The organism is Leifsonia soli (assembly GCF_013408745.1).
Taxonomy (GTDB): domain Bacteria; phylum Actinomycetota; class Actinomycetes; order Actinomycetales; family Microbacteriaceae; genus Leifsonia; species Leifsonia soli.
On the sequence record NZ_JACCBJ010000001.1, the window covers coordinates 2,882,803 to 3,105,416 of the forward strand.

The 222,614-nt window shown below is 68.7% G+C and carries 231 protein-coding genes, 4 tRNA genes and 3 pseudogenes (2 of these 238 only partly in view); 100 read left to right on the forward strand and 138 right to left on the reverse strand.

The window, feature by feature from the left end; genetic code table 11:
* From BJ963_RS13890 to BJ963_RS13905, 4 genes are all read left to right on the forward strand, one after another.
* Positions 1–863: the 3' portion of a transporter gene (locus tag BJ963_RS13890; RefSeq protein WP_179457235.1), read on the forward strand. 709 nt of this gene lie to the left of the window's left edge; the window shows 863 of its 1,572 coding nt (coding positions 710–1,572); its start codon lies beyond the left edge, outside the window; it ends in the stop codon at positions 861–863.
* A 611-nt stretch (positions 864–1,474) separates the two neighbouring features.
* Positions 1,475–1,984, forward strand: a complete 510-nt coding sequence (locus BJ963_RS13895) for a TIR domain-containing protein (RefSeq protein WP_179457236.1) — start codon at positions 1,475–1,477, stop codon at positions 1,982–1,984.
* 248 nt (positions 1,985–2,232) lie between these two features.
* On the forward strand, positions 2,233–2,838 hold the full coding sequence (locus BJ963_RS13900; RefSeq protein ID WP_179457237.1) for a macro domain-containing protein: 606 nt from the start codon (positions 2,233–2,235) through the stop codon (positions 2,836–2,838).
* A complete protein-coding gene (locus BJ963_RS13905) occupies positions 2,835–3,332 on the forward strand; it encodes an HIT family protein (RefSeq protein ID WP_179457238.1) in 498 nt (165 codons plus the stop codon). The genes BJ963_RS13900 and BJ963_RS13905 overlap by 4 nt, the downstream gene beginning before the upstream one ends.
* 190 nt (positions 3,333–3,522) lie before the next feature.
* Here the strand turns inward: BJ963_RS13905 and BJ963_RS13910 are convergent, their stop codons facing one another.
* Complete coding sequence (locus BJ963_RS13910; protein WP_179457239.1) at positions 3,523–4,062, reverse strand: hypothetical protein; 540 nt, start codon at positions 4,060–4,062, stop codon at positions 3,523–3,525.
* A 183-nt stretch (positions 4,063–4,245) separates the two neighbouring features.
* Between BJ963_RS13910 and BJ963_RS13915 the strand changes: the two genes are divergently transcribed.
* Positions 4,246–4,497 (forward strand): hypothetical protein, encoded by a 252-nt coding sequence (locus BJ963_RS13915; RefSeq protein WP_179457240.1) that lies wholly within the window; start codon positions 4,246–4,248, stop codon positions 4,495–4,497.
* 96 nt (positions 4,498–4,593) lie between these two features.
* Here BJ963_RS13915 and BJ963_RS19605 read toward each other — a convergent pair whose 3' ends face one another.
* The 4 genes from BJ963_RS19605 to BJ963_RS13935 all read right to left on the reverse strand — a co-directional run bounded on the left by BJ963_RS19605 (position 4,594) and on the right by BJ963_RS13935 (position 10,602).
* On the reverse strand, positions 4,594–6,336 hold the full coding sequence (locus BJ963_RS19605) for a zinc-ribbon domain-containing protein (RefSeq protein ID WP_425484730.1): 1,743 nt from the start codon (positions 6,334–6,336) through the stop codon (positions 4,594–4,596).
* A gap of 359 nt (positions 6,337–6,695) precedes the next feature.
* Positions 6,696–7,745 carry a TniB family NTP-binding protein gene (locus tag BJ963_RS13925; protein WP_179457242.1) on the reverse strand — a complete coding sequence of 350 codons (1,050 nt, stop codon included), beginning with the start codon at positions 7,743–7,745 and terminating at the stop codon, positions 6,696–6,698.
* The gene (locus BJ963_RS13930) at positions 7,742–9,784 is read right to left on the reverse strand and encodes a Mu transposase C-terminal domain-containing protein (RefSeq protein WP_179457243.1); all 2,043 of its coding nucleotides are present in this window, start codon (positions 9,782–9,784) and stop codon (positions 7,742–7,744) included. The genes BJ963_RS13925 and BJ963_RS13930 overlap by 4 nt, the downstream gene beginning before the upstream one ends.
* A gap of 23 nt (positions 9,785–9,807) precedes the next feature.
* Positions 9,808–10,602 (reverse strand): hypothetical protein, encoded by a 795-nt coding sequence (locus BJ963_RS13935; RefSeq protein WP_179457244.1) that lies wholly within the window; start codon positions 10,600–10,602, stop codon positions 9,808–9,810.
* A gap of 375 nt (positions 10,603–10,977) precedes the next feature.
* Between BJ963_RS13935 and BJ963_RS13940 the strand changes: the two genes are divergently transcribed.
* A complete protein-coding gene (locus BJ963_RS13940) occupies positions 10,978–11,355 on the forward strand; it encodes a hypothetical protein (protein ID WP_179457245.1) in 378 nt (125 codons plus the stop codon).
* Positions 11,356–11,503: 148 nt separating this feature from the next.
* Here BJ963_RS13940 and BJ963_RS13945 read toward each other — a convergent pair whose 3' ends face one another.
* Positions 11,504–12,316 (reverse strand): GIY-YIG nuclease family protein, encoded by an 813-nt coding sequence (locus BJ963_RS13945; protein ID WP_179457246.1) that lies wholly within the window; start codon positions 12,314–12,316, stop codon positions 11,504–11,506.
* 7 nt (positions 12,317–12,323) lie between these two features.
* Complete coding sequence (locus BJ963_RS13950; protein WP_179457247.1) at positions 12,324–13,631, reverse strand: hypothetical protein; 1,308 nt, start codon at positions 13,629–13,631, stop codon at positions 12,324–12,326.
* Between the two features lie 214 nt (positions 13,632–13,845).
* On the opposite strand from BJ963_RS13950, the gene BJ963_RS13955 reads away from it, so the two are divergent.
* The 4 genes from BJ963_RS13955 (at position 13,846) to BJ963_RS13970 (ending at position 21,338) form a co-directional block, all read left to right on the forward strand.
* Positions 13,846–17,115 (forward strand): helicase-related protein, encoded by a 3,270-nt coding sequence (locus BJ963_RS13955; protein WP_343037286.1) that lies wholly within the window; start codon positions 13,846–13,848, stop codon positions 17,113–17,115.
* Positions 17,115–19,889, forward strand: a complete 2,775-nt coding sequence (locus BJ963_RS19560) for a DNA methyltransferase (protein ID WP_179457248.1) — start codon at positions 17,115–17,117, stop codon at positions 19,887–19,889. Before BJ963_RS13955 ends, BJ963_RS19560 begins: the two co-directional genes overlap by 1 nt.
* Positions 19,890–20,055: 166 nt before the next feature.
* Positions 20,056–21,246 (forward strand): tyrosine-type recombinase/integrase, encoded by a 1,191-nt coding sequence (locus BJ963_RS13965; RefSeq protein ID WP_343037287.1) that lies wholly within the window; start codon positions 20,056–20,058, stop codon positions 21,244–21,246.
* 20 nt (positions 21,247–21,266) lie between these two features.
* Positions 21,267–21,338 (forward strand) — tRNA-Arg (locus tag BJ963_RS13970).
* A gap of 70 nt (positions 21,339–21,408) precedes the next feature.
* Here the strand turns inward: BJ963_RS13970 and BJ963_RS13975 are convergent.
* Positions 21,409–24,450 (reverse strand): hypothetical protein, encoded by a 3,042-nt coding sequence (locus tag BJ963_RS13975; protein ID WP_179457249.1) that lies wholly within the window; start codon positions 24,448–24,450, stop codon positions 21,409–21,411.
* Positions 24,451–24,766: 316 nt separating this feature from the next.
* On the opposite strand from BJ963_RS13975, the gene BJ963_RS13980 reads away from it, so the two are divergent.
* From BJ963_RS13980 to BJ963_RS13995, 5 genes and pseudogenes are all read left to right on the forward strand, one after another.
* Entirely contained in the window at positions 24,767–26,245 is a 1,479-nt protein-coding gene (locus BJ963_RS13980) for a DUF3375 family protein (protein WP_179457250.1), read from the forward strand.
* Entirely contained in the window at positions 26,242–26,970 is a 729-nt protein-coding gene (locus BJ963_RS13985; protein WP_179457251.1) for a DUF4194 domain-containing protein, read from the forward strand. Before BJ963_RS13980 ends, BJ963_RS13985 begins: the two co-directional genes overlap by 4 nt.
* Before the next feature lie 62 nt (positions 26,971–27,032).
* Positions 27,033–27,188 (forward strand): annotated as a pseudogene (locus tag BJ963_RS19610) (ATP-binding protein); the annotation flags it as partial.
* A gap of 156 nt (positions 27,189–27,344) precedes the next feature.
* Positions 27,345–30,368 carry an ATP-binding protein gene (locus BJ963_RS13990; RefSeq protein WP_246298068.1) on the forward strand — a complete coding sequence of 1,008 codons (3,024 nt, stop codon included), beginning with the start codon at positions 27,345–27,347 and terminating at the stop codon, positions 30,366–30,368.
* Positions 30,365–31,528: a Wadjet anti-phage system protein JetD domain-containing protein gene (locus tag BJ963_RS13995; protein WP_179457253.1), complete on the forward strand. Its 1,164-nt coding sequence runs from the start codon at positions 30,365–30,367 to the stop codon at positions 31,526–31,528. The genes BJ963_RS13990 and BJ963_RS13995 overlap by 4 nt, the downstream gene beginning before the upstream one ends.
* A 142-nt stretch (positions 31,529–31,670) precedes the next feature.
* On the opposite strand, the gene BJ963_RS14000 is transcribed toward BJ963_RS13995, so the two are convergent.
* Entirely contained in the window at positions 31,671–32,057 is a 387-nt protein-coding gene (locus BJ963_RS14000) for a hypothetical protein (RefSeq protein WP_179457254.1), read from the reverse strand.
* A 489-nt stretch (positions 32,058–32,546) separates the two neighbouring features.
* On the opposite strand from BJ963_RS14000, the gene BJ963_RS14005 reads away from it, so the two are divergent.
* Together BJ963_RS14005 and BJ963_RS14010 are read left to right on the forward strand one after the other, a co-directional pair.
* Complete coding sequence (locus BJ963_RS14005) at positions 32,547–32,924, forward strand: ArsR/SmtB family transcription factor (protein WP_179457255.1); 378 nt, start codon at positions 32,547–32,549, stop codon at positions 32,922–32,924.
* Positions 32,921–33,415: an SRPBCC family protein gene (locus BJ963_RS14010; protein WP_179457256.1), complete on the forward strand. Its 495-nt coding sequence runs from the start codon at positions 32,921–32,923 to the stop codon at positions 33,413–33,415. The genes BJ963_RS14005 and BJ963_RS14010 overlap by 4 nt, the downstream gene beginning before the upstream one ends.
* 130 nt (positions 33,416–33,545) lie before the next feature.
* On the opposite strand, the gene BJ963_RS14015 is transcribed toward BJ963_RS14010, so the two are convergent.
* Both BJ963_RS14015 and BJ963_RS19435 read right to left on the reverse strand, forming a co-directional pair.
* Positions 33,546–34,307: an alpha/beta fold hydrolase gene (locus tag BJ963_RS14015; RefSeq protein ID WP_179457257.1), complete on the reverse strand. Its 762-nt coding sequence runs from the start codon at positions 34,305–34,307 to the stop codon at positions 33,546–33,548.
* Between the two features lie 9 nt (positions 34,308–34,316).
* A complete protein-coding gene (locus tag BJ963_RS19435; RefSeq protein WP_281363855.1) occupies positions 34,317–34,445 on the reverse strand; it encodes a hypothetical protein in 129 nt (42 codons plus the stop codon).
* A gap of 88 nt (positions 34,446–34,533) precedes the next feature.
* Here BJ963_RS19435 and BJ963_RS14020 point away from each other — a divergent pair, with 88 nt between their 5' ends.
* Positions 34,534–36,126: a stealth family protein gene (locus BJ963_RS14020; protein ID WP_089916361.1), complete on the forward strand. Its 1,593-nt coding sequence runs from the start codon at positions 34,534–34,536 to the stop codon at positions 36,124–36,126.
* Positions 36,127–36,220: 94 nt separating this feature from the next.
* On the opposite strand, the gene BJ963_RS14025 is transcribed toward BJ963_RS14020, so the two are convergent.
* On the reverse strand, positions 36,221–37,144 hold the full coding sequence (locus tag BJ963_RS14025) for a metallophosphoesterase (protein WP_179457258.1): 924 nt from the start codon (positions 37,142–37,144) through the stop codon (positions 36,221–36,223).
* 168 nt (positions 37,145–37,312) lie between these two features.
* Between BJ963_RS14025 and BJ963_RS14030 the strand changes: the two genes are divergently transcribed.
* Together BJ963_RS14030 and BJ963_RS14035 are read left to right on the forward strand one after the other, a co-directional pair.
* On the forward strand, positions 37,313–37,561 hold the full coding sequence (locus BJ963_RS14030) for a hypothetical protein (RefSeq protein WP_089916356.1): 249 nt from the start codon (positions 37,313–37,315) through the stop codon (positions 37,559–37,561).
* A gap of 31 nt (positions 37,562–37,592) precedes the next feature.
* Positions 37,593–38,288 (forward strand): hypothetical protein, encoded by a 696-nt coding sequence (locus BJ963_RS14035; RefSeq protein ID WP_089916353.1) that lies wholly within the window; start codon positions 37,593–37,595, stop codon positions 38,286–38,288.
* A gap of 2 nt (positions 38,289–38,290) precedes the next feature.
* Here the strand turns inward: BJ963_RS14035 and BJ963_RS14040 are convergent, their stop codons facing one another.
* Positions 38,291–39,109: an SDR family oxidoreductase gene (locus BJ963_RS14040; RefSeq protein ID WP_179457259.1), complete on the reverse strand. Its 819-nt coding sequence runs from the start codon at positions 39,107–39,109 to the stop codon at positions 38,291–38,293.
* A gap of 55 nt (positions 39,110–39,164) precedes the next feature.
* Between BJ963_RS14040 and BJ963_RS14045 the strand changes: the two genes are divergently transcribed.
* The 4 genes from BJ963_RS14045 to BJ963_RS14060 all read left to right on the forward strand — a co-directional run bounded on the left by BJ963_RS14045 (position 39,165) and on the right by BJ963_RS14060 (position 40,783).
* Complete coding sequence (locus BJ963_RS14045; RefSeq protein ID WP_179457260.1) at positions 39,165–39,833, forward strand: HAD family hydrolase; 669 nt, start codon at positions 39,165–39,167, stop codon at positions 39,831–39,833.
* A gap of 84 nt (positions 39,834–39,917) precedes the next feature.
* A complete protein-coding gene (locus BJ963_RS14050; RefSeq protein ID WP_089916348.1) occupies positions 39,918–40,217 on the forward strand; it encodes a hypothetical protein in 300 nt (99 codons plus the stop codon).
* Positions 40,214–40,561, forward strand: coding sequence for a hypothetical protein (locus BJ963_RS14055; RefSeq protein ID WP_179457261.1), 348 nt, complete (start codon positions 40,214–40,216; stop codon positions 40,559–40,561). The genes BJ963_RS14050 and BJ963_RS14055 overlap by 4 nt, the downstream gene beginning before the upstream one ends.
* 27 nt (positions 40,562–40,588) lie before the next feature.
* The gene (locus tag BJ963_RS14060; protein ID WP_089916342.1) at positions 40,589–40,783 is read left to right on the forward strand and encodes a hypothetical protein; all 195 of its coding nucleotides are present in this window, start codon (positions 40,589–40,591) and stop codon (positions 40,781–40,783) included.
* 80 nt (positions 40,784–40,863) lie between these two features.
* Here BJ963_RS14060 and BJ963_RS14065 read toward each other — a convergent pair whose 3' ends face one another.
* Both BJ963_RS14065 and BJ963_RS14070 read right to left on the reverse strand, forming a co-directional pair.
* Positions 40,864–41,178, reverse strand: a complete 315-nt coding sequence (locus BJ963_RS14065) for a hypothetical protein (protein WP_179457262.1) — start codon at positions 41,176–41,178, stop codon at positions 40,864–40,866.
* Positions 41,179–41,387: 209 nt separating this feature from the next.
* The gene (locus BJ963_RS14070) at positions 41,388–44,270 is read right to left on the reverse strand and encodes a hypothetical protein (protein ID WP_179457263.1); all 2,883 of its coding nucleotides are present in this window, start codon (positions 44,268–44,270) and stop codon (positions 41,388–41,390) included.
* A 122-nt stretch (positions 44,271–44,392) separates the two neighbouring features.
* Here BJ963_RS14070 and BJ963_RS14075 point away from each other — a divergent pair, with 122 nt between their 5' ends.
* On the forward strand, positions 44,393–44,620 hold the full coding sequence (locus BJ963_RS14075; RefSeq protein WP_089916333.1) for a hypothetical protein: 228 nt from the start codon (positions 44,393–44,395) through the stop codon (positions 44,618–44,620).
* A gap of 56 nt (positions 44,621–44,676) precedes the next feature.
* On the opposite strand, the gene BJ963_RS14080 is transcribed toward BJ963_RS14075, so the two are convergent.
* Genes BJ963_RS14080 through BJ963_RS14105 form a run of 6 tightly spaced genes read right to left on the reverse strand, consistent with a single transcriptional unit; the run spans position 44,677 to position 49,745 of the window.
* Positions 44,677–44,865 carry a hypothetical protein gene (locus BJ963_RS14080; protein ID WP_089916332.1) on the reverse strand — a complete coding sequence of 63 codons (189 nt, stop codon included), beginning with the start codon at positions 44,863–44,865 and terminating at the stop codon, positions 44,677–44,679.
* A gap of 17 nt (positions 44,866–44,882) precedes the next feature.
* Positions 44,883–45,512: a TMEM175 family protein gene (locus tag BJ963_RS14085; protein ID WP_089916329.1), complete on the reverse strand. Its 630-nt coding sequence runs from the start codon at positions 45,510–45,512 to the stop codon at positions 44,883–44,885.
* Positions 45,513–45,534: 22 nt separating this feature from the next.
* Positions 45,535–46,158, reverse strand: a complete 624-nt coding sequence (locus BJ963_RS14090; protein WP_179457264.1) for a response regulator — start codon at positions 46,156–46,158, stop codon at positions 45,535–45,537.
* On the reverse strand, positions 46,155–47,399 hold the full coding sequence (locus tag BJ963_RS19440; protein ID WP_179457265.1) for a histidine kinase: 1,245 nt from the start codon (positions 47,397–47,399) through the stop codon (positions 46,155–46,157). The genes BJ963_RS14090 and BJ963_RS19440 overlap by 4 nt, the downstream gene beginning before the upstream one ends.
* Before the next feature lie 2 nt (positions 47,400–47,401).
* Entirely contained in the window at positions 47,402–48,979 is a 1,578-nt protein-coding gene (locus BJ963_RS14100; RefSeq protein ID WP_179457266.1) for an MFS transporter, read from the reverse strand.
* Between the two features lie 49 nt (positions 48,980–49,028).
* Positions 49,029–49,745 (reverse strand): TetR/AcrR family transcriptional regulator C-terminal domain-containing protein, encoded by a 717-nt coding sequence (locus tag BJ963_RS14105; RefSeq protein ID WP_179457267.1) that lies wholly within the window; start codon positions 49,743–49,745, stop codon positions 49,029–49,031.
* Between the two features lie 73 nt (positions 49,746–49,818).
* On the opposite strand from BJ963_RS14105, the gene BJ963_RS14110 reads away from it, so the two are divergent.
* Positions 49,819–50,529 carry a DUF4386 domain-containing protein gene (locus BJ963_RS14110; protein WP_089916319.1) on the forward strand — a complete coding sequence of 237 codons (711 nt, stop codon included), beginning with the start codon at positions 49,819–49,821 and terminating at the stop codon, positions 50,527–50,529.
* Here the strand turns inward: BJ963_RS14110 and csrA are convergent.
* Genes csrA through fliO form a run of 8 tightly spaced genes read right to left on the reverse strand, consistent with a single transcriptional unit; the run spans position 50,507 to position 56,925 of the window.
* Complete coding sequence (csrA, locus tag BJ963_RS14115) at positions 50,507–50,743, reverse strand: carbon storage regulator CsrA (RefSeq protein WP_018188940.1); 237 nt, start codon at positions 50,741–50,743, stop codon at positions 50,507–50,509. The genes BJ963_RS14110 and csrA overlap by 23 nt on opposite strands.
* A gap of 9 nt (positions 50,744–50,752) precedes the next feature.
* Positions 50,753–51,430, reverse strand: coding sequence for a hypothetical protein (locus BJ963_RS14120; protein ID WP_179457268.1), 678 nt, complete (start codon positions 51,428–51,430; stop codon positions 50,753–50,755).
* Entirely contained in the window at positions 51,408–53,399 is a 1,992-nt protein-coding gene (locus BJ963_RS14125; RefSeq protein ID WP_218857619.1) for a flagellar biosynthesis protein FlhA, read from the reverse strand. Before BJ963_RS14125 ends, BJ963_RS14120 begins: the two co-directional genes overlap by 23 nt.
* Before the next feature lie 59 nt (positions 53,400–53,458).
* Positions 53,459–54,553, reverse strand: a complete 1,095-nt coding sequence (locus BJ963_RS14130; protein ID WP_179457270.1) for an EscU/YscU/HrcU family type III secretion system export apparatus switch protein — start codon at positions 54,551–54,553, stop codon at positions 53,459–53,461.
* Positions 54,550–55,311: a flagellar biosynthetic protein FliR gene (locus tag BJ963_RS14135; RefSeq protein ID WP_179457271.1), complete on the reverse strand. Its 762-nt coding sequence runs from the start codon at positions 55,309–55,311 to the stop codon at positions 54,550–54,552. The genes BJ963_RS14130 and BJ963_RS14135 overlap by 4 nt, the downstream gene beginning before the upstream one ends.
* A complete protein-coding gene (fliQ, locus tag BJ963_RS14140) occupies positions 55,311–55,586 on the reverse strand; it encodes a flagellar biosynthesis protein FliQ (protein WP_089916305.1) in 276 nt (91 codons plus the stop codon). The genes BJ963_RS14135 and fliQ overlap by 1 nt, the downstream gene beginning before the upstream one ends.
* The gene (gene fliP / locus BJ963_RS14145) at positions 55,583–56,440 is read right to left on the reverse strand and encodes a flagellar type III secretion system pore protein FliP (protein ID WP_179458159.1); all 858 of its coding nucleotides are present in this window, start codon (positions 56,438–56,440) and stop codon (positions 55,583–55,585) included. Before fliP ends, fliQ begins: the two co-directional genes overlap by 4 nt.
* Positions 56,437–56,925 (reverse strand): flagellar biosynthetic protein FliO, encoded by a 489-nt coding sequence (fliO, locus tag BJ963_RS14150; RefSeq protein ID WP_089917090.1) that lies wholly within the window; start codon positions 56,923–56,925, stop codon positions 56,437–56,439. Before fliO ends, fliP begins: the two co-directional genes overlap by 4 nt.
* A gap of 129 nt (positions 56,926–57,054) precedes the next feature.
* Between fliO and BJ963_RS14155 the strand changes: the two are divergent.
* Positions 57,055–57,426, forward strand: a pseudogene (locus BJ963_RS14155) (formylglycine-generating enzyme family protein); the annotation flags it as partial.
* A gap of 10 nt (positions 57,427–57,436) precedes the next feature.
* On the opposite strand, the gene fliN reads toward BJ963_RS14155, so the two are convergent.
* Together fliN and BJ963_RS14165 are read right to left on the reverse strand one after the other, a co-directional pair.
* Entirely contained in the window at positions 57,437–58,153 is a 717-nt protein-coding gene (fliN, locus tag BJ963_RS14160) for a flagellar motor switch protein FliN (protein WP_089916296.1), read from the reverse strand.
* Positions 58,154–58,158: 5 nt separating this feature from the next.
* Positions 58,159–59,043: a flagellar motor switch protein FliM gene (locus tag BJ963_RS14165; RefSeq protein ID WP_089916293.1), complete on the reverse strand. Its 885-nt coding sequence runs from the start codon at positions 59,041–59,043 to the stop codon at positions 58,159–58,161.
* A 136-nt stretch (positions 59,044–59,179) separates the two neighbouring features.
* Here BJ963_RS14165 and BJ963_RS14170 point away from each other — a divergent pair, with 136 nt between their 5' ends.
* The 4 genes from BJ963_RS14170 to BJ963_RS14185 all read left to right on the forward strand — a co-directional run bounded on the left by BJ963_RS14170 (position 59,180) and on the right by BJ963_RS14185 (position 61,921).
* Entirely contained in the window at positions 59,180–59,506 is a 327-nt protein-coding gene (locus BJ963_RS14170; protein WP_089916291.1) for a flagellar FlbD family protein, read from the forward strand.
* Positions 59,506–60,324 (forward strand): motility protein A, encoded by an 819-nt coding sequence (locus BJ963_RS14175; RefSeq protein WP_089916288.1) that lies wholly within the window; start codon positions 59,506–59,508, stop codon positions 60,322–60,324. Before BJ963_RS14170 ends, BJ963_RS14175 begins: the two co-directional genes overlap by 1 nt.
* A 1-nt stretch (position 60,325) precedes the next feature.
* Positions 60,326–61,159, forward strand: coding sequence for an OmpA/MotB family protein (locus BJ963_RS14180; protein ID WP_179457272.1), 834 nt, complete (start codon positions 60,326–60,328; stop codon positions 61,157–61,159).
* A gap of 84 nt (positions 61,160–61,243) precedes the next feature.
* Positions 61,244–61,921, forward strand: coding sequence for an SDR family NAD(P)-dependent oxidoreductase (locus tag BJ963_RS14185; protein ID WP_179457273.1), 678 nt, complete (start codon positions 61,244–61,246; stop codon positions 61,919–61,921).
* On the opposite strand, the gene arfA is transcribed toward BJ963_RS14185, so the two are convergent.
* The 20 genes from arfA to BJ963_RS14285 all read right to left on the reverse strand — a co-directional run bounded on the left by arfA (position 61,918) and on the right by BJ963_RS14285 (position 79,911).
* Positions 61,918–63,423 (reverse strand): arabinosylfuranosidase ArfA, encoded by a 1,506-nt coding sequence (gene arfA, locus BJ963_RS14190; protein ID WP_089916280.1) that lies wholly within the window; start codon positions 63,421–63,423, stop codon positions 61,918–61,920. The two genes, BJ963_RS14185 and arfA, sit on opposite strands and share 4 nt — an antisense overlap.
* A gap of 167 nt (positions 63,424–63,590) precedes the next feature.
* A complete protein-coding gene (locus BJ963_RS14195; RefSeq protein WP_179457274.1) occupies positions 63,591–64,604 on the reverse strand; it encodes a LacI family DNA-binding transcriptional regulator in 1,014 nt (337 codons plus the stop codon).
* 88 nt (positions 64,605–64,692) lie between these two features.
* Entirely contained in the window at positions 64,693–65,442 is a 750-nt protein-coding gene (locus BJ963_RS14200; protein ID WP_089916275.1) for an ABC transporter permease, read from the reverse strand.
* A 152-nt stretch (positions 65,443–65,594) separates the two neighbouring features.
* A complete protein-coding gene (locus BJ963_RS14205) occupies positions 65,595–66,767 on the reverse strand; it encodes a flagellar hook protein FlgE (protein ID WP_179457275.1) in 1,173 nt (390 codons plus the stop codon).
* Positions 66,768–66,798: 31 nt separating this feature from the next.
* A complete protein-coding gene (locus BJ963_RS14210) occupies positions 66,799–67,260 on the reverse strand; it encodes a flagellar hook capping FlgD N-terminal domain-containing protein (protein WP_179457276.1) in 462 nt (153 codons plus the stop codon).
* 12 nt (positions 67,261–67,272) lie between these two features.
* Complete coding sequence (locus tag BJ963_RS19445) at positions 67,273–68,778, reverse strand: flagellar hook-length control protein FliK (RefSeq protein ID WP_179457277.1); 1,506 nt, start codon at positions 68,776–68,778, stop codon at positions 67,273–67,275.
* Complete coding sequence (locus BJ963_RS14220; protein ID WP_179457278.1) at positions 68,775–69,446, reverse strand: C40 family peptidase; 672 nt, start codon at positions 69,444–69,446, stop codon at positions 68,775–68,777. Before BJ963_RS14220 ends, BJ963_RS19445 begins: the two co-directional genes overlap by 4 nt.
* Positions 69,443–69,880, reverse strand: a complete 438-nt coding sequence (locus BJ963_RS14225) for a hypothetical protein (RefSeq protein WP_231946950.1) — start codon at positions 69,878–69,880, stop codon at positions 69,443–69,445. The genes BJ963_RS14220 and BJ963_RS14225 overlap by 4 nt, the downstream gene beginning before the upstream one ends.
* The gene (locus tag BJ963_RS14230) at positions 69,877–71,208 is read right to left on the reverse strand and encodes a FliI/YscN family ATPase (RefSeq protein WP_343037288.1); all 1,332 of its coding nucleotides are present in this window, start codon (positions 71,206–71,208) and stop codon (positions 69,877–69,879) included. The genes BJ963_RS14225 and BJ963_RS14230 overlap by 4 nt, the downstream gene beginning before the upstream one ends.
* The gene (locus tag BJ963_RS14235; RefSeq protein WP_179457279.1) at positions 71,205–71,816 is read right to left on the reverse strand and encodes a FliH/SctL family protein; all 612 of its coding nucleotides are present in this window, start codon (positions 71,814–71,816) and stop codon (positions 71,205–71,207) included. The genes BJ963_RS14230 and BJ963_RS14235 overlap by 4 nt, the downstream gene beginning before the upstream one ends.
* Positions 71,806–72,816, reverse strand: a complete 1,011-nt coding sequence (gene fliG / locus BJ963_RS14240; RefSeq protein ID WP_179457280.1) for a flagellar motor switch protein FliG — start codon at positions 72,814–72,816, stop codon at positions 71,806–71,808. Before fliG ends, BJ963_RS14235 begins: the two co-directional genes overlap by 11 nt.
* Complete coding sequence (gene fliF, locus BJ963_RS14245; RefSeq protein WP_179457281.1) at positions 72,813–74,417, reverse strand: flagellar basal-body MS-ring/collar protein FliF; 1,605 nt, start codon at positions 74,415–74,417, stop codon at positions 72,813–72,815. Before fliF ends, fliG begins: the two co-directional genes overlap by 4 nt.
* Complete coding sequence (gene fliE / locus BJ963_RS14250) at positions 74,417–74,722, reverse strand: flagellar hook-basal body complex protein FliE (protein WP_179457282.1); 306 nt, start codon at positions 74,720–74,722, stop codon at positions 74,417–74,419. Before fliE ends, fliF begins: the two co-directional genes overlap by 1 nt.
* Positions 74,722–75,114, reverse strand: a complete 393-nt coding sequence (locus BJ963_RS14255) for a flagellar basal body rod protein FlgC (protein WP_089916242.1) — start codon at positions 75,112–75,114, stop codon at positions 74,722–74,724. Before BJ963_RS14255 ends, fliE begins: the two co-directional genes overlap by 1 nt.
* 28 nt (positions 75,115–75,142) lie before the next feature.
* A complete protein-coding gene (flgB, locus tag BJ963_RS14260; protein WP_089916239.1) occupies positions 75,143–75,484 on the reverse strand; it encodes a flagellar basal body rod protein FlgB in 342 nt (113 codons plus the stop codon).
* A 359-nt stretch (positions 75,485–75,843) separates the two neighbouring features.
* The gene (locus BJ963_RS14265; RefSeq protein WP_343037289.1) at positions 75,844–76,203 is read right to left on the reverse strand and encodes a hypothetical protein; all 360 of its coding nucleotides are present in this window, start codon (positions 76,201–76,203) and stop codon (positions 75,844–75,846) included.
* Positions 76,184–76,615: a flagellar export chaperone FliS gene (locus BJ963_RS14270; protein ID WP_179457283.1), complete on the reverse strand. Its 432-nt coding sequence runs from the start codon at positions 76,613–76,615 to the stop codon at positions 76,184–76,186. Before BJ963_RS14270 ends, BJ963_RS14265 begins: the two co-directional genes overlap by 20 nt.
* The gene (gene fliD / locus BJ963_RS14275; protein ID WP_179457284.1) at positions 76,612–78,000 is read right to left on the reverse strand and encodes a flagellar filament capping protein FliD; all 1,389 of its coding nucleotides are present in this window, start codon (positions 77,998–78,000) and stop codon (positions 76,612–76,614) included. The genes BJ963_RS14270 and fliD overlap by 4 nt, the downstream gene beginning before the upstream one ends.
* Before the next feature lie 106 nt (positions 78,001–78,106).
* The gene (locus tag BJ963_RS14280; protein WP_197682036.1) at positions 78,107–78,943 is read right to left on the reverse strand and encodes a flagellin N-terminal helical domain-containing protein; all 837 of its coding nucleotides are present in this window, start codon (positions 78,941–78,943) and stop codon (positions 78,107–78,109) included.
* A 155-nt stretch (positions 78,944–79,098) separates the two neighbouring features.
* Positions 79,099–79,911 carry a sigma-70 family RNA polymerase sigma factor gene (locus tag BJ963_RS14285; RefSeq protein WP_179457285.1) on the reverse strand — a complete coding sequence of 271 codons (813 nt, stop codon included), beginning with the start codon at positions 79,909–79,911 and terminating at the stop codon, positions 79,099–79,101.
* A gap of 389 nt (positions 79,912–80,300) precedes the next feature.
* Here BJ963_RS14285 and flgN point away from each other — a divergent pair, with 389 nt between their 5' ends.
* The 4 genes from flgN to fliW are packed head-to-tail and all read left to right on the forward strand — an operon-like array spanning position 80,301 to position 83,488.
* Complete coding sequence (flgN, locus tag BJ963_RS14290) at positions 80,301–80,792, forward strand: flagellar export chaperone FlgN (protein ID WP_089916221.1); 492 nt, start codon at positions 80,301–80,303, stop codon at positions 80,790–80,792.
* A 4-nt stretch (positions 80,793–80,796) separates the two neighbouring features.
* Positions 80,797–82,221, forward strand: a complete 1,425-nt coding sequence (gene flgK, locus BJ963_RS14295) for a flagellar hook-associated protein FlgK (protein WP_179457286.1) — start codon at positions 80,797–80,799, stop codon at positions 82,219–82,221.
* Between the two features lie 2 nt (positions 82,222–82,223).
* On the forward strand, positions 82,224–83,108 hold the full coding sequence (gene flgL, locus BJ963_RS14300; protein ID WP_089916213.1) for a flagellar hook-associated protein FlgL: 885 nt from the start codon (positions 82,224–82,226) through the stop codon (positions 83,106–83,108).
* Positions 83,105–83,488: a flagellar assembly protein FliW gene (fliW, locus tag BJ963_RS14305; RefSeq protein WP_179457287.1), complete on the forward strand. Its 384-nt coding sequence runs from the start codon at positions 83,105–83,107 to the stop codon at positions 83,486–83,488. Before flgL ends, fliW begins: the two co-directional genes overlap by 4 nt.
* Before the next feature lie 13 nt (positions 83,489–83,501).
* Here fliW and BJ963_RS14310 read toward each other — a convergent pair whose 3' ends face one another.
* Positions 83,502–84,770, reverse strand: coding sequence for a serine hydrolase domain-containing protein (locus BJ963_RS14310; protein WP_179457288.1), 1,269 nt, complete (start codon positions 84,768–84,770; stop codon positions 83,502–83,504).
* A 164-nt stretch (positions 84,771–84,934) separates the two neighbouring features.
* Here BJ963_RS14310 and BJ963_RS14315 point away from each other — a divergent pair, with 164 nt between their 5' ends.
* Both BJ963_RS14315 and BJ963_RS14320 read left to right on the forward strand, forming a co-directional pair.
* Positions 84,935–85,348 carry a DUF4383 domain-containing protein gene (locus tag BJ963_RS14315; RefSeq protein WP_089916205.1) on the forward strand — a complete coding sequence of 138 codons (414 nt, stop codon included), beginning with the start codon at positions 84,935–84,937 and terminating at the stop codon, positions 85,346–85,348.
* A 29-nt stretch (positions 85,349–85,377) separates the two neighbouring features.
* Complete coding sequence (locus tag BJ963_RS14320) at positions 85,378–85,920, forward strand: hypothetical protein (protein ID WP_179457289.1); 543 nt, start codon at positions 85,378–85,380, stop codon at positions 85,918–85,920.
* 28 nt (positions 85,921–85,948) lie between these two features.
* On the opposite strand, the gene BJ963_RS14325 is transcribed toward BJ963_RS14320, so the two are convergent.
* On the reverse strand, positions 85,949–86,302 hold the full coding sequence (locus BJ963_RS14325; RefSeq protein WP_089916200.1) for an FHA domain-containing protein: 354 nt from the start codon (positions 86,300–86,302) through the stop codon (positions 85,949–85,951).
* Positions 86,303–86,339: 37 nt separating this feature from the next.
* Complete coding sequence (locus BJ963_RS14330; RefSeq protein WP_179457290.1) at positions 86,340–87,653, reverse strand: ATP-dependent DNA helicase; 1,314 nt, start codon at positions 87,651–87,653, stop codon at positions 86,340–86,342.
* A gap of 93 nt (positions 87,654–87,746) precedes the next feature.
* Between BJ963_RS14330 and BJ963_RS14335 the strand changes: the two genes are divergently transcribed.
* On the forward strand, positions 87,747–88,793 hold the full coding sequence (locus BJ963_RS14335) for a hypothetical protein (RefSeq protein WP_179457291.1): 1,047 nt from the start codon (positions 87,747–87,749) through the stop codon (positions 88,791–88,793).
* Between the two features lie 48 nt (positions 88,794–88,841).
* On the opposite strand, the gene BJ963_RS14340 is transcribed toward BJ963_RS14335, so the two are convergent.
* From BJ963_RS14340 to BJ963_RS14400, 13 genes are all read right to left on the reverse strand, one after another.
* Positions 88,842–90,752: a bifunctional copper resistance protein CopD/cytochrome c oxidase assembly protein gene (locus BJ963_RS14340; RefSeq protein WP_218857629.1), complete on the reverse strand. Its 1,911-nt coding sequence runs from the start codon at positions 90,750–90,752 to the stop codon at positions 88,842–88,844.
* Positions 90,753–90,926: 174 nt separating this feature from the next.
* A complete protein-coding gene (locus BJ963_RS14345; protein WP_018188985.1) occupies positions 90,927–91,211 on the reverse strand; it encodes an HU family DNA-binding protein in 285 nt (94 codons plus the stop codon).
* Positions 91,212–91,457: 246 nt separating this feature from the next.
* Positions 91,458–91,763, reverse strand: a complete 306-nt coding sequence (gene rpsN, locus BJ963_RS14350) for a 30S ribosomal protein S14 (protein ID WP_089916189.1) — start codon at positions 91,761–91,763, stop codon at positions 91,458–91,460.
* Positions 91,764–91,765: 2 nt separating this feature from the next.
* A complete protein-coding gene (gene rpmG, locus BJ963_RS14355) occupies positions 91,766–91,933 on the reverse strand; it encodes a 50S ribosomal protein L33 (protein WP_089916186.1) in 168 nt (55 codons plus the stop codon).
* 2 nt (positions 91,934–91,935) lie between these two features.
* Positions 91,936–92,172 (reverse strand): 50S ribosomal protein L28, encoded by a 237-nt coding sequence (gene rpmB, locus BJ963_RS14360; RefSeq protein ID WP_018188988.1) that lies wholly within the window; start codon positions 92,170–92,172, stop codon positions 91,936–91,938.
* A gap of 138 nt (positions 92,173–92,310) precedes the next feature.
* The gene (locus BJ963_RS14365) at positions 92,311–92,727 is read right to left on the reverse strand and encodes a Fur family transcriptional regulator (protein WP_179457293.1); all 417 of its coding nucleotides are present in this window, start codon (positions 92,725–92,727) and stop codon (positions 92,311–92,313) included.
* A gap of 6 nt (positions 92,728–92,733) precedes the next feature.
* Positions 92,734–93,624 (reverse strand): metal ABC transporter permease, encoded by an 891-nt coding sequence (locus BJ963_RS14370; RefSeq protein WP_179457294.1) that lies wholly within the window; start codon positions 93,622–93,624, stop codon positions 92,734–92,736.
* Positions 93,621–94,481 (reverse strand): metal ABC transporter ATP-binding protein, encoded by an 861-nt coding sequence (locus BJ963_RS14375; protein ID WP_179457295.1) that lies wholly within the window; start codon positions 94,479–94,481, stop codon positions 93,621–93,623. The genes BJ963_RS14370 and BJ963_RS14375 overlap by 4 nt, the downstream gene beginning before the upstream one ends.
* On the reverse strand, positions 94,478–95,380 hold the full coding sequence (locus BJ963_RS14380) for a metal ABC transporter solute-binding protein, Zn/Mn family (RefSeq protein ID WP_179457296.1): 903 nt from the start codon (positions 95,378–95,380) through the stop codon (positions 94,478–94,480). The genes BJ963_RS14375 and BJ963_RS14380 overlap by 4 nt, the downstream gene beginning before the upstream one ends.
* Positions 95,381–95,478: 98 nt before the next feature.
* A complete protein-coding gene (locus tag BJ963_RS14385; protein WP_179457297.1) occupies positions 95,479–96,930 on the reverse strand; it encodes a dihydrolipoamide acetyltransferase family protein in 1,452 nt (483 codons plus the stop codon).
* Positions 96,931–96,989: 59 nt separating this feature from the next.
* Complete coding sequence (locus tag BJ963_RS14390) at positions 96,990–97,949, reverse strand: alpha-ketoacid dehydrogenase subunit beta (RefSeq protein ID WP_179458161.1); 960 nt, start codon at positions 97,947–97,949, stop codon at positions 96,990–96,992.
* Between the two features lie 374 nt (positions 97,950–98,323).
* Positions 98,324–99,463, reverse strand: a complete 1,140-nt coding sequence (pdhA, locus tag BJ963_RS14395) for a pyruvate dehydrogenase (acetyl-transferring) E1 component subunit alpha (RefSeq protein WP_089916170.1) — start codon at positions 99,461–99,463, stop codon at positions 98,324–98,326.
* Between the two features lie 4 nt (positions 99,464–99,467).
* On the reverse strand, positions 99,468–100,577 hold the full coding sequence (locus tag BJ963_RS14400; RefSeq protein WP_343037290.1) for a pyridoxal phosphate-dependent aminotransferase: 1,110 nt from the start codon (positions 100,575–100,577) through the stop codon (positions 99,468–99,470).
* A 102-nt stretch (positions 100,578–100,679) separates the two neighbouring features.
* Here BJ963_RS14400 and BJ963_RS14405 point away from each other — a divergent pair, with 102 nt between their 5' ends.
* Together BJ963_RS14405 and purB are read left to right on the forward strand one after the other, a co-directional pair.
* Positions 100,680–101,066 carry a phage holin family protein gene (locus tag BJ963_RS14405; RefSeq protein ID WP_089917084.1) on the forward strand — a complete coding sequence of 129 codons (387 nt, stop codon included), beginning with the start codon at positions 100,680–100,682 and terminating at the stop codon, positions 101,064–101,066.
* 69 nt (positions 101,067–101,135) lie between these two features.
* Positions 101,136–102,515, forward strand: coding sequence for an adenylosuccinate lyase (purB, locus tag BJ963_RS14410; RefSeq protein WP_089916164.1), 1,380 nt, complete (start codon positions 101,136–101,138; stop codon positions 102,513–102,515).
* 12 nt (positions 102,516–102,527) lie between these two features.
* On the opposite strand, the gene BJ963_RS14415 is transcribed toward purB, so the two are convergent.
* The gene (locus BJ963_RS14415) at positions 102,528–102,827 is read right to left on the reverse strand and encodes a hypothetical protein (RefSeq protein WP_343037291.1); all 300 of its coding nucleotides are present in this window, start codon (positions 102,825–102,827) and stop codon (positions 102,528–102,530) included.
* A 26-nt stretch (positions 102,828–102,853) separates the two neighbouring features.
* A complete protein-coding gene (locus tag BJ963_RS19565; protein WP_179457299.1) occupies positions 102,854–103,456 on the reverse strand; it encodes a DUF308 domain-containing protein in 603 nt (200 codons plus the stop codon).
* A 96-nt stretch (positions 103,457–103,552) separates the two neighbouring features.
* Between BJ963_RS19565 and BJ963_RS14425 the strand changes: the two genes are divergently transcribed.
* On the forward strand, positions 103,553–104,257 hold the full coding sequence (locus BJ963_RS14425; protein WP_179457300.1) for a Pr6Pr family membrane protein: 705 nt from the start codon (positions 103,553–103,555) through the stop codon (positions 104,255–104,257).
* Positions 104,258–104,278: 21 nt separating this feature from the next.
* On the opposite strand, the gene BJ963_RS14430 is transcribed toward BJ963_RS14425, so the two are convergent.
* Positions 104,279–104,788: a hypothetical protein gene (locus tag BJ963_RS14430; protein WP_089916153.1), complete on the reverse strand. Its 510-nt coding sequence runs from the start codon at positions 104,786–104,788 to the stop codon at positions 104,279–104,281.
* A gap of 144 nt (positions 104,789–104,932) precedes the next feature.
* Here BJ963_RS14430 and BJ963_RS14435 point away from each other — a divergent pair, with 144 nt between their 5' ends.
* The 4 genes from BJ963_RS14435 (at position 104,933) to BJ963_RS14450 (ending at position 108,360) form a co-directional block, all read left to right on the forward strand.
* Complete coding sequence (locus tag BJ963_RS14435) at positions 104,933–105,745, forward strand: aquaporin (RefSeq protein WP_179457301.1); 813 nt, start codon at positions 104,933–104,935, stop codon at positions 105,743–105,745.
* 96 nt (positions 105,746–105,841) lie between these two features.
* Positions 105,842–106,648, forward strand: a complete 807-nt coding sequence (locus BJ963_RS14440) for an MmyB family transcriptional regulator (RefSeq protein WP_179457302.1) — start codon at positions 105,842–105,844, stop codon at positions 106,646–106,648.
* Between the two features lie 114 nt (positions 106,649–106,762).
* Complete coding sequence (locus tag BJ963_RS14445) at positions 106,763–107,743, forward strand: GlxA family transcriptional regulator (RefSeq protein WP_179457303.1); 981 nt, start codon at positions 106,763–106,765, stop codon at positions 107,741–107,743.
* 68 nt (positions 107,744–107,811) lie between these two features.
* Positions 107,812–108,360, forward strand: coding sequence for an MmyB family transcriptional regulator (locus BJ963_RS14450; RefSeq protein WP_089916138.1), 549 nt, complete (start codon positions 107,812–107,814; stop codon positions 108,358–108,360).
* On the opposite strand, the gene BJ963_RS14455 is transcribed toward BJ963_RS14450, so the two are convergent.
* The 3 genes from BJ963_RS14455 to BJ963_RS14465 form a co-directional block, all read right to left on the reverse strand.
* The gene (locus tag BJ963_RS14455; protein WP_179457304.1) at positions 108,255–109,220 is read right to left on the reverse strand and encodes a helix-turn-helix transcriptional regulator; all 966 of its coding nucleotides are present in this window, start codon (positions 109,218–109,220) and stop codon (positions 108,255–108,257) included. The two genes, BJ963_RS14450 and BJ963_RS14455, sit on opposite strands and share 106 nt — an antisense overlap.
* A 122-nt stretch (positions 109,221–109,342) precedes the next feature.
* Complete coding sequence (locus BJ963_RS14460; protein ID WP_179457305.1) at positions 109,343–110,596, reverse strand: MFS transporter; 1,254 nt, start codon at positions 110,594–110,596, stop codon at positions 109,343–109,345.
* Positions 110,593–111,465 carry a helix-turn-helix domain-containing protein gene (locus tag BJ963_RS14465; RefSeq protein WP_179457306.1) on the reverse strand — a complete coding sequence of 291 codons (873 nt, stop codon included), beginning with the start codon at positions 111,463–111,465 and terminating at the stop codon, positions 110,593–110,595. The genes BJ963_RS14460 and BJ963_RS14465 overlap by 4 nt, the downstream gene beginning before the upstream one ends.
* Before the next feature lie 184 nt (positions 111,466–111,649).
* On the opposite strand from BJ963_RS14465, the gene BJ963_RS14470 reads away from it, so the two are divergent.
* Positions 111,650–112,192 carry an MmyB family transcriptional regulator gene (locus BJ963_RS14470; protein ID WP_179457307.1) on the forward strand — a complete coding sequence of 181 codons (543 nt, stop codon included), beginning with the start codon at positions 111,650–111,652 and terminating at the stop codon, positions 112,190–112,192.
* Between the two features lie 37 nt (positions 112,193–112,229).
* Here the strand turns inward: BJ963_RS14470 and BJ963_RS14475 are convergent, their stop codons facing one another.
* On the reverse strand, positions 112,230–112,832 hold the full coding sequence (locus tag BJ963_RS14475; RefSeq protein ID WP_157696998.1) for a TetR/AcrR family transcriptional regulator: 603 nt from the start codon (positions 112,830–112,832) through the stop codon (positions 112,230–112,232).
* Between the two features lie 139 nt (positions 112,833–112,971).
* Here BJ963_RS14475 and BJ963_RS14480 point away from each other — a divergent pair, with 139 nt between their 5' ends.
* Positions 112,972–113,256 carry a hypothetical protein gene (locus BJ963_RS14480; protein ID WP_179457308.1) on the forward strand — a complete coding sequence of 95 codons (285 nt, stop codon included), beginning with the start codon at positions 112,972–112,974 and terminating at the stop codon, positions 113,254–113,256.
* Positions 113,257–113,260: 4 nt separating this feature from the next.
* On the opposite strand, the gene BJ963_RS14485 is transcribed toward BJ963_RS14480, so the two are convergent.
* Positions 113,261–114,397 (reverse strand): FAD binding domain-containing protein, encoded by a 1,137-nt coding sequence (locus BJ963_RS14485; protein ID WP_179457309.1) that lies wholly within the window; start codon positions 114,395–114,397, stop codon positions 113,261–113,263.
* A 134-nt stretch (positions 114,398–114,531) separates the two neighbouring features.
* On the opposite strand from BJ963_RS14485, the gene BJ963_RS14490 reads away from it, so the two are divergent.
* Complete coding sequence (locus BJ963_RS14490; protein ID WP_179457310.1) at positions 114,532–115,587, forward strand: Dyp-type peroxidase; 1,056 nt, start codon at positions 114,532–114,534, stop codon at positions 115,585–115,587.
* Positions 115,588–115,608: 21 nt separating this feature from the next.
* A complete protein-coding gene (locus BJ963_RS14495) occupies positions 115,609–116,409 on the forward strand; it encodes a family 1 encapsulin nanocompartment shell protein (protein WP_179457311.1) in 801 nt (266 codons plus the stop codon).
* A gap of 48 nt (positions 116,410–116,457) precedes the next feature.
* Here the strand turns inward: BJ963_RS14495 and BJ963_RS14500 are convergent, their stop codons facing one another.
* The 3 genes from BJ963_RS14500 to BJ963_RS14510 all read right to left on the reverse strand — a co-directional run bounded on the left by BJ963_RS14500 (position 116,458) and on the right by BJ963_RS14510 (position 119,167).
* The gene (locus BJ963_RS14500) at positions 116,458–117,774 is read right to left on the reverse strand and encodes an MFS transporter (RefSeq protein ID WP_179457312.1); all 1,317 of its coding nucleotides are present in this window, start codon (positions 117,772–117,774) and stop codon (positions 116,458–116,460) included.
* A 31-nt stretch (positions 117,775–117,805) separates the two neighbouring features.
* A complete protein-coding gene (locus BJ963_RS14505; protein ID WP_179457313.1) occupies positions 117,806–118,498 on the reverse strand; it encodes a VOC family protein in 693 nt (230 codons plus the stop codon).
* Between the two features lie 183 nt (positions 118,499–118,681).
* Complete coding sequence (locus tag BJ963_RS14510) at positions 118,682–119,167, reverse strand: MarR family winged helix-turn-helix transcriptional regulator (protein WP_157696997.1); 486 nt, start codon at positions 119,165–119,167, stop codon at positions 118,682–118,684.
* A 183-nt stretch (positions 119,168–119,350) separates the two neighbouring features.
* On the opposite strand from BJ963_RS14510, the gene BJ963_RS14515 reads away from it, so the two are divergent.
* Both BJ963_RS14515 and BJ963_RS14520 read left to right on the forward strand, forming a co-directional pair.
* Positions 119,351–121,054, forward strand: coding sequence for an FAD-dependent oxidoreductase (locus BJ963_RS14515; protein ID WP_179457314.1), 1,704 nt, complete (start codon positions 119,351–119,353; stop codon positions 121,052–121,054).
* A 111-nt stretch (positions 121,055–121,165) separates the two neighbouring features.
* Entirely contained in the window at positions 121,166–122,002 is an 837-nt protein-coding gene (locus BJ963_RS14520; protein ID WP_179457315.1) for an alpha/beta fold hydrolase, read from the forward strand.
* A gap of 65 nt (positions 122,003–122,067) precedes the next feature.
* Here the strand turns inward: BJ963_RS14520 and BJ963_RS19265 are convergent, their stop codons facing one another.
* The 9 genes and pseudogenes from BJ963_RS19265 to BJ963_RS14565 form a co-directional block, all read right to left on the reverse strand.
* Positions 122,068–122,793, reverse strand: coding sequence for a Type 1 glutamine amidotransferase-like domain-containing protein (locus tag BJ963_RS19265; protein WP_179457316.1), 726 nt, complete (start codon positions 122,791–122,793; stop codon positions 122,068–122,070).
* A 118-nt stretch (positions 122,794–122,911) separates the two neighbouring features.
* Positions 122,912–123,220, reverse strand: a pseudogene (locus BJ963_RS14530) (YbhB/YbcL family Raf kinase inhibitor-like protein); the annotation flags it as partial.
* Between the two features lie 54 nt (positions 123,221–123,274).
* Complete coding sequence (locus tag BJ963_RS14535) at positions 123,275–123,670, reverse strand: hypothetical protein (protein ID WP_179457317.1); 396 nt, start codon at positions 123,668–123,670, stop codon at positions 123,275–123,277.
* Positions 123,671–124,120: 450 nt separating this feature from the next.
* Entirely contained in the window at positions 124,121–125,494 is a 1,374-nt protein-coding gene (gene dnaB / locus BJ963_RS14540; RefSeq protein WP_179457318.1) for a replicative DNA helicase, read from the reverse strand.
* 462 nt (positions 125,495–125,956) lie between these two features.
* The gene (rplI, locus tag BJ963_RS14545) at positions 125,957–126,409 is read right to left on the reverse strand and encodes a 50S ribosomal protein L9 (RefSeq protein ID WP_018189011.1); all 453 of its coding nucleotides are present in this window, start codon (positions 126,407–126,409) and stop codon (positions 125,957–125,959) included.
* An 11-nt stretch (positions 126,410–126,420) separates the two neighbouring features.
* Positions 126,421–126,684: a 30S ribosomal protein S18 gene (gene rpsR, locus BJ963_RS14550; RefSeq protein ID WP_018189012.1), complete on the reverse strand. Its 264-nt coding sequence runs from the start codon at positions 126,682–126,684 to the stop codon at positions 126,421–126,423.
* 81 nt (positions 126,685–126,765) lie between these two features.
* Positions 126,766–127,278, reverse strand: a complete 513-nt coding sequence (locus BJ963_RS14555; RefSeq protein ID WP_089916084.1) for a single-stranded DNA-binding protein — start codon at positions 127,276–127,278, stop codon at positions 126,766–126,768.
* A 4-nt stretch (positions 127,279–127,282) separates the two neighbouring features.
* A complete protein-coding gene (gene rpsF / locus BJ963_RS14560; RefSeq protein ID WP_018189014.1) occupies positions 127,283–127,654 on the reverse strand; it encodes a 30S ribosomal protein S6 in 372 nt (123 codons plus the stop codon).
* 277 nt (positions 127,655–127,931) lie between these two features.
* A complete protein-coding gene (locus BJ963_RS14565) occupies positions 127,932–129,356 on the reverse strand; it encodes a CCA tRNA nucleotidyltransferase (protein ID WP_179457319.1) in 1,425 nt (474 codons plus the stop codon).
* Between the two features lie 95 nt (positions 129,357–129,451).
* Between BJ963_RS14565 and BJ963_RS14570 the strand changes: the two genes are divergently transcribed.
* The 6 genes from BJ963_RS14570 (at position 129,452) to BJ963_RS14595 (ending at position 137,188) form a co-directional block, all read left to right on the forward strand.
* Entirely contained in the window at positions 129,452–131,743 is a 2,292-nt protein-coding gene (locus BJ963_RS14570) for a DUF6049 family protein (protein WP_218857095.1), read from the forward strand.
* Positions 131,736–133,343, forward strand: coding sequence for a lipid II flippase MurJ (gene murJ / locus BJ963_RS14575; protein WP_179457320.1), 1,608 nt, complete (start codon positions 131,736–131,738; stop codon positions 133,341–133,343). Before BJ963_RS14570 ends, murJ begins: the two co-directional genes overlap by 8 nt.
* A gap of 84 nt (positions 133,344–133,427) precedes the next feature.
* Positions 133,428–134,414, forward strand: coding sequence for a thioredoxin-disulfide reductase (gene trxB, locus BJ963_RS14580; RefSeq protein ID WP_089916073.1), 987 nt, complete (start codon positions 133,428–133,430; stop codon positions 134,412–134,414).
* A gap of 14 nt (positions 134,415–134,428) precedes the next feature.
* Positions 134,429–134,755: a thioredoxin gene (gene trxA / locus BJ963_RS14585; RefSeq protein ID WP_089916071.1), complete on the forward strand. Its 327-nt coding sequence runs from the start codon at positions 134,429–134,431 to the stop codon at positions 134,753–134,755.
* A gap of 136 nt (positions 134,756–134,891) precedes the next feature.
* On the forward strand, positions 134,892–136,217 hold the full coding sequence (locus tag BJ963_RS14590) for an aminotransferase-like domain-containing protein (RefSeq protein WP_089916068.1): 1,326 nt from the start codon (positions 134,892–134,894) through the stop codon (positions 136,215–136,217).
* A gap of 14 nt (positions 136,218–136,231) precedes the next feature.
* Positions 136,232–137,188, forward strand: a complete 957-nt coding sequence (locus BJ963_RS14595) for a D-alanine--D-alanine ligase family protein (protein WP_179457321.1) — start codon at positions 136,232–136,234, stop codon at positions 137,186–137,188.
* Between the two features lie 9 nt (positions 137,189–137,197).
* On the opposite strand, the gene BJ963_RS14600 is transcribed toward BJ963_RS14595, so the two are convergent.
* The 8 genes from BJ963_RS14600 to rpmH form a co-directional block, all read right to left on the reverse strand.
* Positions 137,198–138,169, reverse strand: coding sequence for a ParB/RepB/Spo0J family partition protein (locus BJ963_RS14600; protein ID WP_179457322.1), 972 nt, complete (start codon positions 138,167–138,169; stop codon positions 137,198–137,200).
* Positions 138,169–139,068 (reverse strand): ParA family protein, encoded by a 900-nt coding sequence (locus BJ963_RS14605; RefSeq protein WP_269457899.1) that lies wholly within the window; start codon positions 139,066–139,068, stop codon positions 138,169–138,171. Before BJ963_RS14605 ends, BJ963_RS14600 begins: the two co-directional genes overlap by 1 nt.
* Before the next feature lie 3,399 nt (positions 139,069–142,467).
* Entirely contained in the window at positions 142,468–143,094 is a 627-nt protein-coding gene (gene rsmG, locus BJ963_RS14610) for a 16S rRNA (guanine(527)-N(7))-methyltransferase RsmG (RefSeq protein WP_089916056.1), read from the reverse strand.
* A gap of 14 nt (positions 143,095–143,108) precedes the next feature.
* Positions 143,109–143,666, reverse strand: a complete 558-nt coding sequence (locus BJ963_RS14615) for a Jag family protein (protein WP_089916054.1) — start codon at positions 143,664–143,666, stop codon at positions 143,109–143,111.
* 16 nt (positions 143,667–143,682) lie between these two features.
* Entirely contained in the window at positions 143,683–144,648 is a 966-nt protein-coding gene (gene yidC, locus BJ963_RS14620; RefSeq protein ID WP_089916051.1) for a membrane protein insertase YidC, read from the reverse strand.
* Between the two features lie 9 nt (positions 144,649–144,657).
* On the reverse strand, positions 144,658–144,987 hold the full coding sequence (gene yidD, locus BJ963_RS14625) for a membrane protein insertion efficiency factor YidD (RefSeq protein ID WP_179457323.1): 330 nt from the start codon (positions 144,985–144,987) through the stop codon (positions 144,658–144,660).
* On the reverse strand, positions 144,984–145,370 hold the full coding sequence (rnpA, locus tag BJ963_RS14630) for a ribonuclease P protein component (protein WP_179457324.1): 387 nt from the start codon (positions 145,368–145,370) through the stop codon (positions 144,984–144,986). The genes yidD and rnpA overlap by 4 nt, the downstream gene beginning before the upstream one ends.
* A 9-nt stretch (positions 145,371–145,379) precedes the next feature.
* Positions 145,380–145,517 carry a 50S ribosomal protein L34 gene (rpmH, locus tag BJ963_RS14635; protein WP_018189031.1) on the reverse strand — a complete coding sequence of 46 codons (138 nt, stop codon included), beginning with the start codon at positions 145,515–145,517 and terminating at the stop codon, positions 145,380–145,382.
* 447 nt (positions 145,518–145,964) lie between these two features.
* Between rpmH and dnaA the strand changes: the two genes are divergently transcribed.
* From dnaA to BJ963_RS14685, 10 genes are all read left to right on the forward strand, one after another.
* Positions 145,965–147,395, forward strand: coding sequence for a chromosomal replication initiator protein DnaA (gene dnaA / locus BJ963_RS14640; protein WP_089916042.1), 1,431 nt, complete (start codon positions 145,965–145,967; stop codon positions 147,393–147,395).
* Positions 147,396–147,808: 413 nt separating this feature from the next.
* Positions 147,809–148,954: a DNA polymerase III subunit beta gene (gene dnaN / locus BJ963_RS14645; protein ID WP_089916038.1), complete on the forward strand. Its 1,146-nt coding sequence runs from the start codon at positions 147,809–147,811 to the stop codon at positions 148,952–148,954.
* Between the two features lie 40 nt (positions 148,955–148,994).
* Positions 148,995–149,882 (forward strand): phosphogluconate dehydrogenase (NAD(+)-dependent, decarboxylating), encoded by an 888-nt coding sequence (gene gnd, locus BJ963_RS14650; protein WP_089916037.1) that lies wholly within the window; start codon positions 148,995–148,997, stop codon positions 149,880–149,882.
* A 34-nt stretch (positions 149,883–149,916) separates the two neighbouring features.
* Positions 149,917–151,083, forward strand: coding sequence for a DNA replication/repair protein RecF (gene recF / locus BJ963_RS14655; RefSeq protein WP_179457325.1), 1,167 nt, complete (start codon positions 149,917–149,919; stop codon positions 151,081–151,083).
* Complete coding sequence (locus tag BJ963_RS14660; RefSeq protein WP_089916016.1) at positions 151,076–151,585, forward strand: DciA family protein; 510 nt, start codon at positions 151,076–151,078, stop codon at positions 151,583–151,585. Before recF ends, BJ963_RS14660 begins: the two co-directional genes overlap by 8 nt.
* A 123-nt stretch (positions 151,586–151,708) precedes the next feature.
* A complete protein-coding gene (gene gyrB / locus BJ963_RS14665) occupies positions 151,709–153,709 on the forward strand; it encodes a DNA topoisomerase (ATP-hydrolyzing) subunit B (RefSeq protein WP_089916013.1) in 2,001 nt (666 codons plus the stop codon).
* 47 nt (positions 153,710–153,756) lie between these two features.
* Positions 153,757–156,309, forward strand: coding sequence for a DNA gyrase subunit A (gene gyrA, locus BJ963_RS14670; RefSeq protein ID WP_089916009.1), 2,553 nt, complete (start codon positions 153,757–153,759; stop codon positions 156,307–156,309).
* Entirely contained in the window at positions 156,299–156,712 is a 414-nt protein-coding gene (locus BJ963_RS14675) for a DUF3566 domain-containing protein (protein WP_089916006.1), read from the forward strand. The genes gyrA and BJ963_RS14675 overlap by 11 nt, the downstream gene beginning before the upstream one ends.
* Before the next feature lie 50 nt (positions 156,713–156,762).
* A tRNA-Ile gene (locus BJ963_RS14680) sits at positions 156,763–156,839 on the forward strand.
* Between the two features lie 11 nt (positions 156,840–156,850).
* Positions 156,851–156,923: transfer RNA gene (locus BJ963_RS14685), tRNA-Ala, on the forward strand.
* A 20-nt stretch (positions 156,924–156,943) separates the two neighbouring features.
* Here the strand turns inward: BJ963_RS14685 and BJ963_RS14690 are convergent.
* Positions 156,944–157,408 (reverse strand): Lrp/AsnC family transcriptional regulator, encoded by a 465-nt coding sequence (locus BJ963_RS14690; RefSeq protein ID WP_179457326.1) that lies wholly within the window; start codon positions 157,406–157,408, stop codon positions 156,944–156,946.
* A gap of 92 nt (positions 157,409–157,500) precedes the next feature.
* On the opposite strand from BJ963_RS14690, the gene BJ963_RS14695 reads away from it, so the two are divergent.
* The gene (locus tag BJ963_RS14695) at positions 157,501–157,932 is read left to right on the forward strand and encodes a rhodanese-like domain-containing protein (RefSeq protein ID WP_179457327.1); all 432 of its coding nucleotides are present in this window, start codon (positions 157,501–157,503) and stop codon (positions 157,930–157,932) included.
* Between the two features lie 9 nt (positions 157,933–157,941).
* Here the strand turns inward: BJ963_RS14695 and BJ963_RS14700 are convergent, their stop codons facing one another.
* Positions 157,942–158,805, reverse strand: a complete 864-nt coding sequence (locus BJ963_RS14700) for an Fpg/Nei family DNA glycosylase (RefSeq protein ID WP_179457328.1) — start codon at positions 158,803–158,805, stop codon at positions 157,942–157,944.
* Between the two features lie 48 nt (positions 158,806–158,853).
* On the opposite strand from BJ963_RS14700, the gene BJ963_RS14705 reads away from it, so the two are divergent.
* Positions 158,854–159,309, forward strand: a complete 456-nt coding sequence (locus BJ963_RS14705) for an NUDIX domain-containing protein (RefSeq protein WP_179457329.1) — start codon at positions 158,854–158,856, stop codon at positions 159,307–159,309.
* On the opposite strand, the gene BJ963_RS14710 is transcribed toward BJ963_RS14705, so the two are convergent.
* Both BJ963_RS14710 and BJ963_RS14715 read right to left on the reverse strand, forming a co-directional pair.
* A complete protein-coding gene (locus tag BJ963_RS14710) occupies positions 159,306–159,509 on the reverse strand; it encodes a PspC domain-containing protein (RefSeq protein WP_089915990.1) in 204 nt (67 codons plus the stop codon). The genes BJ963_RS14705 and BJ963_RS14710 overlap by 4 nt on opposite strands.
* A 75-nt stretch (positions 159,510–159,584) precedes the next feature.
* A complete protein-coding gene (locus BJ963_RS14715; RefSeq protein WP_179457330.1) occupies positions 159,585–160,169 on the reverse strand; it encodes a hypothetical protein in 585 nt (194 codons plus the stop codon).
* Positions 160,170–160,290: 121 nt separating this feature from the next.
* Between BJ963_RS14715 and BJ963_RS14720 the strand changes: the two genes are divergently transcribed.
* Together BJ963_RS14720 and BJ963_RS14725 are read left to right on the forward strand one after the other, a co-directional pair.
* On the forward strand, positions 160,291–160,830 hold the full coding sequence (locus tag BJ963_RS14720; protein ID WP_018189046.1) for a peptidylprolyl isomerase: 540 nt from the start codon (positions 160,291–160,293) through the stop codon (positions 160,828–160,830).
* A gap of 23 nt (positions 160,831–160,853) precedes the next feature.
* Positions 160,854–161,711: a rhomboid family intramembrane serine protease gene (locus tag BJ963_RS14725; RefSeq protein WP_246298071.1), complete on the forward strand. Its 858-nt coding sequence runs from the start codon at positions 160,854–160,856 to the stop codon at positions 161,709–161,711.
* Between the two features lie 211 nt (positions 161,712–161,922).
* On the opposite strand, the gene BJ963_RS14730 is transcribed toward BJ963_RS14725, so the two are convergent.
* Positions 161,923–162,183, reverse strand: coding sequence for a cell division protein CrgA (locus BJ963_RS14730; protein ID WP_018189048.1), 261 nt, complete (start codon positions 162,181–162,183; stop codon positions 161,923–161,925).
* Positions 162,184–162,291: 108 nt separating this feature from the next.
* Here BJ963_RS14730 and BJ963_RS14735 point away from each other — a divergent pair, with 108 nt between their 5' ends.
* Genes BJ963_RS14735 through BJ963_RS14745 form a run of 3 tightly spaced genes read left to right on the forward strand, consistent with a single transcriptional unit; the run spans position 162,292 to position 163,849 of the window.
* Positions 162,292–163,053, forward strand: coding sequence for a class E sortase (locus BJ963_RS14735; RefSeq protein WP_343037293.1), 762 nt, complete (start codon positions 162,292–162,294; stop codon positions 163,051–163,053).
* A 2-nt stretch (positions 163,054–163,055) separates the two neighbouring features.
* Positions 163,056–163,214, forward strand: coding sequence for a hypothetical protein (locus BJ963_RS14740; protein WP_172824257.1), 159 nt, complete (start codon positions 163,056–163,058; stop codon positions 163,212–163,214).
* Entirely contained in the window at positions 163,211–163,849 is a 639-nt protein-coding gene (locus tag BJ963_RS14745) for a glutamine amidotransferase-related protein (protein WP_179457331.1), read from the forward strand. Before BJ963_RS14740 ends, BJ963_RS14745 begins: the two co-directional genes overlap by 4 nt.
* A 25-nt stretch (positions 163,850–163,874) precedes the next feature.
* Here BJ963_RS14745 and pknB read toward each other — a convergent pair whose 3' ends face one another.
* The 7 genes from pknB to BJ963_RS14780 form a co-directional block, all read right to left on the reverse strand.
* Positions 163,875–165,569 (reverse strand): Stk1 family PASTA domain-containing Ser/Thr kinase, encoded by a 1,695-nt coding sequence (gene pknB, locus BJ963_RS14750; RefSeq protein ID WP_179457332.1) that lies wholly within the window; start codon positions 165,567–165,569, stop codon positions 163,875–163,877.
* 78 nt (positions 165,570–165,647) lie between these two features.
* Entirely contained in the window at positions 165,648–167,381 is a 1,734-nt protein-coding gene (locus BJ963_RS14755; protein WP_179457333.1) for a serine/threonine-protein kinase, read from the reverse strand.
* The gene (locus BJ963_RS14760; protein ID WP_179457334.1) at positions 167,378–168,832 is read right to left on the reverse strand and encodes a peptidoglycan D,D-transpeptidase FtsI family protein; all 1,455 of its coding nucleotides are present in this window, start codon (positions 168,830–168,832) and stop codon (positions 167,378–167,380) included. Before BJ963_RS14760 ends, BJ963_RS14755 begins: the two co-directional genes overlap by 4 nt.
* A gap of 1 nt (position 168,833) precedes the next feature.
* Positions 168,834–170,243 carry an FtsW/RodA/SpoVE family cell cycle protein gene (locus BJ963_RS14765; protein ID WP_179457335.1) on the reverse strand — a complete coding sequence of 470 codons (1,410 nt, stop codon included), beginning with the start codon at positions 170,241–170,243 and terminating at the stop codon, positions 168,834–168,836.
* Positions 170,227–171,477, reverse strand: a complete 1,251-nt coding sequence (locus tag BJ963_RS14770; RefSeq protein ID WP_179457336.1) for a Stp1/IreP family PP2C-type Ser/Thr phosphatase — start codon at positions 171,475–171,477, stop codon at positions 170,227–170,229. The genes BJ963_RS14765 and BJ963_RS14770 overlap by 17 nt, the downstream gene beginning before the upstream one ends.
* A 4-nt stretch (positions 171,478–171,481) precedes the next feature.
* Positions 171,482–172,069 carry an FHA domain-containing protein FhaB/FipA gene (locus BJ963_RS14775; protein WP_179457337.1) on the reverse strand — a complete coding sequence of 196 codons (588 nt, stop codon included), beginning with the start codon at positions 172,067–172,069 and terminating at the stop codon, positions 171,482–171,484.
* Positions 172,066–172,803: an FHA domain-containing protein gene (locus BJ963_RS14780; RefSeq protein WP_089915958.1), complete on the reverse strand. Its 738-nt coding sequence runs from the start codon at positions 172,801–172,803 to the stop codon at positions 172,066–172,068. The genes BJ963_RS14775 and BJ963_RS14780 overlap by 4 nt, the downstream gene beginning before the upstream one ends.
* A 153-nt stretch (positions 172,804–172,956) precedes the next feature.
* On the opposite strand from BJ963_RS14780, the gene BJ963_RS14785 reads away from it, so the two are divergent.
* Positions 172,957–173,040 (forward strand) — tRNA-Leu (locus BJ963_RS14785).
* Positions 173,041–173,112: 72 nt separating this feature from the next.
* Here BJ963_RS14785 and BJ963_RS19570 read toward each other — a convergent pair.
* Positions 173,113–174,381 carry a TetR/AcrR family transcriptional regulator gene (locus tag BJ963_RS19570; RefSeq protein WP_179457338.1) on the reverse strand — a complete coding sequence of 423 codons (1,269 nt, stop codon included), beginning with the start codon at positions 174,379–174,381 and terminating at the stop codon, positions 173,113–173,115.
* A gap of 121 nt (positions 174,382–174,502) precedes the next feature.
* Here BJ963_RS19570 and BJ963_RS14795 point away from each other — a divergent pair, with 121 nt between their 5' ends.
* Together BJ963_RS14795 and BJ963_RS14800 are read left to right on the forward strand one after the other, a co-directional pair.
* Positions 174,503–175,807, forward strand: coding sequence for an MFS transporter (locus BJ963_RS14795; RefSeq protein WP_179457339.1), 1,305 nt, complete (start codon positions 174,503–174,505; stop codon positions 175,805–175,807).
* Positions 175,804–177,597 (forward strand): glycoside hydrolase family 3 protein, encoded by a 1,794-nt coding sequence (locus BJ963_RS14800; RefSeq protein WP_179457340.1) that lies wholly within the window; start codon positions 175,804–175,806, stop codon positions 177,595–177,597. Before BJ963_RS14795 ends, BJ963_RS14800 begins: the two co-directional genes overlap by 4 nt.
* Positions 177,598–177,616: 19 nt before the next feature.
* On the opposite strand, the gene BJ963_RS14805 is transcribed toward BJ963_RS14800, so the two are convergent.
* Positions 177,617–178,156, reverse strand: a complete 540-nt coding sequence (locus tag BJ963_RS14805; protein ID WP_246298072.1) for a hypothetical protein — start codon at positions 178,154–178,156, stop codon at positions 177,617–177,619.
* Positions 178,157–178,316: 160 nt separating this feature from the next.
* Here BJ963_RS14805 and BJ963_RS14810 point away from each other — a divergent pair, with 160 nt between their 5' ends.
* The gene (locus tag BJ963_RS14810) at positions 178,317–178,925 is read left to right on the forward strand and encodes an RNA polymerase sigma factor (RefSeq protein ID WP_179457341.1); all 609 of its coding nucleotides are present in this window, start codon (positions 178,317–178,319) and stop codon (positions 178,923–178,925) included.
* Positions 178,922–179,428, forward strand: a complete 507-nt coding sequence (locus BJ963_RS14815) for a hypothetical protein (protein ID WP_179457342.1) — start codon at positions 178,922–178,924, stop codon at positions 179,426–179,428. The genes BJ963_RS14810 and BJ963_RS14815 overlap by 4 nt, the downstream gene beginning before the upstream one ends.
* 132 nt (positions 179,429–179,560) lie before the next feature.
* Here BJ963_RS14815 and BJ963_RS14820 read toward each other — a convergent pair whose 3' ends face one another.
* On the reverse strand, positions 179,561–180,985 hold the full coding sequence (locus BJ963_RS14820; RefSeq protein ID WP_179457343.1) for a PucR family transcriptional regulator: 1,425 nt from the start codon (positions 180,983–180,985) through the stop codon (positions 179,561–179,563).
* Positions 180,986–181,098: 113 nt separating this feature from the next.
* On the opposite strand from BJ963_RS14820, the gene BJ963_RS14825 reads away from it, so the two are divergent.
* Entirely contained in the window at positions 181,099–182,196 is a 1,098-nt protein-coding gene (locus BJ963_RS14825; RefSeq protein ID WP_089915938.1) for an alcohol dehydrogenase catalytic domain-containing protein, read from the forward strand.
* A 31-nt stretch (positions 182,197–182,227) separates the two neighbouring features.
* Entirely contained in the window at positions 182,228–183,661 is a 1,434-nt protein-coding gene (locus tag BJ963_RS14830; RefSeq protein ID WP_089915935.1) for an APC family permease, read from the forward strand.
* Positions 183,662–183,664: 3 nt separating this feature from the next.
* Here the strand turns inward: BJ963_RS14830 and BJ963_RS14835 are convergent, their stop codons facing one another.
* From BJ963_RS14835 to BJ963_RS14860, 6 genes are all read right to left on the reverse strand, one after another.
* A complete protein-coding gene (locus BJ963_RS14835) occupies positions 183,665–184,876 on the reverse strand; it encodes an ATP-binding protein (protein ID WP_179457344.1) in 1,212 nt (403 codons plus the stop codon).
* Complete coding sequence (locus BJ963_RS14840; protein WP_231946938.1) at positions 184,873–185,541, reverse strand: response regulator transcription factor; 669 nt, start codon at positions 185,539–185,541, stop codon at positions 184,873–184,875. Before BJ963_RS14840 ends, BJ963_RS14835 begins: the two co-directional genes overlap by 4 nt.
* A gap of 50 nt (positions 185,542–185,591) precedes the next feature.
* Positions 185,592–186,350 carry an FAD:protein FMN transferase gene (locus tag BJ963_RS14845; RefSeq protein WP_179457345.1) on the reverse strand — a complete coding sequence of 253 codons (759 nt, stop codon included), beginning with the start codon at positions 186,348–186,350 and terminating at the stop codon, positions 185,592–185,594.
* Positions 186,347–186,871, reverse strand: a complete 525-nt coding sequence (locus BJ963_RS14850; RefSeq protein ID WP_179457346.1) for an FMN-binding protein — start codon at positions 186,869–186,871, stop codon at positions 186,347–186,349. Before BJ963_RS14850 ends, BJ963_RS14845 begins: the two co-directional genes overlap by 4 nt.
* Entirely contained in the window at positions 186,868–188,244 is a 1,377-nt protein-coding gene (locus BJ963_RS14855; RefSeq protein WP_179457347.1) for a ferredoxin reductase family protein, read from the reverse strand. Before BJ963_RS14855 ends, BJ963_RS14850 begins: the two co-directional genes overlap by 4 nt.
* Before the next feature lie 94 nt (positions 188,245–188,338).
* Positions 188,339–189,727 carry an amino acid permease gene (locus BJ963_RS14860; RefSeq protein WP_179457348.1) on the reverse strand — a complete coding sequence of 463 codons (1,389 nt, stop codon included), beginning with the start codon at positions 189,725–189,727 and terminating at the stop codon, positions 188,339–188,341.
* A gap of 155 nt (positions 189,728–189,882) precedes the next feature.
* On the opposite strand from BJ963_RS14860, the gene BJ963_RS14865 reads away from it, so the two are divergent.
* The 4 genes from BJ963_RS14865 to BJ963_RS14880 all read left to right on the forward strand — a co-directional run bounded on the left by BJ963_RS14865 (position 189,883) and on the right by BJ963_RS14880 (position 193,860).
* Entirely contained in the window at positions 189,883–190,575 is a 693-nt protein-coding gene (locus BJ963_RS14865; RefSeq protein WP_179457349.1) for a hypothetical protein, read from the forward strand.
* Between the two features lie 152 nt (positions 190,576–190,727).
* Positions 190,728–191,489 carry an EAL domain-containing protein gene (locus BJ963_RS14870; RefSeq protein ID WP_179457350.1) on the forward strand — a complete coding sequence of 254 codons (762 nt, stop codon included), beginning with the start codon at positions 190,728–190,730 and terminating at the stop codon, positions 191,487–191,489.
* A 51-nt stretch (positions 191,490–191,540) separates the two neighbouring features.
* Complete coding sequence (locus BJ963_RS14875; RefSeq protein WP_179457351.1) at positions 191,541–192,860, forward strand: diguanylate cyclase domain-containing protein; 1,320 nt, start codon at positions 191,541–191,543, stop codon at positions 192,858–192,860.
* A gap of 67 nt (positions 192,861–192,927) precedes the next feature.
* A complete protein-coding gene (locus tag BJ963_RS14880) occupies positions 192,928–193,860 on the forward strand; it encodes a hypothetical protein (RefSeq protein ID WP_179457352.1) in 933 nt (310 codons plus the stop codon).
* Between the two features lie 43 nt (positions 193,861–193,903).
* Here the strand turns inward: BJ963_RS14880 and BJ963_RS14885 are convergent, their stop codons facing one another.
* The 4 genes from BJ963_RS14885 to BJ963_RS14900 form a co-directional block, all read right to left on the reverse strand.
* On the reverse strand, positions 193,904–195,838 hold the full coding sequence (locus BJ963_RS14885; RefSeq protein WP_179457353.1) for a PKD domain-containing protein: 1,935 nt from the start codon (positions 195,836–195,838) through the stop codon (positions 193,904–193,906).
* Positions 195,839–195,939: 101 nt separating this feature from the next.
* The gene (locus BJ963_RS14890; RefSeq protein WP_179457354.1) at positions 195,940–196,491 is read right to left on the reverse strand and encodes a dihydrofolate reductase family protein; all 552 of its coding nucleotides are present in this window, start codon (positions 196,489–196,491) and stop codon (positions 195,940–195,942) included.
* A 44-nt stretch (positions 196,492–196,535) separates the two neighbouring features.
* Entirely contained in the window at positions 196,536–196,793 is a 258-nt protein-coding gene (locus tag BJ963_RS14895) for a hypothetical protein (RefSeq protein ID WP_179457355.1), read from the reverse strand.
* 132 nt (positions 196,794–196,925) lie between these two features.
* A complete protein-coding gene (locus tag BJ963_RS14900) occupies positions 196,926–197,324 on the reverse strand; it encodes a MerR family transcriptional regulator (protein WP_179457356.1) in 399 nt (132 codons plus the stop codon).
* Between the two features lie 92 nt (positions 197,325–197,416).
* Between BJ963_RS14900 and BJ963_RS14905 the strand changes: the two genes are divergently transcribed.
* Positions 197,417–197,644, forward strand: coding sequence for a hypothetical protein (locus BJ963_RS14905; protein ID WP_089915890.1), 228 nt, complete (start codon positions 197,417–197,419; stop codon positions 197,642–197,644).
* 7 nt (positions 197,645–197,651) lie between these two features.
* On the opposite strand, the gene BJ963_RS14910 is transcribed toward BJ963_RS14905, so the two are convergent.
* The 3 genes from BJ963_RS14910 to BJ963_RS14920 form a co-directional block, all read right to left on the reverse strand.
* The gene (locus BJ963_RS14910) at positions 197,652–198,089 is read right to left on the reverse strand and encodes a MarR family winged helix-turn-helix transcriptional regulator (RefSeq protein WP_179457357.1); all 438 of its coding nucleotides are present in this window, start codon (positions 198,087–198,089) and stop codon (positions 197,652–197,654) included.
* Positions 198,090–198,117: 28 nt separating this feature from the next.
* A complete protein-coding gene (locus tag BJ963_RS14915; RefSeq protein WP_089915884.1) occupies positions 198,118–198,360 on the reverse strand; it encodes a DUF6458 family protein in 243 nt (80 codons plus the stop codon).
* Positions 198,361–198,446: 86 nt separating this feature from the next.
* A complete protein-coding gene (locus BJ963_RS14920; RefSeq protein WP_179457358.1) occupies positions 198,447–199,262 on the reverse strand; it encodes a shikimate 5-dehydrogenase in 816 nt (271 codons plus the stop codon).
* A gap of 112 nt (positions 199,263–199,374) precedes the next feature.
* On the opposite strand from BJ963_RS14920, the gene BJ963_RS14925 reads away from it, so the two are divergent.
* The 4 genes from BJ963_RS14925 (at position 199,375) to BJ963_RS14940 (ending at position 204,729) form a co-directional block, all read left to right on the forward strand.
* On the forward strand, positions 199,375–200,565 hold the full coding sequence (locus BJ963_RS14925) for an ROK family transcriptional regulator (RefSeq protein ID WP_089915881.1): 1,191 nt from the start codon (positions 199,375–199,377) through the stop codon (positions 200,563–200,565).
* A 117-nt stretch (positions 200,566–200,682) separates the two neighbouring features.
* Positions 200,683–202,230 (forward strand): multiple monosaccharide ABC transporter ATP-binding protein, encoded by a 1,548-nt coding sequence (gene mmsA / locus BJ963_RS14930; protein WP_179457359.1) that lies wholly within the window; start codon positions 200,683–200,685, stop codon positions 202,228–202,230.
* A gap of 2 nt (positions 202,231–202,232) precedes the next feature.
* Positions 202,233–203,576 carry a multiple monosaccharide ABC transporter permease gene (gene mmsB, locus BJ963_RS14935; protein ID WP_179457360.1) on the forward strand — a complete coding sequence of 448 codons (1,344 nt, stop codon included), beginning with the start codon at positions 202,233–202,235 and terminating at the stop codon, positions 203,574–203,576.
* Between the two features lie 55 nt (positions 203,577–203,631).
* Positions 203,632–204,729 carry a substrate-binding domain-containing protein gene (locus BJ963_RS14940; RefSeq protein ID WP_179457361.1) on the forward strand — a complete coding sequence of 366 codons (1,098 nt, stop codon included), beginning with the start codon at positions 203,632–203,634 and terminating at the stop codon, positions 204,727–204,729.
* Between the two features lie 115 nt (positions 204,730–204,844).
* On the opposite strand, the gene BJ963_RS14945 is transcribed toward BJ963_RS14940, so the two are convergent.
* The 5 genes from BJ963_RS14945 to BJ963_RS14965 all read right to left on the reverse strand — a co-directional run bounded on the left by BJ963_RS14945 (position 204,845) and on the right by BJ963_RS14965 (position 208,160).
* Positions 204,845–205,375, reverse strand: a complete 531-nt coding sequence (locus BJ963_RS14945; protein WP_179457362.1) for a hypothetical protein — start codon at positions 205,373–205,375, stop codon at positions 204,845–204,847.
* A 100-nt stretch (positions 205,376–205,475) separates the two neighbouring features.
* Positions 205,476–206,378: a DUF3800 domain-containing protein gene (locus tag BJ963_RS14950; protein WP_179457363.1), complete on the reverse strand. Its 903-nt coding sequence runs from the start codon at positions 206,376–206,378 to the stop codon at positions 205,476–205,478.
* 162 nt (positions 206,379–206,540) lie between these two features.
* The gene (locus BJ963_RS14955) at positions 206,541–206,846 is read right to left on the reverse strand and encodes an AzlD domain-containing protein (RefSeq protein ID WP_089915866.1); all 306 of its coding nucleotides are present in this window, start codon (positions 206,844–206,846) and stop codon (positions 206,541–206,543) included.
* Positions 206,843–207,583, reverse strand: coding sequence for an AzlC family ABC transporter permease (locus BJ963_RS14960; RefSeq protein WP_179457364.1), 741 nt, complete (start codon positions 207,581–207,583; stop codon positions 206,843–206,845). The genes BJ963_RS14955 and BJ963_RS14960 overlap by 4 nt, the downstream gene beginning before the upstream one ends.
* Positions 207,584–207,614: 31 nt before the next feature.
* Positions 207,615–208,160, reverse strand: a complete 546-nt coding sequence (locus BJ963_RS14965; protein ID WP_089915860.1) for a TetR/AcrR family transcriptional regulator — start codon at positions 208,158–208,160, stop codon at positions 207,615–207,617.
* Between the two features lie 89 nt (positions 208,161–208,249).
* On the opposite strand from BJ963_RS14965, the gene BJ963_RS14970 reads away from it, so the two are divergent.
* Entirely contained in the window at positions 208,250–209,497 is a 1,248-nt protein-coding gene (locus tag BJ963_RS14970) for an MFS transporter (protein ID WP_179457365.1), read from the forward strand.
* On the opposite strand, the gene BJ963_RS14975 is transcribed toward BJ963_RS14970, so the two are convergent.
* Both BJ963_RS14975 and BJ963_RS14980 read right to left on the reverse strand, forming a co-directional pair.
* On the reverse strand, positions 209,481–210,500 hold the full coding sequence (locus BJ963_RS14975; protein WP_179457366.1) for an NADPH:quinone reductase: 1,020 nt from the start codon (positions 210,498–210,500) through the stop codon (positions 209,481–209,483). The genes BJ963_RS14970 and BJ963_RS14975 overlap by 17 nt on opposite strands.
* Positions 210,501–210,553: 53 nt before the next feature.
* On the reverse strand, positions 210,554–211,741 hold the full coding sequence (locus tag BJ963_RS14980) for a MarP family serine protease (RefSeq protein ID WP_179457367.1): 1,188 nt from the start codon (positions 211,739–211,741) through the stop codon (positions 210,554–210,556).
* Between the two features lie 152 nt (positions 211,742–211,893).
* On the opposite strand from BJ963_RS14980, the gene BJ963_RS14985 reads away from it, so the two are divergent.
* Positions 211,894–212,049, forward strand: coding sequence for a hypothetical protein (locus BJ963_RS14985; RefSeq protein ID WP_179457368.1), 156 nt, complete (start codon positions 211,894–211,896; stop codon positions 212,047–212,049).
* Positions 212,050–212,071: 22 nt separating this feature from the next.
* On the opposite strand, the gene BJ963_RS14990 is transcribed toward BJ963_RS14985, so the two are convergent.
* Both BJ963_RS14990 and BJ963_RS14995 read right to left on the reverse strand, forming a co-directional pair.
* Positions 212,072–212,215 carry a hypothetical protein gene (locus tag BJ963_RS14990; protein ID WP_179457369.1) on the reverse strand — a complete coding sequence of 48 codons (144 nt, stop codon included), beginning with the start codon at positions 212,213–212,215 and terminating at the stop codon, positions 212,072–212,074.
* Positions 212,216–212,262: 47 nt separating this feature from the next.
* Positions 212,263–212,970: a copper resistance CopC family protein gene (locus BJ963_RS14995; protein WP_179457370.1), complete on the reverse strand. Its 708-nt coding sequence runs from the start codon at positions 212,968–212,970 to the stop codon at positions 212,263–212,265.
* 114 nt (positions 212,971–213,084) lie between these two features.
* Between BJ963_RS14995 and BJ963_RS15000 the strand changes: the two genes are divergently transcribed.
* The 3 genes from BJ963_RS15000 to BJ963_RS15010 all read left to right on the forward strand — a co-directional run bounded on the left by BJ963_RS15000 (position 213,085) and on the right by BJ963_RS15010 (position 216,774).
* Positions 213,085–213,759, forward strand: a complete 675-nt coding sequence (locus tag BJ963_RS15000) for a response regulator transcription factor (protein ID WP_179457371.1) — start codon at positions 213,085–213,087, stop codon at positions 213,757–213,759.
* 3 nt (positions 213,760–213,762) lie between these two features.
* Entirely contained in the window at positions 213,763–215,439 is a 1,677-nt protein-coding gene (locus BJ963_RS15005) for a hypothetical protein (RefSeq protein WP_179457372.1), read from the forward strand.
* 330 nt (positions 215,440–215,769) lie between these two features.
* Entirely contained in the window at positions 215,770–216,774 is a 1,005-nt protein-coding gene (locus tag BJ963_RS15010; RefSeq protein WP_343037295.1) for a hypothetical protein, read from the forward strand.
* Between the two features lie 32 nt (positions 216,775–216,806).
* On the opposite strand, the gene BJ963_RS15015 is transcribed toward BJ963_RS15010, so the two are convergent.
* Genes BJ963_RS15015 through BJ963_RS15030 form a run of 4 tightly spaced genes read right to left on the reverse strand, consistent with a single transcriptional unit; the run spans position 216,807 to position 219,236 of the window.
* Complete coding sequence (locus tag BJ963_RS15015) at positions 216,807–217,463, reverse strand: NUDIX domain-containing protein (protein WP_179457373.1); 657 nt, start codon at positions 217,461–217,463, stop codon at positions 216,807–216,809.
* A 39-nt stretch (positions 217,464–217,502) separates the two neighbouring features.
* Entirely contained in the window at positions 217,503–218,543 is a 1,041-nt protein-coding gene (locus BJ963_RS15020; protein ID WP_179457374.1) for a YhjD/YihY/BrkB family envelope integrity protein, read from the reverse strand.
* Positions 218,533–218,811: a hypothetical protein gene (locus tag BJ963_RS15025; RefSeq protein ID WP_179457375.1), complete on the reverse strand. Its 279-nt coding sequence runs from the start codon at positions 218,809–218,811 to the stop codon at positions 218,533–218,535. The genes BJ963_RS15020 and BJ963_RS15025 overlap by 11 nt, the downstream gene beginning before the upstream one ends.
* A complete protein-coding gene (locus BJ963_RS15030; RefSeq protein WP_179457376.1) occupies positions 218,808–219,236 on the reverse strand; it encodes a phage holin family protein in 429 nt (142 codons plus the stop codon). Before BJ963_RS15030 ends, BJ963_RS15025 begins: the two co-directional genes overlap by 4 nt.
* A gap of 86 nt (positions 219,237–219,322) precedes the next feature.
* Here BJ963_RS15030 and BJ963_RS15035 point away from each other — a divergent pair, with 86 nt between their 5' ends.
* From BJ963_RS15035 to crcB, 3 genes are read left to right on the forward strand one after another with little or no spacing between them, the layout of a single operon-like run.
* On the forward strand, positions 219,323–219,847 hold the full coding sequence (locus BJ963_RS15035; protein ID WP_179457377.1) for a universal stress protein: 525 nt from the start codon (positions 219,323–219,325) through the stop codon (positions 219,845–219,847).
* The gene (locus BJ963_RS15040) at positions 219,847–220,290 is read left to right on the forward strand and encodes a fluoride efflux transporter FluC (protein WP_179458168.1); all 444 of its coding nucleotides are present in this window, start codon (positions 219,847–219,849) and stop codon (positions 220,288–220,290) included. The genes BJ963_RS15035 and BJ963_RS15040 overlap by 1 nt, the downstream gene beginning before the upstream one ends.
* Positions 220,287–220,664, forward strand: coding sequence for a fluoride efflux transporter CrcB (gene crcB / locus BJ963_RS15045; protein WP_179457378.1), 378 nt, complete (start codon positions 220,287–220,289; stop codon positions 220,662–220,664). The genes BJ963_RS15040 and crcB overlap by 4 nt, the downstream gene beginning before the upstream one ends.
* A gap of 28 nt (positions 220,665–220,692) precedes the next feature.
* On the opposite strand, the gene BJ963_RS15050 is transcribed toward crcB, so the two are convergent.
* Positions 220,693–221,055 carry a nuclear transport factor 2 family protein gene (locus tag BJ963_RS15050; protein ID WP_089879578.1) on the reverse strand — a complete coding sequence of 121 codons (363 nt, stop codon included), beginning with the start codon at positions 221,053–221,055 and terminating at the stop codon, positions 220,693–220,695.
* Positions 221,056–221,101: 46 nt separating this feature from the next.
* On the opposite strand from BJ963_RS15050, the gene BJ963_RS15055 reads away from it, so the two are divergent.
* A complete protein-coding gene (locus BJ963_RS15055) occupies positions 221,102–221,605 on the forward strand; it encodes a hypothetical protein (protein WP_179457379.1) in 504 nt (167 codons plus the stop codon).
* Here BJ963_RS15055 and BJ963_RS15060 read toward each other — a convergent pair whose 3' ends face one another.
* Positions 221,606–222,058 carry a MarR family winged helix-turn-helix transcriptional regulator gene (locus BJ963_RS15060; RefSeq protein ID WP_179457380.1) on the reverse strand — a complete coding sequence of 151 codons (453 nt, stop codon included), beginning with the start codon at positions 222,056–222,058 and terminating at the stop codon, positions 221,606–221,608.
* Between the two features lie 122 nt (positions 222,059–222,180).
* Between BJ963_RS15060 and BJ963_RS15065 the strand changes: the two genes are divergently transcribed.
* Positions 222,181–222,614: the 5' portion of an MFS transporter gene (locus tag BJ963_RS15065; RefSeq protein WP_179457381.1), read on the forward strand. Its footprint extends 772 nt past the window's final position; the window shows 434 of its 1,206 coding nt (coding positions 1–434); its start codon is at positions 222,181–222,183; its stop codon lies off the right edge, out of view.

The window sequence follows — 222,614 nt, forward strand, 5'->3', positions numbered from 1 at the left end:
TCATCGCCGTTGCGACCTTCGCCGTGCTCTGGGCGGTGTGGCGCTGGGGCCTCGCGCGCTCGCTGGTGACCCCGGCGCGCGCCTCGTCGCGCGTCCGCGCGCCGGGCACGTCCGGCCTGTTCGGCATCCTGCCCGGAACGCAGGCGGGTGCCATCGCGGCTCGCTGCCTGACCTACTGGTTCCGCGACCCGCGCTACCTGCGGCAGCTGCTCGTCATCCCGCTGCTGCCGGCGATCATGTGGTTCTACTCGAGCATCAACCACTCGACCGGCTACTTCTTCGCCGCCGGTCCGGTGGTCGCGTTCTCCCTCGGCATCGGGATGATCGCCGACGTGTCGTACGACTCGACCGCGTTCGCGCTCCACGTGTCGAAGGCCGTTCCCGGTCGCGCGGACCGCTGGGGACGTGCCTCGGCGATGCTGACGTTCGGCATCCCCGCCGTCGTGATCGTCTCCATCGGCTCCACGGCCTTCGAGGGCGATTGGCTGCCCGCGCCCGGCCTGCTCGGGCTCTCGCTCGGGATGCTGCTCAGCGGCGCCGCCGTCTGCGCGGTGACGTCTGCTCGCTTCGTCTTCCCGGTCCCGGAGCCCGGAGACAACCCGTTCCGGTCGCGCCCAGGCGCCAACATCTCGCTTCTGGGCCCGACATTCGCCGCGTGGGGCGTCATGGCCGTGCTGTGCCTGCCCGAGATCGTGCTGCTGGTCGTCTCCCTGGTCACCCGCGAGGCGATCTGGGGCTGGCTCGGGCTCGCGGCCGGTGTCGTCCTCGGCGCTGTGCTGCTCGCGATCGGCGTGCGCGTCGGCGGCCGGGTGGTGGATGCGCGCGCCCCGGAGCTGCTCCTGCAGCTGCGGAAGGACGCCTGAGGCGCGCATCCACGCCCCGAGGTGCACGTTGTTGCGGTCTGACGCGGCGTGTCGCCCGCACCTGCGTGCACCTCGCGCATCGCGGACCGCTCAGGATGGAGTGGATGCGCGACGCGCGTGCGCCGCATCCAGCACTCCGGTCAGGACGGCCTGCCACCCCTCCCTGAGTTGCGAGATGACGTCCGCACTCGTCGCGAATTCACGCATCCGCTCGCGACTCGATCAGCCGTGTCGGTGATGGTGCCCGATTGCATTGAATGTCACACAAGATCGGCGGCGTCACGCGAAGCGGGCGCGCTTTGTCATTGCACAATCATCGCCACCGCAGCGAAAAAGTCGGCGGGGAGTGGATCATCATCGAGTGTTCGATCTGCGGCAGCCATCGCAGAGTGCCTTCCCTACCTGCAGCCCGGGAGCGAGCGGTTCATGCGGGCGCGTTCCGGATTCAGCCAGGTCTCGGGCGAAAGTGTCGAGCGTCGCAATCCGGGGAGTTCCGCGTCGACCGCGATCGATCTGCCTCCCCAACGGGGGACGGCTTTGAGAAGGGCGGACGTGAGAACCTCATTGAGAAGCTCTCGAGCATGGCAACATAACGAATCTGGGGGAACCATTTGAGCTACCGCAACAAAACCTACGTCGCCTTCGCGAGCGAGAACATCAAGTCGTATCGGCTGATGGAGGCCTGGCGCGAGAACAAGCACATCGACTTTAACTTCTACGACGCGCATGACCTCAATGTCTCTCGCGATACCAGTCAGCCCGAAACTATCAAGCGGAACCTCCGCGAACGGATGAAGAACGCGAAGCAAGTTGTCCTCTTAGGAAGTTCGGACGCGAAGAGAAAGGGATCCGATGGCGCCTCATTCCTCGCACATGAGGTCAAGGTGCTGATGGAGTTCAACCTTCCGGTTGTGGTCGCCAATCTCGACGGCGACCGCACCATCGACCGCAACTTCATTCCCACCCCGCTTCTGAACGCCGACTACTACACGGTCTCGGTTTCTTTCCAGCCTGCAATCATCAGGTTCGCTCTGGACGGGTATGTTCCCGCTTTCGCCGCGGGCAACAAGTCGGGACCCCACTATTACAAGGAAGAGATCTACACCAAGCTGGGCCTGTGATGGATTCCGTCCTGCGCGACCTTCGGACATGGCGGTTCTGGAAGCTTCTCGGAACTCACGCTGCTGCTGCGTTCGGCGCTTTAGCTCTCGTTGGAGGGGTAGTTGTGCTCTTCCAACCGGACTTCTTTACTCATGCCGGCTGGATCGCACCATGTGCGTTAGCCACTTCTGCGGGATATGGACTAGTTCGCGCATGGCCGCGACCCATCGAGGCCCGCTATCAAGCACCGTCCACGACCATTCGGCTCGTGCGTGGAGATCTCTTCGATCAACCCGAATCGCACCTAGTGATCGGCGTCAGCGACACGTTTGATACGGCATCCCCTCATATTGCGACCGCGAGCGTCCAGGGGCAATTTCTACAACGGGTCTACGACAACGACGCCGCCAAGCTGGATGCCGATATTGAGGAACAGCTGGCGCACGTCGATTCGACCGGTACCATTCCGGGCAAACTCGGAAAGACCCTCACATATCCTCTCGGCACGACCATAGCGCTACGGGCAAACGCCCGCCGATACTTCCTTGTGGCTTACACCGCGATGGATAGCCGGAGCACAGCGTCCTCCACGACGGACGGCGTCTGGAATAGCCTGAGCGAACTGTGGAAGGTTGTCCGAAGCGAGAGTAACGGCAATAGGGTCTGCATACCGATGATCGGTGGGGGGCAATCCAAACTCTCCCCTGTGCTTCCGGCGGTGGACTCGGTCCGCTTTATTGCACTTTCCTTCATGCTGGCTTCACGAACCCAGAAGGTCTGCGACGAACTCGTGATCGTCGCACCGCCTAAACAGTACGACGCGCTAGACCATCTCGAGATCCAAGCCTTCCTCAATTCTCTTCGGCCATCATGACGGAGTGGTCACTCGATCTACCAAATGGGGATGGTTGCGCATTTTGTGACTATCTAACCGGAGCTCGCCCCTACACCGTCCTATGGCGGGAAGACCGCGTTGCCGTTTTGGTTACTCGAGAACAACGAGGAATCGCGCATCTGCTGGTCATTCCCATCCGGCACGTACCCACGCTGCTTGACATGGCCGACTCGGAGGCAGGCGACCTCATGATTGCCGTCCGTGACGCCGCCCACGCGATCGACCAGGTATTCGAGCGTCCGGGGGTGGCCGTCTGGCAGAACAACGGAACGGCCGCACATCAGGCAATTCCTCATCTTCATTTCCACGTCGCAGGGACACTCCCCGGCGGTGGAACTGACTTCGGTGAGGTGGCGGAAAGCTCCGTCGAGGAAACCGACGAGATCGGGCGCCAGCTGACGAGCTCCGTCCCCGCTCGGTCCGCTGTCCACCGAGTCGTAGAGCCGCGCCTTGCTCGAAGTGGCGGTGCGTGAGATACACGCACCGCTTTGGCGTCGTCGCACAGCAACCCCGGTGGGGCCCTGCTATGACCGGGTGCTAACGCGCGAGTCGGCGAGGTGGCGGCTGGATGTCACGACGCGCGGAGTTAGCGGCGAGAGATTGCACTTTTGGGATCGCCGTTCAGGTCACACACTCGCCCCGCGGGTGCGGCGCGCCGAGGATCTATGACATCAAGAAACTCTCGAGGATCGCCGTTACCGCGCGCGGGTCACCGCCGCGAAGTAGCCATTGTTCGGGACTCAGTTGTTTGTCGCTGACCTGCAGGCTGGACTTGGGGGTTGTCATGAATGCGAGTACCCCTGCGGGATGCCAATCCTCCGGTATCGCCCGGAGAACGCAACTCAGCCCAGACAAGACGGGATGTCTCGGGTCATCGGTAAATTGCCAGGTCGGGTAGAGAGTGTCACCGGCGAAGACGAACGCGAAAAGTTCTCCATCCTCACGGCGCTTGTCGACTTGGGCGACGCTAATGCCAAGCCGGCGAGCCACCGCCTCGACGATTAGCGACGCGTCGATTCCTGCTTGTCGCGTGGCTCGCTCCGCCTCAGCGAGTTCGCCTCTAGCGATCGCGGCTTGCGCGCTTTCGAGTGACTCGCGGGTGAACTCGCCTGACTCGACTAGATAGTCTGCCTGCTCCGCAGAGAGGGGTTCGCCTCGTGCCCGCTGGTACTCGAGTGCCCAGTCTCGTGAACGCCGCTTCATGCCGCGAACCTTAGTCGCAAACCGTGGTTGCCGCGCCCACCAGCAGTCAGGGAGTTCATCGCGGCGATCGCCGCGGATTGTCCCCCCGTTCGCCTCGGCGTTTTCGTTGCTGGGCGGAGGGTGCCCTTAGCAACGCTCCGCGATTGCGGCGTAGTGTGGTCGCGCACACAGGAGCTCAGCCACATGGCAGCGAAGTTGCATTGGCCCCTGATTTCAGCTTGTTTCACCGAAAGCGAGGGAGTCGCGATGCCAAACCCAGTGATTCCGAAAGCCATCCAAAAGGCGTTCGCGGAGCTGAAGCAGGCGGCTGAAGAGCAGGGCAAAGGCACCGACTTCGTGGTCGCCATCCTTCGAGAGCTAGCGGACGTGGTGATGGCCTCTACTCGCATCGCGCATCCAGCGGCCCCGGAGTCCGATGACCCACGATCGGTGTGAGGCAGCGACACTCAGCCGCGCTAGACGGCCACCGGTCAAGATGATCCTCCTTGACGGCCCGCCCGAGGAAGTGATTGGGCACTCGAGTGTCCCGGATCACTTTGGCGCACAGTGAGGGCATCCGTGGCCCTGCGAGCGGTGCCGGGGTGTCGCTTCCCAGACATGTCCTCTCGCGCATCGCCATGCGACTTTGAATGTTGATGTTGGTTTGGCGTGGTCCGGTGGGCGCGTGTTGCTGATGTCCCACTCTGCGGCAAGGTCTGGCCTCAAAGTACGCAAGTCGGTTTGGCCAGGGATTGCACGATGCCCCGAGCAGTAGGGGCATCCGACGCGACGTCGGCCGGTTCGGTTACTGACAACCGCTTGCCACACGTGCCCCGCCCGGCACTTCCACGTCGCTAGACGGTCCGAGTGAGCGGTCACCTCCTGGGCGGTGAGCGAGTTCGATGAGTCCCACTCGGTCGCGATGTCCGGGCGGATGGTGGCAAGGTCTGTCTTCCCGGGTATCACGAGCTTTCCGGAGCAATACGGGCAACCGCGGCCCTTGGAACGACTAATTACGATGGCGTTCCAGAGGTGCCCTTCGGCGCATTGCCATGTAACTTTCCTTCCCGAGTTGGGGAGTACATCTGTGGGGCTCAACTGGTTGCTGTGGTGCCATTCGGCCGCAAGGTCTGGCCTAACGGTAGCGAGGTCGGTTTCGCCGGGTAGCGCCCTTTTGCGGCCGCAGTATGGACAGCCCATGCCCTTCGAGCGGTTGCTGATCAGCGCCTGCCAATGGTGTCCGCATGGACCTTCCCACCAGACTTTTGCCGCTGACTTCGACCCCAGGGTGTGAGGGTCACGCGGACCGTTTCGCGAATAGTCCCATTCGGCAGCGAGATCGGGTCGACGAGTGACAAGATCGGTCTCGCCAGGGATAATGCGCTTCCCCGCACAGTACGGGCACCCTGAGCCGTTTCTCGTACGGTTATAGATGGCGGTGACCCACCGATGGCCTCGCCCGCAGATCCAGCTGACGCGGCGGTTGGATCGCGAATTGGCATGCGAAGGATCGCCTGAATTTGCTCCGGGCGTGTAGTCCCACTCAGCCGCTAACCCTGGAAACTGGGTGGCAAGGTCCGACTCGCCCAACCACGCCGACTGCCCCGCGCAGTACGGGCAACCGGCCAATGTGCGAACGTAGGGAGTCGTCTTCCACGCATGACCAGCATCACATGTCCACGAGGCCTTCAAAGACGTCCCCCGCGAGCTCCACGGATCGCGCGTCTCTTCATTTCGCCTCCAATCCCACTCGCCGATAGCTCGCGGGTTTCGTTGTATCCACAGAGGGTAGGTGGCGGTGACGTCGATGATTGCGGCAGTATTCACGATGTCTTGCGGAACGTCGAGCGGGTCGATGCGGGTTGGACGAATCTCGCGCCGAAAGCGCCGCAGCCACAGCACGATTCGCTCCACAAGTACATCCGCCGGCCCGGTGGCAGGTGGCAGCATCCGGGCTATATCCTCGCGGAGCTGCGCTGACGTGAGCACTACCCACCGTTCGATATTCCGCGGATTCGACAGCAATGCCAGCACAGCAACAGTCTCGGGAAACAGCAATGCGCGGCCCTGCACCTCATGGTCGTGAAGGCACTCCGATAGCGACGGTTTCCAGCCATCTGGCCGGGTTAGCCACGCGTTGTCCCGGACCATCTCCCACGCGCGAGCATGCAACCCCGCGTCAATCCGACCAGCGCCGGCGAGCCGGCGAAACAAGCGCTCGGCGTTCGCTTGGGTGCGGTCGAAGGGAACGACAATCTGAGTCTCCGGTGCCGTGCCAGGGCCCGCCCACACCATCTGAGTGGGATGCCGGAGGCACCAATTCTCACGGTCGTGTGGGATCTGCTCGACGTGATCACCACCGCCGCATAGGCGACACAAGTACCGCTGCGGGTAGCTCACACCAGCTTTGGGCTGCGCCAGTTGCTTGAGAAGCAGATAGTGGCCTGCTGGGCGACCGGCTGCAGCTTCTACCGTGACTGCTGCTGTCGCCTCATCGGCCCAAACCTTGTAGATGTAAGGCTGCTTTCGGGACGTGAGGCCTCGCTCGACGAAATCAAACGGAATCCCTGCGGCCAGGCTTTGACGGCGAGCGTAGGAACGCGGTGATTCGAACCGATGCCACTTCGGCCGGATGGACCATGTCCGCTCGTCAGTCACGCTGCGTCCACCAGATCGTCCAGCTTGATTCGGTGCCGGACGGGAGTGGTCTGCCGCAAGCCGTCTAGGACGGCGAAGAGCCGTTCACGTGTTACCTCCTCGTCCACTCTGGCGGGCTCTCCGAGTATCGACGAAATCAGGCGTTCGACGATCATCGCGAGTATGGCAAGGCGCCCACTTGCCGCCGCGTGGAGGGCTAAGTGATTTCGGGTCAGTGTTCCGGGACGGTGTTCGCATAGCGGTAGGTTGCGATCAAACGTTGCCACCCAGCGCTTCCAAAGATCTAGTCCACTGTCAGTGCGTATGTCCACTTTGCGTAGCTCGACCAGATCGCACCTCATCGTCACCTGGAGCCCTTCACCCGACCCAAATGCTTTGCCGCCAGCGAGGTCTATCCCCACAAGTGCGACCGTTGCCGAGGACTCGTTCTGGAGGGCTTTGATGACGCTCGACGGCTCGCTCCCGCCGAGGTTGTGAGCTTCATCGATGACTAGCAGCTTCGTGTGATGAGAGTGAAGCAATTCGACGGCTTGACGCCGGAGGTCGTGGGTGTTGATTCGTGTTGGCTCTGCGGCGGTCGGTGCGAGGAATCGAATTATCTGGGCAAGTAGCGCCTTGCCCGTCGCGTGATCCGTCACCTCTATCCAGACGACCGGAACCTCGCCGCGCTCGGTGTAATCCGGATAACGCCTGGCGTGCTCGCGCTCAACTGAGCGCGCGAGGAGCAGCGCCAATTCGGTTTTGCCGTAAAACATCGGCGCCGAGATCATGATTCCTCGGCGCGAGTTCTTGCGGCGCTGGTTCGAAGCGATCAGCTTGGCGAGGATGCGGGCACTGACGTCTTGCTCGGGAGTTGGTACGCGCAGAGTTAGGCGCACGAAGTCTTGGCGAGCCTCGTCGTACACGTCTCGGTCACCGGCCGAGAGCGCAGCGTATTCCGAGAAGGATATCGGCGGCGGGACGGGCGGTAGCGCCGTAAGCGCCTCGCGAAGTCCGGGCACTGTCGTCTTCCGGTCGTGTTGCAAGGTCAGAGACTGGACGATCACGAGCGGAGCTCCTTCACGGTGACGATGTCGTAGGCTGACGAACTCCAATCGATGTCATCCAGCTTTTCGAGACTGTCCGCTTCGATAAGCACCGGCTCGTCAGCCGCGGCTCTAGCGACGTGCTCATCGTTGGACTTGTTGCGGGTGTCACGGAGATGACGGTTGCGGGCTCGTACATCGCGCCGCGCTCGGCGTTCAATCTCGTCCAGAAACTCGACTGTCTTTGGAGCGTCTCCGGCGCTTCCGGCGTCTCCGATTGGGAAACGCTTGGAAAGCTTGATCTCAGTCTCGGCAACCATCCACGCTGCCTTCTGATCGATGGCCTTGTCCCAGCATTCGATCCATTCCAGGGTTTCGGGATGCTGTATCCACACCGCATTGGTGTTGTACGGATCAAAGCGGATGTCGAATTTGCGAGCTTGCCGTGAGCCAGCAGCAGCGCCAGTGACCGAACGGTTGCGCAGGTTCCCCAGCAGCGGTGAATCATATTGGCGGTTTCGGAATGCTATGCCTTCGTCGCTGACCACGCGTCGAGCCGGGGGCAGCAGCGCGAAGAAGTCTTCAGCGCGAAACGGAAGCTGGACTCCCGGCCCGACTTCGAAGAGAGCGGAGTACATCTGATTTGGGGTCCACGCGCGCCCCGGGAACAGCGGGGAGCGGAGCCCGCTGTGTTGTTTGTTCAGGTATACGGTCGTGATCCAGGCGTCCAATGCGAGCCGCAGCGAGTCCATCGTCAGAGTTGGGCAGTCTCGCTCACCCCTGTTGGCTACAGAATTGCCTGTGGCTCCGGCCAACCAGGTCGCGAAGTCCGAGGATATTGTGCCGAAGTTGCGTTCCACGTGAGGTTTAGCGGTGGGCGCTCGCGGGGGGGCTAGTACCAGCGTGATTCCAAATGCGCGGCAAGCTGCCTCAAAGGTGGCCGATCGGTAGTCGGCGCCGCCGTCAATGGTGATCGCATGCGGGAAGATCCACGGCACTGCTAGGGAGTCATCATCCAGGTATGGATTGACCTGCTTCATCAGCGCCACGGGAAGCGTTGCTGATCCCGAGAGGGCTGCAGCCGCGGAGCCTGGGACACGCCGGCGACCCACTATTGCCCGCGCCAGCAGCAGAGCGTGGTCGTAGCCATTGGGCGAGTCAGAGTGAGTAGCCCACGCCAGGGGGACGCGGCTAGCCACGTCGAACAGAACGGTGAGCACGGGACGAAAAATGTTGCCCTTGTCGTCCCACACCTGAACGTCAAGCTTGGTCGAGTCGATCTCGCAAACCGCGCCGAGCTGGTGTGCGCCAATTGAGTAATACTCGCGCGCCGGACTATTCGCCGCGGTGCGCCGCGTGGTCGCCTTGTCGAAGCTATACCGGCCTGCGTCTCGCTCATTGATGTAGCCCTGGAGCGTATTGTCCTTCACACCGCACAGCGGGTCGCCGGGATACATTTGCTCCAGTGCTCGACGGACCAAGGTTGCACAGTGGCGGCGAGTGCTCGTGGGGAGTGTCACGCGGTCGTCCAGCACGCGGTCAATTGCGTCGATGAGGCGTGGATCAGCTGTGGCGATTGCGAGCCTTTTTCTGCCCGTGCGGTGCATACGGGCTTCGAGCCCTGCAACGCCATCCGATTGATAGACCCGCCAGAGGTTGTACAACGTCCTGCGCGACCGGGCGCTTGACGTGCCCGCCAGTTCACGGACTTTTGAAGCGATCCGCTCCTCCTGGGTAGAGGTCGCAAGATCGTACAGGGGGCGTGGGCCTTCGGCCGTCGGGGACATCGGAAGACCCTGGAACACCTCGAGCAGATGCTTCTCCATGTCGAGAACGTCAGCTGCCCAGGTCCCATGCAGCGGACGAAGGGGCACCACCGTGTCCCGTCGCGCAGTGCCCGCAACGGCAAGCAACTCGGGCATGGACAGGACCATCCAATCGGTTGCCGACCCCTCACGCCGCAGTTTGGCTTCCGATCCGCGGCGCACCGCCTCCCACACCCACGTCTCGCCGTCGATTTCGACGGCGTCGCCAAGGCGTAGCTTGTACTCCTGGGGCATCACCACTCCTCCCGAGGTTGCTCTTAGGTAGTCGTGTAGACGGTGTCGCTTGTCAGCGGAGCGTTGAGACTGACAGTGAGTTGGCGGTGCCACGCGAGGTAGTCCACCCAGGCACACGCCAATGGCGGACAGCTTGGGGATGCGGCGAGACACAGCTCGCGGCGGGTGGCACCAAACCGAGCAAGGTCAAGAATGAGCGCCTCTGCCGGGGGTGCTGGTTTGCAGCGGTCGTGGCGGGACACTGACAGGCCGTTGAGGTTCTGGGTCGCCCTGATGTCGTGGCCAGTGAGCACCTTGTACTGCCAGCCGAGTACGTTGCAGACCTTCGCGGTCTCCTCGAACTGGAGCTTGGCTCGATCGTCGATTCGCTCGACGGGGCGCACGTCATACAACCCGAAGCTTCCGTTGCGGAACTGCGCCATGAAGTCGGGGATGTGCCAATACTCGGCTAGGCGCGAGTCGAGCCCAAATGCGATCGCAAGGGGCTGTGCCCAAAGGCGCTCCACCTCGCCAGAGAAATCCAGCCAGAGTACCTCCCAGCGCTCTGCCTGCGACTCACACCAGATATGAGAGCGGGTTCGCTGCCAAAAGTAGAGGGCGCCTGTAAAGCCATGACGGAGTCCCTTGGAAGTGCGCACCAACATCGGGTCGATTGCAACCCAATCCCAGCCTCCAATCTCACTTTGGACCGTCGCGAACTGTTGCTCGGGGGTAGTGCCTCCCGGGGTCTGCATGCTGATCCGAGAGACCCAGTGAAGTTCGGTGCGCGGCGAACGCCGTCGCGTCAGGATTTGTTTGGTTATCTCCGCAGGTCGCATCGCTGCTCCTCCTCACAACGCCCTCCGCTTCGGCCGTCGCGCCGTCCCTTCTCGGACCTTGTCTTGCCGGCCGTCCTGCGGATTCACTTCACTGCCGCAAGTTGACCACCTATCGATCGACGGTTTCAGCGAGCCAACGCCCAAACTTGGCCTGTCGCCGGTGACTTTTGTTCGTAGACGAGAAGAATCTGGCCAGGTCGGCGTTTTCCTCGCAGTTGCGAGCCGGGCGCGTCGGGCGGAACCATCTCGCTGGGCGCTGGCCACATGTGTTCTTTGCCGACAGCGACGCTGACTTCGAAACGCGCGCATGATGGGCGGATTCACCTTCAAAAGGACTAGTTGACTATTTGAATAGTTGACTAGTATGATATTCGCATGAACACCACCACCAGCAAGACCATCCCGGTTGTCCGCATCAAGATCGCCGCTGAGCAGGGTGTGCGACGAACCTCCGATACCCGAGAGCTCATCGGCTATCGGGACGGGCTAGACGCGACAGAGCTCTGGAACCGTGGTCGAGAGGCATGGAAGATGCGTGCCGAGAAGGTTCTCGCGTGCGAGCTGTTGCTCATCAGCCACGCCGGCGTGATCCGGATGGTAGGGACCGTAGAGGGCATACGCAAACACGACGGCGGCCGCCTCGGCGTTGAAGGGACACCCATTCCGAACCATCCCCTCATCGGGCAGCCGGACCCGCTGAACAACACGTCTCAGAATCCGGTCGCATATGGGACGGTCGTCATTAGCGAGTGACCGGCGCAGGTCTCCGCGTGAGGCGCACTTCGTAACTGGTCTTAGTCGACCTTGCCTGACACGTGGCGCGGCACCACGAACATCGGCGCGAGAGGTGCGCCCCTTCGACATGAAGCTCGCGGCCGACCAGCCCATGGCCCTCGCGGCTTCAGTTGCGGTTCAACCCATGGCGCCGAGTGTCTAGCGCGGTCTTGAAGTGGCTCTCCGCCATGTCGATGTCTTTCGTCGGAGTGGCCGGGTCGAACACGCGCAGCAGGGAGAACTGGAAGGTCTCCGGGTTGAGCGAGCGTAGCTCGACATTGCCGCCATGTCCGTTGGTGGCGTAAGCGTTCCAGCGATGCCGGACGCTTTCCGTGCCGTCGGCTTTTCCTACATAGTGGCGCCCGGTTCGAGTGTCGGTGATGAGATAGATGCCGAATACGGAGGAGAGCGCGGTGCGCCACGCCCCGTAGCGGTGCTCGCGCATGACCGCCTGCAGCTGCGGGTAGCTCAGGATGAGGCGATCGAAGCCCGGAAAACGAATCGGCTCCGCATCCGCGATGCTCTTCACGGGGTACTTTGCGGCGGTAACGGCGCTCATGCGCCATGTCCGGGGAGCGTTCCAGCCGATGACCAGACGGTTGCGAAGATCCGCCATGTGTTCCGACTGAACGACATCGAACGTCCGGAGGATGCCTGAGTTGGAGATCTCGCCGCGGTTCTCGATCACGGACCACAACCGCGCGCGGTCTCCGCCTTCGCGGATGAACACGACCCAGAAACGCGGGGGATGCAGCGGAAACCGCCGGGTCTCCGCGGACTGAGTGCGGGTGTATTCGAGGATCTCGACATCCGTTGAGTCCGCGTGAATTCCCCGCAGGCCGCTGTCCTCGTGCTCCCGCACGTAGGTGTGCCGGATCACCTGTGCGGTGGTCAGGTCGATGCCCGCATCGAGAAGCAGCGGGCCGAGCGTCAGTGTCATCGGGCGATCAGTCTTCGGAGCCGGCCGAGGGGGCCTCGTCCCTGAGCCCGTCTTGGCCCCTGAGCGCACCGTCTCGGTCACCGCTGCGGCGCCACGGCAGGCGATCAGCGGCGGACTCTGCCATCTTCCCGGTGCCGGCTTTGGCGCCCTCAAAGGTCTTCACGCCGAACTGGCGTATGGCATCGACACCGCGCCCACCCGTCTCGATCGCATCGGCCTTCGCGTTATTGGCCGCCACGCGCCACGGCGTCGACGCGATGGCCTCACGGGTCGCCTCGATTCCCAGTCGCTCATGGAAGACGAGAACATCACCGGCGACCTCGTTGCCGGAGCGTACAACCCGGCCTGCCTTCAGCGGGTGGAAGAGGACCTGCCCATTCGCGCCGACCGCTGCCGCGTCCATCCTGGACAGCAGCCGTCTGGTGCTGTCGGCGATGAGGTCGCGCCGCTTCGAGCGCGCCGCCTTCACCGCGACGCGGTGGCGCTCCAGATCCGCAGGGCTGGAATCGAAAACGCGGTCGAGTTCAAGGATGGCGAGGGCATCCTGGAGCTGGAAACACCTCGCTAGCACGGCTAGCCACTCCTCGACCGTGGCTTCGCTGGATTCGGTGATCCTGGCCAGGTCGCCGACCTTCGATTTCTTCTCCATCTTCTCGGCGAGCGCGTCGAGCTGGCGGAGGGCGTACGCCTGGGTCGTAGCGATCGTCTGGGCGGCGCCGTGCAGACTCGACCACGTCACTTCAGAGACGCGACCGACGTGCTCGCGCTTGAGCAGCGCATCGTCGATGACCAAGCCGACGCCGATCATCTCGGCCAGTGCGGCGTCCTTCTGTGCGCGGAGGATGTCGTCGACCTTCTCGTCGATGACAGCGAGGTACTCGGTGATCTCCTCCATGGTCTGCTGCATCGCCAACTGCGCCATGATGCCGGCGGCCCCTGCGAGCATCGCCGGATTGGTGAGCATTGAACCGACAGAGCCGGGCTTGGTGAACTCGAGGATCTTGGTGATCTTGCCCTTGCTCGTGGTGAGTATGGCCCTACTGACGCCGTCAGACGACCCCTTCATCGCCGTGCCGAGCTTCAGAGCCCTGGCGGATTCTTCGGTCAGCTTGACCCACCGCGCGGAGTTCCCGGCGAGCTGCGACCCGGCCTGCGCAAGGTTCGCGCCGGCATTGAAGGCGGACCCGAGCGCTTGGTGGAGTTGCAGATCCTTGGATTGCACCCCGGCGGAAGAAAGGAAGCGCTCCACGGCCAACGATTCGCCGACAATCGCAAGGCCATCGCCATCGCTAATGAGTTCGATCTCTTCGCTCATGCTGCTTCCCGTAGTGAGGTACCCCGTGGAAACAACGTAGACGACGCGGTGGCATGCTTGCGAGCCGTCGCACGCGGCGGTGGAATACTGGTCGGCTGCTGGGCCAGCGCTATCCCAGCCCGCCACGCAGGTCCCAATCGGGGTGTCGCCCGTGCATCTGGATAGCCTATGAAGCACATCTTCCTGGAGGGCCGGGAAGTGACGAGAGGGCGACGTGACCCGGATCTTTGACAACATCGAGCTTCGCTTGGGGGGCCACCTACAAGCAACCCTGCGCGACTTCGACCGTATGGACGTGGCGGTCGGATACTTCAACCTTCGCGGCTGGAGTGAGTTCGAGGAGATCGTGGCAGCCAAGCCCGCGGGTGGGGCGCCCGTGACTCGGATCCTCATTGGCATGGTATTTGCCGGCCCTGAGGTGGAGACCCTAGACGAGCTTCAAGCCACAGTCGACGGGCAGCCTCGACCGGATGCCGACGCACAGATGTCCAAGGAGCGGAAGGCTCAGCTCCTCGATCACCTTCGGGTGCAGCTCATGCGCGGTGCTCCAACTGCAGCGGACCGCAGGACCCTCGCTGCCCTTCGTGAGGAGCTCGAAGCAGGCAAGATCGAGGTCAAGGTGTTTACCCGGCGACCTCTGCACGGCAAGACCTTCATCTTCCACCGTCACGACCTCAACTCCCCGATCATGGGGTTCGTCGGAAGTAGCAACCTGACGGCGCCGGGCTTGAACTCGAACCTCGAGCTGAACGTCGACGTCCCCGACTCGTTCGGCGGCGGTAAGGATCTCGCCGCCTGGTTCGACGCGCGATGGGACGATCCGCAAAGCCGAGTTGTAACCGCGGACTTGCTTGAGCTACTAGACGAATCCTGGGCATCCCCCAAGCCGAAACCGCCATATGAAGTTTTTCTAAAGCTCTGCTACGACCTTTCGCGAGACGTCCGTGAAGGCCAGGACGAGTATTCAGTCCCAGTCGAGGTTCAGGCCGAACTGCTCGACTACCAAGCAACCGCCGTACGAACGTTGGCGCGCCGTATCGTGACTCGTGGTGGCACCATGCTCGGCGACGTTGTCGGGCTCGGCAAGACGATTACGGCGGTGGCGGTCGCCCTCATGCTTCGAGAAGAGCATGGCTACCTTCCCCTGGTGGTCTGCCCGAAGAACCTCAAGCAGATGTGGGAGGACTACTTCGACGCGTATGACGTGCCCGGTCGAGTTGTGTCTTATACCGAAGCTCACACCGTGCTTCCGGGCATAAGCCGATATCGATTCGTGATTGTCGACGAATCGCACACACTGCGCAACGACAAGCGCCGCGACTACCAAGCTGTGCTCGAGTACATCGACCGCGTCGGCGCCAGAGCGCTCCTGCTAACAGCGACGCCATATAACCGGCGCTTTGAAGACGTCGCCAATCAGTTGGGTCTTTTCATCCAGCCAGATGAGGACCTAGGAATCTCGCCCGTCAACGCCCTCGCGGCAGACCCGAAGCTCGCTGACAAGGTTGACGGTAAGGTCACAACGCTGCAGGCTTTCAGACGCTCCGAGGACCCTGACGACTGGAAGCGACTCATGAGTGAGCACCTCGTGAGACGCACCCGTTCGTTCATCAAGAACAACTATTCGGAGACAGACGATGACGGATCGAAGTTTCTTCGATTCGCAGACGGCACTAAATTCAGGTTTCCAGATCGTGACCCTCGACCCATCGATCATCCCTTCGATGAGAACGATCCAGCAGCTCTCATGGTCAGCGACGACACCCTAAATGCACTCCAAAACTTGGTGCTGCCCCGCTACTCGCTAATCGCCTACGTGGACGAGAAGCGGAAGAGCGAGTGGTCGGACGACGACAAGCAACTCGTCGAAAACCTGCGCCGGGCGCGCGGTCAGGTCGCCGGTTTTGTTCGCACTACCCTCTACAAGCGACTGTCGTCGGGCGGCTATGCCTTCACGCTTTCGTTGCGACGTCATATTGCCCGAAACGAGTTGTTTCTCTACGCCATCGACAACGGCCTTCCCCTACCGACGGGCACCATTCAAGAGGCCGACCTCCTCGACGATGACGACGTCGTCGAGCACGAGCTTGATGACCCGGAACGCCTCGGCGATGCGGCCGCGCAGCGTTACCAGGCATTAGTCGACACGGACCCTGGATACATCACCTGGGTGCGTCCTGAGCTATTTACGAGGTCGCTGCGAGATGCGCTGCTCGCAGACACCGAGGCGTTGTCTTCCCTGTTGGACGCTTATGGACCATGGGAGATCGCTCGCGATTCGAAGCTCACTGCGCTCGCCAAGCTGATCCAGGAAGAGCATCCCGACGAGAAAGTGTTGGTGTTCACCGAGTACAAGGACACCGCGAACTATTTAGCAGCCGCGCTTCGCTCGCTTGGCGTGGAGTCAGTCGACGCCGCCACCGGGGACAACGAAGATCCAACGCAGCTGGCACGCCGCTTCTCACCACAGTCAAACAAACTGCGCGGCAGAATAGAAGCGCCGAGCCCTGACGATGAATTGCGCGTACTCGTATCAACCGACGTTCTCAGCGAGGGGCAGAACCTGCAGGACGCCCACATCATCGTTAATTACGACTTGCCCTGGGCAATCGTGCGGCTGATCCAGCGGGCGGGGCGCGTTGACCGCATTGGGCAGGAGTCCCCTGAAGTACTGCTGTACTCGATTTTCCACGGCTCCCTCAACAACGTCCTCTCGCTTCGCCAACGCATCGCCGACAGATTGCAGCAAAACGCACAGGCTTTCGGTTCCGATGAGCAGTTCTTCGGCTCTGAGGAGGAGGTGCGTACCATCACTGATCTCTACGACGGGCGCCTCGACGAAGCGGAGGACGTCGAAGAAATCGACGCGGCCAGCCTCGCTTTCCAGTACTGGAGCAACGCACTAAAGCAGACGCCGGAGGCTGCTGAGCGCGCCCGCCGCCTACCAGATCTGGTGGATGCAACCAGGGCCAGGCGCGTCACAGATCTCGAAGACGGGGTTGCTTGCTACGTCCGAACTGAGTCGGGCATCGATGCGTTCGGTTGGACTACTCCAGGGGGCGAGACGAAACTCCTAACCGGCTTTGAAACGCTACGCTTTTTTGAGAGCACTCCGGACGAACCATCGGTCGAACGCCTGGCCAATCACGACGAGTTAGTCGGGGCGCTAGTCCGCGGCCCGCTAGCCAATCCGGCTGTGGCGGCAGGACGACTCCGCGGCGTGCGACGGCAGATCTGGAAGCGCCTCGGCGAGAGCCTTTTCGATTTCGGGCCGGCGGCCTCTGCCGCCCTGGACTTGCTCTACCAGCACCCCCTGACCAACGAGGCGGATCGTCGTCTCCGAAATGCGATTCGCAATGGAGTCTCAGATGAGGAACTGGCGAACCGGGTCACGGCACTGGCGCGGGAGGACAAGCTGGTCATCGAGCGGCGTACCGGAAACGACTCAATTCGGATCGTAAGCACCATGGGAGTGAGCGAGTAGTGGAAAGTGCGGTACTTCTGAGGCTTGTCGACCGGCGCGAATTTCGTGACCTCTTCGTCGATCATCTCGGGTGGAGCAACCCCGACCAAGCAGAACTAACCGTCGAGGTCGAGGATGGCATGCATCGCCTCAGCCAAGTTGCCGGATACAAGGGTCTCCGCGTTTGGTTCCACGATGGGCTGCCTACTCGCTCGATTCAGCGACAGATCGACCAGGCAGTTGGCGAGCAAAATCTCGAGCGTCTCGTCATCTTCGCGGACGAGCACAATCAAGCTTGGCGGTGGCCGAGGCGAGCGGAGATGGGCGGCGCGAACGCCAAGCTCGTGCTTCATGAACGCCGGGTGGGCGATAGCGATTCGCGGCTCGTGCGCCAACTCGATGCCATCGCGATCGGGTTCAACGAAGAGCTCACGCTAGTCGACTTGCTCGGTCGCATGCGAGCAGCTTTCGATCATGAGGCCGAGACGACGGCGGCCCAGGCCGCTCGTCTGATGCGCGCGCTGTACGGGGAGCTCGAAGCCGCGGGCTGGGACCAGCACAACTCGACTTTGCTACTTGCGCGTCTTCTCTTCCTATTCTTCGCGGACGATTCCGGCATGTGGAAGAGCTCCGGGAGGCCGGATAAATTCCAGGCCTTCCTCATCGATCACACGACAGTCGAGACGCTGCCCGCCGATCTAAGTGAACTCTTCGAGGCGCTTAGCCACGAGCGGCGGAGGCCGGACTTGCCCGCGGTCATCCATGATTTTCGCTATGTCAACGGTGGCCTTTTCACCGAGGAACTCGCTATGGGGCCGCTCACAGAAGCGTTTCGCACAGAGCTCATAGACGCCGGCGACTTTGATTGGTCAGTTATTTCGCCGGCTGTGTTCGGATCGATGTTCCAGACTGTCAAGACGCGTTCTGAACGTCGCGGAGGCGGCGAGCATTACACGACCGAGACGAACATCCTTCGCACCATCAACCCGCTCTTCATGGACGACTTGCGGCATCGGTTGGAGCGTGCGTGGAACGACCGTGGACAACTGACGCGGCTTCACAACGATCTTGCAAAGGTCCGTGTCCTTGATCCGGCATGTGGTTGTGGAAACTTCCTGATAGTCGCGTACAGGGAGCTCCGCGCTCTCGAACTCGACCTGCTGCTGAGGCAACGCGAGCTGGACTTTTTGGACAAGGGGAGGGACTACGCGCAGCTCTCCTTCGACGTCACTGGCGATCTCAAGGTGACGCTCGACCACTTCTATGGAATCGAAATCGAAGAGTGGCCAGCCAGGATCGCAGAGACCGCGATGCTTCTGGTCGACCACTTGGCCAACCAGCGCATGGCTGAGGACTTCGGACTCGCCCCAGACCGTCTTCCAATCCGAATCGCCCCGAAGATCCATCTGGGAAGCGCGCTGACGGTGGATTGGAATGCGGTGGTTCCAGCCGAAGAACTCTCTTTCATTGTGGGGAATCCTCCTTTCTATGGATCTCGAAAGATGAATGCGGTCCAAAAGGCGGAATTGCGGGCCGTCGCCCACGGGATCCGTGAAGCAGGATTCCTTGACTTTGTTGCTGCCTGGTATCTATTGGCGGCTCGAATGATGGCGCTAAACCCTAAGATTCGAGCTGCTCTGGTGTCGACGAACTCGATTGCGCAGGGGGAACAGCCGGCGATCTTGTGGCGACCCCTCTACCGCGCGGGTATCCATATCGACTTCGCTCACCAAACTTTTGACTGGCAGAACGAGGCGCCCGACCAAGCCGCCGTCGATTGCATCATCGTAGGGTTTTCGGCACAGGACGTGAGGCCCAAGCGCCTCTTTAGTTACGCGAGCTCGAGTAGTGAGCCAACCGAATCGGAAGCCGACACCATAAGCCCGTACCTGTTGTCGGGTTCCGAATACGTCGTGGGCAATCGTCAGAGCCAGATTTCAGGGCGCAAGGAAATGGTTTTCGGCAACATGGCTGCCGATGACGGCAACTTGATCCTGAGCGTGGAGCAGCGCGACCGCTTAGTGGACGAGTACCCCGAAACCGCCGAGTGGCTTCTGCCGTTCTACGGCTCCCGTGAATACATAAACGGCAAGCTTCGCTACTGTCTTTGGCTCGAGAACGTTGACCCGACTAGATGGCAACAGGTGCCGGAGATTGTCGCGCGAGTTGAGGCTAACTTCGCTACACGCTCAGATTCAGCTCGCCCCCAACTCGCGCGCACACCACACCTTTTCGCGCAAATCACACAACGCCCCTCATCCAGCTTCCTTCTGGTCCCGAGGACCTCTTCCGAGCGTCGTGCATACGTACCGATGGGGTTTTTCGAGGCTGGGGTAATCGCGTCCGACGGCTGCCTCGTGGTACCGGATGCCTCCGTGATCGACTTTGCTCTAATGACGAGCGAAATGCACATGGACTGGATGCGTACTATCGGAGGGAGGCTCGAAAGCCGCTATCGCTATTCGAAGGACGTCGTCTACAACAACTTCGTATTTCCGACCGTCGGAGACGAGCAAGCCGTGGTTTTGGCTGACCTGGGCGGTAGCGTGTTGCAAGCTCGGGCGAGTCACGCGGACCGTACGTTGGCATGGATGTACGACGCCGCCACCATGCCAGGCGCCCTAAGGCAAGCGCATCTCGAACTTGATCGCTACGTGGAAAGCCTCTACCGGCCGCAGGGCTTCAGTGGGCAAAGCGAACGCGTGGCGTATCTCCTCGGACTCAACCAGAGGATGGAGGCGGGACTACTACTCGACGCCATGAGCGGGAGCAGAAAGGTGCGCGAACCGCGTTAGCACCGTGCTGAACGCATGGGCGGAAGGCGCATACCCGCACCGAGTCGGGGTTCCCTAAGGTGCAGATCACGGAGTGAGCGGCGACAATCAACATCGCCACTCTTTCGGAGGGGCCGCCGGGCAATCATGGAAATAGGTTGCTCGGGGTGAGGTCACAGTGGGTAGCGTGAGGGCTTATCAGTCCGCCAGAGGGCGTCGTTATCGGGCCCGCTGGCGAGACATGTCCGGCCGTCAACGGGAGAAGCGCGGCTTCCGCACCAGGCGGGAAGCAAGGCTTTACGTTGCCGCCGCCGAGGTGACAATCGCCCAAACGCGCAAGCAGATCCCGCCAGAAGCGACCGTCACAGTCGGTCACTTGTCCCAAGACTGGCTTGCAAACAGGGAGGTGGTGTTGAAGCCTTCGAGCTTTGCGCCACTGCGAACCGCCTGGAGGGTCTATGTCGAACCGAAGTGGGGTGGCGTCCCGATTGGTGCGATTTTGCCGTCGGAGGTCGAAACGTGGGTTCGGGAGCTTGTTCAGGGAGTCGCCAACACGGCTCGTATTCGCCGAACCACCCCGGAACGTCCGTGTTCCCCGAGCGTAGTGATACGAGCGGTAGGAGTTCTCGCGGGCATTCTCGACATGGCTGTCAGGGATGGTCGTATCTCGAGGAACCCAGCGCGATCGGTCACGAACTTGCCACGCAAACGATGGACACCACGCCACCGATACCTGACCAACCAGGAAGTCTTCCGGTTGGCGCAAGCCGCTCCCGATGAACCGAGGCGAACACTGATCCTGACACTGGCCTACACCGGCATCAGATGGGGCGAGGCGGTGGGATTGAGGGTTGACGATCTTGACTTGGTCAGGCGCCGCCTCGTTATTCGTCGTGCTGTGACCGAGGTAGAAGGAGCCATGTATGTTGATGTGCCCAAGAGCTGGCAAGCACGTTCCGTTCCGTTCCCTGATTTCCTCATGCAGCCGTTGCAGACGCTCGTCAACACCCGAGACGGTGATGAGTTGCTCTTCAAGTCCTCAGCTGGCGGGATACTTGCCCGTCCAGACACGGCGCAAAATCGACATTCATGGTGGTCGACCGCGGTACGCGACGCCGGATTAGACCACCTGACACCTCACTCGCTCAGACACACCGCGGCGAGCCTTGCCGTAAGCGCTGGCGCCAACGTCAAAGTGCTCCAGCGGATGCTCGGGCACAAATCAGCGGCAATGACTCTAGACACATACGCCGACCTTTTCGAGGACGACCTCGACAACGTGGCGGAGCGTTTGAATGAGCGGGCGACGGCAGAGGTTGACGCCCGGTACTTGGCACAGTTGACGAGGACGTCCCGAAAGAAGCTGATCCGCGACTGATCGGTATACTCGTCTAGCCGGCCTCTGTAGCTCAATGGAAGAGCAGTTCCGTCCTAAGGAAACGGTTGGGGGTTCGAGTCCCTTCAGGGGCACTTAGGTGTCCGAGTGCCGGGCGCCCACGTCGCACATATTGGGCACCGGTCCTTTACAGTTGTAGCTCCGCTATTCCACAATCGGCAAGAATCGCCCCTCACCGTCCAGGCAGGCGAGAATGTCTCGATGAGGGACATCGTCGACAGCGAAACGATAGCGGCGGGTCAACAGATTTCGCATGATGCCCTCTCCCCTCTTCTCGGGACGGCTACGAAGTTTCCAGGTACCCGCAATCACTGCTGTCTGGATAGCCAGGTTGACTTCAATTTCCCGTAGAAAGACGTCCACGGGAACAGGGGAATCCGTGTTTCCCTCCGGCCTCATCGCGATCTGTCGCAATTGCGCCGGGGCGAGATTGCGGATGTTGGCACCGCTTTGTCGCAGCCTCCAATTCAGTCCAACATTCACGAACGCAACGATGAACTGCCAATCTAACCAGCCTTCCCCACGCAATTGCAGGAAGCGGTCGAGGCCCCGGGGATCGGCGAAGAAGCTCGCGAGCGAAACCTTCCAAGCTTCCGCAGCACGATACCGCTGCTCAATAAGGGTGAGCGCCTCCGCTCGGTCGTACCCTCGTCCGAGGCGGGTGGAGGCAACTAATGCCACGTGGGCTGTAGGGGCAAAATCAGACGAAGACGCGGGGCGCGTTGCCGCGGCGCACCGCTCGTAATGTTCGGTCGACAAGAAGTCTGCGACTTCATAGTACGGACGGCCGACAACCACCTTGTGCGAGATGCCATCTCGCATAAGGTTCTCGAGTAACTCGGCAAGCTCGTCGTTCGGCCGGGCGTGGACCTCTTGTAGAAGTTGCATGCTGCCGGCAACAAGGAACGGCACGAGCTCGTCGAAGTCGGCCATTGCGCTAACTATGGTGACCCGCATATCGGCGCTATCACCTTCCGGCTCGACGACGGACGTTCCAGATGCAATGACATCGATATGAACACGCACCGTGTCTTCGACTATGACCGGGTCGTACCGTGCGGCGTCGGCGATGAACACTTGAAACGCTGCCACGAACCCTTCCGCGCTCAGGACGGTCGTCCTGTCTGCGTCGAAGGTGAAGACCCACCGGACTCCAAGTGCGGCGAAATCGATGACGCGGTTCGGCCCCAAGTCAGATAGCACCGGCCCTCTGAACTGTCCTCTCGCCAGTTCCTGAAACGCCCCCTCATCAAACGGCATCTCATTCCCGGGCTGGCTGGCGTCCTCCACCATTTGTTCGTAAAGGCCGGTATTCGGGTGCTCTGCCTCAAAGAGAGGTTCAAGATCGGGCCAGAACTTGCGCACGGCTAGATATTGCATAAGTTCATTGAGTTCGTGCGTTCCGAGCTCGGGATACTTGTCGATGTCGAACGGGTCTGTGGCCAGAGATGCCTGAGCGAGTAGAGCAACCTCCGTTAGACCAGCTGCATCGATCCAGCTGCCTGCTAGCTGAGCTGCTCTAGCTGAATCTAATAGCGCCTTCGGCAACTGCGCCTTGGTGTCCGCGTCGGTGCTCAAATTGGCGAACATGGCGGCAGCGGAGGCGTACATCTTGGCTGCATAAGTGAGACCGAGATCGCGGTAGAGATGCCCTATGAACCGAGTCACCAAAACCGCGCCATAGATCAAATCGCCGTGGAACCACCGCACCTTTGCGTCGTGAAGTTCGCCTAGCGCCGCCAACGGTTGTCCAGCTTCGACAAATGCGATCGCCCGGTCGCGGCAGCGTTGAGCTATTGCCGCATCACCGTGCACGGCGGCCACTGCCCCGTCTAATGCGTCCCGCACTTTCGTATAACGAGGATCGGATGCCAAAGCTGGCGTAAAGAGGGTGAATATTCGTGCAATGCTGCTGACTGAATATGCGCGGGCGCGCGGAAGCAGGTCTACTAGCTGATCGAGGTACGCCATAACCGAGTTCAGGTCGAAAAGCCCCGACTCCGCCGCGCTCGACGTATCAACTTTGGCGTCGACCAGGGAAACACCAGCGAGCCTGTCCCTCTCGACTTTTGTCGGACTGTACCCTCCGCCTTCAGCTTGCTCGACCTTGGGCGTGAGCATCAGGTAGGCCATCGTTCCGGTTAATGTTGCTGCACGGACTGGGTATTCGGACGAATTTGTCGTCTCCAACTCAGCGGTTAAATGTGCGATGAGCTTCGCCCGCGCTTCCGCTATCTCTGGCGCAGATGCCGAGGACACGCCGGCGAACCACATGTTGCCCCAGTAGGACACCAGGGTGGCGCAGTCCTCCAAGATGTCCGCTCGAGCGCTGGAACAGGCAATGCCAATCGCTCGACGCACCAAGTCGTCGGTAGCTTCACCCAGACCTCGGAAGCGCGCAACAGATATCTCGTAGCATGCTCGGAAGACCAGGTCTGAGCTGAGCTCATCTCGGAGAAACGCGCTCATGAAGTCGGCCCACTCTGGCAGATCGCTGTTGGCTGCCGCGTCCCAGGTGGCGAACCGAATTCCCTCGGTAATCTCTCCCTGCGTCGCGGGTGTCAGCGCGGCAGGACCGTGGTTACTGCGCAAGCCGTCCAGCACCGTGGCATACCACTCCGGAACAGCGACCCCTTCTGGATCAGGCACCATAACCGCCGGTACTTCTAGGTAGTGCTGCGCTATCCAAACAAGATCCGGTTCAGCGAGCAGAGTCGCGATTTTCGCCCCACTGAAAATGTCCAAGGTTACGCCGTATTGGTCGCGAGCAATCCGCTGGAGGTCGTGCGACGTGGCCTCGGGAATCGAGCTGACGCTGAAGAACGCAACGATATCCACGGGCGCGGCACCAGGACCGCAGATGCCTTCCAGATCTGCCAAGACCTTCGCCCTGAGTCCGGTGCGCTGCACCGTGCACGCTATAACGACAGGCGACGTGGATGCGGACGCTGCGAACCCTGCCGCATTGGGAAACTCGTCAGGAATCCGTGTTGTGTACGACTCGCCGTCGCGCTGCTGATCGCCGCCGGCGCTAACTGGGCCGTTGGATACGAGGATGTTCGAACTGATTCTCTTACGCGCGATCCGTGTAGCGATCTCCTCGAATTTGTGGTGCTCATTCCGTTCGCTCAGCTGTCCGAGTCGAAACGCGATGAAGGACTCTAGTTCAGGTGTCAACTCGCTCACACTGCAAGTATCCAGGTTTGGATGCCCGAATCCGTTTTCAGCTGAAGTGATCCGGTAGGGGCCGGGTGCGTGCATCCCGGTGCGCAATTGTGAGGATGGTCGGGCTCGGCAGATGGCTGGCCGAGAGAGGCCCTCTTCAGCCGTTCGGCCAGCTCCGCTGGCCCTGACGCCGTGGCCTTTCGCAATGCGTGTGGTCCATTAAGCGAACAGTCAAGGCGAGAAGAGACGATCAGGTGGCGTCACGAGCAAGAAATGTCCGTGGTCGCTGACATGCTGAGCGAGACGAGAGCATCCAGCTGCGGGGGGACCGGACGACGTGAGCCGAATCACTGGCGAGCTTGCTCGAGTTGCGGCCGCGTTTGAGCAGCCGACGCTGTCGTTGCTGAACCAGCGGCAAGCACCCGTGGTAGTGGCCATTCTGAACGCCTGCTTCTCGCGTGAGACCCGGTCGGTTCCGACAGCGCGGCTCCACGTCGAAGTTGAAGGTCTGATCGCCGAAATGGCGACCTCGGGGCTCGCTGACGTCCCCTCCGGCTCAGGCCGTGAGGTGTGCCTGCGCTGGACGAGGGCCCAGTGGCTTATCCGGTCGACCGCCGCAGATGGCAGCGAAGTCTATTCGCTCACCTCGCATGCCCAGCAGTCGCTCGACTTCATCGCGAATCTCCGCCAGGAGCGCACGGGCCTGAGCGAGCATCGCATCGCGAACATCGTGGCGACAGCCAGGCGGATCAACCGGGAGAGCAACCCCGACCGGCAGTCCCGGATCGCGATCCTGGACGCGGAGATCATGCAGCTGATGGTCGAGCGCGATCGGCTCGAGGCTGGCGGCGAGATGCAGGCCATGACCGAAGACCGCATGCTCGAAGGCTTCGACGAGCTGCTCTCGCTCGTCTCCCAGCTGCCGTCCGACTTCACCCGGGTCGAAGAAGCCTTCCGCCAGGTCCGCGGGGAGATCCTGGAGGACTTCCGCGCAGAACGTCGTGTTCCGGGCGAGGTGATCGATCGCTATCTCGAGCGCGTCGACCAGCTGATCACTGCCACCGCCGAGGGACGGGCGTTCGAAGGCGCCTTCGCGCTCCTCCGCGACGATGACCTGCTCGACCAACTCCGGAAGGACGTGGGCGACCTGATCGAGCAGGGCGAGTCCTTCCTGATGGACCGAGACCGGCAGGAGCTGCGCGGGATCGTGCCGCTCTTGAGGCAGGGCCTGGACTCCGTCCTGGACCAGCGGAGTCGGATCACCGATGTGCTTCGGACCTACATCACCACTCGGGACGCAGCTAAGGACCGCGAGCTCGACCGTGTTCTGCGGTCGCTGGAAGGCGCCGTCTCCACCTGGCTCGCGACGGCCGGTGTGCGTGAGACCGTGCCGGTGAGCCTGTTGCCCGATGAGCTCGAAGTGACGCATCTGCGCGAACGGTTCCACGATCCCTCCGACGACGTCCCTCTCCCGCAGATTCCGGAAGCGGATGAAGAGCTGCCTGATGCTCTTTCGCTCGACGAGCTGCGCCGCTTCGGCGGCCCCCGCATGGCCGAGCTGCACGCGGTGCTCGAAGAGGCGAAGGGTCGTCCGGGCGGTTGGAGCCTGGGCGAGCTGTTCTCCGAACTGCCTAACGAGCTTCGCCGGCCGGTAGACGTGCTCGGGCTGCTGCATCTGGCGACCAACAGCGACGAGCTGACTCGGGCACCGGATCAGACCGAGACCTACTTCACGATCCGTCCCGACGGATCGACCCGTATCCTCACTGTCCCGCAGTTCGCGCCGGACAACGGCCCCGACGAGGAGGAGCTGTGACGTTCATCGAGCAAGAGCCGCAAAAGATCGAGGAAGAGCCGGAGTGGGACTCTGACGAGATGCCCACTGAGACGGAGGCCGATGCCGAAGCGGCGCCAACCACTCATTCCCTGTTCGACGGCGACGAGGGCGGGCTTGAGCTCGACGAGCGCAAGGCTCTCGTGGTGCTGCTGAAGAACAGGTTCATAACCTCGGACAGCCACCCTCCGGAGTGGCGGGCAATCGTGAAGTCCAGGAAGGCGATCGCGGAGAGGTTGAACGACCTCTTCCTCGAGCTCGTGATCAGCCTGGACCGCGAGGTCGCCTACAAGCGCCCCATCTCTGGCAGCCGTGAGTTTCCCACCCTGCTGCACGACACCCGCTGGCCGCGGGAGGAGACCGCTCTGCTGGTCTACCTCCGAGTCCGGGCGCGGAACGAGCAGGCTCGTGGGGAAGCGCACGCACGGGTTAGTCGTGCCGAGATGCTCGAGTACCTCCAGGAGAACCGGCCGGAGTCAGCTACCGACCGCGTCTCCGACGACGGCAGGGGGGAGCGTGCGATTGGCGCGCTCAAGACCGCGGGGTTGTTGGTCAAGACCGACGAGGACGGCGTGTTCCGGATCTCACCGGCCATCGAGCCGATGCTTCCGGTGACGGCGCTGAACAACCTTCTGGCGTGGCTTAAAGTGCGCACGGCGTCCGAGTCCGACAGCGAGCCCGAATCGACGACAGAGGAGTCCGAATGAGCCTCATTGAGCAGATCTCCGCGCTGATCGAGACGCCCGAGCTGCAGTGGCGCGCAGAGACAATGCAGGTGGTGAACTGGGGCGGCTTCCACGGTCACGCCAGCGCCACATTCGGTCCCGGTGTGACGCTGTTCAGCGGACAGTCCGGTGCGGGCAAGAGCACCTTCATGGATGCTGAAATCGCTCTGATGATGCCGCCGAACGTCGCCTTCAACGGAGCATCCAACGACTCGGGCGGAGGGCGCGCTCGCTCCAGCGACCAGCGGAATCTGCTGAGCTACCTGCGCGGCAAACTCGACGACACCCTCGAGGAAGGCGAGGTCGTCGACGCCACCCTCCGCGGCCGCGGCGAGCCCACCTGGGGCGCGGTGGCGATGACCTTCATCAGCGAGGCCGGCGAACGGTTCACGGCCATGCGGGCGTACTACGTGCCTATTCGTGCATCGCGATCGGCCGAGATCAGCATGCGGATGATCACCATCAACGACGCCTTCGACCTGCGGGATCTGAAGGAGTTCGCCCGGATCGGCGACAACCACTTCCCGCCGCGGGAGCTGAAGGCTGTGTGGCCGGAGATGCGCACCTACGACTCGTACAGCTCGTTCGCACAGGCGCTGTTCGTCAAGCTCGGCATCGGCGCGGGCGGAGATGGCGCGAAAGCCCTGCGGTTGCTGGCGCGCATCCAGGCCAGTGAGGACATCCCGACGGTCGACCGGCTCTACAAGGAGCTCGTGATCGAGAAGCCAGACTCCTACGACAAGGCGGATGCGGCGATCGAACACTTCGACCGGCTGGAAGACGTCTACCAGGAGATGTTGACCGCCCAGGCCCGCGCGGACCTCCTCGGGCCCATCACGAGCGCCCACGAAGCACTCGACCGGGCGCAGAAGGCGATCGAGACGGACGACGAGCTCGGGTCGCTGGACGCGGAGACCACGCCGGCGGGGCTGTGGCGGCTGCATCGCCACAGCGGAATCCTCAGCAGGTCCGTCGATGCCAACCGCACGGCAACACGCGGAGCCCGGACCGAGTGGGCGACGCTCATTGAACGCGAGCAGGCGCTCAAGAGCCGGCTGGAAGCGGCCAAGAAGGCGCACAACGACCAGGGCGGCGGCCTGCTGAGCGAGCTCGGCATTCAGATCGCGGGCGCGGAAGGTCGCATGCACTCCCGCGAGGAACGGCGCGCCCGGCTCGTCACCGCAACGACGATCTTGAACACGCGGCTGGCCACCCAAGCCGAGTTCGAGCAAGTCCAAGAGGACGCCCGCGGCTTCATGGCGGCGTACCCCGATGAACACCAGCGGTTGAGCGCCGAGCGCGACGAGGTTCTCTCGCGCCGCTGGCCCGTCCAGAACAGGCTGAAGGAGATCCGGGCGGAACTAGAGTCCCTCCAAACTCGCGCGGGCCGCATTGACCATTATCTGCACGACATGCGCCAGGCGGCCGCCGAGGCATCGGGGCTTGCCATCTCCGACCTGCCCTTCGTCGCCGAGTTGATCGATGTGATGCCCGACGAGGAGTACTGGCGCACCGCGATCGAGACGGCCCTGTACAGCGGCGCCCGGCGCATGCTGGTCCCGTTGGAGCACCTCGAGCACTTCTCCCGCGCCATCGACCCACTGCACCTCAAGGGGCGACTCCACTTCGAGGGCGTGCCCCGGTCGCAAGGTCAGCGACAGCCGATCTTCGAGCCGGATCACATCGCGGGCAAGCTGCTCTTCAAGGAGTCCCCGTACCAGTCGTGGGTGACCGAGTACGTGTCGCATCCCTCACGCGACGCACTGTGCGTCGCGGGGCCGGACCAGCTGAATGGCGAAGATCTCCGCATCACGGCAGCCGGCCAGACCCGGCGCGGCAGGGGCGGCAGTCACGGTCGGCAGTCCGGGCGAAACGTCATCGGCTTCGACAACGCCGACCTTCGCGAAGAGCTGACGCAGGAGAAGGAGAGCCTGAAGGCGCAGCTGGAGTCGACCGACGACGAAGCCAATCAGATCGCCAAGGCCATCTCCATCCTCGGAGCGAAGAAGGACGCCCACGCCCTCATCGCCAACGAGTCCTGGCCGGATCTGGACGTGGCCTCTGCCGTCGCCGAGAGGGACGACCTGGTCCGCCGCCGAGACGAGATCCGCAACAACAACGACGTGCTCGCCGCGCTCGACCTTGAGATCGAGACGCTCGACGACGAACTCGAAGACGTCCAGCGTGAGCGCCATGATCGCGAGACGGTGATCAAGGGCCTGGAGAGCGAGCACAGCGGTTTGGTCGAGGCGGAGGATCGGATCAACCCCGTGCTCGAAAGGATCGAGAACGAAGGCGTTCTCGTCCTGCGCGACGAGCTCGCCGAGGACCTGAACAATCTGTGGGCGCAGGTTCTCCTCGACGAGGCTGAGACCCCGGAGTCGTTCAGTCGGAACCTCAACCGGCTGCGCGCCGAGCTGCAGAAGCGCGCGACGGAAGCCCGCGAGGAGGTGACCCGCCTCACCCAGCAGATCGAGGCGACCTTCAAGCGGTACCTGACGCAGTGGGATGACTCGAATCTCGGCACGACGATCGACTTCTACGATGACTATGCCGGCATACTCGAGGAGATCCTGAGGTCAGGGCTGCACGAGCGCCGCGACGAGTGGCGCAGGCGCTTGCTGGTTTGGAGCGGACAGCACCTGCAGCAGCTGGCGACCGCATTGACGGCCGCCATCGAGGAGATCGAGGACCGCCTCGACCCGATCAACCAGATCCTGCGCGACTTGCCGTTCGGACCCACCAACGACCGCCTCTTCATCGACCTGCGTCGGCTGCAGCCCGATGCCGTGGTGAAGTTCCGCAAGGAGCTCGCCCAGCACGCGCGCATGGCTACCACGGGCCTCGACAACGATCAGTTGGAGCAGGCTTTCAAGGAGCTGCGCCGGTTCATGGCCCAGCTCCGACGCAAGGACGACATTCGGCTTCCGCGCGAGCTCGTGGAGGTCGTTGACCGCGACCGGTTGCTCGACGTTCGTCGCCACGTCGAGATCACCGCCCAGCGCCGTAACCTGGATGGCGAACCGCTCAGCATCTACCGATCGCTGCAGGGCAAGAGCGGCGGCGAGATGCAGGAGCTGATCGCGTTCATCGTCGGCAGCGCCCTGCGCTTCCAGCTCGGGGACCAACAACGCGAACGGCCCCGGTTCGCTCCTGTCTTCCTCGACGAGGGGTTCATCAAGGCGGACGGCCAGTTCACCTCGCGAGCCGTCCAGGCCTGGCGGGGGCTGGGCTTCCAGCTAATCATCGGCGCTCCGGTCGACAAAGCCCCAGCACTCGAGCCCCACGCGGATGTCATCGTGGAGATCGCGAAGAACCTCAGCACCCACCGGTCCTACGTGCTGGAGATACGCGGTGTGGATCAGAACAGCAACGCATGAAGCGACCCGCAGACATCGTCCGCGAGATCGAGCGCCGGCTTAGGCAGACGTGGGCGCAGACCGTCACCGGTGAGGCGGCGAAGGCCGTGTGGCCGCACCGGTTCTCGCTCTCCTCCGCATCCTCAACCGCCATCGAGGCGGACTTCACCACCGTGGTGAACCTCACTGCGGACTGGCGTGATTGGGCTCGCGGATTCGACGTGGAGCTTGTGAACCGCACCAGACGCATCGGTGCAGTCTCCCACTCGATTCCCTCGCACCTAGTCGTCCCCTCGATCGACGAGGCAGCACGCATCTGCGGCGGGGAGTGGCCCAGGCGCCTGCAGCAGGGTCTGAACCGGCTGAAGGGGCTGCCAGACCGCTTCCCCGCGCTGACCGAGGTGTCTGAATTCTTGAAGGCGACAGACCATTTTAGCGACGTCGATTTCGAGCTGCTTCTGAGAGCCGGCGCGTGGTTCTCCACGAATTCCGCTGCGGGGCTCACCCCACGTCAGGTGCCACTGGAAGGTTTCCACGCCAAGTGGCTGAATACCCGGCAGCACCTCGTGGCAGAGCTCGCCGGAAAACCGGACCTCGGTCTCATGCGGAACCACGCGCCGAGGATCCACTTCAGCTATCTCGACCCCGACCACTTGGCACGGGGAGGACGGAAGCACGACACTGCCAGCGTCGGAGACCGTTTCGCTCTGGCGTACCTGCCCGAAGTGGTGATCATCTCCGAGAACAAGGACACCGCCGTGAACTTTCCTGAAGTCGCAGGCGCCATTAGCGTCGAAGGGGTAGGCAAGGGAGGGCGCACGTTCGCGTCCTTCGAGTGGCTCGTTGACGCGCCAGTCCTAATCTACTGGGGAGACATGGACGCGGACGGGCTGGAGATTCTCGACGGCTTCCGCGCGGCTGGCGTCCCCGCGCGTTCTATTTTGATGGACCCGGATTCGTTCACTCGTTGGGAGGCCTACGGCACGACAGTTGACCAACTCGGTGCACCTCTGGAGGCGCGGGAGCCTCGTTCTGTGCCCAATCTCACCGACGATGAGCGCGCGCTTTATCTCGACCTTGTGCATCCCGGGTGGTCCCGTGTTCGCCGCATCGAGCAGGAGAGAATCCCCCTTAGCGTCGCCCTTGCCGCTCTGGAGCGCGCAGCCCGCGGGCGAAGCTGACGCTTCTCCCCCTTTCGCGTGTTGCTGACCCTAACGGTGCCACGGCTCTGCAGAAGACCGAGCAATCCTCCGCCAAGGTTGCGGCACGAGGCGATCGCGGTGACGCGGAGAACCCACGTTGCACGGCCCGGACATTACCGATTCAGCTATTGAGAGCAATCACCCGATCGAGCGCTTGGCATATCCGGCTGAACGGCGCGCCCGTCTCGCCGACTAGGACCTTGTCGGTTGCTTCAAAGACCCAGCTATCGTTGAAGCTGCCTCTTCCTTCCGAGTAGCCCCACCCTTCGTTGACGGTATAGAGCTTGCCATCGAATCCCATTACAACCGTCCCCATCACGTTCGTCCAGCTCTTGTAGTCGCTATCGTTGGGCTTCGAGTTCACGTAGGAGACTTTCCCTTTAATCAGGACCCAGCCGAGCGTGTAGTCCTTTCCCATTGGTTGGATCGTCTCTTGCGCAGTTGGATTCTCCCGGAGCAGAGCGAAGGCTTGCTCGGCCTTCCGGTGCATCTCAGAGGCGGTGGCCATTTCTAGTCCCTTACCGCCCCGCAGCCCTCACATCGCCATTTGCCGGTGTCGTCCTTCTCGCATTCGCCACCGCAGTCGTGACACTTCATTGACCCTCCTCGTTTGGGTTATTGGAGACTAGCTGAGAATCTCTCATCTTCATAGGTTGCTCTCCGAAATTGTCCGAGAACGGCATCACACGCCATTGGGCTGGACCGTGCGTCGTCCGCATCTGACACCACCCACGATGTCTGGCTGCCCAACTCACAGGTCAAGTCGTTCGAGAATCTCGGCGCCGCAGCCGCTCCGCCAGTCGAAATTGCCCGTAACGATGCGGGAACGGTCGATGCCCGCCGGCGATATTCGAGAAGGCCAGGGAGAGGTGGCCATGGCACTAGCTGCACCGCATCGCGACGCGAGTGCAAGCCAAAGGCTGTTTGTGCAGCTTGATGCCGCCTTTGACAAGCCGGGGGTTGCGCCCCGCAGTGCGCCGCGCTAACGTACAACCAAATGGTTGTAGATGAGTTGACGGATGCTGAGGTCGATCGCATCTTCCAGGCACTGGCGGATGCGACCCGACGGGATATCGTCGCGCGGTCGCTGCAGGGCGAGCACTCGGTCAGCGAGCTCGCCCGACGATACGACATGAGCTTCGCCGCCGTGCAGAAGCACGTCGCCGTGCTCGAGCGGGCGGGACTCGTCCGCAAGCAGGCCCGCGGACGCGAGCGCGTCGTCTCGGGAGACCTGGAGACGATCCGGCGTGCGTCCCGGCTGCTCGACGCCTACGAGGAGATCTGGCGCCGTCGCGATCGCGCCATCGACGGCATCCTCGCCGAGGAGGCCAGAACCACGCCGAGCACCACCGAACCAGAGAGGAACGAGCGATGACCTTCATCGAGTCGAACAAGGACGTGGATGCGCTGACGCTCACGTTCGTCACCGAGTACGACGCCCCGCCGGAGCGCGTGTGGCAGCTGTGGTCCGACCCGCGCCAGCTGGAGCGGTGGTGGGGACCGCCGACCTGGCCTGCCACGTTCGAGGTGTTCGAGTTCGAGCCGGCGGGACGGGCGTCCTACTACATGACCGGGCCCGACGGCACGAAAGCCCATGGCTGGTGGCGGTTCGTCGAGATCGAGCCGCCGGTCCGGCTCTCGCTGGACGACGGCTTCGCCGACGACGACGGCAACCCGGCGCCCGGGGAGCCCGTCCGCATGACGACCACGCTCGAGGAGCGTGACGGACGCACCCGCATGACGCAGCTCACCCGATTCGTCAGCACGAAGCAGCTGGACGAGATGGTGGCCATGGGCATGGAGCAGGGCATGCGCGAGGCCGTCGCCCAGATCGACGACCTCCTCGCCGCCGACGTCACCCGCTGACCGCACCCCTCCCGACCCTCCGCCCCTCCGTCGAGTACGCACAAATTGCACGCCCAGGGCATCGCGGGCGTGCAATTTGTGCGTACTCGACGGGGGGCGGAGAGGAGCCAGAGACGGAATGCCCCGCGAGTCAGGGAGCGTCGAGGAAGGCGAGGAGGTGCGGCAGCGTGCGGCGGAGCGGGCCCGGGTCGCCCGCGGCGGCGAGACGCTCGCCCAGGTAGTCGCCGTGGATGCCGGGGACGATGAGGAGGCGCGCGTCCGGCAGCAGGGACGCCAGCTCGACGAAGTGTTCCGCCCGCACCACGTCACGATCCGCACCAACCACGAGCGTGGGCGCCGACACGGAGGCGAGGAGCGCGTCGGGGAAGTCCTGGAACCCGAGCATGAGCTCGCGGTCGAGGTCGAACATCCGCCGCGCATGCTCGGGGTCGCGGCTGACCGCGAGGTCGGCCTCCCGGTACGGCGCGGGCAGATCGTCGAACGTCCCGGCGGCGAGCCCGTCCCAGAAGCCGTCCACCATCCCGGCTCGATGCACCGGGGCCGAGGCCGCGATCAGCCGCCGCACCGCGGACGGATGCCGCGCCGCCAGCTGCAGAGCGACCTGGCCGCCGTTGCTGAAGCCCAGCACATCCACCGGGCCCAGGCGGAGCTCGTCCAGCACGGCCGCGACGTCATCCGCCGAGCCTTCGAAGCTCGCCGGACGGCCACCCGAGGTCGTCCGGCCGTGCCCCTGCAGCTCGACCGCGAGCACCGATCGCGTCGGCGCGAGCAGCGGCAGCAGCATCCCCCAGTTCGACTCGATCGTGGAACCGCCGCCGTGGATCAGCAGGAGAGGTGGATGCGGCGAGTCGGGGTCGCCATGCCATTCGCGATACAGGGGGATGCGTTCCACGCCCGCAGGCTAGCGGAGCGGCATCGAGGTGTCGAGGACTCCGCCCGGTGCGACCGTGTCCACCACGGCATCCCCCGCCTGGCCGTAGCGGGCGGCGCCGATCGCCACGTCCGCGGCGATCCGCTGACGCTTGCGCACGTCGGCCGTCGTCCTGCACGGAGAACCGCAGCCGCAGATTCGTACCGCGGAACGCACTCCCACGAGAGCGGCCTAGAGTAATGCGTGTATGGCTGAGTATCCTCCCGCATCCCTCTCCGACCAGCCCGAGCCCGTCGTCGTCACCCGCGACCCCGGCCCTGGCGCGCCCCGGTTCGCTCGCGACGACATCGTGCAGCGCAAGGGGCTCTTCACGCTGGTCTCCGGCCCCTTCACGCCGCGGGAGTCCATGATCGAAGACCTCCTCGCCGTGCGCGACGCGCTCGACGAGGCCGGTCTCGAGTACCTGCTCGTCCGCGACGACGACAACCGCCTGATCGTCGCGCTCGACCGCCGGCGCCGCAAGGAGGTGTCGGCGGTGCTCGCGGCCGCGTTCGCCGACGAGCCCTTCTACTCGCGCAGCATCGACCCCGAGAGGGATGAGCACGGAGACGACCTGCTCATCGCCGACGGCCGGCTCTCCCGCCGCAAAGCCGACATCCTGCGCCTGTACCGCCCGCGGCTGGAGCCCATCGGCCGGCTGCGGTACGGCGCCGAGACCGCGTTCCAGCTCGAGTTCTGGCGGTTCGGCGACGACGAGATCACCGCGCCCCGCGAGAACGCCCTGATGCGGCCGCGCCTTCCCCGCAGCGAGGCGGTCGAGGCGGAGGTGGAGCTGTACGGGCGGCGCTGGCGCACCCTCCAGCACATGTTCGACCCGCTGGCGAGCGACATCGCGTTCGACGTCGACATCGTGTTCTCGTGGGTCGACGGCTCCAGCGCCGAGTACCAGCGACAGCGCGCGGCGCGGATGGCGGCGTACGTGGTCGGGGAGGGCGACGACAACGAGGCCCGCTTCCGGCAGATCGACGAGCTCAAGTACGCGCTGCGCAGCGTCCACATGTTCGCGCCGTGGATCCGGAACATCTACATCGCGACCGACTCCCCGGTGCCGCCGTGGCTCGACCCGGAGCACCCGCGCATCCACATCATGCGGAGCGAGGACTTCTTCGCCGACCCGTCGACGCTGCCCACGCACAACTCGCACGCGGTGGAGAGCCAACTGCACCACATCCCGGGGCTGTCGGAGCATTTCCTCTACAGCAACGACGACATGTTCATCGGCCGGCCGCTGTCGCCCGATGTGTTCTTCTCGCCCGGCGGCATCACCAAGTTCGTCGAGGCCGGAACGCGCATCGGGCTCGGCGAGACCGACCCGACGCGCAGCGGCTTCGAGAACGCCGCGCGCGTGAACCGCCGCCTGCTCTGGGAGCGGTTCGGCACCGTGACGACACGGCACCTGGAGCACTGCGCCGCCCCGCTGCGCATCAGCGTGCTGCGGGAGATGGAGCGCGAGTTCGCCGAGGACTTCCGGCGCACCGCGGCGAGCCCCTTCCGTTCGGCGACCGACATCTCCGTCACGAACTCGCTGTACCACTACTACGCGCTCATGACCGGGCGGGCGGTGACGCAGACGCAGGCGAAGGTGCTCTACATCGAGACGACGCTGCGGCAGGCGCCCGACATGATGCGGCGGCTGCTCAAGCGGCGCGACCAGGACATGTTCTGTCTCAACGACGGCTCGAAGCCCGAGATCAGCCCCGAGGAGCGGACGCGGATCGTGACCGACTTCCTCGAGCGCTACTTCCCGTTCCCGGCCCCCTGGGAGCGCCCCGCGCGCTGACCCCCGCCGCCGTGGCGCGCTCATTGCGACGCAAATCTTCGTCATGGCGCGCTCATAGCGACGATTTGCGCCAAATCTTGGCCGGGGGAGGGGGTCAGGCGAGGACGCTGATGGGCTCGGTGGGGGTCTCGCGACGCGGCGCCGGAGGGATGCGGATGCCGTCGGCGGCCAGGCGCCGGGCCGACTCCTCCGCATCCACGTAGTCGAGCGTCGGGTAGTGCCCGAGCGGCACAACCGAGTGCAGGACGGTGTTCGGGTAGACGTGCACCAGGTTGAAGGCGAGCGCCCCATCCCGCCCGCGCGTGCCTCCGACCGGCACGTTGAGGTCCTGGGTGTAGCAGCTCGCCGACGACACCGATACGGGGATGCCCGCGAACGTCGCGGTCGACGAGTAGTGCAGGTGCCCGGCCAGGATGCTGCGCACATCGCTGCCCTCCAGCACCTCGCGCAGCTGCGACTGGTCGCGCAGCTCCACGGAGACGGCGAGGTCGAGCACGCTCGGGATGGGCGGGTGGTGCATCGCGAGGACGGTGCCCTCGGGCGCCGCCATCGCCAGCTCGGCGGCCAGCCAGTCCAGCTGCGACTCGCTGACGTCGCCGTAGTGGTGCCCGGGAACGGTGGAGTCGAGGACGATGACGCGGAGTCCGCCGAGCCAGTACACGTCGTCGATCGGCGACGTGTCGCCGAGCTCGTCGCGCAGACCCCGGCGGAACGATGCACGATCGTCGTGGTTGCCCATCACCCAGATGACGCGGGCGCCCATCCGCTCGGCGGCCGGGTCGACCAGCGCGCGCAGTCGCGCGTACGCGTCGGGCTGGCCGCGGTCGGCGAGGTCGCCGGTGAAGACGATCGCCTCGGGTCGCCCGCCCGACGCCTCCACCTCCGCGAGGAGGGCACGGAGGTGCTGTTCGCTGTCGACGGTGCCATAGAGCTGTTCGCCTCCCGCCAGCAGATGGGTATCGCTGATGTGGAGGAGGAAGTGGTCCGGCCGCGGGTATTCCGCGATTCGCGTCTTCACGGGGCTATCACACCACTTCCAACTGAACGGGTCGTGAACGCTCGCGGTGTGCCGCCTGGATCCGCCGACACGGATCTCAGGCCGGATCCTCCGCGACCGCGCGCAGAAATTCACCCCAGGGTGAATTCAGGTATACCCAGGGGGCCGGGCGCGGAGTTACAGTTCAGCATGAGCATGCAGCGGACGGGGGCCCGCAACCGGTCATTGGAGCCCCATCGTCAAGATGATTTCGTCGCTGTCCCCTACCTGCGACAGGGCCAGCTGATCTCCCTGATCCGGTGGTCGCTCGTCGGGGGTGAGTGGAAGTACACCACCATCCTCGCCGAGTACCTCCATCGCGACGAAGGGTCGTGGTATCTCGTGATCAACGGCAGCCGCGCCCGGCTCGACCGCTCCGAGTGGGCGATCTTCAACTAGGCGACCTCCCCGGGAGCGTACTGTTCCCGGTGTGACACAGACCGAGAGGCGGGAGCGGTCGGCCCAGCCGGAGCACCGCTGGCCCGCCGTGATCGCCACGCTCGTCGCCCTGGCGGCGTACGCGTTCCTCCCCAGCGTCGTCCCCCTGCTGGAGCGGTACGCCGTCGTCGGGGTGTGCCTGCTGATGGTGGTCGCCCTCGTTCTCTACAACCCGCATCGGCTCACCCGGGAGTCGCGGTGGTCGCGCCGGGCCGAGATCGCGCTGGCGATCTTCATCCTGGTCGCCAACCAGATCGCGTTCGCGGAGACCGTGGTCCGGCTGCTGAACAAGCACGGCAACGGGTATGAGCTGCTGCTCGCGTCGCTGCAGGTGTGGCTGACCAATGTGATCGCGTTCGCGCTGGTGTTCTGGGTGCTCGACCGCGGCGGCCCGATCGCACGGGCCACCGTCCCCCGGCCGAAGCTGGCACTGGCGGACTTCCGCTTCCCCCAGGACGAGGACCACGACGCCGTCGACGAGGTGGCACGCGGATCCAGCAAGCAGGCCGACTGGGTGCCGAACTACATCGACTACTTCTACTTCTCGCTGTCGAACTCGATGGCGTTCAGCCCGACGGACACCATGCCGCTGACCCACCGCGCGAAGCTGCTGATGTCGCTGGAGTCGTTCGCCGGATTCTCGCTGCTCGCGCTCGTGATCGCGCGGGCCGTCTCGCTGATCGGCTGAGGTCAGAGGCGGCGCCAGTCGTCGGAGGTCAGGTGGGATCCGGCCTGCGGGCCCATCTGCAGCATCCCGCCGTCGACCGCCCACGAGGCTCCGGTGACGTACGACGCGGCAGGCGACGCCAGGAACGCGATCACCGCGGCGATCTCCCGGGCGTCGCCGGGGCGGCCGAGCGGGACGCCGGGGCGGTGGACCTCGCGCGGGTCCTCGTCCTCCGCGTCGTTCATCGGCGTCGAGATCTCCCCCGGCGCGACGGCGTTCGCGGTGATGCCGTACTCGCCGAGCTCCAGCGCCAGCGTCTTGAGCAGGCCGCCGAGGCCGTGCTTCGCCGCGTCGTAGGCGGCCGAGCCGACACGCGGCTGGTGCTCGTGGACGCTCGTGACGCCGATGATGCGGCCGCCGCGTCCCGCATCCACCATCCGTCGGGCCATGCGCTGGATGCAGACGAAGGCGCCGTCGAGGTCGGCACACACCGTCTTCCGCCACGTCTCCCAGTCGGTCTCGAAGAAGGGGGTTCCGCCGTTCAGGCCGGCGTTGTTGACGAAGACGTCGCAGCCGCCGAGTTCGTCGGCCATGCGGTCCACGACGTCGCCGCAGGCCGGGGCGTCGGTGGTGTCGAGCTGCGCGACGACGGCACGAAGACCGGCCTCGCGGACGAGGCGCGCGGTCTCCTCCGCGCCCTCCTCGTCGGAGTGCCAGGTGATGCCGACGTCCATGCCCGCCCGGGCGAGGGCGATCGCGGTCGCCCGCCCGATGCCGGAGTCGGAGCCGGTGACGATGGCGGTGCGCGGGTCGGTGAGTTCCGGATACGAGTGATCAGCCATGCCCGGAACGGTGCACCCCATGCCGGGCGCGCGCAAGGGGTGGTAGTCGTGGAGCATGACGATCTCCGCAGTGCTCTTCGACGTCGACGGGACCCTCGTCGACTCCAACTTCCTCCACGTCGACGCGTGGAGTCGCGCGTTCGCCGACATGGGCACTCCGGTGGATTCGTGGCGCATCCACCGCGCCATCGGGCAGGACTCGGCGAAGCTGCTGGAGGAGCTCGTCGGCGACCGCGACGACGACTGGATCGGCCGGTCGAAGGACCTGCACTCGCGGTACTACCGCGAGCAGGCCGGGCGGCTGCGGGCGTTCGACGGGGCGGCCGATCTGCTGCGCGAGCTCTCGTCCCGCGGCATCCGGGTGGTGCTCGCGACCTCCGCCCCGGAGGACGAGCTGGAACTGCTGATGGACGTGCTGGATGCGGGGGACGCCATCCACGCCACCACCAACGCCGACGACGTGGCGACGGCCAAGCCGGAACCCGGGATCATCGAGGTCGCGCTGGAGCGTGCGGGAAGCGCACCTTCCGATGCGCTCTTCGTCGGCGACTCCGTCTGGGACATGATGGCCGCGGCACGGGCGCACGTCCGGTCCGCCGGCCTGCTGTCGGGCGGCGTCGGGCCCTCCGAGCTGCTGGAGGCGGGGGCGGTGTCGGTGTTCGACGATCCCGCCGACCTGCTCGCCCGGATCGACGGCGTGCTCAGCGGGGGACGCTCCGCCTGAGAGGGCGGCCGCCGAGATCCCTCTTGCCAACCGCGGGCGCTGGGCGTTCCATAGGTGCCGACGAGTCCGACGAGAGGAGTCGCCATGTCGGCGAGCGAGCTCGAGATGTCCAGCGTGCGGTATCCGTACCGGGGACGCATCTTCCACGTGGAGAAGAAGGCCGCGGGGGTGTGGGTCGTCCTCGACGAGTCGCACGCGGAACTGGGGACCCTGGTCCGCGTCGCGGTCGAAGGCGAGGAGCACGAGCCGGTCTTCGGCGCGGTGCCTCCCGGGTACACGGAGACGCTGCACGAAGGGTCCGACTGGAGGATGCTCGTCGCCTCCCTCATCAACGAGTCGCTGGACGCCGAGACCGCCGCGACAGGCAACCAGGGGGAAGCATGACGGTCCGGCTCAACCACGCGGCGCTCGAGCACGCCAGGAAGCTGGTCGAGCAGGGCGCGGTCGTCCACGACGAGCGCGACGACTGGAGCGAGCACGCCCCCAGCGCCGACGACGAGAACCGTTACGTCGAGAAGAACGGCTGGGACGACTACGCCCTCTGGCATCTCGGCGAGGACCCGGACAAGAGCGAAGAGACGAAGGGGCGCTTCAGCTTCCCGTACGGCGACTTCGCGAGGGTGCACCGCTGCGCTGTGATCTCGCTGGAGAGCCGCGCCGCCCAGAACGACCACGACGACCTCGCCCGCGAGGCCAAGCGGCTGCTGGAGCTGATCGACGGAGAGTAGGCGACGCGACGGGCTACGATTGCCCGGATGAACGCGACGCTGCGCACGACACTCGGCTGGGTCGCCGCCGTGGCGCTCAACGTCGGCGCGCTGCTCGTCGTGGTCGGCCTGCTGCTGCCGAGGACCGGCGGCGATGCCCCGGTGCTCGGCGTCGGCGTCGGGATGTGCGTCGTGGGGCTGGTCGCCGGTGCCTGCTGGCTGGCCGGGCGGCCGCGCGTCTGAACGTGAGCAGCCCCGCCCTGGGATGAGGAGGGCGGGGCCGGTCGGGTACCGGCGGGGAGCCGGTGGCTGGATGCGGCGGATCAGTCCGGGGGCTCGACGTTCCCCACGAGGTCCGGGTTGGACGGCCGGTCGGCCGGATCGAAGTCGGCGGGCGGCGGCTCGGCCTGGTCGGTTCCGCCGCCGGCGGGCGTCACATCCTCTGCCCCCTCCGGTGCGACTCCCGTCTCGTGCGGTTCGGAGACGTCTCCGGACGGGCCGGGCTGCGTCCCGGCGGGCTCGGCTGCCTGGGCGTCACGCTCGGCGTCGCCGCCCTGGCCCTGCTCGAAGCGCTCGGGCTTGTCCTCGGCCGGAACGCCCTCGGCGTCCGTGTTCGGCAGTCCGCTGGTGTCGCTCATGCTTCGCTCCTTCCCGGGCGCCTCACGGCTTGCCCTCTTCGCTGTACGAGGCGGCGGAGTCCCCGTCGTCGTCTCCGGCGCGGGTGTCGGTCACGGCCCACCAAACGCCCCACCTCGCGTGGCCGCAAGGGGGGTCCCTCCCGCCGGCGCCCACCCAGCTGACAGTTCCGGAGTTTTTCGCCGATTCACGGCCGAAATGGGCGAAAAACTCAGGAGCGGCGGGATGGGGTGCCGGGTGGGGCGGGGGTCTCGAGGCGGGCGATGAGGTCGAGGAGCGCAACCCGGTACTGCGGCGCGGACTGGTAGTCGGGATGCGTCGCCACCTTCACGAGGTAGCGCGGCGGCCCGAACTCGTCGGCACCCCGGTCGATGTCGTCCGGGCGGCGGTCTTCGAGGCGGTAGCTGTTCACCGGGAAGCCGAGGTAGTCCGTCCGCCGCCACAGGTTGATCCAGGCGACGGATCCGTCGGGCTGGGTCAGGAGCTCCACGAGCGACGGGTCGGATGCACCGGACGCCCCGATCACGACCGGGTCGCCGTCCTGATCCCGCTCCACCTGGGTGAACCAGGGGTCGGCTTTGCCGAGCAGGGGGCGACGGGAGCCGAGCGTTCCGAGGGCGTCCGGGCCGAACAGCTCGGGGAAGAAACGTCCGAAGTAGACGCGCAGCTGCGAGCCGTAGGTGAGCAGTGCCACGTTGCGCAGCCGCTGCGCGTCGTCGGGCCGCAGTGTGAAGAGCGTCGAGACCGCCAGCACCGCGCCCAGGCTGTGGGCCGAGAGGACCACGCGGAACGGGCGCTCCTCGCCGAGTGCGGCCTCCTCCTGCTCGTCGCGCCAGCGGAGACGTTCGGCGAGGGTGAGGCCCTCCGGCGGCTCCAGGTCGTGCGTCAGCCAGTCGGTGACCCGGTCGCGCAGCTCCGGCACCACGCGCTCCGCGTAGCACGGCGGCCCGAACGGATGGCCGGCCCGCGGGAGGAAGCACATGAGGTCCCACATGATGCTGATCGGGCGCTCCTTGGCCGTCAGCGCGTTCTCGACGACGACGGCGAGGATGCCCGCGGCGATCACGGCGAGCGCCGGCCCGACGAGGGCGTCGATCGAGCGGAAGACGACCGAGTAGGAGACGGCGAGCGCGACGACGAAGCCGGCGGCGAGCAGCCCGGCGAGGATGCCGAGGATGGGCTCCCCCCTGTGCACCAGCGCGGCCAGCCGGCGGGCGCGCAGGATCTTCAGCGCCAGCCGGTCGGCCGTGGTGCTCGCGGCGATGCGGCCGTCGCGGTACGCATCCACCTGCTCCAGCAGCGGGCGGCGGCCGTCGCGCGTGCGGGGCGTCGTCAGCAGCGGCACCCAGCGCAGCACCGCGGCGGCGACGCCCACCCCGACAAGACCGAGCGCGATGGCGATGAACGGGAGCACGTCGCCGAAGTTGTGGTAGACGATCGGCGGGCGCAGCACCGCGTGCGGCGGGGTCGCGCAGCCGCACGGCGTCGACCCGCTGACCAGCCAGCCCTGCACGCCGAGCACGAGCAGGGTGGAGAGGATCATCGCGGCGCCCAGCGACAGCAGCATGATCACGCCGGGGCCCATCCCTGCCCAGCCCTCGGCCCGGAACCGCCCGGGAGGCCCGGCGCGGCGACCGCGCGCGGAATGCGGCCAGCGCCACACCACGATCAGCTGCGCGAGCGTCAGCACGGCCGCCACGGCGAACAGCGGCAGACGCAGGGCTCCCGGTGCGGCGTCCTGCGTCGGCGGATTCTGGGCGACACCGGCGAGGAAGGCCAGCCCCGCCCCGGTCATCAGCGCGATCGACAGCCAATGCGGCACTCCCCGCCGCCAGCCCAGCGCCGAGACGCAGATGGCCAGCAGCACCCCGAGGATGATGGAGGGCGCGGTCGCCAGCCCCAGGAACGCTCCGGACGGAGGCGCGTCGTACTCGCCGCCGAACCACAGCGAGGCCCCGACGTACAGGTAGACGAGCACGGAGACGAGCAGCACCCAGGCGGTGACGGTCCCCGTGCTGCGGAGGCGGTCGCGCAGGAACTCGTCGACCGACGCGTCGCCCGCATCGCCCGGGGTGGTCGTCTCGGCGAACACGCCGACCAGCACGATGGTGACGATCAGGCCGGCCGCCGCCAGGATGCCGCCGCTCAGCGCGAGCGCATCGCGCGAGCCGAACGCCGCGCCGAGGCACTCGCCGGAGACGAACGTCTGCAGCTTGACGCAGGCGGCGGCCCCCGCGAACATGCGGTCCCAGGCGAGCAGCAGGGCGACCAGGAGAAACGTCGCGGCCAGGTGCAGGCGCTCGGTCGGGGAGCCGACGCGCGCGGTGCGCCAGAACCCCTCCGACGCGAGCGGACGCAGCCGGCCGGTGCGCCGGACGCCGCGCCCGCCCATCCGGTCGGCCGCGTCGAAGATCGCCGCCTCGTACCGCGCGCGGGCCCGACGCGACACGAGGTAGAGCAGCAGGACACCCGCGATCGGGACGAGCGACAGCAGGGAGAGCTGCGGGCCGCGCCAGCTGAGCGGCGCGTTCGCGAAGAAGCCGGTCACCGCCTCCGGGAGCGCCGTGCAGGCCGTCCCCGTCACGCACTGCACACCGAGGTCGAGGCTCACCGACCCGAGCGCGCAGACGTAGAGAAGGGTCAGGCCGAGCGCGAAGATGCGGAGCGAGGCGCCGCCGACCCCGGCATCCCACTCGCCGCCGGGCCGCTGCGTCGGGATGCGCCTGGTCCAGTAGGCGGAGTTGGCCAGACCGAACGGGGCGAGCAGCAGCCAGGCGAGCTGGACGAACAGCTGGCCGATGAACAGCAGCGGTCCGGAGCCGTACCGGGCCAGCCGTCCCCACGAGTACGCCTCCGTCCGCACGTCCGGCGGAGGAACGGCCGGGTCGATCGTGCCGGGGGCGTCGTCGGGATCGCGCTCGGGCTCATCCTGCGCGGGCGCCCACCAGAAGCCGCCGTTCTCGTCGCCCTGCGTCTGCCGCAGCTCGCTCTGCTCGCGTCCCAGCATCTCCGTCGGCGGAGTGTTCTTGATGCCGTGGATGCGCAGCTCCAGCACATGATGGGGCCATTCGTGGGGCCGCGCCTCGTCGCTCATGCCTCCGCCGATCGTCCGGGTGACGGGCGCAGACTACTCTCGGCCCGGGCCGGGCGTCTACGCCGACGTCGGGTGCGCCGCACCTGTAGCCGAGCGGGACGGCACGGCGTAATGTCCCTCATATGAGCAACGCAGAGCAGCCGACCGGCGACGCACGCGAGAACCTCGAGGGCAGCTACACCGAGGTCGACGGCGAGGCGCCGCACGAGCGCACCATCCACGGTCAGTACACCGAGACCGAGGGCAACCCGGGCCCCGACCCCGCGGTCGAGGGCACGTACACGGACGCGGACGAGCCCGCCGACGCCCCCGAAGGCGAGTACACCGACGGGGACTACGACGAGCCCTGAGCCGTACTGACCCCGTCGGATCCGCTCGGGCTGGATCCGCGCGGGTCACGCCGCGGTCAGGAGAGGCGCTTGCGCGCCTTCTGAGCCTGAGCCTTGGCCTTCTTGCGAGCCTTCTTGACGTCGGGCGCGTTCCAGAACGACGTCACGGCCTCGGTGATCTGCTCGTAGCGTTCGCGCCCGGCGCGGGCTCCGAGGAGGTACGCGACGGCGACGGCGGCCAGGATGAGAAGGGTCTTCAGGCGCATGCCCCGAACGCTAGCCCTCAGGCCGTCGTCTGGGAAGGGCCGTACACCAGCCGGTGCAGGAGCGCGTGCAGCGGCCCCGACAGGAAGAGCAGGAACAACCAGAACAGGTTGACGCTCGGGACCAGCACGGCGAGCACGAGCGCGACGGCCATGATGCTCGCCTCGGCGACTCCGTTGGTCCGGTCGATGGTGGTCCGTGCCTCTTCGACGAGCAGTTCGGGGTTGCGGTACAGCACCTCGGCGATCAGCCGGGTCGCGATGGTCGCGACGAGCATGTCGCCGATGTACAGCGCATAGACCTCCGCGCGCTGACCGTCGGATTCGGCGAGCACGTTCGCGCTGAACGGGATCGCGACGATGGCGAGCAGCCAGAGGAAGTTGAACCAGACGACCCAGCTGTTGTAGTCGCCGACGCTCTCGAACATGCGGTGATGGACCACCCAGAAGCGCGCGATGACGGCGAACGAGATGACGAACGCGAAGATCTCCCAGCCGTTCTCGGCGAGGAAGTCGCCGAACGACTTGCCGCCCAGCCGAGAGGCCGCGTCGACCAGCGGCAGGATGAGCAGCGTGATCGCGATGGCGACCGTGGCGTCGGAGAAGTTCACGAGCCGGTCGAGCCCGCGCTCCGTCCTGATCACCGCCATGCGGACATTCTGCCCCACCGGCTCAGTCGAGCAACCCCAGCTCGAGGGCGCGGCGGACCGCCGAGGTGCGGTCGGAGACGCCGAGCTTCTCGTACGCCCGGCTCAGGTAGGTCTTCACGGTCGCCTCGCCGATGAACAGCTCGGAGCCGATCGCCGCGTTGGTGCGCCCGTCGGCGGCGAGGCGGAGCACCCGGACCTCCTGCACCGAGAGCGCGGGCGCCGCCTGCCTGCCCTGGACCCGGCCGAGCAGCGCCGTCGCCGCGGAGGTGGCGAGTACGGTCTCGCCCGCGGCCGCCGACCGGACGGACCGGGCGAGTTCGGCGGGCGCGATGTCCTTCAGCAGGTAGCCGCTCGCTCCGGCCTCGATGGCGCGCAGGATGTCCTGGTCCGTCTCGTACGTCGTCAGCACGACGACCCGCGTGGCGGGATGCGCGGCGACGATCGTGCGGGTCGCCTCGACGCCGTCGCCCCCGGGCATCCGCAGGTCCATCAGCACCAGATCCGGCGCGAGCGCCGCGACGAGCGCGACGGCCTCCGGCCCGCTGCCCGCCTGCCCCACCACCTCGATGTCGTCGTAGCCCTGCAGCATCCCGCGGATGCCCTCGCGCACGACGGGGTGGTCGTCGGCCAGCACGATGCGGATCACGGTGCCTCCTCGGTGCGGTACGGCTCGGGGGTGGATGCCGCGGGCGGGGCGGCGGACGGGGCAACCGGCTCGGCCGGCAGGCGCACGCTCAGCCGCGTCCCCTCGCCGGGAGCAGTCGCCAGCTCGAAGTCACCTCCGACTTCGCGCACGCGGGCCCGCATGCCGTCGAGGCCGAAGCCGGCGCGCGGTGCGGCCGCATCGAACCCGTGGCCGTCGTCGCGCACCGTCACGGCCACCGTGCCCGGCTCGTAGGCGAGCGTCGCCTCGACGCGCCGGGCCTCGGCGTGCTTGCGCACGTTGGCGAGCGCCTCCTGGAACACCCGCAGCGCCACCACTTCGATGGCCGCAGGCGCCGGACGCGCGTCGCCCGTGACGTGGAAGGCGACGGGCACTCCGGTCTCCTCCTCGAACCGGCCGGCGACGCGCCCGAGCGCCTGCTCCAGCGTCGATTCGGCGAGGCGCCCGGGAGTGAGCGCCGCGATGATCCGCCGAGACTCCTGCAGGTTCTCCTGCGCCGTCTCGGTCATCAGCTCCACATGCCGCCGGGCGGTCGCCGGATCGGAGTCCAGCTCCCCCTGCACGGCGTGGCCGAGGGTGACGATGCTCGTGAAGCCCTGGGCGAGCGTGTCGTGCATCTCGCGGGCGATGCGCTCCCGCTCGGCCGCCGCCCCCTGCTGCTCGGACAGCTCCGCGATCTCACGCTGCTGCTCGCGCAGCCGCCGGATGAGCAGTCCGCGCTCGCGGCTCTCCTTCGTCACGGCCGTGATGCGGTTGCTGAAGTAGATGGAGACGGCGATCACGAGGATGGTCAGGCCGACCGTCCCCGCGACGTCCCCCGGCGCGAGGGCGCCGATCAGCCAGCGGATCAGCACACCGCCGATGTTGATGACGACGATCGCGACGGCCGCAGAGACCGCGGAGAGGACGAGGAAGAACTGCGGCGAGAGGATGAACAGCGCGATGTTCGCCCAGTTGTTGAGCCCGTACGCGACGAAGTACACCGCGGTCGAGATGCCAACGTACGTCCACGCCTGCCAGCTGTTGCCGCGGACGCCGGCGCGGCTCGGCCGGGCCAGGTACCAGTAGACCGGGAAGAGCGCGAGGACGAGGGCGGCGGAGGCGATGGTCCGCGGATACCCGGTGATCGGGTTGGCCAGGATGAGCAGCACCGAGGCCAGGGTCGCCGCCGCCGAGTAGCCGATCCAGTCCCCGAACCAGCGGTCGTCCACGCGCTCCGTCACGATCAGACTGTAGCCGGGTCTTCGGCCGGCCGGGCGCCGGGCAGCGACTCCTCGGGCAGCGAGGTGCGCCCCGCCGGATAGAAGAGTCCGACGACGGCGACGATCACCATGGCCGCCGCCATGCCCCAGAACGCCCACTGGACGGCGGAGGCGTAGTCGGACCGGACCGCGTGCAGGATCTGCTCCTGGACGGCCCGGGGAAGGGCGGAGAGCGCGCCGCCCTCGCCCGATGCGCCGCTGATCCGCTCGACGGCGCTCCGCGCGTCCGCCGCCGTGCCGCCGAATCTCGCGAACGAGTCCGTCAGCAGGTCGGTCAGGCGCGAGGTCACGACCGTCGTGAACACCGCGATGCCCAGCGCACCGCCGAAGTTCTTCATGGTCTGCGTGATCGCGCTCACCTCGCCGTAGCTGGCGCCGATCGCGCGGTTCACCGCGTCGGTCGAGACGGGGCTGAACATGAGGCCGATGCCGGCGCCGGCCACCACGATCGGCCAGGTCTGCGGGTTGAAGAACGCGTCGGCGTGAATGGACAGGTCGGTCGCCGTCGCCGCCAGCCAGCCGAAGCCGGCCGCGCCGATCAGGCCGCCCAGGAGCACGACGCCGCGCGCGCCGCTCTTGTCGAAGCGCACCGACCCGATCCGGCTGGCCACGACGAAGCCGATGAAGAACTTGAGGAACAGCAGGCCCGTCTCTCCCGCCGAGAGCTGCAGGGACACCTGCCCGTAGACGCTGAGGAAGAAGAACGTGCTGATGAAGGCGATGGAGGCGAACAGCGTCGCGACGGTGGAGAGCGCGAACCCGCGGTCGCGGAAGGCGGCGATGCGGATGAGCGGCTGGCGGATCCTGCGCTGCGTCAGCACGAAGACCACCAGCAGCGCGGCGCCGACGACGAGCGAGCCGATCACGGCGGCGTCGCCCCATCCCCACGGGCTCGCCTGCTGCAAGCCGAAGACGACCAGGCCCATCCCGGCCGCGACGATCGCCGCCCCGAGCCAGTCGATGCGCTCGCGGCGGCGGACGGAGGGCCGTGCGGCGATGGCGACGATGACGAAGGCGGCGACCGCGATCGGCACATTCACCCAGAAGATCGCCCGCCACGTCCACGTCGTCAGGTAGCCGCCGGCGATCGGGCCGACCGCCGTCATGGCTCCGGTGATCGCGAAGAAGATCGCCATGGCGCGCCCCCGGCTCTCGCGGGCGAAGCCCTCGACGACGATGCCGATCGCCGCGGGGAACATGATGGCCCCGCTGACGCCCTGGAGGGCACGTGCGGCGACGAGCCACGGCTCGGCGAGGTCGCCGGTCGGCGCCAGGCCGCAGAGCAGCGAGGTGATGCCGAAGCCGGCGATGCCGGCCAGCGCCATGCGCTTGTGTCCGATCACGTCGGCGATGCGGCCGCCCAGGAGGAAGAAGGCCGCGGTGGTCAGCAGGTAGACGTTGACGGCCCACTGCATCCCATCGTGCGTGAGGCCGAGGTTCTGCTGGATGCTGGGCGCCGAGAGCGCGACGATCGTCTGGTCGATCGTCGTCATCGAGACGGCGAAGATGAGCCCGGTCAGGGCGAGGGTTGACGACTTCATACCTCGAGCGTGGCGGCTCGCCGCCGCCCGCGGCACCGGCGGCCGGAGGTCACCCGTGTCCGCCGATCGGTGGACGCGGCGCCCGGTCGGCCGTCGCCCACCCGGGCCGCAGCTGCTCGATCCCGTCGAGGACGAGCTCGAGCCCGGTGAGGAACTCCGCGTCGTAGTCGTATCCGGCGCGGGCGAGCTCGGCGACGACTTCGAGCAGGTGCGGGTACATCGCCGCCAGCTCGGGCGGCGTCGCCTCGAGCTTGCGCGCGGCCGTCTCGCCCGACTCTTCCGGGGTGCCGAAGGGCAGTGTCTTCTGCTGGAGGGCGAAGCCGTAGACGTAGGCGTCGAGCACCGATGTGACGTGCACGGTCGTCCGGAACGAGAACCCCGACCGGCGGAGGCAGCCCATCATCGCGTCGTGCCTGCTCAGGTTCGCCGGGCCGGGACGCATGCGCGACTCCATCATCCCGACGGCCCAGCGATGGCGGAGCAGTGCGCTGCGAAGCGAGATCGAGCGGCGCCGCATCGCCTCCCGCCAGCCGAGATCGGAGGATGGCGCCTCCACCTCCGCCCAGACGGTGTCGACCATCCCGTCGAGCAGGTCGTCCTTGTTGGCGACGTGCTTGTACAGCGCCATGGGGACGACGCCGAGCCGCTGCGCGAGCTCGCGCATGCTCAACCCGTCGAGGCCCTCCCGGTCCGCCAGCGCGACGGCGGCCTCGATGACCCGCGCTGTGCTCAGCGTCGGGCGGGACGTCACGGGCTCGCTTGACATGGTGTACAGCGTACGCCTACCCTGATCCCGATACAGGTGTACGCCGTACACCTCGCCTTTCCGAGAGGACATCATGGATCCGGACCGCCGCCGCTCGCTCCTCGCGGGCGTGCTCTTCCTGCTCACCTTCGCCACCTCCATCCCCGGCGCGCTGCTCTACGGGCCCGTGCTGAACGATCCGCGCTTCGTGCTCGGCGACGGCTCGGCGACGGCCGTGCTCGCCGGTGCCGTGCTCGAGATCGCGCTGGTCATCGCCAATCTCGGCACAGCGCTCGCGCTCTACCCGGTGCTCCGGCGCACCAGCCCGTCGCTCGCGCTCGGCTACGTCGTCGCGCGGGTCATGGAGTCCACGCTGATCGCCGTCGGGATCCTCAGCCTGCTCACCGTCGTGAGCCTGCGGGAGGCCGGGACGGGCGCGGACGGAACCGCCGTGGTCGTCGCGCACGCGCTCGTCGCGCTGCACGGCTGGACGTTCCTCCTGGGCCCCGGCTTCGTCGTCGGCATCGGCAACGGCCTGATGCTCGGGTGGATGCTGCGCCGGGCCGGGCTCGTGCCGCGCGGCTGGGCGTGGTTCGGCATGATCGGCGGTCCGCTGGTGTCGCTGTCGGGCATCGCCGTGCTGTTCGGCGCGTGGGACCAGGTCTCCGCCGTGTCGGTGGTGCTGACGCTGCCCGAGGTCGTCTGGGAGCTGTTCCTCGGCGTCTACCTGACCGTCCACGGGTTCCACCGGCGGGACGCCGGGGCGGTCGCGGACGGAACGGTCAGAGTCCCAGCGACTTCTTGATGAGCGCCTCGGCGTCGTCGGTGCCGGCGGCGCGCTCGGTCGCCTCCTGGTTGGCCTCGGTCACGGCCTTGACCACCTCGTCGCGCTGGATGCGGATGCCGCGCGGGGCATCGATGCCGATCCGCACGCCGTCCCCACGCGCTTCGAGGATCGTGACGACGATGTCGTCGCCGATGAGCACCCGCTCCCCCGCCTTGCGCGTCAATACCAGCATCCGTCCAGCCTATCCGCCGGGCGGTGCGTCCAGCCAGAGCACCGGCAGGCCCAGGCGGTGCACGTCGTCCGGCGTCGAGGTGAAGGCGGCGCCGGTCGCGGCCACCGCGTCCACGGCGAGCACCGCATCCACCGCCCGGACCCAGCCGCTGGTGTCGCCGAACGTGCGCGAGACGTCGACGGCCACCCAGACCTGATCGGGGGCGATGCCGGCCAGGTCAGCGGCGAGCCCGGGCACGGCATCCGGGGCGGCGAGTGGGAAGGCGGCAACCACGGGGATGTCGCGGCGCACGCCGTCGGCGCGGGCGGCGAGCGCGGCGCGGCGGTCGGAGAGCTGCTGCACCTCGGCACCGGCGTCGGCGGAGGCGGCGAGCACGCGCGCCGCGGCCTCCGCGTCGGGGCCCAGCCCGACCACGAGCGTCAGGTCGCCCCGCCCGCGCAGGCGGGCCGGCGGCGGCCCGAGGTGCGACATGATGTCGCCACTCGTCGCCGATTCCGGCAACGACTCACCACTCGACGGCGTCGGGTCGAAGCCCGCCGGAAGGGACGCGGGCGGAGGGGACGCGGGCGCGTCGACGGCTCGGACGAGGTCGTCGAGCACGGCCTGGAACGCGAGGGAGGATGTGGAGACGGCCGGGAGGACCTCCTCGTCGCCGGCGACCCACTCAGGCCGCGATCGACTCCGCACCCCGCACCACCCCCACCGTCTCGATCGCCGCCTGCACAGCGGTCACCTCCTGGTAGGAGAGCACCGCGAGTCCCGCGATCTGGCCGGCGACGAGCCGCCGTATGGCCGGACGCAGGGCCGGCGCGCAGACCAGGACCGCCGAGACTCCGGCATCGTCCAACCGCGCCGCCGTGTCGCGGACCGAGGCCAGCACGGCCTCCAGCCGCACCGGGTCGAGCACGATCTGCGTGCCGCCCTCCGACGGGCGCAGGCCTTCGAGCATCGACTGCTCGAGGCCCGGGTCGATCATGATGACCCGCAGCGTCCCCTCGTCGACGTGCGGCGCGACGACGGCCGGCCCGAGGGCGGCGCGCGCGGCCTCGACCAGCCCCTCGGGGTCGTTCGACACCTTCGCGCGCAGCGTCAGTGCCTCCAGGATGCGCGGGAGGTCGTTGATCGGCACCTGCTCGGCCAGCAGCCCCTGCAGCACCCTCTGCACCTCGGCCAGCGAGAGCAGCGCGGGGATGAGCTCCTCCACCGCCGGCGGGTTCACGCGCTTGACGCCCTCGGTGAGAAGGCGCACGTCCTCCCGGGTGAGCAGGCGCGCCGCGTTCGCCGTGATGATCGACGACAGGTGCGTGATGAGCACGGAGACGCGGTCGATGACCGTCGCCCCGCCCAGCTCCGCGCTGTGCCGCATCTCGGACGGGATCCACTTCGCCGGGAGCCCGAACACCGGCTCGACGGTCGGCGTTCCCGGCAGGTTGTCCAGGGCGTCGCCGAGGGCGAGCACCCGGCCGGACGGCGCCTGCCCCCGGCCGGCCTCCACTCCCGCGATCTTGATCACGTAGGTCGACGGCGGCAGCTCCGCGCTGTCGCGCGTGCGCACCGGCGGCACGATCACCCCGAGCTCGAGCGCGATCTTGCGCCGCAGCGCCCGAACCCGGGCGAGCAGGTCGTCGGAGGCGCCGCTGACGATGTCGACGAGGTCGGGCGCGAGCGTGATCTCGAGCGCGTGCACGCGCATCTGCTCGATCAGGTCCTCCGTCGTCTCCGACGTGGTCGCCGCGACGGCGTTCTGCGCCGCCTGCGCCTTCTTCGCCGCCGCCTGCGACGTCTTGATGCGCTGCGACGCGAAGATGAGGAACGCGCCGACGAGCACGAACGGGATGGGCGGCATCCCGGGGATGAGCGCCATCACGATCGCTGCGCATCCCGCGATCATCAGGGCGTTGCGCGATTGGCTGAGCTGGTTGCTCGCCGTCGTTCCCATCTCGGACTCGGCGTTCGAGCGCGTCACGATCATGCCCGTGGACACCGCCATGAGCAGGGCGGGGATCTGCGAGACGAGGCCGTCGCCGATGGTCAGCAGGGTATAGGAGTTGACGGCGTCGCCGAGCTGCATGCCGCGCTGCACCATCCCGATCGCGATGCCGCCGACGACGTTGATCACGATGATGAGGATGCCCGCGATGGCGTCGCCCTTGACGAACTTGGATGCGCCGTCCATCGCGCCGTAGAAGTCCGCCTCGGCCGAGACCTCGGCGCGACGGGCCCGCGCCTGCTCCTCGGTGATGAGCCCGGCGTTGAGGTCGGCGTCGATCGCCATCTGCTTGCCCGGCATCGCGTCGAGGGTGAAGCGCGCGCCGACCTCCGCCACGCGCTCCGCACCCTTGGTGACGACGATGAACTGGATGACCACCAGGATGAGGAAGACGACGGCGCCGATGATGATCGAGCCGCCGACGGCGACGTGGCCGAACGCCTGGATGACCTGCCCGGCGAAGCCGTCGCCCAGCACCAGGCGGGTGGATGCGACGTTGAGCCCGAGCCGGAACAGCGTCGCCACGAGAAGCAGCGACGGGAACACGGAGAAGTCGAGCGGCTTCTTGACGAACATCGTCGTGAGCAGCACGACCAGCGCCAGCATGATGTTGACGATGATGAGCACGTCGAGGAGCCACGACGGCACCGGGACGACGAGCAGCATGATGATGCCGACCACCCCGATCGGCACGGCCACCTTGGCGGCGAGACCCTTGTTCGGCTTCACGACATCCCTCCCTGGAGCTGCGGCCGCATGGTGTGGAGCCCGGCAGCCGAGCCGCGCTGCTTGAGCGACATGACGAACGCGAGGACCCGCGCGACCGCGTTGTAGAGCTCGACGGGGATCTCGTCCCCGACCTCGCATCCGGCGTGCAGCGCCCGCGCGAGCGGGATGTCCTTGACGATCGGCACGCGCTCCTCCTCCGCCTTCTCACGGATGCGCAGCGCGATGGCGCCCGCGCCCTTCGCGACGACCCGCGGGGCCGACTTGCCCGGTTCGTACTTCACCGCGACGGCGATGTGCGTCGGGTTGACGAGCACGACATCCGACCCGCCGATGGCCGCGATCATGCGGTTGCGGCTCATCGCGAGCTGACGGGAGCGCCGGTGCGAGCGCACCAGCGGGTCGCCCTCGCTGTTCTTGTTCTCGTCGCGCACCTCCTGCTTGCTCATGCGCGTGTGCTTGCGGTTGCGGCGCATGACCACGAGCACGTCGAGGCCGGCGAGCACGAGGCCGGCGCCGATCGCCGCCTGCAGCAGCCCTGCCGTCCCCCCGGACGCGGCCGAGAGCAGGGAGGCGAGCGGCATCGAGCCGGACGTGAGCAGCACCGGCATCAGCCCCTGGACCACGAGGAACAGCCCGATCGCGACCACGGCCGACTTGAGCAGGGTCTTCGCGCCCTCCCAGAGCGCCCGCATCCCGAACACGCGTCCGATGCCCTGCACGATGTTGAACTGCTCGTACTTGCCCTCGAGCTTCTTGAAGTGGATGCCGCCCTGCACGGCGGCGGCGCCCACCACGGCGAGCGCGCCCACGGCCAGCAGCGGTCCGATCGTCGCCATGATGCTGCCGAGCCCGTCGCCGAGCGCGGCGACCGCCTTCGCCGGGTCGGGGCTCTCGATCACCGAGCGGACGGAGAACAGCTGCTCGATGGCGGCGGTGCTGCCGGTCTGCAGGGTGAAGGGCAGCATCACGGCAGCAGCTCCGACTCCGACCCAGGCGGTCAGGTCGGACGACTTGGAGAGGCGGCCCTTGGAGCGCGCCTCCTTCATCCGCTTTTCCGTCGCCTGCTCGGTGCGTTCCTGCGCGTCGCTCATCGGCCCACCCCCAGCATGGTCTTGACGGCGGTGTCGGTGAGCCCCGAGACGACCCCCGGCAGCGCGACGAACACGATCGCGGCCAGCACGACGGTCAGCATGATCTTCAGCGGGAAGCCGAGCGAGAAGGCGTTGAGCGCCGGAGCGACGCGGGTGAGGAGTCCGAGGCCGACGTCGGCGAGGAACAGCACGACGATCAGCGGCCCGGCGATCTGCAGCGCCGCCAGGAACATCTGGGTGAGACCGTCGACCATCTGCTTCGCCGGATCGGCCAGATCGATCCCCGCGGCGAGCGGGACGGCGTCGAACGTGCGCACGAGACCGCCGATGATGAGCTGGTAGCCGCCCGACGCGAACAGCAGCGCGAGCGCCGTCAGCTGGAACATCCGCGTGAACTGGGCGCCGTTGATCATCGACTGCGGGTCGAACGCCTGGGCCAGCTGGAAGCCGCCGAACAGGTCGACCAGGCTGCCCGCCGACTGGATCGCCGAGAACACCAGGAAGACGAGGAAGCCGAGCGTCGCCCCCACCGCCAGCTCCCGCACCATGTCGAGCAGGAATGCGCCGGTGTCGGCCGACCGGTACCCGGCGCCGACGCGGGGCGCGACGGCGACCGCCAGACCGATGGCGAGCATCCCCTTCACCTGCGCGGGGAACCCGTTGTACGAGAACGGCGGCGCGATCACCAGGAACGCGACCATGCGCAGCGAGGCCAGCGCGATCGCCTCGATCGCGGCCAGGTCGATGGGGATGAACATCAGCCACCGCCCAGCAGCTGCGGGATCTTGTCGAACAGCACGTGGGTGAAGGAGACGAGCTCGGCGATCATCCACTGGCCGCAGATGATGAGGGCGACGGCCACCGCCGCGGCCTTCGGCACGAACGAGAGGGTGACCTCCTGGATCTGCGTGATCGACTGCACCAGCGAGATCGCGAACCCCACGACAAGCGCGGTGACGACGATCGGAGCGGCCAGCTTCGCGGTCACCATCAGTCCCTGCATCGCGATGTCGAGGACGGCGTTCGGGTTCATCCGCCACCACCCCCGTAGCTGGTGATCAGGCTCGTGATGATGAGCCCCCATCCATCGACCAGCACGAACAGCAGGATCTTGAACGGCAGCGAGATCATCACCGGCGGGAGCATCATCATGCCCATCGACATGAGAGCCGCCGAGACGACCATGTCGATCACCAGGAACGGCACGAAGATGACGAAGCCGATGATGAACGCGGCGCGCAGCTCGGAGATCATGAACGCCGGGATGAGCGTGAGCAGCGGCACGGCGCTGACGCTCTCCGGGTTCGGGCGCCCCGCCGCGCGGGTCATCAGGGCGATGTCCTCCTCGCGGGTGTGCGCGGCCATGAAGCCGCGCAGCGGCGCCTCCGCCGCGTGCGCGGCCGCCGTGAAGTCGATGTGCCCGGCGAGGTAGGGCTGCACGGCCGAGTTGTTGATGTCGACCAGCACCGGGCTCATGATGAACAGGCTGAGGAACAGCGAGAGGCCGGCGAGCACCTGGTTCGGCGGGATGGACGGGAGCGCCAGCGCGTTCCGCGTGATGGCGAGCACGACGAAGATCTTCGTGAACGACGACATCATCAACAGCAGGGCCGGCGCCACCGACAGCACCGTGATGCCGAGGAGGGTGAGGACGGCGGCGCTGGGCGTGCCGTTCGGGCCGTTGATGTCGAGCGTGATGCCGCCGGTACCGGCCGCGGGTCCGGACGGGCCGGTCGGGGTCGGAACGGGTGTCGGAACGGCGTGCGCGGCGGTGGACCCCAGCAGCACGATGGCCGCGACGATGAGCGCGACCAGGATGCCGGCCAGCGCCAGGCGGGGCAGGCGCCCGGTGCGCGCCGTGCGCGCCGTGGCCTCCGGCGCCGTCACTTCTTGGGGCGCACCGCCGAACTCGCCTGACGCCACGTTGCCGGGGACAGGATCGAGCCTTTGAGTGCCTCGTCGAAGAGCGAGGCGCGTCCGTGCGCCGTGAGGAAGTCGGCATCCTGCCTGGTGGTCGTGGTGGTGCTGGTGCTGCGTGTGCTCGCGGGCGCGTCGGTGGTGCCGGTCCTGGCCTCCACCTCGCGCACGGGCTTGATCGGGGTGACGTCCGCGTCCTGCGGGCGGTCACCGGAGTGGAGGACGCTGACCTGGCGCTCGGTGACGCCGAGCACGAACCGGCTGCCGTCCACATCCACGACGACGACCGAGGCCTTCTGGCCGATGCCCTGACGGCCGACGACGGTCACTGCGTTGCCGCGACGGCCCCGCGCCGAGCTGCGCCCCTTCGTCACCCGTCGCTGCACGAACCACAGCAGCGCGACGATGACGCCGAGCACCACAGCGACGCGCAGCGCAACGAACAGGGTCTCCACGCTGCGCACTATCGGCCGCGGCCTCCCTCCCGTTAGCCGCATCCACGAGGTGCTCGCCGTTGCGGCCGACACGCCGTCGCGACGCGCACTTGCGAGCACCTCGACGGCCGGGGAGGGGCGACCGGGATCGCGTGCCGGGCCGGCTCGACCGCGCCGCACTACGGCCCGCTGCCGGAGATCGCCTGGACCAGCGCCGACGGCCTGACCGCTCCCGCCGACGTCGGCCTGCGCCTGCCCAACCTGAACGGGCTGTTCGACACCCTCGGCAACGTGTCGGAGTGGTGCTGGGACCTCCTCGACCCGGGCCGCTCCAGCGACGCTCGGGTGTTCCGCGGCGGCGGCTTCGCCGACGACGCCTGGAACGTGCGGGCGTCCGTCCGCCGCGGCGGCCCGGCGCGCACGCCGTACCCCGACGTGGGCTTCCGCGTCGCCCGCGGCGGGTTCGACGCCGAGGGCGCTGCGCAGGGCTGGTCGGCCGCAGCAGACGAGGAGCGCGGCTGAGCCGGCGGCGTCAGTCCAGGTCTTCCGCCGTGTCCAGGATCTTGGTGATGCGGACGGCGTAGTCCTGGTCGACGACCACGATCTCGCCGTGCGCGATCAGGCGGCCGTTGAGCAGCACATCGGCGGGCGACCCGGCGGAGCGGTCCAGCTCGATGACCGCGCCCGGCTCCATCGCGAGCACATCGCGCACCGCCATCCGGGTTCGGCCGATCTCGACGGTCAGCGCCATCTCCACGTTGCTGATGCGGGCCAGCTTGCCACCCAGCGCACCGGTGCCCGCGCGCTCGGCGACCGAGGCGCGGCCGCGGACCGCGAACCAGCCGGCGACACCGGACGGCCCGGAGAGGGCGAAGACCGACGTGGCCGGGTCGGCGAACAGCTCAGCGGCGTCATCCGGGCGGGCGTCGTCCAGGACACCGGCGCCGAGCGTGTCGCTGGCGGCCTCGAGGGCCGGCTGCAGCACATCCTGGAGCGCCACCACGGGAGCGCCGTCCGCGCCGTCGTCGACCAGCTGCGGCGCCTCGAGCAGCACGACCGCGAGGTCGGCGGAGACGGCGCCGACGAATGTGGCGACCACGGCGTGCGCGGCGTCCTGAACGTCGGACCCCTGCGCGAGCAGCGGCGTCAGCGGTGCGCCCGTCGGGAGCACGCGGGCGAGCGCCTCTGCGGCGGCCTGCGCCTGCCCGAGGGAGAGTCCTGCGGCGTGTGCGGTGCTGGTCATGCTCATCGGAATCAGTCCTCTGTGTTGACGATCACGCAGGCGAGACGCGAGCCGCTCGAGCCGAGAGCGGCCGAAGCGACGGTCTGCCCGCCGACCGTGAGATCGAAGGGTCGGTGCTGCGGATGCGGGAGGGGCAGCAGGTCGCCGACCGCGAGCCCCAGCACCACGCTGGGACGGACGGCCGCCGGGGCCAGCCGCAGGGCCACATCCACGGGGACGCGCGCGAGCTGGGCGTCGACCAGCTCGCGCGCGTTCTCGGTGCTGTGGGTGGGATTCGTCTCGCCCAGCTGCGGGAGCAGGGCGACGGCGGGCAGCGCGACGGTCGCCCGCGCGACGTTCTCGCCGACGCGCAGCTCGAAGCCCGCCACGATCATCAGCTCGGAGGTCGCGGCGGCCTGCGCGAACTGGGAGTTGTACTGGATGGCGTCCACGGTGATCGGCGCGAGCAGGATGGAGCCGAGCGAGTAGCGCAGGTCCTCCAGCGCGTCGTCCATCAGCCGCCGGACCAGCGCGTGCTCGATCTGCGTGAAGGTCCGCTCGTGGTCGACGGGGGTGCCTTGGCCGCCGAGCATCGCATTCACCCACGACAGCGCGGCGATGGTCGGGAACTGGATGACCGCCTTCGGGGCGGTGTGTTCCAGCTCGCACAGCACCATGGCCGTTGTCGCGGGAAGCGACGCCGCGTACTCGTCGTAGGTCTGCAACTGCACGAAGTCGCACTCGACCTGGCTGAGCACGCGCACCTTCGCGGTCAGCTGGGTGCCCCACTGCCGGGCGAACGTCTCGAAGGCCAGCTCCAGCACGCGGGAATGCTCGCGCGCGAGCGTCGTCGGCCGGCGGAAGTCGTAGACCGGCGCCTCGGGGGCGTCCGGCGACGGGGCCTGCAGAGTCGTCACGTGAGGGACTATCGGCGCGGACGGCTCGTTCGTTAGGTACGCCGCATCCACCCGGCGTCCCCCTAACGACAGACCGGCGCGGGCCGATAGTGCACACGTGACGGCTCACCCGGAGCCGAGACCAGGATTCGCGCCCATGATCGTCGTCACCCGATTGAACGACAGCCAGTTTGCGGTCAACCCCGACCTCATCGAGCGCATCCACGCCAGTCCGGACACCACTCTCGTCATGGTCGACGGTGCGAAGTTCATCGTCACCGAGTCCATGCCGGAAGTGATCGAGAAGATCGCCGCGTACCGGGCGCGTGTGATCGCGCTCGCCCACGATCTGCCCGCCGCCGGCCCGCGACCCGTTCCGGCACCGCCGCTCGGGCTCGTGACGCTGACCGGGCTGGAAGACGACGAGACGACCAGGGCTCACCCCGAGGCCCGCGCCGTCCCCCTGCGAGCAAGGAAGAAGTAATGGACCCGGCAACGATCATCGGCATCGTCCTCGCGTTCGGCGCCGTCGTCGCGATGGTGACGATGGAGGGCGCGCACCTCAGCGCGCTCCTGCTGCCCGCCCCCATGGTGCTGGTCTTCGGGGCCACCATCGCGGTCGGCATCGCCAGCGGCACGATCAAGGACTTCCTCACCGCGGTGAAGGCGCTCCCCCGCGCCCTCCGCGGCAAGGTCGAGCCGCCGCAGCAGGTCATCGACCAGGTCGTCGGGCTGGCGGAGAAGGCCCGCGCCAACGGCCTGCTCGCCATGGAGCAGGAGGCCGACAGCGTCGACGACCCGTTCCTCAAGCGCGCGCTGCAGAACATCGCGGACGGCACGGACGGCGACGAGCTGCGCGTGCTGCTGGAGGACGAGATCGCGACGCGCTCCAAGAAGGACAGGGTCGCGGCCAAGTTCTTCAGCGCGATGGGCGGATACGCACCGACGATCGGCATCATCGGAACCGTCGTCTCGCTCACGCACGTGCTCGAGAACCTGGCAGAGCCGGGCGAGCTCGGCCCGATGATCGCGAGCGCGTTCGTCGCGACCCTCTGGGGTCTGCTCTCGGCCAACTTCCTGTGGCTGCCGCTCGGCGCCCGCCTGCGCCGCCTGTCCGAGCTGGATGTGGAGCGCATGACCCTGCTCATGGAGGGCGTGCTCGCCGTGCAGTCCGGCTCGCAGCCGCGCCTCCTCGGCGAGCGCCTGCGTGCGATGGTCCCCGACGGCGACGCCGACAAGAGCGCGGCGAAGAGCGCCAAGCCGGCGCGCGGGGCGAAGGATCCCGTCGAGGAAGCGGCCTGACATGTCTGCCCGCCGTCGCAAGAAGCACGAGGAGCCGGAGGAGCACGAGAACGAGGAGCGCTGGATGGCCTCCTACATGGACATGGTCACCGTGCTCATGTGCATGTTCATCGTGCTCTTCGCCATGTCGACGGTGGATGCGAAGAAGTTCGAGCAGCTGAAGGACTCGCTGGCGACCGGCTTCGGGCAGGTGAAGACGCAGAAGATCGACACCGCATCCGGTGTCGTCGTGCCGCCGAAGCACGTCGACGAGTCGGGGAAGTCGACCGATTTCGCCCTCGCCCAGCAGGAGGCGCAGAACCTGCAGCACCTGAAGGACCTCATCCAGGCCGCTCTCACCCGCGACGGCCTGCAGGATGCGGTGGAGCTGAAGATCGACGAGCGCGGCCTCACGATCGGGCTGGTCGGCAACTCGACCTTCTTCGACTCCAACCGCGCGGAGCTCAGCCCGCGCGCGGTCGCCGTGCTGAACGACATCGGCCCGGTGCTCGCCCCGGAGGCGTACGACGTCTCGGTGGAGGGGCACGCCGACCTCCGGCAGCCGGGCGCGCCCTATCCGACCAACTGGGAGCTCTCCGCCGGGCGCGCGACCAGCGTGCTGCGGCACCTGGTCGAGGTGAACGGCTTCCCGCAGGGCCGCATCGCGGCGGTCAGCTTCGGCTCGGCGCGTCCGGTCGCGGGCTACACCGGCACGACGGACTCCGACCTGGCGCAGAACCGGCGGGTGGATGTGGTGGTGCTGTCGGCCCAGCCCGACGTCATCCGCAAGCTCATCCCGCAGGCGCTGCAGTCGCCCGCGCCCACCCCGACCACGGCCCCCGCCGCCTCCCGCTGACCCCGCCGTCGAGTACGCACAGATTGCACGCTGACGGCGCGCTCAGCGTGCAATTTTTGTGGACTCGACGGGGTTGGGACGGGTATGGATCTTCAGCTCGCGAATCGTGTCGTCCTCGTCGTCGGCGGCACCGGCTTCATCGGCTCCGCGGTCGCCGACCGCCTCCGGACCGAGGGCGCGACCGTGGTCGTCGCCTCCCGCAGCGCGTCGGAGGGGGTGACGCTGGACGCGTCGGACGACGAGTCCGTCCGCCGCGCCGTCGACACGGTGCTGGAGCGTCACGGACGCATCGACGGCCTGGTCGTGACGGCCGCGCCGCCGGCGCAGACCCTCGACCCCGCCCGCAGCTCCGACCCCGACCAGATCCTGAGTGCGATCGACGGCAAAGCGCTGGCCTTCCTCCGCGTCGCGCGCGCCGTGATCCCCGCCATGCGGGAGGCCGGCTTCGGACGGATCGTGGTGATCAGCGGCCAGAACGCCTACATCACCGGCAACATCACCGCGGTGGTGCGCAACGCGTCCACCAACCTGATCGCGAAGAACCTCGCGGACGAGCTGGCCGGAACGGGCGTCGCCGTCAACGTCGTCAACCCGGGCCTCGTCACCGAGAACCCGAACCCTGCGGTCGCGCCGGGCCGCGGCGGCGAGTCGTCTCCCGACCAGATCGCCGACCTGGTCGCCTTCCTCACCTCGCCCCTGTCGGCGGTCGACGGCGAGTCCATCGCCATCGGCCACCGGATGCTGGGGACGACCCTGCTCTAGCCGAGCGAGACACCCGTCCACGAGACAGGCGGAAGCTCGAGCGTGAGCACGCCGTCGTCGAGGGATGCCGTGGGCGTCGGACGCAGGCCCACGCGGTTCTGGTCGTGCATCGTGTTCTTCGCGTAGACGTCGTCGTCCCACAGGGACACGGCCTCGCGCACCGACGAGACGCCGAGGTCGCGGACATCCACGCGGACCGTCTGCGTCTCGGTGAGACTGCGGTTGACGAGGAACAGCGCGGCCGACCCGTCGGCCTCGTCGAACGTGGCCACCGCATCCACCAGGTCCGCCTCGCCGTAGACGGCCGTCTCGTACGAGCCGGTCTCGATGCGCGGGCGCAGCACCTCGCCGCGGGCCAGACGGCTCGTCACCGAGAACGGGAAGAACGTGGTCTGGCGCCAGGCCGCGCCGCCCGGCTCCGTCATGATCGGCGCGATCACGTTGACCAGCTGGGCGAGGGACGCGCTGGTCACCCGGTCGTGGTTCTTCAGCAGCGTGATCATCAGGTTGCCGAGCACGACGGCGTCGGCCGCCGAGTAGACGTCCTCCAGCTGACGCGGGGCGTAGCGCCACTCGTCGTTGATCTCCTCCGACGCCTTGTGCTCGTCGAGGTACCAGATGTTCCACTCGTCGAACGAGATCTGGATCTTCTTCTTGCTCTTCAGCCGGTTGCCGACGTGATCGGCGGTCGAGACGACCGTGTCGATGAAGTACTGCATGTCCACGGAGGACGCGAGGAACGAGCCGAGGTCGCCGCCGCGCTCCTGGTAGTAGGCATGCGCCGACACGTAGTCGACGTGCTCGTAGGAGTGCTCGAGCACGACGCGCTCCCACTCGCCGAAGGTCGGCATCCCGGAGCCGGACGAGCCGCACACCACGAGCTCGAGGTCCTTGTCGGCCATCTTCATCGCGGCGGCCGTGCGGGCCGCGAGCTTGCCGTAGTCGTCGGCGGTCATGTAGCCGGTCTGCCACGGGCCGTCCATCTCGTTGCCCAGGCACCACATCCGGATGTCGTGCGGTTCCGGCGTCCCGTTGGCGATGCGCCAGTCGCTCAGGGCGGTGCCCGAGGGGTGGTTCGCGTACTCGAGCAGGTCGAGGGCGGCCTGGATGCCGCGGGTGCCGAGGTTCACGGCGAGCATCAGCTCGGAGTCCGTCAGCGCCAGCCAGCGCGCGAACTCGTCGAGGCCGACCTGGTTGGATTCCAGCGAGTGCCAGGCCAGGTCGCGCCTCACCGGGCGCTGGTCGCGGGGGCCGACCGAGTCCTCCCAGCGGAACCCGGAGACGAAGTTGCCTCCCGGGTAGCGGATCGTCGTCGAGCCGAGCTCGCGGACGAGCTCGACGACATCGAGGCGGAAGCCGTCCTCGTTCGCGGTCGGGTGCCCCGGCTCGTAGATGCCGTCGTACACGCAGCGCCCGAGGTGCTCGACGAACGAGCCGAAGATGCGGCGGTTGACGGGGGCGACGCGTGCGGTGCGGTCGAGGGCGATGCGGGTCTCAGACAAGGAATCTCCAGTGCTCGAATTCGCCGAGGAGCCGTGAGCCCCTTCGGCGCTGCCGTCGGTCACGGGCTCCCATTCGCGGCGCGTCGACACCCGTGTCTACAACGTTAGAGGACAACGTTGTAGAAACTATGATGCAGAACGGATGTGACCGTGTCAAACGGACGTGGTCAGGCCCGCGTCGACTCGCGTTCCACCAGACGGAACGGCATCGGGAGCCGCTCGGGGACGAACGCCTCGTCCGGGTGCTCGATCCTCCGCACCAGCAGGTCGACGGCCGTGCGCGCGATCTGCTCGCGGCCCGGGTCGATCGTCGACAGGCTCGGGATGGAGTACTCCGTCTCCTCAATATCGTCGAAGCCGATCACGGCCACGTCCTCCGGCACCCGGCGTCCGACCTCCTGCAGCGCACGGAGCGCTCCGAGCGCGATGGCGTCGTTGAAGGCGACCACACCGTCGAAGGGCGTCCCCTGCGCCAGCAGTTCGCGCATCGCGTCGGCCCCGTTGCGCCGGTGCCAGGGGTCGACCGGCACGACGAGCGAAGGGTCGAACGGCAGCCCTTCCGCCTCCAGCGCCTGACGGTAGCCGTCGAGACGGAGGGCGGCCGAGCCGACGACATCGGCGGGATGGGCGCCGAAGGCCACGATCCGCCGGCGGCCGGCGTGCAGCAGGTGCTCGGTCGCCGCCCGGACCCCCGCGGTGTTCGCGATGATGACGTGATCGCGCGGCACGTCGACGTTGCGGTCGCCGAGCAGCACCACCGGCGTGGTCAGCTCGGCGAGCAGCTCGACGTCGCTCTGGTCCAGTGCCAGCACGCTGTGCAGCACCCCGTCGACCGTCTGGGCGCGGGGATGCCGCAGGGCGCCGATCTCCTGCCGGCGGTCGAGCCCGTACTGCTCGATCAGCACGGCCAGACCGCGTTCGGTGGCCGCCATCATCACCGCATCCGCCAGCTCGGCGAAGTAGGCGTTGCGCAGGTTCGGGATCATCAGCGAGATCACGTTGGTCCGCCCGGACCGCAGCCCGCGCGCCAGGAAGTTGGGCCGGTAGCCGAGCACGTCGATCGCATCCAGCACCTTGCGCCGCGTCTGCTCGCGCACGTGCGGGTGGTCGTTGATGACGTTCGACACCGTCTTCACCGACACCCCGGCGAGCACGCTCACGTCCTGCATCGTCGCGGCCATGGACGCTCCCCTCTCGCCTCTTCTGCGACTTTATAACGTTGCAAGGGCAATCGTCGCAGCCGTCGCCATCGCGTTCCGGGACCGATGGTCAGCGCAGAGCGGCGGGGCGGACGCGCACGGGCGCGAGCCAGGCCGAGACGATCACGGCGGTGAGGGCTCCCGCCGCCATGATCGCGGCCAGGACGACCACCTGGAACCGGCCGGCCTCGAGGGGCGACACCCCGCCGAAGATCGCGCCGACGAAGGCGCCGGGCAGGGTCACGAGGCCGGTCGTCTTGGTCTGGTCGACGGACGGGATGAGCGCCGAGTAGACCGCGTTCCGCGCCAGCTCCAACGTCGACTGCCGGGGCGTCGCACCCAGCGCGAGCCACCCCTCCACCTCGTCCCAATGGTCGCCGACCGCCTCGGTGAAGCGGCGGCCGGCCAGGGTGGCGATGCTCATCGAGTTGCCGATGACGATGCCACCGATGGCGAGCGCGTAGCGCGCGCTGAACTCGATGGCGCCGGTGAGGAAGACCACCGAGAACGAGACGACGACGCCGACCGCCATGGCCGTCGCCATCATGACGGCGTGCTCCGCCGACCACCCGATGCGGCGCGTGGCCGTCGCCGCCGCGACCGAGAACATCACGAGGAGGGCGAGCGCCACCCAGAGCGGATCGGTGATGACCCCGGCGAGGACCACGCTGATGACCGCGAGCTGCGCGGCGCCGCGGAGGATGGCGAGGGCCGGCGCCCAGCGGTGCGGGACGCCGTAGGCGGCGAGCACCCCCACGGCGACGAGCGCGAGCACGGCGACGCCCAGCAGAGTGGGCGCCAGCTCGTGGACGATGGGCACCCGTCGAGCCTACGGCGCACCCCCTTCGCGGCGGAAACGGAGGCGATGCCGTCAGGGGATGCGGCCGGATGCGCGAAACGGAGGAGGTCCGGCCGGGTGATGGCCGGAACTCCTCCGTTCCGGGAGGTAGCGCGCGTCGCGAGAGCGCGGGGTCAGCGCTTCAGGTTGGTGAGCTCCTGCAGCACCTCGTCGGACGTGGTGATGATGCGGGCGTTCGCCTGGAAGCCGCGCTGCGCGACGATCAGGTTGGTGAACTCCTGCGAGAGGTCGACGTTCGACATCTCGAGGGAGCCGCCCTGGAGCTGACCGAGGCCGTCCTCGCCGGGGCCGCCGAGCTGGGCCGCGCCCGAGTTGACCGTCGCGCGGTAGGTCGACCCTCCGCCCTTCTCCAGGCCGCCCGGGTTCACGAACGTGGCGAGCGCGATGCGGCCGACGGCCTGCTTGTCGCCGTTCGAGAACAGGCCGGTGATCGTCCCGTCCTTGTCGAGGGTGAACGACTCGAGCGTCCCGGCCGCCCGGCCGTTCTGGTCCGTGAAGGCGACCGTCGTGATGCCCGAGTAGCCGGTGACCGCGCCGAGATTCACCGCGACGCCGCCGACCGTGAGCGCGCCACCGCCGGTGAGGACGCCGTTGGTGAAGGTGAGCGCGCTCGTTCCGGTCGCGCCCGTCGGGTCGGAGCCCGCAACATCCCACCCGGTGCCCGTCTTGGTGAAGGTCAGGGTGAGCTTCCGGGCGGTGCCGTTGGCGTCGTAGACGGAGATGTCGCGCACCAGCTGGTCGCCGACGGCCGCGTCCGAGGGGAGGTTGCCGGTCACGGCCGAGGTCGTGGTCGCCGCGGCCGGCGTGACCGCCTTCAGCGGGATGGTGATGTCGCTGAGGGCGCCGCCCTGCTGGATGACGCCGTTGACCGCGTTCCAGCCCTGCAGGATGGCGCCGCCCGGGCCGACCAGGCGGCCGAGCGCGTCGGGGTCGAGCGAGCCGGCGCGCGTGTAGACGGTCTCGCCGCCCACCTTCATGACGAAGAAGCCGTCGCCGTTGATCATGATGTCGGTGGAGCGTCCCGTCGCCTGGGCTGCGCCCTGCGTGAAGTTGGTCGAGATTCCCGCGACGAGCACGCCGAGGCCGATCTGGGCGGGATTCGTGCCGCCGGTCTGGCCCTGCGGGGCGCCCGCGCCCTGCACCAGCTGCGACAGCGTGTCCTGGAACTGCACGGCGGACGACTTGAACGCGGTGGTGTTGACGTTGGCGATGTTGTTGCCCGTCACATCCAGCATGGTCTGGTGCGAGCGGAGGCCGGAGATCCCGGAGTAGAGCGAGCGGAGCATGGCGTTTCCTTTCTGAGGAAGGTGCGTGAGGTCAGGCGGTGGGCGTGGTGGAGCCCGCGCCTGCGGCAGCCGGGGTGACCACGCCGAGGATAGCGTCGAGGGCGAGTTTCTGATCGCCGACGGTGACGATCGGGACGGCGCCCGCGTAGGAGACGGACGAGGCGAGCCCGGTCTGGGTGTCGCCGTTCTTGTCGAGGTAGCTGACGGTGTGACCGATGAGCGCGGCGGCGGCTTGGCGCATCTGGAGCGCGAAGCCCTCCTGCGCCGTGGTGTCCATGTTGGTGAGCTTCTCCATCATGGCCAGTTGCGTCGTCTGCGAGATCATCTGGTTGGTGTCCATCGGCGAGCTGGGGTCCTGGTTGCGGAGCTGGGTGACCAGCAGCTGCATGAAGGCCTCGCTGTCGAGCGACTGCTTGGGCGTCCGCGTGGGCGGGGTGGAGTAGATGCCGCCCGTGGAGGCGGAATCGGCTCCGGTGATGGGGTCGACGGCCACGGTGGCTCCCTTCTAGACGATCAGGTCGATGGTGTGGGCGGACCCGTCCACGGGCGCGGACGGGGTGGATCGGGGGGATGCGGCCGCCTCGGCTCTCGGTGCGGACGGACGGGCATCCGGGCCGTCGTGGCGGCCGCCGGTCGGCGCGTCGTGCTGCGGCGCCGGCTGGTTCTGGGACGACAGGTCGAGGGTTCCGGTGAGACCGGCTCCGCCGAGGTCGCGGCGGAGGTCGGGGAGGATGGCGCGCAGCGCGTCCCGCCCGGCGTCCGTCGGCGCGAACAGCTCGACGCGCACGCCGTCGCCGCCGACGTGCGCCCGGACCGTGACCGGGCCGAGGGTGTCCGGCGTGACGTGGACAGTCATGACGTGCTCGCCGGCGCCCGCGGCCGCGAGGGTGAACACCGGGCGGGCGAGCTGCGCGCCCAGCGTGTTCTGCGGGGAGTGGGCGGTGGGAGCAGGGGCGGCGACCGGTTGGGCGGTCGGTGTGCGGTCGAGACCGGTCAGAGGCTGCAGGGTTGCCGTCGGTACGGCGACCGGGTCGGCCTTCGGGGGCTCGGGGCGGATGGATGCGGTGGGCGCGCCTGCCGTCGGCGTCACGGTCTCAGCCGGGGCTCCGGCAGCCGGGCTCTGCGGAGGAAGCGCAGGCGCCGTCGGAACGGCGGCGGCCCGGGCGAGTGCCACCGGAGCCGCGGGCGCGCTCGCCGCTCCGCCGGTCCCCGCTGTCGGCGCGGTGGCAGCGTCGGCCTCGCCCGCATCCACGTGCGCTGCGGCACCGGGGCCGCTCGCGCCGCGGGCCGGTCGGGACGAGCCGGCCGCCTCTCCGCGCTCCCCCACGCTCGCGACCGCGACGGCCGCGACGGTCGCGACGAGTGGTGAATCGTTGCTCGAATTCGGCGCGAGTGGTGACGTGATGTCGCTACTCGACACGGGGGCGGCGGGGACGGGGGGCGTCGGCGCAGTGGGCTGGGGCGCGTCGGTCGGCGCGGCGACCGTCTGGGCGACACCGGAAGGCGCACCGACGGTCGGAGTCCCGGCGATCGGGGACGCGGCGGTCGGCGCGGATGCGGCGGTCGGCGCGGATGCGGCTGGGGCGGTCACGACGGGCGACGATGCGGCGTCCGTCGTCGAGGCCGGGAGGCCGGGAACCGTTGTGGCGGCCTGCGTCGGGGCGATCGACGACGAAGACGGAGTCTCCGTGCCGGTCATCGCGGCACCCGCTGACGCGCCGTCCGTGCCGGCGGCAGCGTCCACCGGAGCGTCGGCGCCTCCGGTCTGCGCCGGTCGGTCAGTGTCTCGCGCGGCGGCGACGCCGGCCGCATCCGGTTTGTCCGCACTCCGGTCGTGCTCGCGCGCCGGCTTCGGCCGCGATGAGCTGTGCGCGTCGCGCGGGGTGGCATCCACCGCACCCTGCAGGAAGGCGTCGAACGCGTCGCCGGAGCCCTTCGTCGCGCCGGAGCCGGGCCGGGCGGCCGTGGACGGCGCGGCGGGCGGAGCGGAGGTGACCGCCGCCGGGCTCACAGGGAGCCTCCCTGCACGAGCGACGCGAACAGCGAACGCATCATGTCCGCCTGGGCGGAGGACGCGGACGACGCAGAGCCACCCAGCCCCGACAGCCCCGACGCCGACGCCGTACCCGCCGGGGCCGCCTGGGGAAGCACCCGCCGGATGGTCACGATGTCCGAGTCGCTCATCCAGTTGTTCACGAGGCTGACGGTGCGCCCTTCGCTCGGTGCATGGATGACCTTGCCGTCTCCCGCGTAGATGACGATGTGCTCGCCGCCGTTGGTGACGATGAGGTCGCCCGGCTGCGCCTGCGCGAGCGAGGGCACCTCGGTGCCGACGGTCGACTGTCCGGAGACCAGGCGCGGCACGTCGATACCGAGGTCCTTGAACACCCGCTGCACCAGCCCGGAGCAGTCGAGGCCGGAGGCGCTGGTGCCGCCGAAGACGTACGGGACGCCGAGGTACTTCTTCGCGTCCGCGACGACGTCCGCTCCGGTGGGCGACCCGGTTCCGCCGGTCGCGCCGAGCGCCCCCGACAGCGCCGCGGCGAAGTCGGTCGCCGAGGTCCCCGAGGTCCCCGACGTCCCCGCCGAGGACGACGTCGTGCTCTTCGCCGGGCTCTCCAGCTGCACCAGCGTCGCCTGGATCTGCGCGATGCGGCCGATGGCGTCCGTCACGGTCATGCGTCTCCCCCTTCTCGCGCGCGCTGCCACGCGCCGGTGGCCATCTCGTCGATGGCCGACTGCTCGGCGCTCAGCTCGCCGGCGACGACCTCCGCGCGATGACGGTTCTCGAGCTTCTCGAGTCCGACGGCGCGCTTCTTCGCCTCGGTGAACGCCTCCTGCGCGGCGGCGGCCTCGGCCTCGCGCTCGGCGGCGAGCGCGGCGAGGTCGGCGAGCATGCTCCTGCTGGATGCGCGCGCGGCCGCCATCGCGAACAGCGTCCCCGCGTCGGTGGCCTCGACGGGCACGGCGTGCAGGGCGGCGATGGCGCGCGCCTGCCGCTCGCCCGCATCGCGACGGAGGGCGTTCGCCGCCGCGAGGTCGCTCGCCGCGTGCTCCTTCTCGATCTGCCGCAGCCTCAGCAGCCCGGCCAGTGCGAATGCTCGTGCCATCATGCGCCTCCCAGCATCCCGATGAGTGCCTGCAACCGGGCCCACGACTCCGCCGCGGGGGCCGGTTCGCCGATCCCCTGGCGCAGGAACGCGTCGATCGCGTCGGCGTTGGCGACCGCGGCATCCACCTTCGGGTTGGTCCCCGGCTTGTAGGCGCCGACATCGAGCAGGTCCTGTGCGCCGACCTTCGCGGCCAGTACGCCGCGCAGGGCGATCGCCGCCGCGCGCTGCTCGGGGGTGGTCACCCGCGACGCGAGCCGCGAGACCGAGCCGAGCACATCCACCGAGGGGAAGTGCCCGACGACCGACAGCCTGCGGTCGAGCACGACGTGCCCGTCGAGGATGGAGCGCGCCGCGTCGGCGATCGGCTCGTTGTGGTCGTCTCCGTCGACCAGGACGGTGTACAGGCCGGTGATCGACCCGGTCTCGCCCGTGCCGGCCCGCTCCAGCAGCTGCGCCAGCAGGGAGAACGTCGACGGCGGGTAGCCGCGCGTCGCCGGCGGCTCCCCCGCCGACAGCCCGATCTCGCGCTGCGCCATGGCCACGCGTGTCAGGGAGTCCATCATCAGCACGACATCGGCGCCCTCGTCCCGGAACGCCTCGGCGATGCGGGTCGCTGCGAACGCCGCACGCAGGCGCATGACGGCCGGTTCGTCGGAGGTCGCCACCACCACGACCGAGCGGGCGAGGCCTTCCGGACCGAGGTCGTCCTCGAGGAACTCGCGCACCTCGCGCCCGCGCTCCCCCACCAGCGCGATGACCGACACCTGCGCGTCGGTCCCCCGCGCGATCATCGAGAGCAGCGACGACTTGCCGACGCCCGATCCCGCGAACAGGCCGAGGCGCTGGCCGCGGCCCGTCGTCACCATGGTGTCGAGCACGCGCACGCCCAGGCCGATCGGCTGCAGGATGCGCGCGCGGCGCATCGCGTCGGGCGCGCGGTTGCCGAGCGCGACGAAGCCGTCCGCCTCGACCGGCCCACGGCCGTCCACCGGGCGGCCGAGCGCGTCGACGACCCGGCCGAGCATGTCCCGCCCGGTCGGCACGAGCAGGGGGGCGCGCACGGCCCGTGCGGGGGCGCCGGCCGCGACACCGGTCAGCGGTCCGTACGGCATCACGCGGACGTGATCGGCCGTCGTCGCGACGACCTCGGCGTGGATGCCGGGGTCTTCCCCGATGACGACCACGTCGCCGATCGCGGCGGGCACGCCCTCCAGCTCGGCGCCCAGGCCGACGACGGCCGTGACCCGCCCGACCGTCTCGACCCGCGCTGCCTCGACCGCGCCGGCCCAGCGGTCGCCGAGGGTGGGGCTCAGCACCGCGGCGCTCACGACAGCGCCTCCTTCGCCCGGTCGAGGGCCGCATGGATGCGCGCATCCAGCCAGCCGTTCGGGAGCTCGCCGACGGCGTCGCCCGGCGTGAGCGCCGAGTCGGCGACCAGCTGCAGCTCCTCCGTCGCCGCTCCGGCCGCACGGAGGGCCGCAATGTCGTCGGGATGGAGCCGCACCACCGGAACGACCCCCGCCGGTGCCGCGGACTGCACGCGCACGACGGCCGCGCGTGCAGCGGCCACGCGGTCCTGCAGGGCGACACCGACGACCGCCGTCGCCAGCTCGAACGCGGCATCCACCAGCGCGGACTCGGCGTCGGCCAGCACCGGCACGGTCGCCTCGCGCAGCTCGACGGCCGCCGCGCGCAGGGCGCGCGCGAGCACCGCGACGGTCTCGGCAGCCTCCGCGGACTCGGCCGCGCGGGCCGCGACGGCCCGGTCGGCCCACTGCTCCTGTTCGCGCGCCGCCGCGCGCCGCCCCTCGGCGAACCCCGCCGCGTATCCGCGCGAGCGGGCGGCGGTCATCGCGGTGCGCTCATGCTCGGTCTCGGTCAGCACCGGGACGATCAGGGGCGCGAAGTCGTGCGCCGGGGCGGCGTCATTCGACATACGCGTCCTCGTCCCCGCGCTGCACCGTGATCGCACCCGTGGCCTCCAGGTCGCGGATGGACCGGACGATCTCGGCGCGGGCGTCCTCCACCTGCGAGACGCGCACCGGCCCCAGGATGCGGACCTCGTCCTCGAGGATCTCGCGGTTGCGCTCCGAGAGGTTCGACGTGATGACATCGCTGACCGCCTCGGATGCGCCCTTCATCGCGACCGCGAGCACGGCGGCGTCCACACCGCGCAGCACCTGCTGCACGTCGCGCGCCTCCAGCCGGACGATGTCGTCGAAGGTGAGCATCCGCGACCGGACCTCCTCGGCGAGCTGCGGGTCGCGCTGCTCGAGCGCCTCCAGCAGCGCCTTCTCGGTGGCGGCGTCGGAGCGGTTGATGATGTCGACGAGCGGCTGCACTCCCCCGACGGCGTCGGACGCCGCCCGGGACGACACGACGGCGCTGGCCCGCTGCTTGAGCGTCTCGGCGACCACGCGCACCGCGTCGGGACTCGGCGATCCCATGGTGGCGATCGCGTGGGCGACCTCGGTGCGCGCCGAGTCGTCCAGCCCCGCGAGCACGCGGGAGGCGTGGTCGGCACGCAGGTGCGCCAGCACGAGCGCACTGGTCTGCGGCAGCTCGCCGGCGAGCAGCATCTGCACCTGGGCCGGCTCCACCGCGTCGAGGAACTCGAACTGCTTGCCGGCCAGATTGGATGCGACCCTGTTGAGCACTCCGGTCGCCCGTTCGGCGCCGAACGACGCCTCGAGCAGTCCGACCGCGATGTCCCGCCCGCCGCGCGTGGTGACCGCACCGCGGGTCGCGAGGTCGTGGAACTCGCTGAGCGCCTTCTCGGCGATGCCCGGGTCGACGCGGCGCAGCCGCAGGATCTCGGCGGTGATCTCGTCGGCCTCCTCGTCGGAGAACTGCTTCATCACCTGGGCCGCGCGCTGCTGATCCATGTTCATCAGCACGACCGCGACCTTCTGCGCGCCGGTCAGTGCGGTGCTCATACGCCCGCCCTGTCATCCATGAGGCTGCGAAGGAACTCGGCGGTGCGCTGCGGGTCGCGCTCGGCGAGCGCCTCGATCTCGGCGCGACGACGGTCGGCCTCCACCTCTGCGGGATCGGGCGTGGGGTCGGGAAGCGGGTCGAGCTGCATCGGCACCGTCGGAGCCGCCTGCTCCAGCGCGATCGGGAAGGCCGCCGCGTCGAGGGCCAGCGTGTCCGCGTCCTCGGCGAGCGCCGCCGTCTCGGCCGCGCGCCGCCGTCCCCGGCGGAACAGCAGGACGGCGATGATCGCCGCGGCGAGGATGGCGGCCGCGATGACGGAGGTCCGGATGATGCCGCTGAGCTGGTCCGCTGCCGCGGCGTCCTTCGCCTCCTGCAGCGCCTTCGCCGCCTCGGTCGCGCCGGTCTTGCTGAACGGCACCATCTCGACGCTGACGGAGTCGCCCCGCTTCACGTCGATGCCGGCCGCGGCGTTCACCAGGTTGCGGATCTCGTTGGCGCTCACGTTGCCGACCGCGTCCGAGTTGAGCGCGACGGACACGGTCTGCCGGTTGATGGCGCCCGCCGGGATGGTCCGCTGCTCCGTGACCTTGTCGACCGCGTTGTCCTTGGTGCTCGACTCCGAGTTGAAGGTGCCGTTGCCGTTGGTGCCGTTGGGGACGGCGATGTTGTCCGGCCCGAGAACGCCCGCGTTTCCGCCGCCCCCGGAGCCGGTGTACGTCTCCTTCTGGGTCGTCTCGCTGAGCGTGGGCGCGTCGGTCGGGGCCGTGTACGACTCCTCCGTGCGCTGCGCGCTCTCGGTGCTGACGTCCGCGGCGACCGCGACCGTCGCGTTCCCGGCGCCGACCACCTTGTCGAGCATCTCCTGCACGGCGGACTTCACCCGGGTCTCGTAGTCGCTCGCCTGCTTGTCCGCTCCCCCGGTCGCTCCGCCGCCGACGGTGCTGAGCACGGTGCCGTCCGCGTCCACGACCGCCACATCCGTCGGCTTCATGCCGGGCACGGCCGCACTGGTCAGGTGCACGATCGCCTGCACCTGGTCGGCGCTGAGGGTCACCCCGCTCTGCGTCTCGACGAACACCGACGCGGTCGGGTCCTTCTTCTCCGAGGCGAAGACGGTCTCCTGGGGGATGGCGAGGCGGACGGATGCCGCCTTGACGCCCTTCATCGCGGCGATGGTGTTGCCGAGCTCCCCCTCCATCGCGCGCTTGTATGTGACGTTCTGCTGGAACTCGGAGGACGTGACGCCCATCTTGTCGAGCAGCGAGTACCCGCCGGTCGTCGACGCCGGAAGGCCGGCCGATGCCGCCTTGAGCCGCTCGTCGTAGACCTTCTCCTGCGGGACGAGGATGGTCGAGCCGCCGTCGGTGAGCTGGTACGGCACCCCGTCGGTGCGCAGCTGGTCGACGATCGCCGAGGCGTCCGACGCCGCGACGCCCGAGAACAGCGGCGTGTACGACGGCTGCGACGCCCACAGGGCGAGCCCCGTCGCGCCGAGGGCGACCACGGCGACGCCGATGATCGCGATCACCCGCTGGGCCACGGAGAAGCCGCGGATCGAGTCGCCGATCCGCCGGAAGAAGCTGGTCACCTGCTGAGGCATCAGGCCTGCATCCGCATGATCTCGTTGAAGGCGTCGACCGCCTTGTTCCGGACGCCGGCGACGAGCTCGAGCGTGACCTGGGCCCGGGTGGAGGCGAGGGTGGCGTCATGGATGTCGTCGAGATTCCCGGTGACGGCCTGGATCGCCAGGCGGTCGCTCGTGCCCTGCAGCTGCTGCAGGTCGTCGATCGCGCCGGTGAGCGCGTTGCCGAACGCCGCTCCCCCGGTGCCGCCGGTCTGCTGGGTCGCGGAGACCCCGGTGGTGGCGTCGATCCCGGAGAGCGCGCCGATGGCGGGGATGGGCATCAGTTCCTCCCGATCTGGAGCGCGGCCTGGTAGGTCTCCTTGGCGCGGTCGACGACGGCCGCGTTGGCCTGGTAGCCGCGCTGCGCCATGATCAGGGAGCCCATCTGCTCCGACAGGTCGATGTCGGGGTACCGCACGTACCCTTTCTCGTCGGCGACGGGGTTGTCCGGCTCGTAGACCATCCGCCCCTCTGCGCTCCCGTAGGCCGCGCCGGCGACGTAGACGCCGGAGACGCCCTGGCCCTCCTGCGCGACCACGTAGCGGGCCTGGAAGGCGGCTCCGTCGGTCGGCTTGGCGGTGTTGATGTTGGCCAGGTTGTCGGAGATGGCGTCCAGCCAGTGGCGGTGCAAGGTCAGCCCCGTTCCGGCGATCCCGATGGCATCGAAGGTCATGTCGTGCTCCTCTCGTCGGTGTCCTGGCTCAGGTGGTCTTCAGCGCGGCGCGGATGGCCGAGAACTGGTTGCCCGCAGCTTGCGAGGCGAACTGGAAGCGGAGAACCGTGTCGACGTTCGAGAGCGTCTCGGTGTCGAGGTTGACATTGTTGCCGTCGAGTCGCGTCGGCTCGAGCGACCGAGCGGTGGTGGCGGCTGCGTGACCGTCGTGGTCGGCGACGGAGGCGGCGAGGGCGTCCTCGAACGACACGCGCTCGGCCGTGTAGCCCGGCGTGTTCACGTTGGCGATGTTGTTCGCGATGGCGCGTTGGCGCGCCGCGAGGCCGTCGAGGGCGCTCGCGAGGGCGGCGCTGGTCACGGATTCGAGCACAGCTGCACTCCAGGGTCGTGGGGCGGCCCATCCGTGGCCAAGTCGATGAGCGATCCGTGCTCGAAAGGAGCTATCGGCAGCTCCCCCCCACCCGTTAGGGATGACATCCCGGGCGTGTTCGCGTGACGATTTCCCACACCGTCATCCACAGCGTGTACCCCGATGTGAATTACACCCGTGTGGTTTCGAAGGGGTGTTCGACTGTCACAGAATTCCTGCAAAAGCCCCGGTCACGTACCGTTTATCAAACCTGGGAATCTGAGAGTCCACATATCTCGCGCGTGTCCTCCACACGATCCGGGCGCTCATCCACCGATTCTGCACAGAGTTATCCACAGGTGGAGAACTGCTATGGGGACTCAGCCGATCAGGTCGAAGTAGACGGGATGCGCTCCCACCTCGGACCGGGGTACAGCGCGTACCGCCGCGAGGTGCCGTGCGGTCGTCTGACGGACGTCCTCGAGGTAGCGGATGGTGTGCAGCTGCGCCTCCAGCAGGCGCGTCGCGCGCTCCTGGAGCTCGACCGGGATCGGTCCGAGTGCGATCGGCGGACGCCAGGGGACCGGGTCCACCTGCGCCAGCGCGCCGTGCAGCTCGTGCTCCATCCGGTCGAGCGCCTCGGCCCACGCGGCGGACTCGGGCGTCACCCCGGGCACCGGCTCGGGCGCCGCGTCAGGCGCCCCGTCGGGCATCGTGTCGTCAGGCGACGCCGAGATCACGGTCCGCCTCGGTCGCGCTCGATGCCGCCGGCAGCAGCGCCGCCGCCTCGTGCCACGTCCGGCGCAGCGGCTCGGCGAGCTCGATGGCCTCCCGCACCTTCGCCGGGTCGCGTTCGATCATGCCGCCGACGATGAGGTCGGCGAGGTAGCCGTACAGCTGGAGCAGGCTCTCGGCGCCATCCCACAGGTCGACGCGCAGCGTTCCCGCGAGCTCGGCCACGATCTGGTCGGCATGCCGCAGGTTCTCCCAGGCGGTCGGCCACTGCTCGGCCGTGAGGGCGGCCTCGCCGCGTGTGAGGTCGAGCAGGAGCCGGTCGTACAGCATCGTGAGGAGTCGCGCCGGGCTGGCGGAGAGGATGCTGTCGCGGTTGTAGGCCGAGAGCTTCGCGGCCGCGGAGGTGAGGACGTTCATGATGCGCTCGCAGACGGGAGGGAGGAGAGCTGGCCGGTCAGCCACGACGACTGGGACTGCAGCTGCTGCAGCTGGACCTCGAGGTTGGCATACGTCTTCTCGAGGGTCGCTCGCCGGTCGGCGAGGCGGCCGTCCCAGTCGGTGATCTGGTCGTTGAGGCTCTTGACGGTCGACTGCTCGCCCTTGATCTTGAGCGAGATCGAGCCGGTGTACGTGTCGCTCGCGCCGGTGGCCGCGTCCGCGACGCGTTGCGCGATCGTGGCGACGGCGGCCTTCACGGTGTCGGGGTCGGCGGCCATCGCCTTCGCGAAGGCGTCCTGGTCGAAGGTGACCGCGCCGTCCCGCGTGATGCTGATGCCGTACGTGGAGGGGGAGACGCCGCCGATCGGGGCGATCACCGCATCCACGAGCTTCTGGTTGACGTCGCGGACGGACGACTCGCCGGTGAAGACGCCGCCGGTGACGACCGTTCCGCCCGCGGCGTCGGTCGAGGTGGAGACGGCCTGCTTCTGGCCGATGTACGTGAGGATGTCGTTGACCGCGCCTGCGAGGGATCCGGCGGCGGCCGAGATGCTCTTGTCGTCGCGGGCGACCGTGAGGGTCACCGGTGTGGTCGACGCCGCGGTGACCGACACGGTGACGCCGGGGAGGACGTCGGTGAAGCTGTTCGTCGCACTCGAGACCGTCTGCGCGGCTCCTGTTCCGGCCCACAGGGTCAGCTGCGCGTCCTGCGCCTGACGCACCTGCGACGACCCGGCGTCCGACAGGATGTTCGTCGCGGTGCCGGCCGCCACATCCGCCGCCGTCCCGCGGTAGGCCGTGAAGGCCGCCGCCGCACCGGTCTTCGTGGAGCTGAGCTGCAGCCGGTACAGCGGCTGGCCGGTCGCCGGGTCGAGACCCGCGGCCACCCGGGTCGCGCTGACACCGGCTCCGGCCTGGTTGATCGCGGCGGCGACATCGGCGAGCGACGAGCTGGCCGCGGTGATCTGCTTGGTGGTGCCGTCGGCCGCGACGAACGTGAGCGTCGGCGGCTGGTCCGGCCACTGCGTCAGCGGGCCGGTCACGGTGACCTGCGACTGCGCGAGGCGGTCGACCGTGAAGTCGATGGTGCCGTCGACGGCGCCGGTGCCCGCGGTCGCCGTCGCCGCGGTGGAGCTCGTGCTCGCGGTGTGCAGGTCGGTGCCTGCGGGCTTCGCGAGCTTCGCGGCCGAGTCGGCGAGCGCGGCGACCTTCGAGTTGAGCGCCTGCATCGCCGAGATGAAGTTGGTGGAGTCGGTGACCTTGTTCTTGAGCAGGGTCTGCGGAATCGCCTCCGCCTGCATCAGGCTGTCGATCAGGTCCGTCGTCTTCAGACCGCTGATGAGCCCGTCGATGGCCATGCCCATGCGGTGGTCTCCCTCCTACGACGGTGGTTCCGGGTGCTGCGGTGGTGCGGGGTGGTGCGGCGGCCGGGGCACGCTTTGGGGACTACGCCCCGGCCGCCGGGCCTGATCAGCGGAGCAGCTGCAGGACGCCCTGGTTGGACTGGTTCGCCTGGGCGAGCATCGCGGTGCCGGCCTGCGACAGGATGTTGGAGCGGGTGTACTTCACCATCTCCTCCGCCATGTCGGTGTCGGTGATGCGGCTGGACGCGGCCGAGAGGTTCTCCTTCGAGACGTTCAGGCTGCGAACGGCCGACTCGAACCGGTTCTGCGAGGCGCCGAGCTCCGAGCGGGCGGTCGAGATCGCGGTGATCGCGGTGTCGATCGCCGTGATGGTCGTGTTCGCCGTCGCGTTGTCGGTGACGACGAAGCCCGTGGCGCCGGTGGCGCTGCTGAGCGTGCCGACCGAGGTGGCGACGTCGGCCAGGCTGACCTGGATGGTGTCGTTCGCCGTCGAGCCCGCGCCGACCTGGAAGTTCAGCGAGCCGCCCTTGAGCAGGTCGATCCCGTTGAAGTTGGTGCCGTTGGTGATGCGGTTGAGCTCCTTGCCCAGCTCGTCGGCCTCCGTCTTGATCGCCGCGCGCGAGGTCGCGTTGTTCGAGTCGTTGCCGCCCTGCACCGCGAGGTCGCGCATGCGCTGCAGGATGGAGTGGACCTCGGTGAGCGAGCCTTCAGCGGTCTGCACGACGCTGATGCCGTCCTGAGCGTTGCGGGCGGCGACGGTCAGACCGCCGACCTGCGACTTCAGGCCCTCCGAGATGGCGAGGCCCGCCGCGTCGTCCGCCGCACGGTTGATGCGGAGGCCGCTGGACAGCTTCTCAAGCGACTTCGAGAGGTCGCTCTGCGTGTTGTTCAGGTTGCGGTAGGCGTTGTTCGCCGCGATGTTGGTGTTGATCTGCATACCCATGATGTTTCCTCCATGACTGGGTGGTGGTTCGCGGCCCTTCCGTGGTCCGCATCAGCCTCTATCGGCTGTCTGATTCATCCCGTTAGCAGCGATCTGCTCCTGAGTTTTTCGCCTCTGCGATGCGGTTCTGGCGGAGAAAGTCAGGAGCTGATGGCTCAGGACGCCCGGGCAGAGCTCGGGGACGTGGGGGAGAGGCGCGAGACGCCCGCGACCGCGTGCTGCGCGAGACGCGCCAGGTAGGCGCTGCGCCGGGCTTGGGAGGTCTTCGCCTCGATGATGACGGGGTCGCCCTCGTCGGCGTAGTGGGTGGCCATGCCCTCGCGCATGAGGCGGATGGCCTCCGAGCGCTGCTGCGAGACGGCCGAGTGGGTGATGCCCAGTTCCTCCGCGATCTCGGTCACCGTGCGGTCGTCGAAGTAGATCGCCTCGACGATCGACCTCATCCGGTCGGGGAGGGCGGCGACCGCGGCGCGGACGTACGCGGTCTGCTCGCCGGCCAGCAGCGAGTCCTCCGGGCCGACGGTCTCCGAGACGAGCAGCGGTTCGATGGTCTCGTCGAGCGCGGTCACCGTGCGGGAGGCGTCGGCCAGGCCGGCCGCGGCCGTCTCGCGGTCCACACCGAGCGCGTTCGCGATCTCGTCGACGCTCGGCGTGCGCCCGAGGGCCGCCGTCAGGCTCTCCCGGACCGCCAGCGTCTCCTTGATGCGTTTGCGAGCGGAGCGGGTGGCCCAGTCGGATGCGCGCAGTTCGTCGGCGAGCGCACCGACGATGCGGGTCCGTGCGTACGCACCGAACGGGACGCCGGTGGTGGCGTCGTAGGCGTCCGCCGCCATGACCAGGGCGACGGCCCCGGCCGAGGCCAGGTCGTCGCGCGACAGGTGGGTGGCGCGGGAGCACAGGTCGGAGACCAGATAGCCGACGAGCGGCAGGTTCTCCACGACGAGCGTGTTGCGTTCGTTCCGGTTCACGCTGGGCGACCCCTCTTCATCGGACGGGTACCGCGTCCCGTCCTCGTTCGGGGAGGGCGTGACAGGGTACTCGGGCGGTGCGGTGGATGCTCGGGCTGGGTCGGGTGCCGAGCGGGTTGCTAGGAGTCTTCCGCTGTTCACGGTAACAATTCGAGACTGTTCAGATTGCATGCTTTCTGTCCCCATTACGGGGCAGTCCGTACCCCCAGTACGGGGAATACTGACAGCACCCCGATAAGCGGTACGTCGTGCCCTTCACCCGGGCCATCACGCGCCTAACATCGGGCGCAAGCGTGCCGATGGTCTGGGATGGCGGAACACATCCACCCCGCCTTCGGACCCGAGGAGACCAGGTGCGCACATCGACTCACGAGGAAGTTGGTAGCGACATGGCCGCGAGCGAACTCTCTGCGCAGCTCTGGAAGGAACGCGAGCTCCTCGAGCTCCTGCTGTTCAAGCTGGAGGAGGAGCAGCTGCTGCTGATCGCGGGCAAGTCCCGCTGGATCTCGCACGCCACCCGCGAAGTCGAGCAGGTCATCGAGCGGATGCGCGCCGTCGGTCTTGCCCGGACGGTCGAGGTCGCCGCGCTGGCCGAGGAGTGGGGTCTCGACCAGGATGCGACCCTGCGCGAGCTCGCCACCGGCGCCCCCGACGGCATCTGGTCCGACATCTTCGGGTCGCACCTCGCGGCCATGACCGAGCTGACCGCGCAGATCGCGGAGGTGCGCGACACCAACGAGCGTCTGCTCCGCGAGGCCGCGCGCTCCACGCAGGAGACGCTGAGCTCGTTGTCGGGCGCGGGGGAGGACCCCGGCGTGTACGGCGCGGGCGGCGCAGGCCGCGCGGGGGACACCGCGCGCTTCTTCGACACGGAGGCCTGACCGGATGAGCACCTTCAGCGGCCTGAACACCGCCTACACCGGGCTCGTCGCCGCCAAGGCGGGGCTCGACGTGGTCGGCCAGAACCTCGTGAACGCGAACACGCAGGGCTACACGCGGCAGCGGGTCACGACGTCCGGCGTGCCGGCCCTGTCGTCCGCCGGTCTGTTCAGCGGCGGCGTCCGCCCCGGACAGGGCGTCACCGTCGACGGCATCCAGCGCCTCGACGACGCCGCCCTGGATGCGCGGGTGCGCACGACCACCGCGCTCTCCGGCTACACGAACACCCGTGCCGACGCCCTGGCGACCCTTGAACAGTCGCTCAACGAGCCGGGAACGAACGGACTGTCGGCCCAGCTGCAGAAGTTCTGGTCGGCCTGGGGGGATGTGGCGAACCAGGCGGGGGAGCAGGCGCCCGCCGGCGTGCTGCTCGGCCAGGCGGGAAGCCTCGTCACCCAGCTGCAGACCGGCTACCGGGCCGTCGACGACCAGTGGAGCACGCTCCGCACGTCGATGGACGGCATGGCCTCCGACCTGAACACCGCAGCGACCGCCGTCGCCGACCTCAACGGCCGCATCCGCTCCGCCCTGGCGTCGGGGCAGTCGGCGAACGAGCTGCTCGACCGGCGCGACCTGCTCACCGCATCCATCGCCAAACTCGCCGGCGGTGTCGTCCGGCCGAACGACGACGGCACGGTGGATGTGCTGGTCGGCGGAAACGCGCTGGTGTCCGGGACCAGCACCAACCTCGTGAAGGCAGCGGGCGCCACGCGCATGGCGGATGCCGCGACGGACCCGGCCCGCCTCGAGTGGGCCTACCGGCCGGGTGCCGCGATCTCTCTGGAAGGCGGCTCGATCGCCGGGGCGGTCTCCACCCTCGCACCCGCCGACGCCTCCGGGACCGGGGGAGTGCTGGCCGAAGCGGCCGTGAGCTACAACGCGTTCGCCGTCACGCTCGCCCAGCGGGTGAACGCGGTCCACGCGACGGGTGCGACCCCCACGGGCGCAACGGGGCTCGACTTCTTCGCCATCGACCCCGCCCAGCCGGCCGCACTGGGCCTCTCCGTCGTCCCGACCGGCGTCGGGCAGATCGCGACGGGAACGCCCGGGGCCGGCGGGACGGACGGCAGCATCGCCGACGCCATCAGCCAGCTCGGCACCGGCCCGAACGCGGTCGACAAGCAGTGGTCGTCGTTCGTCGTGCGGGTCGGCGTCGCCAGCCGCACCGAGAAGCAGCAGTCGGACCTCGCCGACCTCGCGACCAGTGCGGCGACCAACGCCCAGCTGTCCGGCTCCTCCGTCGACCTCGACGAGGAGAACATGAACATGCTGTCCTTCCAGCACGCCTACCAGGGCGCCGCGCGCGTGATGACCGCCGTGGACGAAGCCCTCGATGTGCTCATCAACCACACCGGACTCGTCGGGAGATAGCCGTGATCAGCCGCGTGACCAACGCCACCCAGACTCTCAACGCCCAGCGGAACCTGCAGCTCAGCCTGCAGCGCCAGGCGCAGCTGTACGACCAGGCGACCAGCCGCCGGCTGCTCAACAAGCCGTCGGACGACCCCACGGCGACGGCCAGCGCCATGGGCGTCCGGTCGGATGCGGCAGCCACGGCGCAGTATCAGCGCAACGTCGGCAACGGCGACGCCTGGCTGACCACGGCCGACTCCGCTCTCACCTCCGTCGAGACGCTCATGCGCCGCGTCCGCGACCTCACCCTGCAGGGAGCGAACGACGGCGCCATGTCGCCCGAGGCGAAGGAGTCGATCGCGACGGAGCTCGACGGCCTGAAGAAGAGCCTCCTGTCGCTCGCCAACACCACCTACCTCGGCCGCACGGTGTTCGCGGGCAACTCGGACGCGGGCGTCGCGTTCCAGCCGGACTACTCGTTCACCGGGACGGCGGGAAGTACAGTGGAGCGCAGGATCGGCCCCGACACCACGGTGCGGGTGGATGCGGACGGCGCCGCGGTCTTCGGAACCGGCTCGTCGTCGGTGTTCGCGCTGATCGACAACACCGTGAACGACCTCCGCACGGGTGTGAACGTCACCCCGCGCCTCGCGGAGATCGACGACAGGATGAAGGCGATCGTGGGAGAGCACGCGGAGGTCGGCGGCCGGCAGACCCGGATCGACAAGGCCAAGGACACCCTCGCCGTCGGGGCCAACGCGCTGGAAGGCCAGCGCTCGTCTCTCGAGGACGTCGACCTGAGCAAGGTGATCCTCGACCTCAAGACCCAGGACGTGAACTACCAGACCGCGATCGCCGTCACGGCCCGCGTTCTGCAGCCGACCCTGATGGACTTCCTCCGGTGAGCGCCGTCCGCTTCCTCACCCCGCCGCCCGGACTGGAGCCCCTGGACGCGTTCGACCTCGACCCGGTCGCCGGCGCGGACGGCCTGTACACGCTCGCCTCCGTCGAGCGGCCCGAGATCCGGCTGTTCACGATCGACGCGGAGCGGCACCTGCCGGGCTACTCCCCGGAGCTGCCGGACGATCGCGCCGCCGAGCTCGGCATCGCCGAGGCGGCGGACGCGCTGCTGCTCGTCGTCGTCACGCCGTCGCGCGAGGGCAGCACCGTCAACCTGATGGCGCCGGTCATCGTCAACCGGGCGAGCGGGGCGGCGCTGCAGCTGGTGCTCGACGACGACGCGTTCCCCGTGCGTGCGGAACTGGCGGAGCTGGCCGGGGCCTAGTCCTCCTGGCCGGCTATCCGGCCTTCTTCGCCGGGCAGGGCGCCGCCTTCGTCAACGCATCGACCGTCTGCTGCTCCGACCAGGGCAGCGAGGCGACGACCTTCGCGCCCTTCTCCTTCGCCGGCGTCTTGGAGACGATGGAGGCGAGGCGCTGAGCCAGGAGCTGGGCGAATCCCGGCCCGGCCGTCGAGTTGTTGAGCGCGACCACGATCGTCAGACCCGACGCCGGGTCCGTGTACACCGCCGAGAGGTAGCCCGGCACCGCACCGCTGCTCCCGCGCAGGGGTCCGAGCAGCTCCATCCCGAGCCCATAGCGCTCCCACGACTGGCCGATCGCGATTCCGTCGGCCTGGGCAGCGCGCGACTTCTCGCTGAGGAGGCTGCCGGACGCGAGCGCCTGCCCGAAGGCCTTCATGTCCGAGACGGTCGAGACCACTCCGCCCGCGGTCCACCCCTGCGACGGCGACATGCTGCTGACGTCGCGCATCGGCTCGCAGACGATGGCGCCCGCCCCGTCCAGCCCTGCCGAGTAGCCGGCGGCATGGGGTCCGGGAACCGTGAACTGCGCACTCTCCGGCAGGGAGCTCGCTGTCATCCCGAGCTTGTCGAAGATGTAGTGCTTGTAGAGGTCCTGCCAGCTGCGGCTCGTCGCGTTCTGCAGGGCCATGCCGAGGAGCACGGCATTCGTGGACGAGCGGCCCCACTTCTCTCCGGGTTTGCCGACGCGCTGCATCGCGATCCCATCGCTGGCCAGCTCCAGCGCGGGCCACTGGCGCGTCGGGTTCATCAGGAACTCCGGGTTGAGCTGCGCGACATAGTCGCCGATTCCCGAGGTGTCCTGGCAGAGCTCGCGGAGTGTGACGCCCTCCACCCCGACCAGCCCGGGCAGCCACTTGGTGAGCGGATCGTCGAGTCCGACCTCGCCCTCGTCGACGAGTTGCAGCAGAACCGTGCAGGTCATCGGCGTGGTGTTCTGGCCGACACGGAAGCGCATGGACTCGCTGACGGGCTTCGATCCTCCGCGGGTCGTCGTGCCCTGCGCCGTCGTCCACGATCCGGCCCAGGGCGCCCAGACGCCGGCGAAACCGGCGGAGGCGTCCGCGAGCGTCATGGCGTCGGTGATCGCCGCCGAGAGCCGCTTCTCGACGGCTCCGTCGAATCCGCCCTTCTGCTGCTCGGGCAGTTTCGCTCCGGCCGTGGAGGTGCACGCCGAGAGGACGAGCGCCACGAGTCCCGCGGTCGCGGCGAGCGCGATCCGCCCGAACGTCGTGTGTCGTCGCATCGATACAACCCCCGCGGTGTCGGCCCTGCGTGTCCAGCGATTGTAACGTGCGGCAGAAACCCTTCCGTCGCGCAAGGGGCTGTGGCCGCAATCCGATCGGGTCGATGCTGCGAATGGACAAGTGAGGCGCGCGTCCGTGCGCCGTCCTATGGAAGGAACAGACAATGCGCACATCTCCGAACCGGCTCGTCGCCACTATTTTCGGAGCGGTCTACCTGCTGGTGGGGCTGCTCGGGTTCGCTGTCACCGGAGGCGTCGGCTTCGTCGCCACCAAGGGCGGTCTGCTCCTGGGCATCTTCGAGGTCAACCCGCTTCACAACATCGCCCACCTCCTCATCGGCGCGGCCCTGCTGATCGCCGGCCTGACCCGCGTCGCCGCCGCCAAGGCCGTGAACACCACGATCGGAGCGGTCTACCTCCTCCTCGGCATCGTCGGCTTCTTCCTGGTCGGCACGGGCGCGAACATCCTCGCTCTGAACACGCCCGACCACTTCCTCCACCTGGTGAGCGCGATCGTCCTCCTCGGAACCGGCCTCGGCGCCGACCGCGGAACGCGCGCCACGACGGCCGCCGCCTGACCGGCGGGGCCACGGCTCCCATGAGCAGGATGACAGGAACGCTGCGGACCACCCCCGTCGCCTCGGCCACAACGGCCGTCGCGGTGGGCTCGGCGACCCGCGCCTTCCTCGCCGTGGCCGCTCTGGGGGCGGGGCTGCTTCACGCGGCGCTCGCCCCCAGCGCACCCCCTGCCCTGCTGGCCGGCTTCCTCCTGCTCGCCGTCGCGGAGCTGGGATGGGCGGTCGCCACCCTCGCACGGGATCGCCCGCCGGCGTTCCGGCTTGTCCCCGCCCTCGCCCTGCTGCCCGTCGGGATGTGGGCGGCGCTCGCGATCGCCGGCGCAACGGCCTCCGGCGGCACCGTGCTCGCGCTCCCGCTCATCCCGATGGGCGCGGCCTCCCTCCTCGACGTCGCCGTCGCGGCGACCGCCGCTGTCGTCCTCCGTTCCGGCAATCCCCGGCCGGACCAGGGCGGACTGCGCTTCTTCATCGCCCTCGCGCTCAGTGCGTGCGCGGTGTGCGCCGTCACCATCCCGGCGCTCGGGCTCACCGACGCCGGCATCGCCGCCGTGACGGTGCACCAGCACCACTGACGCTCGCCAGCGCGGGGTCAGCGCATAGTCAGCGACGGGTCAGCGCAAAGGACTCCCCGCCGAACCGCACGATCGACCCGGGGTCGACCTCGTGCCGCGTGTTCGGGTCGCAGGCGAACGTGCCTTCGCCCGGGTACGTGATTGTCGTGCCGTTGGCCGACCCCAGGTCCATCACCCAGAACACGCCGTCGTACTGGCCGAACGCCAGGTGGGCGCGGGACACCGACTTCACGTCGTCCTGGATCGTGATCAGCTGGACGTGGCCCGGGTCGTCCATCTCGGTGCCCGGCGTGTGCACGGCCGGATTGCGGCCGATCACACCGTTGCCGCTCGTCTCGACATGCTGCCCGTCGCTGAAGTCCAGCACGAAGGTCACCGCCACGTCCGGCCCCTCTCCCGTTCCGCCATCAGGGTTCTCGTCATCCGGCCTGCGCGCCGGCGACCGGCATCGTCACCGGCCGGGCATCGCGCATGAAGCGCTCGACGTCCGGGTCGACCGTGATGTCGCTCGGCCGCAGCGGTCTCGTCAGGTAGAGCCCCTCGAGCGTCGTGATCCGGCTCAGGGCGACATAGGTCTGGCCCGAGGTGAACGCGCGCGTGCCGAGGTCGACGATCGCCGCGTCGTACGTCTTGCCCTGCGACTTGTGGATGGTGACCGCCCAGGCCAGCCGCAGCGGGAACTGCGTGAACTCCGCCACCACGTCCTTCGTCAGCTTCTTCGTCTCGGGCGACCAGGTGTAACGGAACTTCTCCCAGATCGCCGGTTCGACCTCGTGCACCTCCCCGTCCACATCCACGTAGACGTTGGAGTCGATGCGCGTCACCGTGCCGATGGTGCCGTTCACCCAGCGCGGCCCGTCGCCCTGCCCGACATCGTTGCGGAGGAACATCACCTGGGCGCCCACCTTGAGCTCGAGTGACTCGTCCGCCGGGTAGTTGCGCCCGCCGAAGTCGCCGCTGACCTCGGCCTTCGCCGTGAGCACGCGGCCCGGCAGCCGCTCCAGCGCGTGCGCGTTGATGCGGTTCACCGTGTCGTTGCGGGTCGCGAGGGTGATGGTGCCGTCGTCGGGTGCCGGCCGGGCGCCCACCTCGTTGAGGCGGTCCGCGATCTCCTTGGTCACCTGGCCGTGTCGCACCGCGTTGAGCATGAACCGGAAGTCGGACTCGTGCTGACGGTGCACCTGCAGCAGCTCGACGATCCGCAGGTCGGTCTCCTGCCACACGCGCGCGTCGAAGAACCACATCGAGCGGTAGGTGTCGGCGAAGTAGGCGCGCTCTTCGCGGTCGCCCGGCACGGGCGCCAGCTGGTACGGATCGCCGAACAGCACGACCTGGACGCCCCCGAACGGCTCCCCGGCGCGCTGGCGCGCCTGGCGCAGGCTGCGGTCCACCGCATCCATCAGGTCGGCGTTGACCATCGACACCTCGTCGATGACGAGCGTGTCGATGCTGTTCAGCAGCTTGCGCAGCTCGGCGCTCTGGTCGATGGCGTGGTCGGCGATGACACCGATCGGCAGACGGAACAACGAGTGGATGGTCTGGCCGCCGACGTTCAGGGCGGCCACACCCGTCGGGGCCGAGATCACGATGGACTTCTCGGTGTTCCAGGAGAGGTGGTTGAGCAGCGTCGACTTGCCGGTTCCGGCACGGCCGGTCACGAAGACATGCTCGCGGGTGTGCTCGATGAGCTCGTACACCGCCTGCTGCTCCGGCGAGAGGGAAAGCCGGCCCATCCCCGCCCCTTCCGTGTCGCCCGACCTGCCGGACTACTCTAACCCGGCGCAGCGTCCCGGGGCCGCTCATCCACAGGACCCTAGGATGGCCTCATGGCTGTGGGGGATGCGCACGCGCACCGACGCGCCGTCCTCCTCTGGTCGGGTGTCGGCATCCTCCTCATCGTCGCTTTCCTGGCGGCCCTCGGGGCGGTGCAGCGTGCGTACTACAGCCCGAGCGGGTTCGTCGCCGCCTTCGCCCAGTCCATCGCGTCGCACGACGTGCCCACGGCGCTCGCGATGCCCGGAGCGGATCCGACCGCCTCGGCCCTGACGGCCGCCCGCCTCCCCGGCGACGCCTCCCGCGAGCTGCTGCGGTCGGACATCCTGCCGGCCGTGCGCGATGTCGCCGTCGCCTCCGACACCGCCGGAGCGGACGGCGTCCATACGGTCGTCGTCACAGCGGTCGCGAACGGCGACCCGGTGTCCGCCACCTTCCGCGTGCGGCAGACCGGCGCCGTCCTCGGCATCCTTCCCACCTGGGCGTTCGCCTCCCCTCCCGTCGGCGTCGCGCGCATCACGGTCGCCCACGCCTCCACGTTCACCGTGGGAGGGCACACGGTGAGCCCGCGGGCGGCATCGCCCGATCAGCCCGCTGACGCCTTCACGCTCTCGGCCGACTACCTCGTGCTTCCGCTCGCGCCCCTCGAGCTCCGGCACGATTCGCGCTATGTCCGCGCCTCGCCCGTCACCGCGTCCGCCTCCCCCGGGCGGATCACCGAGACCACGGTGGATGCCCAGCCCACCCGCGCGTTCACCTCGGCGGTGCAGAAACAGGTCGACGGCTTCCTCGACCGGTGCGCGGAACAGCACGTGCTCCAGCCGGCCGGGTGCCCGTTCGGCGTCGAGATCGACGACCGCGTCCAGGGCGATCCGTCGTGGTCGATCGACACCTACCCCGACGTCCGGCTGCAGGCGGGCGACGCGGGATGGGTCACCGGCCGGATGGTCGGCGTCGCCCACCTCGATGTGACCGTCCAGTCGCTGTTCGACGGAACGGTCACCCCGCGCAGCGACCCGGAGCCGTTCGCCATGAGTCTCAGCAGCGTCACCATCCGCTCGGACGGCTCGCTCGACATCGTCGTCGCCCAGGAGCAGTAGCCGCGGGATCCCCAGACGCTCTCGGGCGCCGCGGGAGCCGCGGGAGGATCAGCGGGAGACGCGATCGCGGTCGGCCATGCGCGCCAGCCGCTCGTTGTAAGCGTTCAGCTCGGCGTCGCCCGTCCGGTCCGCGTTCCGATCGCGCCGCTTCGTCTCGCGCTCGTCGCTGCGGCTCCACTGGATCGCCACGACGATGGCGAGGATGACGGTCGGGATCTCGCCGATGCTCCACGCGATCCCGCCGCCGGCCTGCTGGTCGACCAGCGGGGAGTCGCCCCAGATGCGGCCCATCGCGCCGAACCAGTCCGCGAGCAGCAGGCCGTGCATCTGCATGATCGAAAGCCCGAAGAAGGCGTGGAACGCCATCGTGAGCAGCAGGAGGAGCAGCCGGAACGGGTACGGCAGCCGGTACTTGACCGGGTCGATGCCGATCAGCGACTGCACGAACAGGTAGCCGGTGATCAGGAAGTGCACGATCATCCACTCGTGCCCGATGTGGTCGGTCGTCGCCCAGCGGAAGACGGGTGTGTAGTAGAAGACCCAGAGCGAGCCGGCGAACAGGACCGCCGCGACGATCGGGTTGGAGATCACCGACGCGAAGCGCGAGTGCACCGCGAGCAGCAGCCACTCGCGGCCGCCGCGCGAGCCGTCGCGGCGCTTCCGGATCGCCCGCGCCGCCAGCGTGATCGGGGCACCGGGGACGAGCAGCAGGGGCACGCCCATCGTCAGCACCATGTGGGCGGACATGTGCGCCGAGAAGAGGTACTTCTCGTAGACGTTGACGCCGCCGTTGGTGATGTAGAAGAGCAGGACGATGCCCAGCGTCCACAGCACCGTGCGGTAGATCGGCCACTTATCGCCGCGCTTCCGCAGCCGCCAGACCGCGGCGAAGTAGAAGAACAGGCCGAAAGCGCAGGCGAGCACCCAGAGCAGGTCGAAGTTCCACGACGTGAAGAGGCGGTCCCAGGTGAGAGCGGGAGGCAGCTTCTCGCCCGTGAGGATCTCGGCGGGCGTCGGGGTGGCCGCGCGCGTCTCCGGCACCGGCGTGACCGTTCGGGCGAGCGCTGCGGCGACACCGGACGCGATGCCCATGAACGCCAGCTCGGCCACGACGATCCACCAGAAGCTCCGCGGCTCGCCGGACTGCTTGAGCCGCCCGATGAAGTAGCGCCGCTGGGCGAGACCGAAGAGGCCGAGCACGACCAGCGCGGCGACTTTGACCAGCACCAGGATGCCGTACGGCGTCGCCAGCTCGGCGAGCGTTCCGACGCGGAGCTCGGCGTTGACGTACCCCGAGGCCGCCACGACGACGAAGCAGATCAGCGCGACCGTCGAGTAGCGCTCGAGGACGGTGACGAGACGCCCGTTCCCCAGCCGCTGCTTGACCACGATGAGCGTCACCAGGCCGCCCAGCCAGATCGCCGCGAACAGCACGTGAAGTCCGAACGAGGTCACCGCGGCGTCGTGACCGGCCGCCTCGGCACTGTGGCCCTGCTGCGCCATCGGCACGACGGTCGCCATGGCCAGCAGGGTGACGAAGACGATCGCGGTCTGATTGCGCACGGCGAAGCAGAGCACCGTGACGGCCGCGGCGATGAGCGTGATCCCGAGCCACGCCTGGCCGAGCGACACGCTCGTGATGAACGAGCTCAGCCCGTTGCTGAACGTCGCATCGAACGACCAGGGCACATTCGACACGCTGACGAACGTGAGCAGGCCCGTCGCGGCGGAGGCGACCGTCATCACCGCGGCGCTGCCCGCGGCGAAGTCGAGTGCGTTGCCGTACTCGTCGCGATCCGGGCTGAACGCGAAGCACGCCAGGACGAGCGCGCCCACCGTGCCCGCCAGGCTCAGATTGACCACGAGGGTCGCCGCCGGGAGTCCCCACCGCACGAGAGCGCCCGGGTCCGCGAGCAGCGGGGCCGCGGCACCTCCGCCGAACGCGAGGGCGGCGATCATCGCCGCCACGGCTGCGAGGAGCAGCGCGGCAGGGCCGATCACGCGGAGGATTCGAGGCACCCGTCCAGCCTACGTCCCCCGCCCTGGACGGCCGCCCACAGGCTGCCCGGCCGCGGACACGACGAAGGCGGCGCCGCGTGATGCGGCGCCGCCTTCGGGCAAAGCTGGGAAGGACTACTTGACGGCAGCCTTGAGCTTCGAGCCCGCGGTCAGCTTGACGCGGTGGCCGGCCGGGATCGAGATCTCCTCGCCGGTCTGCGGGTTGCGGCCGGTGCGGGCAGCGGTCTCGCTGCGCTCGGCGGCGAGCCAGCCGGGGATGGTGACCTTGCCGCCCTTGGCGACGGTCTCGCTGATGGTGCTGAAGAACGCGTCGACGACGCTCGAGACGGTGGCCTGGCTCTGACCCGACGCCGCAGCGACGGCAGCAACGAGCTCGGTCTTGTTCAGGTTGTCAGCCATTGAGTGTCCTCCTCGGACCTTGTGCTGGATCTACAGCTTTCTTGTGGAACGGTTGAGGCCACAGGGGGCCGTAACGTTTGGTCGGTTGACCGCCTTGAATGTATCAGAAACCCGCGGAAACACGCGGAACTTCGCGCTCTTTCACCCACATCGGACCGGATGCGCAGCTTCGCGCATCCCTCCGGGGACGGCGAAGGGGCGCCCGGCCGAAGCCGGACGCCCCTCGAGTGGCGTCGTCGCGCTGGGTTACCAGCTCGACTTGGTGATGCCGGGCAGCTCGCCGCGGTGCGCCATGTCACGGAAACGGACACGCGAGATGCCGAACTTGCTGAGGTTTCCGCGCGGACGGCCGTCGACCGCGTCGCGGTTGCGCACGCGGATCGGCGAGGCGTCGCGGGGGAGCTTCTGCAGGCCGATGCGGGCGGCCTCGCGGGACTCGTCGGTCCCGTTCGGGTCGACCAGGGCCTTCTTCAGCTCGGCGCGCTTCGCGGCGTAGCGCTCGACGATGACCTTGCGCTGCTCGTTCTTGGCGATCTTTGACTTCTTGGCCATGTTTAGCGCTCCTCTCGGAAGTCGACGTGCTTGCGCACTACGGGGTCGTACTTCTTGAGCACGAGTCGGTCGGGGTCGTTGCGACGGTTCTTGCGGGTCACGTAGGTGTACCCGGTGCCCGCCGTCGAACGGAGCTTGATGATCGGACGGATGTCCTGCTGCTTCGCCATGCTTAGATCTTCTCCCCACGAGCCAGGAGGTCCTTGACGACGGACTCGATGCCACGGGCGTCGATGACCTTGATGCCCTTGGCGCTCAGCGTCAGGGTGACGTTACGGCGAAGCGACGGAACGTAGTACGTCTTCTTCTGGATGTTCGGGTCGAACCGGCGCTTCGTGCGACGGTGCGAGTGCGAGATGTTGTGACCGAAGCCGGGAACGGCTCCAGTCACCTGGCACACTGCTGCCATTGCTTTCTTCTCCAATACCGTGGTGCCGGACGGCACCACCCAAGGTCACTTGTCGGCACGCGACTTCCCCGTCGCTTTCGTGATGGGGGTTTCTCGTACGATCTGAGCGGGAGGAGCCCACTCAGCCAAACATCCATGCTACGGCATGGACGCGGTGCCGGCCAAATCGCTCGTGGCCGTGCAGGACGCGCACAACCCGAAGACGTCGACGACGTGCTGCGCCTGGGTGAACCCGTGGGCGGCGGCCGCCTGCCGCGCCCACTGCTCGACCGCATCCGCCTCGATCTCGACCGTCAGGCCGCAGTTGCGGCAGATCAGATGGTGGTGGTGCCCGGTCGTGCACGCGCGGTAGAGGCTCTCGCCCTCCGGCGACTGGAGCGAGTCCGCGTCGCCCTCGGAAGCGAGGTCGGCGAGCGCGCGGTACACGGTCGCCAGGCCGATGGGGGAGCCCGCCTCGTGCAGGCTCAGGTGCAGGCCCTGCGCGCTGATGAAGCCCTCCGTCGAGGTCAGAGCCTCGCGGACGGCTTCCCGCTGCCAGGTGTTCCGCTTCACCATCCCAGGCTAGCCCGCCTGGCTCACGAGTCGCCGAGAAGCGGTCGCCGCACCGCGTCGTCGCGCACGCCGCCCGCCGGCGATGCGGCAGACGACGTAGATCAGGAACGAGATGGTCGTCACGTACGGGCTGATCGGGAGGGCGCTGCCCAGGGCGAGCAGGATGCCGCCCACCACCGACACCAGGGCGAACACCACGCTCAGCACGGGGACGCCCAGAGGCGACGACGAGATGCGCATGGCCGCGGCGGCGGGCGTCACCAGCAGCGAGAGCACGAGCAGTGCGCCGACGATCTGGACGGACACCGCGACGGCCAGGCCGAGCAGCACCATGAAGGCGAGCGCGACGAACCGGGTCGGGACGCCGCGGGAGGCCGCGACGTCCGCATCCAGACTGTCGAAGGTCAGCGGCCGCCACATCAGCAGCAGGGCGATCAGGACGATGGCGCCGATGACCAGCAGCCAGCCGAGCTGCGGGTCGTCGACCGACACGATCTGGCCGGTGAGCAGCCCGAACTTGTTCGCACTGCGGCCGGGATAGAGGGCCAGCGCCAGGATGCCGAGGCCCAGGCCGAAGGGCATCAGCACGGCGATGATCGAGTTGCGGTCGCGCGCCTTCGCGCCGAGCAGGCCGATCAGCACGGCCGCGACCAGCGATCCGGCGAGCGAACCCGCCACGACGTTGACGCCGAACAGGAGGGCGATCGCCGCGCCGGCGAAGGAGAGCTCGCTGATGCCGTGCACCGCGAACGCCATGTCGCGCTGCATGACGAAGACGCCGATCAGACCGCCGACGATGCCGAGGACGGCTCCGGCGAAGATGGAGTTCTTCACCAGCAGGAGCAGCTCGCCGTAGTCGGTGAAGTCGAACAGCTGCTGCCAGAGATCCAGGTGCATCATGCGGCCGGCTCCGGGTGCTCTGCGCGGGTGTGGATGTGGGGGTCGTGCGTCTCGGCGTCGGGGATGCCGACGACGACGATCCGCCCGCGACTGCGGATGACGTCCACCGGCGTCCCGTACAGGTCCGTCAGCACCTCGCTGCGCAGCACCTCGTCGGGGGTGCCGGTGCGGAAGCGGCCGCCGGCCAGGTAGAGGACGCGGTCGACCATCCCGAGCACCGGGTTGACGTCGTGGGTCACGAAGACGACGGCGCTCCCGTGTTCGCGGCGGCGACGGTCGATGAGCTCGCTCACGCCGCGCTGGTGCTGCAGGTCGAGCGACAGCAGCGGTTCGTCGCAGAGCAGGAGCGCCGGGTCGCCCGCGAGCGCCTGCGCGACGCGCAGCCGCTGCTGCTCGCCGCCGGACAGCGAGCCGACGGCCGTGTCCGCATAGCGGCGAGCGCCGACGGAGTCGATGAGCCGGTCGACCTGCTCCCGGTCGGAGCGCCGGGGGAGCGGGAGGCCCCAGCGGTGCCCGTTGACGCCGAGGGCGACGAGGTCGCGGGCGCGCATGGGTGTTCCGGCGGGGATGAGCTTCTGCTGGGGGATGTAGCCGATGCGGCGGTCGCCGCGGCGCACGGGGTGGCCTTCGAACGCGATCTCGCCGCTGTCGAGGCGCTGCTGCCCGAGGATCGTCCGCAGCAGGCTCGTCTTGCCCGAGCCGTTCGGCCCGAGCACGGCGACGAACTCGCCCGCGTGCACGTCGAGGTCGAGCCCGCTCCACAGCGTGCGGTCGCCGAAGCCGAGGGACGCATCGCGCAGGCGCAGCACCACATCCCTGGCGTCGGGGACGGGCACGCGTTCGAGCGGTTCGGTCATTTCGCCAGCGCGTCCTTCACGGCGTCCAGGTTGCCGCGCATCCACTCGATGTAGTGCGTTCCTGCGGGGAGGGTCTCGGTGACCGGCACCACGGGGATGCCCGCGGCCTTCGCGGCGGACAGCACCTTCTCGGTCTCGGCGCCGGTGGTCTGCTCGTTGTAGGCGAGGAGCTTCACCTCGTGACCGCTGAACAGCTGGAGGGTGTCCTTCAGCACGACCGGGGAGACGTCGGTCTCCTCCTCGATCGCCGCGCTGAACTTCTCGGGCGTCTTGTTGACGAGCCCGATGGCGTCGAGCAGGTAGAGCGGCACGGGCTCGGTGATGGCGACGCCCTCACCGGCGTACGACGCCTTCAGGTCGGCTTCCGTCGCCTCGAGGGCGGAGACCTTCTCGGTGAAGGCAGCGGCGTTCTTCTCGAAGGTCGCCTTCTTCGACGGGTCGGCGGCGCCCAGGGCGTCGGCGAGCGCGCCGGCGAAGGTCGAGACGGTCGGGAAGTCGTACCAGACGTGCTCGTTGAGCTCGCCGCCGACGGGCTTCTTGCCCGACAGGTCGACGACGTTCAGAACCTTCACGTCGCTGTTCTTCGCGCCCTTCACGAGGGTCTGCATGTAGTCGTCGTAGCCTCCGCCGTTCTCGATGACGACGTCGGCTTTGGAGACGGCGAGCTGGTTCTGCGCGCTGGCCTCGAACGAGTGCGGATCCTGGGCCGGGTCGGTCATGAGGGAGGTGACGTGAACGGCGTCGCCGCCGATGGTGGTGGCGATGTCGCCGTACACGTCGGTGCTGGCGACGACGCGAAGGGTGCCGTCGTCGGACCCCGCCGACGACGAGGAGCAGCCGGCCAGGGTCAGGGCGATGGCGGCCGCGGTGAGAGCGGAGACGAGGGAACGCGTCTTCATGGATGAGCCTGTCTAAGTCGCGAACGACGTCGAGAAGTGGATGCCCGCGGTCGCGGGCACCGGCTCAGGCTACGGCTTATTGAAAATGATTGTCAAATTCAATCGAGGAGGAGCGCCGGCTCCTCGATGATCGACGCGACGTCGGCCAGGAAGCGCGACGCCACGTCGCCATCCACGACCCGGTGATCGAACGAGGCGCCCAGCGTGGTGACGTAGCGGGGACGCACCTCGCCGTCGACGACCCACGGCTTCTGCTTGATCGTGCCGAGGGCGACGATGCCGACCTCGCCGGGGTTCAGGATGGGCGTGCCGGTGTCCATCCCGAACACGCCGATGTTCGTGATGGTGATGGTTCCGCCGCTCATGTCGGCCGGCGGCGTCTTGCCGTCGCGGGCCGTCAGGGTCAGCTGCTCGAGGGCGCGCGCCAGCTCGAGCAGGGTCATGCCCTGCGCCTCCTTGATGTTCGGCACGATGAGCCCCCGCGGGGTCGCCGCGGCGATTCCGAGGTTCACGTAGTGGCGGACGATGATCTCCTCGTCCGTCCACGCCGAGTTCACGGTGGGGTTGCGGCGCACGGCCCAGATGATCGCCTTCGCCATGATCAGCAGCGGCGACACCTTGACGCCGGCGAAGTCGGCCGAGTTCTTGAGGCGCTTGACGAACTCCATGGTGCGGGTCGCATCCACGTCGACGAACAGGCTCACGTGCGGAGCGCTGAACGCGCTCGAGGTCATGGCGTTGGCGATCGCCTTGCGGACGCCCTTGACGGGGATGCGCTCCTCGCGGTCGTTCGGCCACTCCGGCGTCTGGATGTTGCGGAACACGGTGACCTGCGACGCCTCGCGCAGCACGTCGTCGCGGGTGACGTCGCCGACCGGGCCCGTCGGCGTGACGACGGTGATGTCGACGCCCAGGTCTTTGGCGAGCTTGCGAACGGGGGGCTTGGCGATGACCGGGCCGCCGGCGTGCGGCACCGAAGCGGTGTGCGCCGAAGCGGTGTGCGCCGGGGCGGCGGGCGCAGGCGCGGCGGGCGCCTGCTGTGTGGCCGGCGCGGCGGGAGCGGCCGCCGCCGGGGCGGGCGCGGCGGGTGCCGGCTGCTGCGCGACCGAGCCCGAGAACGACACAGGGATCGACGCCGTCCCCGGGTGCGAGACCCGGCGGCGGCGACTGGTCCCGTGGCCGGCGGATCCGTAGCCGACCAGGACGGCGCCCGGCTTCGGCTCGTCCTCGTGGGAGACGCTCGCGGCGGTGTCGGCCGCGACCTCTTCGGCGGGCTCCGGCTCGCGCGCGGGGGGTTCGACCGGCTCGCCGCCGGCCGTGACGGTGAAGATCGGGGTGCCGACCTCGACGGTCTGGCCCTCCGAGACGAGGAGTTCGCCGACCGTTCCCTCGAACGGGGACGGCAGCTCGACGAGCGACTTCGCAGTCTCGATCTCGACGATCACCTGGTTGACCGCGACCTGCTCGCCCGGGGTCACCTTCCACGAGACGATCTCCGCCTCGGTCAGGCCCTCGCCCACATCGGGCAGGAGGAACTGGGACTCGCTCATGTGCGACTTCTCTCTGTCAGTCTCTCGGCGGGCTCTGCCGCCGGTGGATGCGCCGGGCGTCAGTAGGCGAGCGCCCGGTCGACGGCCTCGAGGATGCGGTCGGCGTCGGGGAGGTAGATCTCCTCGAGCTTCGCCGGCGGGAAGGGGACATCGAAGCCGGAGACGCGGAGAATGGGCGCCTCCAGCGAGTAGAACGCCTTCTCGGCCACCGTCGCCGCGACCTCGGAGCCTACCGAGACGTTGCTCGGCGCCTCCTGGGCGACGATGAGCCGGCCGGTCTTCTGCACGGATGCGATCACCGGACCGTAGTCGACGGGGGAGAGCGAGCGGAGGTCGACGACCTCGAGGCTGCGGCCCTCCTCCGCGGCGAGCTCCGCTGCGCGCAGGGCGACGCTCACCATGCCGGCCCACGCCACGATGGTCGCGTCGGTCCCGGTGCGGACGACCCGGCTGGCGTGCAGCGGCGTCGGGTTCTCGACGACGTCGACCTCGCCCTTCGGCCAGTAGCGGCTCATCGGCTCGAAGAAGACGACGGGGTCGTCCGAACGGATCGCCTCCTGGATCATCCAGTACGCGTCATGCGGCGTCGACGGTGCGACGACCCGCAGGCCGGCGGTATGCGCGAAGTAGGCCTCCGGCGCCTCCTGGTGGTGCTCGACGGCTCCGATGTGACCGCCGTGGGGGATGCGGATGACGACCGGGAACGGGATCCGTCCGCTGTGGCGGTTGGTCATCTTGGCGAGCTGCGTCGTGATCTGGTCGAAGCCGGGGAAGACGAAGCCGTTGAACTGGATCTCGACCACCGGACGGTACCCGCGCATCGCGAGACCGATCGCCGTTCCGATGATGCCCGCCTCGGCGAGAGGGGTGTCCATCACCCGCTGCGGCCCGAACTCCTTCTGCAGGCCCTCCGTCACGCGGAACACGCCGCCCAGCGGGCCGATGTCCTCGCCCATCAGGATGACGCGCGGGTCGTCGGCCAGCGCCCGGCGCAGACCGGCGTTGAGCGCCTTGACCATCGGAAGGGACTGGATGCGCGGCTCGGGGGCCGCATCCGCGGCGGGCTCGGACTCCGCGACCGCCGGACCGGCGTGCTCGGCCTCGGCCGCCGCCTCTCCGACCTCGGCAGAGGCCTGCAGGTCGGCCTGCGCGGTCTCCTGCCGGGCGTCCTCGTCGTCGTCGATCACGAACTCGCGCGTCCACTCCTGCTCGGCGACGTGCTCCTCGAGCACGCGCGAGCCGGGGTCGCTCTCCACGATCTCGACGACATCGATCGCCTGCGTGTCGAGCGATGCGCCGTCGACGGACCCGTCGCCCTCGCGCGTCCCGGCCTGGTCACCCGGGCTCTCGATCAGCTCGGCCTCGACGTACTCCGCCTCGCTCCTCACGTCGCTCATGCGTCACCTCCGAACGATGCCTCGTACTCCTCGAGCCACCGTCGCTGCTCGTCCGTCACGGGATGCGGCTCACTGTAGACGTGCTGGAACATCGACGCGACAGAGGGAGGCGTCAGTTCGAGCGTGCGCCTCCGGATGTCGGCGGCGAGGTCGGCCGCCTCCTCGTCCGCGCTGTCGAAGAAGCCCTGCCCGACACCCTGCTCCTCGAGGAACACGCGGAAGCGCCGGATCGGGTCGCGCTCGGCCCAGGAGGCCAGCTCCTCGTCGGTGCGGTACTTGCTGGGGTCGTCGCTGGAGGTGTGCGCGCCCATCCGGTACGTCAGCGCCTCGATCATGCTGGGACCCTCGCCGTTCCTGGCGTCGTCGAGGTGCTTGGCGGTCACCGCGTAGGCCGCGAGGACGTCGTTGCCGTCGATCTGGACGCCGGGGATGCCGAAGCCGCTCGAGCGCAGGTAGAGCGGGGTGCGCGACTGGGTGCTCACCGGCACCGAGATCGCCCAGTGGTTGTTCTGCAGGAAGAACACCTGCGGGGTCTGGTAGCTCGCGGCGAAGACGTACGCCTCGTTGACATCGCCCTGGCTCGTGGCTCCGTCGCCGAAGTACACGATGGACGCCTCGTCCTTCGACGGGTCGCCCGTGCCGACCTTGCCGTCGAGCTTCATGCCCATGGCGTAGCCGGTGGCGTGCAGGGTCTGCGAGCCGATGACCAGCGTGTAGAGGTGGAAGTTGCCGACGGCCGGGTCGGTCGGGTCCCACCCGCCGTGCGTCGTGCCGCGGAGGAGTCCGATGATCCCGATCGGGTCGATGCCCCGGACCATGCCGACCACGTGCTCGCGGTAGGAGGGGAAGAGGTGGTCCTGCGGCTTCGCGGCATGCGCGGAGCCGACCTGGGCGCCCTCCTGGCCCTGGCTGGGCACCCAGAGCCCGAGCTGCCCTTGCCGCTGCAGGTTCGCCGCCTCATGGTCGAACGCGCGAACGCGCACCATGTCGCGGTAGAAGCGGCGGTAGTCGTTCTCGTCGAGCCGCTCCAGGTAGGGGAGGTATTCGGCCGACGTCTCGCTCGGCTGGAAACGGCCGTCAGCGGTCAGCAGCTGGACGGTGTTCGCCGGGCGCGGGATCTCGTTCGTCGCAACCACCTGTCTAACCTAACCGCTTGCCGGGGTGCCCATTTGGTAGGTTCCGCACAAGATCGCCCGCGACCTGCAGGAGTTTGTCCACAGATTCCTCCTCGCCGACGCTGATGCGGATGCCCTCCGGCGGGAAGGCGCGGACCGTGAGACCTGCGTCGAAGAAGGCGTCGTTCGCCTCGACGGTCTGCTCGCCCGTCGCGAGCCAGACGAAGTTACCCTGCGCCTCCGGAACCGCCCAGCCCTGTTCGAGCAGCGCGTCGCGGAGCCGGTCGCGGCGCATCGCCAGGCGGGCGACGCGCTCCATGAGCTCATCCTCCGCGTCGATGGAGGCGAGGGCCGCGACGCGGGATGCGTCCGTCACCGAGAGCGGGATGGCGGCGGAGCGGGCCGCATCCAGCACCGCCTGCGGACCGACGGCGTAGCCGATGCGCAGTGCCGCGAGCCCGTATGCCTTCGAGAAGGTGCGCAGCACGACGAGGTTGGGGTAGCGCGAGAGCAGGGGGATGCCGTCGACGGCCGCGTCGTCGGTGACGAACTCGTAGTAGGCCTCGTCGAGGAGCACCAGCAGGTCGGAGGGCACGCGTTCCATGAACGCCTCGAAATCGGCGGTGGTCACGATGGTGCCGGTGGGGTTGTTGGGCGTGCAGACGATCACGACGCGCGTGCGGTCGGTGATCGCGGCGGCCATCGCATCCAGGTCGTGGCTGCCGTCCGGACGGTTGGGCACCTGCACGCTCGTCGCGCCCGCGACGGTCACGAGCCCGGGGTAGGCCTCGAAGGAGCGCCAGGAGTACACGACCTCGTCGCCGACGCCGGCCGCAGCGGAGATCAGCTGCGACAGCAGCGCGACCGAGCCGCTGCCGAGGTGGACCTGGCCGACGCCGACGCCGTGCCGCTCGGCGAGGCGCTCGCGCAGGTCGGCGCCGCCGGCGTTCGGGTACCGGTTCAGGTCGCGCAGAGTCGCCGCGACCGCCTCGACGACCGAGGGCAGGGGCGGGAAGGGGTTCTCGTTGCTCGACAGCTTGAATCCGTCCGCCGGTGCCGGGCGGCCCTGCTTGTAGGCGGGCACCGCGACGATCTCGGGCCGTAGTCTCACGCCGAGCGTGTCATCCGAACTCACAGACCCAACTTAGCCGCGCCCGCATACCGCTGGAGGAATTCCCGGGATCCCGTGGACGACGCACCCCTGTACCGCGGACCCGGTCACTGGAAGGATGGCGTCATGCGATTCCTGCTCAGACTGATCGTCAACGCCCTCGCCCTCTGGCTCACGACGCTGATCGTCAGCGGTGTGAGCGTGCACCCGTACGCTCCGGACACCACCGCGACGGTGCTGACCTACCTGCTCATCGCGCTCATCTTCGGCCTGGTGAACGCGATCGTCGGCACGGTCATCCGGGTGGTCGCGTTCCCGCTGTACATCCTCACGCTGGGGCTCATCTCGCTGCTCGTGAACGCGTTCCTGCTGTTCATCGTGTCGTGGATCAGCGATGCCATGGGGTTCGGTCTCCACATCGACGGCTTCTGGTGGGGCGTGCTCGGTGCGCTCGTCCTCGGCATCATCGCGTGGCTGCTCGGGCTGCTGATCCGGCCCGCCCGGCGCGACTGACGTCCTCGGCCGCCGCGCGCGTGCGGGAGAATGGTGGGGTACCCGCCGCCTGATCCCGCGAGGAGCACCATGTCCGCCCTGCCTCCCCAGCCGCTCAGCCCCCTCGACGGCCGTTACCGGTCCGCCGTGCTCGGCCTCGGCGACCACCTGTCGGAGGCCGGCCTCAACCGCGCGCGCGTGCAGGTCGAGGTCGACTGGCTGATCTACCTGACCGAGCACCGGATGTTCGGCTCCTCGCCGCTGACCGGCGAGCAGAAGGCGGCGCTCCGGGCGCTCGCGGACGACTTCGGACAGCCGGAGATCGACCGGCTCGCCGAGCTGGAGGCGACGACCAGGCACGACGTGAAGGCGGTCGAGTACCTCGTGCGCGAGCGACTGCACGCGCTCGGCCTCGACCACATCGCCGAGCTCACGCACTTCGCGGCGACCAGCGAGGACATCAACAACCTCTCCTACGCCCTCACCGTGAGCGCGGCCGTGCGCGAGTCGTGGCTTCCGAAGTTCCGCGCGGTCATCGGCGAGCTCCGCGCGCAGGCGAAGCAGTACCGCGACGACGCGATGCTCGCCCGCACGCACGGGCAGCCGGCGACGCCGACCACCATGGGCAAGGAACTGGCGGTCTTCGTGCACCGCCTCGAGCGCGTGCGCGAGCAGATCGAGGGCGGTGTGCACCTCGGCAAGTTCAGCGGAGCGACGGGCACCTTCGCCGCTCACCTCGTCGCCGACCCGGATGCCGACTGGCCCCGCATCTCGCGCGAGTTCGTCGAGAGCCTCGGCCTGGACTGGAACCCGCTGACCACGCAGATCGAGTCGCACGACTGGCAGGCGGAGCTGTATTCGCGCATCTCGCACGCCAACCGCATCCTGCACAACCTGTGCACCGACATCTGGACGTACATCTCGCTCGGCTACTTCCGGCAGGTCCCGGAGCCGGGAGCGACCGGGTCGTCGACGATGCCGCACAAGGTGAACCCGATCCGGTTCGAGAACGCCGAAGCCAACCTGGAGCTCTCCAGCGCCGTGCTCGACTCGCTGGCCGCGACGCTCGTCACCAGCCGCCTGCAGCGCGACCTCACCGACTCGACCACGCAGCGCAACATCGGCGTCGGTCTGGGCCACTCCCTCCTCGCCCTCGACAACATCGAGCGCGGGCTCGGCCAGATCGCGATCGACCGGCAGGCTCTCGCGGACGACCTCGACGCCAACTGGGAGGTGCTCGCGGAGGCCATCCAGACGGTGATCCGTGCCGAGGTCACCGCCGGCCGCTCGACCATCACCGACCCGTACGCGCTGCTGAAGGAGCTGACGCGCGGCAAGCGCGTCGACCACGCGGCGCTGACCGAGTTCGTGAACGGGCTCGAGATCGGCCAGGCCGCGAAGAACCGGCTCCTGGCGCTCACGCCGGCCGGCTACATCGGCCTCGCCTCGGAGCTGGTCGACTACCTGTAGGCGTCGCGGAGGTCAGTGACCGCGGGGGCGGTCGTCGCCCTCCGCGCGGGCCTGCGCCTTGGCGCGGGCTTCCGCATCCTGCTCGTGGATGTCCTCCACCTCGGCCTCGGTCGGCTTGAAGGCGAGGGCGAACAGCGCGAGCAGGACGACCGTGACGATGAAGGTGACGCCGAGGCCGACTCCCGCGAGCACGAACTCCCGCGTCGCGACCAGCACGATGAGGCCGACGAAGACGGCGAGCCCGGCGGAGATGCCGAGAAGCTCGACGGGCAGGAAGCGGTCGCGGCGGGTCGGCTGAAGTCCCTGGTTCACTTTCGGGTCCTTGTCACTGCGCCGGCTCACGATCCGCTCTCCGATCCGTGCGACGGGGTCCGATCGCGTGCGGCGCCTCGAAGCGTCGCTGCGCCGATCCCCTGGAAGACGCCGACGATGACGGCCCACGCGCCGAACAGCCCGATCGCGAGCACCGCATCGGCGGGGGCGAACAGCAGGACGAGGGCGAGCACGGCGGTGAGGGCGCCGGTGATGAGCCAGTCGCGGGCGGCGGCGTCACGGCCGCGTTCGCGGACGCCGTTGTAGAGCTCGAGGATGCCGGTCAGCGCCGCCCACACGGTGACGAGGTACAGGAAGAGACCCAGCCCCGAGGACGACAGCGCGAGGGCGAGAACTCCGGCGATCACGCCGATCGCCCCCTGAACGGCGAACAGGACGCGGGTGATGCGGCGCCCGGCCAGAAGGGCGCTCAGCACACCGGTCGCCAGCCCGTCGACGATGGCGAAGGCCCCGAAGACGATGAGCCCGAACGTCGCCGTGTGCGCATCCCGCGTGAACGTGATGACCGCTGCGGCGGCCAGGGCCACGACGGCGCGGACGGCGGGGACGACCCAGTACCGGCTGTGCGCGTGGATGTCGGAATGCTGGGCAGGGACGGCGGTAGCCACGGAGGCCCTCTTTCATACGGGATTCGCCAACCATTCTAGTCGGCGCGTTCCTGCGCGTTCGCCCACCGACGGCCGCCCGCTCGCTACGATCGCGGCATGCGGATCGGTTTCGCGGTTCTCCGCGCGGTGTTCTTCCTTCTCACTCTGGCTGCGGTCGTCGTCCAGCTCGCGACCAGCATCCGATCCATCGGCGACCGGGGCGGGAACATCGCCGGCCTGGTTGCGAACTTCTTCAGCTTCTTCACGATCGACTCGAATGTGCTGGGCGTCGTCGTGCTCGGCATCGGCGCCGTGCTGCTGGTGGTGCGCACCGGGGACGACCCCGGATGGTTCACCGGGCTGCGCGCCGCCTCCGTCACCTACCTCGTCACGACCGGCGTCGTCTACAACCTGCTGCTGCGCAACATCTCGCTCGCGCAGGGCACGACCGTCGGCTGGTCGAACGAGGTGCTGCACGTGATCGCGCCCGCCTATCTCCTGATCGACTGGCTGTTCGCCCCCGGCCGCTCGCCGCTGCGGCTGCGCGCCGTATGGGGGATCGCCGTCTTCCCGATCGTCTGGGCGCTGTACACGCTGATCCGCGCACCGTTCGCCGCCGAGCCGGTCACGGGCACGTCTCCGTGGTACCCGTACCCGTTCCTCAATCCGCACACGAGCCAGAACGGCTACCTGTCCGTCGCCTTCTACGTGGTGTTGATCGCGGTCGTGATCCTGGCCGCCGGATACGGCGTCGTCTGGATCTCACGCCGCTGGCGAGGCGCCCGGCCCCTGCCCGACGCGGCGGCTGCCGCCGAGGCGTGAGCGCCCCGCTGTCGGCGGAGGTCAGCCGATCGCGGGCCGCGGATCCGGCTCTTCTGCGCGCGCCCAGAACACGACCGCGGCGAGCGCGCCGACCGCGAGCAGGAACGCGCCCGTCGGCGTCACCGTGTCCGGGACACCGTGCTGGACGAGAACCGCCGAGACGATGCCCGCGAGTGCGCCGCATCCCGCGACCACCGCGAATGCGATCGAGATGCCGCGGGCGGCGCCGCCCAGGACGACCCCCCGGACCAGCAGGCCGGCAGCGCCGATCAGCCACAGCGCGGCGACGGGGAAAGCGAGCAGCAGCCCCACCGGGTCACGCAGCAGAACCCCGGGCGTCGCGTAGATCAGGGATGCCGCAAGCACGAGCACCAGCCCCAGGCCCGCGAACCCGGCGAGTCGCGCCGCCTCGGTCCGCAGCCGGACGAGCGGCGCCAGCAGCGCGGGCCAGGTGAACGCGAGCGCGAACGCGACGAATGCGAGCGCGACACTGCCCGCGCCCTGCAGCACCGGGAGGAGGATGCCGATCATGCGTCAAGTGAACGCCATCGGCGCCGATCGCGCGTCCTCCTGGAGGATGATCCGGTGACGTCGGCACGTCTTCCGACGGTCGTCGTAACGCGGTGATGGCCCCGCCGGATACGGTCACGGTGATCCGCGATCGAGGGGACTCCGATGAACACGAGCACGCGAACAACGACCGGCGCCCCGGCGTCGCGGAAGGCGTCGTACGCCAGGTACCTCGCGGAGGCCGCCGGAACCTTCGTCCTCGTCTTCGGCGTCGTCGGCACCGCCGTCCTCGACGCAGGCGCGACGAACGTGCACGGGGCCGGTGTCGGCTTCCTCGGAGTCGCGCTGGCGCTGGGGCTCAGCGTCCTGGCCGGCGCGTACGCCTTCGGCCCGGTCTCGGGCGGGCATTTCAATCCGGCGGTGACGATCGGTCTCGCGCTCTCCGGACGCTTCTCCTGGAAGCTCGCGCCCGGCTACGTCGGCGCGCAGATCGTCGGAGGCCTGCTCGCGTCGAGCCTGCTCGTGGGAGTGGCCGCCGGCGGTCCGAGCGGATTCGCCGCCGCATCCCGCGCGGCCGGCTTCGCCTCCACCGGATGGGGTCCGCTGTCACCCGGCGGATACAGCTGGTGGGCGGCGTTCCTCATCGAGGTCGTGACCACCGCCGTCCTCACCGCCGTGGTCCTCCTGGTGACTGGTGACGAGCGGAATCCTGCGGTGGCTCCGGTCGCGATCGGCTTCACGCTGACGGTGGTCGCGCTGGTGGCGATCCCGGTGTCGAACGGCTCCTTCAACCCGGCTCGCTCGATCGCGACGGCGGTCTACGGCGGCCCGACAGCGCTCGGAGAGCTGTGGCTGTCGATCGTCGCTCCCCTTCTCGGGGCGGCCGTGGTCGGCGGATGCGCGGCTCTGGCGCGCCGATCCGCCGGCGCGACCGCGGCTCGGGTGCGCAGCGCGGCGGATCTTCCGATCGCCGACTGACGGCGCGCCGTTCACGCCCCGGCCCCGGGCGTGGTCGGGTCCCGCCGTGTATTATTTCGAACTTGAAAGAACTTGCTTTTTTCGAGAGGGGCCCCTGTGGTCACGCGTGCGTCGGCACTGGGCGAGTATCTTCGCGCCCGCCGGGCCGTGACCCCGCCCGAGTCCCTCGGCATCGTCCGGGCGTCGAACCGCAAGGTCTCCGGCCTCCGAAGGAGTGAGGTGGCGGCCGCCGCCGGCGTCAGCGAGAACTACTACCTGCGGCTGGAACAGGGGAGGGACCAGCGCCCGTCCGAACAGGTGCTCAGCGCCCTCGGCCGCGCCCTTCGACTCGACCACTTCGCGATGGACTACCTGTTCCGGATCGCGTACGCCGAAGATTCTCCAGCGAACCCCGTCACGGGCCCGGACGAGAGCCTTCTCGCACTGCTCGACCACTGGAAGCACACCGCCGCGTACATCACGGACGGCAACCACGACATCGTCGCCTCCAACGTCCTCGCCCGCCGCATCGGCCGAGGGCTCCTCGATGTCGGGCAGAACAACGTGGTGAGCTTCTTCCTCGACCGCTCGCGCGCGGGCGCCGACGATGACGAGGAGTCCGCGATCCACCTGGCCGCTGCTCTCCGTTTCCACAGCCACCCGCTCGACCCCCGCCTCCATCAGGTCGTCGACGAGTTGTCCGCGCTGAGCCCTGTCTTCGCCCGGGTCTGGCCGCGACACGATGCGTGGCCACTGGCCGACGGCGTCACGCAGGCTTCCTTCGACGGCTTCGGTGTCGTCGACCTCACCTTTCAGAATCTCGAGATCCCCGGCCGCCCCGGGTATGTCCTAACGACGACCTTCGCTCCGCCGAACACCCCGGGTGCGGCCGTGCTCGCCTACCTCGCGGCCCAGCCGGACTAGGGGCTCGCTGAGGGCGACGACGGCGGTCTCGCACCTCAGGAATCGACAACCGAGTCCGCGACCGATGTAATGGAACCTGCATTCCAGAATTATTTCCCACCCGAATGGAGCGTCATGCCACGATCGACCGACGATCAGAAGCGGCCCCGGGTGGGGATCCTCGTGTTCGACGGCGTGAAGATGCTCGATCTGGTGGGCCCCGCCGAGGTGTTCCATGAAGCATCGCAGCGCTCCGCCGGGTACGACATCGTCCTCATCTCGGTCTCGGGCGCGGACGTGACCTCCTCGATGGGCGTGCGCGTCGGCGTCCATGCCTCGGTCGCGGCGATCGAGGAGCTCGACACCCTCGTCGTGCCGGGGTCCGAGAACGCGCCGGAGGTGTTCACCGACGACGTCCTCGACGCGGTCCGCACCTTGGCCGACCGCTCCCGCCGCGTGGCATCGATCTGCACCGCCGCGTTCGCCGTCGCGGCGGTGGGCCTCCTCGACGGGCGCAGGACGACGACGCATTGGAAGTTCGCCGACACGCTTCAAGCCGCCTTCCCCGAGATCGCCGTCGAGAAGGACGCGATCTTCGTTCAGGACGGCAGGTTCCACAGCTCCGCCGGCGTCGCCGCGGGAATCGACCTCGCGCTGGCCCTGCTCGAGCAGGACTACGGATCGGATGTCGCGCGAAGCGTCGCGCAGCTGCTGCTGGTCTACATGAAGCGGTCCGGATCGCAATCGCAGTTCTCCGCATCGCTCGCCGGCAACCCGGCACGATCGCCGATCTCCCGATCGGTCACCGAGTACGTCCACGCGAACCCGACCCGGCCGCACTCCGTCCGCGAACTCGCCTCCCACGTGAACGTCAGCCCCCGGCACCTGACGAGGATCATGCGCGAGGAGCTGGATGCGACGCCGAGCGAGTACGTCGGCTCGATCCGCCTCGACCTCGCGGTGAGCGAGCTGGAGTCGGGGACGTCCGTGGCGGGGGCGGCCGCGGCCACCGGGTACAGCTCGCCCGTGTCGTTCCGCCGGGCGTTCGTGCGGCGGTTCGGCATCACGCCGTCCGAGTATCAGCGGAGATTCCGCACCAGCCGACCGGTCGCCTAGGTCCGGTGGCGGAGGGTGTGGATACGAGAGCCACGTTCCCGCCGACGCCGACGCCGTAGATTCGGAGCATGTACGCCAGCGACGGCACGGCCACGGACGACAGCACGCGGGAGCCGCTTCTCGCCTTCTGGGACAGCGTTCCCGCCCTCCTCTGCGACCGCCGGCTCACCGTGCTGGACTCGACCCCGTTGGCCCGGGCGTTGTCGCCGGCGTTCGTCGGCGGGGTGAATCTCGCACGCTTCTCCTTCCTCTCGCCCGAGCGGCGCGCCGACCATCCGCGGTGGCGGGAGATGTCGCGAGTGGTCGCAGGGCTGCTGAGGGAGTCGCTCGATCAGCACGACGAGGATCGGTCGTCGCAGCGGATCATCGGCGAACTGTCGGCGAAATCGCGGGAGTTCTCCGAGATCTGGGCCGGCCCCGAGGCCGATCCCCGCACCTCCGGTCTCATCGAGTTCGAGGACACAGCGGCCGGGGACATCCGGACCGCATTCAACGTCCTGCGCGTGCCCGGTTACGAGGACGATGCCATCATCGTCTTCGCGCCGGTGGACAGCGCATCGATCGCCGGCATCGCCCGATTGAGGGAGGCGCTCTCGACGCCGCCGGCGACGGCCTGAGCTCGGGGCGGCAGCGCCGCGAGATAGGCGATCGCCTGAGCTGCGGCGGAGCCCGGGTCACCGAAGAACATCGTGATGAACTGCCCCCCGCTTCGCGGCACCTCCAAGGTCTGCCACCGGAAGTCGACCCAGCCGAGCGGCGCGACGAAGGCTCTCTTCACCCCCGAGACGTACGGCTTGGCATCGTGCTCCGCCCACACCGTGCGGAAGAACTGGTGCCGGGCCGACAGCGCACCGACGATCTCCTGCAGCTGAGGGTCGTCGGGATCGCCGTGGTAGCGCATCGCGGCGATCATCTCGCGAAGCGTGCCCTCCCATTCCGTGATGATCTCCACATCCTCGGCGTTCGCCGGATCGCTGTTCGCCCGGTAGACGGCGTAGCTCTCGAACGAGGTGATCAGCATGTTCGTCCCCGGCACGAGCACGCCGGAGCCGAGACCGTCGACCAGCGGGTTCGCCGCCAGGATGTTCTGGTTCGCATCCGTGACGTACGCCGGTGTGTGGCTCCACTGCGCGAGGAGCTGGGCGACGCCGCGACTGACGCTGCCGTCGTGCGGGACGCGACGGACGAAGGGACGCGGACGCGCAAGACGGACCAGGTACTGGAAGCTGTCCTCGTCCAGGAGGAGCGCGCGGGCGAGCGCGGACAGCACCTGCTCCGACGGCCTTCGGTCCCGCCCCTGCTCGATCCGCAGGTAGTAGTCGGGACTCATCCCGGCGAGCTCGGCCACTTCCTCGCGACGCAGACCGGGCACGCGGCGGCCGGGAAGGACTTCGAGGCCGACCTGGTGCGGCTGCACCTGCTCTCGTCGTGCGCGCAGGTATTCGCCGAGTGGTGTGGTGTTGCGCGCGACGCCCATCCGTTCGTCCCCTTGAGAGCTTCGGACACTGATCCGCACTCATTCTCGGGCGAACGCCCGCACAGGCGTGAGCGCGGATCGGGACATCGGTGGCGACGTTTAGGACATCTCGACCGTCGCCCTCACCGCTGACCCGTCGCCGCGCGCCGGACCCGCGGAGCCCTGCGCCGCATGATGGCGCCGGCGAGCGTCGTCGCGACGAGCACGATCGCGATGAACACGAGCAGCACGGCGGTCGGCGTGGCGAACGAGAGCGCGGCGCCGACGAGGAGGACCGGGATCGCGAGACCCGCGTACGCGATCAGGAAGATGAGCGCGAGCGTCTCGCCCTTCCTGGCCGGATCCGCGACGGACGTGGCCGTCATGACGGCACCCTTGAACAGCAGTCCGACGCCCAGGCCGGCGACCGCCCCGCCGACGATGAAGACGCCGAGCGCGGGAACCACAGCGCCGGCGGCGACGACGAGCAGGCCCGCGCCGCACGCGCCGATCGCGATCCCGAACTGCGTGCGGACCGGCAGCGGAGCGAGCAGGAGCTGTCCTGCTGCGGCTGCGGCGAAGACGACGAAGGACGTCGCGCCGGCGAGCAGATGGTCGGGCGCCAGGAACGTGGAGACCAGGAACGTCGGCGCGAGCGAGGTGAAGAGCCCGAGGACGGCGAACCCGGAGAAAGCGCCGAAGGCGGCCACGAGGAACGGGGCGCGCGCACCCGGGGGGACCGACAGCCGTTGCGGACGGTACCGAGGTGCTTCCTCCGGGATCTCCACCGTCTCCGGCACCAGCAGCACGGCGAGCGCGGCGACGATCAGGACGACCATGAAGACGAGATGGGGAAGCATGAGCGGGGCGGGCAGGAACTCGGCGAAGATCCCGCCGATCAGCGGTCCGAGAGAGAGCCCGCCGAGATTCGCAGCGCCGGACACGGACGCCGCGATCACCGCGTTCTCCTGCGGACGCGCCACCGAGCGCAGCTCGCCGAGGTGAGCGGTCGCGGTGGCGGTGAGGATGCCGATGCTGACCCCGTTGACGAAGCGGGCGGCGATCAGCCCGGGGACCTCGGTCCACATCAGGAACATCAGCGCCGAGACGGCGGAGATGAGCACGGCGATGACCAGAACGCGACGCCGCCCCAGCCAGTCGCTGACGTGGCCGGCCACGTAGAGCGACACGATGACGCCGACGGCGTACGCGGCGAAGATCGCCGTGATCACGAACGGAGGGAAGCCGTCGCGCTGCTGGTACAGCGGGTACAGCGGCGTGGGGACCGTCGAGTACGCCATGACCAGGAGGAACGTGACCGCCACGACCCAGAATCCGGCGCCGTGGCGGATGCGGGGCCTGCGTCGCGCCGGACGGAGGTCGAGTTCTCCCGTCATGCCCGACCGGTCGCTCTCCAGTAGCGCAGGAGCTTCAGGCAGATGTGCAGCGCGCTCCGGCTCATCCCGTCGTTGAGCGCCGCCCGCACGGCGTCGGGGAGGTTGTCCAGCCGGTAGTAGAGGGTCGTGCGATGGATGTGGAGCTGCTCGCACGCATCCCGGACCCGGCCGCAGGTGTCGAGGAAGGTCTCGACCGTCTCCAGCTGGACGTCGTTGCCGTGCTCCCAGAGCTGGAGGGCCGCCGGAGAGAACATGCCGACGTGGGAACCGTCCGCGTCGATCGAGTCGAGGAGCACCCACGCTCCGAGCTGAGAGATGTCGGCGACGCCTGCCAGGTGCGGGAGCCACGCCACGATCTCCGCGGCGCGCCTGGCCTGTTCGGCGGAGACGGAGAGGTCCTCATCCTTCCGGTCGAGGCGGGCGGTGCCGATGCCGTGCACATGCAGGCCGCGCGCTGCGGCCTCCCGCATGATCCGGTCGCTCGCGATGCCGGGCTCCCCGCCGTAGCGGTCGGGCAGGACCGCCCGCCCGACGAAGTACAGCAGGTCGTCCCTATGGCCGACGAAGGTCAGGTCGACCGACTTGACCGCCGCCATGTGCCGCCCGAAGGCGAGCCGGTCGAGCGCATCCGCCTTCTGGTCGACCGCGACCGCACGCACGATGGTCGCCTCTCCGCGCTCGAGCCAGCGGCGCGAGATGGCCTGCGCGAACGCCCGGCGCCGCACGGCCGGGTCGTCGGCCAGCAGCCGGAGCATCACCGCGTCGTGCGACGGGTCCTCGGCGACGGCCGAGTGCTGGGCGGAGGGGAAGGGCCGGTCGTCCTCGCCGGCGAGCCGGAGGGTTCCGAGCTGTTCCTGAGGCGTGTCCATAGAGCCGATCATTATGGATTCGCGTCTCCACTTGGCTGGCCCGCTGTCACCCTCCCAACCCGGGCGGACTTCTCGGACGCGCCGTGTTCGGCGCCGTTTCCGGCGGCGAAGAGCCCTGCTGGAGGGGGAAGGTGACCCTAGCGGCCCCAGTCTCGTCGGGCGGGTCTTCGCTATCGTGACGGCCATGACCGTCGACGGACAGCAGACTCCTGTGCCGCAGGACATCCGCGAGATGATCGAGTCGTGGCCCGGCATCCCGGCGTTCGTGCGGGACCGGTATCTGACGGTCCTGTTCTCGAACGATCTCGCGAAGGCCGTGTCCCCGGCCTTCCACGACGGGGTGAACCTGGCGCGCTCCACCTTCCTCGACTCCGACGTGCTGGTTACCAACCCCGGCCAGGACGCCATCGTCGAGCATGTCACCGGGACGTTGCGCGACTCGCTGAACCGGCACGAGTCGGACGACGGGTTCGAACGGATCGTCAGCGAGCTCGGAGCCAAGAGCAGCGCGTTCGCCGCCGCGTGGGCCCGCGAGGACGCCCCGGACGCGGCCGATTCGTTCCCCTTCACGCCCGATGTGGTGGGGCGGATGACGCTCGCCTACCAGCAGCTGAACATCCCCGGCTTCTTCGATCTGACCCTGGTCGTCTGGCGGCCGGTCGACGAGAACTCGCGCATGGCGCTGGCGCGGCTGTCCGAGATCGCCTCGGGGGCGGCGGAAGCCTGATCCCTCCCGTTGGGCCGCGAACCGCTCGGACCCGGGCTCAGGCAGCGGCCAGCAGGGAGCTCATCCTGCTGGAGGTCCGTGCGATCGTGTGCAGCTTGTCCGTGGACGCGCCCGTCCGGCTCAGCTGGATGAGCCCCTGCGAGACGAGGACGATGTGGGCGCTCAGGGACGCCCCTTCGTCGTCGGGGACCGCGAGCTCGCCGTCGGAGACGCCCTGGAGGACGCGGGCCCGCACGATCTCTTCCAGCGCGCTGAGGGTCCGGCTGCCGATGTCGACCACTTCGGGATGACGCGAGCCGAGCTCGGTGATGCTGTTCAGCATGAGGCACCCGCGTCGATCGGGGTGGATGGTGCAGTCGGCGATGATCGCATCCAGATAGTTCGCGACGGCGTCCTCGAAGGTGCCGCGGTGAGCGCCGACCACCGAATCCACCATCCGGACCCGGCCCTCGCAGTATCGGCCGAAGACCGCGAGGAAGAGGCCGAGCTTGCTCCCGTAGGCGCCGTAGATGCTGCCGTTCCCCAGCCCGGACAGGCGGCCGATGTCCTCCACGCGTGTCGCCGCGTACCCGGTGGTCCAGAAGATCTCCTGGGCGCAGTCCAGCAGCTGCTCCTCGTCGAAGCTCCGTGGCCTGCCCATAACGGTCCACGCTACTGCTTCACACGGATGAAGCAAACAATCCGCGACACCGCCGGTCGGCCACGTTGCTACAAGGTGAGGGTGCGCCGGGCGGAGCCCCCGGTTATCGTGACGACGCACCCGACCGAAAGGACCCGTCATGACCGACCTCACGCCCGCGCACCTCAGCGAGCACCACCGCACCACCCTGGAGCAGATCGAGCGTCACCCCACCTCGCACAACATCGAGTGGCACGACGTCCTCGCCCTGCTCGACGAGGCCGGCGCTGTCCGTGAGGAGCACGACGGAAAGTACATCGTGAAGCTGGGGGAGGAGCGCCTGGTGATCAGCCGACCGCGTCACAAGGACATCGACGAGCAGCTGGTGGTCGATCTGCGCCATCTCTTCACGGCGGCCGGATACCTGCCCACCTCGCGCGCGTAGCGGCTCAGCGGAGCGCCCGGGCCAGCGGCAGCGAGTCGCCGAGGCGCTGCCCGTACTGCGCGATCGACCGCCCCACCGGGAGGCGCTGCGCCTGATACCGGTCCAATGCCTCCGGCACGGGGAGGCGGTCGAGCAGCGCGGCGAGCGCGAGGGCGTCTCCGGCCGCCTTCGCCGCTCCCATCGCCGTGTGCGGGCGGACGACGACAGCGGCGTCACCCAGCAGCGCGACGCGATGCCGGGCCATGGCGGACGGCACATAGTCGACGATGGCCTGCAGGAAGGGCTGCGGCTCGGCTTCGACCGCCTCCGCGAACTCCGGCGGCAGCTCCGCCCTCGCGTCCGCGCGAAGCTGCTCGCGCAGGGCCTCCGGCAGTTCCCCGGGCGCGAGCGACAGGCTGCCGACGGGGCGCCCGATGCCGTCCATGAGCCCGGCGAGGTCGGCGGCGGAGAGCGGGCGGTACCAGACCCAGTTGTAGCGGCGCTCTCCCGGCGCCAGCTCGCCGCCGGCACCGGGGACGAGGTAGCCGAGCATGTGGGCTCCCGGCGCCGTGAAGAATGCGAAGCGTCCCAGCAGGGTGCCGGCTGCCCGGCCGGTGAGCGCCTGCTCCGGGATCAGCCCCCGCCAGGTGACGTAGCCGACGTACCTGTTGCCCCTGTCGTCGGGGACGACCGCCCGGCGCGTCACGGATCGCAGGCCGTCTGCTCCCACGACGAGGTCGAAGAACCGCCGCTCGCCGCTGTTCAGCTCCACCTCCGCGCTGACGTCGGTCGAGCGGACGGCGCGCACGGCGTGGTCGAGACGGTAGGCGTCCGCCGGGATCAGGTCGCGCAGCACCTCGTAGAGGTAGTCCCACGACAGCTGCATCTGCGGCGTGGGATCGCGGGACAGGATGCCTCCCGCGCGGTCCAGGGTGATGCGCTCCTCGGCGACGACGCCGACACGCGATGCATCCGCCCGCCCCACGCGCTGCAACAGGGTGAGCAGCTCCTGCTGGGCGACGAGACCGGCGCCGCGGCGGGCGAGCCCGTGGCGGGAGCGCTCCAGGACGGTCACCCTGTGACCGCTCTGCGTCAGCAGCGCTGCGGCGAACAGGCCACCGATGGACCCGCCGACGACGCCGATCTCCAGCTTCTCGACCATAGGGATGAGGCTAGGGGCGCCCCGCGCGGCCCGGTTCCTACATCGGATGGAAAGCCGCGGGAAGCCTCTGGGTGGGGCCGGCCGGGTCACCTTCGATGCGATCCGGCGCACCTAGACTCCCCAGCGGAGGTCCGATGGCAGAGCAAGCAGGGGCGACGGGGAATCGACGCGTGCCCATCGATGCGCAGCAGGTGGATGCACCGCTGACGCAGACCGCGGTGTTCCTGGTGGTGACGGTGACGGACGCACCAGACGCCATCGCGACGATCCGGTCGGTGCTCGCCGACGTCTCCGGCTTGATCAAGACCGTGGCGTTCCGCGACCTCGGGGCGAACCTCACCTGCACCGTCGGTGTCGGCGCGGCGGTGTGGACGGACCTCACGGGGATGCCGTCGCCTCGCGAGCTGCGCCCGTTCCTCCCTGTCGAAGGAGCCCGCCACACCGCACCGGCGACGCCCGGCGACCTGTTGTTCCACATCCGCTCCGATCGGCGGGATCTGTGCTTCGAGTTCGAGCGGCTGCTGCTCAGCGGGCTCGGGGACGCGGTGACCGTCGCCGATGAGACCGTCGGCTTCCGCTATTTCGACGTCCGGGATCTGCTGGGTTTCGTGGACGGCACCGCCAATCCCGTCGGGCCGGCGTTGCCGGAGTCCACGCTCGTCGGCGACGAGGACCCGGATGTCGCCGGGGGAAGTTATGTCGTCGTCCAGAAGTACCTGCACCCGATCGCCGCGTGGCAGTCGCTGACGACGGAGCAGCAGGAGGCGATCATCGGGCGCACGAAGGCGGACAACGTCGAGCTGGATGACGCCGCCACCGGCCAGAAGTCGCACAAGACGCTCGCCACCATCGTCGACGCGGAGGGCGTCGAGCACGACATCCTCCGGGACAACATGCCCTTCGGCAGTCCGGGATCCGACCAGTTCGGCACCTACTTCATCGGGTACTGCCGCAACCTCTGGGTCATCCAGCAGATGCTCGAGCGCATGTTCATCGGCGATCCTCCTGGGCTCCACGACCGCCTGCTCGATTTCTCGTCGGCCGTGACAGGAAGCGCCTTCTTCGTGCCGTCCGCCGAGATCCTCGACGGGCTCGACGACGTTCCGGCGGCCGTCCCGCCGGCGCAGCCGGCATCATCCACGCCGGCCGGGACGACGGACGGCTCGCTCGGACTCGGCGCGCTCCGTTGACGCAGTGAAAGGGAAGATGACATGAACCACCTGTTCCGCGACCTGGCGCCGATCACCGACGGCACCTGGACGATGCTCGACGACGAAGCGCGCGCCCGGCTGGCTCCGGCGCTCGGCGGCCGCAGGCTCGTCGACTTCGTCGGCCCCCTGGGCTGGGAGCACTCGGCCACCTCGACGGGCCGGGTCGGAGGCGTCGTCGACACGGCGGACGGGGCCGTGATCGCGCGCTCGCGTGCCGTGCTCCCGCTCGCCGAGGTCCGTGCGGAGTTCACCCTCTCGCGAGCGGAGCTCGATGCCGCCGCACGGGGCGCGATCGACGTCGACCTCTCGTCCTTGGACAGGGCGGCCGCGCAGCTGGCCACCGTCGAGAACTCGGCCATCTTCAACGGCTGGGAGGCGGTCGGCTTCGACGGGATCATCCCGTCCAGTCCGGCCGCCCCGCTGGTCCGATCGGACGACCCGCGCCGGCTCGCCGAGCAGGTCGCGGCGGCCGCGGCGCAGCTGAAGCGCGCGGGCGTCGACGGCCCGTACGGACTGGCCGTCGACTCCGACACCTGGATCAACGTCGTCGGCGGCAGCGATCAGGGCGGAAGCCCTCTCTACAAGCACCTCGAGACGCTCCTCGGCGGACCCGTCGTCTGGGCGCCGGGGGTGGATGGGGCGGTGGTCGTCAGCCTCCGGGGCGGCGACTACGTCTTCGAGTCGGGACAGGACATCGCCATCGGCTACGCCCACCACACGGGCGACGAGGTGTTCCTGTACCTCGAGGAGACCTTCAGCTTCCGGGTGGCGACGCCGGAAGCGGCCGCGGCGATCGGCTGAGCCTCACGCCGGGCCGCTCCAGGCGGACGGAAGCGTCGTTCGGGACTCTCAGCCCCGCGGCGCCTTCACCCCGAGCAGCTCCTTCGTCACCCGGAACGTCTCGGGCGAGACGAGGGCGACGACGGACGAGATCACGGAGACGGCAGCGCACAGCAGGATCGCCGGCGCCCAGTTCGCGCCGTTCGCACCGATGCCCTGGGCGATCGCCGGAGCGAAGCCGGACAGGAGGATCCCTAGCATCAGCGCGACGGCCATCCCGGTGTACCGGCAGGCTGCCGGGAACTGCTCCGGGTACCAGGTCGCTCCGACCGTGATCGGTATGGCGTAGAAGACGCCGATCCCGAGGATCCCGGACAGGTAGACCAACGGGATGTTGTCCGCGTCGATGGCGACGAACAGGAGCGCGATGAACACCGTCGCGCCGATGGAGCCGACGATGAACAGGCTCCGACGTCCGAACCGGTCGGAGAGCCATCCGGCGATCGGCGACATCACCATCGCGGCGAGGTTGCCCAGCGAGACCACCGCCAGCATCACCGCGCTCGGGATTCCGTGCTGCGAGCCGTAGGAGAGGGCGAACACGTTGAAGATGGTGCCGACGACGTTGATCGTGCTCAGCAGCAGGACCCGCAGGGTCGTGCGCCAGTGGTCCTTCAGCAGGACGGCGATGGGCAGACGGGCCCGTTCTCCCTCGGTGCGCATCGTGGTGAACGTCTCCGGCTCCTCCAGCTTGCGGCGGAGGAGGGAGGCGATGACCGTGAAGACGCCGCTCGCCAGGAACGGGATGCGCCATCCCCAGCTGTAGAGGGCGCTCTCCGGGAGCAGAGCGATCGGGATGAAGACGAGGCTCCCCAGCGCGATCCCGAACTGCATCCCGCTCATGGTGAAGCTCGTGTAGTAGGCGCGACGCCCGTCCGGGGCGTGCTCGACGGTCAGCGACGTCGACCCCGGCGACTCTCCGCCCGCGGACAACCCCTGCACCAGGCGCAGGAGCACCAGGAGGGCCGGGGCCGCCCAGCCGATGGCGTCGAACGTGGGGAGGAGTCCGATCAGGAAGGTCGCGACGCCCATCAGGGCGATCGTGAGGATGAGCGCGCGCCGGCGTCCGAAGCGGTCTCCGATGTGCCCCCACAGCACCGCGCCGAAGGGGCGGACGATGTAGGCCACTCCGAAGGTGGCGATCGACAGGAGCGTGGCCGACGCCCCGGATTCGGGGAAGAAGAGCCGCCCGAAGATGAGCGCGGACGCGGATCCGTAGATGAGGAAGTCGTAGTACTCGAGGGCGCTGCCGAAGAAGCCGGAGAGCGCGGCGCGACGGACTTTCGTCCGCGTGCCGACAGATTCCGAGTGGACGATGGTGGACATGTTGTCTCCGATACGGGTGAGGTGACGCCGTCTACAGGGTGATGGGTGCGAGCCGGATGACCTGAGGCCCGGCCGTCGAGTCGAAGCCGACGGCGTAGAGGCCGTCGGCGAGACCGTTGAACTGGATGTCGATCCCGAGTTCCGCAGGGTCGATGTCACCGAGCCACTCGCGGAGCGACGCTTCGTCGCCGCCGAGTTCGAGCGAGGTGACCCCGAGGCCCCGGACGTCGCCGGTGCCGGGCTGGGCGGGGAGGGTGCTGGAGTGGGTGTCGAGGTCGGCCACGTAGTAGATGTTCGGCTTGCCGAGCAGCCACGACCCGAGGAAGTCGGGAGCGTGCGCCGCCTTTCCGCGCTTCTGGCGAGGAACCATGACCTCCTTGCCTCCGGCGATCCCGGTCGCCACCTCCACACCGCGGTGGGCCGCGAAGCGTGCGATCTCATCGAGGTCGTCGCTGCGGAGGCACAGTCCGGCGAAGCAGTCGCCCGCGGCGGTCTGCCGCTCGAGTTCGAGGGCGAGCGGCTTCCTCTCGGCGATCATCGTGTGGTCGACGATGCTCTCGATCTCGAGGTAGACGCCTCCACCGAGGGAGATGATCTTCTGGCCGAGTCCCAGCCCGGGGAAGTAGCCGCCGTCGGCGCTGCCGATGCCGGTCATCCTGCTCAGTTCGATGGTCGTGCGGTACAGGTTGTCGGACCAGATGGCTATGTGGTCGAGTGCGATCATGCGCGCTCCTTCGTAGGCCGGAAGCCGTCGGTCCGGGTGCGGAGCCGCTGTCGCGTGCGCGTCAGGCTTCTTCGCCTCGACCTTCGACTTATTACAAATTCGAAGATAATGCGGTCACGTTACCAGAAAACGCGCCGGTTGTTTCAAATTTGTAAAACCCGGGGATCCAGCGATCCGGCCGCGCTACGGAGCGAGGTCCTCCGGGATGAGGCCGCCGGTCTCCTCCCCGCGCAGATGCAGCTGAAGCGCGCCCAGGATGCGGTGGGCCTGCTCGACCTGCTCCCGGGTCAGCGGGGCGATCGACGCCTCGACGATCATGTCGTTCTGAGCCTGCGAGACCTCGCGGAGGAGGGCCCGGCCCTGCTCGGTGATGCGCGCGAGCACGCCGCGCTCGTCCCCGGGGGCGATGACCCGCTCCGCCAGCCCGGCCTTCTCCAGCTGGGCGAGCTGGTAGGTCAGCCCGCTGGGGGTGCTGACGAGCTTCTTCGCCAGCTCTGTCATGCGCAGCTCGCCGCCGGCGTTGCGCAGACGGATCAGGACCTCGTACTGGGTGTACTTGATGCCGGTGTGCTCGCGCGTCGCGCGATCCGCTCTCCGCTCGAGCAGCTTGCCGACGTCGATGAGCCGTTCGAACACGGCCAGCTCGATGGAATCGACCAACTCAGCCATCACGATCCCCTGTCCCACGACGCATGCCGATGCTCGCCTGCCTTCCGACCGCGACAATGCTATCGACCGGTCGTGGGAGACGCAGCCGAGCCCGGGCTTCCAAGGTTCGCAGGCTTCCGACGTTCGCAGGCTTCCGACGTTCGCAGGATGTCGCGGGCCTTCGCGCGACCTAAGCTCTGCGGCGTGGACTCCGAAGGCGACCGTCAGCAGGAGGTCTTCCGCGCTCCGGCGGGAACCGCGGCCAACCCGGTGCTGACGCCGGCCGAGATGGCGGGGATCGCGGCGCTCGGTCTGACGCACTCCTTCCGCGCGGGCGAGTACCTCTTCCAGGCCGGCGACGCCGACATCGACTTCTTCGTGATCGAGGAGGGGGAGGTCGACGTCGTCCAAGAGGCGACCGCCGACTCTCCGGAGCGGGTGGTGTCGCGCTGGCAGGCCGGTGAGTTCCTGGGCGAGCTGAACATGCTCAACGGCCAGCGTTCGCTGCTCAGCGCGCGCATGATCCGGCCGGGCCTGGTCCGGCGCATCCCTCTCGCTTCGCTCAGGCGCCGCATGGCGGCCGACCATGCCATCGCCGATACGCTCCTGTCCGCGTTCCGCGCCAGACGGCGCCTCCTGATGAGCACCGCGGACATGACGCTTCAGATCGTCGGCGTCGAGGGGTCGCCGGATGCGATGGCCCTTCGCCGCTACGTGGCCCGGATGGAGCTTCCGCACCGCTGGGTGGACGCACGGACGGAGGCGGGCCGCTCTGCGCTGCAGGTGTGCGGAGTGGTGGAGGACGAGCTCCCGGTCGTCATCACCCGTGGGGGCGTGCACCGCCGGGCGGCCCCGGCGCAGCTCGCGGAAGCTCTCGGGCTCTCCTTCCGCGCCCGAGGCGGTGCCGGCAGCCGCTTCGACCTGGTGGTGATCGGGGCGGGGCCCGCCGGGCTCGCCGCCGGGATCTACGGGGCCTCGGAGGGCCTGTCGACGCTGGTGCTGGATGAGCTCGCTCCCGGCGGCCAGGCGGCCTCGAGCTCGCGCATCGAGAACTACCTCGGGTTCCCCGACGGCCTCTCCGGTGCCGACCTCACCGAGCTGGCCGCGCTGCAGGCTCTGAAGTTCGGTGTGCGGTTCTCGGCGCCGACCCGAGTGATCGCGCTGTCGACCGGATCGGATGCCGTACGGATCGAGCTCGACAGCGGGGATGCCGTGCACGCGGGGGCCGTGATCGTCGCAACGGGCGCACAGTATCGGCGCCTTCCGCTCGACCGGTGGGCCGAGTTCGAGGGAGGAAGCATCTTCTTCGCCGCGACCGAGCTGGAGGCCCGCTCCTGCGGAGCTCGGCCCGTCGCCGTCGTGGGCGGCGCGAACTCGGCCGGGCAGGCCGCTCTCTTCCTCGCCGATCAGGGCAGTCGCGTCCACCTCATCGTCCGGGGGCCGTCGGTCCGCGCGGAGATGTCCGCGTACCTCGTGGACCGCGTGCTCGGCCATCCCCGGATCGACGTCCTCACCTCCACGCAGGTGACCCGCCTGCACGGACGCTCACAGCTGGACGCCATGACGGTGACAACGGCGGACGGCGGGTCGCAACGGATCGATGCGGCCGGCTTGTTCTGCTTCATCGGCGCGCACCCGGGCACGGAATGGATCTCGGCCGCGGAACGCGACGACAGCGGCTTCCTGCTCACCGACGCCGACATCCCGGCCGTCGGCCCTGCTTGGCAGGCTCTGAACCGCCGGCCGCTCCCATTCGAGACGAGCCTGCCGCGCGTCTTCGCCGCGGGCGACGTACGCCACGGCTCGATGAAGCGGGTCGCGGCAGCGGTCGGGGAGGGATCGAGCGCCGTCGCCTCCGTGCACCGTGTCCTGGCACGGGATGCGGTCGCACCTTCTGGACAAAAGTAGGACCCCGAACGAGGGGTGCGAGCCGTAGTGTGAGAACGCTCTCCGCTATCGCCACGAGCATCCACACCGTCGCCCCGCGCATCCCGGTGCGACATGAACCGGAGGTCGAACATGCCCTTTGTGACCACAGAAGACGGCGCCGAAATCTACTACAAGGACTGGGGCAGCCACGACGCCCAGCCCATCATGTTCCACCACGGCTGGCCCCTGTCCGCCGATGACTGGGACGCCCAGATGCTCTACTTCCTCGGGAAGGGCTTCCGCGTGATCGCCAGCGACCGCCGCGGCCACGGCCGCTCGACGCAGATCAGCACCGGGCACGACATGGACCACTACGCCAGCGACGCCTCGGCCGTCGTCGAGCACCTCGACCTGCGCAACGCCATCCACATCGGGCACTCGACCGGTGGCGGTCAGGTCGCGCGCTACGTCGCGAAGTACGGAGAGCCCCAGGGCCGCGTCGCGAAGGCCGTGCTGGTCTCGTCGGTGCCCCCGCTGATGGTGCAGACCGAGGCCAACCCGGAGGGAACCCCGATCTCGGTGTTCGACGGCTTCCGTGCGGCGCTGGCCGCGAACCGTGCCGAGTTCTTCCAGGCCGTGGCGTCCGGCCCGTTCTACGGTTTCAACCGTCCGGGTGTCACCGTTTCGGAGCCCGTGGTCGCCAACTGGTGGCGTCAGGGGATGATGGGCAGCGCCCTCGCCCACTACGAGGGCATCAAGGCCTTCTCCGAGACCGACCAGACGGAGGACCTGAAGGCGATCTCGGTGCCGGTGCTGGTCACGCAGGGCGACGACGACCAGATCGTCCCCTACAAGGACGCGTCGATCAAGCAGGCCGAGCTCCTGCAGAACGCGACCTTGAAGATCTACGAGGGCTACCCGCACGGAATGCTGACGACGCACGCCGACGTCATCAACCCCGACATCCTCGCCTTCATCCAGCAGTAACCCGGCTCACGCATTCGCCGACGGCGCACCCAGGGTCTCCCGGGGTGCGCCGTTGGCGTTCGCCGTCACGCGCCGATCGTCGAGACCAGCACGCCGCCCTCGATCGGCAGCGCCCGCCAGACGCTGCCCGCGCCTTCGACCCGGAGCGCGCCGTCGCCCACGATCAGGGCCGTGCGCTCGTCGATGCCGAGCCCGCCCGCGATCAGCCCGGATTCGACGGCCGCGACCAGCCGGGACAGCATGCCGCGCTGGGCGACATGCACGTCGATGGCCACATCGACGAGACCGATTCCGGTCTCGATCTGAAGCTCCTCGCCCGCTTCGTCGGGGTCTTCGGGGGACACGACCACACCGCCGATGCGCGAGCCGCCGCCGAGCGAGCCCTCCGCCGCAACCATCGCACCGGCTGAGACGCCGAGGTAGGGCACGCCGCCGGAGACCTGCCGGCGCAACTCACCGAACACCGGTTCGAGCCCGGCGCGCACCTCCTCGACGATGCCGCCCCCCACCGCGATGCCGTCGACATCGGCGATCGCGCCGAGCTCGATCGGCTCCCCGGCCCGCCCGGCGGTCAGGAGCAGCTCGATCGTGGTCCCCGCCGCCGCCTCGACCAGGAGCTCGCCGAGCGCCGCCGCCTTCTCCTCGGCCTCGGGATGCAGGGAGATCACCGCGATCCGCGGCCGCGTGCGCCCCGCCTCCGTCGCTCGCAGCGACGCCTCGGCGACGAACGGCGCGTAGAGCGGGGCATCAGCGATCGTGGTCGCGCCGCCGCCGATGAGGTGCACGCTCACGCCGCACCCTCCCCGGCTGCGATCGGATGCAACGGGGCCGCGTCGTGCGCATCGAAGATCATCGGAAAAGGCTACCCGAGCCGGAATCGGGCGGATGACCGGTGGTTCCCGGCGCGGTTCAGGAAGCTGCCGCGTCCGCCACCGGTTCAGGGGCGCCGTCGAGGCCGGTCTGGGTGAGTCCGACCAGCTGGGCCCGTCCGATGATGTGCGGTCTCAGGCGTAGCCCGATGATCGCGGGGGTCACATCGGCGGTCACCTCGAGACTAGGGACGTCGAGGGCGCTGAGGGTGTAGACGTACCGGTGCGGCCCGCTCCCGGCCGGCGGGGCAGCGCCGATGAAGACATCCGTTCCGTACTCGTTCCGCCGGCGGGTTGCTCCGGCAGGAAGCAGGGCGTCGTCGGTGCCCGCTCCTCGAGGAAGTCTCGTCGGCGAGGGTGGTGGCGAAGCTCAGCTACCTGCGCGCTGAGACGCCGATCCCGCTCAGCTTGTTGGCCTACCCATGGCGTACGTCAACGAGTGAATTCGTGACGCTATTTCGTCCGACGAGTATGACCGGAGGCTCGGCTTGATCGGCGTGAGGACGATCGCGGCTAACTCGCCAAGGCGCTTGATCTTCAACGCGGGTCGAGTCACGACGCCCAGCCTTGATGTGGCAACCTCCAACTCGAGCACGCCTGCGAGTGGAATCAAGGTCAGTAACCGAGGGTCACCGATGCCGACGAACAGTCGGATCCCCGCCGCGCCGACATCGACCACCGCGTAACGGACTCCGGAAAGCGTGGACAGGTCAACGCCCAGGCGAGTCCACTGATCGTCCGTTACGGCGACGAGCAGCTGTTCGTGCGCCGGATTGGCTGCACGGACCTTGGCAACCATCCTTCGGAGGCTTACGGCTAGTGCGAGATACACGAGAACCGCCACCACCGCCACGGAAGCGACACCCCACAAATAAGGTCGCCACCGGCCGATTTGCGGTGCCGCGATCATCGACGCAACCGTCATCACAAGACCGATTCCGACGAGGGCGTAGACAACTATTCGCGGTCGAAGACTCACTGGTTACCGCCCCACTGGTTAGTCCGGGGCCTTAGGCCCGAAAGCTACAAACATGCCGCCGAGACAGCCCGTCCCCGTGACGAAGGCCGAACAGTTGATAGCCGTCGACGCTCCCGAGGCTACAATCGGAACGATCTTCACCTGTCCGTCGAGGGCGTTGCCTTAGCTTGAGAAGACGGGCGGAGCTGCTGCACCGTTCGTCCCTTGCCAGCATCGGTCAACATTCAGGCGGATTTGCCAATTTCGGCGCGGAGCCTACAGACAGTCGGATCAGATCGGGGCCATGTCGGTGAAGCGTGAGTACATGCCCTGGAAGGCGACCGTCACCGTTCGCGTGGGGCCGTTGCGGTGCTTGGCGACGATGAGGTCGGCCTCGCCGGCGCGGGGGTTGTCCTTCTCGTAGGCGGACTCGCGGTGCAGCAGGATGACGACGTCGGCGTCCTGCTCGATCGAGCCGGACTCGCGGAGGTCGCTCAGGGCGGGGAGCTTGTCCGCGCGCTGCTCGGGACCACGGTTCAGCTGCGACAGGGCGATGACCGGCACCTGGAGCTCCTTGGCGAGGAGCTTGAGGGCACGCGAGAACTCGCTGACCTCCTGCTGACGGCTCTCGACGCGCTTGCCGCTGGTCATGAGCTGCAGGTAGTCGATGATCACCATCTTGAGGCCGACGCGCTGCTTGAGGCGGCGGCACTTGGCGCGGATCTCGACCAGGGTCATGTTCGGGCTGTCGTCGATGTACAGCGGAGCGTCGTTGATGCGGCCGCGGGTGGAGGCGATGGTCGTCCAGTCGCGGTTGTCGACCGTTCCCTTGCGCATGTTCTGGAGCGGGACGGTCGCCTCGGCCGAGAGGAGGCGCATGGCGATCTCGCTTCGGCCCATCTCGAGCGAGAAGAAGATGGTGGGCATGTCGTGCTTGATCGCCGCGGCGCGGGCGAAGTCGAGCGCGAGCGTCGACTTTCCGAGCGCGGGTCGCGCGGCGACGATGACCATCTGGCCGGGGTGGAGCCCGTTGGTCAGCTCGTCCAGCTCGGCGAAGCCGGTCGGAACGCCGGTCATCGAGCCGTCCTTGTGCTTCGCCGCCTCGATCTCGTCGATCGCGACGGTGACCGCCTCGGTCAGCGGGACGTAGTCCTCGGTCTCCTGGGTGCCGGTGACGGAGTAGATCTCGGCCTGCGCGTTGTTGACGAGGTCGAGCACCTCGCCCTCGGCCTTGTAGCCCATCTGCGTGATGCGCGTGCCGGCCTCGACGAGCCGGCGGAGCAGCGCCTTCTCACCGACGATGTTGGCGTAGTAGCCCGCGTTGGCCGCGGTCGGGACGAGGCTGGTCAGGGTGTGGAGGTACTCGGCGCCCCCGGCGCGGGAGAGCTCGCCGATCTTGGTCAGCTCGTCGGTGACCGTGATGACGTCGGTCGGCTCTCCGTGCGAGTAGAGCGCCAGGATCGCGTCGTAGATGATCTCGTGCTTGGGGATGTAGAAGTCGGTGCCGCGGATGACCTCGACGACGTCGGCGACGGCATCCTTGCTGAGCAGCATGCCGCCGAGGGCGCTCTGCTCGGCGAGGAGATCGTGCGGCGGAGTGCGCTCCGGGGAGCGGGTGTCACCCTGGTCACGACCGTCGGCGAGACCGATATGGGCGATCGACACATTCACTCCTCTACTGGTCAGGTGCCTCCGGGCACGACGAGGCCGTCGCGGGCTCGTCCAGCGCTTCCGCGTGGACGCGTTCCCTCGGGTCGATTGTCGGGACGACCTCCGACATTTGCCGCTCTTCGCGGCTGTCGTCCGTCGACGTCGATCAACCCTACGAAGCCCCGTCCACGCCCACAACTCAGCCTGTGGATAAAACTGGGGAGAATGTGGGCGAAACGCCGTAGAGCGTGTGTAAAAGGTGTGTGGAACTCTGTGGAGAAAGAAGAACTTCGGTGGAGTAAAGTCCACCTGATCTGCTCTTTTAGTTTCCCCAGCCTGTGTGTAAAAACTTCCTTGAACCCTGTGTTCAAGCTTGCTCGCATTGCGACCGAACCTGTGTACAGAACTGAGGAAATCAGCCTTAACCAGAGGTAGCGGCGGGCCTTCGCCCGCCGCTACACTTCTGCTTCGTCGCGCCTACTTGGCAGCGACCACCTGGAGGCTGATGACGGCCGAGAGGTCGTCGTGCAGCCGCACGGTCGCCTCGTGGTCGCCGACGACCTTGATGGGGTTCGGAAGCTCGATCTTGCGCTTGTCGAGCTCGCCGATGCCGGCCGCCTTGACGGCGTCCGCGACATCGCCGGTCTTGACCGAACCGAACAGACGGCCCTCGCGGCCCGCCTTGACGGTCAGCTTGACCTTGGTCGCCTCGAGCTTGGCCTTGAGGTCCTGGGCCTGCTCGACGGTGTGCAGCTCGCGGGCGGCACGGGCCGCCTTGATCTGCTCGACCTGCTTCTCGCCACCACGGGACCACGCGATCGCGAAGCCCTGCGGGACGAGGTAGTTGCGCGCGTAGCCGTTCTTGACGTCGACGACGTCACCGGCAGAGCCGAGGCCGGTGACCTCGTGCGTGAGAATAACCTTCGACATGTCGTTGCTCCTTAGCGGCCAGAGCCGGCGTAGGGGAGGAGCGCCATCTCGCGCGCGTTCTTGACCGCGCGGGCGATGAGGCGCTGCTCCTGGACGGAGACACCGGTGATGCGACGGGCGCGGATCTTTCCACGCTCCGAGATGAACTTACGCAGGGTGGCGACGTCCTTGTAATCGATGACGCCGACGCGAACGGACTTCGCGGGGGCGGCGTTCTTGCCGTCCTTGCCCTTGCGGATCGGCTTGCGGCGGTCGCCGCTCGACTTTCCAGCCATGGTTTCCTTTGCTTTCCGCCCGGCCCGGCCTCCGGCCGGCGGGCTGATGATGTGTGCCCCTCTGCGGAGGAGCGAGTCTCGTTAGAAGGGGGTCTCGTCGTTGTAGGAGCCCGGAGTGTTCCAGACATCCGCACCGGCGGAGGGGTCCGCCGGAGCCGATGCGGCCCACGGCTCCTCGACAGCAGGCGCACCGCCGCCGAAGCCACCCGCGCTTCGTCCGCCTCCGGACGACTGCGTGCGGGTGATCTGAGCGGTGGCGTAGCGCAGCGACGGGCCGATCTCGTCGATCTCGAGCTCGATGCTGGTGCGCTTCTCGCCTTCCTTCGTCTCGTAGGAGCGCTGCTTGAGGCGGCCCTGCGCGATGACGCGCGACCCCTTGGTCAGCGAACCCGCGACGTGCTCCGCGAACTCGCGCCAGACGCTGGCGCGGAGGAACAGAGCCTCACCGTCCTTCCACTCGTTCGCCTGACGGTCGAACGTGCGGGGGGTGGACGCGATGGTGAAGTTGGCGACAGCCAGCCCGTTCTGCGTGTAGCGCAGCTCGGGATCGGCGGTGAGGTTCCCCACCACGGTGATGACGGTCTCGCCGGCCATGGGACTAGGCGCCGGCCTTCTCGGAGGTGGCAGCCTTGCGGGCGGCCTTCTCGTCGGCACGCTTCTGAGCGGCGGCGACCTGAGCGATCGCCTCCTCTGCGCGGAGGACCTTGGTGCGCATGACGGCCTCGCTGAGCTTCAGCTGGCGGTCGAGCTCCTTGGTCGTGTCGCCCTCAGCGGTGAGCTGGACGACGGCGTAGATGCCCTCGGACTTCTTGTTGATCTCGTAAGCCAGGCGACGACGTCCCCAGATGTCGACGTTGTCGATCGTTCCACCGTCGTTACGGACGACGTTGAGGAACTTGTCAAGGCTCGGAGCCACGGTGCGCTCATCGATCTCGGGATCGAGGATGACCATCAACTCGTACTGATGCATGACTAACCCACCTCCTCTGGTCTCAGCGGCTGCAGACGTTCTGCAGCAGGAGGGTGTCATAGACGCGCCCAGGGCAGGACTCTGCCCGGGCAACTTCCCTAGCGTAACGGATGCGGGTGCGGGGCGCCAGCCGGCGGTGATCTCGGTCATGCCTCCACCCTCGCCGGACCGTCGCATCCACGGGCCTAGGAGGCTGGATCTGTGGACGGTCCTGAGACCGGACGACCTGTGGACGGAATCGCTCAGACCGCGGGGGAGCGGGCACCCGGGCGCCGGCTCAGCGGCTCTCCCACCAGGTGAGGAGCCGCCGCGTGGCCTCCTCTTCGCCCAGAGGACCTTCGTCCAGCCGGAGCTCGAGGAGGAACCGCATCGCCTGACCCACGTCTCGGCCCGGGCGGATGCCGAGGATGCTCATCACCTGCTCGCCGTTCAGATCGGGACGGACCGCATCCATCTCCTCCTGCTCGCGGAGCTCGCGGATGCGCGTCTCGAGATCGTCGTAGGCGAAGCCCAGACGGTCCGCCTTCCGCCGGTTCCGCGTCGTGACGTCGGCCCGCGTGAGCATGTGCAGCCGCTCGAGCTCCGGGCCCGCGTCGCGGACGTACCGGCGCACCGCCGAGTCGGTCCAGTGCGCGTCGGCGTAGCCGAAGAACCGCAGGTGCAGCTCGATCAGCCGGGCGACGGAGTCGATGGTCGACTTGTCGAACCGCAGGGCGGTCAGCCGCTTCTTCGCGAGCTTCGCGCCGACCAGGTCGTGATGGTAGAAGCTGACGGCACCGCCCGGCTCGAAGCGCCGGGTCGCGGGCTTGCCGATGTCGTGGAGGATGGCCGCCAGCCGCAGCACCAGATCGGGCGCCTCGCCGGGATGCCGCTCCTTCTCATATCCGATCGCCTGGTCCAGCACGGTGAGGCTGTGCTGGTACACGTCCTTGTGGTGGTGGTGCTCGTCGGCTTCGAGCCGGAGCGCGGGGATCTCGGGGATCACCTCATCCGCCAGGCCGGTCTCGACGAGGAGTTCGAGCCCGCGGCGCGGTTCGTCGGCCATCAGCAGCTTGCTCAGTTCGTCCCGCACCCGCTCGGCGCTGACGATCTCGATCCGGTCGGCCATCGACGACATGGCCTCACGGGTGGCCTCATCGACCGTGAAGCCCAGCTGAGCGGTGAAGCGCGCTGCGCGCATCATCCGCAGCGGGTCGTCGCCGAAGGAGATCTGGGGGCTGCTCGGCGTGGTGATCACCCCGGCGATGAGGTCCTCCACGCCGCTGGACGGATCCACCAGCCGCACTTCCGGCAACCGGAGCGCCAGGGCGTTGACGGTGAAGTCCCGGCGCATGAGGTCGCCCTCGAGGGTGTCGCCGAACTCCACCTCGGGCTTGCGGGTGGTGCCGTCGTAGCTGTCGCTGCGGTACGTGGTGATCTCCACGGTGTCGTCACCGAGTCGCGCGCCGATCGTTCCGTACTTGCGGCCGACGTCCCAGACCGCGTCGGCGATGGGCGCGACCACCCGCGCGATGTCGTCGGGCCGGGCGTCCGTCGTGAAGTCGAGGTCGTGCACAGCACGGCCGAGCAGGGCATCACGGACGGGCCCCCCGACCAGGGCCAGCTCATGCCCCGCGGCTTGGAACGCGTCGGCGAGACGGGCGACCGACGGCGTGCGCGCGAGGTCGCCGAGACGTTCGAGTGATTCGGCGACGCTCTGCATGGTGCCCCAGTTTAACGGCCCCGCTCGCCGGCCTCTCAGCGGGCGGCCTCTACAATCGACCACATGGAGGCCGAGTCGGGATCGCGCGTCGACGCATGACGGCAACCTCCCCCACCCTCCGAAGGGGTGCGTCGCTCCGCGCCCGTCTGCGCGTGGCGTCGGCGGCGCTCGCCGTCGGGGCGCTCGCCGTCCTCGCCGGCGTGGTGCACCCGTCGGGGGCCGCGGTCGCAGCCGGACCGACACGGGCGGCGGCCGGTGCAGCGCTGACCGCATCCATCACGGCCGACGACGCGGGAGTCCTGACACCCGGCAAGGACCTGGGAGTGTCGGTCACGGTGTCCAATCCGACGGACACCGCTTTCGAGTCGGGAACCGTGTCCCTCTGGGTCGACCCCGCAGCGCAGAACGATCGCTCCGCGCTCGCCTCCTGGCTGTCCTCGACGGACCCCGTCTCTGGAGCCGTCGACCTCGGCACCGCGCAGCTGAACACGCTGGAACCAGGATCGAGCGCCGTCGTTCGCGTCAGCGCGCCGGCCGCCTCCCTCCCGTTCGCCGGACGGACGACCTCTGCGGTCTTCGGGATCGGCGCAACGGTGGATGCCGGATCGTCGGACACCACGGCACGCGGCTCGGTCGTCTGGTACCCGGGCGGCACCGCCAAGCAGGCGAGCGTCAACGTCGCGCTCCCGATCGTGACCCCGTCCGGCACGAACGGCATCATCCCGGCCGACGATCTGGCGACCTACACGGCTCCCAACGGCATCCTCACGCGTGAGCTCGACGGCCTGTCGGGCCACACCACCGTCACGGTCGGCATCGACCCGATGATCATCGCCTCGATCCGGGTGCTCGGCAACGCCGCCCCGGCGAGCGCCGTCGACTGGCTCGGGCGCCTCGCCGACCTGCCCAACGAAACCTTCTCGCTGGGTTACGGTGATGCCGACCCGGCCGGGCAGATCCAGGCGGGCCTCCCGGCACCGCTGCAGCCGACCTCGCTCGCCTATGCGATCGACCCGAAGAACTTCACGCCGGCGCCGACGCCCGTGGGCGAGCCGGCCACCGCATCGCCCACCCCCGCTCCGAAGACCTCGTCCACGACCCCCAGCCCCACCCCGACGACCACCCCCGGGCCCGTCCTGCCGACGATGGATGAGCTGCTGGCCTGGGACTACACCCTCACCGGCGTCGCCTGGCCGGGCGACAAGACGGTGCGTCGAGCCGACCTTCCGCCTCTCGCGGCCGCCGGTCTGAAGACCACCATCGTGTCGGGCAGCAACACCAACGCCGCCGACCTCGGCACCACTCCGAACGCGACTCTGAGCTCCGGCGACACCCGCATCCTGGCCTCCGACCAGCCGCTCAGCGACGCTCTGCGGCAGGCGATCTCGGCGCCGAGCGACGTCGCGTGGAACTCCGCCATGTCGAAGGTGAACGCCCAACTCGAACTCATCGCGCAGGAATCGGGCGACGCACGCCGCCTCCTCGTCGCCCTCGACCGTTCCTGGCCGTCGAGCGGAACCCAGTTCGAACGAACACTCAACGCCCTGTTCTCCTCGCCGTGGTCGGCCCCTGCCTCCTTCCGTTCCGTCGCGGGCGCACCGCAGACCTCCGGCTTCGACCTGGTCGACGCGCCGGAGAGCGCCGATCGCATCACCGACATCAGCGCTCTCGTCCAGGACGAAGGCGCACTGGGGCAGTTCGCCACCGTGCTCGACGACCCGACGACGCTGACCGGCCGCACGCGCTCCGATCTGCTCGCCGTCCTCGCGGTCTCGTGGCTGAACCCGCGGACCGATTGGAACGCGGCCGTCGCGAAAGAGCGGGCGGCGACGACCAAGACGCTTCACTCCATCCGCATCCTGCCGACCGAGAACGTCAACCTCGTGAGCGCGCAAGGATCCATCCCCTTCACGGTCAGCAACGGGCTCACCGACGAAGCCGTGACCATCGTGCTGTCGGCCGCACCGTCGAACGGCCGGCTCGAGGTCGATCAGTCGACCACGAAGCGAATCGTGAAGGACTCGCGCGCGACCGTCCTCATCCCCGTCAAGGCGAAGGTCGGGAACGGCCAGGTCGTGCTGTCGCTGCATCTGTACAGCCCCACCGGCGTCCCGATCGGCGACCCCACCTCGGTGACGGTGGATGTGCACGCCGACTGGGAGGGCATCGGCGCGCTGATCTTCGGCATCCTGCTGGTGCTGCTCTTCGGTTTCGGGATCGTCCGCAACATCCTGCGTCGCCGGTCGAAGCGCGCGGAGGACGCCGCCGATGGGGCCGCCGATGCGGCCGGCTCGGAAGCGCCCGCCGAGAGCGACACGGATGTAACCAGGTCAGAGGGTTCAGATGGCTCCAGTACGCCGTCCCCGGAGGAGCGGCCCGGTGGCTAGCATCGGCCGCGCGAGTGCGCTGCTCGCCTCCGGCACCCTGGTGTCGCGCCTCCTCGGCTTCGCGAAGGCGTGGCTGCTGGTGCAGGCGATCGGCGCGATCAGCTTCGCCGCCAACGCCTACGGCACGGCGACGTACGTGCCGAACAGCATCTACGCGATCATCGCGCAGGGCATCCTCAACGCGATCCTCGTGCCGCAGATCGTCCGTGCTTCTGTCAACACCGACGGCGGTCGCGCGTACATCAACAAGCTCGTGACCCTCGGGATGGTCGTGTTCGCGGCCGTCGCCGTCGTCGCAACCTTCCTCGCCCCCGTCCTGGTGTCCATCGCCGGCGTCCGCGGCTCCCAGGCGGAGCTGGCCACCGCCTTCGCGTACTGGTCGCTGCCGCAGATCTTCTTCCTCGGCCTGTACACACTGCTGGGAGAGGTGCTGAACGCGCGCAAGTCGTTCGGTCCATTCACCTGGGCACCCGTCGTCAACAACGTGATCGCGATCGTGCTGCTCGGCGCGTTCATCCTCGCCTTCGGCACCTCGGCGTCGGGGAACCACGACAGCGGCTGGACCTTCGGGATGATCGCTCTCCTCGCCGGCGGCGCCACGCTCGGCGTCGCGGTGCAGGCGCTCATCCTCTTCGTCTTCTGGCGGCGGATCGGGCTGCGCTTCCGGTTCGACTTCGGCTGGCGCGGGGTGAATCTCGGCTCGGCGGGAAAGGCCGCGGGGTGGACGTTCGCCATGCTGATCGTCACCCAGCTGGCCGGGCTGGTCGAGGCGAACGTGTCGAACTCCGGCGGCGCCGCCTACGCGGGCCTCTTCGTCATGCAGAACGCCTGGCTGATCTTCATGCTCCCGCACGGCATCATCGCCGTCTCGATCGTGACCGCGTACTACACGCGGATGGCCGAGCACGCGCATCGAGGCGCCACGGCCGACTTCCGCGACGACTTCTCGTCAGCGGCACGGTCGATCATGTTCCTCATCGTCTTCTCGTCCGCCGCCCTGATCGTCACGGCCTTCCCGATCGCGCGGGTCTTCACGACCGACTACCAGGCCATGGGACTCGTGCTCATCGCCTACCTGATCGGGCTCGTGCCCTTCTCGCTCGTCTTCATGGCCCAGCGCGCCTTCTACTCGCTGGGCGACACGCGCACACCCTTCTTCTTCACGCTCGCGCAGGCCGGTGTCATCGTCTTCGGCGTACTGCTGTGCTTCCTCGTCCCGCCCGTGAGCCGTGCAGCCGCCGTCGCCCTCGTCGTCTCGTTCGCCGGCCTCGTCCAGGCGGTGCTGGCGTTCGCCCTCCTTCGCCGTCGCACCGGGGGAGTGGATGGGGCGCGCATCCTCGGCTCGCTGTGGCGCTTCGTCCTCGCCGCCCTCGCGGCCATCGCGGCAGGCGCCGGCTTCCTGATCATCCTCGGCGGTGTCGAGCAGGGCGCCTTCCCGGTGAGCGGCCCGATCGCGGCGGTCATCGCCACGGCGGTCGTCGGCGTCGTGATGCTGATCGTCTACGTCGGCTTCCTCGGGATGCTGCGATCCCCCGACCTCGAGGCCGGTCTCGCACCCATCCTGAACCGCGCCGGAGGGCGTTCTCGCGCGCCCAGGTGACACGGAATAGCATCCGCCTAGGATGTGTTCTACAGGTCGACGCCTCCAGACGAAGGTGTCGCGATCAGGTCAAGGAGTTCCGCCGTGCGGCAGATCATCATCATCGGTTCCGGCCCTGCCGGTTACACCGCGGCCATCTACGCGGCCCGCGCCAACCTGAAGCCGCTGCTGATCGCCTCCTCTGTCGAGGCCGGCGGCGAGCTGATGAACACCACTGAGGTCGAGAACTTCCCGGGCTTCCCGGAGGCCGTGATGGGCCCTGACCTCATGTTCAAGATGCAGGCGCAGGCCGAGAAGTTCGGAACCGAGATCGTCCTCGACGACGTCGTCTCCGTCGACCTGACCGGCGAGGTCAAGCGCGTCACGCTCGGCTCCGGCGCCGTTCACGAGGCTCTCGCCGTGATCTTCGCGACGGGCTCCGCGTACCGCAAGCTCGGCCTGGAGGACGAAGAGCGCCTCTCCGGCCACGGCGTCTCCTGGTGCGCCACCTGCGACGGCTTCTTCTTCCGTCAGCGCACGATCGCGGTCGTCGGCGGCGGCGACTCGGCGATGGAGGAGGCCACCTTCCTCACCCGCTTCGCCGACAAGGTCTACATCATCCACCGCCGCGACTCCCTGCGTGCCTCCAAGATCATGCAGGAGCGCGCGTTCGCCAACGACAAGATCGAGTTCATCTGGAACACCGAGGTCGTCGGCATCGGCGGCGACGAGCAGGTGCAGGATGTGAAGCTCCGCAACCTCGTCACCGGCGAGGAGAGCGAGCTGCAGCTGCACGGCCTGTTCATCGCGATCGGCAACGACCCCCGCGTCCACCTGGTGCACGGTCAGCTGGACCTGACCGCCGAGGGTACGATCGCGGTCGACGGGCGGAGCTCGAAGACCAACCTGCCCGGGGTTTTCGCCGCGGGCGACGTCATCGACCCGACCTACCGCCAGGCGGTCACCGCCGCCGCGTCCGGAACGGTGGCCGCGCTCGACGCGGAGCACTACCTGACGACGCTTCCCCAGAACTTGCTCGACAGCGCAGCGGATGGCGCGTCGGGCGATCTCGAACTCACGACCACCGCATAAGGAGATACAAGAAAATGTCAGCAGCACGTTCGGTCACGGACGCCAGCTTCGAGCAGGACGTCCTCAACAGCGAGAAGACCATTCTGGTGGACTTCTGGGCTGAGTGGTGCGGCCCGTGTCGCGCCGTCGGCCCCATCCTCGACCAGATCGCCTCCGAGCACGCCGACAAGATCGAGATCGTCAAGCTCAACGTCGACGAGAACCCGCAGACCGCTGCGAAGTACCAGATCACCTCCATCCCCGCGATGAAGGTCTACCAGGGTGGCGAGGTCGTCAAGACCGTCATCGGCGCGAAGCCGAAGCCCGCCCTCGAGGCCGACCTGGCCGCCTACCTCGCGTAGCGCGACCCGTCCTCTTCAGACCCGTCCGGCGCTCACCCGCCGGGCGGGTCTTTTTCGTACCCGTGAGCGCACCGATTTTCTTCGCGGTGCGTCGCCCCCATAGCATGGCTCAACGGCAGAGAAACGGAACTCACACGTGATCGAACACGGCACCCCGCCTCAGCGGGGCAACAATCTGGACCCGTGGTATCACCACTACGCACAGCGTACGAGCGGCCTCGCCGCCAGTGAGGTCCGAGCCCTGTTCGCCGTCGCCAGCCGCCCCGAGGTGGTCTCGCTGGCCGGCGGCATGCCGTTCGTCTCCGCCCTGCCGCAGGACCTGGTGGTCGGCGCGATGGACCGCGTCATGCGTGAGCAGGGAGCTGTCGCCCTCCAGTACGGCTCGGGACAGGGCGTTCCGGCCCTCCGTGAGCAGATCCTCGACGTCATGGCGCTCGAAGGCATCAGCGGAAGCGCCGACGACGTGGTCATCACCACCGGTTCGCAGCACGCGCTGGAGCTGTTCAGCAAGCTCTTCATCGATCCGGGCGACGTCGTGCTCGCCGAGGGTCCGAGCTATGTGACCGCGATGGTCATCTTCAAGTCGTACCAGGCCGAGGTCGATCATGTGCCGATGGATGCGCACGGCCTCGTCCCCGAGGCGCTGCGCGAGCACATCGCGCGGCTGAAGGCGGCCGGGCGTCGTGTGAAGTTCCTCTACACGGTCCCGACGTTCCATAACCCCGCCGGCGTGACGTCGACCTGGGAGCGGCGGCTCGAGATCCTCGAGATCGCTCGGGAGAACGACATCCTCGTGCTGGAGGACAACCCGTACGGGCTCCTGTACTTCGACGAGAAGCCGCCCGCGGCCATGCGTTCGGTGGAGAAGGACGGCGTCGTCTACCTCGGAACATTCTCCAAGACACTCGCCCCCGGATTCCGTGTGGGCTGGGCGTTGGCGCCGCACGCCATCCGCGAGAAGCTCATCCTCGCCAACGAGGCGGCGATCCTCAGCCCGAGCTCGTTCAGTCAGCTGGTCATCTCCGAGTACCTGCAGGATGCCGACTGGCGGGCGCAGATCGACACCTTCCGCGGCGTGTACCGGGAGCGCAAGGAAGCCATGATCTCGGCGTTGAACGAGCACCTGCCCGAGCTCAGCTGGACCGATCCCGCCGGCGGGTTCTACGTCTGGGTCACTCTCCCTCCGCATCTCGACTCGAAGGCGATGCTCCCGCGTGCCGTGACCGAGCTCGTTGCGTACACACCGGGAACCGCGTTCTACGCCGACGGTTCAGGCGCCCAGAACATCCGGCTGTCGTTCTGCTACCCGACTCCCGAGAACATCCGGGTGGGCGTGCGCCGCCTCGCGAACGTCATCGGCGGGGAGCAGGATCTGCTCGACACCTTCGCCGGCACCGGCCCGTTGGACGCCTCCCAGCGCCGGAGCAGGACGAGCGCGAACCCTCCCACCGATCTGCGCTAGAGAAAGACCTGATCATGGCCGAAAAAGAAGCACTGAATGTCGTCGTTCTCGCCGGTGGGATCTCGCACGAGCGCGACGTCTCCCTGCGCACCGGTCGGAGGGTGGCAGACGGCTTGAACGCCCTAGGCCACGCGGTGACGGTACGCGACCCCGACGCCTCGCTGCTCGCCTTCCTCGAAGAGTCGGCACCGGATGTCGTCTGGCCGGCACTGCACGGCGCCAGCGGCGAAGACGGAGCGCTGCGTGGCCTGCTGGAGATCACCGGGGTGCCGTTCGTCGGGTCGCGCGCAGACGCATCCCGGCTCGCCTGGTCGAAGCCGACCGCCAAGACGATCGTGTCGCGGGCGGGTGTCGCGACCCCGGATTCGGTGACCCTGCCGCAGGAGACCTTCCGCGAGCTCGGTGCGAGCAGCGTGCTGGCCACCGTCCTCGACGGACTGGGCCTCCCGCTGGTCGTGAAGCCCGCCCAGGGCGGATCCGCTCAGGGTGTCACCATCGTGACCACCGCCGACGAGCTTCCTCGCGCCATGGTCGATGCGTACACGTACGGCGACGTCGCGCTCATCGAACGCAAGGTGGACGGCGTCGAGGTCTCGGTCGCGGTGGTGGATGTCGGCGACGGCCCTCAGGCGCTTCCCGCTGTCGAGATCGAACCCGTGGACGGCGTGTACTCCTTCGACGCCCGGTACAACGCGGGGGAGACCCGGTTCTATGTTCCCGCGCGCCTCGATGAGCTGGTGTCGACGGCGGTTGAGGACGCCGCCCGCACGGCCCACGAAGCGCTGGGCCTGCGGCATCTCTCCCGCATCGACCTGATCGTCGACGATGCAGGAACTCCGTGGTTCCTGGAGGCGAACGTGCTGCCCGGACTCACCGAGACGTCCATCATGCCGCAGGCGATCACCGCCTCCGGCCGCGAGCCCGCAGACGTCTACGCGGCATTGGCCGTCGCGGCCATCGCCGACGCCTGACGGGGACGGTCAGCTGTAGCTGGGCTGTCCGAGCTCGTCGAGGATCCGGTTGAGATCCTGAATGGTGGCGAAGTCCACCACGATCTGGCCCTTGCGTGCGCCGAGAGAGATCTTGACCCGTGTATTCAGCCGATCTCCAAGCTGACCAGCAATTTCATCGAGATGACCTCGGTGCCGGCCCGCTGTCGCCTTGGTGCGCGGGGGCTTCGGCGTCTTGCTCGCCGCGGCCTCGGCAGCGCGCACGGAGAGGTCTTCGTTGACGATCTTGTCGGCGAGGCGGATCATCGCCTCCTGGTCGTCGCCGAGCGACAGGATCGCCCGCGCGTGTCCTGCGCTCAGCACACCTGCAGCCACCCTGGCCTGCACCGACGCCGGCAGCTTGAGGAGCCGGATGGTATTGGTGATCTGCGGACGCGACCGTCCGATCCTGGTGGCGAGCTCCTCCTGAGTGATGCCGAAGTCGGCGAGGAGCTGCTGGTAAGCGGAAGCCTCCTCCAGTGGGTTGAGCTGGCTCCGGTGGAGGTTCTCCAGCAGCGCGTCGCGCAGCATGTCCTCGTCTGCCGTGTCCTTCACGACCGCGGGGATCGTGTCCAGCCCGAGTTCCTTTGTGGCGCGCAGACGGCGCTCCCCCATGATCAGTTCGTAGCGGCCCGGCTCGTCGGGAAGGGGGCGCACGACGACCGGCTGGAGCACGCCCACCTCGCGGATGCTCGCGATCAGCTCGTCGAGGGCGTCGCGGTCGAACTCGGTGCGCGGCTGGACGCGGTTCGGCACGATGTCGGCGGGGGAGAGGCTGGCGAGCCGAGCTCCCGGAACCGCGACCAGATCGTCCTCTCGCTCGGCGAGTGCCACGGCCGAGCGCGCCGTCGCCGCTCCCGCATTGCTGTCGGGGAAGAAGACGTCGACGGGACGAGCGGACTGATCGCTGGTCGGGATGAGGGCGCCGATTCCTCGGCCCAGTCCGGTGCGCTTCGCTGCCATTAGCGGGGTACTCCTCTTCGTGCGATCTCGGCGGCCGCCTCCATGTAGGAGAGCGAGCCACTGGAGTTGGTGTCGTAGCTGATGACGCTCTGTCCGTAGCTCGGCGCTTCGGAGATCCGGACCGAGCGAGGGATGATCGTGTCGAGCACTTCGTTGGGGAAGTGCTCGCGAACATCCGCGGCGACCTGATGGGCGAGGTTCGTGCGGGAGTCGTACATCGTGAGCAGGATCGTGGAGACCTGGAGCTTGGGGTTCAGGTGCCGTTCGATCAGCTGGATGTTCTTCAGCAGCTGACTCAGGCCTTCGAGGGCGTAGTACTCGCACTGGATCGGAATGAGGACCTCGCTCGCGGCGACGAACGCGTTGATCGTGAGGAGCCCGAGCGACGGCGGGCAGTCGATGAGCACGTAGTCGATGTCGTACTCGTCGAGGAAGCGGCTGAGGGCGCGCGACAGTCGCTGTTCGCGCGCCACCATGGAGACCAGCTCGATCTCGGCACCGGCGAGATCGATGGTAGCCGGGACCACGAAGAGCCCGTCGAACTCCGGGCTCTTCTGAATCACTTCGTCGAGCTCGCGGTCATTCACCACCACGTCGTAGACGCTAGGAGTGCCCTCGCGATGCTCGACACTCAAAGCGGTCGACGCGTTGCCCTGCGGGTCGAGGTCGATCACGAGCACCCGCGCTCCCGACTTGGCGAGCGCCGCGCTGAGGTTGACCACGGTGGTCGTCTTCCCGACGCCACCCTTCTGATTGGAGATCGTGAAGATCCGCGTCTGCGAAGGAAGGGGGAGCGTAGTGGATGCGATCACCTGGCGACGGCGGGCCAGTTCTTGAATCTCCTGCGCCAGCGGTGTGCCCGCGTCGAAGCTGTCATCCGTCGTGTCGGCATCCGTCACGCTGTCGATCTCACCTACTCCGCCGTGTTCATCCTGATGGGGTTGTTTCACGTGAAACCTCGTCGCTTTGTGGTGCTCCGCACCGGCTTTCGGCTGGCCGTCGGCACACCCTCAGCGCACCCGTGAACAACTCTAACTCGGATGTCCGACGCTTACCGCGCGCCGCGCAACCTGTGGAGAAGTGCGACCCCGAGGATCACCGCAGGCTCGGTCCTCCAGGCCGCCGATTCACGTGAAACGGTGGTCGTCGCGGCCTCGCCCCTGACGCGACGTTGTCATGCCGAAGCCCTTCATGGCACAAACGTGCACACGGCACTCTGGGCCGACTTCACGTGAAGCCAAGGCACGCGGACCGGCGGTATGACAAGGGAGGGGACCCCGCCTGATCCAGCCGCAGGGCACAGGTCGGGGAGCACCCGAGCATTGTTGGTGTTCGGGACTACAGGCCGTCGTTCCGCGCAAGGGTAGGGTACGCGGACGTACGCGGCCGGCCGTGTGGCCAGGGCCACAGATTCACAGCGATACGCTCAGCAACGGCGTCTGCAGGTGCAGCACTCCATCGGATCGCAACCCGCAGCAGAGCGGACAGGGCCACCGGTTGCGTATTCTCGGCACAAGGCCGACGTTTCACGTGAAACTGACCGCGTACGGCTCGGCGCTGTGCCCGGAGGCGGGTCGGTGAAATCCGATCCGCCACGACGCCTGCAGGTGCAGCACGCCGCTGCACCTAGACCGGCACGGGGAGCGGACCGACCGGCTGCGTCTGGGAGGCCGGGGGTCTCCGTTTCACGTGAAACCCAGGACGTACGAGCCAGCGGTGCGCCCTGAAACGGGTCGGTGCAATCCGACCGCGACGACGTCTGCAAGTGCAGCACTCCCCGGACTCCAACCAGCAGGGGAGAGGGCCCCACCCGCGGATCGCGTGTTCCAGCGCCGCACGCCGACGTTTCACGTGAAACCCAGCTCGTACGACCCAGCGGTGCGCCCTGAGACGGGTCGCTGCAATCCGCTCAGCAACGACGTCTACAGGTGAAGAACTCCCCGGACTCCAACCAGCAGGGGAGAGAGCCCCACCCGCGGATCGCGTCTTCCAGCGCCGCACGCCGACGTTTCACGTGAAACCCAGCACGTACGACCCAGCGGTGCGCCCTGAGACGGGTCGCTGCAATCCGCTCAGCAACGACGTCTGCAGGTGCAGCGCTCCTGGACTCGAACCGGCCGGGAGCGGACCCGACCGACCGCGTCTTCCAGCGCCGGACGCCGACGCTTCACGTGCAACCCAGCACGTACGACCCAGCGGTGCGCCCTGAGACGGGTCGCTGCAATCCGCTCTGCAGGTGCAGCGCTCCCCGGACTCCAACCGGCAGGAAGCGGGCGCGACCGACGGATCGCGTCTTCCAGCGCCGGACGCCGACGTCCCACGTGAAACCCAGCACGTACGGCCGGGCGGTGCGCCAAGAGGTTCGTCCTGATCTGCGCACCCCGGAAGCGTCTCCGGGAACGAGGCTCTGCCTCACGTCAACCGGCAGGGGAGCGGTCCGAGCGACCGATCGCGCATCCAGGATCGGCGGCGGACGTTTCACGTGAAACCCAGGACGTGCGGCCAGCCGTTTACCGCGGGAGGTGATACGGCCCGGTCCGATCCGATCAAGACGACTTCTGCAGCTTCAGTACTTCGCTCGGCCCGACACCACGTCCGTCCGTGAGGCCACCCACGCTTCCGGACGCGTCCGCCGGCCCAGCGCCCAGTATCGGTACGCCGCATGGCAGCTCTATCGCCGCCAGACCGCTACCGCCATCGCATGTCGTACGGAATCGGCTCTCTGTTGTCCCGAACCGCTCGGTCCGCACGACTCATCCGCGGGGGCGGCAGAGCCCGATGTTGCAGGATCGGGCTCGCGAGCCAAAACGTCAATCGCGAACGTCTGATTCGTGGGTCCGCCCGATGGCACCCGTGCCTAGTGACGGGGAGAACTCATGGTGCCGCACCAACGTGAGCCCCAACCGACCTCCGACAGACGCCGGCGCGCAACCGTGGAGGTGGCCCCAGCGAGGAGCAGAGTGCACGCGGACCCTCCACATGGAGACCGTTTCACGTGAAACACTGCCCGAACGCCTCCGGGATCGGAATTCCGGAGCGGGGATCCTGCGGTGCACCATGCTCGCGCACATCCCGGTCGATTGCCAAATGCAGCGGTCGCTCCACATCTGCGTGCAGACCGCACCACCTGACGGCCACCGGGTCCTGGGCGGGCAAACCCGGGGGAGACGCGGGCGAACCGCGAACCCGACGTTTCACGTGAAACAGGACCACATTGTGCGGCACCATTCCGGGCGCGACGATCGGTACGCCTGACGAGTCGCCTCTGTCGGGGCCCTGTTTGTCGCGCGAGTCCGTCGCATGAACGGGCCCTACAGACCTTCCGGTTCCGATACAGCGCTTCGGCACCATGCGAAAGCAGAAAGTGTCCGATGCCTAGTGCAGGACTCGAGCCGGCAGTCCCATAGTTCGCCGCGCCCTCAGTGAGCAGATGTTGCAGCGTCTACGTTCGACGCCGATCGATGCGATAGTTTCACGTGAAACCTTGTCCATCGTGAGGCCGGCCAGCGGCGGCACCCCCTCGTGGATGCCCGCTTCAACGGCCCCCCCAGAGCCCAACCAGCACGGCAGTCTCGCAGTGCGCGCGCGCCGCGCCCCGTTGATTCACCCTCAATGCTCTTCCCTCTGATCGGACCACGGGCTCACAACACCGAATCTCAGCGTCTCGACGTCAGCGATGCGGAGAACCAGACGACACCGGATAGGGGAGGGGGAACGCATCCATACGCCCAGCATGAGAGCGGCGGGAACTCGGTTCACACACGCCATCGCGAGACGACGGATCGACATCCCACTGTCTTGAACCCGAGGGCCGGACGACCAATCGAATGGACCACGCCGAGCTTGGTCACCCGGCGCGAGTCACGCCCGCACCGATGATCATCTCGTCAAGGCCTGCCGCCGTGATCTCGTACCTACCGGAGAGAGACCGCGGTGCGTGACTCCAACTTCGTTGATGACCCCTTGGCCGAAGGTGCTCGGTCGATACCGACAGACCACAGCCTGTCACAACCGCGACACGGGTTCTCGGGTCAATCCCGACCAACGAGCCCTGATCTCCATTCAGACCATCCACCCCGCGATAGTCGTGATACCCGTGATGGCCCGTGACCCACCACATGCGAAGCCCGAGGTCACATGGAGCGATCCAGGGCTCGGAATCAGCCCCATCCGACACCACATCGTGCAAAACCGGAGCGTCCGAGGAGGCGGAGCGAGGCGCACGATGGCTCTCAGACAACGGAAGCACGCGCTTCGGATGCCACAGAGCGATCCTCAGCCGCATTGGACGGAGTGCGTCAGCGGACGCGAGCGCGTATGACCCGGGTGACTTCCGCCAGAACGCCCTCGCCGAGGGTCAGAACCTCGATATCGCTCACCTTGTACTTCCTGATTTCCTTGGCCGCCGCCTCGACCTCGGCTGGCGCGCCCGCGCCCTTCATCAGAACGAGCTCACCGCCGTCCCGGAGCAGGGGAGCCGTCAGGGGGAGGAGCTTGCGGAAGGCACTGACCGCGCGCGCCGTCACCTGATCCAGAGGCGCGTCGATGCGCACGTCCTCCGCCCGGGCCCGCAGCACTGTCACGTTCTCAAGGCCCAGTTCGGTGACTTGCTCGTTGAGCCACGCAATCCGGCGCTCCATCGGCTCGATCAGAACGAACGACACGTCGGGTCGTGCGATCGCGAGGACGAGCCCGGGAAGGCCGGCTCCGCTGCCGACATCACCCACTCGCCCAGGTCGGAGGAGGGGAGCAACGATGGCGCAATTCAGGATGTGCCGAGACCACAAGCGGGGGAGCTCGAGCGGACCGATAAGTCCGCGCTCTTCACCCTGGTCCGCGAGGTTCTGAGTGAATCGACGCGCGAGTTCAATACGGTCACCGAAGAGGGCGGCCGCCGCCTCCGGTTCCTGCTCGACGTCGCTCACAGTTTCACGTGAAACTAGCTCGCCGTGATGACCGTGTAACGATCGCGACCCTCGCCCCGCGAGGTCGAGACGTAGCCACGCTCCGACACCACGTCATGAACAAGCTTGCGCTCGTAGGAGGACATCGGCGGGAGAGCGGCCTCGGCCGCGCCCTCGTCGAGACGCTCGATCGCGCGGTCGACCAATCGGGCCAGCTCGGCCTGGCGAGCATCGCGGGATCCCGCGATGTCCAGGATGAGTCGGGAGTACCCGCCGGTCTGGTTCTGCACGGCGAGGCGAGTCAGCTCCTGCAGTGCGGCGACCGTGTCGGCATTCGCCAACAGAGAAAGATTCGATGCGTCGTCATCCGTGTTCACGGAGATGTAGGCACGCCCATTGCGGGTGTCGATGTCGATGTCACCGTCGATGTCGGCGATGTCGAGCAGTTCCTCGATGTAGTCGGCAGCGATGTCGCCTTCGCGATCGAGATCGGCAGCGGTCGGTTCGGCCGTCTCGGCCGCCACGGCGGTGTCGTCCGCAGCCACGTCGGTGAGGTCGGCGGGCTCGGGGGAGGAGGTCTGCACGTCGGTCATCGGTTGAAGATCCTAACTACTTTCCGGCCTGCTTCTTCGCGCGCGCCTTGCTCACCGGCTGCACGCGCTGCGGCTGCTGCTTCTTCGGCTGCTCCTCGACGGTCAGCACCGTGGCGCCGTCCTCCTGAACGAGCTTGCCCTTCTTCGCCAGGCGTGCCTCGCGCGCCTTCGCCGCATCCGAGCCCGGGGTCGGCATGTTGCGGATGACGAGGAACTGCTGGCCCATGGTCCAGAGGTTCGAGGTCAGCCAGTAGAACATGACACCGAGCGGGAAGGCGAAGCCGGAGAAGAGGAAGACGAACGGGAGCAGGTACAGCAGGATGCGCTGCTGCTTGAACTGCGGGCTCGCCTTGGTCTCCGGCGACATGTTCTTGGAGACGATCTGCAGCTGCGTCAGGAACTGCGAGCCCGTCATCAGCACGACCATAACGGCTGCTATGACCATCACGGCGACCTGCGGCGGGTGGGCGTTCATCGCGCCCTGGAAGCTCTGGTGGAGGGGCGCGACGCCGAACAGCGTGGCGTTTCCGAACTGCTGCGCGAGCGTCTCGTTCAGCGGACCCACGCCGGCGTGGCCGCTCTGAGCTCCGTTCAGCACCTGGAACAGGGAGAAGAACACGGGCATCTGCAGCAGCAGCGGCAGGCACGAGCTCAGCGGGTTCGTGCCGGTCTTCTTGTAGAGGTCCATCGTCTCTCGCGACATGGCCTCGCGAGAGAACTGATCCTTCTTGCCCTTGTACTTGTCCTGGATCTTCTTCAGCTGCGGCGCGATCTCCAGCATCCGTCGCTGGTTCTTGATCTGACGCACGAAGATCGGGATCAGGGCGGCACGAACGACGACCGTCAGACCGACGATCGCCAGCACCCAGGTGATGCCCGCCGCCGGGTCGAGACCCATCTGCGTAAACAGCCAGTGGAAGGCGACGAGGATCAGCTCCACGACCCATTTGATGGGCCAGAGGATGGTACCGATGATGTCCATGAGTTGTTGCTAGGCCCTTCGCTGACTGATGACGCTGCCGTGGCTGGTGGCCACGACGAATCCGAATGGGGTCACCCGATACCGCGGCTTCTTCGCCGGGGGGACGTCGTCGACCCCGCCGGCCGCCCACGGGTGGCACCGGGCGATGCGCCGGATGCCGAGGAACGAGCCCACCACCACGCCGTGCAGCTGGATGGCCTGCAGCGCGTAGGCCGAGCACGAGGGGTAGTAGCGGCAGACATCGCCGTAGAGAGGGGAGATCACGGCGCGGTACGCGCGCAGCACCAGCACCGCGGCATTGCGCGGTGCGAGGAGCACTGCTGCGAGCGCGGTGTTCATGAACGGACGCTGCCCTTACTGAGATGACTGCGGCTGGTGAAACGGGACGAGGCCCGTGAGAGCTCTTCGTGCAGGCTAGCCCACGGCGCTTGAACGGAGGCTGGCAATGCGCGCACGACCACGTCGACTCCGGCAGGATCGCCCGGATTCGATGTGTACCGCGGGAGCAGATCGTACGCAGCCGCCTTGAGCCGCCGACGGATCCGGTTCCGCATCACCGCATTGCCGACCGTCTTGCTCACGATAAAGCCGAATCGCACCACATCGGAGTCCGGATTCGAGCGGATGTACGTGACGGTGGACGCTCCTGTGAAGCGCGCACCGCGTCGTACGGTCGCCCGGTAGTCCGCCCCCCGCGTGATGCGATTGGCTTTCGCGAGCACCGGAAGCGGTTACGCCGAGAGCTTCTCGCGGCCCTTGCGGCGGCGAGCGGAGAGGATGGCGCGACCCGCACGGGTGCGCATGCGGAGGCGGAAGCCGTGGGTCTTCGCGCGCTTGCGGTTGTTCGGCTGGAAAGTTCTCTTGCTCATATCTATCTCCGTGGTGGTCTCTTCACAGGCCTGTGCTGAGAGAAAGGGCCAGCACGGGGAGGCCAGGAAAGTTACAGGGCAGCCGAAATGGCCGCAAGTCAACTGATTAAAACTACGGCCTCGGACCGGATGAGGTCAAACCGATCGAGTCAAATCCATTGATTATGCACGGGATTGGCAGGGAACCGATGCCCGACGCGCCGTCGTATGCCGCCGATCGGATTTGATCGGCCTTCTGTGGACAAGTTACCGTGAGGTCGAAAGTTATCCCCAGGCCATGCCAATTCTGGCCGGAGATCGCTACGGTATTGCTCACACAGCGGTGGATAACTCTGTGAATACCCACCGGCGGCATCCGAAGCCGCCAACCCGACGAGAGTCACCGGGGGTCGACTCGTCCCCTCGTCGGGCTGACGGCATCCGCAACACAGACGAAGACGGGGAACAATGGCAGGCGGCGAAGAGTCCATAGCTGCGGCATGGCAGGACGTGCTCGGGAAGCTCGAGACCGACGACCGGATCACCCCGCAGCTGTACGGGTTCCTCAGCCTGGTCGAGCCCAAGGGCATCATGGCCGGCACCTTCTACCTGGAGGTGCCCAACGAGTTCACCCGCGGGATGATCGAGCAGCGCAGCCGCGTTCCCCTCCTTCACGCGATCGGTTCTCTCGACGACACCCTCGAGGTCAACACCTTCGCAATCGTCGTCAACCCGGAGATCCAGCAGGACACCATGGCCGGCCCTGCGCCGGAGATGGAGTCCGCCGCCGCGTATGTCGAGCAACCCGCTCAGGTGGTGTCGACGCCGACGGAGATCACGGCGCCCCCACGCGGCGGCGACACCCGGCTGAACGCCAAGTACAGCTTCGACAACTTCGTCATCGGCCAGTCCAACCGGTTCGCCCACGCGGCCGCGGTGGCCGTGGCCGAGGCGCCGGCCAAGGCGTACAACCCGCTCTTCATCTACGGCGACTCCGGTCTCGGCAAGACCCACCTCCTCCACGCCATCGGTCATTACGCGATGAGCCTGTACCCGGGCATCCGCGTCCGATACGTGTCGTCCGAGGAGTTCACCAACGACTTCATCAACTCCATCGCGAACAACCGCGGCTCGTCCTTCCAGGCGCGGTACCGCAACATCGACATCCTGCTGATCGACGACATCCAGTTCCTGCAGAGGGCGGTCGAGACGCAGGAGGCGTTCTTCCACACCTTCAACACCCTCCACGACCACAACAAGCAGGTGGTCATCACCTCCGATCTGCCGCCCAAGCACCTCACCGGGTTCGAAGACCGGATGCGCTCCCGCTTCGAGTGGGGTCTGATCACCGACGTCCAGGTGCCCGACCTCGAGACGCGCATCGCGATCCTCCGCAAGAAGGCGCAGAGCGAGAAGATCCAGGTGCCGGACGACATCCTCGAGTTCATGGCGTCGAAGGTGTCGAGCAACATCCGCGAGCTGGAGGGGACGCTGATCCGCGTCACCGCATTCGCGAGCCTCAACCGAACCCCGGTCGACATGCCCCTGGTGCAGACCGTCCTCAAGGATCTGATCACGCTCGACGACGACAACGTGATCGCGCCGACCGACATCATCACCAACACGGCCGAGTACTTCAAGCTCACCGTCGACGACCTCTACGGCTCCAGCCGGTCGCAGGCGGTCGCCACGGCACGCCAGATCGCCATGTACCTGTGTCGTGAGCTGACGAATCTGTCCCTGCCCAAGATCGGCCAGCTGTTCGGCGGGCGTGACCACACCACCGTCATGTACGCGAACAAGAAGATCAGCGAGCTCATGAAGGAGCGCCGCTCGATCTACAACCAGGTCACCGAGCTCACGAGCCGGATCAAGCAGAACCACCGCTACGGCAAGTAGCGACGCGCCCTTGTAGCGCAGAACTTATCCACATATCCATCCCCAGAGTGGGGACAGTGCGTTATTAACACTTGTGGATAACTTGTGGAGAGCCTCCGGAGAACCACACGTTTAATGGGGACGGCGATCCGCATGCTGTGCAAAGGGACCGCTCGGTCACATCGCGGCCGATCGTTGTGAACACCCGGATTCCTCAGGTCATCAACAAGTCACCGTGGTGTAGTTCCCAGTGATCGCGCGGCCTCAACAGAGTTATCCACATTTTCCACAGCGGTTAACACGATTACTCCTTAACTCTTTTCAATGAGGGCAGACGACAACCTCAAGGGCTCAGGGGGCGACCGCTTCCCCGTCACAACCCAGGCGCTAGGATTTGTGACGTCCGTGACCGTCAAGCCGACAGAGGTGACTTCGTGAAGTTCCAAGCCAATCGGGATGTGTTCAGCGAGGCTGTCTCCTTCGCGGTGAAGCTCCTGCCGCAGCGGACGACTCTGCCCATCCTGAGCGGTGTCCTCATCGAGACGACGGACAACGGACTCCAGCTGTCGTCCTTCGACTACGAGGTGTCAGCCCAGACCGAGATCTCCGCGGAGGTCGAGGAGCCCGGACGTGTCCTGGTCTCCGGCCGCCTCCTCGCCGAGATCGCGTCGAAGCTCCCGAACGCCCCCGTGCAGTTCTCGACAGAGGACTCGAAGATCGTGGTCCGGGCCGGTTCGGCCAACTTCACCCTGCTGTCCATGCCCGTCGAGGAATACCCGAGCATCCCGCAGGTCGGCGGCGAGGCCGGCCTCGTGCCTGCGGAGGAATTCGCCGAAGCCGTCGCGCAGGTGGGCGTCGCCGCCTCCCGCGACGACGTGACTCCCGTGATCACGGGCGTGCAGCTCGAAGTCGGAGACAACACCCTGGGCCTCGTCGCCACCGACCGTTACCGGGTTGCCGTCCGCGAGATCGACTGGGACAACGGCACCACTGCGGGCGAGCCGGTCACGGCCCTCGTCCCGGCGCGGACACTGACCGAGATCGGCAAGACGTTCGGGCACAGCGGCACCGTGTCCATCTCGATCACCAACCGCGACGACCGCGAGCTGATCGCGTTCACGGCGGACAGGAAGACCGTCACGTCGCTGCTGATCAAGGGCAACTTCCCGCCCGTGCGCCGCCTCTTCCCGGAGCAGGTGGACAACTACGCGGTGATGAACACCGCAGAGCTCATCGAGGCGACCCGGCGCGTCGCCCTCGTCCTCGAGCGCGAGGCCGCGCTCCGCTACACCTTCACCGCCGACGGGCTGACGCTGGAAGCGATCGGGTCCGAGCAGGCGCAAGCATCCGAGAGCATCGACGCTCTTCTCACTGGCCAGGAGACGGTGGTTTCATTGAAGCCGCAGTTCCTGCTCGATGGTCTCGGTGCGGTGCACTCGGAATTCGTGCGCATCTCGTTCACCAAGACCGAGAACCCCAACAAGCCGGGCCCTGTGCTCATCACGAGCCAGACGTCCAAGGATCAGGCAGGCGCGGACTCGTACAAGTACCTGCTCCAGCCCAACCTGCTCCTGCGCTAGATCCCGGCGCCGCAGATAGCGAAGGAAGAGAAGGACAATCATGCACATCGGCCTCATCGGCCTCGGACGCATGGGCAACAACATGCGCGCCCGGCTCGAGAAGAACGGCATCGACGTCACCGGATACGACACGAACCCCGAGGTCTCTGACGTCGCGACCGTGGCCGACCTCGTCGCGGCGCTCCCGGCGCCGCGCACCGTCTGGGTCATGGTGCCCGCCGGCGAGATCACCGACTCCGTGATCCGCGAGCTCGAACCGCTGCTCGAGAAGGGCGACCTCGTCATCGACGGCGGCAACTCCAAGTTCACGGAGGACTTCAAGCACGCCGAGCTGCTCGCTCCGCGCGGTGTCGACTTCATGGATGCCGGGGTCTCCGGCGGCATCTGGGGTCTCGAGAACGGCTACGGTCTCATGGTCGGCGGTTCGGCCGAGCAGGTCGCGCGGGTCATGCCGGTCTTCGACGCGCTGCGACCGGAAGGTCCGCGCGACGAAGGCTTCGTCCACGTGGGCGAGGTCGGCGCCGGCCACTACGCGAAGATGGTGCACAACGGCATCGAGTACGCGCTGATGCAGGCCTACGCCGAGGGATACGAGCTCCTCGACACGCGCAAGGACATCATCAAGGACGTCACCGGCACCTTCAAGGCCTGGCAGCGCGGGACGGTCGTCCGCTCGTGGCTGCTCGACCTGCTGGTCCGCGCTCTGGAGCAGGATCCGGAGTTCGAGCACATCGAGGGCTACGTGCAGGACTCGGGCGAGGGTCGCTGGACGGTGGAGGAGGCGCTCAACAACGCCGTCCCCGTCCCCACGATCAGCGCATCGATCTTCGCGCGCTTCGTCTCGCGCCAGGAGGACTCGCCCGCCATGAAGGCGGTCGCGGCCCTGCGGAACCAGTTCGGCGGGCACGCCGTGAAGGCCGTCGACTGAGGCGCGGACCGAAACCGCGTGAACTGAAAACTCTGTGCGTGTCACACACCTCTCCCTGACCGACTTCCGCAACTACCGCACCGCGGAAGTGCCGTTCGCGGCCGGCGCGAACCTGTTCGTCGGCCGCAACGGCCAGGGGAAGACCAACCTCGTCGAATCGCTCGGCTACCTGAGCACCCTCGGGTCGCATCGGGTGTCGAGCGATCAGGCGATGATCCGGAAGGATGCGGACGCCGCGATCGTCCGCGCAAGGATCCAGCACGACGGCCGGGAACTCCTGGTCGAGGTGCAGCTCAATCGCAGCACGCCGAACCGGGCTCAGGTGAACCGGTCAGCGATCAAGCCGCGCGAGTTACCGCGGTACTTCTCCAGCGTGCTGTTCGCTCCGGAGGACCTCGCGCTGGTGCGCGGCGAGCCGGGGATCCGCCGGCGGTTCCTCGATCAGCTGCTCATTCAGCGCAACCCGCGCTTCTCCGCCGTGATCGCCGATTACGAGCGTGTTCTGAAGCAGCGGAACACCCTGCTGAAGTCGGCGAGAGCGTCCCGCGTCCGGGAGGATCAGCTCGGCACCCTCGAGATCTGGGACGACCGGCTCGTCCAGCTCGGATCCGAGCTGATGGATGCGCGTCTCGACCTGGTCGCGCGTCTCAGCGATCCGCTCGTCGCGGCCTACCGGTCCGTCGCCGGCGACGATCACCACCCGCGGCTCATCCCGCAGCTCACCATCCACGGCGCGCAGGTCGATGACGAGGACAGCGCGGCGGAGGACGATGTGACCGGCTCAGCCGGTGTCGCGACCCCGGAGGCGTTCCGCCGGGCTCTCGCGGCGGTGCGCAGGAAAGAGCTCGACCGCGGTCTCACCCTCGTCGGGCCGCACCGCGACGACGTGCTGTTCGAACTCAACGCTCTTCCCGCGAAGGGGTATGCCAGCCACGGAGAGTCGTGGTCCTTCGCCCTCGCCCTCAAGCTGGCGTCGGCGGAGCTGCTCCGCCAGGAGTCGACGACCGGCGACCCCGTGCTCATCCTCGACGACGTCTTCGCGGAACTCGACCAGGCTCGGCGACGGATGCTGGCAACCGCCGTGGCCGGTTACGAACAGGTGCTCATCACCGCGGCCGTGTACGACGACGTGCCCGACGAACTCACGGCGCACACCGTCCGCATCGAGGCCGGCGCGATCATGGAGACCCCCGATGCCTGATCGCACATCCCGCGTCGCGCCCGGCGAGAGCGAGGCTTCCGCCGTCTACCTGCGGCTGAAAGCGTTGTTCACGGGAACGACCTCCCGGAGCCGTCGCGGTCCCCGGCGCGAGGAGAGCACCACCGGAAGTCAGCCCTTCGGCTCCGGGCGCGATCCACGCGGCGTCGGAGACGTGGTCGATGCGCTCGCGGCGCAGCTCGGCTGGACCTCCGCCCTCGCGAAGTCCGACCTGCTCGACGGATGGCGTGAGCTGGCCGGCGAGGAGACCGCGAAGCATGCCGAACCGGACCAGATCACGGACGGTGTGCTGGTGGTCCGGTGCGAGTCGACGGCGTGGGCGACGCAGCTTCGGATGATGCGCTCCGAACTGCTCGCACGGATCGCGGAGCGATTCCCCGAGGCCGGCATCGAGTCGATCCGTTTTCAGGGGCCGGACGCCCCCTCCTGGAAAAGAGGTCCCAGGTCGATTCCAGGGCGTGGCCCGCGCGATACTTACGGCTGAGAGCACAAAAGAGGTCGCCCTGGCACGGAAAATGCCTCAGACGGCCGTTTTCGGGCAATTCGCCGCCCGGCTCTTGGTAGAATGGAACGTCACTGTTGAGTGCGGTCAGGAGCCTAATTTCATATGACGATGGAACCGAACGCGGCCGGGACGGAACACGAATACGGCGCGAATGAGATCCAGGTCCTCGAGGGTCTCGAAGCCGTCCGCAAGCGACCCGGAATGTACATCGGTTCGACCGGTCCCCGCGGGCTTCACCACCTGGTCTACGAGATCGTGGACAACTCCGTCGACGAGGCCCTCGCCGGGCACGCCGACAACATCGAGGTGACCATCCTCCCGGACGGCGCCGTGCGGGTCGACGACAACGGTCGTGGCATCCCGGTCGACGAGCACCCGGTCGAGAAGAAGTCGACGGTCGAGGTCGTCCTCACCATCCTGCACGCCGGCGGCAAGTTCGGCGGCGGCGGGTATGCGGTGTCCGGTGGACTCCACGGCGTCGGAAGCTCTGTCGTGAACGCGCTCTCCAGCCGCCTCGACGTCGAGGTGCACCGGCAGGGTCACGTCTGGCGGCAGAGCTACCGCAACGGTGTGCCGCAGGCGCCCCTCGAGAAGGGCGAGGCGTCCGACCGCACCGGGACGATCATCACGTTCTGGCCGAGCGCCGACACGTTCGAGACGATCGAGTTCGACTACGAGACGCTGCGCACGCGCTTCCAGCAGATGGCGTTCCTCAACAAGGGCCTCCGCATCGCGATCACCGACGAGCGCACCCCCGAGATCGAGCCCGTCGAGGGTGAGGTCGACGAGGAGTACACACCGCGCCACGAGGTCTTCCTCTACGAGCGCGGTCTGATGGACTACGTGCAGTACCTCAACTCCGCGAAGAAGGTGGAGGTCGTCCACGACGAGATCATCTCGTTCGAGTCGGAGGACACCGAGCGCAAGATCGCCCTCGAGGTCGCCATGCAGTGGACGACCAGCTACAACGAGAGCGTTTTCACCTACGCGAACACGATCAACACCCACGAGGGCGGAACGCACGAAGAGGGATTCCGTGCTGCGCTGACCACGCTGGTGAACCGGTATGCGCGTGAGAAGGGCATCCTCAAGGAGAAGGACGACAACCTCTCCGGCGACGACGTGCGCGAGGGTCTGACGGCGGTCATCTCCGTCAAGCTGTCCGAGCCGCAGTTCGAGGGCCAGACGAAGACGAAGCTCGGCAACACCGAGGCCAAGGCCTTCGTGCAGAAGGTCGTCGGCGACCAGCTCGGCGACTGGTTCGACCGCAACCCGAACCAGGCGAAGGACATCATCCGCAAGGCGCTCCAGGCCGCGACCGCGCGGCTCGCCGCCCGGAAGGCGCGCGAGACCGCCCGCCGCAAGGGGCTCCTGGAGAGCGGCGGGATGCCGGGCAAGCTCAAGGACTGCCAGTCGAAGGACCCGACGATCTCGGAGATCTTCATCGTGGAGGGCGACTCGGCCGGCGGCTCCGCCGTGCAGGGCCGCAACCCCGAGACGCAGGCGATCCTGCCGCTGCGCGGCAAGATCCTCAACGTCGAGAAGGCGCGGCTCGACCGTGCCCTCGGCAACAACGAGGTGCAGGCGATGATCACGGCGTTCGGCGCCGGCATCGGCGAGGACTTCGACCCGGAGAAGGCGCGGTACCACAAGATCGTGCTCATGGCCGACGCCGATGTCGACGGCCAGCACATCACGACGCTGCTGCTGACCCTGCTGTTCCGCTACATGCGCCCGATGATCGAGCTCGGCTACGTCTATCTGGCGCAGCCGCCGCTCTACCGGCTCAAGTGGTCGAACGCCGAGCACGAGTACGTGTACTCCGACCGTGAGCGCGACGCCTTCCTGGCCGAGGGCCTCGCGGCGGGCAAGCGCATCCCCAAGGACAACGGCGTGCAGCGCTACAAGGGTCTGGGTGAGATGGACTACCAGGAGCTGTGGGAGACCACGATGAACCCGGAAACCCGGACGCTGCTGCAGGTCACCCTCGACGACGCGGCAGCGGCCGACGAGATCTTCGCCACCCTGATGGGCGAGGACGTCGAGTCGCGACGCTCGTTCATCCAGAAGAACGCCAAGGACGTGCGGTTCCTCGACATCTGATGCTCCGGCATGGGTGAACGACGAGGAATCACGAGGAAGAGAAGACTGTGACGGACGAAGAGAACGTGTCGGGCGAGAGCGGAGCCGGCTTCGGCATCCACGGCAGGATCGACCAGGTCGACCTGCAGTCGGAGATGCAGCGGTCGTACCTCGACTACGCCATGTCGGTCATCATCGGGCGTGCGCTGCCTGAGGTGCGCGACGGGCTCAAGCCGGTGCACCGCCGCGTCATCTACGCGATGTTCGACGGCGGGTACCGGCCGGACAAGGCGTTCTCGAAGTGCGCTCGCGTCGTCGGCGACGTGATGGGTCAATTCCACCCGCACGGCGACTCCGCGATCTACGACGCCCTGGTGCGACTCGTCCAGCCGTGGAGCCTGCGCTACCCGCTGGCCCTCGGCCAGGGCAACTTCGGCTCCCCGGGCAACGACGGCGCAGCCGCCCCGCGGTACACCGAGACGAAGATGGCCCCGCTCGCGCTGGAGATGGTGCGCGACATCGACGAGGAGACCGTCGACTTCCAGGACAACTACGACGGGCGCACCCAGGAGCCGGCCGTCCTGCCGAGCCGCTTCCCGAACCTGCTCGTCAACGGCTCCGTCGGCATCGCGGTCGGCATGGCCACGAACATCCCGCCGCACAACCTGCGCGAGGTGGCGGACGGCGCGCTCTGGCACCTGCAGCATCCCGAGGCCTCTCGCGAGGAGCTGCTCGAGGAGCTCATCAAGCGGATCAAGGGACCGGACTTCCCGACCGGCGCGCAGATCCTGGGCGTCAAGGGCATCCACGACGCCTACCGCACCGGACGCGGCTCGATCACGATGCGTGCCGTCGTCACGATCGAGGAGATCCAGGGCCGGGTCTGCCTCGTCGTCACCGAGCTGCCGTACCAGGTGAACCCGGACAATCTGGCGATCAAGATCGCGGACCTGGTCAAGGAGGGCCGCATCGGCGGTATCGCCGACATCCGCGACGAGACCTCCGGACGCACCGGCCAGCGCCTGGTGATCGTGCTGAAGCGCGACGCCGTCGCGAAGGTCGTGCTGAACAACCTGTACAAGCACACGCAGCTGCAGGAGAACTTCGGCGCGAACATGCTCGCGATCGTCGACAACGTGCCTCGCACGCTGGCCCTCGATGGATTCATCACCGCGTGGGTGGACCACCAGATCGAGGTCATCGTCCGGCGGACGCAGTACCGCCTGCGCAAGGCCGAGGAGCGCGCGCACATCCTGCGCGGCTACCTCAAGGCCCTCGACGCGCTCGACGAGGTCATCGCGCTCATCCGCCGCTCGCCAACGGTCGACGACGCACGCGAGGGACTGAAGACCCTGCTCGACGTCGACGACGTCCAGGCGGATGCGATCCTCGCGATGCAGCTCCGCCGCCTGGCCGCCCTCGAGCGGCAGAGGATCGTGGACGAGGCGGATGCGATCGAGAAGCAGATCGCCGAGTTCCACGCGATCCTCGACGACCCGGCGCGTCAGCGTTCGATCGTCAGCGAGGAGCTGACCGAGATCGTCGACCGCTTCGGCGACGACCGGCGCACCGAGATCATGTTCGGCTACGACGGCGACATGAGCGTCGAAGACCTCATCCCCGAAGAGGAGATGGTGGTCACCGTCACGCGCGGCGGCTACATCAAGCGGACGCGGAGCGACAACTACCGCAGCCAGCACCGCGGCGGAAAGGGCGTGAAGGGGGCGCAGCTGCGCGGCGAGGACGTGGTCGACCACTTCTTCGTGACCACGACGCACCACTGGCTCCTCTTCTTCACGAACAAGGGGCGCGTGTACCGCGCCAAGGCGTACGAAGTGCAGGAGGCCGGCCGCGACGCCAAGGGCCAGCACGTCGCCAACCTGCTCGCCATGCAGCCGGATGAGGAGATCGCCGAGATCCTCGACATCCGCGACTACCAGGCGGCCAAGTACCTGGTGCTCGCGACCCGCGACGGCCTGATCAAGAAGACCGCCCTCGAGGAGTACGACACCAACCGCACCGGCGGGATCATCGCGATCAAGCTGCGCGAGGACGACGAGCTCGTCTCCGCACTCCTGGTCGAAGAGGACTCCGACCTGTTGCTCGTCTCCCGCAAGGGCATGTCGATCCGCTTCACGGCGTCCGACGAGGCGCTCCGACCGATGGGCCGGTCGACCTCGGGCGTCATCGGCATGCACTTCCGCGGCGACGACAGCCTGCTCGACGCGTCGGTCGTCTCCGACGAGGGCTACGTCTTCGTCGTCACCGAGGGCGGGTACGCCAAGCGCACCGCAGCAGACCAGTACCGCCTGCAGAACCGCGGCGGTCTGGGCATCAAGGTGGCCAAACTCAGCGACGACCGGGGCGACCTGGTGGGTGCCCTCATCGTGGGCGAAGACGACGAGGTCCTTGTGGTTCTTGCCAGCGGCAAGGTGGTACGCTCTGCCGTGGCCGAGGTACCAGCCAAGGGCCGCGACACCATGGGTGTCGTCTTCGCACGTTTCGCCGAGTCGGACAAGATCATCGCACTGGCGAAGAACACCGAGCGTGATCTCGAATCCTCCCTTCCCGCGGAGGACGCCGAGGCCGTCGGGAAGGATGAAACCGTAGATGAGCAGTAGCGTCGCCGAGAAGTTGGCCAAGAAGTCGTCCCGTCGACCCGCATCCGCCAAGCAGGTGCGGCTGAAGCTGGTGTACATCGACTTCTGGTCGACCGTGAAGCTGTCGTTCCTCGCCGGGATCTGCCTCGCGATCATCGCGATCGTCGGCACGTTCCTCATCTGGACGGTGCTCGACCGCACGGGCATCTTCGACCAGATCAACAGCCTGTTCAAGGACATCTCGGGCGCCGGCGGCAGCGACCTCCGGTCCATCCTGGGGCTGGGTCAGGTGATGGGCTTCTCGCTCATCGTGGCCATCCTCGACATCGTCGTGGTGACCGCTCTGGGCGCCGTGTTCGCGCTGCTCTACAACCTCTCGGTGAAGATCACCGGCGGTCTGCTGGTCGGTTTCACCAACAACTGACCGATTTCGCAATGCTCGGGCAGATCGGGTAGTCTCGTATCTGCCCATTCGGGGATATAGCTCAGGCGGTTAGAGCGCTTCGCTGATAACGAAGAGGTCCGAGGTTCAAGTCCTCGTATCCCCACCATCACTTCTCACGGGGCCTTAGCTCAGTTGGTAGAGCGCCTGCTTTGCAAGCAGGATGTCAGGAGTTCGAATCTCCTAGGCTCCACCCTTACGGGTGTCCGTGGTTCATTCCGGCGGCGGCACGATCGTCCGCGTCGGGAACGGGCTCGAGTACGAGACGCTCGTCGTCACGCTGCCGAGTGTTCCGACGCGGCCGCTGATCTGCTCCAGGTGCCGCATGGAGGTCGCCACCACCTTGAGGATGAAGCAGTCGTCTCCCGTGACGTGGTGTGCCTCCACCACCTCCGGCAGTTCCGCGAGCAGATCGTGCAGCGGCGTGTACTGGCTGCTGGGGTAGCGCAGCCGGAGGTAGGCGAGGATGCCGTAGCCCAGCCTCTCGGGGTCGAGGACCGCCCGGTAGCCCGTGATCACGCCGGCCTCTTCCAGTCGCCGTACGCGCTCGGCGACCGCGCTGTTCGACATGTGCACCGTGCGGGCGAGTTCGGCGATCGACTGCCTGCCGTCGCGTTGCAGCTCGGCGAGGATGCTGCGATCGGTGCTGTCGACGGCGAACGTGGATGTGACGGCCATGGCGTGATTCTGCCATGAGATCGACGGCGGGACGGCTCCAAGGCCGTTGATCGCTCCTTCAGCCGAAGTCCGCATTTTCCTAGTCTCGAGGCATGACGACAACCACTGCCGACGCCATCCAGCACTTCGCGGCGAAGCTCCGCTTCGAGACCGATCCGTCCGATGTCCATGCCGCGTTCGAGCGCGGTGAGCGCTTCGTCCTGGTGGACAGCCGCGCCGCTGTCGCGTGGGCTCAGGGGCGGGTGGCGGGGGCCGTGCATCTGCCGACCGCCCAGATCGACGAGCGTGCGTCCCAGCTGATCCCGCTCGACATGCCCGTCGTCGTCTACTGCTGGGGTCCGGGATGCAACGGGTCCACCCGAGCCGCCCTCGCGCTCAGCCGGCTCGGCTACGAGGTGCGGGAGATGATCGGCGGTTACGAGTACTGGGTGCGGGAGGGACTGCCGACGGTGGACGACGCCGGTCCGCTCGAACGCTCGGTGGACCCGCTCACGGCGCCCCCGGGCATCGCCTGCGACTGCTGATGCCTTCGGCTACTTGAGCAGCCGGGAGAGGACGCGGTCGGCCAGCGGCTTGCCGCCCGTCTGGCACGTCGGGCAGTACTGGAAGGTCGAGTCGTGGAAGATGACCTGCCGGATGGTGTCTCCGCACACCGGGCAGGGCTGGCCGGTACGGCCGTGCACACGCAGATTCGACTTCTTCTCGCTCTTCAGCTCGGACGCGGCCAGGCCGTCGGCGCGGGCCAGCGCCTCCCTCAGTGTGGACTGCATCGCTTCGTACAGCCGGGCGACGTCGTCCGGCGGCATGCTGGCCGGCTTGTACGGCGACATCTTGGCGACGTGGAGGATCTCGTCGGAGTAGGCGTTCCCGATGCCCGCGATCAGCGACTGATTGCGCAGGACGCCCTTGATCTGCGCCCGCCCCTGTCCACCGAGGATGCCCGCGAAGACCTCCTCGGTGAACGACGGGTCGAGCGGATCGGGGCCGAGACGCTGGATGCCGGGAACATCGGCGGGATCGCGAACGACGTAGATGGCGAGGCTCTTCTTGGTGCCGGCCTCGGTGATGTCGAGCCCCGAGCCGTCGTCGAGGACAAGCCGCGCCGCGAGCGGGCCCTTGCCCAGACGCCCGGTGGAAGGCGGCGGAGGGGAATCGCGCCAGCGGAGCCACCCGGCACGGGCGAGGTGCACCACGATGTGGAGCTCTCCCGCGGCGATGTCGAGGAACTTGCCGTGCCGGCTGACGCCGGAGATGGTCAGTCCGTGGAGGGCGTCGGCCGGAGGATCGAAGGTCTTCAGAGCCGAGAAGGCGGCGATGCTCAGACGGTCGATGACGCGCTGCTTCAGCCGGCCATTGAGGTCGGCGGCGAGGGCGGTGACTTCCGGCAGTTCGGGCATCACCCCTAGTCTGCCCGGGTCCTCCGACAATGGCAGTAGGTTGGTGCGGTGGATATCAGAGTCGCTGCATACGGTGTCATCGTCGACGGCGATCGCATCCTTCTCGCCCACTGGAACGAGGGCGGCCGCTCCGGCTGGACGCTGCCGGGCGGCGGCATCGACCCGGGCGAGGACCCGGTGGATGCGGTGGTCCGCGAGATCGCGGAAGAGACCGGCTATCTCGCCGAGGCGGGCGAGCTGCTCGGAATCGACTCCAAGGTGATCCCCGGCGAGCACCGCTTCGTACCGGATGCCGGACCGATGCACGCGCTCCGGATCGTCTACCGGGCCAGGGTCGTGGGCGGGTCGCTCACGAACGAGCTCGACGGCACGACGGACGAGGCCGCGTGGTTCCCCCTCGACCGCATCCCGAGCCGTCGGGTCGAGCTCGTCGACACCGCGCTGGGGATGGCCGGGCTGGGAGCGGTCGGGCTCGGAACGGCGGGGGCGGGCGACGGCCGCTAGACCGTCGCCGTTCCGCGTGCCTGCTCGCCGGGGATGACGATCCACATCACCAGGTAGGCGATGAACTGCGGGCCCGGCAGCAGGCACGACAGCAGGAACAGGACGCGGACCGTCCACGGCCGGAGGCCGAAGCGGTTCGCCAGGCCGGCGCACACGCCGGCGATCACACGGCCATCACGGGGACGCATCAGAGTGCTCATGCATCCCAGACTCGCAGCGGCGCGCACGCCGCACCATCGGGGTAACCCCCGAACAGACCCTGATCCGGGTCGGCGCTACTGCTGCGGAGCCTCGGCAGCCGGAGTCGCGGGCGTCGACGGCGTGGTGGGCTCCTCATCGGCGACCCACAGCTCGTCGTCTGCGCGGAAGGTCTGCCAGACGGCGTACAGCAGACCGACGGCCGCGACGATGCCGAGACCGATCGCGATCACGCCACCGGCGCCAGGGCCGGACTTCTGTGCGGGAGCCTTCGGCTTCTTCGAGAGCTCCTTGCCCGCCTTCGTGAAGTCGCCGGCGAAAGCGGCCGCACGGGCTGCTCGAGCGTGGTCGACCACCGAGAGCGCGGTGCCGACGGCCGTGCCCACCGCGGGGATGACGTCGTTCACCACGCGCTGCCGTGCCTGGCCGGCGTAGTGGGTCGCCGTCTCCTTCGCGGTGTGGGCCGCCGGACGCACGTACTGGTCGTAACCGTCACGGACGCGCGGCGCGATCTCCTCACGCGTGTAGTAGGCCGCCTGCTTACGCGCCTCGGCAGCGAGGGCGTTGGCGTTGGCCAGAACCTCCTGCTGCTGAGTCCACAGGTCCTCGGCTCCGCTGCGCAGTCGCTTGAGCTCCTTCTTGCGCTTCCGTGTCAGGCTCATCTGTTCCTCCGTTGGTCGGGGTGGCGACTGACTCCATCTTGCCACCGAAAGGGCTGGGGATGGCCCGAGAGGTCTCGAGCCCGCCCAAGTCAGCTGTACGCGCTGTGCAAGAATTGGTGCCATGTCTAAGCACACCGCTGTCGCCACGCTCCACACTAACTACGGAGACATCAAGGTCAACCTCTTCGGCAACCACGCGCCGAAGACGGTGCGGAACTTCGTCGGGCTGGCGACGGGCGAGATCGAGTGGACGCACCCCGCCACGGGAGAGAAGTCCAAGACTCCTCTCTACGACGGCGTGGTCTTCCACCGCATCATCCCGGGCTTCATGATCCAGGGCGGCGACCCGCTCGGCCAGGGCGTCGGCGGACCGGGCTACCAGTTCGACGACGAGATCAGCCCCGACCTCGACTTCACGCAGCCGTACATCCTCGCGATGGCCAACGCCGGCATCCAGGGCGGCCGAGGCACCAACGGCTCGCAGTTCTTCATCACCGTCGCGCCGACCACGTGGCTGCAGGGCAAGCACACCATCTTCGGCGAGGTCGCCGACGACGCCTCCCGCAAGATCGTCGACAAGCTGGCCGAGGTTCCCACGGACGCCCGGGACCGGCCGCTCGACGACGTCGTGATCGAGTCGATCGACATCGAGCAGGTCTGAGGAAGGACGGGCGAGCACGAAACATGACTCAGCCCGTCGACGCACGCGCGAACTTCTGTTACCGGCACCCCGACCGGCAGAGCTATGTGCTCTGCCAGCGCTGCGGCCGGACGATCTGCGGTGAATGCCAGACCCCGGCCGCGGTCGGGGTCGTCTGCCCGGAGTGCATGGCGCAGCAGCGTGCCACCCATCCGCGCACCAAGCCCGCGTGGGTGACCCGGCTCACCGGCTCCGGAGCTCCGGTCGTCACGTACGCGATCATCGCGGTCTGCGTGGTCGTCTTCATCGTCCAGACTCTGGGGTCGCTGCTCGGCCTGCCGGTGAATTCCGCACTGGTGTACGCCGGGGCGTACTCGTACCCGGGCGGCACATTCGGCGTCGGCTTCGAGCCGTGGCGGATGTTCACGAGCGTGTTCGCGCACGCCAACATCATCCACATCGCGCTGAACATGTACACGCTGTTCGTGTTCGGCATGGCCCTGGAGCCTCTGCTCGGCCGAGCGCGCTATCTCACGTTGTTCCTGATCAGCGGATTCGCCGGATCGCTGGGCGTACTGCTGCTGGCATCGCCGGTGCAGCCCGTCCTCGGCGCCTCCGGCGCCATCTTCGGCCTGTTCGGGGCCTTCTTCATCATCCAGCGCCGCCTGGGCGGCAGTGCGACGCAGATGCTCGTCCTGCTCGCGATCAACCTCGGCATCGGCTTCCTGCCCGGGTTCAACATCGCGTGGCAGGCCCACGTCGGTGGCCTGATCGGTGGCCTCCTGGTCGGGCTGATCTATGTGGAGACCCGGCAGCCGCAGCGTCGGCGCTGGCAGCTGCCCCTGCTGGTCCTGCTCTGCGTCATCTTCGTCGCGATCAGCCTCATCCACTTCTTCGTGTAATTCCCCACACGGCGTGGATAAGTTATCCACAGGCTTATTAACACTGTGGGGAATTACACGCCTGTAACTCTCCACAGGCTTATTAACACTGGGGAAATCCCGGCCGAACGAACGGCAACTGTTCACAGGGACCCTGTGGAGAACTGTGGAAAACACGAAGCCCGGGGCGGCTGACGCCGTCCCGGGCCCGGAAGACACGGAGAGTCGCGGGCTACCGCCAGCGCGTGGTCATCAGGAAGCCGATGAACGCGATGCCGAAGCCGACGAGGATGTTCCACGCGCCGAGCGCGGGGATCGGGTACTGATTCTGGCTGACGTAGAAGACGATGATCCAGATCAGGCCCAGCAGCATGAAGCCGAACATGACCGGCTTGAACCAGACGGGGTTCGGGGCCTCTTCGCCGGATGCCGCGGCGCTGCGCTCTGCGCGCACGGGGCGCTCGGTTCTGGTCTTGGACTTGCTGCGTGCCATAGCACCACAGTGTAGCGGGCAAGCTCCGGAGGACGCTGATGCCCCCGAACGGGGGAGGCCTGTGGACAACCACGAGGATTCCCAGCGACAGTCCCTAGAATCGGCGACGTGACCACCCCTCGCAGGCGCGCCGCTCGGCCGCACCGCCGACCCACCGTGCTCGGTGTCATCGGCGAGCTCCTGGTCACCGCCGGCGTGCTGGTCCTGCTCTTCCTCGGCTGGCAGGTCTGGTGGAACAACCTCGTTCTGGCCGGGCAGCAGACGAACGCGGCAGCCCAGCAGAGCCAGAAGTGGATCGACGACGCCCTCAAGGCGCCGAAGCCCGCCCCCGACACGTCCACTGCCCAAGTCGACCCGCCCGTGATGGCGAAGCCCGCTCCGTACCAGCCGTTCGCGGTCATGTACGTGCCCCGGCTCGGCGCCGACTGGAAGCGCACCATCCGGCAGACCGTCGACGTCGAGCGCGTCCTGAACAGCTACACGGCGGGCGTCGGCCACTACATCGACACGCAGCTTCCCGGCCAGGTCGGCAACTTCGCCGTGGCCGGTCACGATTCGGGGTGGGGCAACACCTTCATCGACCTCTCGAAGCTGCACATCGGCGACCGCATCTACGTGCAGACCGCCGACGGCTGGTACACCTACGTCTTCCGCAACTTCGAGTATGTCCAGCCATCGGCCGTGCAGGTGCTGCTGCCCGTTCCTCGGCAGCCGCAGGCCACCCCGACCGAACGACTGATGACCATCACGACCTGCAACCCCCCGTTCCACGCGGGGGAGCGGCTCATCGCGTACAACGTCTTCCAGTCGTACGCGCCGCCGCAGGACGTTCCGAGCGAGATCGCTGCCGCGGTCGGGCAGGGAGGCTGATCGTGTACGGAGCTCTGTGGCGCGTGCTGCCCGGTCCGGTGTGGCTGCGCATCCTCCTCTTGCTCGTCCTCGTGGCGGTGGTGCTGTTCGCCCTGGTGACCTGGGTGTTCCCCTGGGTGGATTCGCTCCTCGGGCCGCAGGAAGGTACCGTGGGCCCGTGACCCGCGTACTCGTCATCGACAACTACGACAGCTTCGTCTACACGCTGAACGGCTACCTGCGCGAGCTCGGGGCCGAGACCGACGTGGTGCGCAATGACGACATCGCCGTGGCCGACCTCCCGGCGAAGCTCGCCGAGTACGACGCGGTGCTCGTCTCACCCGGCCCGGGCAAGCCCGCCGACGCCGGCGTCTCGATCCCGGTCGTCCAGCAGGCGCTCCTCACCGGTCAGCCGCTGCTCGGCGTGTGCCTCGGGCACCAGGCCATCGCCGAGGCGTTCGGCGGCGTCGTCACCAACGCCGAAGAACTGATGCACGGCAAGACCTCGCAGGTCAGCCACGACGACAGCGACCTGTTCGACGGCGTCGCCCAGCCGTTCACGGCCACCCGGTACCACTCGCTCGCCGTCGTGGACGGGACGCTTCCCGACGACCTGCAGGTGACGGCGCGCACGGCGGGCGGTGTGATCATGGCGCTGCAGCATGTCGAGGCGCCGATCTACGGCGTCCAGTTCCACCCGGAGTCCGTGCTGACCGAGGGCGGTTACCGGATGCTCGGCAACTGGCTCGAGGTCGCCGGTCTCACGGGCGCCGCCGAGGCGTCCCGCGCGCTCAACCCGCTGGTGAAGCTGGGCTGATCCCCGGCCGGTCGACCGGGTCGGCTCAGCCCGAGCAGTAGGTCAGATCGACCGTCGACCCCTGCGGCACGTCGCCCGGTGAGACGGACTGCGTGTGGACCATGGTCGCGCCCTTGTCCTGGGGACACGTCGGGTCGGGCTTCGGATTCCCGGTCAAGCCGAGCTGGGACAGGATCCCCGTAGCCGCCTGGATGGTCTGGCCGGTCAAGTCGGTCAGGGTCACCTTGCCACTCGACACATGCAGGCCGATCGGATCGCCCTCGTGCGCCGAGGCGTTCGCGGCCGGATCGGTCGTGATCACCACGTTCGCCGGCACGTCGGGGGAGTTCTCCGACGTCTTCGGACCGACCGTCAGGCCGGCCTGTTGCAGGGCCTGGGTGGCGGCATCCACCGTCATGTTGTGGACATCCGGCACCGAGACCGTCTTCTTGCCGGTCGAGACGTAGAGCGTGATGGTGTCGCCGGTCGCGACGACGATGCCCGCACCCGGATCGGTGCGGATCACCTGGCCCTCGGCGTAGGTGGGGCTCGACTCCGTGGTCTGCACCCACTTGAGCTTCATCTCGTCGAGCTGCGAGGTGGCCTTGTCGAGGGTCTGCCCGGAGAGGTTCGGCACCTTGCGGGACGAGTCGGGCATGGTCGTGCTCGGGGCGAGCCTGAGCACCCAGGCGAGCACGGCGACGATGACCACCGCCATGATCGCGATTCCGGCCCAGATCCAGATCACGGGTGGACGACGCTGGGTGCGCGTCATCGTCTGGTCCTCGGCCAGCTGCCGGAAGGCGGCCTCCGGACCGGAGACAGAGCTGGGCGGTGCCCCGAACAGGGTTTCGGCGAGCTCGTCCTCGTGCTTGCGCTTCGGGATGCGCCCGGCGGCGGCCTCCTCGAGGTCGGCGCGGAACTCGGCGACCGTCTGGTAGCGCTCGAAGCGGTCCTTCGTCATCGCCCGGGCGACGACCACATCCATCGCCGGGGAGACCTTCGGGTTGATGGTGCTCGGCGGGACGGCGGTCTCGCTGACGTGCTGGTAGGCGATCGCCACCGGGGTGTCGCCGCGGAACGGCGGCCGGCCGGTGAGCATCTCGAAGAGCACGACGCCCGTCGAGTAGAGGTCTGTGCGCGCGTCGACCGACTCGCCTTTGGCCTGCTCCGGTGAGAAGTAGCTGGCGGTGCCCAGAACGGCGGTGGTCTGGGCCACGGTCGCGGAGGAGTCGCTGATGGCGCGGGCGATGCCGAAGTCCATCACCTTGACCTGGCCGGCCTTCGTGATCATCACGTTGCCCGGCTTGATGTCGCGGTGGACCACACCGGCACGGTGCGAGTACTCGAGCGCGGTGAGGATGCCCTCGGTGATGCGCACGGCCTCCGCGCGCTCCAGCGGGCCCTTCTTGATGAGGTCTTTGAGGAGGACGCCGTCGACGTACTCCATCACGATGAAGGGCAGCTGCGCCTCGTGGCCGTCCGGCTCGCGCACCGTCTCTTCGCCGGCGTCGAACACGCGCACGATGGTCGGGTGCGTCATGCGCGCGGCGGCCTGGGCCTCCTGCCGGAACCGCGTGCGGAACGCCGGGTCGGTGGCGAGGGACGGCTTGAGCAGCTTGATGGCCACCGTACGACCCAGCCGGGTGTCGGTTCCGCGATGGACGTCCGACATGCCGCCCCGGCCGATGAGTTCGCCCACCTGATATCGGCCTGCGAGCAGGCGGCTATCTGGGCTCAATGCGAACTCCTTCTCGGTGACGACTCCGGCTAGTGTAGCGGGGCGATTCTGGGGAACTCCCCGAGCGCTTCGAAGCGACTATTTGTTGCCGGTTCCTCCGGTTCCCCCGGTGGCGCCGCCGCCTCCGGTGCCGGACGTCGGCGGCGCGGAGACGACTTCGTACGAGGTCGCCGGCGACTGGCTCGACTCCACAGACTCTCCGCAGAAGATCGTGTACGTCAGCTGGTAGGTGGCCGCCGCGCTCGGCGACCAGACCATCTTGGTGTCGTTGACCGGCGTCTGCGGCTGTCCGTTGATGTAGAGGCGACGGCCGACGAGGTTCTGTCCGGCGGGGCAGGTGGCCGAGCCGAAGTTCACCGTGATCTGCGAGTTCGGGGTGCCCTGACCGGACGGCGGGGTGGCCGAGACGGTGTCCGTCGGCGTCGGGATGGGGGCGACCGGGCCGTACACCTTGACCGAGACCGTCGAGCCCTTGGGCACGGGGCCGGTCGGGTTGACCGAGTAGACCTTGTTGGCCTGGTCGTTGGTGGTCGCCGCGTTGCCCTGCGAGACGTCGGCGACCATCCCGAGCCCCTGCAGCTTGTCGCGTGCCTGGTCCGCGGTGAGACCCAGGAAGTCGCTCTCGGTGATCTGGACCGTGTTGCTGGTCGGCGTCGGAGTCGGCGTCGGGGTCGTCGGCTGGGTCTGCGTCGGGGTGTTCGACGGCGTGTTCGACGGAGCCGGCTTCGGGGCGACCACCAGTGTGATGATCGTGCCGATCAGCACGAGGGCGAGCAGTGCGATGAGGGCGATCAGCGGCCACGTCCACCGGCTGCGCTTGCGCTCCTCCACGGGGGCGGCGGGCTCCTCGTCCACGACCGGCGCGACGGCCGTCGCGGGGAGGACGGTGGTGGCCGCGGTCGGAGCGGCCGGCGGCTGCATGAGGACGGTCGACGCGTCGGCCAGGGCGGCACCGCCGAGGATGGCGGGCACCGACTGCGCCGCGGCGCGCACGTCCCCGCGGCGGAGCGCCTGCGCGGCCCGGGCCAGGTGGGCGGCGGAGGCGGGGCGGTCGGCCGGGTTCTTGGCGATGCAGGCGAAGACGAGGTTGCGCACCGGCTCGGCGACGGTCGCCGGAAGCTCCGGCGGCGCCTCGTTGATCTGCGCCATGGCGATCGCGACCTGCGACTCGCCCGTGAACGGCCGGCGGCCGGCCAGGCACTCGTAGGCGACGATGCCGAGGGAGTAGATGTCGGTCGTCGGGGAGGCCGGGTGACCGGACGCCTGCTCCGGCGAGAGGTACTGCACGGTGCCCATGACCTGGCCGGTGGCGGTGAGCGGCACCTGGTCGGCGATGCGCGCGATGCCGAAGTCGGTGATCTTGACGCGGCCATCGGGCGTGATCAGGAGGTTGCCCGGCTTGATGTCGCGGTGCACCAGGCCGGCGGCGTGGGCCGCGTGCAGCGCTGCCGCGGTCTGCGCGACGATGTCGAGCGTCCGGTCGGTGCTGAGGACGTGCTCCCGCTCCAGGATGCTCGAGAGCGCCTCGCCGGGGACGAGCTCCATCACGAGGAAGGCGCTGCCCTCCTCCTCGCCGTAGTCGTAGACGTTGGCGATGCCCTCGTGGTTGACGAGCGCGGCGTGGCGGGCCTCCGCGCGGAAGCGCTCGAGGAAGCCAGGGTCGCCGAGGTACTCGTCCTTCAGGATCTTGATGGCGACGGTCCGGCCGATGACGAGGTCGGTGGCCTGCCACACCTCGCCCATCCCGCCGATCGCGATCCGCGACTGCAGCTCGTAACGTCCCCCGAAGGTGAGCCCTGCTGTGGGTCTCATTTATTCAGCACCGCCTCTAGTACTTTCCTCGCGATCGGAGCGGCGATGGAGTTACCCGTGCCGCTCTGACCCTTTCCACCGCCATTTTCGACAACTACAGCCACAGCGAACTCCGGGTCGTTCGCCGGCGCGAATCCGGTGAACCAGAGCGAGTAGGGATCGTTGTCCCCGTTCTGTGCCGTACCCGTCTTACCGCCGACCTGAACCCCACCTATTCTTGCATTGCCCGCCACGCCGTGATCGACGCCGTCGACCATCATCTGCTTGATGGTGTCGGCGTTCTGCCGGCTCAGCGGACGCGAGAACTCCTTGGGCTGGAAGCTCTCCAGCGTCTGCAGATCCGGAGACCGGATGGAGTCGACCAGGTTCGGGGTCATGAGCGTGCCGCCGTTGGCGATCGCCGCGGAGACCATCGCCATCTGGAGCGGCGTCGCCCGGTCGTCCTTCTGCCCGAAGGAGCCCAGCGCGCGCTCGGCCGCGACGGGGTAGAGCGGGTACACGCTCTTTTCGACCGGGATGGGGATGTCGAACGACTGATTGAACCCGAACTTGTCCGCCTGGGCCTTGATGACCTCCGGCTTCAGCTGCATCCCGAGCTCGGCGAACGGGATGTTGCACGACAGGATCTGGGCCGTCGCGATCGACACGGTCGCGCCGGGGCCGCAGGTCGTCAGCGAGTCGTTCTTGACGATCGTGGGCGACTCGGGGAGCTGGAGGGAGGCCGGGTTGGGGAGCTGGCTGTCCTTCGTGTACTGACCGGTGCCGAAGGCGGAGGCGCTCATGACCGGCTTGAACGTCGACCCGGGCGGATTGAGGTCACCGCCGATGGTCCGGTTGATGAGCGGGTCGCCGGGAGCGGCGAGAAGCTGGTCGTAGGTCGACTGGACCGCTTCGCCGTCATGCGACGCGAGGGTGTTCGGATCGTAGGTGGGCTTGGAGACCATCGCCAGGATCTTGCCGGTCTTGGGCTGCAGCAGCACGACGGCGCCCTGGTAGTCGCCGAGCGCATCCCACGCCGCCTGCTGCGCGACGGGGTCGATCGTCGTCTCAACGGTCGCGCCCTGCGGGTTCTTCCCGGTCAGTATGGCGTTCACGCGCTCGAAGAACTGGGCGTTCGACGAGCCGCTCAACTTGGAGTCGAGGGCGCCCTCCAGGCCGGTCGGCTCGCCGTTGATCGGGAAGAAGCCGGTGACGGCGGAGTACAGCGGACCGTTGCTGTAGACGCGCTGCCACTTGTAGACGTCGTTCGACGGCACGGACTGCGCGATCGGCTGCCCGGCGACGAGGATGGCGCCGCGCTGCGCAGAGTAGCTGTCGTTCCTGGCGCGGGTGTTGCGCGCGTCGGCGCTCAGAGCATCCGTCTGGATCGCCTGGATGATCGAGGTCGACACCAGCAGCGCCAGGAACATCGCCAGCACGATCGTGCTGACGCGCTTGATCTCGCGATTCATCTCAGCTCACCACCAGCCGGGGTTGATTGCGGACGGTGTCGGACAGCCGCAGCAGCAGCGCCACGATGATCCAGTTGGCGACGAGGGACGAGCCGCCGGCCGCGAGGAAGGGGGTCGTGAGTCCCGTCAGCGGGATGACGCGGGTCACGCCGCCGATGACGATGAAGCATTGCAGCGCCACCGTGAACGACAGGCCGACGGCGAGCAGCTTGCCGAAGTCGTCCGCGCCGGCGAAGCCGATGCGGAGGCCGCGCGCCACGAAGACCAGGTAGAGCGCGAAGATCGCGAACAGACCGGCCAGACCGAGCTCCTCGCCCAGGCTGGCGATGATGTAGTCGCTCTGCGAGATGGGGGTGATCCACGGCTGGCCCTGCCCGAGACCGGTGCCGATGAGGCCGCCGTGCGCCAGGCCGAACAGACCCTGCACCAGCTGGTAGCTCCCGCCGAGCTCGGCGTCGTACCGGCCGGACGAGAACGGCGTCAGCCAGTTCGCGAACCGGTCGTGCACGTACGGCAGCACCTGGCTGGCGATGACGGCGCCGCCGACGACCAGCAGGAGGCCGAGGATGACCCAGCTGATGCGGGCCGTCGCCACGTACAGCATGACGAGGAACAGGCCGAAGATCAGGAGGCCAGTCCCGAGGTCGCGCTGGAAGACGATGACGGCCATCGACATGAGCCAGACGATGAGGATCGGGCCGAGGTCCCTGGCGCGCGGGAACCGCATCCCGAGGAACTTCTTGCCCACCATGGAGAGCGAGTCGCGGGCCTGGACCAGGTACCCGGCGAAGAAGATCGCGAGGCAGATCTTGGCGATCTCACCGGGCTGGAAGCTGAACGGGCCGATGCCGATCCACACCCGGGCGCCGTTGATCTCGCGCCCGATGCCCGGAAGCATCGGCAGCAGCAGGAGCACCAGCGCGGCGAATCCGAAGAGGTAGGTGTAGCGCTGCAGGATGCGGTGGTTGCGGAGGAGGATCACCACGAGGATCGCGCAGATGATCGCGATGGCGCTCCAGGCGATCTGCTTGACGCCCGCGCTGTCCCATCCGGCGTCCTTGTAGTGGATGTCGATGCGGTAGATCTCCGCGATGCCGATGCCCGTGAGGAGGGTCGCGATGGGGAGGAGGAACGGGTCGGCCTGCGGAGCGACGAACCGGAGCGCGATGTGCATGCCGAGCACGAGCGCGGAGAGCCCGGCGCCGAGGTAGACCAGCGTGAGGTCGACGTGCCCGAGCGCACCCAGCTGCACCAGCACGACGGCGGCCGCGTTGATGGCGCAGGCGATGAGGAGGAGGACCAGCTCGCGGTTGCGGAGCTTCGCGGGCAGGCGCAGCCGCTTCACCGGCCCGGTGGCGTTCCGGGTCGGGGTCGCCTGCTCGCGCGCGGCCGTATTACTCTCGGCCGGCATCGCTCAGCTGCTCCACGATCGTCTTGGCCGCCGGAAGGTCGTCGGCGTTGATGGTCTGCTCGACCTGCTGCTTGTCGTACGCGGGGAGGTCGTCCACCTTCACGTCGGACTCCTCGTACAGGTGCGACAGGCTGATCGGCCCGATGCCCTGCTGGACGCCCTGGTAGATCGCCACATGGCGGCTCGGCGACATTCCCACGTAGTAGCGGGACTGCGTCCACTCGTAGCCGAAGACGATGGCGAGGACGATGGCGACGACCAGCAGGATGAGGCCGATCATCCAGGTCAGTCTGCGGCGGCGGACGCGGCGCGCGTCCTCCTCGATGAGCTCGTCGAGGTAGTCCTCGGACTGCGGCTCGAAATGGGTGGGGCCGGTGGCGGGCCGGATGGGGTGCAGCCGCAGCCCGGGCAGGCGCGCCGCGCGGGTGGTCGGCTTCGGCTCGGAGCCGAACTGCAGCGGCGCCGCGGCGGATCCGACCGTGACCGGCTCCTTGAGCACCTCGCCTGGTGCAGTGTCTGCGATGTCGACGATGACCACCGTCACGTTGTCGGGGGCGCCGGCGTCCAGGCTGTGCTTGAGGAGGCGGTCGGCCACCTGCTTCGGGCCTTCTTTGGAGGCGAGGGCCGCCAGCATGTCGTCGTGCTTCACCACCCCGCTGAGGCCGTCGGAGCAGATCAGCCAGCGGTCGCCCGGGCGCGTGTCGAGCGTCCAGGTGTCGATCTCGGGGGATGCGTCCACGTCGCCGAGCACGCGCATCAGCACCGAGCGGCGAGGGTGGACCATCGCCTCCTCCTCCGTGATGCGGCCGCTGTCGACCAGGCGCTGCACGAACGTGTGGTCGGTGGTGACCTGCTTCAGCTCGCCGTCGCGGAACAGGTAGATGCGGGAGTCGCCGATGTGCGCGAACGCGATCTGGTCGCCGACGCGGACCATCGCGCTCACAGTGGTGCCCATCCCGGTCAGCTCGGGATGCTCGAACACGGTCTCGGCGAGGAGCGAGTTGGCGGCGATCAGCGCCGACTGCAGGGCGAACTCCGCCTCGGCCGGCGAGGCGTACTCGCGGTCGGCCTCGCGGATGCGCGTGACCGCGATGGCCGAGGCGACGTCGCCTCCGGCGTGACCGCCCATGCCGTCGGCGACGACGAACAGGTCCCGGCCGGCATAGCCCGAGTCCTGGTTGTTCGAGCGGATCTTCCCGACGTGGGAGAGGGCCGCCGCCTTGTTCGCCGCCACCCGTCTACCGCCGCAGCTCGAACGTGGTCGTGCCGATCTTGATCGGCGTGTCGAGCGGGACCTGGGTCGGGACGGTCACCCGGCGGCCGTCGAGGAACGTGCCGTTGGTGGAGTCGAGATCCTGGATCATCCACTCGTCGTTCCAGAGGAGCAGGCGGGCGTGGTGGGTGGAGGTGTAGTCGTCGCGGATGACGAGGTTCGACTCGCCGGAGCGGCCGATGGTGATGGGATCGCGGCCGAGCGGGAGCTCGGTGCCGGCGCGGGGTCCGGACGTGATGACGAGCCGGCGCGCGCTCTGCACGCTCGCGTTGGTGTGCCCGCCAGCGCGGTTGGCTCCGGACGGCAGCGACGACACGGGCGCGGACTTCATCACGGGCTCGGTGACGCCGGCGGCCGCGGCGGCCGGCGCGCTCGCCGCGGCTGCCGCGGGGAACGGGGATGCGGCCGCCGGCTGCGACGACTCCGGGAGCTTGCGGACCCGCTGGCCGAACATGTCGCTGCGCAGGGCGTAGACGATGCCGAAGACGAACAGCCAGAGAACCAGCAGGAAGCCGAACCGCAGCACCAGCAGGGTCAGCTCGCTGGGGTTCACGAGGGGCTCCAGAAGTTGCCAACATCGTGCCGCCGGGTGGTGTCGTCCGCACGGCCGCGGGCTGCGGGCGCCGCCTGGGGGAGCACGCGGAACACGATGCGGGTGCGGCCGAGGGTCACGACCGACTCCGGCTCCAGGATCGCCTTGCGGAGCGGCTCGCCGTTCAGCTTGGTGCCGTTGGTCGATCCGAGGTCCTCGACCTGCGCGCGGTGTCCGTCCCAGGTGATCATCACGTGACGGCGGGAGATTCCGGTGTCGTCGACGGTGATGTCGGCGTCCGCGCCGCGACCGACCACGGTGCGGGAGTGCGTGAGCGGGTAGTGCGTTCCGTTGATGTCGAGCACCGGGGTCCAGGCGACATCGCCCTTCACGTTCTCGGACTCGACCTGGAGCATCCCGACGGAGAGTTCTGGATCCTCGGCGAGGTCGATCGAGATGCCGCCGGCGAACGCGTAGTGCTGGCTCGCGGCGTGCTTCTGCACGAAGTCGATGAGCTCGTCGGTGAGGGCGGCGCCCATCGACCGCATCCGCGCGTAGTCGGCCGTCGACATCCGCAGGACGAAGCTGTTCGGGGCCAGCACGCGGTCGCGCGCGACCACGGCGGCCTTCGTGTCGAGTTCCTTGCGGAGCGCGCTGGTGAGCTCGACCGGCTGCAGCCCGGAGCGGAAGGTCTTCGCGAACGCGCCGTTGACGGCGCGCTCGAGCCCCCGCTCGAAGTTGTCCAGAATGCCCACAGTCTCCCGCTTCCGGCTCGATGACTACATGCATGTTAGTCGGAACCCTGGAAAAGGGACTGGCTATCCGGTGAAGATCCGCCCTGCGGAGGACGTGTGGAGCACGCGCGGATTCGTGAAGGATCGCGGCATCGTGTTAGAGTTCCTGGGTTCGCGCGAGTGGCGGAATTGGCAGACGCGCTGGCTTCAGGTGCCAGTGCCCGCAAGGGCGTGGGGGTTCAAGTCCCCCCTCGCGCACGGACGAGAAAGGGCCGGATCGAGACATCGATCCGGCCCTTTCCGCATCGCTGGAGGACTGCCGAGAACCCGTCAGGCTCGCCCGCCGGGAAGGATGTCCGCGAGGTGGGCGCGCAGCTGGGCGGCGACGTCGACGCTCGCGTGGTCGTAGAGCCACTGGTACTGCAGGCCGTCCCACAGGGCGAGCAGCCACAGTGCTTCGTGCTCGGGGTCGCGGTGCGGGGGGAGGGCGCCGTCCTTCGCGGCGGCGCGGAGCAGGGTGGCGAAGCCGTCGAGGGCGACGGTGAAGCGGTGCTCGAAGTAGGCGTGGGCGTCGTGGCTGCGCGGTGTCGCCTCGGACGAGATGACCGCGTAGAGCTCGATCAGTCCCGGCTGCTCGGCCTCGTTGGCGGCGGCGCCGTCGGCGAAGCTGCGGAGCACGTCGGCCGCCGAGGCGCCGGGGTCCGTCGTGCCGCGGTCGTCGATGCGGCGGTCCCGCTCGCGCATGACCTCGTGCAGCAGGGCGTCCTTCGACGGGAAGTGGTGGTACAGCGCCGACTTCGAGACGCCGACGCGTGTGGCGATGTCGAGGAGGCTGGTGTCGCCGTAGCCCTCGCGCGCGAACAGGGCCGTCGCCCCGTCGACGATCTTCGCGCGGCGCTCCCGCCCGGTCCGGTAGCCGGCCTCCGGGCCGGAGGGTTCCTCCGCGATCGGGGGCAGCTTCGGTGCGGGCGGCGACGGTTCCGGCGCCGGGGGCGTGCCGGGCGGGGCCCAGCCGCGTGGATGCGCGATCAGCTCCTGATAGCGCTCCAGGGTGGCGGCGACGTCGACGCGGTCGGGAAGGTACTGCCGCAGCATCCGCAGACCGTCCCAGGCGGCGGTCAGTCGCAGCGCCTCGTCGTCGGCGGCGCGGTCGGCGGAGACGAGCCCGCGCCGGGCTCCCGCGGCGATGGCGTCCGCTCGGCCGGACCGGAGCTCGGCGGCGCGCTCGCGCATCCATGCATGGAGGGGATGGGAGGCGGCGGAGGCCTCGCCCGTCAATGCAGCGAAGAGCGGCACGAAGCCAGGGACCGCCTCCTGCCGCCGGGCGGCCGCGGCGAACGGCAGCGCGTCGAGGGGTGTGCTCGTCGCGGCGGACGCGACGTCGAGCCGTCGCGCGACCTGGCCGAGCAGCTCCTCCTTTCCGGCGAAGTGCTTCAGCAGCGCGGGGTGGGTGATGCCGGCCTCGGCGGCGATGTCGCGCAGTGAGACGAACCGGTAGCCGTTGCGGCAGAACAGCTCGGTGGCGGCGTCGAGGATCGCCTGACGGGTCGCCGCGGCGCGGGCGAACCGGGACCCATCGATCACCGACGTCACGTGCACCTCCCCGACCTCATCATCGTAGCCAGGTTACCGTAGCGTCGGATTTCAGTTACCACATGGTCGCTTTTGTGTGTATGCTGGCCGCCATCGTCAAAGCCGACGGTACGAAAGGACTCGAGAAATGACAGAGCTGTCTCCCGCCGCGACAGCGGCGGCAACCGGGACCACCGGTATCAAGACGCCCGGCTCCACCCCGGCGCGCACACCCCGCGGCTACACGCCGGCGCTCTCGGCCGTGAACTTCGGCGTCCTCCTGGCGCTCCTCACCCCCGTGCTCGTGTCGATGGCCTTCAAGGTGCAGCACCTCAGCGCATCCACCGAGGAGGCGACGGCCCAGCTCGGACTCATCCTCGGCGTCGGCGCCCTGTTCGCCCTGGTGGCGAACCCCCTCGCGGGGCGGCTCTCCGACCGCACCACCTCCCGGTACGGGATGCGCCGCCCGTGGATCCTCGGCGGCAGCATCGTGGGTGTCGGCGCCTTCCTGCTGATCGGCGCGGCGAACTCCATCTGGGTCGTGCTCATCGGGTGGTGCCTCGTGCAGGCGTCGCTCAACGCCGTCCTGGCGGCCGCCAATGCGACCCTTCCCGACCAGGTGCCGACCGCCAGCCGCGGCAAGGTCTCCGGTCTGGTCGGCGTCACCACCCCTCTCGCGATCCTCGGCGGCAGCTTCCTGATCAACTTCATCGGCGACGACCTGCTGCGCTTCCTCATCCCCGGCCTCATCGCGCTCGTGCTCGCCGTGATCTTCGTGGCGGTTCTCAAGGACCGCCGCCTCGCCGAGAAGCCGAAGCAGCGCTTCACCGTCGGGCAGTTCTTCGGGTCGTTCGTCTTCAACCCGGTCAAGCACCGCGACTTCGGCTGGACGTGGCTGACCAAGTTCTTCGTCATGTTCGGCTACGCGGGCATCGCGACGTTCCTGCCGTTCTATCTGACCGAGAAGTTCCACCTCGACGAGCAGGGCGCCATCTCGACCATCCTGCTGGCGAACCTCGCATCCACCGTCGGCATGGTGATCTCCAGCCCTATCGGCGGCTACCTCTCGGACCGGCTCGGCAAGCGCCGCCCGTTCGTCGCGGCGGCGGGCGTCATCATGGTGGTCGGATTGGTGATCCTCGCCTTCGCACCGACCGTCGGGATCGTCATCCTGGCCCAGGCCGTGATCGGCCTGGGGGCCGGCTCGTTCTTCTCCGTCGACCTGGCCCTCGCCACCCAGGTGCTCCCGAGCCCGGATGACACGGCGAAGGACCTCGGTGTGCTGAACATCGCCAACGCCCTCCCGCAGTCGATCGCCCCCGCGATCGCGCCCGGGATCATCGCCCTCGGCTCCGCCACCGCGATCGGCGGCTACTCGGTGTGGTACCTCTTCGGCGCCGTCATCGCCCTGCTCGGCGCCGTGCTCGTCTACCGGATCAAGGGAGTGAAATGACCGACACCGTCACCGAAACCAGCGCCGCCGAGACCCCCGCGGGCCGGCCCTGGCTGGATGCGCAGCGTCCCGTCTCCGAGCGCGTGGAGCTGCTGCTCGCCGAGATGACCCTGGAAGAGAAGGCCGGGCTCTTCTTCCACACCATGATCGGGATGGGTCCGCTCGACGAGCCGAACCCGACGTTCTCCCTGCCCTCCGCGGTGGAGTACGTCGAGCGCAGGCACATGTCGCACTTCAACCTGCTGGGCGTCGCGCCGACGGGCCGGGAGATCGCGGAGTGGCACAACGCGCTGCAGCGTCTGGCCGCATCCACCCGGCTCGGCATCCCGGTGACCCTGTCGACGGACCCGCGGCACTCGTTCACCGACAACCCGGGGACAGCCATGCTCTCCGGACCATTCTCGCAGTGGCCAGAGCCGCTGGGGCTCGCGGCGATCCGCGACGAGGACACGGTCGAGCGGTTCGCGGACATCGCGCGACAGGAGTACCTGGCCGTCGGCCTCCGGGTGGCCCTGCACCCGCAGGTGGACCTCGCGACGGAACCGCGCTGGTCCCGCCAGGCCGCGACGTTCGGTGAGGACGCCGAGCTCACCGCGCGCCTGGGCTCCGCGTACGTCCGCGGCTTCCAGGGCAGCTCGTTCGGTGCGGGATCCGTGTCGACGATGACCAAGCACTTCCCCGGAGGCGGGCCGCAGAAGGACGGGGAGGACCCGCACTTCGCCCACGGGCGCGAGCAGGTGTACCCGGGCGACGCCTTCGAGCTGCACCTCCGGCCGTTCGAGGCGCTGATCGAGGCCGGCACCCGCCAGATCATGCCGTACTACGGGATGCCGGTCGGCACGGCCTACGAGGAGGTCGGATTCGGTTTCAACCGATCCGTCATCACCGGGCTGCTCCGCGAGCGCCTCGGATTCGACGGACTCGTGTGCACCGACTGGGGGCTGATCACCGATGCCGAGATCTTCGGCCAGCCCTTCCCCGCGCGGGCCTGGGGAGTCGAGCACCTGACCCCGCGTGAGCGGATGAAGAAGATCCTCGACGCCGGCGCCGACCAGTTCGGCGGAGAGGCCTGCCCCGAGCTCCTGATCGAGCTGGTCGAGTCCGGCGATGTCCCGGAGTCGCGGATCGACGAGTCGGCGCGGCGCATCCTGCGCGAGAAGTTCGACCTGGGGCTGTTCGAGTCGAGCCTCGTCGACCCGGAGGCCGCCGACGCGATCGTCGGACGGGACGCCTTCCGTGCCGAGGGCGAGAGGGCGCAGCGCGCCTCCATCACCCTGCTGGTCAACGGTCGTGACGGCGAGCCGCTGCTCCCACTGCGCGGCCGTCCGCGTCTCTACGTGGAGGGCATCGATCCCGAACGCGTCGCGGCCTACGGCGACGTGGTCGCGACCCCCGACCAGGCGGATGCGATCGTCGTGCGCCTGCAGGCGCCGTTCGAGGAGCGACCGACGGTGTTCGAGAGCCTCTTCCACTCGGGCTCGCTGGAGTTCCCCGCCGAAGTCGTCGATCACGTGCGGGAGCTCGCCGGGCACGCGCCCACCATCGTGGACGTCTACGCCGACCGGCCCGCGATCCTCGAGCCGCTCGTCGGGTCGGCCACCGCGCTGACGGTCAACTGGGGCGCGAGCGCCGAGGCGCTGCTCGACGTGCTCACCGGACGGTTCTCCCCGCAGGGGTCGCTGCCGTTCGACCTCCCGCGGTCGATGCCCGCCGTGGAGGAGTCGCGCCCCGACGTGCCGTTCGACACGGCCGATCCGCTGTTCCGGTTCGGCGACGGGCTGCGCTACTGACGGGCGGGGTTCCCGGAGGTCACCGGAGGGTCACCGAGTTGGCCTGGTCGTTCATACTGCCCAGCGACGACGCGTTGACGGCGTAGCCGTACGACGCTCCGGTGTATCCCGTCCCCTGCCACAGCTTGGTGCTGCACCCCGAGAAGCTCTTGAACGAGCTCACGCGGCCCGACCATCCCACGGAGCCCAGTGGGCCGAAGTACCAGGTGGTGCTTCCGTTGCACGCACTCGAGTTGGTGATCTGGAAGAACGATCCGCCGTAGCCGGCGTCGTCGTAGAGCTGGCTCTGCACGAAGGTGGCGCGGACGCCCGCGGGCAGGAGCCGGTCCGCGGGCGCAGCGCCGGCCACCGCGTCCGGCTGGGCCGGAGGGGTGACGACCAGCAGGTGGGTCTGCTCCAGCACGGCCCGGTTCAGGTCCTCGCCGGGATCGACGCACACCAGGGTGCGGGTGCCCAGATCGTAGGAGCACGACTGCGCGGCCGGCTCGGCGGCGGACGCGGGCCCGGCGGTGGCCGACATCCCCACCAGGAGCGCGGTCAGGGCCACGGCCGACGCCATCGATCGACGCGCCGGAACAGACGATCCCCTCATCGATTCCCCCCTCGAGTGATCAGCACCCGGACCCCTGCCGGGCACGGCCATTCTGCCCCACCGATGTCGCGGCGACCGAATTCCGGATTCGCTGAGAGGATTCGGCGGGAGGACACATTTCCTGGGTATGAGCGAGTTGGCCGAGCCGCAGCGTGCGGCGGATGCGGGGGAGGAGTCCGTTCCGACGGACCTCGACCTGCTCCGCCGGCTCGCCGACGGCAGCAAGGCCGCGCTCGCTGCCCTCTACGACCGGTACAGCCGTGTCGTCTACGCCTACACCGCCGCCCGCCTCGAACCCCGCGAGGATGTGGAGGAGATCAGCCAGGACGTCTTCGTCACCCTGTGGCGGAAGCGGGCGACGATCACCATCGCCGGCGAGTCGGCGCTTCCCTGGCTGCTCGTCACCAGCCGCAACCTGATCGCCAACCGCCGACGCTCTCTCCAGGTGGTGGAGAAGCGCCGCAGCGACAGCCCCGTCGACGGTTCGCTCGCCGACGTCCGCCCGGGGCCGGAGGAGCTCGCCGAACGCGGCCAGCTCCTCGCCTACGTCGATTCCGTGGTCGCCGCGCTCACCGAGCCCGACCGCACCGTGTTCGAGCTGTGCATCCGCGGCGATCACAGCTATGAGGAGGCTGCCCGCCAGGTGGGCCTGAGCGAGGGAGCCGTCCGCAACCGCCTCTCGCGGCTCCGCGGCCGCCTCCGGAACGAACTCCGCACCCTCAGGGGGATGCCATGACCGCTCACGAGCTCCTGCCCACCGACGAGCGGTTCGAGCAGATCAAGGCGAATCTGTTCGAGACCATCGCCGTCGACGACCGCCGCCGGACCCGGACGCACCGCATCATCGCCATCGGAGTGGCGGGGGCCATCGTCGCCGGAACGACCGCCGGGGCGATCGCCATCGCCCGCGCAGCCCAGGGTCAGGTCAACAACGTCACCGACTGCTACGCGGCCGCCGACCTCGGGTCCCGCCACGGCACGACCGTGATGGCGACGGCGGACCTCGACGAGAAGACGCCGAACGCCCTCGACCAGCGCATCCGCCTCGCAGAGGAGATGTGCGCGGCCACCTGGCGGATCGGCACGTTCTCACCGGAAGGGTCCTCCAGCACGGCGGACCTCCCGGTGCCCCACCTGGAGACCTGCCAGCTGCCCGACGGGCGACTGGCCGTGTTCCCCTCCGACCAGGCCCTCAGCGAGCTCTGCTCGCGGCTGGGCCTCACGATCCCGCACGAGTGATGAGAAGGGGTACTCCACGACGTGCGGGATAAGGGACGGTGCCCGCCGCATCCGACGCCTGGGGGTAGGCGGCGGCGGGCACCTTCCGACCTCACCTCGCGGCGACGCGCGACCGCGACCCGTGAGGGCGACTCACGCGTGCAGGGCGCGGAGGGCCAGCCACGCCGCCGTGCGGTCGTCCGCGTCGGCGAGCGAGAGCCCGAGCAGGGCCTCGATGCGATGGATGCGTGCCGTCAGGGTCTGCCGGTGCACCCCGAGGCGCTCCGCGGTCGCGCCCCACGCGCCGTTCTCGGCGAGGAAGACCCGCAGGGTCTCGGTCAGCTGTCCGTGGCGACCCGCGGCATCCCGTAACGGGTCGAGCAGCCGCGCGATGCGCCGGGCGTCGTCGTCGTCGAGCCGGTCGAGGACGAGGGAGATGGTCGGGATGGCGCGGTAGCGCACGACGCGCCGCCCTTCGGCCCGCGCCGACTCGACCGCGTGCCGGGCTTCGGCGGCACTGCCGGCGAGAGCATCGGTCGGAGCCGGCGTTCCGACACCGAGGAACATCGCCGACGAGTACGCCTCCACCCGGGCGGCCACCGCATCCACATGGTCGTCGCGGAGGAACCCGGTCACCACGCCGTGGCTCTCGGTGTGGATGTGGGCGGCGCCCAGCTCGTCGAGCCAGTGCGATACCAGCCGCTCCACCTCGACGGAGGCCGACCGCGCGGTGAGCGCGAACGCGGTGAGCGAGCTCTCGTGCACGCCCCACTGGCGCAGCAGGGAGACGGCGGCGGGCCCGCCGGCGAGCAGCGCGTCGATCATGACCGCTCGCCCCAGGCGTTCGGTGCGCGTCGGATCGTCGGTCCGGAGCACCAGGTCGAGCAGCGCGGCCGCCTGCGATCCCAGCTCGCGGGCGCGGCTCGACGACTCCGTCCGCGGGCTGACGACCAGGCGGGCCGAGAGGTCTTCGCCGGAACCGACGGTGTGCACCTGCAGCGCCCGATGCCGCACGCGCACCGGCCGGGAGAGCGCGACGGCCATCGCATCCTGCACGTGCAGACCGCCTGCTCCCGCGCTCGTGATGACCTGACCGTGCCGGTCGAGGAGCACCGCCCAGCCGTCGATGCGATGGGCGAGCTCGGCGACGACGCCGGAGACGCCTCCGCGCCGCGCGGCCAGGGTCAGCACCTTCATGGCGCTCGTGACCGCCCGGTCCTCGGCGGCCTGGTCGACGGCCAGCAGCGCGGTGAGGGTGGGGACGAGCAGCGCGTCGGAGGCGGCCGTCGCCACGATCGCCGTCGTGCCCGTCCGGGCAAGGGCGCGGAGGAGGGCCGGGTCGGCGCCGTGACTCACGAGGACGGCGCTGCGGAGGGCCTCGGCGCGCTCGTCGCCCGCGGTGAGGGCCGCCGCCGCCGCGCGGGCCGGAGCCACGACGAGCGTGGCGAACGCGGGATGGCCGACCACCGAGAAGTCGTCGAGCCCGACCACCGCATCCACCCGCGTCCCCGCGTCGAGGCGCCCCTCGATCAACCGGCCCGGGAGGGAGCGGGCGACGGAGGCGATGTCGCGGCTCATGGCCTCAGTGTACGGAATGTCGAAGCAGCGCCGCGGTTCCACACTTTCTGTGGATGACACCGGCAGCCGGCGGTTCCTAGCATCGAGCGAGACCCGCACACGAAGGAGTACCCATGCAGGCCGTCGTCTTCACGGAACCGTCCGAGCCCATCCAGTTCACCGAGGTGGAGCTGGCGGCGCCCGGCCCGGGGGAGGTGCGCGTGCGCATCGCCGCGGCCGGCGTGTGCCACTCGGACCTGCACGTGAAGCGCGGTGAATGGGATGCCCCGGCGCCGCTGGTGATGGGCCACGAGGGCTCCGGTGTCGTCACCGAGCTCGGCGACGGCGTCACCTCCCTCGCCGTCGGCGACCACGTCGTCCTCAGCTGGGTGCCGCCGTGCGGCGACTGCCGGTACTGCCGTTCCGGCCACGAGGCGCGCTGCCAGAAGGTGGCGACCATCGTCGCCCCGAAGGGCGTGCTGTTCGACGGCACCTCGCGGCTGTCCCGCGACGGCGAGACCATCCACCACTACCTCGGCGTCTCCTCGTTCGCCGAGGAGGTGGTCGTGCCGGCGTCCGGAGCCGTCAAAGTGCGCGACGACGCTCCGCTCGACGTCATCGCGGTCGTCGGCTGCGCGGTCGCGACCGGTGTCGGCGCCGTGCTGAACACGGCAGCGGTCGAGCCGGGCTCGACGGTCGCGGTGATCGGCTGCGGCGGGGTCGGCCTCAACGTCGTCCAGGGCGCGCGCCTCGCCGGAGCCGAGCGGATCGTCGCGATCGACGTCCTTCCCGACAAGACCCAGATGGCCCTCCAGTTCGGCGCGACCGACCGCATCGACGCCTCCCGCGCCGACGCCGTCGAGCAGCTCTTCGAGCTCATCCCCGACGGCGTCGACTACGCGTTCGACGCGATCGGCCGCACCTCCACGACCGAGCAGGCCATCCGCATGCTGGGCCTCGGCGGCGCCGCGGTGATCGTCGGCCTGCCGCCAACGGGCGCGAAGGCGTCGTTCGAGCCGCTGGTGCTGGCGGAGGCCGACCAGCGCATCCTCGGCTCCAACTACGGCTCCGTGCGCCCGTCCATCGACATCCCCGCCCTGGTCGACCGCTACATGGACGGCCAGCTGCTGCTCGACCCGCTGATCTCGGGCAGGCGTCCCCTCGCCGAGGCGGCGGAGGCCTTCGACGACCTCGAAGCCGGCTCCGTGCTCCGCACCCTCCTCATCCCCTAGCCCCCGAACCCCGACGACTCACTGGAGAGCCATGTCAACCACTGAAACCCGGGCGAGCAGCCCGACCGACGCCGGACTCCGTCGCGGCGTGATGAGCGGCCCCGAGCTGGCCGCCCAGGCGATCGCGAACATCGCTCCGAGCGCCGTCATCGCGTTCACGGCGATGTCGATCTTCGTCGGCGCCGGCAACGGGACGATCTACTCGTTCGTCCTCGCCACCATCGTCATCCTCTGCGTCGGCTACTGCGTCGTCGTGTTCGCCCGCAAGCACGCCTCGGCGGGGTCGCTGTACACGTACGTGGCGAAGGGTCTCGGGCCGACCGGCGCCTACCTCGCCGGTGTGACGCTCGTCATCGGCTGCTGGGGAATCGCCGCCGGCTCGCTCGGCGGCGCGGTCTCGTACTTCAACCAGTTCCTGGTGCTGCTCGGCGTACCGGCGGGCGGCGTCGGCTGGTACATCGGCCTCGCCGTCGTCCTGGGCGGCCTGGCGACGCTGTTCACCATCCGCGGCATCCGGCTGTCGGCCCGGGTCTCGCTGGTGCTGGAGCTGATCTCGGTGACGATCATCACCATCCTGCTCATCGCCGCCCTGGTCTGGGCCGGCCCGGCCGCGTGGGACCCGGCGCAGGTGTTCGCCACCGGCGCGCCGTTCCAGGGCATCGCCGCCGGCATGGTGCTCGGCATCCTCGGCTTCGTCGGATTCTCGTCGGCGGACGCCCTGGGCCGCGAGGCGAAGAACCCGTACACCGCCATCCCGCGCGCCATCATGTGGAGCGCCGTCGTGGTCGGCGTCCTCTACGTCTTCGCCGCGTACACGCAGATCGCGGTGCTCCACGGCGACCTCGCGACCAGCGCCAGCCCGCTGGAGGACATCGCGAAGCTGATCGGGATGCCGGCCTGGTTCGGCCCGATCCTCACCTTCGGTGTCGGGGCGTCGTTCTTCGCCGTCGTCGTCGCGCCGCTCAACGTCGTCGGCCGCGTCATCTATGTGATGGGCAAGGAGGGCGTCGTGCCGGAGCGGTTCGGCCGGACGCACGAGCGCCACCTGACCCCGCACCGGGTGCTGCTGGTCGCCGGTCCCGCGGCCATCGTCCTCGACGTGATCCTGCTGGCCGTCGGCGCGAACCCGATGGACATCGTGGTCTGGGTCGACACGTACGGCACCTACGGCTACATGGTCGCGTACGCGCTCGTCGCCATCGCGTGCATCGCCTACACGCGCCGCGCGGGCATCCCGAACACGCTGGTCTGGGTGTGCGCGGTGGTCGCGGTCGCGGCGATGGCCTACGTGTTCTTCGCGAACGTGTGGCCGGTGCCCGCGTTCCCGCTCAACGTCATCCCGTACCTGTTCCTGCTGACGCTGGTCGGCGCCGTCGCCTGGTTCGTGTACCTGCGCAAGCGCCGTCCGCAGGTGATCCAGAACATCGGCAACACCGAGACGGACGCGCTGGAGGGCGTGGGCTGAGGCTCAGCGCCGACGCGGGAGGCGCACGGTGACGATCGCGCCTCCCGCGTCGCGGTTGGCGGCGCCGACCGTTCCGTGGTGGCGGCTCACCACCTCCGCGACGAGGGCGAGGCCGAGGCCGTAGTGACGGGCCCTGTCGGCGCCGGCCTGCGCATCCCGTGCCGTGGCGAAGCGCTCGAAGGCACGATCCTCGACGCCGGAGGAGAATCCGGGCCCGTCGTCCTCCACGGTCAGGATGACGTGGTCGCGCGCGGCGGACACGGTCAGCCGGACGTCGCCGGCGGCATGGTCCAGCGCGTTGTCGACGAGGGCGACGATCATCCGCCGCAGTGAGACCGGCGCCCCGGTGACCACGGCATCCGGGTCGCTCCGCACGGCGATCGAGATCCCGCGCTCCGCCGCGCGGCCCTCCGCCGACCGCGCGACCGTCGCGGCCAGCTCGCCGAGGTCGACGCCCTCGCTCTCCGCCGTCTGTCGCGGGTCGGCCACGGCCAGGAGGTCCTGCACGATCTCGGTCAGCGCCCGGCTGTCGTCGACGATCTCATCGAGCCCGGAACGCAGCTCGTCGTCCGTCCCGGACGGCTGCGCCACCACATGGCGCCGGAGGAGTTGGGCGCGCGTGCTGAGCAGGGTCAGCGGCGTGCGGAGCTCGTGGCCCGCGTCCGCGACGAACCGGCGCTGCAGGGCGAGAGCGTCCGCCAGGGGCCGGATCGACCGCCGGGCGAGCACGAGGCCGACGCCTCCGGCGGCGAGGGCGGCGATCGCCCCGGTGACGACCAGTGCGATCACCAGGCGGTTCAGCTCCTCCTGCTGCTCGCCGAGCCCGTACGCGACCTGGACGACCTTGCCGTCGCGCGCATCCGTCACCGTCAGGTAGCGCTCGCCGTCGTCCTCCACGGAGCCCGACACCGGCGTTCCTGTGCGCATGACCTGGTCGATCGCGTGCTCGTCGGGGAGTCCGTCCGGCATGTCGGGTGAGCTCTGGCGGCCCTGCGGCGTGACGACGGTGACGAGAATGTCGCGCGGAGCGTCGTGCACCGAGTCGACCATCGACGCGTCGGCGAGCGCCCGCCGCGCGGCCTCGGCCTGACCGGCGGCGACGACGCTGTAAATGACGATGCCGAGGGCGACGAACAGGCCGACGATGATCAGCGCGAACTGCGCCGCGAGCTTGAGGGAGGCGGACCGGAGCTCGCGGTCGTCGGTGACGCTCACGGGAGCGACCCCATCCGGTAGCCGATCCCGCGCACGGTCTCGACGAGCGATCGCCCGAACTTGCGGCGCAGATGGTGGACGTACGTGTCGACCACTCCGGGGTCGTCGGCTGCGGCGAACACCTCGTCCAGCAGCAGAGCGCGCGAGAACACCTGCCCTGGCCGCCGGGCGAGCAGCTCCAGCAGGTCGGACTCCCGCTCGGAGAGCACTGTGCGCGAGCCGTCATCGAGCGTGACCGTACGGCTTCCGGTGTCGAGCCGGCCCCCGGGGAAGCGGACCATCGGGACGATCGCGGCCGCCCGGCGGGTGAGCGAGCGCACCCGGGCGACCAGCTCATCGATGTCGAACGGCTTCGCCAGGTAGTCCTCGGCGCCCGCGTTCAGCCCGTCGACGCGGTCGGGGGCGGTGCCGAGCGCCGAGAGCACCAGGATGGGCGTCGTCACCCCGTCATCGCGCAGACGCCGGAGCACATCCAGCCCGTCGACCGCGGGGAGCCCGCGGTCGAGCACGATCGCGTCGAACCCGCCGGTGAGGCCGAGGTGGAGCGCTCGCTGGCCGTCGCGGGCGAGCTCGACGTCGAAGCCCTCCGAGCCGAGGAGCGCGTCGAGCATGCTCGCGAGGCGGCTGTCGTCCTCGGCGACCAGCACACGCGGCTTTCCGCTCACATCCGCAGTATAGGAGCAGGACGCGCCCTGATCGGGTGCCGCGGGCGCCGTCACGGGCTGGTCACCGGGCGGGCGAACTCGAGGCCGCCGGCGGCGTGGATGCGGCCGGCCGCATCCACGGCGAGCACACCGCGTGCGCCGGAGCGCAGCGCGTGACCGACGCCGTCCGGTCCCATCGCGAAGACGGTCGTCGCGAGCACATCCGCGGTCGTCAGGTCGTCCGCGACGACCGTCGCACTCAGCAGCCCCGTGGCGGGTGTCCCGTCGCGGCCGTCCACGATGTGGGCTCCGCGTTCGTAGGCGCCCGAGGTGGCGACGGCCCCATCGGCGACCTCGAGGACGGCGAGCATGGCCGAGGCGTCGTGCGGCGAGCGGATGCCGACGCTCCAGAGGCGTCCGCCGCCCGGGCTCCCCGAGACGACGACGTCGCCGCCGGCGTTGAGGCAGAAGTCGCGCAGGCCGGCGGCCCGCAGCTCCTGTGCCGCTTGGGCGGCGGCCCATCCCTTCACGACGCCGTCGAGGTCCCAGGAGCCGTCGTCGCGGCGGATCCGGAACGCACCCTCCGAGGCGCGCGCGGCGGCCTCGCCGATGGCGACGACCTCGCGGAAGTCGGCGCTGCGCGCGGTCTCGGCCGCCAGCGCAGGGGAGGCATTGACGCGGCTCACCTCGCTGTCCGGGCGGTAGGTGCTGAAGCGCTCGTCCGCTTCACGCAGTACCCGGAAGGCGCGCTCGGCGGCGGGGCGCGCATCCACGTCGTCCCGCACATCGATGGACATCGGGATGCCCATGACCGTCTCGAGGAACCTCATCGCTGGTCGATCGCCGACTGCACCGACTGGATGTAGCCCTCCGAGGTGTAGGTGGCGCCCGACACGGTGTCGATGTTCGCCGACTGGGACGCGAGCACCTCCTGCTCGAGGAGGGGAAGGGCCTGGCTGTTGATCTCGACGTCGCGTCCGTCGCGGTCGGGCGCCTGGAGGGTCTTGAGGGCCGTGATCGTGGAGCCCGAGAAGGTGACCTGCACCTGCACGGCGCCGTAGCGGGTGTCGACGGCCGAGCCGGTGATGGTCTTCGTGGCGGAGGAGGACGACGAGGCGGACGGCGTCGGCGTCGGGGTGGACGAGGCGGCCGAGCCGCTGCTCGACGTGCCCGACGACCCCGTTCCCGACCCGCTGGTCGTCGATCCGGTGCCCGACGCGGTCGAGTGGACGGAGGAGGACGCCGTGGTCACCTCGTCTCCGAGCCCGTAGAGCTTGAGGCCGACGGTCGCGCCCATCACGACGAGGATCACGGTGAAGAGGACGGTCCCCCGCCAGGATCTGCTGTTCATGACATGCTCAGTTCTTCTCGGTGGATGAATCGCTTGGGCATCCGGAGGGCGCGGAGGGAGGACTCGACGCGTTCGCCCATCCCCTCCGGGCCGCAGATGAACGCCTCCCAGTCGTGGAGGTCCGGGATGAGGTGGCGGAGCGGCTCGACGTCGAGGGGGTCGTAGCCGAGCTCCGAGCGCCGGCCGACCAGGGGGATCACCGTCACGCCGGGCAGGGCCTGCAGCTCGCCGAGCAGGGCAAGATGCTGCGCCGATCGTGCCCGGTAGAGAACGACCGGGCGGGCTCCGCGGCGCGCCAGCTCCTCGGCCAGTGCGCGGATCGGACCGACGCCCGCGCCGCCGGCGACCAGCAGGATGCGCGCGCGGCTCGCCCGGTCGGCGGTGAAGCGTCCGAACGGTCCCTCGGCGAAGACGAGCGACCCGGGCTTCAGCGCCGGCAGGCGGGTCGAGTGGTCGCCGATCGCCCCGACGGTGATCCGCAGGTATCCGTTGGCGGGGACGGCCGACACCGAGTAGGGGTGCGCCGTGCCGAGGTGGCCCCAGCTCAGGAAGCGGAACAGGAGGAAGTTGCCCGCTCGCACGCCCAACTGCTCGACGTGCGGTCCGGTCAGCCAGACGCTGCTCACGCCCTCGCTCTCCGGCACGACGGCGGCCACCCGCATCCGCCCCTTCCACGCGTCGAGCGTCGGCAGGATGAACCGCCAGGTCAGCACGGCGGAGGCGGTGCCGAGGTAGAGCGCGATCCAGAGCACGCGGTTCACCGGCGCGGAGACGAAATGCGCCCCGCCGCTCAGCTGGTGGAGGAAGGTGAGGAAGATCGAGACGTACGTGGTGAGGTGCAGCCAGTACCAGACCTCGTACGACAGCTTCGCGCGGATCAGCCGGGCGCTGCTGAGACCGACGACCAGGAAGGCGATCGTCCCGACGAGGGCCGTGAGCATGTCCGGGTAGTTCTGCAGGATGCTGACGAACTCCGTCCACGGCGGGTTCTTGTCGAGCAGCTCGCCGCCGAAGACCAGGAACAGCACGTGCGCCACGATGAGGAACAGCACGGATGCGCCAAGCGAGCGGTGCCAGGAGACCAGCCGGTCGAGGCCGACCGCCCGCTCGAACCACGGGACGCGGGCGATCAGCAGGATCTGCGCGCAGACCAGGAACCCGCCGACCATCCCGGCCAGCTCACCGATCGAGGTGAGGGCGTTCGCGGGCGTGGCGGCGAAACCGGCAGGGACGCTCAGCCACCACATCCCGAGCACGCCGACCACACCGAGGGCCAGGACCGCGCGCACCGTCCGCGCGCCCCGCCGGGGGTCGTCGGCGTGGCGCCGGGGCGCCGGTCGGGCCGGCGCGGGAGCGCTCAACGTCTGATCCATGTGTCCCACGATGCAGACGCATTCTTTGTGAATTCTTACGTGGGCTGGGAGCGGCCTATGCGCGCGGTATGAGTTGCGGACTCCCGCTCCTCTTCTATACCGCCTTGTTGAAGCCCGTCACCGGCTGGCTCTCGTCGAATCCGGCGACCGGACGCCGGAACCCGCGGGTGAGGAACAGCAGGTAGGCGAAGCCGATCACGGCCCAGACGACGCCGCCGATCAGCGCGTCGGCGTGGAGGTTCACCCACAGGATGCCGGTGAGCACCATCCCGATGCCCGGGAGGACGATGAACCGCACGATGTCCTTCGCGGTACGGCGGCGGCCCTGGCGGATCGCGAACCAGGCGATCACCGAGATGTTGACGAACGTGAACGCGATCAGGGCGCCGAAGTTGATGAACGCGGAGATCAGCTCGAGCGAGAACGCCATCGCCAGCAGCGAGATCACACCGACGAGCACGATGTTGAAGATCGGCGTCTGCGTCTTGGGGCTGATGTAGCCGAAGAAGCGTCGGGGGAGGACGTTGTTGCGGCCCATCACCAGCAGCATCCGGCTGACGGACGCGTGCGACGCCAGGCCGGAGGCGAGCGTCGCGCAGAAGCCAGCGGAGACGAAGATCGCCTGGAACACCGGGCCGCCGACGATGCGTCCGATCTGGGGGAGCGGGTCGTCGGTGAACTCGCCGAACGGCGCGTTGGTCGGGAAGCGCAGCTGGGTGAAGTAGGCGGCGACCAGGAAGATCGCTCCGCCGATGATCACCGTGAAGAGGATGGCGCGGGGCATGATCTTCGGCGTCTTCGCCTCCTCCGCGTACATCGTCACTGCGTCGAAGCCGATGAACGAGAAGCAGACGACGGTCGCTCCGGTCAGGATGGCGCCGAGCGTCACCCCGTCGTGGACGAACGGCTTCACCGAGGCGACCGTGCCGTCCCCGGCGCCGCCGGCGAGCTGGACGACGACCATGACCACGAACACCGTCATCGCGGCGATCGCGAACACCAGCAGGATCATGTTGACGTTCGAGGTTCCGCGCATCGTCACGGCGATCAGGGTCGTCACCCCGGCGCAGTAGACGACCACCCAGATCCAGCCGGGGACGGCGGGGAACAGCTGCTCCAGGTACAGCCGGATGATCAGGCAGTTGACCATCGGGAGCAGCACGTAGTCGACGAGCGAGGTCCAGCCGACCATGAATCCCAGGTTCGGGTGGATGGACTCCCGCACGTAGGTGTAGGCGGAGCCGGCGCTGGGGATGGCACCCGCCATCTTGCCGTAGCTGATCGCGGTGAACATCATCACGACGAGGGCCACCAGGTAGGCGGCAGGCACGACGCCGTGCGTCTGCCCGGAGACGATGCCGAAGGTGTCGAAGACGACCGTCGGCGTCATGTAGCCGAGGCCCAGCCCGACGATGGCCCACAGTCCGAGGCTGCGCCGCAGCGAGGCGCCCTTCGAGGTCGTCGTCGGCAGGGTGGTCGTCACGGGCGTCTCCTTCGGTACCGGTTCCAGCGGCGGCGACCACGACATCGTGGATGCGGAGAGGACGCCGACTGCCCCTCGACGTTAGCCGATCCTGCCGCCCGGCTCGGAACTCGGGGCGGCAGGTGCGATGCTGGCACTGACGAAGGGAACGAGCAGTGGACGACAACGCGTTCTTCGAGCGGGCGATCCTCGCATCGGCCGCCGGCCTCGGTGACGATGACGCCATCCGGCAGCTGGGCGAGCTGTTCAGCCCCGACGAGCTGGCGGCATGGAGGGCCTCGCGCACCGCCGCCATCCCCGTCGTCGTCCCGGTCGGGCACGACGACGAGGGCGACCGCTATTGGGCCGATTGGGGCGACTTCGGCATCCAGGGCACATCGCCTTCGTCGTACGAGGAGGCCATCGCCGACCTCGCCGGGCACGTCCGCTCCTGGGCCCATGCGACGGACGGCGGGGAGCACGCGCTCGGCCGCACCGACGCCGTCCGAGCGCTCGCCGCGGAGGTCGCCGCCCTGGGCGACGAGGATCTGCGCACCTACCTCCTGGTCCGCGCATCCTTCGACCGGGGACACCTCACATTCGGGATCGCCGATTTCGTCGAAGAGGACGGTACGACGACGCAGCGCGCCGTCCCGTTCGACGAGGGCCGCCCGCCCGCGGAGATCGACCTCCCGGTGGACGGGCGGATGAAGACCTACCAGAGCAGCGTCCGCGGCGATCGCGTCGCGTTCTCGCCGGTGGGCTCTGGCCCGAGCATCGCGGACACGCACCGCCAGGAGGACCCCACCGGCGACTTCGACGCGGAGTTCCCGCGCCCGGATCTGCGCCCGAGGGAGCCGGAATGGTGACACCAGAGGTCGCTGTCGCCGAAAGCCGTCAGCGGGACACCCGCCCGACGTTCCGCTGAGCGCCTCCGGGCACAGCCCGTTGACACCGGGTGCGCACGCGGGCACTATCGCGTCCAGGCCGGAAGACCGGGCGGCCGACGAGAGGGGTCCACGTGGCAGGGTGCGAGGTGGAGGCGCGAGAACTGTCCGACGCCATCGCTGCGCACGAGCTCGAGGTGCACGTCCAGCCTCAGATCGACCTGGCGACCGGCGAGATCGTGGCCGTCGAAGGTCTCAGCCGGTGGACGCATCCCACCCGAGGTCCGATCCCTCCCGCGGAGTTCGTGGCGCTCGCCGAGGCCAGCGGCTCCATCCATGAGCTCGGCCTGTTCGCGCTGCGCGAGTGCTGCCGCATCGGCCGCGACTGGCGGGAGCGCGGCTGGGAGCTCGCCATCGCCGTCAACGTGTCGCCCCTGCAGCTCGAGACGGACCGCTTCTTCGACGAACTGGAGCGCCAGCTGGCCGAGTCGGGCCTGCCTCCCGCCGACCTGATCGTCGAGGTGACGGAGGCCGAGCGCATCGACGACTACGCGGTCGTCGCCGGCCGGCTCGACATCGTTCAGCAGTGGGGCGTCACCGTGTCGATCGATGATTTCGGGGCCGGCCACTCCTCCATCGAGCGAGCGGTGGGCGTGCACGCGCGGGAGCTCAAGCTCGACCGCAGCCTCGTCGCCCGCGGCGACTGGGACGCCGTCGGCGACGCGGTCGCGATCGCCCAGGACAGCGGGATGCGGGTCGTCGCGGAGGGCATCGAGACCAGAGAGCAGCTCGAGCAGATCCGCTCGTCGGGGTGCGACCGGGCCCAGGGCTACTACATCGCGCGCCCCTGCCCTCCCGATGACTTGGGTGACCGGCTCGGATCATTCGTGCGCTAAGTTCAATCTGTCCTCGCCGCGAAGCGGCCCAGCCATCCGAAGGAGAGTGCGGTGCGGCCCATTGCTGCGGACGACCTGCCCTGCGCACTCGTCGAGGTGGACGCAGACGGCCGCATCCAGGACGCCAACGATCTCTTCGTCTCGTGGACCGGCCTCTCGATGGCCGAGCTGCAGGGCCGAGCGTTCAGCTCGCTGCGCACCAGCATCCCCACCGTCGACGCTCGCGCCGACGGCCTCATCCGGCTCGCGCACGTGGACGGGTCGTCGAGAGCCGTCATCGTGGGCCGCCGCGAGACCGGGGCCGGCGAGCTGCTGACACTGGTGGATGCGACAGAGCGCGCGGAGCACGAGCAGGAGATGGCGCGCTCCCACGCTCTCGAGGAGCGGACGCGCAACCGTCTCGAACTGATCATCGACTCGTCGATCGCCTTCTCGGCGGCGACGAACGAGCAGTCGCTCGCCGACATCCTCGCGACGACCGTGGCCAAGGCGTACCAGGCGGAGCAGTCGGCGGTCTTCCTGATCGACGAGTCCGGGACGTTCGCGCAGGCCTCCGGCAGCAACCCGCTCCGATCGGTCGAACAGACCGGATCGCTGGTGACGCAGGCCTCCCAGCTCCGCAGGGTGGTCGCGCTCAGCGGTGCGGCGGCTGCGGACGAGATCGCCCCCGTGCTCGGGCAGGCCATGCGCGACGCGGGCGTCCATGCCGTTCTCGTGGCGCCCATCCAGCACGACGACGTGCTCTTCGGGCTGTTCGCCGCGTTCTTCCTCCACCCGCGGCAGTTCGACTCCGAAGCCGCCCCGCTGGCCGACGCACTGGCCGGCCAGGCCGCGCAGACCATAACCACCCTGCGCCTGCAGCGGCAGCTGGAGCACGCGGCGATGCACGACGAGACCACCGGGCTTCCGAACCGCCGGCGCCTCGAGACGCAGCTGGTGGAGTACCAGAGTTCGACCTCCACCCTGGTGGCCACGCTGTTCATCGACCTGGACGGGTTCAAGCGCGTGAACGACGCCCTCGGCCATCACACGGGCGACCTCCTGCTCCGCGAGGTCGGCCTTCGGCTGCAGGCGGCCGTCCGTCAGGAGGACCTGGTCGCGCGCTACGGCGGCGACGAGTTCGTGGTGGTCTGCGAGGTGCCAGAGGTGGCAGCGGCGGAGGACGTCGCCGATCGCATCCGCCACTCCATCGAGCAGCCCTTCCAGGACATTCCGGAGGGCTTCCCGATCAGCGCGAGCATCGGGATGTCGATCGCGCGCACCCAGGACCCGGCCTGGAACCCGGACCGCCTCATCCGCGAAGCCGACCACGCCATGTACTCGGCGAAGAACGCCGGCGGCAACCGCGTGGTGGGCGCGCCCGTCGCCTGAAGCCGGTCGGGCGCTTCGGGGCGCGCGGGACTGTCGCAGAGCGAAGGTCGCGGCTACGGTGGCGCGCATGGATGTGGTCGACTGGCTTCTCGATTCCGATCCGGCGATCCGCTGGCAGGTGCTTCAGGACCTCGCCGGAGCATCGCCCGACGAGGTCGCCGCGGAGCGCGCCCGCGTTGCGACGGAGGGCTGGGGCGCGACCGTCCTCGCCGAGCAGGCGGAGGACGGGCTCTGGGACGGCGGCACGTACCGGCCGGGGTGGATCCCGCCCGAGCGCGACGGCTTCGACGCCTGGAGCGGAACGCACTTCAGTCTCCAGCAGCTCGTCGACTTCGGGCTCGATCCCGTCAGCCCTCAAGCGCTGACGGCCGTCGCCCGCGTCCGCGAGAACGTGCGCTGGGAGCACGCGGGCGAGCCGTACTTCGAAGGCGAGACCGAGCCGTGCATCAACGGCGTCGCGCTGACTATCGCCGCGTACTTCGGTGAGGGCGGCGATCGGATCGCGCAGACGCTGGTCGGCTCGCGCCTGGAGGACGGCGGCTGGAACTGCTGGGCGGAGTACGGCGCGCGGGTGTCGTCCTTCCACTCCACCATCTGCGCCGTGGAGGGATTGCGGGCCTGGATGCGCGCCGGCGGCGACGACCAGCGTGCGACGGAGGTCGTCGAGGCCGGCGAGGAGTACCTCCTGGAGCGCGGCCTCTACCGGCGGCGCACGGACGGATCCGTCCCCGACCCGCGGATGACGATGCTGTCGTACCCGGTGCGCTGGTACCACGACATCCTGCGCGGACTGGAGCACTTCCGGCAGCAAGACCGCCGCGACCCGCGCCTGGCGGACGCCGTGGAGCTGGTCCGGGGCAAGGCGGACGGCGACGGCCGGTGGGTGCTCGAGAACCTGCACGAGGGGCCCGTGATCGTCGAGTTCGAGATGGAGGGGTTCCAGAGCCGGTGGGTGACTCTCCGGGCGCTCCGCGTCCTGCGCTGGTGGGACGCGGCCTGAGGCGCATCCCGAGGCCGGCGCATCCCGCGCCTGTGCTCCCGGGTCAGGGCTTGACGGCGGTCAGATCGTCGACGCTCAGGGTGACCGGTGCGTTGGCGACCCCGCCGGAGAGGTATCCGGTCACCGCCAGGCCGCCCGCGCCCTGGAGGGCGGCGGTGCTGTCGGTGGCCGACCGCTGCCACGCCGAGGGCTCGGGGCTGCCGTCCACCCAGGCCTTGGTCTCCACGAGCGTCGGGGCGGTACCGGTCGTCCGCATCCGCACGTTGAGGCGCATGCCTGCGGTGTACGTGACGTTCGGCACGGTGACCGAGGACTGCACGACGACTTCGTTCCCGCCGTTCTGGTCGACGCGGACGATCTGGATGGTGACCTTGCCCGCCGCCGAGACGATCAGCTTCGACCCGTACGAGCCGGCCGTCGCGATCCGCCGACCCTGGACCGTCACGTACACGTTGCCGGAAGACGGCAGCTTGTCGATCGCGAGGCCGAGCCGGAGGTCGATCCCGGTCGCGCTCACGCCAGGCAGGCGGCCGGTTCCGCCCGAGCCCGCCGGGAGCTGGATGCGTCCGGTCCCGCCCGCCACCGCGTACAGGCTGGAGCTGCCGGCGACGGACCAGGTGCCGCCGGTCGGCGCCGTGCCCCAGCCGTTCGTGACCGCGCGCTCGAACGGATCGGCGGCGAGGGTGTCGGGCGGCGGCGGTGGTGCTGTGACGACGAGGGTGCGCGTCGTCGCGGCGGTCGCGCCTCCGTCGTCCAGCACGGTCAGCCGCGCTGTGTAGGTGCCGGCGACGGCGTACGTGTGCGCGATGGTCCCGCCGGTGCCCGACGATCCGTCGCCGAAGTCCCAGGCGAACGACGTGATGACGCCGTCCGGATCGGTCGAGCCCGTCCCGTCCAGCGAGCACGTCAGGTCGGCGCAGGAGGCGGCGAAGACGGCGTTCGGGGGCTGGTTCCCGGCGGCGGGCGGCCCGACCGTGAAGCCGTCGGTGAACGACGCTCCCGCGGCGCGGACGAACGACGCGGTCAGCTGGGTCGCGGTCACGCTGACGTCGAGCGAGCCGTAGACGGGCGCTGCCGCGCTGCCGTATGCGGCGGCGAAGTAGCCGGCCTCGCTGTCGGCCGGGTGGACGTCGTAGTTGCCGTTTCCCCCGGTGCCGACGGTCGCGAAGACGGTCCCCGACCCTTTCACCAGGGTGCTGTCGGCGTCCGCCACGCACGCAGCGGTGGAGGTTCCCGGCGTGATGGCCGGGCAGCCTGCTCCCGTCGCCAGCTGCTTGCTGCGCTGATAGAGGTGCTCGTGTCCGGTGAGCACGAGATCCACGCGCTTCGACACCAGCAGGTTGAGGAGGTCGGCCCCGGCTTCGCAGGAGTAGTCGCCCAGCGAGAGGCAGGGCTTGTGCATGCCGACGACGACCCACGGCGTCCCGGCCGTCCTCGCCCCGTCGATGGCGGCCTGCGTCCACGCGTAATGGGATGTGCCGGACGCGTACGTCCAGGTGCCGTCGGAGAAGGGGAGGCCGGGCGAGATCATGATGAACCGCACCAGCGGGGCGCCCTGCGGCACGTCGACGTAGTACTCGCGGCCGTACGTGCCGACCGCGCCGGGGAGCTGGTTGGGCAGGCAGGCGGAGAAGTCGTTGATGTTGCCGTTCTGGCCGCTGCTCTCGTGGTTGCCGGAGACGAGCTCGAACGGGAAGCCGGGCCCCGTCCTGCTGGTGACGAGGTCGCACCAGGCCTGCTCCTGCCCGGTGGCGCCGTAGGAGAGATCGCCGAGGGCGAGGTGAAGGTCGGGGCTCAGATTCTTGATGCCGGTGAGCACCGCCTGCGCCGAGGCGCCCGGTCCGTAGTCGCCCGACGCGGTGAAGTGGACGCTGCCCGCTCCGGCCGCAACGCCCTCGACGCTCTGCGGAACGCTGACGCTGAGGACGACCGCCGCTGCGGCCAGTGCCGCTACGGCGAGGATTCGATGCTTGGCCATCGCCGACGCTCCCCGGCCCGTTCCGTTGCGGGCCTGTCGCGGCACAGGCTAGCGCGCGCCGGGCTCCAGGGGGGAGTAGAAGACGAGGTTTCCTCAGGTTGCTAGTCGACCGCGTAGTGCAGGGCGACCGTTCCCGAGGCGAAGGTGCGCTCGTTCAGAAGCCGCAGCTTCAGGAACTGCCCGTGGGGGAGGGCCGGTGTGCCGCCGCCCACCGCGACCGGGACCAGGATGAGCCGGACCTCGTCCACCAGCCCGGCGGCGAACGCGGCCGCGGCGATGGTCGGCCCTCCGATGGAGACGTCATGGTCGGCTTCCGCGACGAGCCGGCGCACCGCGTCCGGATCGAAACGCGGCTCCACCCGGGTCTTCGGCGTCGTCGGCTCCCGCAAGGTCGACGAGAACACGACCTTGTCCGAGTTCTGCCACACCGCGGCGTAGTCGGCGATCACCGGTTCGTCGCTGTCGCCCAGGTCCTGCCAGACCCGCATGGTCTCGTACATCCGGCGGCCGTAGAGGTTGGTGCCGATGTCGCGTTCGAGGTCGTTGACGTACGCGTGGACCTCCGCGTCGGGGTTCGCCCAGTCGAACGATCCGGAGCTGTCGGCGGTGTAGCCGTCGATCGAGGCGATGGCCGAGAAGATGAGTCGTCCCATGCCGGGACTCTAGGGGGAGCGGACCGCAGGGGCCAGGGCCCAGGTCAGCCGATCTGCGGGAGCAGAGCCCGCAGTGCGCGCAGCTCGTCGTCGAAGATCCACGGCACCGTCACGTTGAGCACCAGGCCGACGCCGATCATCAGCAGGGTCGCGCCTGCAGCGATGAGGACGAGCGTCACGAGCAGCTGCAGGTACGGGTTCCCGGTGACGGCGGCGAGCAGCCCCCGCGCTCGCCGCCGCACCGGCACCGATGCCGTACCGAGTGTCGGTGCGGTCCGCAGTCCGTGTCCCAGTGTCGTCATCGGTCTCCCCCTTCACGTCGACGCCCGAGACGTGAGCTCGAGCCGACGTATCCGAGTCAACCGGGTGGGCGCTCGCGGGGCATCGACCGCAGGTAGGGAGCAGGTCATCCCTGGGGATGATCCCCGGCCGGGTCAGGCGGGGTCGATGGTGCACCCGCAGCCGTCGGCCGGCTCCGGGATGCGGTGCTCGGCGCCGGCGAGGCGGCGGGCGAGCAGCTCTCTCCGGCGCTCCAGGGCGGCGATCGCCGCATCCAGCTCGGCCAGTCCGTCGCGGTAGGCGTCGCGCGAGGCGGGGCATTCGTCGCTGTGGGCGTGGCCGGAGCCGAGGCAGTCGATGAAGGGGCGCGCTTTGCCCGGCGGGATGCCGGTGGCCGCCAGCTCGCGGATCTCCAGCACCGCGCGCAGGTGATCGTCGCCGTATTCGCGGTAGCCGTTGCCGAGCCGGTTCGGCGCGACCAGCCCGAGCCGCTCGTAGTACCGCACGGCCTTGACCGTCACACCTGCCCGCTCGGCGAGTTCGCTGATGCGCATGTCGTCCTCCGCTGTCAGCGTAGACCTTGCCCTCCGGGTCAGGGTCCAGGTGGCGTACACTATTCGTTAGTGCACTAATGAATCGAGGGATCATGGCCGGACGCTTCGCCCGCTGGTACTCGCGGTGGAACGAGAAGCTCATCCGTATCGCCGGTCCGGCGCAGCTCGGTGCGGGCCATCCGGAGGCTCCCGACCGGCGTTCCACGTCGGCACCGTGCCCCATGTGCGGCCGGCCGATGACCGAGCACGAGGTGCTGCGGCCCGGGGGACAGCGCGACGCCACCCGGCTGGTGTGCCCCGCGCCCGTTCAGGCGGCCTGAGCCGGGATCACGCGGTGCGGACGGCGGCGCCGATGATCGTCTGCAGGCTCTCGCGCAGGTTCTCGAGCTCCGACACCGGCAGCCCCAGCCGTTCGACGATGCGGGACGGGATCTTCTCCGCCTCGGCGCGGAGGGCACGTCCGGCCTCCGTCAGACGCACCTCGAGCGCGCGCTCGTCGGCCGCGCTGCGCCTCCGTTCGACGTATCCGGTCGCCTCGAGCCGCTTCAGAAGCGGGGAGAGGGTCGCCGGCTCGAGCGCGAGGGTGTCGCTCAGATCCTTCACGGATCGGGGCTCGCGCTCCCATAGCGCCAGCATCACGAGGTACTGCGGATGCGTCAGCGACAGCGGTTCGAGCACCGGGCGGTAGAGCGCGATGACGCTTCGCGCCGCCACGGCGAGGCCGAAGCACACCTGGTTCTCGAGCGCGAGGAGGTCGTCCGACATCCGGCCATTGTATGGCCGGGTCCCGGTCTCAATACTCATCGGTGCGCCGCTCGATCCGCTGGCCGGTGGCGGGGTCGATGCCGTCCTGCCGGACCGAGGTCCGCGGTCTGCGCCGCAGCGCGAAAGCCAGGGAGATGATGAAGACGACCAGGCCGGCACCCATGAGGATGTACCCGGTGATCTTCAGGTCGATCCAGCTCACCTGCACCTGCAGGGCGAAGGCCAGGATGAGCCCGACGACGAAGATGAAGATGCCGCTTCCGATGCCCATGCGCACGCTCCTTCACGTCCGGGGCTCAAGCTACTCCCCGTCGTGGCGGAGCGCATCTCATCGCTCGGCCTCCGCGCACCGCCCGTCTATTCGGCGCGGGAGAACTCCGACGCCCGAGCGACCTGCTCCGGCGTGAGCAGCACGCCGGTGTAGCGCTCGAACTGCCGTGCTGCCTGCAGGGCGATCACCTCGGCGCCGGTGATGACGGCGGTCTCCGTCGCCCGCGCGGCGCGGACCAGCGGTGTCTCGGACGGGAACGCGACGACATCGAACACGGTCGTCGCGCGCTCGATGAAGGCCTCGTCGAAGGCCATCACGTCCTCCGCGTCGCCGCGCATCCCGAGCGGCGTGACGTTGACGATGACATCGAAGCCCGGCTCCGGGTCCTCCGCCACCCACTCGTATCCGTACCGCTCGGCGAGGGCGGGGCCGGCCTCCGCGTTGCGCGCCAGGACGGTCAGCTCGTCGAAACCGGCGCCGCGGAACGCCGCGACGACAGCCTTCGCCATGCCGCCCGAACCTCGGACGAGCACGCGCTGCGCGGTGTCGACCTCGTGCTCGGCCAGCAGCCGCGCGACGGCCTCGTAGTCGGTGTTGGAGGCGGTGAGCAGGCCGTCCTCATTCACGACGGTGTTCACGGATTCGATCGCCACCGCCGACGGCTCGAGGTTGTCGACGAGCGGGATGATCGCCTCCTTGAACGGCATGGAGACCGAGCACCCGCGGATCCCGAGCGCACGGATGCCGCGCACGGCCCCCTCCAGGTCGTCCGTCGTGAACGCCTTGTAGACGAAGTTCAGGCCGAGCTCGTCGTACAGATAGTTGTGGAAGCGGGTCCCGATGTTGCTCGGGCGGCCGGCGAGCGAGATGCAGACCTGCATGTCCTTGTTCAGGATGGGCATGTCCTCCATCATCGCAGCCCGTGTCAGTGTTCTCAGGGTCGTCACCCGATATGGGGCCAACTCTTGTGTTCACAGCTTGACTACAAGACCCCGATCGTTCACGCTTGTCGCTATGACCGCCACTCCGGGGCTGATCCCTCGTGGCGCACGCAATCCCGGGTCGCAGGGCGCACTGAGGCACTTGAACCAGGAACGACTCGTCGAGTTCCTCCTGGCCAACGGACCGTCCACCCAGGCTGAGCTGGCGCGCGGGACCGGCCTGTCCACCGCCACCGTGTCCAACATCGTCCGCGACATGGCGGCGAAAGGCGTGGTCGCGACCTCCCCGGTGACCTCGAGCGGGCGCCGGGCGCTGCTGGTCCAGCTCACCGACACCGGCGACATCGCGGTCGGCGTCGACTTCGGGCGCCGCCATGTGCGGATCGTCCTCACCACCCTCGGCTACGACGTCATCGCCGAGGAGCAAGTGGCCCTCGAGCCCGGGTACGACGTGCTCGGCGCCGTGCGCGAGGCGGCACACCTCCTCGACCGGATGCTCGCGGAGGGCGGCCACGACCGCGAATCCGTCCTCGCCGTCGGCGTCGGGATCCCCGGACCCATCGACCGCCGGACCGGCACGGTGCTGCAGGGCGCCATCCTGCCCGAATGGGTCGGCATCACCCGGCGGGAGCTGGAGGACGTGTTCGGCTTCCCGGTCGTCGTCGACAACGACGCGAACCTCGGCGCGCTGGCGGAGGTCACCTGGGGCGCCAACCGCGGGGAACGCAACCTGATCTTCGTCAAGATCGGCACGGGGATCGGTGCCGGCCTCATCCTCAACGGCCAGCCCTACTACGGGTTCCTCGGCATCACGGGCGAACTCGGCCACACCCCCGTCGCGGAGCACGGCGTCATCTGCCGGTGCGGCAACCGCGGCTGCCTCGAGACGATCGCGTCGACCAGCGTGATGCTCGAGTCGCTGGGCCGTGGCGACGGGGCGCGCACCGCATCCGACATCCTACGCCGCGGGCTCGCGAAGGACCCGGCGGTGCTGCGCGTGGTCAGCGATGCGGGCACGGCGATCGGCCAGGCGATCGGCAACGTCGCCAACGTCATCAACCCCGAGCTGGTGCTGATCGGCGGACCGCTCGTCGGCCTCGGCGACGCCCTGCTCGACCCGATCCGGCACGGGATCCGGCAGAACGCCATCCCGATCATCGCCGGAACGACGACTGTCCGGATCTCGTCGCTCGGCGACCGCGCCGAGTCGCTCGGAGCAGCCGCGATCGTCATCAAGGGCGCCCTCGCGGGGCAGGACGGCTGACGCCCTCCGGAGCTCATCCCGCCGTTATCGCATCGTTGTCTTCACTATTTGACGACAAGTGAGAAGATAGCGTTTACTACTTAGGCACATCCATTCCCGAGCCCGCAAGGAGCGACGATGCCGTCGAACGCAGTCATCCTCGAGATGCGCGCGATCACCAAGGAGTTCCCGGGGGTCAAAGCGCTGGAGGATGTCTCCCTCACCGTCCACGCCGACGAGATCCACGCGATCTGCGGCGAGAACGGCGCGGGGAAGTCCACCCTGATGAAGGTCCTCTCCGGCGTGTACCCCTACGGGACGTACAGCGGAGACATCGTCTACCAGGGCGAGGTGATGCGGTTCAAGGACATCAAGTCCAGCGAGCAGCAGGGGATCGTGATCATCCACCAGGAGCTCGCGCTCATCCCCGAGCTGTCGATCACCGAGAACATCTTCCTCGGCAACGAGCCCGGCCGCGGCGGTGTCATCAACTGGGGCGAAGCCAAGCGCCGAGCCGTCGAGCTGCTCGCCCGCGTCGGCCTCTCGGACGACCCGGACACCCAGATCAAGAACATCGGCGTCGGCAAGCAGCAGCTGGTCGAGATCGCGAAGGCGCTCAACAAGAACGTCAAGCTCCTCATCCTCGACGAGCCGACCGCGGCGCTCAACGAGGCCGAGTCGCAGCACCTCCTCGACCTGATCCTCGGCCTGAAGGGCCGCGGGATCAGCTCCATCATCATCAGCCACAAGCTCAACGAGATCGAGCAGGTGGCCGACCAGATCACCATCATCCGCGACGGTCACTCGATCGAGACGCTCGACGTCAAGGCGGACGGCGTCGACGAGGACCGCATCATCCGCGGGATGGTCGGCCGCACGCTCGAGAGCCGCTACCCCGAGCGGACCCCCAACATCGGCGAGACCTTCTTCGAGGTGCGCGACTGGGTCGTGCAGCACCCGCAGATCCCTGAGCGCCTGGTCGTCAAGAACTCCAGCTTCTACGTGCGCCGCGGCGAGATCGTCGGATTCGCCGGGCTGATGGGCGCCGGCCGCACGGAACTCGCGATGAGCGTCTTCGGCCACTCCTACGGCACCTGGATCTCGGGCGAGATCTACAAGGACGGCCACCAGATCCAGGTGCGCAACGTCTCCGAGGCCATCGACAACGGCCTGGCGTACGTGAGCGAGGACCGCAAGGTGCTCGGCCTCAACCTCCTCGACGACATCAAGCAGTCGGTCGTGGCGGCCAAGCTCAAGAAGATCGCCAAGCGCGGGGTCGTCGACGACCTGCAGGAGTACGCGGTCGCCGACGAGTACCGCAAGCTCCTGCGCATCAGGACCCCCGACGTCGACCGCGGTGTCTCCACGCTCTCCGGCGGCAACCAGCAGAAGGTCGTGCTGGCGAAGTGGATGTTCACCGACCCGGACATCCTGATCCTCGACGAGCCGACGCGAGGAATCGACGTCGGCGCCAAGTTCGAGATCTACGGGATCATCCAGCAGCTGGCCGCACAGGGGAAGGGCGTCATCGTCATCTCCTCCGAGCTGCCAGAACTGCTCGGCATCTCCGACCGCATCTACACGATCTTCGAGGGTCAGATCACCGCCGACTTCCCGATTGCGGAAGCGACCCCGGAGACACTCCTGAAAAGCATGACTTCCGCCAAGAAGAGGGTGACCCGATAACCATGAGCACGCAGATCGCAGAGAAGAAGAAGTCCGGAGGCATCCGCGACCTCGGGAAGATGTTCGGCGGCGGCCAGTCGACCGGACGCCAGTTCGGCATCCTGGGTGCGCTCGTCGTCATCATCGTGTTCTTCCAGATCGCCACCGGGGGCAAGACCCTCGATCCGGTGAACCTGATCAACCTCGTGAACCAGAACGTCTACGTTCTGATCCTGGCGATCGGCATGGTCATGGTGATCATCGCCGGCCACATCGATCTCTCGGTCGGATCCGTGGCGGCGCTGGTCGGCATCGTCGTCGCCGAGGCCATGACCAACTGGAACGTGCCGTGGCCGCTCGCCATCGTGCTCGGCCTCCTGGTCGGTGTCGTCATCGGCGCCTGGCAGGGCTGGTGGGTCGCCTACGTGGGGGTCCCGGCCTTCATCGTGACCCTGGCCGGCATGCTCATCTTCCGAGGCCTCAACCAGCTGATCGGCAACGCCAACACCATCCCCGTTCCGGACGGCTTCACCTACATCGGCGGCGGCTTCCTCCCCGAGTGGGGCCCGAACACCGGGTACAACAACTCCACGCTGCTGCTCGGTCTCATCATCGCGGTCGTCATCGCGCTGATGGAGGTCCGGACGCGTCGCAAGCAGACCAAGACGGGCTCTGAGAAGGCGCCGCTCTGGGTCAGCGTCTTCAAGGTCGTCATCCTCGACGCCGTCGTGATCTACGCGGCGATCCTGTTCGGCAGCGGCCGGGTCGGCACCTCGTTCCCCGTCGCCGGCGTCATCCTCGGCGTTCTGATCATCCTGTACTCGTTCATCACGCGGAACACGATCTTCGGTCGTCACATCTACGCGGTCGGCGGCAACTCGCACGCTGCGGAGCTGTCGGGCGTCAAGATCCGCCGGATCAACTTCTTCGTCATGATGAACATGTCGGTCCTCGCCGCGCTCGCCGGCATGATCGCCGTCGCCCGCTCGGTATCGTCCGGTCCGCAGGACGGCCTCGGCTGGGAGCTCGACGCCATCGCGGCCGTCTTCATCGGTGGTGCAGCGGTCTCCGGCGGTATCGGCACCGTCGCCGGCTCCATCATCGGTGGTCTGGTCATCGCGGTCCTGAACAACGGCCTCCAGCTGCTCGGCGTCACCTCCGACAAGGTCCAGATCATCAAGGGTCTGGTGCTGCTGATCGCCGTCGGCATCGACGTCTACTCGAAGCGCCGCGGCGGCCCCTCCCTGATCGGCAGGATGTTCAACCGCGACAAGACGCAGCGCGCCGACGCCGCGGCCGAAGACCAGCCGGCGGTCGTCCCGACCGGCGATCCGGCCGAGGACTCCTCGCGGTCGCTCACCTCCTGATCCTTCGTTCTTCCCTTCCCAACCTGCAATACACAACACAGAGAAAGAGATAGCAATGCGCAAAATCGCACTCGCGACAGTGGCCGTCGCAGCTGCCACCGCGCTCGCCCTGACCGGCTGCTCCGGCAGCGGACGCGGCGGCTCGGGCGACGGATCGTCCGCCTCCGGCTTCGCAAAGGACGCCACCATCGGCGTCGCCCTCCCGACCAAGACGTCGGAGAACTGGGTTCTCGCCGGTGGCCTGTTCGAGGACGGTCTGAAGGAGGCCGGCTTCAAGGGCGACGTCCAGTACGCCGGTGGCTCCGGTGTCTCCGACCAGCAGTCGCAGATCCAGTCGATGATCACCAACGGCGCCAAGGTCATCATCATCGGCGCCGTCGACGGCGGCCAGCTCGCCGCGCAGGCCAAGGCCGCGCACGACGCCGGCGCGACCGTCATCGCGTACGACCGCCTCATCCTCAACACGAACGATGTCGACTACTACGTCGCGTACGACAACGAGAAGGTCGGCGAGCTGCAGGGTCAGGCCCTGCTCGACGGCATGGCGAAGAAGTACCCGGGCAAGAAGAACTTCAACATCGAGCTCTTCTCCGGTTCGCCCGACGACGCCAACTCCGCGGTCTTCTTCAACGGCGCCATGAAGGTGCTCGAGCCGAAGATCAAGGACGGCACCCTCAAGGTCGTCTCCGGCCAGACCGAGATCAAGCAGACGTCCACCCAGGGATGGCTGCCGGCGAACGCGCAGACCCGCATGGACACCCTGCTCGCCGCGAACTACGGCTCGACCGAGCTCGACGGCGTCCTCTCGCCGAACGACACCCTGGCCCGCGCCATCATCACCTCGGTGAAGGGTGCAGGCAAGCCGGTCCCGATCGTCACCGGTCAGGACTCGGAGGCCGAGTCGGTCAAGTCCATCATGGCGGGCGAGCAGTACTCGACCATCAACAAGGACACCCGCAACCTGGTCAAGCAGGCCATCACCATGGTGAAGGACCTGCAGCAGGGCAAGAAGCCCGAGATCAACGACGACAAGTCGTACGACAACGGCAAGAAGGTCGTCCCGGCGTTCCTGCTGAAGCCGGTCATCGTCACCAAGGAGAACGCGGCGGAGGCGTACGCCAACGACCCGACCCTGGAGCCGCTGACCAAGTAACGGTTCTCACACCCCGGGTGTGAATACGAAAGGGGCCGGAGCGCGATGCGCTCCGGCCCCTTTCCCGATCCGTCCCCCGACGGGATCGGTCCCCCTGGCCGAGCCTGATGTCAGGCTAGGGCGCGCCCGCTGCCACCGACATCGGTGGCAGCACGGATATATGCATTGCGTGCCCGCTCGCGGTCGGGCGGCCGGGCGCCTGACGCCGAAGCGCCGCCCGGTAGAACCGGAGGAGCTCGGCGGCCGAGGGGCGCTGCGCGGTTATCGTCGCGGCGTCCGTGCGGCGCGCGGCCATATGGTGGCGCCACGATTCGGCGGCGCACCGGTGGTCCCAGGCCGCAGCCGCTGCGGCCTCGAGCGTTCGGCACCAGCCGATCAGCTCCCGTCCGGATGAGGCCGGCGCCCAGGTGACCACCCGGAACCACACGTCCGGTCGATTGGGGTCGCCGAACGCGAAGCGGCGGATCACGCCGTACGGGCTGCCGAGCGCGCCCTGGCGCAGCAGCCACTCGGTGGGCTGCGCATTCGCCACCGGGTGCCAGGATGCGCTCACGGCGTCACGGTATGCGAGGCCGCCGACACCGCGGATCCGGCGGCGACGCGCTTTGTACACCGCGTCGTCGACGGGGCCGATGATCGACGTCATGTCCATCGGCGGCGCCCGCCCGGCCGCCCTAGCATCCCTCCATGACCCCCGGTGCCGCAGTCGATCAGGAACGCGCCGACGACGACGTCGTCATCCTCGGCTACGACTGATTTCGTTCGGCTGCGCCCCTCATCCTCCGCCAAACAGCCGGATCTACGTGGCTGCCGACCAGATGTCCGGCTGGCCGCGGGTGGACTGCACGATCGCTCTTGAAGACATCTGAGTGGTTGAGGTCGGGGACCGATCGATGCCATAGGTGAACTTTCGATTCGTGTGTGAATGTCCCTCGAATGGATGGCAGTGTCTTGCGATCAGTCACCCAGGCGTAGGGCGAATCGCGAATGAGCTGGTAGTCGATGGCTCGGCTCACGCAGGCCGCGGTCCAATCGGCGAACTGGATGTTCGAGCTCAACACGCTGTCGACGTGCATCGGCGGCTCGATGATTCGTCGCATCTCCGGGTATTCGTAAGCACGCCCGAGGATGTGCCCATACATCGCGGGAAGTCGCTCTGCCCGGGTCTTCTCGTTCACTTGGTCGATCATGACCATGACATTCGAACCCCGGCTCTCAGCGTGGCGCGCGAGTCGATTGAGAGCTTCGCGCATTGCGGCCGTTTCACGGTCAGCGACATTGAGGCTGGTCTGCTTCGGGGTGCCGATCGGCTTCTCGTCGGCGTAATAGAACAGAGCGCCAGCCATCTGACGGACCTGCTTCACCAGCGCGTCGAAGACTCGAAGATGCTGCGGAAAGCGCTGCGACGTATCCCGCCGGAAGACGCTCGCTCCCTTTTTCTCCCAGCGCCCGGAATGAGGCGCGTTCTCCATGACGTCCGGGAAGAGCGAACGCTTGCTCTGATTGAAGAGGCTTCCGAAAGATCGCGCCTGTTGTTCCGGAATGATGAACCCCGCGTAGCCGAAGGCAGGACTGGTGTTGAACCGATCGTGGTCCCGCGCGACGAACGCGCCGGGTTCACCTATTTCATCGATATACGCGAGGAGCACGCCCCGATTATGCCGTGCAACGCAGAAACCCACGCCGAAGCGTGGGTTTCTCGAATCGGCGCTCGGGGAACTATTTCATCCCTAGCTACCTGCAGTAACTCTACGAAGAAGTAGAGCCGCTTGCAACGTCAGGGCGGGTCTCGTTCCAGCGTCGATCGGCGGTCAGGTGAACAGCCGGATGAGCGCCGCGACCACCGCGGCCGCCGGCACGACGACGATGAAGGGCACCCGCAGCGCGTAGAGCCCTGCGGCGATCGCGACGGCAGGCAGGCGGGCGTCGAGCTGGAGCGACTGGCCGGCGCCGAGCGTCTGGACGCAGATCAGGGCGGCGAGGAGCGCGGCCGTCAGGAGGTCGCTGACACGCGCCACGGTCGGGTGGTCGAGAGCCCTCGGCGGCACCAGCCAGCCGACGGCTTTGAGCCCGAGCACGCAGATCGAGGCGAGCAGGATGACGTGCCAGGTGGTCACGGCTCCACCTCCCGTTCCATGGGCACCGCCTCGGGATGCGGAGGGTCGTCCCTGCGGCCGAACAGGTTGAAGACGCCGACGACGATGGCGACGACCGCGGCCGCCAGCACGGGGAGGCCGGGGGTGAGGAACGGCGTCAGCAGCGTGGCGACGAAGCCGCCAGCGACGGCTACGGCCTGGGTCTGGCGCGCCTTCAGCCGGGGCCAGAGCAGGCCGAGGAAGGCGGCGGCAGCGGCGGCATCCAGCCCGTACGCCTTCACGTCGCCGATCAGGTCGCCGAGGAGGGCGCCGGCCAGCGTCATCAGGTTCCAGCCGATGTAGACGACGAGTCCGGTGACCCAGAACCCGATCCGCTGCGCACGCGGCTCGCTCTGCGCGGTCGCGACGGCGGTCGACTCGTCGATCGTCAGCTGGGTCGCCGCCGCGCGCTTCCAGAAGCCGGGGCCGATGATGCGGGAGAGACGCAGCGCGTAGAACGAGTTGCGCACGCCGAGCAGGGCGGCGCTGACGATCGCCGTCCCGCCGGCCGCGGCGCCGCCGGACGCGAGGACGCCGATGAGGGCGAACTGCGATCCGCCGCTGAACATGACCAGGCTGAGGACGCAGGTCTGCCAGACGTCGAGTCCGGAGGCCGTGGCCAGGGCACCGAAGGAGATGCCGTAGACGGCGGTCGCCACCCCGACCGCCCAGCCGGAGCGGGCCGCGGCGCGTTCCTCACTGGTCCGTTCCTGGGGCATCGCCTCCCGACACTACCGGGTGGCGGAGGGGTCAGCGGAACAGGCGCTCGACCAGGTGTTCGGCGGTGGTGTCCTCGAGCGTCCAGGGCACGAAGATCACGCGGTAGATGATCGGCGCGACGACGACGTCGAGGATGTCGTCGTCGGTGACGGGGGAGTCCGGGTAGCGCTGGAGGATCAGCCCCGCCTCGGTGCGCCGGTTGCGCAGGCAGTTCGACTGCCGTTCGCCGGCCGCCGAGGCGCCGCCGCGAAGGAGCGCGGCATTGACCGGGTTGCGATAGTGCTCGACGAGCTCGGAGGCCCACGCGGTGAGGTCGCGCTGCAGGTCGCCGTTCTCGGGGAGCGGTCGCGCGGGATCGAGCTGGTAGGTGGCGATGTCGTTGATGAGAGTCGGGAGGTCGCCCCAGCGACGGTAGATGCTGGTCGGGTTGACGCCGGCGCGCTCGGCGATCATCGGAACGGTGACGCGGTCCTGGCCCTTCTCTTCGACGAGCTCTTCGACCGCGGTGCGCACGTTGTGGATGACCGCGGCGCTGCGTCCGCCCGTCCGCTTCGACGGAGTGGTCTTCGTGTCCATGGGAATAGCTTAAAGCAAATTCCGTTGCTTTATCGCACATCCCTTTGTATAGTCGCTAAAGCAATCTGATTTGCTTTAAGGAGATCGACATGACGACAGCCGAAGAGACCATCGCCACCGGTGGGATGTGCGCGGTCCGGCCCGCTCGCAGTGCTCGATCCCGCAGGCTCCGCCCCGCGGCGGCGTTCGCCGGGACCGCGCTCGCCTTCGTCGCCGTCGCCCTGGCGGTCGGCGCCCCGAGCCCGCTGTTCGTGCTGTACGAGCAGCAGTGGGGCTTCCAGCCGTGGCTGCTCACCGTGGCGTTCGCCATCTACGCCCTGACGCTCCTCATCACGCTGCTCATCGCCGGGTCGCTCTCCGACCACATCGGCCGGCGGCCCGTGCTGATCGGGGCGCTCGCGCTGCAGATCGTGGCGATGCTGATCTTCCTGTTCGCACCCGACATCGGCTGGATCATCGGCGCCCGCTCGGTGCAGGGTGTCGCAACGGGCGCCGCCATGAGCACCTTCACCGCGGCCCTGGTGGAGCTCGCGCCCGAGCGGCAGAAGAAGCTCGGCGCGACCATCGGCAGCACGGCTCCCGTCGGCGGCATCGCCATCGGCGCCTTCCTGACCGGGCTCGCCGTGCAGTTCGTCCCGCAGCCCACGATCGTCGTGTTCGTTGCGCTCGCCGTGCTCTTCGCGGCCGGGATCGTCGTCATCGTCGCGTCGCCGGAGACGGTCGAGCGCCGCCCCGGCGCCGTTCGCTCGCTCATCCCGCGCCTGCTCGTCCCCCGGGAGGCCCGCGGCGAGTTCGTGGCGGCCATCCCGCTCTTCCTGGCCACCTGGATGCTCGCCGGCCTCTTCATCGGCCTGTCCCCGTCCATCCTGCACGGCGTCTTCCACCTCGACAGCGGCCTGCTCAACGGCGCGATCGTCGCCGTGCCGCCGGCCGTCGGGGCGCTCGCCGGGCTGCTGCTGACCCGCGCCGCCGCGCGCCTGACCGTCGTGTGGGCGATGGCCGCGATCGTCGTCGGTGTCGCGGTCGCGGCGGTCGGCATCGCCGCGGCGATCCTCCCGCTCCTGTTCGCGGGCGCCGTCGTGGCGGGCGGAGGCTTCGGAGCCGGCTTCTCGGCGATGCTCCGCATCCTCGCGCCGCTCGCCCCGAACGACCAGCGGGCCGAGCTGTTCGCCGGCGTCTTCCTGGTCAGCTACCTGGCCTACGGCCTCCCCGCCCTGGTCGCCGGCGAGCTGATCACGACGATCGGCCTGCTGCCGACGGCCCTCGGCTACTCCGCGGCCATCGCGGCGGCGGCGGTCGCGGCGCTCGTGGTGCAGGCGGTCAGGACACGTCGATGAGCACCTTGCCCACGATGCCGTCCTCGACGGCGTCGTGGGCCGCTGCCGTCTGATCGAGCGGGAACCGCGTGATCGGGAGGCCGTGCTCCTCGCCCACGCGCAGGGCGCCGTCGGCGGCAGCGGCGGCGACCGCGCGTACGGCGGCCTCCTTGTTCTCCGGGTCGACCGTGTACGTGAGCACGAACTGCCAGCGGAGGTTCTTCGACATGCTGGGCCGGACCGGGATCGTCACCTCGCCGGCGCCGGGTGCGTCGGCGTAGCTGGCGATCGTGGCGTTGCGGCCGGCGACCTTGACGTCGAGCGCCGCGTTGGCGATCACGTTCACCTCCACCACGATGTCGACGCCGCGAGGCGCGAGGGCGCCGATCGCCTCCGCGGTGTCCGGGTCGGTGTAGTTGACGACGTGGTGGGCTCCGGCCGCCCGGGCCAGCTCGGCCTTCTCATGGCTGCTGACCGTGGCGATGACCGTGGCCCCCGCCCAGACGGCGAGCTGGATGGCGGCGTGGCCGACGGCCCCGGCCCCGCCGGCGACGAGCACGGTGCGTCCCTCCAGCGAGCCGGGGGAGAGCTGCGCGGGCGCGTGCTCGTACGCGGTCAGCGCGCGGTGGGCGGTGAGCGCCGGGATGCCGAACGAGGCCCCCTCGTCGAAGCTCACGTCGTCGGGCAGGGCGACGACCAGGTTCTCGGGAAGGACGACCAGCTCCTGCGCGGTGCCGTCGGGGCGCTGGTAGGCGGCATCCCACACCCACACGCGATCGCCCGCGCGGGACGCGGTGACGCCGTCGCCGACCTCGTCGACGACGCCGGCGCCGTCCTGGTTCGGAACCTGCGGCCGGGGGAGCTCCGCCGGACCGCCACCGCGCCGGGCCTTCCAGTCCGTGGGGTTCACACCGGACACGTGGATGCGCACACGCACCTCGCCGCGCCCGGGGTGCGGCTCCGGGCGCTCGCCGATGGTCAGGACGTCGGAGTCGCCTGTCGCGGAGTAGCTCACTGCCTTCATGTGACAAGCCAACCACGGCGTCCGGCGGCGCGGGAGTTCGTGCGCTGAGCGTGTCAGCCCGCCGAGCACGCGCCGGAGCTGATCGGGGCGGAGCCCACCGACGACAGCACCGGCCGCAGCTCGGCGAGAGTGAGCGCGTATCCGGTGTCAGGGTTCGTGGCACTACGGGCGAACACGACCCCGGCCACCCGACCCTGGGCGTCGAGCAGCGGGCCACCCGAGTTGCCGGGGCGGACGACGCCGCGCAGCGAGTAGATGTCGCGGTCGACCGAACCGCTCTGGTAGATGTCGGTGCCGCGCGCCATGACCCGGTCGCGCACCCGCTGCGGTGAGACGGTGAAGGGTCCGTTGCCCGGGTACCCGGCCGCGTAGGCGGCGGCGTCGGCGGTCAGGTCCGGACCGATGTCGAGCGCCGGAGCGGTCAGGTCGGTCACGTCGAGCACGGCGAGGTCGCGCGACGGGTCGAACGCGACGAGGGTCGCACGCTCCACATCCTGGCTCCCGGACATCCGGACCACGACGGAGGACGAACCGGCGACCACGTGCGCATTGGTCACGACCCGGCCGCGCTGCACGACCCAGCCGCTGCCCTCGGAGTCGACCCCGCACGCCGGCTTGGAGGCGAGCACCGTGACGACCGACTGCTCGGACGCCGAGACGGCGGCCGGGACGGAGCCGTCCGGTGCCGGCACCGCCTTGATGGTCTCGGCACCCGCGAACACCTGGGGGAGCCCCGCTCCAGCGAGGGCGTCGTCCACCGCGCCGAGGACGGTCGACGACGGCAACGGCGCGATGCTGTTGAGCGTGGCGACCACCCGCGACGAGTTGGCCGCCTGCACGACCGTCGCCAGGCTGGTTGCCATCGCGAAGCCGGCCAGCAGCCAGACGACGACCGCCCAGGTGGCGAGCCCGAGCACGGCGCCGACGAGGGAGTCGAGCCAGCGGATGGGGCCGTGCCGCAGGAGTCTGCCGATGATGCTCGCCAGGGCGCCCGCGATGGCGTAGACCACGCCGGCGCAGACGATGATGACGACGGCCGCGACGACGGACCGCTGCGTCACGCCCCCGAATCCAGAGGCCGCGAACCAGCCGACGACGATGGGGGCGATGGTCAGCCCCAGCCAGAGACCGAGACCCAGGCCGACGAGCGTGCCGGCCGAACGGATGGCGCCCTTGCTCCATCCCGCCGCGATCGCGAGGATGCCGAGCACCACGAGCACGACGTCGACGACGATCTCCACGAGGCTTACCCTGCCCCACGAGACTGGATGCCCGCTCAACCGCGGCCCTGCGGGAGCTGGCGATCAGCTGTCTGCCCCGGCGGCCTGTCGGCCCGGGCGACGCAGGTCTACCGTTCGAGGCTCCACCGCATCCCGAGACGAAGGAGCACGTCATGTCCGGTTCCCGACCAGACGAACCGCTCGCGAACGGCGACGACGAGCGCGAAGACCTCGACGCGGGTGAGCGTCAGTACACGAGCGCCGACCTGACGGCGCACGACCCGCAGCACGGACAGCTCGAGGAGGCCGGAGAGGGCGAGGAGCCCTAGCCGTTCGGAGTGGGCGGCCCGCTCAGAGGCGGCCGTCCTCCTCGTCGCCGTCGTCGACGGCGTCCGGCTCCGGCTGGGGAGCCGGCACGATGTCCGGATCCATCTGCTCCTCCGGCACGACGTCCGGGAAGTCTTCGGTCTGCTGGTCGGTCGGCTGTCTACCCATGCGCGAACGCTACGCCCGGAGTTCCCGGCCCGAAAGCCCCGTCCGCGTCAGCGATCGTCGTGAGAACTCTCGAAGCGCGTGTCGGCGTCCGGTGCGGACGGGCGGCGCCGCCGGGCGGTCAGCAGTACGATCACGACGCCGATGACCGCCAGCACCACGATGACGACGGCGATGCCGATCACGAGTCCGAGGTCGGTGCCGGAGGCCTGCGTCGTCGGCTGCGGCGTCGACGCTGCGGCGGTCGCGCTGGGGCCGCTGCCCACCTGCGCGGACGGCGACGCCGGCTCCGTGGTCGCGGGTGCGCTCGCCCCCGCGGCTCCGCAGGCGGAGGCCTCCGAGCCCGCGGACGCCGGGGTTCCGGCCGGCGGCTGATACGTGAACGCGTAGGACGACGAGACGGTGTGCCCGTCGGCCGACACGATCTGATAGGTGACGGTGTAGCGGCCGGCGCCGCCCAGGGCGACCGGTGCGCTCAGCGCGGTGTCGGCGACGGTGGCGCATCCCGTCTCGAAGTGGCGGGTGCCTGCATCGGGACCCGTGACGGTGAGCAGATTGGTCGATCCCGTGCCGGAGAGGTCCAGCACTCGATCGTTGAAGGTCACGGTCACCGTCGTGAGCGCTGAGGTCACGGTGGCGTCGGCGGCCGGGTCGCTGCCGACGACGTAGTCGTGAGCCGATGCGGCAGCCACCGGAGCGAGTGCGAGGGCAGCGGCCGCGGCGATGCCTGCGGCCGCGGCGAGCAGCCGGGTCGTCATGCTCAGAACCCTACGCCGTGCTGATCCGGGCCTCCCGTGCTCGGAGGGCGGACGGACCACAACGGGGGTCGCCGGACAGCGGGAACGCCGGGCGTGTCGCGTTATTCTGACGGGATGGACGAGTCTGCGCGGGCGGTGGGGAGCACCTGGCTCCGTCGCGCACTCGTCGTCGAAGATCACGCCCTGATGCGCTCCCTCGTCTCCGATGCCTTCCGTGCCCGCGGATTCGAGGTCGCGTCCGCCGAATCCGCCGTCGAGGCCCTCGCTCTGGCCGACTCCTTCGACCCGGACCTGCTGGTGACCGACATCGACCTCCGGCAGCGACCGAACGGGGTCGAGCTGGCGACCATCCTGCGTGCGCGCGCCCCGCACGTCGCCGTCCTGTTCCTGAGCAACCTGTCCCGCGACGCCGCCTCCTCGCACGCGCACAGCACCGTGGCAGGGGCGTCCTTCGTCAACAAAGCCGCCGTCGAGTCGGTCGACGAGCTCGTGGATGCGGCGGAGGCCGTGCTGGCCGACCGGCCCGTCTCCCGCGACCTCACCGCTTCGGACGCCCAGGCGCGCCTGCTGCGCCTGACCGCGGCGCAGCTGGAGACCACCCGGCTGCTGGCCGCCGGCCTGTCGAACGCTGAGATCGCCCGGCGGAGAGGCGTCTCCGTGCGCGCCGTCGAGAAGAGCGTCGAGCGGGTGTTCGCCGCGCTGGGGCTCGGCGGCGAGCGCTCGACACCCCGCGTCGCGGCCGCAACGCTGTACACGACGACGTTCGGCGATCCCTCCTCGGGGCTCTGAGCCGTGCTGCAGACGAACGTCCGCCGCTCCGTCGCCCGCGTCTACGGGCCGTCGGCGATCACCGTGTGGTCGTGGCTCATCACACTTCCCTTCGCGGTGACCGTGATGTCGGGGCTGCAGTACGTCGAGGGCGGGCCTCTGCAGGTGCTCGCGGTCTCCGCTCTGGCCCACGGCATCCTCGGCGGCGTCCTGCTGGCCGGCGCCGCTCTGCTGCGCCCGGTGCGCGGGCGAGCCCGGCCCGTCGTGGTGTTCCTGATCTTCGCCGTGGCGGGCGGACTGCGGCCCATCCTCTTCCTGGAGGCGGGCGGCCTCCTCTCCATCCCGGTCGTCCCGGGCGACCTGGTCGGGCGGATCGCCATCAACGTCGTCGCGCTCGTCGCGGCGTTCTCCCTGATCGCCGTCGGTGTCGACCTCGTCCGGGAGCACCGCGGCGTGTTCCGGCGGCTCCGGTCGGCGCAGCGGGCGTCGCAGCGCGACGTCGAGAGCGCAGCGGAGCGGCTCCGGGAGCTGCGCGCGGGCACGGTGGACGATGTCGTCGCGGCCCTCGAGGAGGCCGCCGCATCGGCCGCAGCCCGGCCGATGGAGCCGAGCGCGGCCGCCCGGATGCTGCGCAGGCTCGCCGAGGACGTCGTGCGGCCGGCGAGCCACCGCGTCTATGCCACTCCGGCACCGGACGAGGCCGCAGAGGTCTCGGCCGCAGGGGCGCGGGAATGGTCGGCCGCCGTGCTCGGCGGGATGCGCGCTGCTCCGCCGCTCATGACCGCCGCCCTCTTCTCGGTGCTGGTGGTGCCGTTCGGGATGCTCCTGTTCGGACCGGTCAGCGCGCTCGCGATCGCCGTGGGCTTCGTGGTGCTGCTCGTGGCCAATGCCGTCGTCGCCCGCCTCCGCCTGCCGCACCATCCCATCCCGAGACTGCTTCTCCTCGGCGGCGCGTACACCGCGGTCGGGGTGCTGCTGACGCTCAGCGGCGAGACGACCCTTCTCGTGCTGGGGGTGCGGCCCGACGCCGTCTGGTTCGAAGTGCTGACCTACCCCCTGATCGCCCTGTCGGTGGCGTTCGTCGTCTCCCTCGCCGTCCGGACGCGACTCGATCAGGCGGAGCTCGAGACGGCACTGCAGTCGAACGTCGCGGCGGCCGCCCGCATCCGCGCGGAGTACGAGCGCGAGCGCGCGTCCCTCGCCCGCCTGCTGCATGCCGGCGTGCAGTCGGAGCTGATCGCCGGGGCGCTGTCGCTGACGGCCTCCGCGGGCCCGGGCGATGCCGGTGCACGCATGGCGGAGATCGTCGGTCGCGCGCGCGACGCCCTCCGGGGCCCGCATTCGGAGCCGGGCGCCGCCGAGCAGGTGCGGACCCTGCTCGACAGCTGGTCCTCCGCCATCGACCTGACCGCGAGGATCGGCGACGGCGCCTGGGAGCGGCTGGGGGACGCGTCGCGGTCCGCCGCGGTCGTCGACGCGATCTCGGAGGGGCTGGCGAACGCCGTGCGGCACGGCGACGGCTCGCCTGTCGCTCTGGAGCTGCGCCCGGCCGACCCCGGAGGCGTCGAGGTCGTCGTGCGCTCGGGCGGAGTGCTCGCCGCGTCGGAGGCCGGCATCGGCCTGAAGCAGCTCTCGGAGCGCGGGACGGTCGCGCTGCGCGAGCGGTCCGGGCGTGTCGAACTCGCTGTCGCCATCCCCTGACCGGATGCTGAACGGCCGGTCGTGCCAGCCGTATCCCGTGGCTGCGCGATCCCTTGCGGCGCCTAGGTTCTCAGAGGACGGACGACGTCGCCGACCCCGGTCCCGGATGGGGGCCCCTGCGTGACCCGAACGCGCGGGAACGGCCCCCGGCCGGGATCTATTCGTCTGCATTGATGGAACATCCAGCCGGAATCGGGTAGAAAGGATCGGTACGCTTTCGCGCCCCACCCCCCTGGCGCGAACATCCGTCCGTCTCGCCAAGGAAGTACCAGCAGCTTGCCCCATCCCACTCCCTCAGTGCGGCCTCGCCGCAGTCTCAGGGCACCCGTCGTGGTGGATGTGGAGCAGCAGCCCGAATTGTCGGACGACCCGGTCAGCGCGTTCACGACCGCCGAGGAACTGACGGCGACGCAGACCTTCCCCAGCCGCCGCGCACGCCTCGAGGCCGAGCGCAGCAAGCCGGCGAAGCGCGAGCGCGTCATCGTGCGGCCGACCCGCGACGGACGTGACGCCACGACCGTAGCCCGCACAGAGCGTGCGGCCCGGCCTCCGCGCCGCGCCCGTGCCGCGCGACCCGCGCGTGCGGCCCGCAACGAAGGCCGCCGCTGGGGCGTCCACGCCGTCGTCATGCTGGCGCTGGCCGCCTTCTTCGGCACCGCGGCGCTCCCGGCCTACGCGACGACGGGCGAGGGCTCGACGGTCGGCGCAGCGCGCACCGCACTGGCGGTGCAGACGCTGACCGGCGGCGGTGTGACCCAGGTGGTCGCCCGCGACGGCCTCGACATCCAGGAGAGCCCGCAGGCGCTCGACTCCACCACCAACTCGACGGTGTCTCCGACGGTCCAGGCGCTCGCCGTGCAGCTCATGGGTGCTGTCGCAGCCGGCCGGCTGGTCGGCTCGACGCCCAACCACATCCCCGAGATCGCCGACCTCGCCGAGGGCCGGGCGGTCCCCGGCTGCGGCGTCGACTACCGCGTGCTGCAGGCGATCTCGATCGCGCTGGACAACTTCAACCAGGTGGGCGTCAGCGACATCAACCGTCGCTGCACCGGCCAGATCGAGGGAGCGGGCACCGAGTCGGCCCACTACGCCGACGGCGGCGGTCACGCCCTCGACTTCTACCTGCTCAACGGCTCCCCGCTCACCGGCGGCGACGCGAAGTCGGTCCAGCTGATCAAGATCCTCGACCCTCTCGTGCCGGACGGCACGGGCCTCGGTCAGATCGGCTGCCGCTCCTCGATGGACCTCACGAACTTCAAGCCGTTCGACGACACGTGCAACCACCTGCACATCGACTTCCTCAAGTCGGCCGGCTCCGCGCTCCGCTACGGCTGATCCCGGTCCCGACGGACCGACCCCCTCCGCGTTCAGCCGAAGAGGGTGAGCGCCGCCCACTGCAGCAGGATGACGGTCTTGCCGTCGACGATCCGGCCGTCCGCGACCAGCTGGAGGGCCTCGTCGTAGCCGATGACGACGGGCTCGATCTCCTCGCCCTCCTCCTCGACGCCTCCGCCACCGGCGACGTCGGCGGGCACGTAGGGCGCGGCATAGAAATGCACCCGCTCGGTGACCGACCCCGGGCTCATGTAGAGGTCGAAGAGGTGCGTCAGCTCGCCGATCCCCACGCCGAGCTCCTCGGCCGCCTCGCGACGGATGGCGTCCTCCGGTGAGTCGCCGTCGAGCAGACCGGCAGCCGACTCGATCAGCATCCCGTCGGAGTGCCCGTTGACGTAGGCCGGGAAGCGGAACTGCCGCGTCAGCAGGAGCGTGCGGCCGATCGGATCGTAGAGCAGCACGGTCGCGCCGTTGCCGCGGTCGTAGGTCTCGCGCGCCTGCGTCGTCCACTCGCCGTCGCGTCCGCGGTAGTCGAAGGTGGTGCGCCGGAGCACGTGCCAGCCGTCGGAGGTGACCTCGACGTCGCGCACGCGGACATCCGGGTTGCCGGAGAGGTCGAGGCCGGTCCGGTGCAGACCCGTGCGCCCTCGGCTGTCGGGCTGGTCGTGTCCGGGTCGTCGGTCGCTCATGCTCTCGAGACTACCGACCGCTCCGGCCGTGTCCGGGCGTCAGCGGTAGCGGCGGCGGAGCTCCCGCGCGGCCAGGATGTCCCCGGCGTGCGCCTCGCGCGCCTTCAGGACCGCCTTGTCCGACTTGAGCGGAAGCCGCAGCACGTCGTCCGCCTCGATGCCCGCGACGAGCTCCCGTGCGCGCTCGACCTCCGAGTCGAGCTCCGCGCCCAGCAGGAGCGCGTTGTTCGCGATCCAGATCCACAGCAGGAAGACGATGATGCCGGCGAGAGCCCCGTAGGTGCGGTCGTAGTTGCCGAAGGTGCCGACGTAGAAGGCGAACAGCGCCGAGGCGATGCCGAGCACGACGATCGCGGCGAGCGAGCCGGGCGTCAGCCAGCGGAACCGCGGATGCTTCACGTTCGGCGTCGACGCGTAGAGCACAGCGAGGAGCAGCACGAGGACGATGACGACGATCGGCCAGCGGAGGATCGACCACGCCACCTGGAAGGCCTCGTCGAGCCCGATCAGGCTGCCCAGGAAGGATGCGATCGGGCCTGACACCACCAGCAGGAGGGCGAGCAGCGAGATCAGCACGAGGGTGAGCAGGGTGACACCCAGCTGGACGGGCCGGAGCACGAGCGCCGTGCGACCCTCCGGGACCCCGTACACACGGTTGAGAGCCCGGCCGAAACCGCCGACGTATCCCGACGCGGACCACACCGCGCCGACGATCCCGATGACGAGCGCCCAGCCCGTGGCGGGAGAGGACGCGAGGCTCTCGATCGGACCCTTCAGCACGTCGGTCATCCCGGGCGCCAGCTCGTTGACCATCCCGAACAGAGCGTCGATGCCCGCCTGGCTCTGGCCGACGATGCCCAGGATGCTCACGAGCGCCAGGAGCGCCGGGAACAGCGACAGCACGGCGAAGTACGTCAGGCCGGCGGCGAGGTCGGTGCACTGGTCGGTGGTGAAGCTGCGCATCGTCCGCTTGAGGATGAACCCCCAGGGCAGCCGATACCAGGGCAGGCTGCGGTGATCCTCGATCCGCCTGACCGCCTTCGCCCGATCGCTCCCGACGCCGCCGTGGTCAGCCGGCACGCCCGCGTCTCCGCAGCAGGAGGGCGGCGATCCCGGCCGCGGTCCCGGTCAGAGCCAGGAAGAGACCGGCGAAGAAGGCGGGGTGCGACCGGATCTGCACACGGATGTTGAAGGTGGCGAAGAGGTCGTCGAGCGTGCTCGCGAGCTCCTCCCTGGTCACCTCGAGGTCGAGTTTGAGCGAATTGATGCCCGCGCCCTTGGGCAGCGGCGCGCGTCCGGCAGGGCGCTGTCCCTGGCGGCTCACCGATGGGGTGGTGTCCGAGGTCACGGCTGCTCTCCCTTCAGTGCTTTGGCGTCGGCGCTCAGTTCGCTGCCCAGATCGTCCGGCACCGGCGGCACGCCCTTCTTGAGGCTGCGCCACCCGATGAGGCCGAGGACGACGCCGATCAGGAGCAGGATGGCCGCGACGATGAGTGCCGCCAGCCACGCGGGGAGGATGAGCGCGAAGCCGAGGACGGCTGTGGTCACCAGAACGGCGAACGCGAAGAACAGGAACAGCAGGGCTCCGACGAGCAGGCCGGCGCCGATCCCGGCCGCCTTCGCCTTGGCGGCCATCTCCGCCTTGAAGAGGGCGATCTCCGACGCGACGAGGCGGCGCAGCTGGGCGACGAGATCCTTCGTCAGCTCAGGGAGCGGACGGAGTCCGCGGGTGGTGCGGCGGCGCTCGCGCGGCAGCGGTGGCGTATGGGCCATCGGATCGGGCTCCCTTCAGACGCTGTATGGCCGAACGTACCCCACCCCTCGGTACGAGTGAACCCGCGATGGTGCACACTAGGGACATGAACGGCAATGCGCTCTCCGGCCAGGGAGGCATCCTGGTCGCCGTCGTCCCCGGTCAGCCGGTCGCCGTGCTGGAGGAGGCCGCTCGTCTCGCGGACGATCTGGACGTCCCGCTCGTCTGCGCCAACGTCGATACCGACCGGTATCTGGTCTCGAGCTATGTCGACGGGACGGTCGTCGCGCTGCCGTACGACCCGGACCTCCCCGAGACGGAGGAGGCCCGGTTTGACCCGGACCTGGAGGCGCACATCCGCCGGTTCCTCGACGGCCGCGGCATCCCGTACGTCTTGCAGCAGCTGGCCGGAGACCCCGCGTGGTCGCTGTCGCGGCTGGCGGACGACATGGAGGCGCGGTACATCGTCGTCGGGACGCGCGAAGCGGGCCTGCGCGGCAGTCTGCGCGAGTTCTTCAACGGGTCCGTCGGCGTGCACCTGGCGCATCGCCAGCATCGGCCGGTCATCGTCGTCCCGCTGAATCCGGTCCCGGGGGCCCAGAAGCTCCCGTGGGAAGAGCCCCCGGCCTAGTGGCGGCCCGCGACCCCGCGCCCGTGCACCTGCACTGGCGCTCGATCCTGCTCGTGTTCGTGGGCGGCGCCCTGGGTGCGGCCGTCCGCTATCTGCTCACGCTGTCGGTGCCGCCGATCGCGGGCGTGCCGCTGATCACCTTCCTCATCAACGTGACGGGCGCCTTCGTGCTCGGCTGGCTGCTGCAGTCGCTCGCCCTCCGCGGGCCGGACGAGGGCCGCCGCCGCGACCTCCGGCTGCTCGTCGGCACCGGCATCCTCGGCGGGTACACCACGTACAGCTCGCTCGCGGTGGACACGGACGGGCTGATCGCCGCGCAGAGTGTCGGCCTCAGCATCCTGTACGCCGTCGCAACGGTCGCCGTCGGCGCCTTGGCGTCTGTCGCGGGCATCGCAGTGGCGTCCGGCATCGCGCGCCGCCGGGCCGGGAGGAGCGGGCGATGACCGCGTTGCTCGTCGTTGCCGTCGCGGCGGCCGGAGGAGTGGGGGCCGTCGGGCGGCTGGTGCTCGACGGCGTCCTCAAGGCGCGGGTGCGGGTCTCGTTCCCGTTCGGCACGACAGTGATCAACGTCACCGGGTCGTTCCTGCTCGGGCTGGTGACCGGGCTCGCCCTCGCCCACGGGCTGCCGCCGGAATGGCGCGCCGTGCTCGGGACGGGGTTCCTCGGCGGCTACACGACGTTCAGCACCGCGAGCTACGAGACGGTCCGCCTGGCGCAGCAGCGACGGTACCGTGCCGCGCTGTTCAACGGCGTCGGGATGCTCGTGCTGGCGCTCGCCGCTGCCGGGCTCGGCCTGTGGCTGGGGCAGCTCGCCTGACGCCATCGGCTCCGGCTCCGGCGGAGCGTCAGTCCTGGTCGGGCTCCTGCTCCATCCACCACTCGGTGAACTCCTCGGCCCGTCCGTCCTCCGCCAGCCGGATGATCCACAGGTTGCTGTAGATCGGTCCGTCGCGGTAGTCGGTCACGCCCTCGACGAAGTACACCGGGCCGTCCTGACCGAGGAGCCGCCACTCGAACGTCGCCGCACCCGGATCGTCCTGGGCGTCGAGCCAGCCCTCCACGATCTCGATGTGGCCGTCCCAGGGCTCGGCGAAGGGTTCGGTTCGGTAGCTCGCGTCCTCGGTGAACAGCGCGCGGATGTCGTCGGGCTCGTTGCTCTCCCATGCGCGTCGGTAGCGGTCGATCCAGGTGGTGAGCGCGTCGGCCATGTCCCCGTTATACGCCCTGCCCGGAGGGCACCGCTACGCTGGCGCCATGGAGGAGCCGTTCGCGTCGTGGTCGGAGTTCAACGTCGCGGTCGCCGGGGCGGGGGCCGCCCTCGGCGGATTGCTGATCGTCGCGCTCTCGGTCAACATCACGACCATCGCGGAGTCCCGCGGCCTTGCGGCGCGCGCCGGGGCATCCATCGCCGGCCTGATCCTGGGGGTCGCGCTGTCGTGCGCCGCGCTGATCCCGGGTCAGGGAGCGGTCGGCTACGGCATCCAGGTGCTGATCGGCACGGCCCTGTGCGCCGTCGTGGTCGTGCGCTCCGCGCTCGCGGTGCAGCGGGATGCGGCCCAGACCGGATTCCGCCGGTACACCGCCGAGCGGGTCGCGCTGTTCGCGATCCCGCCCGCGGTCTATGCCGTGGCCGGGGTCGTGCTCGTGCTGGCGCCGGTGCTTCCGCTCGGGCTCATCCTCGTGGCCGTCGGCACCATCCTGGCCATCGTCACGACCGTGCTGTTCTCGTGGGTCGCGCTGGTGGAAGTGCTGCGCTGATCAGGCCGGCTGCGCGCTGAGCTGGGGGAGGGCGTCCACCAGCGGGACGAGCTCCGGCACCTCGCGGGCGCCGTCGAGGGCGCGGGACAGCGCGGCGTCGTGCACCGGGCGAGCGGTGTCCAGCAGACGGTGCCCGTCCGCCGTGAGCTCGGTGTAGATGCCCCGGCGATCGTCGTCGCACAGGATGCGGGTGAGCAGTCCGCGATCCTCGAGGCGGTTCACCAGCCGGGTGGTCGCGCTCGGGCTGAGGGCGCTCGCGCGGGCGAGCTGCTGCATGCGCATGTGCCAGCCGTCCTGGCGGGCGAGGGCGTCGAGGACGGTGTACTCGACGACGGAGAGCTGCACGCCCTTGCTGAGCTCGCGTTCCAGCTCGGCCTCGATGTACCCGTGCAGGGCCGCCAGAGTGCGCCAGCCGTGCGCGCGCACCTCCACGGCGTCGTCGGCGATGCCCATCGCGCACCCCTTTCCGGTCGTCTGCACACGCGGACTTGCGTCAAGTAGTTGCACGTGCAACTATTTATAGCGCGTCTGCAACTAACAGACTAGCGCACCACCCCATCCCGAAGGAGACATCCATGCCCGCTGGCCTGATCGCCCTCGCACTCGGAGGGTTCGGCATCGGACTCACGGAGTTCGTGATCGCCGGCCTCCTGCCCGAGGTCGCCGCCGACTTCCACGTCGACGAGGCGACTGCCGGATGGCTCATCTCGGGCTACGCGCTCGCGGTGGTCGTCGGGGCGCTGGGGCTCACCGCGGCGGCCACGCGCATCCCGCGCAAGGCTGCGCTGCTCGGGCTGATGGTCCTGTTCGTCGTGGGCAACCTGCTCTCGGCCATCGCGCCGGACTACGGGGTCATGCTCGCTGGGCGCATTCTCGCGGCGCTCTGCCACGGTGCCTTCTTCGGCATCGGGTCCGTGGTCGCCGCCGGCCTCGTCGCACCCGAGAAGCAGGCGCGCGCCATCGCCGTCATGTTCACCGGGCTCACCGCGGCGAACGTCCTCGGCGTGCC

Bases quoted from the DNA above. Each gene is read 5' to 3' on its own strand.
- BJ963_RS14005 (WP_179457255.1), top strand. From the start codon at position 32,547: ATGGTTGTAGATGAGTTGACGGATGCTGAGGTCGATCGCATCTTCCAG.
- BJ963_RS14755 (WP_179457333.1), bottom strand. From the start codon at position 167,381: ATGAGACCCACAGCAGGGCTCACCTTCGGGGGACGTTACGAGCTGCAG.
- BJ963_RS14105 (WP_179457267.1), bottom strand. From the start codon at position 49,745: ATGTCAAGCGAGCCCGTGACGTCCCGCCCGACGCTGAGCACAGCGCGG.
- BJ963_RS14335 (WP_179457291.1), top strand. From the start codon at position 87,747: ATGGCTGTGGGGGATGCGCACGCGCACCGACGCGCCGTCCTCCTCTGG.
- trxA (WP_089916071.1), top strand. From the start codon at position 134,429: ATGTCAGCAGCACGTTCGGTCACGGACGCCAGCTTCGAGCAGGACGTC.
- BJ963_RS14925 (WP_089915881.1), top strand. From the start codon at position 199,375: ATGACCGCCACTCCGGGGCTGATCCCTCGTGGCGCACGCAATCCCGGG.
- BJ963_RS14010 (WP_179457256.1), top strand. From the start codon at position 32,921: ATGACCTTCATCGAGTCGAACAAGGACGTGGATGCGCTGACGCTCACG.
- BJ963_RS14555 (WP_089916084.1), bottom strand. From the start codon at position 127,278: ATGGCCGGCGAGACCGTCATCACCGTGGTGGGGAACCTCACCGCCGAT.
- BJ963_RS13905 (WP_179457238.1), top strand. From the start codon at position 2,835: ATGACGGAGTGGTCACTCGATCTACCAAATGGGGATGGTTGCGCATTT.
- BJ963_RS14475 (WP_157696998.1), bottom strand. From the start codon at position 112,832: ATGGGCAGGCCACGGAGCTTCGACGAGGAGCAGCTGCTGGACTGCGCC.
- BJ963_RS14480 (WP_179457308.1), top strand. From the start codon at position 112,972: ATGACCGACCTCACGCCCGCGCACCTCAGCGAGCACCACCGCACCACC.
- rplI (WP_018189011.1), bottom strand. From the start codon at position 126,409: ATGTCGAAGGTTATTCTCACGCACGAGGTCACCGGCCTCGGCTCTGCC.
- BJ963_RS14905 (WP_089915890.1), top strand. From the start codon at position 197,417: ATGGCCGGACGCTTCGCCCGCTGGTACTCGCGGTGGAACGAGAAGCTC.
- BJ963_RS13940 (WP_179457245.1), top strand. From the start codon at position 10,978: ATGAACACCACCACCAGCAAGACCATCCCGGTTGTCCGCATCAAGATC.
- BJ963_RS14975 (WP_179457366.1), bottom strand. From the start codon at position 210,500: ATGAAGGCAGTGAGCTACTCCGCGACAGGCGACTCCGACGTCCTGACC.
- rpmB (WP_018188988.1), bottom strand. From the start codon at position 92,172: ATGGCAGCAGTGTGCCAGGTGACTGGAGCCGTTCCCGGCTTCGGTCAC.
- BJ963_RS14520 (WP_179457315.1), top strand. From the start codon at position 121,166: ATGCCCTTTGTGACCACAGAAGACGGCGCCGAAATCTACTACAAGGAC.
- BJ963_RS14110 (WP_089916319.1), top strand. From the start codon at position 49,819: ATGGATCCGGACCGCCGCCGCTCGCTCCTCGCGGGCGTGCTCTTCCTG.
- BJ963_RS14830 (WP_089915935.1), top strand. From the start codon at position 182,228: ATGTCAACCACTGAAACCCGGGCGAGCAGCCCGACCGACGCCGGACTC.
- BJ963_RS14320 (WP_179457289.1), top strand. From the start codon at position 85,378: ATGACAGGAACGCTGCGGACCACCCCCGTCGCCTCGGCCACAACGGCC.
- BJ963_RS14135 (WP_179457271.1), bottom strand. From the start codon at position 55,311: ATGTTCATCCCCATCGACCTGGCCGCGATCGAGGCGATCGCGCTGGCC.
- BJ963_RS14220 (WP_179457278.1), bottom strand. From the start codon at position 69,446: ATGACCGTGACGGACGCCATCGGCCGCATCGCGCAGATCCAGGCGACG.
- BJ963_RS14340 (WP_218857629.1), bottom strand. From the start codon at position 90,752: ATGATCGCCGCCCTCGCGTTCGGCGGAGGTGCCGCGGCCCCGCTGCTC.
- BJ963_RS14330 (WP_179457290.1), bottom strand. From the start codon at position 87,653: ATGGGCCGGCTTTCCCTCTCGCCGGAGCAGCAGGCGGTGTACGAGCTC.
- BJ963_RS14425 (WP_179457300.1), top strand. From the start codon at position 103,553: ATGCGGATCGGTTTCGCGGTTCTCCGCGCGGTGTTCTTCCTTCTCACT.
- rpmG (WP_089916186.1), bottom strand. From the start codon at position 91,933: ATGGCGAAGCAGCAGGACATCCGTCCGATCATCAAGCTCCGTTCGACG.
- BJ963_RS15015 (WP_179457373.1), bottom strand. From the start codon at position 217,463: ATGAGCGACCGACGACCCGGACACGACCAGCCCGACAGCCGAGGGCGC.
- BJ963_RS14060 (WP_089916342.1), top strand. From the start codon at position 40,589: ATGAACGCGACGCTGCGCACGACACTCGGCTGGGTCGCCGCCGTGGCG.
- BJ963_RS13910 (WP_179457239.1), bottom strand. From the start codon at position 4,062: ATGAAGCGGCGTTCACGAGACTGGGCACTCGAGTACCAGCGGGCACGA.
- BJ963_RS14700 (WP_179457328.1), bottom strand. From the start codon at position 158,805: ATGCCCGAACTGCCGGAAGTCACCGCCCTCGCCGCCGACCTCAATGGC.
- BJ963_RS14490 (WP_179457310.1), top strand. From the start codon at position 114,532: ATGGCAGAGCAAGCAGGGGCGACGGGGAATCGACGCGTGCCCATCGAT.
- BJ963_RS14195 (WP_179457274.1), bottom strand. From the start codon at position 64,604: ATGGCCGCGACGATGCAGGACGTGAGCGTGCTCGCCGGGGTGTCGGTG.
- BJ963_RS14385 (WP_179457297.1), bottom strand. From the start codon at position 96,930: ATGAGCGAGTCCCAGTTCCTCCTGCCCGATGTGGGCGAGGGCCTGACC.
- rpmH (WP_018189031.1), bottom strand. From the start codon at position 145,517: ATGAGCAAGAGAACTTTCCAGCCGAACAACCGCAAGCGCGCGAAGACC.
- BJ963_RS14660 (WP_089916016.1), top strand. From the start codon at position 151,076: ATGCCTGATCGCACATCCCGCGTCGCGCCCGGCGAGAGCGAGGCTTCC.
- rpsF (WP_018189014.1), bottom strand. From the start codon at position 127,654: ATGCATCAGTACGAGTTGATGGTCATCCTCGATCCCGAGATCGATGAG.
- BJ963_RS14030 (WP_089916356.1), top strand. From the start codon at position 37,313: ATGAGCATGCAGCGGACGGGGGCCCGCAACCGGTCATTGGAGCCCCAT.
- BJ963_RS14205 (WP_179457275.1), bottom strand. From the start codon at position 66,767: ATGCTCCGCTCGCTCTACTCCGGGATCTCCGGCCTCCGCTCGCACCAG.
- yidC (WP_089916051.1), bottom strand. From the start codon at position 144,648: ATGGACATCATCGGTACCATCCTCTGGCCCATCAAATGGGTCGTGGAG.
- BJ963_RS14055 (WP_179457261.1), top strand. From the start codon at position 40,214: ATGACGGTCCGGCTCAACCACGCGGCGCTCGAGCACGCCAGGAAGCTG.
- BJ963_RS14465 (WP_179457306.1), bottom strand. From the start codon at position 111,465: ATGGACACGCCTCAGGAACAGCTCGGAACCCTCCGGCTCGCCGGCGAG.
- BJ963_RS14495 (WP_179457311.1), top strand. From the start codon at position 115,609: ATGAACCACCTGTTCCGCGACCTGGCGCCGATCACCGACGGCACCTGG.
- BJ963_RS14460 (WP_179457305.1), bottom strand. From the start codon at position 110,596: ATGACGGGAGAACTCGACCTCCGTCCGGCGCGACGCAGGCCCCGCATC.
- BJ963_RS14845 (WP_179457345.1), bottom strand. From the start codon at position 186,350: ATGAGGTTCCTCGAGACGGTCATGGGCATCCCGATGTCCATCGATGTG.
- purB (WP_089916164.1), top strand. From the start codon at position 101,136: ATGTCCGCCCTGCCTCCCCAGCCGCTCAGCCCCCTCGACGGCCGTTAC.
- BJ963_RS14730 (WP_018189048.1), bottom strand. From the start codon at position 162,183: ATGGCACGCAGCAAGTCCAAGACCAGAACCGAGCGCCCCGTGCGCGCA.
- BJ963_RS14535 (WP_179457317.1), bottom strand. From the start codon at position 123,670: ATGGTTGCCAAGGTCCGTGCAGCCAATCCGGCGCACGAACAGCTGCTC.
- BJ963_RS14765 (WP_179457335.1), bottom strand. From the start codon at position 170,243: ATGCCGGCCGAGAGTAATACGGCCGCGCGCGAGCAGGCGACCCCGACC.
- gnd (WP_089916037.1), top strand. From the start codon at position 148,995: ATGCACATCGGCCTCATCGGCCTCGGACGCATGGGCAACAACATGCGC.
- BJ963_RS15060 (WP_179457380.1), bottom strand. From the start codon at position 222,058: ATGGGCATCGCCGACGACGCCGTGGAGGTGCGCGCGCACGGCTGGCGC.
- BJ963_RS14435 (WP_179457301.1), top strand. From the start codon at position 104,933: ATGAACACGAGCACGCGAACAACGACCGGCGCCCCGGCGTCGCGGAAG.
- BJ963_RS14565 (WP_179457319.1), bottom strand. From the start codon at position 129,356: ATGCAGAGCGTCGCCGAATCACTCGAACGTCTCGGCGACCTCGCGCGC.
- BJ963_RS14455 (WP_179457304.1), bottom strand. From the start codon at position 109,220: ATGGGCGTCGCGCGCAACACCACACCACTCGGCGAATACCTGCGCGCA.
- BJ963_RS19605 (WP_425484730.1), bottom strand. From the start codon at position 6,336: ATGGTGTGGGCGGGCCCTGGCACGGCACCGGAGACTCAGATTGTCGTT.
- BJ963_RS14855 (WP_179457347.1), bottom strand. From the start codon at position 188,244: ATGGATCAGACGTTGAGCGCTCCCGCGCCGGCCCGACCGGCGCCCCGG.
- BJ963_RS14050 (WP_089916348.1), top strand. From the start codon at position 39,918: ATGTCGGCGAGCGAGCTCGAGATGTCCAGCGTGCGGTATCCGTACCGG.
- BJ963_RS14570 (WP_218857095.1), top strand. From the start codon at position 129,452: ATGACGGCAACCTCCCCCACCCTCCGAAGGGGTGCGTCGCTCCGCGCC.
- BJ963_RS14960 (WP_179457364.1), bottom strand. From the start codon at position 207,583: ATGCCCCAGGAACGGACCAGTGAGGAACGCGCCGCGGCCCGCTCCGGC.
- flgN (WP_089916221.1), top strand. From the start codon at position 80,301: ATGGCCGCGAGCGAACTCTCTGCGCAGCTCTGGAAGGAACGCGAGCTC.
- BJ963_RS14900 (WP_179457356.1), bottom strand. From the start codon at position 197,324: ATGCGCATCAGCGAACTCGCCGAGCGGGCAGGTGTGACGGTCAAGGCC.
- BJ963_RS14895 (WP_179457355.1), bottom strand. From the start codon at position 196,793: ATGACGACACTGGGACACGGACTGCGGACCGCACCGACACTCGGTACG.
- BJ963_RS14040 (WP_179457259.1), bottom strand. From the start codon at position 39,109: ATGGCTGATCACTCGTATCCGGAACTCACCGACCCGCGCACCGCCATC.
- BJ963_RS14725 (WP_246298071.1), top strand. From the start codon at position 160,854: ATGACTCAGCCCGTCGACGCACGCGCGAACTTCTGTTACCGGCACCCC.
- BJ963_RS14985 (WP_179457368.1), top strand. From the start codon at position 211,894: ATGTCCGGTTCCCGACCAGACGAACCGCTCGCGAACGGCGACGACGAG.
- BJ963_RS14880 (WP_179457352.1), top strand. From the start codon at position 192,928: ATGGATGTGGTCGACTGGCTTCTCGATTCCGATCCGGCGATCCGCTGG.
- BJ963_RS14310 (WP_179457288.1), bottom strand. From the start codon at position 84,770: ATGCGACGACACACGACGTTCGGGCGGATCGCGCTCGCCGCGACCGCG.
- BJ963_RS14850 (WP_179457346.1), bottom strand. From the start codon at position 186,871: ATGAACAGCAGATCCTGGCGGGGGACCGTCCTCTTCACCGTGATCCTC.
- BJ963_RS15000 (WP_179457371.1), top strand. From the start codon at position 213,085: ATGGACGAGTCTGCGCGGGCGGTGGGGAGCACCTGGCTCCGTCGCGCA.
- BJ963_RS14085 (WP_089916329.1), bottom strand. From the start codon at position 45,512: ATGGCGGTGATCAGGACGGAGCGCGGGCTCGACCGGCTCGTGAACTTC.
- BJ963_RS14760 (WP_179457334.1), bottom strand. From the start codon at position 168,832: ATGAATCGCGAGATCAAGCGCGTCAGCACGATCGTGCTGGCGATGTTC.
- BJ963_RS14075 (WP_089916333.1), top strand. From the start codon at position 44,393: ATGAGCAACGCAGAGCAGCCGACCGGCGACGCACGCGAGAACCTCGAG.
- BJ963_RS14710 (WP_089915990.1), bottom strand. From the start codon at position 159,509: ATGAGCACTCTGATGCGTCCCCGTGATGGCCGTGTGATCGCCGGCGTG.
- BJ963_RS14965 (WP_089915860.1), bottom strand. From the start codon at position 208,160: ATGGACACGAAGACCACTCCGTCGAAGCGGACGGGCGGACGCAGCGCC.
- BJ963_RS14915 (WP_089915884.1), bottom strand. From the start codon at position 198,360: ATGGGCATCGGAAGCGGCATCTTCATCTTCGTCGTCGGGCTCATCCTG.
- BJ963_RS13915 (WP_179457240.1), top strand. From the start codon at position 4,246: ATGGCAGCGAAGTTGCATTGGCCCCTGATTTCAGCTTGTTTCACCGAA.
- BJ963_RS13945 (WP_179457246.1), bottom strand. From the start codon at position 12,316: ATGACACTGACGCTCGGCCCGCTGCTTCTCGATGCGGGCATCGACCTG.
- BJ963_RS14715 (WP_179457330.1), bottom strand. From the start codon at position 160,169: ATGAGCCTGACACGGAAGCGCAAGAAGGAGCTCAAGCGACTGCGCAGC.
- BJ963_RS14365 (WP_179457293.1), bottom strand. From the start codon at position 92,727: ATGGTGAAGCGGAACACCTGGCAGCGGGAAGCCGTCCGCGAGGCTCTG.
- crcB (WP_179457378.1), top strand. From the start codon at position 220,287: ATGACCGCGTTGCTCGTCGTTGCCGTCGCGGCGGCCGGAGGAGTGGGG.
- BJ963_RS14615 (WP_089916054.1), bottom strand. From the start codon at position 143,666: ATGACCGACGTGCAGACCTCCTCCCCCGAGCCCGCCGACCTCACCGAC.
- BJ963_RS14800 (WP_179457340.1), top strand. From the start codon at position 175,804: ATGACCGACACCGTCACCGAAACCAGCGCCGCCGAGACCCCCGCGGGC.
- BJ963_RS14675 (WP_089916006.1), top strand. From the start codon at position 156,299: ATGAGCAGTAGCGTCGCCGAGAAGTTGGCCAAGAAGTCGTCCCGTCGA.
- BJ963_RS14225 (WP_231946950.1), bottom strand. From the start codon at position 69,880: ATGATGGCACGAGCATTCGCACTGGCCGGGCTGCTGAGGCTGCGGCAG.
- BJ963_RS15050 (WP_089879578.1), bottom strand. From the start codon at position 221,055: ATGGCCGACGCGCTCACCACCTGGATCGACCGCTACCGACGCGCATGG.
- dnaA (WP_089916042.1), top strand. From the start codon at position 145,965: ATGGCAGGCGGCGAAGAGTCCATAGCTGCGGCATGGCAGGACGTGCTC.
- BJ963_RS14315 (WP_089916205.1), top strand. From the start codon at position 84,935: ATGCGCACATCTCCGAACCGGCTCGTCGCCACTATTTTCGGAGCGGTC.
- BJ963_RS14695 (WP_179457327.1), top strand. From the start codon at position 157,501: ATGACGACAACCACTGCCGACGCCATCCAGCACTTCGCGGCGAAGCTC.
- BJ963_RS14600 (WP_179457322.1), bottom strand. From the start codon at position 138,169: ATGGCAGCGAAGCGCACCGGACTGGGCCGAGGAATCGGCGCCCTCATC.
- BJ963_RS13935 (WP_179457244.1), bottom strand. From the start codon at position 10,602: ATGCGACCTGCGGAGATAACCAAACAAATCCTGACGCGACGGCGTTCG.
- BJ963_RS14690 (WP_179457326.1), bottom strand. From the start codon at position 157,408: ATGGCCGTCACATCCACGTTCGCCGTCGACAGCACCGATCGCAGCATC.
- BJ963_RS13930 (WP_179457243.1), bottom strand. From the start codon at position 9,784: ATGCCCCAGGAGTACAAGCTACGCCTTGGCGACGCCGTCGAAATCGAC.
- BJ963_RS14945 (WP_179457362.1), bottom strand. From the start codon at position 205,375: ATGACGTCGATCATCGGCCCCGTCGACGACGCGGTGTACAAAGCGCGT.
- fliN (WP_089916296.1), bottom strand. From the start codon at position 58,153: ATGAGCATGACCAGCACCGCACACGCCGCAGGACTCTCCCTCGGGCAG.
- BJ963_RS14940 (WP_179457361.1), top strand. From the start codon at position 203,632: ATGCGCAAAATCGCACTCGCGACAGTGGCCGTCGCAGCTGCCACCGCG.
- fliE (WP_179457282.1), bottom strand. From the start codon at position 74,722: ATGCCCATCCCCGCCATCGGCGCGCTCTCCGGGATCGACGCCACCACC.
- fliQ (WP_089916305.1), bottom strand. From the start codon at position 55,586: ATGAACCCGAACGCCGTCCTCGACATCGCGATGCAGGGACTGATGGTG.
- BJ963_RS14825 (WP_089915938.1), top strand. From the start codon at position 181,099: ATGCAGGCCGTCGTCTTCACGGAACCGTCCGAGCCCATCCAGTTCACC.
- BJ963_RS14450 (WP_089916138.1), top strand. From the start codon at position 107,812: ATGTACGCCAGCGACGGCACGGCCACGGACGACAGCACGCGGGAGCCG.
- BJ963_RS14445 (WP_179457303.1), top strand. From the start codon at position 106,763: ATGCCACGATCGACCGACGATCAGAAGCGGCCCCGGGTGGGGATCCTC.
- BJ963_RS14100 (WP_179457266.1), bottom strand. From the start codon at position 48,979: ATGAAGTCGTCAACCCTCGCCCTGACCGGGCTCATCTTCGCCGTCTCG.
- BJ963_RS14270 (WP_179457283.1), bottom strand. From the start codon at position 76,615: ATGAACGTCCTCACCTCCGCGGCCGCGAAGCTCTCGGCCTACAACCGC.
- BJ963_RS14000 (WP_179457254.1), bottom strand. From the start codon at position 32,057: ATGGCCACCGCCTCTGAGATGCACCGGAAGGCCGAGCAAGCCTTCGCT.
- BJ963_RS13990 (WP_246298068.1), top strand. From the start codon at position 27,345: ATGACCTTCATCAGCGAGGCCGGCGAACGGTTCACGGCCATGCGGGCG.
- BJ963_RS14885 (WP_179457353.1), bottom strand. From the start codon at position 195,838: ATGGCCAAGCATCGAATCCTCGCCGTAGCGGCACTGGCCGCAGCGGCG.
- fliG (WP_179457280.1), bottom strand. From the start codon at position 72,816: ATGAGCACCGCACTGACCGGCGCGCAGAAGGTCGCGGTCGTGCTGATG.
- BJ963_RS14470 (WP_179457307.1), top strand. From the start codon at position 111,650: ATGACCGTCGACGGACAGCAGACTCCTGTGCCGCAGGACATCCGCGAG.
- BJ963_RS14170 (WP_089916291.1), top strand. From the start codon at position 59,180: ATGATCGTCGTCACCCGATTGAACGACAGCCAGTTTGCGGTCAACCCC.
- gyrB (WP_089916013.1), top strand. From the start codon at position 151,709: ATGACGATGGAACCGAACGCGGCCGGGACGGAACACGAATACGGCGCG.
- BJ963_RS14185 (WP_179457273.1), top strand. From the start codon at position 61,244: ATGGATCTTCAGCTCGCGAATCGTGTCGTCCTCGTCGTCGGCGGCACC.
- BJ963_RS14795 (WP_179457339.1), top strand. From the start codon at position 174,503: ATGACAGAGCTGTCTCCCGCCGCGACAGCGGCGGCAACCGGGACCACC.
- BJ963_RS14125 (WP_218857619.1), bottom strand. From the start codon at position 53,399: ATGCTGCTCGTCGTCCCGGTGCCGTCGTGGCTCCTCGACGTGCTCATC.
- mmsB (WP_179457360.1), top strand. From the start codon at position 202,233: ATGAGCACGCAGATCGCAGAGAAGAAGAAGTCCGGAGGCATCCGCGAC.
- BJ963_RS14820 (WP_179457343.1), bottom strand. From the start codon at position 180,985: ATGAGCCGCGACATCGCCTCCGTCGCCCGCTCCCTCCCGGGCCGGTTG.
- fliD (WP_179457284.1), bottom strand. From the start codon at position 78,000: ATGGGCATGGCCATCGACGGGCTCATCAGCGGTCTGAAGACGACGGAC.
- BJ963_RS14390 (WP_179458161.1), bottom strand. From the start codon at position 97,949: ATGGTCAAGGCGCTCAACGCCGGTCTGCGCCGGGCGCTGGCCGACGAC.
- fliF (WP_179457281.1), bottom strand. From the start codon at position 74,417: ATGCCTCAGCAGGTGACCAGCTTCTTCCGGCGGATCGGCGACTCGATC.
- BJ963_RS14130 (WP_179457270.1), bottom strand. From the start codon at position 54,553: ATGAGCGACGCGCAGGAACGCACCGAGCAGGCGACGGAAAAGCGGATG.
- BJ963_RS14380 (WP_179457296.1), bottom strand. From the start codon at position 95,380: ATGAAGACGCGTTCCCTCGTCTCCGCTCTCACCGCGGCCGCCATCGCC.
- csrA (WP_018188940.1), bottom strand. From the start codon at position 50,743: ATGCTGGTATTGACGCGCAAGGCGGGGGAGCGGGTGCTCATCGGCGAC.
- BJ963_RS14070 (WP_179457263.1), bottom strand. From the start codon at position 44,270: ATGAGCGACGAGGCGCGGCCCCACGAATGGCCCCATCATGTGCTGGAG.
- BJ963_RS14810 (WP_179457341.1), top strand. From the start codon at position 178,317: ATGAGCGAGTTGGCCGAGCCGCAGCGTGCGGCGGATGCGGGGGAGGAG.
- BJ963_RS15035 (WP_179457377.1), top strand. From the start codon at position 219,323: ATGAACGGCAATGCGCTCTCCGGCCAGGGAGGCATCCTGGTCGCCGTC.
- rpsN (WP_089916189.1), bottom strand. From the start codon at position 91,763: ATGGCCAAGAAGTCAAAGATCGCCAAGAACGAGCAGCGCAAGGTCATC.
- BJ963_RS14345 (WP_018188985.1), bottom strand. From the start codon at position 91,211: ATGGCTGACAACCTGAACAAGACCGAGCTCGTTGCTGCCGTCGCTGCG.
- BJ963_RS14805 (WP_246298072.1), bottom strand. From the start codon at position 178,156: ATGGCGTCGGCCGTGGCCCTGACCGCGCTCCTGGTGGGGATGTCGGCC.
- BJ963_RS15055 (WP_179457379.1), top strand. From the start codon at position 221,102: ATGGAGGAGCCGTTCGCGTCGTGGTCGGAGTTCAACGTCGCGGTCGCC.
- mmsA (WP_179457359.1), top strand. From the start codon at position 200,683: ATGCCGTCGAACGCAGTCATCCTCGAGATGCGCGCGATCACCAAGGAG.
- BJ963_RS14505 (WP_179457313.1), bottom strand. From the start codon at position 118,498: ATGATCGCACTCGACCACATAGCCATCTGGTCCGACAACCTGTACCGC.
- BJ963_RS14990 (WP_179457369.1), bottom strand. From the start codon at position 212,215: ATGGGTAGACAGCCGACCGACCAGCAGACCGAAGACTTCCCGGACGTC.
- BJ963_RS14890 (WP_179457354.1), bottom strand. From the start codon at position 196,491: ATGGGACGACTCATCTTCTCGGCCATCGCCTCGATCGACGGCTACACC.
- BJ963_RS14500 (WP_179457312.1), bottom strand. From the start codon at position 117,774: ATGTCCACCATCGTCCACTCGGAATCTGTCGGCACGCGGACGAAAGTC.
- yidD (WP_179457323.1), bottom strand. From the start codon at position 144,987: ATGAACACCGCGCTCGCAGCAGTGCTCCTCGCACCGCGCAATGCCGCG.
- BJ963_RS14180 (WP_179457272.1), top strand. From the start codon at position 60,326: ATGTCTGCCCGCCGTCGCAAGAAGCACGAGGAGCCGGAGGAGCACGAG.
- rpsR (WP_018189012.1), bottom strand. From the start codon at position 126,684: ATGGCTGGAAAGTCGAGCGGCGACCGCCGCAAGCCGATCCGCAAGGGC.
- BJ963_RS14045 (WP_179457260.1), top strand. From the start codon at position 39,165: ATGACGATCTCCGCAGTGCTCTTCGACGTCGACGGGACCCTCGTCGAC.
- BJ963_RS14375 (WP_179457295.1), bottom strand. From the start codon at position 94,481: ATGACCGAACCGCTCGAACGCGTGCCCGTCCCCGACGCCAGGGATGTG.
- BJ963_RS14175 (WP_089916288.1), top strand. From the start codon at position 59,506: ATGGACCCGGCAACGATCATCGGCATCGTCCTCGCGTTCGGCGCCGTC.
- BJ963_RS14430 (WP_089916153.1), bottom strand. From the start codon at position 104,788: ATGATCGGCATCCTCCTCCCGGTGCTGCAGGGCGCGGGCAGTGTCGCG.
- BJ963_RS13950 (WP_179457247.1), bottom strand. From the start codon at position 13,631: ATGAGCGAAGAGATCGAACTCATTAGCGATGGCGATGGCCTTGCGATT.
- BJ963_RS14255 (WP_089916242.1), bottom strand. From the start codon at position 75,114: ATGACCTTCGATGCCATCGGGATCGCCGGAACGGGGCTGACCTTGCAC.
- BJ963_RS14370 (WP_179457294.1), bottom strand. From the start codon at position 93,624: ATGATGCACCTGGATCTCTGGCAGCAGCTGTTCGACTTCACCGACTAC.
- BJ963_RS14970 (WP_179457365.1), top strand. From the start codon at position 208,250: ATGACGACAGCCGAAGAGACCATCGCCACCGGTGGGATGTGCGCGGTC.
- BJ963_RS14910 (WP_179457357.1), bottom strand. From the start codon at position 198,089: ATGTCGGACGACCTCCTCGCGCTCGAGAACCAGGTGTGCTTCGGCCTC.
- BJ963_RS14020 (WP_089916361.1), top strand. From the start codon at position 34,534: ATGGCTGAGTATCCTCCCGCATCCCTCTCCGACCAGCCCGAGCCCGTC.
- BJ963_RS14235 (WP_179457279.1), bottom strand. From the start codon at position 71,816: ATGTCGAATGACGCCGCCCCGGCGCACGACTTCGCGCCCCTGATCGTC.
- BJ963_RS14920 (WP_179457358.1), bottom strand. From the start codon at position 199,262: ATGCCCATCCTGAACAAGGACATGCAGGTCTGCATCTCGCTCGCCGGC.
- BJ963_RS14720 (WP_018189046.1), top strand. From the start codon at position 160,291: ATGTCTAAGCACACCGCTGTCGCCACGCTCCACACTAACTACGGAGAC.
- BJ963_RS14485 (WP_179457309.1), bottom strand. From the start codon at position 114,397: ATGGTCGAGAAGCTGGAGATCGGCGTCGTCGGCGGGTCCATCGGTGGC.
- BJ963_RS14280 (WP_197682036.1), bottom strand. From the start codon at position 78,943: ATGGGTATGCAGATCAACACCAACATCGCGGCGAACAACGCCTACCGC.
- BJ963_RS14065 (WP_179457262.1), bottom strand. From the start codon at position 41,178: ATGAGCGACACCAGCGGACTGCCGAACACGGACGCCGAGGGCGTTCCG.
- flgK (WP_179457286.1), top strand. From the start codon at position 80,797: ATGAGCACCTTCAGCGGCCTGAACACCGCCTACACCGGGCTCGTCGCC.
- BJ963_RS14815 (WP_179457342.1), top strand. From the start codon at position 178,922: ATGACCGCTCACGAGCTCCTGCCCACCGACGAGCGGTTCGAGCAGATC.
- BJ963_RS13995 (WP_179457253.1), top strand. From the start codon at position 30,365: ATGAAGCGACCCGCAGACATCGTCCGCGAGATCGAGCGCCGGCTTAGG.
- BJ963_RS14080 (WP_089916332.1), bottom strand. From the start codon at position 44,865: ATGCGCCTGAAGACCCTTCTCATCCTGGCCGCCGTCGCCGTCGCGTAC.
- BJ963_RS14595 (WP_179457321.1), top strand. From the start codon at position 136,232: ATGGCCGAAAAAGAAGCACTGAATGTCGTCGTTCTCGCCGGTGGGATC.
- BJ963_RS15030 (WP_179457376.1), bottom strand. From the start codon at position 219,236: ATGGCCCATACGCCACCGCTGCCGCGCGAGCGCCGCCGCACCACCCGC.
- BJ963_RS14405 (WP_089917084.1), top strand. From the start codon at position 100,680: ATGCGATTCCTGCTCAGACTGATCGTCAACGCCCTCGCCCTCTGGCTC.
- BJ963_RS14995 (WP_179457370.1), bottom strand. From the start codon at position 212,970: ATGACGACCCGGCTGCTCGCCGCGGCCGCAGGCATCGCCGCGGCCGCT.
- BJ963_RS14510 (WP_157696997.1), bottom strand. From the start codon at position 119,167: ATGGCTGAGTTGGTCGATTCCATCGAGCTGGCCGTGTTCGAACGGCTC.